Below are 227,245 nucleotides of genomic sequence, written 5' to 3'. Positions count from 1 at the left end.
GCCCGTATCGGAATCCTCCACAGAGGCACCAAACACCACGCCGAGCACCTGGCCCTCCGGGGTGATCATCGGGCCGCCGGAATTGCCCTGCCGGATGCTGCCGCGCACCGTGTAGGCATCGCGCTCCACGCGGCCCGTGGAGTAGATATCCGGCCCAGCGATGGTAAGGCGGTCGCGCACGCGCGCCGGTTCTGCAGTAAAGGGACCCGACTGCGGGAAGCCCAAGACGATGGCATCGTCCCCCGTCACAGCCGCGTGCTCCGCCCACGGCAACGGCTCGAGGTCCAAGCCCGGGCTATGCAACACCGCAATGTCCACATCCGAGTTGTAGTAGACCACATCCGCTTCCTTGAGCCCGAGCACGGTATCAAGACGCACCTTATCCGTACCCGCCACAACATGGGCGTTCGTAATGACGTAGTCCGGTTCCGTAACGAAGCCCGAGCCCATCAGGCGGCGCGAGCACGCCTCGGCATCACCCAGCACGTGGATAACGGATGGCCGCACGCGTTCCGCGAGCTCAGGATCCCCAATATGTACCGCGGGCGCATCCACCTCAACGCCCGAGCCGGAACGCTCCCAGGGCGAGACCAACGGCGGCAGCCCGGACTCGTTGAGGAGCGCAGCCAAGCCATTCGGCAACGCCGCCAGGCGCGAAGGCGCCACCGCATTGAGCGAGCTCAGCACGCGCGATTCACGCAGCGCCTGCCCCGGCTGGCCTCCCAAATTGGAGGCCAGGGGCAAGGACACCAACCAAATCACCACGATGGCCGCCGCAGCTTGGAAAACCGCGCCAATCGACGAATCCACGCGCTGCCCCGACCGCGTTCGCATGCGGTCCCGCAGCGCCATGCCAAGCGACGTCCCCACCAGCTGCCCCAGCCCCACCAGCAAAATGAGCACGCCGACGGCCAGCAAGAAGCGCACGGCCGCCTGGTCAGTCAGGCCCATCGCCAGCGGGGCCAGCACGGTTCCCAGCACCAGTCCCGCGATGATTCCCACCGCCGCGAGGACCGCTGCCAAAGCCCCCTGCCGCCAGCCCACGCGCACGGCGAGGAGCACGGCAATCACGATCAGAACGTCAACGACTAAGGACACAGAGGGGATACTTTCTTAAGGGCTGAAAGGAGCAGAACTAGCCTATCTTCTCATTATTCGAAGAGCGATCGAGTGAGTCACGCAGATCATGAACCAGATTCTTATCCCATTCCACGCTCCAGCCCGCGTGGTCCATGAGCCCGGATAGCACTCCCGCAGTAAATCCCCACACCAGGTATCCGCGTGTCCGAAACGCCGGCCCCTTCCACCGGCTAAAGCCCACCATCAGGCGGTTGGCAGGATCCACCAGCTCCCGCAGCGGGACGGTAAAGACGTCGTCGGTTTCTTCCGGACTCGCCGGCCACACGGTGCCCGGTTTATGCCAGTACGCCAAGACGGGGCTCACGGTGTTGCCGGTCGCCGGGATATCTAGCTTGCCCCACTGTTCAAGAGGGGTAACGGTGGAGCGGTCGAGGCCGGTTTCTTCTTCGGCTTCGCGCAGGGCGGCGTCGACAAGCGAAGTGTCCTCTTCATCCTTGCGCCCACCAGGAAATGCAATCTGGCCGGAGTGCGAGCGCATCGAGGGCGAACGGTGCGTGAGCAGCACCTCGCCATCCTCAAAGCTCGTGCCCTTCAGCAGCACCAACACAGCCGATTCGCGGCGGCGCCGAGCGGCCGGGAGGTGACGGATGAGGTGCTCTTGTACCTTGCCGGCATCAACCCCGAGCGCGGGGTGCAGCCACTCAGGGGCGTGCGCAGGAAACAGTCGGCTCATTTAAGAACCTCCTCGACGGCCTCCTCCAATTCTTTGGCGGAGGTAAAGGGTTTAATGAACTTCTCTTCCACCTTGCCATCGCGCACCACGAGGGTGATGGGGATGACGCCCGGCAGCCCGAGCTCGCCAGCAAAGGTCCCATCCTCGTCCTGGTAGCTGGGAATATCGACCTGCAGATCGCTCAAAAGCGCCGCACCGTTGGCGGCGTTGGCGTCCGCATGCACGCCGACGACATTCCACGTGGAGTGCGAGCGCGCAAGGTCTTCGAAGAAGGGCAGCTCCGTGCGGCACGGTTCACACCACCATGCCCACACCGTGACGATCTGGACGTCTTTGGCCGCCGCTGTACCGGCCGCGCCCAGGCAGGGAAGGTCCACACCAGCGATCGGCCCTTCGGGGCACTTGGGACGCTTGGCTACCTCTTGCTCCTGTACCTCGGGGACAGGGACTTCCGGCTCATCATCCTCAAGGAGATTCACCACGCCGACGAATGCGAGTGCTGCCAGCGCAACAATGGCAACGATGCTCGCCTTCACGTATCCAGGCCACCGAGAATATTGGCTCATTGCTCCACCTTAACCCCGCGACGGGCACCATGGCGCAAGGACGCAGGCCGCGCACTTCGGCTTCCGGGCGGTGCACACGCGCCGCCCGTGGAGGATGAGACGGTGTGAAAACACTGTTTGTTCCTCTTCGGGCACGCGCTTGGCGACGTCCCTCTCAATCGCCCGCGGCGTCTTTGCCCCAGTCAGACCGAGCCGCTGGCTTAAGCGCGTGACGTGGGTGTCCACCGTGATCCCCGGTAGCCCAAAGACATTTCCGCGCACCACCAGTGCGGTTTTGCGGCCAACTCCTGGCAGGGAGGTGAGCTCGTCGATCCCTTGGGGCACCTGCCCGTCGAAATCCGCAACAAGCTTCTCCCCGATGCCCAGCAAGTGGCCGGCCTTCGCGCGCTGAAAGCCGAGTGGGCGGAGAATGCGCTCGAGATCGGAGCGGTCCGCGGCTGCGTAATCCGGTGCGGAGGGATAGGCAGCGAAAAGCTCCGGGGTCACCTGATTGACACGGGCATCCGTGCACTGCGCGGAGAGAACCGTCGCTACGAGCAGCTCCAACGGGGAGGTGAAATCCAACTCACAGTCGGCGTCGGGATATTCCTCCGCGAGGGCTGTACGAATATGGACAATGCGCGCTGCCTCGGTATCGTCGTCATGCGGTGTGGAAAGGTCAGGGGACATAGAAGTAACTCTAGTGACAGCGGTTAGAATGGGAAGCATGATTTCACTCGTCCTCTTCGTGCCGCTGTGCCTCGCGCTCTTTGCCATTCTCATGGAGAAGCTAGAAGCGACGGCCTTCGAGGATTAACCAAGGTGTGTGATTATTTTTCACGTTGGTGGAAATAGTGACTAATTACACTGTATGATGTTGTGCAGTGCCTCGTGGCGCACTGGAGTCTAGGTGCGTCAACATAAACCAAACCAGCTTGTGTCCCAGTGTATTCCGGGCTGCGCAGGCTTTAAGGAGTAACAGTGGAAGGCGTACAGGATATCCTCTCCCGCGCTGGTATTTTCCAGGGCGTCGATCCGGTAGCAGTACAGAACCTTATTGAGCAGATGGAAACCGTCCGTTTCCCGCGCGGCACCACCATTTTTGAGGAAGGTGAGCCGGGAGACCGCCTCTACATCATTACCTCGGGCAAGATTAAGCTCGCCCGCCACGCCCCGGACGGCCGCGAGAACCTGCTGACCGTGATGGGCCCGTCCGACATGTTCGGCGAGCTCTCCATCTTCGATCCGGGCCCGCGCACCTCTTCTGCCGTGTGCGTCACCGAGGTTACCGCCGCCACGATGAACTCTGAGATGCTCAAGCAGTGGGTAGCCGATCACCCGGCGATTGCCCAGCAGCTGCTGCGCGTGCTGGCCCGCCGCCTGCGCCGCACCAACGCCAACCTGGCGGACCTCATCTTCACCGACGTTCCAGGCCGCGTGGCTAAGACCCTGCTGCAGCTGGCGAACCGCTTCGGTGTACAGGAGGGTGGCGCGCTCCGCGTGAACCACGACCTCACCCAGGAAGAGATCGCCCAGCTCGTCGGAGCTTCCCGCGAGACCGTGAACAAGGCGCTGGCCACCTTCGCTCACCGCGGGTGGATCCGCTTGGAGGGCAAGTCGGTGCTCATCGTTGACACCGAGCACTTGGCCCGCCGCGCGCGCTAGGTCTTCAAGGCCGAACCTACATATGCTGCCTCCGGGCGGCTTTGGCCCAATGCAAAATCCCCCGAGAATTTCTCGGGGGATTTTCCTATGCGGTGTTTTACTTCTGAGCCGCGAGGTACTTCAGCGCAGTGCGCGTGGATTGCTCGGCGGCGTGGCGAAGGACCGGGTCGACGTCGTCATACATCTCATCGACGAGCGTCTTGACGTCGACATCCTCACCAAGGCGCCCGCGGACCTCCTTAATCTGGTCCAGGCGGTGGTGGCGGCGGTCAATGTACTTGCGGGCAACCGCGGAGGTGTCCTCCAGGTCCGGGCCGTGCCCTGGGAAAAGCGCTACATCCTTGCCACGCTCTTCGAGAAGATCCAATGTCTTCAGGTAGGCGCCCAAATCACCATCGGTCTCAGACAGCAGCACGGTGTGGCGGCCTGCGATGGTATCGCCGGTCAGAATGCCCTCCAGCATGGAGTTCTTTGCTTCCGCCGACCACACGAAGAAGCAGGTCGAATCTGCGGTATGGCCCGGGGTATGGACCACCTCAAGCTGAGGGGTGATGCCGTCGACGGTGATCACTTCACCGTCGACAAGCGCGTCCCCTCCGTTGCAGTAATTCGGATCGAAAGAGCGGATGGGGGCGCCGGTGAGCTGGCGCAGACGCTGGGCGCCCGATGCGTGATCATCGTGGCGGTGGGTAAGAAGAATCAACGCCACCTCGCCCGCTTTCGCGGTCACAACGTTGAGGTGACCTTCATCCTCCGGGCCCGGATCGACCACAATGGCGCGGGAATCTTCTCCGGCGCGGATGATCCACGTATTGGTGCCCTCCAAGGCGGTGTAGCTGGGGTTATCACACAGCACGACACCGACGGACTGGCTCACGGGACGCAGTTGGCTATATGCAGGATGCTCCATGGTTCTAACCCTATCCGATTACTCAGCGATTTCTACGATGATTTCAATCTCAACGGGGGAATCCTTCGGCAAGACCGCTACCCCCACCGCAGAACGCGCGTGGATTCCAGCGTCCCCGAAGACCTCACCGAGGAAATCCGAGGCACCGTTGATAACTGCGGCCTGATCCGTGAAAGAGGGATCCGAAGCTACGAAACCGACTACCTTTATCACGCGGGTAATGCGGTCAAGCCCCACGAGGCCATCGATTGCAGCCAATGCGTTCAGCGCCGCCGTGCGCGCCAATTCCTGCGCCTTGTCGAGGCTTACCTCTGCGCCGACCTTGCCGGCGGCAGGCAATTCTCCGCCCACAACGGGCAGCTGGCCAGATGTCCAGACCTGGTTACCCACTTGGGTAGCCGGGATGTAGGACGCGAGAGGAACAGCGACGGAAGGCAGCTCGACGCCGAGCTCTTCAAGGCGGGCAAGCGCACCCATTAGGATTCCTCCAAAGGGCGCTTGAAATAGGCGACAACGTTCTCCGGGTTCATGCCCGGGGTGATGGTGACGAGCTCCCAGCCGTCCTCACCCCAGGAATCGAGGATTTGTTTCGTCGCGTGCGTAAGAACCGGCGCGGTGGCATATTCCCATTTAGTCATGGAATCAATGCTACTAAATACCGATGAGTTCGCCACCCTCAGCAAGGTAGTGAGCCCAGCTAGTGATGTGCGGGTTCTTGCGCAGAAGCGCGCGGCGCTGGCGCTCCGTAAGGCCGCCCCACACGCCAAACTCCACGCGGTTATCCAGAGCATCCGCGCGGCACTCATTGAGCACCGGGCAGTGGCGGCAAATCACCGCAGCTTTTCGCTGCTCAGCACCTCGCACGAACAGTGCATCGGGGTCACCGTTGCGGCACTTAGCTTGGGTAACCCACTCACCACGCTCAGAAGTTAGCGAGGCATTCTTTAGCATTGTGGACCGTCCTGCACCTTTGACACTGACTGTCACGGCTAGGTAACTCCTTCCAAGCTCACCCCCGTCGAAGCTGAAGATCGTGAATAACCCTCTACTCGACGGAATATTATGTACCATTGGTAAGTCTATTCACAGACCGGTATCCCTGTCTAACAGGTCACACTTTAGGGGGGTCTCCCGGATCTGCACCTGAACCACTAGTGTGTGGAGGGTGACTGTGATCAAATCCCTGGGAAAGCTCGTCCTGTCCACAGCACTGGTCGGCATCCTCATCGCGCTGGCCATCGCCCCCGTCGCCGGCGTCAGTGGCGTTGCCGTGGCCAGGACGAACGACACGATGCAATCGGACATCCAGGATCTCACCAACGGCGAGGCCCCTGGTGTGAGCACCATCTTGGATGCCAAGGGCAACACCCTTGCCTATATCTACGAGCAACGCCGCCATCCGGTGCAGCCGGATGAAATCTCGGATGCCATGAAGCAAGCGGCCGTGGCCATCGAGGACCGCCGTTTCTATGAGCATGAAGGCGTCGATCTGCAGGGCAATCTGCGCGCTTTGTGGACTAATTTATCCGCAGGCGGCGTCTCCCAGGGTGCATCGACGCTGGACCAGCAGTATGTAAAGAACTATCTCCTCTTGGTCAATGCAACGACCGACGAGGAACGCCAGGCCGCGACGGAACAGTCCGTAGCCCGCAAGCTACGCGAGATGCGCATGGCCACGGATATCGACGCCAAGCTGTCCAAGGATGAGATTCTGGCTAATTACCTCAACCTCGTGCCCTTTGGCAACCACGCCTATGGCGTTGAGGCTGCGGCCCGCACCTACTTTGGTACCAGTGCCGAGAACCTCACGGTACCGCAGGCAGCGATGCTCGCTGGCATGGTGCAGTCCTCGGAGTATCTCAACCCTTACACCAATGAGGAAGGCGTCATCGAACGCCGCAACATGGTGCTCCAGGCCATGGCCGACACCGGCTCCCTCTCCCAGGAGGACGCCGATTCCTTTGCCCAGGAACCCCTGGGTGTATTGGATAGCCCCGATACCCTGGCCAATGGCTGCATCGGCGCGGGCGATCGCGGTTTCTTCTGCGACTACGTGTTGGAATACCTCGACGAAAAAGGCATCGACCGCGAGCACCTGACACGCGGTGGCCTGACCATCAAGACCACGCTTGACCCCGATGTCCAGGACCAGGCGCTCAACGCGGTGCGCAGCCATACCGCCCCGGATGCGGAAGGCGTGGCGGAGGTCATGAACGTCATCCAGCCCGGCACCAGTACCCGCAAGGTGCTGGCCATGGTCTCGTCACGCACCTACGGGCTCGACCTCAACAACAACGAAACCCTCCTCCCCCAGCCGAATTCGCTAGTGGGCAACGGTGCCGGTTCGGTGTTCAAGCTCTTTACTGCCGCGGCCGCCTTGGAGGCAGGCTACGGCATTAAGGACAAGCTGGCTGTACCTAAGCGCTACGAGGCGGAAGGGCTAGGATACGGCGGCGCTGCTAACTGCCCGCCCAACAAGTACTGCGTGGAAAACGCCGGCAGCTATGCCCCCACGATGACTATGCAGGACACGCTGGCCTACTCCCCCAATACCCCTTTCATCCAGCTCACCGAGCAACTGGGCGTCGAGCGCTTGGTCGACATCGCCGTCAAGCTCGGCCTGCGTTCTTATGAGGAACCCGGCAGCTACGACGGCGAGACTTCCATCGCCAACCACATCAAGGAATCCAACCTGGGTTCCTTCACACTCGGCCCCACAGCAGTGAACGCGCTGGAGCTGTCCAATGTGGGTGCGACGGTGGCCTCGCAAGGCATGTGGTGCGAGCCGAACCCCATCGAGGAAGTCACGGACTCCCACGGCAACGAGGTCTACCTCAAGCACACGCCGTGCGAGCGCGCAGTGGGCAAGGAAGTAGCCAAGGCCCTGGAAAACAACATGACGGCCGATACCGAAAAGGGCACCGCTGCCGACTCGGCACGCGCTGCCGGCTTCAGCGGTCAGGCCGCCGCCAAGACCGGTACCACGGAGTCCAACCAGTCCTCGGCTTTCTTGGGCTTCAACTCGGCCGTCGCTGCCGCACCGTATATCTACAATGACGGGACCACCACGAGTCCACTGTGCACCGGCCCCGTGCGCCAGTGCGCTAGCGGCAACCTCTTTGGCGGCAAAGAGCCGGCGGCAACCTTCTACACGATGGCTGCGCGCGTTCCCGCGGCCCAGAAGGGCACGGTGCCGGACTATGACCGCGCCTATGACTCCGGTACGGTATCGCCGCTTATCGACGGCCTGAAGGGCAAGTCCGAAAGCCAAGCCCGGTCCGCTCTGGAGAAGGCCGGCTTCGTAGTGAAAACCACCGAGGTTCCCGCACCCAGTGTGGGCTACGGCAAGGTGGTTCGCGTCATCACCGGCCCATCCGGCGCGAAGAAGGGCTCGGAGGTCACGCTCCAGCTTTCCGACGGCTCCGCAAGCGACTCCTCTTCCGCAAACTCGGACCAAGCAGCTTGGGACTCCACCTACGGCGCACCCCCTGCCCCAAGCGGTGACGGCGCCGGCACTGGTGGCGGCCAGCCCTCGCAGTCTGAGCCGTTATTCAGCCAAGAAGATGTCGACCGCTTCACGAATGACGTGCGGAGCTTCTTCGGGCTCTAGCGCCGAGCGCTAGAGCGTGGAAAATCGAGCTAAAGCGTGAATATCGAGCTAAAGCGTAGAACGGACTAGCGCGCGAGAAGGCGGGCTCTAGTTAAGGGCGGCCTTCACCGCGGTAGACAGGCGCTTGCCGTCGGCGCGGCCAGCGGCCTTAGCGGTGGCCACCTTCATGACGTTGCCCATCTGCTTGATGGTCACCGGCTCGCCGGAATCCTTCTCAACCTCGGCGATAGATTCAGCGACGAGGGTGTTCAGGGAGTCGTCATCAAGCTGCTCTGGTTGGTAAGCCTCGAAGAATGGGACGTCAGCAAGCTCTTCCTCCGCCAGCTCCGGGCGGCCATTTTCTGCATAGACCTCTGCGGATTCGCGGCGCTTTTTAATCTCGCGGGCGATGACCTTGAGGATGTCCTCATCGGTAATCTCATGGCGAGAACCAGTCGTTTCCTCCGCCTGGATGGCAGACAGCAGAGAACGGATGGCGCTCGTACGGGCCTTGTCCTTGGCCTTCATCGAGGTCTTGAGGTCAGCACGGATAGTTTCTTTCAACTCACTCATGCCCTTCAATCTACGCCTGCCGGCCCAGGTAGTGTGGTGAGGGTGAAGATTTACCCTGTCCTTGGCGGACTCGCCGCCGCTGGTCTGGGCACTGCCGCATGGGCGCATTCAGAGCTCACCAAGTTCGAGCTCAAGGAGTACACCCTGCCGCTACTGGAGCCCGGTACGCTGCGCGAGGAGTCCGAGTTTCGTATCCTGCACGTGTCCGACCTCCACATGATTCCGGGCCAACGCGCCAAAATCGAGTGGGTCTCGGGGCTTGATGCCCTTGACCCGCACTTGGTGATCAACACTGGTGACAATCTCTCCGACGAGCGCGCCGTCCCCGAGGTACTCCGCGCCCTGGGCCCGTTGCTGAGCCGCCCGGGCATGTTCTGTTTTGGTACCAACGACTACTGGGCGCCGCGCATCCCGAATCCCTTCAACTACCTGGTCGGAAAGAAGAACGAACCTTCCTACGTGAACCTGCCCTGGAAGGGCATGCGCGCGGCCTTCCTCGAGCACGGCTGGCACGACGCCAACCAGGCCCGCGTAGAGTTCAAGGTCGGCGACGTCCGCCTCGCTGCCGCCGGCGTGGATGACCCACACCACGACTTGGATGACTACTCAGAGATTGCCGGTGCGCCGAACGAGGACGCCGACCTTTCCCTGGCACTACTGCATTCCCCGGAACCCCGCGTCCTGGAGAAATTCGCCGCCGACGGCTACCAGCTGTCCCTGTCCGGGCACACGCACGGCGGCCAGCTCTGCCTGCCTTTCAAGGTAGCGGGCTCGCGCTCCATCGTGACCAATTGTGGCATCGACCGCGTTCGCGCGGAGGGCCTGCACCGTTTCGGAGAGATGTACATGCACGTCTCCAACGGACTGGGCACCTCGAAGTTCGTTCCCTTCCGCGTGTTCTGCCGCCCGTCGGCCACTCTCCTGCACATCACCGAGAAGGCCGCCTAGGGATACCCCCTACACGCTGCCGTTTTGTCCTTTCAGGCTGGGGTGCGTTACAGTAATCCGGTACCGCTTAGAGCGAGACACCGGGATATGGCGCAGCTTGGTAGCGCGCTTCGTTCGGGACGAAGAGGTCGCAGGTTCAAATCCTGTTATCCCGACCACAAACCCGCAGGAAACTGCGGGTTCTTTTGTGTTTTCACCGAGCAGCAGGTGCCGACGGGCAGAGCCGCCTGCCCTGCCTAGAAACTTGAAGAACCACCCGAACCAGAAAAGCCCGAGCTAAACCCGCTGTTGACGCCACCGCTGCTGGAGGAGCTATCGCGGGCGGTGGTGGCATCGCTGTCCCAGGTACTCACAACGTAGAAGGGCACGTAGCCGTGGTAGCCGGAGCCGGCGAAGAAATTGGAGTCATAGATACGCGTGCGCTCCGGCCGCTCATCGGCCTCATTGCGCTTCTGCAGCTGAGACTGAACGTGTTCCGACAAGAGCGCGGAGCGGTCCAAGAGCTCCAAGTAGCGTTCCATGAACTGCGGATGATTCGGTTCCTGGGACAAAGCAACGGCGGCACCTTCCAGCTCCTTGGCGTGACGCTCCAGAGACGAGTCGATATCCGCGGCCAAGTATCCTGCCTGGGCCAGGTCTTTACCCAACTCATAGAGCTCGAAGCGGCGGACATCGACATCAGCGTCTTCGATTCGGCGCAGCTTTTCAATGTTGACTTCGGCGGTTTCCACGCGCTCACACAGTTCGCGCGCGTGAGCGATGGGTTCGGCATGCGAGCGGAACTGGTCATCCGGCGCGTCAGCCGGTATCGACATAAGGGATCCCACCTGGGCATCGATGGCCAGGAAGTCATCGCGCAGGCCCTCCCAGTCCTCACGTAGGCGCTCATCTACCAGCCCCGATTGCAGCGAGTGCGCCCGGATATCGATCTCCCTCAGACGCTGCGCCACATCGGTATAGGTCTGCGACACGTAGTCCCAATCCTCGCGCGCCTGCTGCGCCTTCTTCTGCCGGCTGCGACGAGCACCGCCGGCGATGCCCGCGCCCGCGCCACCAACGCTCAGTCCCGCCGCCCCCAGGCCAATGGCCGCCCCAATGCGCCCATTTTTCGCGCTCTCATACTGGGTATCCGCAGCACGGTCCACATCGATCGCTGCCGCCGCACCCGCAAAGAGACCAGCAGGGATGTTGTCATCCCGCACGCCCGGCTTAATGGCTTCGATGGACTGCTCCAAATGGCTGTCACCCTTGCGCAGCTTCATCCGATCGGCCACGTCCTCACCCACGAAGATGAAGGCCTGTCGCGGGTCAAGGCCTACGCCGACGAAGACCTGACCATCGGCAAACTTGTCCTTGCCAATGAGCTCCGGGTGATGATCGCGCAGGTACGCCTCCACGGAGTCGTTGACGTTTTCTTTGTTCTTGGCAAAGACCATGTAGTGCAGCCCCTGGACCACGTCGGGGGCGGCGATCCGGGAGACATCGCCGAGCATGCGCTCTTCTTCCTCCGGGGAAAGCATATCGTCTGGGTCCATGATGTCGGCCTGCACCTCACGCTGCGCGGGCTGCATGAGAAAATCGGAGCGCTCTGGCTCATCGAAGACCGCCAAGCTCGTACCCACACCGATTCCCCCAAGCAGCAACCCGCCCACCAGGGCCGTACCAATAATCGCGCCAACGGAGGTTATTTTGGGGCCGCGGCTGGCAGCAAAAGGTTTGATATCGCGGGAGTCGGTCACGGTGATCTCCAATTCCTGAGCGGTCGTTTCCGCCAACTTTACCCCCACAATTGGAAACGACGCGGTGCCCCTACAGCAGCCGCGTCGCCCCTATTCCCTATCACTCACAACGGATTGGAGAAACCGTTTGCCTACCCCCCTAAGTAGGCTTTGTGAGCGCCTCTCACTCTAGCACTCTTTTCATTCACAGCGGTAGCAAAATCTGGAAATGCACGTAACGTATCTTGACACTTATGCGATGTGCCGTCCGCAGACCTGTGAGCTAGGCCTTTTCTTTGCCTTCCCGCCCGGCGGGTGCGCCTACGAGCACGAAGGCCGCGACCGCGATCACCCCCAAAATAGCCAGGGCTGTCCACAGCTGCGGGGACTGCCCACCATTGCCCGCCACGGTAATGGCGGAGGTTGCCCATTGCATGGGGAAGAGGTGTACGAGCGCGCTCATCGCGGCGTTGAGATCGGTGCCGGTCGACGCCGCCTTCCACGCCCATCCCACGACGCCGACCTGTGCGACAGCAAGCACACTTCCCAGGAACCAGCCGCCCGCACCAAGCCAGCGCACCAGCGCGAACACCATGCTTGCCGACGCCACCCCAGCCCCCGCCGCCGCAAGCCCCGCCCAGGCCACCGCGGCCGCGGTCACGCCGGTAGCCAAAAGAGCCACGAGCAGGCCCACGACAACACCGATGAGCACCGCTCCGCCGAGCAGCACGAGGATACGGCGGTCGACGCGCGTGAGCAGAGCACCAATAACGCCCCCGCCCAGAACCGCAATAGCCGCAAGGAGCATAGCGACGATGGGGCTCAGCAGCTGAGCGGGCTCGGCACCGGCCTCAGCGGGCCCGGCGACGGTCGGCATCGCACGCTGCGCTCCCTGCACCTTGGTCTGATTCTGCTTGGCCATGCCGTCGACCTTTTCTGCTCCTTCCACAAGCTTGTCCACGCCCTTAAGAGCCTCATCGACCTTGGCATTGAGCTCACCAATGCCAGCATTGAGCTGTTGTGCGCCCTCCGTGGCTTGGTAGACACCATCGTGATAGGCATAGCCGCTCACGGACAACTGGTTGGAAAGCTCGCGCGAGCCATCCTTCAACTGCGTCAGTTGGTCCTGAATGGACTGATCAAATTGGAAGTTCTCCACTTGGCTGCGCAGATCACCCAGCTGCGAGCGGATGTTCTTTGCCTCCGCCGAGTTATTCCCTTCCAGGTCCTTGAGGGTGCCGTCGATTGCCTGCAGGATCTGTCCGCGAACCACCCCGAGACCGATGACTTGGTCGACGGCTCCGCCGACGCCGTCGGCCAGCTCAGTAGCGCCGTTGCCCAGCTGCGCGGTGCCGGACTGCAGCTGCACAAGCCCGTCATAAAGCTCTTGCGAGCCGCCAGCCAGCTTGTCTACTCCGCCGCCGAGCTCGCCGGCGCCATCCTGCAGATCGCCGGTGCCATCGGCAAGCTGCTGCGCGCCATTAGCCAGGAAGCCGGCCTGGGCATTGGCTTCGGAGAGGGCTCGGGCGACGTCGTAAAGCTCAGCCGGATCGATGGTGCCATCGCTGGGCGCACCCGCCTGTTCCTGGGACCAGGTCTCGGCTGGTTGCCATTCGGATACGGCGGCGACGGCCGCGCCGATGATGAGCGGCAGGATGAGCACGAGGGTGAGGATGAGAGCGCGGGCGCCAATTTTCCGGTTGGCATCTGCAGGGCTGGCTAGGCGTGAGGTCATGTAAAAGAAACTATCGTTCACGCTGCGCAAAAGCGGTCAGGCGCGCGGAAAAGCCCCGCCAGGAACTAGCTTTAATGAACTAGACCGGCGGGGCTTTTGAAGCCACGAGATTAACTCACTGAGGTGGTATTACTTCTTTTCAGCGAAGAGCTCGCGCACGCGCTTGCCCAGCTGCGGGGAGACAGCATCCCAGTAAGCGTAGATGCGCTCCTCGGTCTCCGGGGACACGCCTGCCATGGCATTGGTGATGTTGTCTGCCAGACGCTCCTTGGCGCCATCGTCGTAGACGTTCTCGTACAGGTCGGTGGCCTGTACGGTGTCATTGTCTTCAGCGTGATGGACGTAGGGCGCGCGAACCAGGTCGATACCTGCCGGGTCCGGGTTTACGTAGAGGTCCGGCGCGGTGGTGGTCTCCTGCTCCTTGAAGCGCAGGTTCTCATCACCGTCGAGGTAGCCGCCGCCCTTGGCGTGGCGGTTCGGGGAGTAGACCGGATCCTCCGGGGCGTTGAACAGGTACTGCATCGGGCCCTCGTGCTCGTAGGTGTTGACCTGGTTGAGCGGCTGGTTCACCGGCAGCTGCTTGTAGTTCGGTCCAATGCGGTAGCGCTGCTGGTCGGAGTATGCAAAGACGCGTGCCTGCAGCATCTTATCCGGGGACAGGCCAATGCCCGGGACGATGTTAGACGGATCCAGGGCAACCTGCTCAATCTGCGCGAAGAAGTTGCGCGGGTTGCGGTTGAGCACGAAGTATCCGACATCTACCAGCGGGTAATCCTTCTTGGACCAGGTCTTGGTCAGGTCGAAGGGGTTGAAGCGGTACTCCTCAGCCTCCGCCACCGGCATGATCTGAACCTTGACGTCCCAGACCGGGAAGTTGCCTTCCTCGATGGCGTTGTAGAGGTCCTCGCGGTGGTAGTCCGCGTTCTTACCAGCGATCTCCGTGGCTTCGGCGTCGGTGAAGTTCTCCACACCCTGGCGAGTCTTGAAGTGGTACTTCACCCAGAAGGCATCGCCGGACTCGTTGACCCACTGGAAGGTGTGGGAGCCGTAGCCGTTCTGGTGGCGGGTGGTCTTCGGGGTACCGCGGTCACCCATGAGGTAGGTCACCTGGTGGGTGGTCTCCGGGTTGCGGGTCCAGAAATCCCACTGCATGTCAGCATCGCGCAGACCGTTGGTGCCTAGGCGCTTCTGGGAGTGGATGAAGTCGGGGAACTTGATGCCATCACGAATGAAGAAGACCGGGGTGTTATTACCCACGATGTCGTAGTTGCCGTCCTCAGTGTAGAAGCGCAGCGCGAAGCCGTGGACGTCACGCCAGGTATCCGGGGAGCCTTGCTCGCCGGCGACGGTGGAGAAGCGGCCCATCATCGGGGTCACGGTGCCCTTCTGGAAGAGCTTGGCCTTGGTGTAAGCGGAGACGTCCTCAGTAACGTGCAGCTCGCCGAAGGCACCGTGGCCCTTGGCGTGCGGGGTGCGCTCCGGCACGCGCTCGCGGTTGAAGTGTGCGAGCTTCTCAATAAGGTGGATGTCATTGAGCACGACCGGGCCGTTTTCGCCTGCAGTGATGCTGGTGTTTTCCGTTGCAATGGGCTGACCGGACGGGCGGGTAGTGTTCGGGCCGCCCGGGGCGCGCTGCCCCTTGTCTAGAACCTTGTCTGCCGCGGACTCATTCGAAGCGTTAGTCATGGGGTTAATGCCTCCTAGATCGGTTGATAATTTGCTTTACATTATCAATCACGGACCTTTCATAGTCTACCCATAAAAAATGACCTGCGCAACAGTTTTTAAGGTTGCCAGAGCTCACAGACTTAAGCCCCTAGTGCCCGAGCTCCCCGCCCCCCGACTGGTAAGTTATGGGAGGTGAAACGACACTCCGAACGCGACGATGCGCGCGTCACCGACCTCGCCCTCAAGGCGGGCCGCGGCGACCGCGCAGCCCTCACGGAGTTCATCAAGTCCACCCAAGATGATGTCTGGCGCCTGCTCGCCCACCTCGGCGGCCCAGACATCGCGGACGACCTCACCCAAGAAACCTACTTGCGCGTCATCGGCGCACTCCCCCGCTTTGCCGCCCGTTCTTCAGCACGCACGTGGCTGCTTTCGCTTGCCCGCCGCGTGTGGGTGGACAACATTCGCCACGACATGGCCCGCCCGCGCAAGTCCGCCACCGAGTACGAAGACGCCGCCGCCCTTACCACGACCCCGGAGAGCTCGGGCACGTGGAGCGAGTGGATCGACGCCCGCGCGCTTATCGACGCCCTCCCAGAAGACCGCCGCGAAGCCCTCATCTTGACCCAGGTTTTGGGCTACACCTACGAGGAGGCCGCGAAAATCGCCGGGGTTCGCGTGGGTACAATTCGCTCCCGCGTCGCCCGCGCCCGCAAGGACCTCATCGACCAACGCGGCTAATCGTTATCGAGCCGTTACAAATCGGCTTTGCCGGTCATAGAACCTGCACCTACATGCACCAAACGGCAAATTCTTGCACCCCCGCCACTGCCTATCCTGGAAGAAACCGCAGTCCCAGCTGGAAAATACCTATCGAACACACCTAATATTTTTCGAAGCACACGTGATAAATCGATAGTCGAACCGGGCCCGCGAGGCTTTCCCATTTGCCCGCACCACACCTTGGGTAGTGATGGCATCCCCCGGCGCGTGTGAGATTGAGAGACCTCTTTACTTTATGTGGAAACGCGCAGCGGCCATTTCCATGGCCTTCATTGGTGTCGTCGTCGGCGCCGGCTTTGCCTCCGGCCAGGAAGCAATCCAGTACTTCGTGGCTTTCGGAAACATGGGCCTATGGGGCGTACTCCTTGCAGCCGCCCTCATGATCATTACTGGTGTAGCCATTTTGCAGCTCGGTTCCTATTTTCAGGCAGACGAGCACACGGCCGTCTACGACAAGATTAGTGGCCCCATCGTCTCCCGAGTGCTGGACTGGGGCACCCTAGCCACGTTGTTCTCTATCGGCTTCGTCATGTTCGCCGGTGGTGGCTCGACCATCAGCCAGCAGTTTGACGGCGTGCCCATTTGGGTGGGTGGGGCCGTCATGCTCGTGCTGGTCCTGCTGGTAGGCCTCCTCGATGTGGATAAGGTCAGCAACGTCATCGGCGCAATTACGCCCTTCATCATCATCTTCGTGGTTCTGGCCACGGGTTATACCATCATCGTTACCGACGTGGATTGGTCCTGGGCCAATGACTATGCCATCAACAATGTGGAGAGTCCCCTCAACAACTGGTGGCTGGCCGCGCTGAACTACACCGGCCTCAACGTCATGTGCGCGGTCTCGATGTCCATCGTCATCGGCGGCAACATCCTGGATAACCGCGCCGTCGGTGTTGGCGGCCTCATCGGTGGCTTCTTCTACCTGCTCCTGCTCGCTCTCCTCGTGGTCTCTCTCTACATGGTAGCCCCGGACGTTCACGAGCAGGACCTGCCGGTACTCTCGCTGATCAATAACGTGAACCCAATCCTGGGTTACTTCATGACGTTCATCATCTATGGCATGGTCTTCAACACCGCTATCGGCATGTTCTACGCCATGGGCAAGCGCCTCACCCGTAAGAAGCCGAAGCTCTTCTACCCTGTCTACGCAGGCGCCTGTGTCGTCGGCTTCATCCTCTCTTTCATCGGCTTCAAGCAGCTGGTCTCCAGCGTCTACCCGATTCTGGGCTGGATCGGCCTGCTCATGATTGCCGTCATGGTCATCACGTGGATTACCCAGCGTGACAAGATCACCTCCGAGTCTGACCGCCGCGTGCGCGCCCGCACCCTGGTCAAGCGCCGTCTGGACCCACGCGAGCACTTCACCAAGAAGAACGAGCGCGAGCTGCGCAAGCTGGCAGCGGCCTCCAACATGGAAACTGAAGAGTTTGTCTCCACCGTCGCCGATGAGATCCACGAGGAGCTCGAGGCTGACGATGAGATTGAATACGACCGCGAGGACCCGGATCCCTCCGTGACCTTTGTGGAACACACCAAGCCCGAGGTCCCGAAGGACTAATAGGGTTAAGGGCAAAGCGGCCAAACCAGGCCGCTACTCCCTAAATAACGCCACTCAGCAATTAGATGCTCTAGCCACTAAAACGATGAATGCCCGCGGTAGGGGCGTTCCCCCATACCTTCCCCGGTATGAGGGCCCTACCGCGGGCTTGGTGCACGCAGCACAAGTAGTTCCTAGTTGGAATCATCCTGTACGCTACGGCGTCGCGTTAACCAGAAACCAACGAGCAACAGCACGGCACCTACGCCTACCACGCCGAGGACGTTTGCACCGGTATTAACCAGCCTTGAGGGCGGGGTGTTCTCGTTTGGTGGCACCGGTTGCGTCGGCGGGACCGTGGCCGGCGGGGTGACCGTAGATGGCGGCGGAGTGATTCGTGGCGTGGTTGCCGGCGGGAACGGTGGGGTGGTCGTAGTCGTCACAGTAGTGGGAGGCGGCGGGGTTTCCCTCGGCGAGTCCTTAGAAATCACTACCGCGTCACATTGCCATTCCTTGGATTCCTGACTTGCGGAACCTACCGGAACTACGATCAGAAAGTCTTTAGAGAACCACTGGCCTTCCACTTCTTTCGTGGGGCCCTCCTCATGCACCAGGTACAGGCCTTCCTGTAAACCGGTAGCAGTGGCACGACCGCGGGCATCAGTAACGATTTCTACGGAGTCACCAGAGAGAAGCTTCTTGGCCTCCCCCACGGAAAGCTCTCGTGCCTTCTCCTGTCCCTCGCGCGTGGTGATATCTACACCTTCGATGCGGGTAACAGAGAAGCGGAAGCCGGAAACTAGGTGCTCAGGCAACGCACTGAGCGGTTTGTTTTCGTAATCTCCGCGCGGGGTTTTCACAATCGTTAGCGTCGCGGCACCGGCGCAATCGATGCTCTCTAGAGAAAGACCATCGGTGTTGCCCGTGACCGTACGTGCTTCGGCCACGCTCACACCCGAAATCAACAGACCGGTCACTGCGCAGGCCGCAAGCCCTGCACCCATCTTCGAACTCAGACCGTGCGTCCTCATTGCTGCGATTGACATTATTGCTTTACCTCGCTGGGAAAATTGGTGATTAAAGAAAGTTTATTAAGAACAATGACTACAAAGGCAGTGCAGTTTCTAAGATTCATGCACACCCCTTTCAGCTACCGTGCGACGCCGCTTACGGGCTAAGCGGAACGCCCCGAGCAACATGAGGAGAATCAAAGCCAGAGCAGCACCAATAGCTAGCTTCATCCACCATTGCCACACTAGAGCATCACCGCCCAGGGCCTGTTCGGCTTCGGCGGGATCGAAGTCCACGCGCTCAGCTGTCACGAGCAAGCGGTGTGTATTAATTCCATAGGGAGTGCACGTTACGAGTGTGACGAGATCCTTCCCCTCTTCAGGGGCCAAGCGGTCAAGCTGGTCCGGGAGGATGACCTCTGTGTCACGCACTTCGTACTTCAAAGTTTCGCCAATATTGCGAATGAAGATTGCATCACCAACCTGGACATCTTCCAAGTTGTCAAAGAAGGTGGAGTTTTCAATACCAGAATGAGCCGTCAAAACGGTGCGCCGACCTTCACCGCCGAGCGGCAGCGCCGTACCGAAGAGGTGCCCCACGCCTTTAAGAAGAGTGGTATCACTCGTGCCGTGATAGATGGGCAAGTTCACGTTGATGGAAGGAATAGCGATCTGCCCCATAGCTGGGAAATCATCAAGCACCTTGAGGTACTGCTGATACGCTTCGCTGTCTGTTGGCGCCCCGCTACTCCATGGATCCTCGAGACTCACACCCGTATGTGCCTCATCGAATGCCCGCGCCTCCGCCAAAGCAGCGGCGGCCTGCTCCGGAGACACTGCAGAGGAGTCATCCGAGAACTGGCGGGCCAGTTTTGATTGCTCCCAGTTATTCATTTGCGTGGCCACTACAGGGTAAAGCAGGATGCCCACGCCAAGCAGCGCACACAGCACCATCACGATGGCGGCCACACCCTTGCTGCGGTTCGACCGTTTCCTGGCTGTCGAGCGCGATGGGGATTGCAAATTAGAGGTTGTCATCTGAATTACTTTCTAACTGCTCTTCCCCTGAATCGGACTCATTGCCGGACTCATTCTTCTTTGTCTTGGCCGGAACCATATAGCCCGCGCGCCAGAACAGGAACGCTAGGAGCAAGAAGCCGCCGATGAGCGCCACGGCCCACCATGGGAATCCCACCTTGCTGGCACCGCGAGCAGCATCGATATCAGATTGCGGGGTCGGAGTAACCCTTTCGGCGGTAACCAGAATACGGTGTGTGTTAATTCCCAGCGGCGTACACGTTACTAGCGTAACCAAGTCACGATTCGGATCCGCTTTCAAAAAGCGGGTGTTTTCTGGGTGCACCACGCGTGTTTCACGGATTTCATAGGTTAAAACCTGTCCCGCGACCTCGATGGTAAAGCGGTCACCAATTCCTACCTTGTTAAGGTTCGTGAACATCGTGGCATCCGCTAATCCGCGGTGAGCGGTAATGACGGAGTGCGTGCCTAGCCCTCCGACAGGCAGCGACGTACCTTCAAGGTGGCCGGCACCTTTATTGAGCACCTCATCGGAAGTTCCGTGGTAGATAGGCAAGTCAACGTCAATTTCCGGGATACGAATGCGGGCCATGACATCGGTTCCGTCGATGCGTAACTGGTCCTTGTAGGACATACCGTCCTCATCCAGGTCACCGGTACCGCGCGGCACGTTGGCAAAAGCGTCCAAGGCTGCACCGGCGCTGAGCCGGTCGTTGTAGCGATGCGCTAATTCAATGAGTTGACTAGCACTAAGCGGCTTAGCGTTGTCCAGTTTTGAATCATAAAGGTCAACTAAGCGTGCCTGTTCGCGCGCGCTAAACCAAGACGCGGTGGTGGGATACAGACCAACAATCAAGCCGGCAAAGGCCGTCAGGCAGGCAAACAAGGCAAGGCCCGAAAACGTCCAGGTCTTCTTGTCATCCTGTTCATTTTCTGAAGGAGACGCAGGGCGCTCAAGAAGGGGTGCTGCCATGAAAGTATCCCATTCGTTAATACAGTGCAGAATGCAATTTTGAGATGTAGATAAAAAGACTAGGGAGGAATAGGCCCTCCCGATTGAGGGCCTATTCCTAGCACGGATTATCCGTGTTTAGGCCTCAGCGCGGCGGATGAAGACAACGCCAGCACCGACAGCCACTACGAGCAGCAAACCGCCCAGAACCATGAGCATGATAACGCCCTTGCCACCGGTCAGCGGCAGTTCAGGGGTATCACGCTTAACGTTTTCGACCTTGGAATCGTACTTTCCCTGAGCGGTCTGACCAATGGTGACCTTCACAGGGAAGAGCTGGTTACCGTCAGTCGGGGTGACGAAGCCAGACGGTGCCTTGGTCTCTACGAGGACGTAGCAACGGAACTCTTTAGACTTCGGATCGTTCTGATCATCAGAAACGAACAGGCCCTCGAAGTGAACGTTACCGTTCTCATCAGACTTGACAACAAGATCTTCGCCCTCGACGCCGTTCTTCTTTACCGCGGTAGCGTTCTCGTCGTACTCCGGGGAGCACTCGCCAGCCGGGTACGGATCCTTCGCCGGGTAGATCTTGAACTCAGCGTCCTTCAACGGCTTCTGGGTGCCCTGGTCAACCTTTTGGATTTTCAGGTCGCCCCAGAACTGCTTCACCAGCGGGGTACCACCCGGAGGGGTGGTCGTAGTCGGCGGGGTGGACGGCGGAGTGGTCGGCGGAGTGGTACCCGGGGTCTCCGGCGGGGTGGACTCACCCGGGTTCGAAACGGTGTCGGAGTACACGTATGCCATGTTGAGAATACGGCCGAAGTTATCGCCCTCACCAAGGTTGTCGAGCTGACCAACAAAAACAACCTCAAGCTCTTGGCCTGCAGCGTTCTTCAGCTTGCCCAGGCCCTGCTGGGTCAGGGATACGGTTACCATCCAGTCCTGAATAGCAACAGTGTAGTCGTCGGAGGTCAGGTCGACGCCGCTGAGCTTCACGCTAGCGACCTTCAGGCTCTTCTTGTCGAAACGGGTATCCATCGGATCCACGACCTGGAAGTACTTGAATACGCGATCCCCAGCGATCTTCGGAACGGTCGCGGTCACTGGGAAGTGAACCTCGGAACCGATGTTCAGGCCATAGGAAGCCTGACCCTTAACGGTCTTGCTCAGCTCGGTCTTACCGTTCTTCGGGAAGACGTTGACGTCATACAGCCAATCCTCGGAGCGCTTACCCAAGCGATCGTCGTTGGCCTTGGTGTCCGGGTAAGGCAGGGTGACAACGAACGGCGCTGCGCGGTCAATGATGTCAGCTGGAGCATTGGTCTCAACGACGACGTAGGCAGCGAGGTCAAGGTCCTTGAGCGTAGCTACGCCACCGCCCTCGGTGGTCACGGTCTTAACCTTCACAAGGTTTGAATCAGCCTCCGGGTCCGCCGGGATCTTGTAGGAGTTTACCTTTTCCCAGTCCTCATTCTTGGAGAGATCAATGTCCTTGATCTTGTAGATGGTGAACTCAACGCCATCAATGCCCTCGGCCGGCTTACCTTCGTAGACACCGGTGGCCGGGTCACCTACAGCGGAGGTGCCGTCCTGGTGCAGGTGCTTCTTGATGGTGAGGCTGCCCTTTTTGGTGAAGTCAATGTTGCCGAGTTCAGCAGTCTGGGAGGACTCCGCAGTCGGCTCCTCACCGAGAGCAGTCGGAGCAGCGAAGCCAGCACCGGTGACAATGAGAGCAGAGGCGCCGAGCGCGCAGGCCAGACGACGGCCGATCGTGGTGCTCTTTACACGCATATTAATTTCCTTTCGGACCCCTCTTTCCACTGTGGAAAGGGGGTAAGAGATTTGATTAGGGGAATTAAAAGCCATGGGAGGCTTTGTAGTTTGAGCGATTAGCTGTTACGACGTCGCATTACATGCGCGCCTCCCATCGCTGCCGCTAGAACCCCGAGGAGCGCACCGAGGAGTTGGTACAGGTACGCACCTCGTCCGCCGGTTAGTGGCAGCTCAATGCCTTTACCAAGTTCGTTAACAAACGATCCGGCCACTACAACCTCCTCACTGGTTCCATCATCTTTAATTTCGAAATAGTGTTCTGTGGCATCCAGCTTGTAACCAGCCGGTGCCTTGGATTCCACCAACTTGTACTTTCCGGCCTTCAGATCCTTGACAAGGAACTTGCCTGGCGTTTGATCAGCGTCAGGGCCTGCACAGTCCGCCTGCTCACAGTCGGTGACTTCAAGTTCAGTACCCTTGATGGGCTGGTCCTTGTCATCGACCTGCACCAGCGACCACTCAGAGCCAGCAAGCAAGGTGGTCTTATCTGCCTGGACCTTGGTCCAAGAGACCGCGCCCTTGATGGGCTTGTTCTCCACCGGGTCGAGCTCGATGACCTTGCCGACCGTTTCGGCGTTAACCTCAACGGTCCAGGTCTTGTCTGCAGCGATATAGCCTTCCGGAGCCTTCGTCTCCTTGAGCTCGTACTTGCCACCACCAAGCTTCTCTACCTTGAGGTAACCATCGCGGTCGTCGGCATCGTTCTTTCCGTTATCCACGATGACGATCTTGTTGTCCTCATCGAGTGAATTATCAGAATTCAGCGGTGTCAAGATCCACTCAGAACCGGCCAATACCTTAGCCTTATCCTCTGCATCGACCTTCGTCCATGTGACGTCCGACTCCACCTTGTCATTCACGCAATTTCCCAAGGAAAGGTTCGTGGAGAGATTCTCACGAGTGAGAGAGAATTCCTTACCTTGCTTGAGCTCCTCAGAGATGATGTAGCCCTGCGGAGCCTTGGTCTCGACAAGACGGTAGTCACCTGTTGGGATGGTTACCTTGAACTTTCCTTCGTCAGAGTCTTCATCCTTCAGCTGCTTATCCTTGAGCTGATCAGTGGCATTATCAACAACGGTGTAGGCATCAGTCCACCCGCCTTTATCATCCTTGCGCTGGATCTTCCACTCGGAACCACCCAAGAGCTTAGATGTGTTAGCGGAATCGACCTTATTCCACGTCACCGTGGCCTCATCCTTGGTGTTGGCAATCTTGCCAACGGGGATGCGGACAGCATTGTTTTCTACCTTGTACGGCATTGGCTGCGATTTGCCGTCTCCATCTTTAGTAACACTGTAGTGATTCGCATCTACGACAATGGTGAACTTGAGGTTTTCTTCCGCAAGGTAACCTTCCGGCGCCTTGTGCTCCTCAAGGGAGTACTCGCCTTCACCCAGATCATTAACTGAGAATTTACCAGGTGCTGGATCGAGGTCCCCATCCTTGGCACAGGGAGCCTCCACACAATCCTTGATGATCACCTCAGCAGCTTTACCCTTGGGATCGGACGGCTTGTAAGTCAGCTTCCACTCGGAGCCGGCCAAACGGTTTTTATCGTCAGCAGCGTCGACCTTTTCCCATTCAATACGGCCCTTGTAGTTATTTACTCTGCCTTGAACACCGATGGTCGCCTCAGGTTTGTCCTCCGTTACCTCGAACTCGAAAGTCGGTTGAGTATTCCTATAGCCCTCTGGGGCCTTGGTTTCTTCAATCACCCAAGTACCAAAATCGAGTCCCTTGACTTCAAAGGCGCCTGGAAGTTTGTTGGCATCTCGCCCCTTGTAGCCATCTTGACCCGTGTTGTCCTCAATGAGAACACCAGGTTGCTCTAACTCGCTACCATTCTTCTTGTAAAGCTTCCATTGGGAGCCGCCAAGCAAGAGGTTATCCTTCTCTGGGTCAACCTTGTCCCACTTCACGGAACCCTGAAGCTTCTCATTCAAGATTCGGCCCAAGTTGAAAGTATTAGTGTCCTTATTGTATCGATTCAGCTCATCAAATGAGTCGTAATGAATACCATCACGGTCGAAAGTAAATTTGATCGGCTCGGTAAGCTTCTCATACCCCTTAGGAGCTACGTCCTCACGCAGGTAGTACGTTCCGTATTCTAGGGCGGTCACACGGAATTTCCCAGTTGCGTTGTCGGAGTCAGCACCAGCAGCTTCACAGCCTTTTTCCGTTAGCTCACAGTTAGCAAAGTTATCGTAGCTAATGCCGCGGTACCTAGGGATAACTTCCTTGTTTTCATCCAGAAGGCTCCACACGGAACCACCCAGGGAAATAGTGTTTGATTCCCCAGTCTCTGAGTCAGTTTCCCTAGCCACCTTGGTCCAACGCAGATCACCACGGTAAGGCTCGTTCGTGATAGTACAGGAGATCTGCTTGGCTTCGCCCTCAGGAATCGTTACATCCCAGGCGCGCTCATCATTCGATCCTCGAGTCTCGGAGTCAGGAACTGGATTAATATTGTCGGGCGGCAACGAGTCCCCATCCTGGTCAACACACTCAAGCTTAGGTGCATGATCTTTGTCCAGCGTGTAATACTCAAACTTTGCGTTCTCGTATCCTAGATCAGCTGTAGCCACCTCACTCACACGGAAAGTCTTGCCTTGTCGAGCAACAATCGGACCAGCGATGCGTGACTGAACACCAGCCTTGTCACCGTCAGTCACGTTCCAAGTCAAACGATCCCACTTCTGCTGCGTACCATTATCTCCATAGATTTCTAGCTGGAACTGGTCGCCCTTTGCAGCGCGCCCCCGAGGAAGGTTTTTCTGCAGCTCAAGGGTAGAAAAGTTTGTACAGGAAGCCAAGTCGGTTTGACCGCCGAACAGCCCGTAGGCTTCACCGCCGTTCTCGAAACGAACCTTAGCCTTTCCTTGTATAAAGCTCTTTGTGTCGCCGCTTGTTTCACCCGTCGTAGGGTCAACCATCACATAAGTAACCTTGGGATTGTATACGTTTGCTGAGGTAATCTCTACCACAAGTTCGCCATTCGCCAAGAAGGCAATGCCATTGGTCTGGGTATTCCGACCGGCAATAGCTCCAGCAGGAAAGTTCAGCGTATTCGCGAATTGCGAGTCAATCTGCCCGCCGTTCGCCCCGTCAAGGTTTTCAGAGGTCACCGGCACAATTTTGTATTGGGAATTGCCCAAAGGGTTATAGAGAATATACAGGTTTCCCGCAGGGTCAAAGGCAATATCGCCATTCACTGCCGCTTTAGCCGTTGAGTTCCAAATTGGAATGTCACCAACATGTTTTACAGAAGTCCCATCATAAGAGTAGAGACGGAAACCTTGAGTTGCCGTGACATTAGCCCGTACTTCCGGGGAATAGTACTTATAGCGTTTACCATTGTTATAAAAAGGGTAGGCTAATTCCCCATCGGCGCCAATGTAGTACTTTCGGCCATTATTTGAATCCTTATAGTAACGACCTAGGACGCCCACCTTATCGTCGCTATATAGCTCAGTAACATTAACACTAGGAGGAAGTTCGTTAGTATATTTTACCGCCTCGAGTACTTCTCCTCTACCTTCCTTGATTGGGGCCTTTCCTTCACCGTTTTGGCCGTAGACAAAATAGCCGCCAAAATAATACGTATCATCAGGAGCTACCGCACCGGTCACCAAAGACAGGCGCTTTTCTAGCGTGTAGCTCGCCTCCAGCGTGGAGCCATTTTTGTCGGCAGTGCCGATAATCAAGCTACCGTCAAGGCCGTCATTACCCCCGTCCAGCCTCCTGTACGCATAGGCCGTTTGACCGTCACTGGTAATTCCAAGACCGTTCCACGCCACCTGTCTGCCTTGCTCATCCCATGAGACATACGGATCCCCATTTCTGTTGTAACCTATTCTGAATCTATCGTTCCTAAAATTAAAGCCCGGGTTCTTAATGGTCGGCGTTTCCCAGTTATCATTGTCAACGTTAAATTCCAGAATCTCGCCCCACTTGTGGATGGCGTAGAAGGTTCCAGCCTCACACTTTAGGTCAGAAGACTGGCCCGCACGCACAGCCATAGGCTGCATGAGTTCACCGAATTCGAGCTCATCGGCGTCAAGCTCGCTCGCCTCAGACTGGTCCACTTCGAGTTGCTCGACGGCACCTGCATCCGCATCAACAGAGTCCTGCTCAACCACCTGCGAATCATCCGCAGAGAAATCATCATCCAGGTCAAGGGAGTCTGAAACGGTTGCATCGACATCAACGTCGAGCTCCGATCCCTCCTGGGCGCCCGCCACAACTGGGCCAGCGATGAGAGATCCGGACACCAGTGGAACTAAAAGTGCGGCGCTAAGACGCCTAAGAAAGCCATATCGCTTTCTCTGTAGGTTTTTAGTCATAAGAGGCTTTCTTTCTTGCGTTCCCGTCGATAGACGGAGAAGTCACAGCAAACGAGAGTTACGGGAGCATGCTCCGCGCCTGTTTGCACTCTATAAGCTGGCTTTAAGGTTGTCCAGTTATCTGAATGTTTCCTGGATTTCGCAGATCATAGAAATGCTCCACGCCCAGCACGTGCTGTGTTGGGGCGTGGAGCTAAGTTAACGGGGGTTTCTTAAACCAGGAGCTCTGCAATCTGAATGGTGTTAAGCGCAGCGCCCTTGCGCAGGTTATCGCCGGAGACCACGAAGATGAGACCCTTGTTCTCCTCGACCGTCTGGTCTTGGCGGATGCGACCGACCAGGGAGAGGTCGATGCCTGCTGCCGCCAGCGGGGTCGGCACATCGACGACCTTGACGCCCGGCGCAGAGGACAGCACCTCGCGGGCCTGATCCGGGGTAATCGGCTTCTCGAACTCCGCGTGCACCACCATGGTGTGGCCGGTGAATACCGGAATGCGCACGCAGGTGCCAGAGACCTTCAGTTCCGGGATGCCCAAGATCTTGCGGGACTCATTGCGCAGCTTTTGCTCCTCGTCAGTCTCTTCCGTGCCATCATCGACGAGGTTGCCAGCCAGCGGCAGCGCGTTATACGCAATCGGGGCGACGTAGGGGCCCAGATCCTCCTCGGAGACCTCGAGCGCCGAGCCATCGTGGACGAGCTCCACGCTGCGGTCACCGATGGACGCTACCTGCTTAACCAGGGTTTCCACGCCTGCCAGGCCGGAACCGGAAACGGCCTGGTAGGAGGCGACGCGCATGGTGGTGAGACCGGCGGCGTCGTGAAGCGCCTTCGTGACCGGCATGATCGCCATGGTCGTGCAGTTCGGGTTCGCGATAATGCCCTTCGGGGTGTTGCCCTTTTCCTGCGGGTTCACTTCCGAGACGATGAGCGGCACATCCGGGTCCTTGCGCCACGCGGAGGAGTTATCCACCACGATGGCACCGGCCTCGGCGAAGAGAGGGGCATACTCCTTCGAGGTAGCGCCGCCGGCGGAAAACACAGCGACGTCGATCCCAGCAAGGCTTTCGACGGTCTGCTCCGCCAAATCTTCCACGACAATCTTCTCCTCGCGGAAGGTGAGCTCCTGGCCCGCCGAACGCGCGGAGGCAAAGAAGCGAACCGTATCGGCCGGGAAGTTGCGCTCCTCCAAGAGGGTGCGCATCACGCGGCCGACCTGGCCGGTGGCGCCTACAACTGCAACAGTGGTCATGACCTTAACTCCTTAATTCTTAGCGTCCGGTACCAGCATAAACGGTGGCCTCTTCCTCGCCACCCAGCTGGAACTTCTCGTGCAAAGCAATGGCTGCCTTATCGAGATCGGCCTCGCGGGTCAGCACAGAAATGCGGATCTCAGAGGTAGAGATGAGCTCCATGTTGACCCCAGCATCACGCAACGCTTCCGTGAAGTCGGCGGTGACACCCGGGTGGGACTTCATGCCTGCGCCGACGAGGGAGACCTTGCCCACCTGGTCGTCGTACAGCACGTTGGCCCAGTGGCCCTCCTCCTTGAGCTTGGCCAGGATCTCCATTGCCTTCGGGCCATCGGAGCGCGGGCAAGTGAAGGTGATGTCGGTGGTACCGGATTCCAGGGAGGACACGTTTTGCAGGACCATGTCAATGTTAATCTCAGCGTCCGCGATGGCGCGGAAGACCTTGGCTGCCTCGCCGGGGCGGTCCGGAATTCCCAAAACGGTGACCTTGGCCTCGGAACGGTCGGTGGCGATACCGGTAAGTACTGCTTCTTCCACGGGGATATCCTCCATTGATCCGGCAATCAGCGTGCCGGGGTCGGTTGAATAAGACGAGCGAACTCGAAGGGGAACGTTGAACGCGCGAGCGTACTCGACGCTGCGCAGGACCAGAATCTTGGAGCCGACGGCCGCCAGTTCCAACATCTCTTCAAAGGAAAGTTGGTCGAGTTTCTTGGCGTTATGGACGATGCGAGGGTCAGCGGTGTAGACGCCGTCGACATCGGAGTAAATCTCACACACATCGGCCTTAAGTGCTGCCGCCAGCGCCACCGCGGTGGTATCTGAACCGCCGCGGCCAAGGGTGGTGACATCACGCGATTCCTTATTGACGCCCTGGAAACCCGCGACAATGCAGATCTTGCTTTCTTCCAGTGCTTCGGTAAGGCGGCCCGGGGTGACGTCAACAATGCGGGCGTTTCCGTGGCGCTCGGTGGTGAGCACGCCGGCTTGGGAGCCGGTGAAGGATTGAGCCTGCGCACCCAAGGACTCCACCGCCATAGCAACGAGCGCATTGGAGATGCGCTCGCCAGCGGTCAGCAACATGTCCATCTCGCGCTGCGGCGGGACGGGGTTAACCTGGGCAGCGAGGTCTAGGAGCTCATCGGTGGTATCCCCCATGGCGGAGCACACGACAACCACGTCGTTGCCCTGTTTCTTCGTCGCCACAATGCGCTCCGCCACCGCGCGAATGCGCTCTGCGCTTTCGAGGGAGGATCCCCCGTATTTCTGTACGACTAGGGCCACTGATGGTCCCACCTTTCCTGTTTGTGAGGGCCAATATCTGTTCACCGCCCAATACCTATAGACCGGCAGCCAACTCCTTTAGCCTACCGCCCTTTGGTTACCATCGAAACACGTACTGGGTATTAATTCCAGGTAAGGTAGAAACGATGCTTTCAAACCTGGTCGCCGTTGCGTTTGCACTGGCCTCGGCACTAGTCGTGGCCTGGGGAACTGTCATACGCCACCGCATCGTGTTGGACGCCAGCTCCCGCAGCGTCATGCGTACCGCAATGCGCACACCCCTATGGTGGATTGGTACCGGCGCCGCCGTTGTCGCTTATGCTTTGCAGCTCATCGCGCTCCACTTCGGCACCCTGCTCATCGTGCAGCCCATCCTTGTCCTATCCCTCATGTTCACGCTGCCGCTTGCCGCCTGGTATTCCCGCCGGCCGATGCCGGCACGAGAGATCTTCTGGTGCCTGGCACTGACCATCGCGGTGAGCGTTATGGTGGTCTACGGGCGCCCCACCGCAGGCTTGACGACGCCCACCTGGTCCCAGTGGTGGCCCGCCTTCGCCCTTGGCGCCCTCACACTCACCGCGCTCTTCGTGGCAGCCTATAACCGCCCGGAAGAGTCCGCACTGGCACTCGGCAGCGCGTGCGGCATTCTGTACGGCTACGTGGCGCTCGTGGCCAAGGCGGTGGTTGATGTCCTCTCCCACCAAGGCATTGCGGCCTTGCTGGCTAGCTGGGAGCTATATGTGCTCATCGGGCTGGCGGCCGCCGGCACTGTCATCCAGCAATACTCCTTCCACGCCGGTGCCTTGGCGCACTCCCTTCCCGCCATGACCATCATGGAGCCCATCGTGGCTTTCGGCTTGGGCTACTGGGTGCTCGGTGAAAAATTTCAGGTCAGCAGCGTTGCGGGGTGGTGCGTGATGGGCGCTTCACTCATCATCATGATCGTCGCCACGATTGTCTTGTCACGCATTCCAGTCAACCCGGGAAGCACTCAGCGCGCAGAGCAAAGCCCGCGTTAGATCGCCCACTCAAAGACCACCAGCATGTACGCGGAAAACCACGCGGACCACAGAACCCACGCGCCGCACGCGGCCCACAGCACGCGCGGCCGCAGGGCACTAGCCGCGCGCACAACCCACGGCAGGATCAAGATAATGGCGGGCAGGAGGAGACGCGGGCGCGAGTGCATGATGCCGTCGGAAAGCAGCACATTCGCGCAGAGCGCAGCGCTAAACCACCAGGCCACCGGGGTAACCCTCCCCCATGCTGCCAGCAGCAGCACAGGAACGCCCACGATCACCAGGGTGGTGAGCAGGTAGCCCACGTCGTTGTTCTCAGTCAGGGTTTCCCACACGAACTGCACGGTTGCCGCACCGCCGTCAAAGGTGGAATTCCAATGCTCAGTTTGAATCCCGAAGTAGCCACCAGCATCTGCCAAATAGCGCTGCGTCCACAGTAGATATGCCGGTAGCGGGAGCGCTGCGACGACGAGGCCAAGCCACGCCTGCCAGGAGCGCCGCCCATAAATGAGCGCCCACAGAGCAAAGACGGCGAGGAAGTCGACGGAGGTCAACCGAACAAAGGATAAGGCGAAGCCGAATGCCGCTGCACGCCACCAGGCGCGATCATCTAAGGCTATAAGCCCCCACACCACCAGCGCCCCGAAGAGGGCCTCGGTATAGGGCATCGAAAATACGATAGACATCGGTGCGCTGCTCACCACGAGGGCCGCCGCACATTGCCCACGACGCTGCGCACCCACGCGCCGCGCCAAAACCATGACTCCGGCGGCCATGACTGCAGTAAGCAGGGTGTTAACAATGAGCGCGGCTATCTCCAGACTGATTCCAGTCCAGCCCAGCACCCGCAACAGCAAGGGAAAGCCCGGAAAGAAAGCCATAGTGATTTCATGGACCGGCCCATCCGTGTTGATGTCGGCGTCGAAATACCCCGCGCGCGCGATTTCCAGGTAGTACTTGGAATCCCAGGCTGTGAGCCGACCCCACATTTCCTGTTCATTAACCCCGGCAATGACGCTGAGAACAGTGATACGCACTGCGGTGCCGACAACCGCGACCAGCACGGCAACTGGTAGGAGCGCTAGCCTCCCCTGTGCACCTGCGGGGGAGGAAGGGGCTGATGAGGCACCTTCTACCTCGGTATCCGCCCCAGGCTCCGGCGTCGTCTTCGTGGAATTCTCTTCATGCACGCCAATCATCCTATCCACACCCCACCACGTCCCAATATGTGAAATCAGTTGCCACACAATGAGAAGCGTTGTATTGTGGCTCACATGACTTTGCGGCACACTCTTCTCCTTAGTAGCCGCGGCGGGATTTAGGTTTGTAGCTTTACGGCCAGCGCCCCGTCGCGGAGCGTGGTGATGCCAACACACACCACAGCTGGCCGTTCCCGTCAATTCGCCCCGTAGTTGCTCATCACAGCAACGCGGCGAAACAAACGCTTCAGGCCTCAGGCCTTCGATAAGGAAGAGAACAAACACCATGTCCCCGAACGATTCTTTCATCTCCGCTCCCCGCGAAATCACCACCCCAGCCGGCCCGCGCAATGACAACCAACCTGCCTGGAACAAACAGCGCGGTTCCTCGATGCCAGTTCACCGCTACCAGAGCTTCGCCGAAGAGGTCGAGCCGGTTAGCCTGCCTGACCGTACGTGGCCGGATAAGAAAATCACCGTGGCCCCGCAGTGGTGCGTGGTGGACCTGCGCGACGGCAACCAGGCCCTCATTGATCCGATGAGCCCCGAGCGCAAGCACCGCATGTTCGACCTGCTGGTCAAGATGGGCTACAAGGAAATCGAGGTGGGCTTCCCTTCCGCCTCTCAGACGGACTTCGACTTCGTTCGCGAAATTATCGAGGGCAACAAGATTCCCGAAGACGTCACCATTCAGGTCCTGGTACAGGCTCGCGAGCACCTGATCCGCCGCACTTTCGAGGCGTGCCAGGGAGCAAAGAACGTCATTGTGCACTTCTACAATTCCACCTCGAAGCTGCAACGCCGTGTGGTCTTCCGCAAGGACCGCCCAGCCATTAAAAAGCTGGCAACGGACGCCGCGGAGCTCATCAAGAGCATTGCCAAGGATTACCCGGACACCAACTGGCGCTGGGAATACTCGCCGGAATCCTTCACAGGAACTGAGCTGGACTTTGCTGTTGAGGTCTGCGATGCCGTTGTCGACATCATGGAGGCAACTCCAGAAAACCCCATGATCATCAACCTGCCCTCCACCGTCGAGATGATCAGCCCGAATGTCTACGCCGACCAGATCGAGTGGATGCACCGCAACTTTGCTCGGCGTGATTCCATTATCATGTCCCTGCACCCACACAATGACCGCGGCGAAGGTATCGCCGCCGCTGAGCTGGGCTACATGGCCGGTGCAGACCGCATCGAGGGCTGTCTGTTCGGCAACGGTGAGCGCACCGGCAACGTGGACATCGTCACCCTGGGACTGAACATGCTGACCCAGGGAGTGGATCCGCAGATCGACTTCTCCGATCTGCCGAAGATCCGCGAGACCGTGGAATACTGCAACCAGCTGCGCGTGCCGGAGCGCCACCCCTACGGCGGCGAACTGGTGTTTACGGCCTTCTCCGGCTCGCACCAGGACGCCATCAACAAGGGCCTGGACGCCCTGGCGCAGGAGGTACGCCCAGGCGCGAACAACACCGAGGTTTCTTGGGAAGAGCTGCAGGAAACCACCTGGGAAGTCCCCTACCTACCCATCGACCCGAAGGATGTCGGCCGCGATTACCAGGCGGTCATTCGCGTCAACTCGCAGTCCGGCAAGGGCGGCGTGGCCTACATCATGAAGACCGATCACGGCATCAACATGCCGCGCGCCATGCAGGCGGAGTTCTCCTCCGTGGTCCAAGCGGTGACCGATGCCGAGGGCGGCGAGGTCAACTCCAAGAACATGTGGGACATCTTTGCCAACGAATTCCTTGAGCGCACTTCCCCGCTGGAGCTGGTCTCCTTCCAGGTGGACAACTCCACCACGGAGGATGAGGACGCTAAGGTAACCGCGACCATCGCCTTCAACGGTGAAAAGCGCATCGTCTCAGGCATCGGCAACGGCCCTATCGCCGCATACGCTAATGCCTTGGAGGATGTCGGAATTGATTTTGAGGTCATCGACTACTCCCAGCAGTCCCGCACCTCCGGTGACGATGCGGAGGCAGCCTGCTACATTGCCGCCGAAGTCAACGGCGCCCAGGTTTGGGGTGCCGGCATCGCCGGCTCCACAACGCGCGCGTCCATCAACGCGATTACGTCTGCTGTCAACCGCGCTGACTAAATCCGCCACCAAGCAAGCAGAAGAAGCTCAGCCCTTCGGCTACCTTGTTCCCCTCCGCAAGCGACTTTGGATAGACATCCTGGAGCGGAGTATTTCTGCCAACGCCGCTAGCCTGCAACTCCGTGATGAGAATGCGCTGTTGTAGGCCAGCATGGCAGGTTATATAATGTATGGACACGACACTAACGCAATGAATTCTAACCCCCGTGTGCCTTAGAGGATTTTAGTTTGCACTATGGTATTCCCTCCTACGCTCGGTTGACCACCGCGCGCATGTGTCGCGGTTTGAGCAGTGAAGGCGAAAAATATGACGGTCACTAACTACGTTGTCCCCCACTGTGGTTTTGGTGAGCCCCGCCGCCTTACGGTTGGCACTGTCAACCCAGAGGTGTTTTTGCAGCTACTGTCTTCAGCAGAGGACAACCTTCTCCCTGTCACTCTGTGCGGGCACTCAAAATCCGGCTTCCGTGTCCGATATGAAGAGGACATCGTCGGTATCATTCCCGCCTCCCAATCCGCCGACTACGCAGAGCTGGATCCGATCATTGGCGCTGGATTAACTCCGCAAGCTACCGCAGAAATCCTTCTCCGTGAAGATGCGGAGACAGACGGAATCCCTTCGTTCGAGGTGCTGCTCCCCGAACCAGGTCTCTGCGTCCCCCAGAATGTCCCTCCAGCACAACGCTGGGGCTTACTCAGCGGGGATCACTCGCTGCACATCACTGAGTTTGCAAGCTCATCCCATTCCCTGCCGGAGCACCCCGCCCAACTCCTCGTGCGTTTGTCGAATAGCCGGCGCTTCTTCCGCCGCGCTATCGAGATTCACGTGGACGATGAGCTTGTTGCCACCATTCCGCACAATCAGGCCACACGGTTGAGCACTACTATCGCGGGTTTCAAACATGAGGGTCTCATCGCAGTTGCCCGCGCCTACTTCACACCGGATCCCGATTCCCCAACTCTCACGATCTACGCCGAAGAAGGAACGCCAGACACTTCTCTCGCCGAGGGAACCGCAAGTGTCATCGCGGCCGCGGCGGGGGCGGCTGCGGCGACGGTCGCGAACGCCGGTAAGGCACATGCAGCAATCTCGCCACTCGGAGGCACCCATGCTACTGCCGTAGCGCACACTGCAACTTCCACTGCTTCGCAAGGCGCGCAAGTTCTCTCCCTGAATTCCGCTGCGGCTAGCGCTACGGCTGGAACACAATTAGCTGCGGCCAGTACCGGTTTTAAGCTTGCCTGCGCAGCAGGTGCTGCTGTCGTAGTCGGTGGCACCGCGGGCGTTGCATTTTTGCCGGGCACACCACGCCCCAGCCATGATCATGTCACCGACTCAGCCATGACGGAGAACGGCACCTCGCTGCACGCTGCCAAGCCGGATAGAGATATAAGAACTAACAGCGAACGTTCCGCTACAGCGGAGGCAGCCAAAGGTACGCTCCCAGGCGCTCGCCGCTCCGAAAGCCAGGACGTCGAAGCTACCTCACGCACGCTCGATCACTCCGCTTTTCCAACCGCGGCAGAAACAACAGTGACAACGAAGCTGTCTGAACCAACGGAACTGCCCGAACCAACGGATCTGTCCGAACCAGCACTCCCGGGAGAGCCTGCAGCACGCACGCCGCATCTTCACGGCAATAGCCCCACCGCTGACGCGGGCACGCCGAGCCCGACGCCAGCCCCGCAGGCGACGCAACCTAGCCGGGCACCTTATAGCGCGCCTCGGACTGCGCCCGCCTCGACGCCAATTCCAGCGACGTCGGCACCCGATACCTCAGCTCAACCTACTCCACACACGCCACCGACCACCGCCCCTCCAGCGAACCAGGATCGTTCGGACGAAGGCGGCCAGGCCCCTGTGACTGTGACCGCTAGGCCGACTGCGACGCGAACCGTACAGCCACCTCAAGAACTCGTACCAGACCACGACGGCGATGTCACCGTCATCGAATTCGGTTAGCCCACGGCACAGCTCGCCTCTCCACCATTTAGATGGTTGACGCCTACGTCACGTGTGCCCTTTCCAGCTTCCTAGCAGTTGGGGACTAAACTGTGAACAATGACTACGACACCCGGCCCCTCCAAGCCTGCAACGCAACCTAGCGCAGCAGGGACGCCGGCCGCGGCGTCACCGAACACCAACGCCCCGAAGCCGGGACCACGCCCGCACCAGGCTGCCCAAAAACAGACCGGGAATGAGCAACAAACGGCCCAGCCGCACAAGGACGACAACAAGGACAAGGCCACCGCCCGCGAGGAAGCCCTCGCAGCTTTCCCCTTCGTGGCGCTGACCATCCAAACCACCGGCATCCACCCTTCCACCGGCAGACTGCTCACTGTGGATGCGCTAACCCTCAACGCCGAAGGCGAAATCGGCCAAGAGTTCCACGCCGTCATCAATCCGGGCGAGGACCCAGGCCCTAAACACCTGCACGGTCTCAGTGCTGAGGAAGTCCAGGCAGGACAGTCCTTTTCCATGCTCCTCAAACCACTGGACCGGCTCATCGATGGCCGCACGCTCATCGTCCACGACGCCCCCTACACCTGGGGTTTCATCGTCTCAGAGGCACGCCGCGCAATGACCGCCGCCGCCCGCCAAAACCGCGCGCGCAATCGCAACCGCGGCAAAGGCCGGCGCCGCCGATTCAAGGTGGGACACGTTCCCACCCCAGTGGCGATCGTGGATACCCTCGCCACGGCTCGTCGCCAAAGCGTGTGGGGCACCGATATTCGTCTGGCAACAGTTGCTCGCGATACCGGCCTTCCAGCGCCTGACCCCACGGCCAGCGTCGAACGTGCGCAGAAGCCGGAGAAGGAGACCTCCCGCGAAGCAACCCGCCTGCTTGTGGATCTTTATCGCGCGCAAGCTTCAGGCCCACTGAGCAGTGCAGCACCGGATGATCTGCGAGCGGACCGTTTTGGGCTGCAGCGTTCCCACGTCCGCGTCGACGCTGCTGAAGCGCCCCGCCAGCACCACAACCCTGGCGCGTATGTGCCCGGCAAGGAGCTCATCCGCGGCATGGAGATCGTTGTAGCCCCGGAAATCACCGAGGACCCCGATACCATCATCGCCGCCCTAGCCCGCGAGGAGCTCAACTACTCGGAAAAGCTCACCCGAGAAACGTCCCTGGTGGTCTGCAACATCACCACCAACCTCGTGGGCAAGCCCATGCACGCTCACCGCAAGGACATCCCCCTGATGTCCGACGTTGCCTTCCTTGCCGCTCTCGAGCGCATCGAGGAACCCACGGAGCCAGAGGAAGAATCCGGGTCTAAGTCAACGGGTAACTCGGGCGGACGCCACAGCAGCGGACAATCCAACCGCAATCGTTCCACGAACAAGAACCGCCGCCGCTCGCGCCGCAAGTCCTCCGGTACTCAGCACTCTGCCAAGCAGGAACACGCGCAGAAGAAGCACCAGGGCTCTTCGTCCGACGGATCTGCGAGTGACAAGCGCGCCCAGTCGGACTCCGACTCGAACAACCGGAACAGGGGCGGCAATAAAGGTCGCCGCCGTCGCCGGCGCGGTGGACGTGGCCGCCGCGGTAGTGGCAACCACCAGAAGCAGCAAAACTCGGGACACAACCGCTCACACAACACCGATAGCTAAGGTCCCCCGACTACTCTGGGGAACATGAATTTTAACTTCCGAAGCGCGTTTTCTTCCGCGCGCACTGCGGTCGCTACCACCGCTGCGGCGCTGGCCACCACCGCCTCGCGCGCCACGGGCCGCGGCGCGGGCGGCATGATTGGCGGACTCATCGCCAATGCCATCGACCCCACCATCATGCAGAACTTGGCCAATCAGCGCCCGGCTATCCTGGTCACCGGAACCAACGGCAAGTCCACGACCACGCGCATGCTGGCCGCCGCAGTGCGCGCCGAACACACCGTGGCCACCAACGATGGTGGCGACAACATGGATGCGGGAATCATCTCCGCGCTCTTGGCCGGCAAAGATGCGAGCCATCTAGTCCTTGAGGTAGACGAGCTTCACGTTCCCCACGTCGCGGATAATCTCAACCCCACCGCGCTGGTGCTGCTGAACCTTTCCCGCGATCAGCTGGACCGCGTGGGTGAGATCAACAAGATTGAGCGCGCCTTGCGCGGCGCCGTCGAGGCCCACCCGGACATGCTCGTCATCGCCAACTGCGATGACGTCCTCATGACCTCCGTGGCCTATGACGCGAAGAATGTCATTTGGGTTTCCGCGGGTGCCGGCTGGATGGGTGAATCCGTCACTTGCCCGCGCACTGGGGGCCACATCGTACGCGAGGGCGAGGACTGGCACGCGGTCAAGCCGCTTGCCGACGGCCGCGCATTCCGCCGCCCCACCCCCACCTGGGCAGTGACGGAGGACGGGCTGGTGAGCCCGGAGGGCGTCGATAAGCTGCGCCTTTCCCTCCCAGGCCGCGCGAACCGCGGCAATGCTGCCCAAGCCGTCGCCGCCGCGGTCGAAGCTTTCGGCGTGGACCGCCACAAGGCCATTGCCGCTGCGGAAGGCGTCGATGATGTGGCCGGACGCTACTCCACCATCACGCTGGGCAAGCGCACGATTCGTCTCCTCCTGGCCAAGAACCCGGCCGGCTGGCAAGAAGCGCTGTCCATGGTGGACCGAGAGGCAGATGGCTTGGTCATCGCCGCCAATGGCCACGTCGCCGACGGTATTGATATGTCCTGGCTATGGGACGTTCGCTTTGAGGACTTCGAAGGTATTCCCGTCAAGGCAGCGGGTGAGCGCGGCACCGACCTCGCAGTGCGTTTGGTCTATGCGGATATCTCGCACGAGCTCATCGCAGACCCACTCGCCGCTATTCAATCCTGCCCGGAGGGCCGCATCGAGGTCTTGGCCAACTACACCGCCTTCCGTGATCTGAAGAAGGCCCTCACCGCCGCAGCAGCAAAGGAGCACTCGAATGACTAGCCTGCAGATTGGCCTCATCCTCCCTGACATCCTGGGTACCTACGGCGATGACGGCAACGCCCTGGTCCTGCGCCAGCGCGCCCGCATGCGCGGCCACGAGGCTGAGATCGTGCCCATCAAGCTAGGTGAGCCGGTGCCGGATTCTCTCGACGTCTACACCCTTGGCGGCGGCGAGGACACCGCGCAGATTCTCGCCGCAGAGCACCTCATCGCCGATGGCGGCCTGACCCGCGCGGCGGCCGCGAAGCGCCCGATTCTGGCGATTTGTGCAGGCCTACAGGTACTCGGCGAGTCCTTCCGTGCGTCCGGCCGCGTGGTGGATGGTGTGGGGCTCATCGACGCCACCACCGCCTCCATGACCGAGCGCGCTATCGGTGAGGTAGCCACGGAACCGACCAAGGCCGGAATCACCGCTGAGCTCACCGAGCCGCTCACCGGTTTTGAGAACCACATGGGTGCAACCATCCTGGGGCCTGCCGCCCAACCGCTGGGAACGCTCACGCGCGGAACCGGCAATGCGGATACCGCCGCCATTCTGGACCTCTCCGACAGGGCCGTCCAGCGCGGTGCCGAGGGCGCGGTACAGGGCAGCGTTATCGCCACCTACATGCACGGCCCCGTCTTGGCGCGCAACCCGCAGCTGGCGGATCTGCTGCTGGCCAAGGCCATGGGAGTCGCGCTCAGCGAGCTTGAGCCCTTGAACATCCCTGCCATTAACCAGCTGCGCACCGAGCGTTTTAACGCCTCGGAGCCGCCGCGCTCGCAGCGCTAGATATCAATAGAAGTAACTAACTGAACCGATTGACCACAACCTTCGGCACACGGTACCGTAGGCAACGGACGCACTAAGGTGCTCCACTTCCGAAGCTCGTGTGAACAACACGAGTTTTCGCGTATCCAGGGGGTGTTCCTATATAGTTTGTCAACCTCGCGGGTGGATTAGCCGGGGTTATTCGGCAGGGCGAAGGCGATCCCTCGCCCACTTTTCGGCCTCTTCAGTCGCAGCGGTAGACGCGTCCAGAGCGTTCACGATGCTCCGTTGCTGGCCACCATCAAGACGATCCTACTGCTCGTTCAAGGCCGCGACGATGATCGCCTGGGCGTGCACGCTGACCCCAATCTGAGTGTTCCCGATACTGCCCAGGAGCAGCGAGCCCATATGACTACTTGTTCAAGTCGGTTAGAATCCAAGCACTACCCGGATTATCCAGAGAAAAAGTGAGAGCAACTGTCGTTGACTCCATGATTAAAGAAGACGGACTTGATGGAGAACACAGATCGAGAGCCTGTCGAGAGAACCTCACCCATTGTTCGCTGTCGCCCTTTCCTCTAAGAAAGAGGAAGTTTTCGTGATCGGAGAAGCCGTGTTCTGGAACAGGGGGATCATCAGCCATAAGTGTTTCTTTGACTGTTTGATACGGAGTGTATGGGCACACGAGCGAAAACTCAGTCCACTCTGGTCCGTAGAGTTCCTCCAGTGTGATGGACTCAGTAACGGGCATTGCATGTCCCGATCGTCCTAGGGACGCGAGATGAGAAGCCAATGGGTCATCAAAACTACAAGAGGAGAGTAATAGGGAGACAATACTAGTGAACCCTATCCGCGCCATCATGCGTCTCATTAACATAAACCCCTTCTCGTGCCTATCCTAGGAAAGTGGAGATAGCAGTCCAATGCTAGCCCAGAGGGCGCACTGGTTCAGAGCAGAAGCTTCGTCGCCACTACTTGCGAAAGCAAATCCAAGAAATCGACCTTGGGCATTGTTATACAGGTCCATGCTGGTCTCATCCGCTGGCCCCTGAGCGACAGTTTCGTGGTTAGTAGCAATGCGTTCAGCTGCATCTGCACCGATTCTCATCGTCATCAGGGCATTCCACGAGCAGTGCCGAAAAACATCGCCCTTTCCATTGTGGAGTGATGTGGCGCCAGGAAACCGGTTCTGCGCTTCCATACTCGCGGTTGTGGCTGCCTGATTGGCGATGCCGCATGATACTACATCGACCAGCGCGATGCAGGACAGCATTTCAAGGCCCTGGATATATATCCGGTAGGGGTCCAACTGGGCGGTCGCAAAAGGCGCTACCTGAGGATTGATGTCAGTGACCCTGGCACGTTCAACTGCAGCAATGATTGCGCGTTGTTCATTAGCTGACAGGGATGCGAAGTAACCGTACGGGTCGGCTCGAAGTAGAAAGCCATCTTTACCAAACAGTTCAGTGCGCAGATTGGATCTTTGCCCTACTTGGAAGGATTTCAGCCTACAAATATGACCCAGATTTCAAGGATTTCGACTGGGCAATCAAGTATTTCGGAAACCGACTAGCCCATGCGAGTAGTCCCCACAGCAAGATTCGTGCCGCAGGAACAGGTCGGGACGTTTATGCGAATCATCTTGGCAGCTACCGCAGTTGTTTTCCAAACCCGAAATCCCCATGAGTCCTACCGATATGGAAGCTCTGGCGAAAAAGTTCAACGGTTAATTCTCTATTTTCTGAAGCGCCGGTTTAAACCGTTAGGCGGCCGCTCAACGCACGCGAAAGCGTCAGCTCATCGACGAACTCAAGGTCGCCGCCCAGCGGCATGCCGGAAGCTAGGCGCGTGATTTTCAGTCCCGGGAAGTCTCGTAGCAGACGCACAAGATAAGCTGCGGTGGCCTCGCCCTCGGTGTTGGGATCGGTGGCGAGGATGACCTCGGTGATGTCCGGGGAGTCGTCGTAAAGCGGCTCCTCCGGGGTGGAGTCCGCCAGCTCTCGGTCCGGTAGCACGCCGCCGAGGCGCTGCAGTAGTTGCGAGATGTTGAGATCCTTCGGGCCCACGTTCGCCAACGGATCGAGTGCGCCGCCGAGCACGTGATAGCGGCCGTCATATTCGCCGGTGCGCTCGATAACCTGAATGTCCTTGGGCTCTTCCACCACGCAGATGGTGGAAGCATCGCGCTGCGAATTGATGCAAATGCGGCAGACTTCCTCGCGGGAAATATTGCAGCAGATGCGGCAGAAGGTCACCCCATCACGCACTGCCCCCAGCGCCTTCTGGAGGCGGTCAATCTCCTCTGGGTCTTGATGCAGTACGTGGAAGGCGATGCGTTGCGCTGACTTCGGGCCAATACCCGGCAGGCGCGAGAACTCATCGATGAGATCCTGCAGAGGTCCTTCAAACACGCAATGCTCCCCTCACTCAACAATCCCCTAAGCCCTAGCGGCTGGAGACACAACAAAAGGCCGCGCCGCCCTCCGCAAGAGGGCAACAACGGCCTTTAAGTCTAACGCGCGGCTTACTGGTTACCGCCGAAGACATCCTGGATGGACGGACCATCGTAGTTCTGCTGGGACTGCCCCATGCCCTGGGACAGCGGGCCAATCTTCTCCTGGGCCAGGCGGCCAGCAGCAGCGTGAGCCTCCTTGAAGGCGCCAACGATGAGGTCCTGAAGGGTATCGATATCCTCCGGGTCGACGACGGACTTATCAATGGACACGCTCTGCAGCTCAGCGCCGCCGGTCATGGTGACCTTCACTAGGCCATTGCCAGCGCTACCCTCAACGGTGGCGGCCAGGATTTCCTTCTGAGCCTTCTCCAGCTCAGCCTGGACACGGGCGGCCTGCGCCAGGATCTCGTTCATGTCATTTGCCTGCTGCATCGGGTCGTTCTCAGTCATGCTAAAAATCCTTTCACACGGTTATTTTCACTACGGGCCAAGTGTACAGATGCCACGCTAGAGCCGCCGCGCTCCCAACTCCTGTGCGAGGAGCTCCATCGCGACTTCCGTGGCATTGCGGTGGTCCATCTCGCCGGCGTTCTGCGCGGCCTCCATCATCTCGCGTTCCTCATCCGCGCGGGTGTATTCTGGCTGCGGGGCGGGAGCTTGTTGAGGCGCAGGCTGTTGTGGCGCGGCAGGCGCTTGGCCTGCGCTTTCCGGCGCCCCACCCATCCCTGCCGGCGGACCGTAGTCCTCCGGTGGTGCTTCGAACTCACCCTCGTCCGGGCCCGGCTCCGGCGGCAGCGGAACGCCGTTGCCAAACTTGGGAACCTTGGAAAACTCTTCATCCCGCTGGGCCGCTACTTGGCTCGCTTGCGCGATGCGTGATCGCCATTGGCTGCCACGGGCCTCCCTCTTTGGGGGCACTGCTGCCCCGCGCGGGGCAGTCTCCGGTCGCGTGCCTGCATCCTCGCGCGCACCGTGCTGAGACTGGGGCTGATCCGCCGTCATTTCAGACGACGGCCCCTGCTGCCCGATCCGACGCGGCGCGCCCCACGGGTCATCGCTAGCGTCGCCGCGTTCCTTCACCTCGGGTTCGCTGGTCTTGCCGACCTCTTCAGATTCTGTTTCTGCTGTGGAAGCTGGCGCAGTTTCGGAAGAGTGCGAATCAGTAGCGTCGTCCGGAGTCTCCGGACTCTCTGCCTCCTCGTCGGGCTCAGCGGGCTCACGTGGCGGTTGGTTGGGGTTCCACTGGGTACGTTGAACTGGCTCAGTCACCGTGAACCCGTGGGCCTTCGGGTCGGTGCCGATGACACACGTGACCTTCAGGGTGCGGTTGAGCTCCTCCTGAAGGACGGTCACGATGACCTCGTTGGTGCCTGGAGAATTGATGCGTTCCGCCAGCGCACCGGTGGTGTGCCCAAGAACCAAGGTGTCATCACGCACGCCAAGGACACGGGCTTCGGCGAGCATGATTTCAGCGACCTTGTTGCGACGGCCAATGGTGGCGCGCAGGTCCGACCAACGCCCGCGAATCTCCGCGGCTGGGTCCTGAGGCTGCTCAGCCTCAGGATGCTGTTCTCGAGCCTGTTCTTGTTGTTCCGTCTGCTCCTGTTGCTGCTGTTCGTGCTGTTCCTGTTGCTGGCGCTCCGGCTGCTCTTGGCGCTGTTTAGGCTGCTCTGGCTGCGGCTCAGGCTGCGCCTCCGGCTGTGCAGAACGCTCTGGCACTTGGGGCTGCGAGTCCTCGGGGGCTGGGGTCTGCTGCGCCTGCTGGACTGCTTCCTGAGCCTTTTCGGCCTGCTGCGGTTGCTGCAGTGGTTGCTGTTGCTGGGCCTCTTGCTTTGCTGCTTGACGGCTGCGGCGCTGCGCGATGATAGCCGCAGCGGCGGCCGCGGGATCCTGGGCGCTGGCGACCGCAGATTGCTGGCGCTGAGCAGGCGCGGTGGGCTGCCCTGCGGGTGCCGAAGGCTGCGCTCCCGCACCTTGCGGGGCAGCGGTGGGTAGCTGACCGGCCGCTGCCGCTGCGGGGGCGGCACCAACGATGAGGTGCGCACACAAAATTTCTAGAAGTAGCCGTGGGGACGTCGCTCCCCGCAGGGAGGACACGCGCTCGTTGACGGTTTCCGCCAGGTAGGCCAGCTGCGGGCCGGAGAAACGCTGCGCCTGGGCGGTAAGGACCTCCCCGCGGTCAGTCGGCGCAGAGACCAAACCTTCCTCGAGGGCGGAGGGGACGGCCTGCAGGATCATCAGATCCCGCAGACGATCCAATAGGTCAATGGCAAAGCGGCGAGGATCGTGGCCCGCCTCAATGACATCGTCGACAAGCCGGAAGAGCCCAGCCTTATCCTGGTTCGCCAGGGATTCAACCGTGTTATCCAGCAGGCCCTCGTCCGTGACACCCAGAAGCGGACGGGCCACATCGTAGGTCAAGCCATCGGGACCCGCGCCCGCCAACAGCTGGTCCAGGATGGACAAGGTATCGCGCGGCGAACCGCCGCCGGCCTGGATGACCATGGGGTACACGGTGTCATCCACGTGGACGTTCTCCGAGGCCACGGTGCGCTCCAGCAGCCCCTTCATCGCCGGCGGGGTCAGCAAGCGGAAGGGGTAGTGGTGGGTACGCGAACGGATGGTGCCGATGATCTTCTCCGGCTCCGTCGTGGCGAAGATGAAGATGACGTGCTCCGGTGGTTCCTCGACAACCTTGAGCAAGGCATTCGCACCGGAGGCAGAAATCATGTGAGCCTCATCGATGATGAAGATACGGTAGCGTGACTCCGCTGGCGCGTAGTAGGCGCGGTCACGCAACTCACGCATGTCCTCGACACCATTGTGAGAGGCGGCGTCGAGCTCCGTGACATCCAAGTTGCCCGGCCCGCCAGGGGCCAGCGAGACGCAGGAATCGCACACCCCGCACGGCGCGGAGGTGGGGCCCTGTTCGCAGTTCAGCGAGCGGGCCATGATGCGCGCAGACGACGTCTTTCCGCAGCCACGTGGGCCGGAAAAGAGGTAGGCATGGTTAATGCGCCCCGCATCAAGGGCAGCGGACAAGGGCGTGGTGACCTGCTCTTGGCCTACCACTTCCGCGAAGGTTGCTGGACGATATTTCCGGTAAAGAGCCACGGTTAGTCAGTCTAGCGCCTCGCCCCGACACGTCACTCCGAGCGCTGCCAATCCAGTAGATCGATGCCTTGCTCCGCCACCGCCTGCTGCAGCGCCGGCACGCCTTCCTCGACGGCATAGGCATACTCGGCGTCGCTCAGCATGAGCAACTGGCACACCAACGTCAGGCGGCCCTCTTCCGCCACCTGCGGGGTCTGGCCGCCCCACAGGTACGGGGCGATGAGCATGCCGTGGCGCACACTTAAGTGCGCAAAGCGCTCATCGCTTTCGGCGAAGAGCTTGGGCAAGAGCAGACCAGGTTGCGCGGGCAACAAGCCTGCGGACTCTGTGAGCAATGCCGCTGCCGCACTCACTGCAGCAGCCGCTTCAGCCTGGTTGGTGCGGGCGACGGTGAGGAGCTCACAGCGTACGTCGATACCTTGCTCGGCGTGCGCCAAGCCGGTATCGACGTCGGCGAAGCCACAACTGACCGCAAGAGATTGCTCACCCTCCAGCGAAGCTAAGCCCAAGCGCTGCCCCTCGACATTCTTAAACGCCAGGTCAGCGGGAATAATCTGGTCGAGCCAGTAGGCCGTCTCGTCAGAGTTGATTGCCTTATGCCCCCAGCTTCTCCAGTGCGGCGAGCAGCACACAGGTGGCCACGCCATCCATTGCTGCCTCAACCTCTTCCTGCGGCGGCAGGGACGGGGCCAAGCGAATGTTGTGGTCCTTGGCATCCTCACCGTACGGGAAGGCAGAGCCAGCCTGGGTCAGGAGAATGCCAGCGTCACGGGCCAGCTCCCACACGCGGGTCGCGGTACCCTCCATCACGTTGAGGGAGATGAAGTAGCCGCCCTTGGGGTGGGTCCAGTCCGCGATCTCATGATGGGTGAGGTTCTTATCCAGGATACGGAGTACCGCCTCGAACTTCGGCGCCAGCAGCGCAGCGTGGCGGCGCATGATTGCGCGCACGCCCTCCGCCGAACCGAAGAACTCGTAGTGCGCAAGCTGGTTGATCTTGTTCGGGCCGATGCCGCGGATACCGGCGTGCTCCAGGTACCACTCGAGGTTGTCTTCGGAGGAACCGAAGAAGCTCACACCGGAACCGGCGAAGGTGATCTTCGACGACGAAGACATAGCCCAGAAGCGGTCCGGATTTCCTTCCTGTTCCGCAATCTCCAGAATCGGCAGAACCTCCGGGAAGTCCTCGGTCAGCGTGTGCACGGCGTAAGCGTTATCCCACACGATGCGGAAGTCCGGTGCGCCGGTCTCCATCGCTGCAAGGCGGCGGGTCTTCTCTTCAGAGATAACAGCGCCCGACGGGTTGGAGAACATCGGCACAACCCACATGCCCTTGACCTGCGGGTCCTTAACCAGTTCCTCCACTGCTTCAATATCCGGGCCATCTTCTTCCATCGGCACCGTAACCAGCTCGAAGCCGAAGGACTCCGTGATGGCAAAGTGGCGGTCATAGCCTGGGGTAGGGCAGATCCACTTGATGGTCTCTTCCTTGGACCACGGCTTCTCAGAGCTGTTAGTACCGAAGGTGTAGGCCCACAGGATGAGGTCATACATGATGTTCAGGGAGGAAGAATCCGCCGCGATGAGGAGCTCCGGGTCCATGTTGGTGAGCTTGCCCCACAGATCACGCAGCTCTTTGATGCCCTTCTGGTTGCCGTAGTTGCGCAGGTCATTGCCTGCGGCGTCAGTGTAGTGACCGCGGCCCGGCAGGACGAGCAGATCATTGGACAGATCAAGCTGGGCCTTGGACGGCTTTCCTCGGGTCAAGTCAAGATCCAAACCCTCAGCCTTGAGGGCCTCGTAGTCCTTGCGTACCTGCGCGGCAAGCTCAGTAAGCTCGGACTTTTCAAGATTAAGAAGAGACATCCGTCTTCCTTCCGGGACGTAGTGCGGACATATGGCAACCATACTAACGCCCCGTTACATCCCCCGTGTTAAAGCACACAAAATAAAAGGGGACCCCGCGCACCCGCCAGAGCCTCCTGACCCTTGCTGCATTCCTGCCCTGGGGGAGTTCAGAGGATGGACGCCACGCGGAATCCTGCGGTCTAGCCTAGCGCGCCTTGCTTGTCGACGCCAAACCGCTCCCCCACCGCCCGGCTCCCGCCCCGCTTCCAAGCGCACTTCTTACCTCGCGCCCCTAAATCCTCAAGTTCTTCGCGCTGACCTGGCGATTTTGCTTCATTAGGGGGCTCATGTAATGTTTTCCAGCGGAGGATTCGACTAGCGGCCTATGTCACACGCCTGGAACGCGTGCGGGAGTCACATCCCTCAGGGGTTCAAATCCCCTATCCTCCGCCACTGGGAAATCCCGGGCTTCACAGCATCACGCTAAGAGGTCCGGGATTTCTCTCATTTAGCACTGCGGACCCTCCAGCCGTGCAATCCAACCCAAACGCTGTTAATCGAACTCGGGAGCCTCGTAGCCGTCTTCCTTGAGCCACTCCACGTGTGGCGGGGTGTTCATGCCCCACTCGGTGCGGGCAAGCAGGAAGGCCTCTTTCACCTCGGCCTCGCCATAGCCGCCATCGCGCAGGTACTGGCGGAAACCGTTGGGCCCCGGTTCTTTGATCCACAGCCACACGTAATCATCCAGTGTGCTATCCCCCAGGATGTCTTCCATGCCCGCCGGTAGCAGCTCACGCCCGGCGCGCACGCGCTTTTCTAGGTCTTCTTCAAAGAAGTCATAGAGGTAATCCAGGCCGTCTTCCAGATGGGCGTACTCAAAGGCTTCCATGCTGCTCCGTTCTACACCGTTCCATCCCAGACGAAGGGTTCTTGTGAAAGCTTATCGGGGATAAAGCGTTCGAGGAGGTCCGCGGCGGTATTAATCCCTTCGGCGTCATATCCCAGCGAGCGGGCGAGCAGGCGGATCACATCGCTTAGTTCTCGCCCCGGCTCCGCGAGTAACTGGCGAAGAGTTACTGCCCCATCACGCTTGGACAGGCGGACGTTGTCCGAATTCAGCACGAGCGGGACATGAACGAACTCCGGCTCCGGATAGCCCAGCTTGTGCGCCAAGTAGGCCTGACGCGGGGCGGAAGACAGCAAGTCATCGCCGCGCACGATCTGATCGACGCCTTGGAAGGCATCGTCGACGACAACCGCCAAGTTATAGGCCCAATCCATACCCTGGCTCGGATCCACCGGGGGCTGGCCGCCACGGCGCAAGATGAAGTCATCCACCTCCCCGGTGTACTCGCCGGCGAAGGCGTCGTGGATGGTGAAGGAAGAGACGTCAGCAAGCAAGCGTATGGCGGGCACGCGGTTCTGGGCGGCGAGTTCGACGCGTTTGGCCTCGCGCTCGTCCTCGCTGAGATCGCGGCACGTTCCCGGATACTGCCCGGGGATGGCATGCGGAGCGCGGGAGGCTTCCTGAATATCTTTGCGCGAGCAGTAGCACTCAAAGGTAGGAAGCTGCGCCAGCGCCGCCTCATAAGCCGCATAGCGATCCTGCTGGTAGATGACTTCCCCGTCCCAGTCCAGGCCGAGCGCAGCAAGGTCCTCCAACTGGCGCTGCGCCGACTCCCGGGAGGAGCGCTGCGTGTCAATGTCTTCCACGCGCACAAGGAAGCGGCGCCCACTGCTTCGGGCGTATAGCCAAGCCAGCAACGCCGTGCGCAGGTTACCCAGATGCAGATCTCCGGACGGGCTCGGGGCATAGCGCCCAGCGGGGCTGAGAAAATCCATGGCACCCAGTCTACGAGGAGTCCCGCGCGCGTCGGGGTCCTCTACTAGAATCTCCCCCATGGCTTCTGATGCGACGTATCCCCTGCTTGATTCTGCCGACGCCGAGAAGATGCTCGCCTTCGCGCGGGCCCAGGCGCCGGGGGTTTCTCTCCCCACCGATGAATCCGCCCACATTGATGAGCAGATCAACCGAGTACTCGCAGATGACAGGTTCTTGGGCAGCGTGGAGGACGCCGTCCCCGCCGCCCAGTACCTAGAAGCCCGCGAAACCCTTCGCGTGGCTGCCGGCACCATCGAGAACATCGACGATTCTCTCACCATTGCCTCACTGGGCGCGCTGACCGGACAGCCTGCGCTCGTGGCTACCGGCTATACCCGCGTGGCCCGCGCATGGCTGGATAACAACAACACTGAAGCGGCAGAGAAATTCGCAGCCAAGGCCGCTGCAGCTGGCGACGACACGGCGTTGAATGAAATTGCCGCAGCGCGCACCGTGGCCAGCCAAAAAGACTTCTCTGAATCCGCCCCCACCAGCGCGGAGGTGTCCTCCGGCTCCGCCAGCAACACCTCAAGCACCGACAGCAATGTATCACTGGCCGTGCTCCAAGAGCGCCTAGAATCTGCCAAGAGCGGTGAAGCGAGTGCAGTGAAAGGACACGCTGCTGAATTCGTGGCTATCAACGACGCCGTCACTGGAGGAGATTTCGACGGCGCAGGGGCCACGATGGGTGACATCCTCCGCACCATCCTCGAGTCCGCCGTGGGCGCGCTGTGGGCATCTAATTCTGCCGCCGACTGCGAGCGCGTGGCTACGCAATCTTTCACCATCCTCTCCAACGCACGGGCGGACGAGGAGTACCAGCAGCTCCCCGCAGTGATGCTAGCCCGCTTCTATAGCGATGCTGCACAGCACTCTTCTTCAGACTTAGAGCAGCGCGTGGCCTGCTTTGCCGCTGCTGCCCGCGAGTTCCAACGCTGCGGAGACCTCGATGGCGAGCTCCATGCTTTGCTCAAGACCGTGGCCCTCGATGTTCGCCACAGCGATCCAGAGGAGGCCTATGACATCTTGGCCTCGCGCTACGTGGATTCGCTCAAGCTCCAGAGCCTTCCCGTATCCGCCAAGTGGACCGTCCTGTATTCCGAAAGCCTCCGCTTGCAGGCGCAGGACATGTTTAAATCCACCCAGGTTTTGCTCGATTTCTTGGACCGGCATTCTGTCGCCGAAGCCACGACGCCGTCGGAGCAAAACGCCATGGCGGAGGTCGCCGAACTTTTAGGTGATCGCTACTCTTCCGCCGACGCAACAGACCGCGCGCGCAAGATGTACCACCTTGCGTTCAACCTCTTTGCCAAGGCCAATAATGTGCGCGCTCTCGAGGAGCTGCGCAAGAAGGCCTAAGCCCCGCGGTGCACGGGGCCTAGGCTTGTCACGCTTGGCCGCCGAACCACTGCCGGTTCGCAGGCAGCCACAGCAGCACAATGACCACCGCCGATGCGATGGACGCGGGCATGACCGAACTCGCCGGAATGAGCAGCACCACGATGGCGCTGATAACGGTCAGCGCAATCCGCGCGGACTGCTGCGCGTGCAGCACATAGGTGGTGAGGGCACACACCAAGAGAACCAGTACGGCAAGTAACACGCCGAGCTCAGTGGAGAGCTGGTCCGTGCGGCTTACCGCCGCCGGGCTGTTTTCAAAGGCGATGAGCCGGCAGATGTTGTATACCGCGTAGCTCGTGATGAAGACCTCCAGTACCGCTGCAATCTTCAACGGCCACGGTGCCCATTGCGCCTTCATATCGGCGGCACGGCGGGTCTGACGGACAGAATCGGTGACTGCACCGTAGCGATAGTCCGGTGCGGGCGCGGCAGGCGAGCCTGTCGGCGGGGTTCCTGGGGGTTGTGGGCTACCGAAAGTCATGACACATCCTGCGCAAAGACGCCGCGTTGGCTCAGCAACCAACGAATGGGATCCAGAACGCGGTAGGGCGCAATGCCGCTGCGGGCTAGCTGGCGGCCCGTCGGGGCCTCACCCAACGCGGAGACCACGAAGAAGCTACCGCCGCGCGGAGCTGCCGAATAGATCTTGTTGATGAGGTCATTAGCACCCAAGAAGCGCAACAGCGATTCGGCTTCAAGGTGGACCATCCAGCGGTCCGAATCGCGGAAGTTCCACCCGGTATCCCGGCGGAAAGCGGAGCCGCGGTTGGCCATGAGTTTCTTCCAACGCACGTCATCCACCTGCTCAAGTTTCTGCACCGTGTCGAACTTCGAGATGGTCACGGCCAGTGGCGGCGGGGTATCCGTATCGAGCAGCGCCAGCAGGTTGTCCAGAACCCGCAGGGAATCCGCACCGAGCTCACCAATATTGGGAATCAGACCGTGGATAAAGTCCTGAATTTGCTGCACACGCAGCGGGTCAAAGAGGAAAATCACCAAATCCGCGTGGGAGAAGAAAGCGAGGTTCTCGCGGTCGGCTTCGTTCTCTGGCGGGTTCTCCAAGTCTTCGCCCGCCACGTCGCGGAAGACCAAGTAATTCATGCGCTCGTGTCCCTGTTCATCAGGCCACTTACCGAGCTCAAAAATCAGTGGGTCGCGCTGGTAGGCGTCGGTAGCCACCGCACTTGGCGTGGGGTCCATGGCACGCATCTCCTCAAAGAGCGGCTTCTCATAAACCTCGGCGTAGCGCTCGCGCGTGGATTCATCCGCCGCTTGGACGGAGCGGTTGTGCTTGTGCGCCAGCTGCTTGAGCTGCTTGATCATCACCGCGGTGTAGAGCGACTTACCGGAGTTACGCGCGCCGGCCATGGCCACGCAATGTGTCACGGCGTCGGTCCATCCCTGCGGCAGCTCCCGGTTGGTGTATGGGCTTACCGTCACACCATCCTCGAGCGGTTTAAAGGTCCACGGGCAACGTGCCTGGCTCATTAGTTCCTCTCTTTCAGCATGGCAGTGACGCGGTCAGTCAATTCCGAAAGCTCCGTGTTCGCGCCGGATTCGAGCTGCTTGACGACGTCCCCGTCGATCACCGCGTACGCCACATGAGCCGGGGTTCCGTTGATTCGCGCGAGCTCCAGCTCCTGGCGTCCGATAGCGCTCGTGATGAGCACCACGGTGGGCACCTGGGTTTCCAGCATGGAAGTCACGGGAGAATCGGTGACGTAGATGACCAGCGAGGACGTGGAGGTGAGAGTCGGCAAGCGCCACGGCCGCTGACCTACACGCTCCGCTCCACTATCAATGACGTCCGCGATGAAACGGGTCAGCTCATCCACCTTATGGGTCTCGATGCTGTCCTGCCCATCAGTGGCGCGGAAGTGCCGGAAGGCATCCGAGAGCGCATCGATATATTTGGCGGTCGCCTCGACGATCTTCGGTGTGACATTGATCTGCATGGAGGCGGAACCATCGACGACCACGGTGACATTATCAAGGCCTGCGACATCCAGCTCCGCGCGACGCATCTTGGAGCGCACCTCGCGGGCGGAATCGGTGATTCCGGCGCCTTCGGTCGTGCCGAATGCTTCTAAGTGGTAGCTGCCGGATTCCGGGGTGACCTCGGCGAGGCGTTCGGCGGAGTCCTCGGCGGCGTCGATAAGCACGCGCGGGAACGTCACCGAATCACTCGAGTTGCTCACCGTCAGGCGGACCTCGCTGCGCAGGCCGAAGGTCCCATTCCGCTTCGGGCGCACGACGATGGTGGCGCGCTCGGGCAGGGAGTGCACCATGATGGAGAGGTCGTGGACGCGCACGGCATCAACGCCTTCTCCCAAAATCGCCAGCTCCATGGAGGCGCCGCCGGTTCCCATCTCGAAGGCTTCGACGCGCAGGATGCCGTCTGAGCCGATGCGGCGGGACTCTCCGTCCCGCAGTGTGTATTTAGCCATGACGCTTATTTCCTTCTCTTACCTTCCGTGGAATCCCATGTTTCGACCGTGCTCACCGAGAGCTGCTCCCCGGTGTTGCCATGCTGTGTTCGGTTCAAAATGCGATGGGCCCGGTCGTTGCTGCATGGGAGCTGAGCGCTCCGCCAGCAACTGTGTCGTGCCATCTAGCAACATGGCGACGCGCCCCGTGGCATAGCGCTCGCAATGATCCAGTGCGATGATTCCGGCGAAGTGCGTAGCGGTGAGGTATCCGATGTGCTCGAGCTCGCGGTCCTCCCAGGGCTGCAGGGCATCCTCTGCTAGGAGGTTGAAATCCCGCGGGAAGTAGAAAACCCAGGAGGCAACAATCGCGGACATCAACAGCTTGTCCAACCCCTCACCCAACGAGTTTTTATCGAGGCAGGCCAGCTGGATGGAGCGACCACGGTGGGTATCAAGGTGCTCGATCCACCAGCGCGGATCGAATTCCTTGAGCCTATGCCACTCCTCGGCGCTGAGCCCAGGAACGTTGGCGTTGCCGCCCGACGCCGTTGCCGGCGCGGTGTCTGCACCAGCTGACGGCGCGGCCTCCGCCTTCGTGGCAAAAGGGTTCTCCTGCGCCGTGTTCGGCTCAGGCGCATCGAGGGGATTTGGCGGAGTACCCGCGGGTCCATGACCCGGGAGCGCAAAAGGTGAGGAATCTGCGATAGGTGCTCCGAAATCAGCTGAGTCCTGACCCCAAGAATCGTCAAAGCTCTGCGCGTCTCGCTGTGCAGGTTCGCTACCCGTTGCAGCGTTCTCCTCTGCTATGGGTGTCGTAACAGTGCGCTGCTCGGCCTGCTCTTGCTGTGGCTCCGGAGCCGCAGACTCAGCTTCTTCCGCGGCATTTTCTGCATAGGAGCTGACGTCTGGCAGGGCCTCATCGAGGGCGAACACGACCGGATTGCCGGGGATCGCCGTCTCCGCGAGACGCTGCTTCTCGCTCGGCGGCACCACGAGCATGGTGGAGGTGCTCAGCGGGAACTCATTGATGGCGGCGGCTTTTTCAAAAGTGGAGAAGCCGAAACCATCCTCCCCCACCTCGCGGGCGGTGGCAGCAATCCACAGCGCTGCCTGGTTATCAGGGGCCACGAGGATGACCAGGCCGTTGCGGGAATTCAACACTGTGGCCATGGCAGAAACCAGCGCACGGTTGAAGCTCGGATTCGGGTTCGGGGCTACCGCCTTGAACGGTGCGGGAAGCTTCTCTGGGTAGCGGAATTCGCCATCCAAAAACTCTTCCAACAACACGTCCGAGTGCAACGGTCCGCGCGCTGAGATCTTTTCCGGAATCTGCACCTTATCCACCTCGTAGATGGAAAAAGGTGCTGGGATGTCAGGAGAAAACAGGACCGTCGCCGGTGCCGGCGGGGTTCCCGTGCGCGAAATCGAGGTGTAGGTAAAGACGTTGCCGCCGCGGCCGGTCGCATCCAGGCCCGCGGGGACGGATACCATGGTGACCCACTTTTCCGCCTCAGGGGTGAGCGCAAAGACCGCAGTACGGCGAACCAGTTCCGCGCGCTGCTGGGCAGAGGGGAAATCCGGGATCGTCGTGCCGTTGTTGAGAGAGGTCGGCACGAAGGACACGAGCTCAGCCAACTCTTCTTGGGTGATATCACCGGCCTTCTGGCCTACACCCCAGCCACCGGCGCGGCCATTGGCACGGGAAAATGATGCATAGCTAAAGGCGCCGCCCATAACTACTGGCCTCCTTGAAAGTACTGATCCTGCGAATAATCCTGCCCGTAGTTCTGCTGGTCGTAGTTCTGCTGCTCATACTGCGCCTCATAGTTCGGAGCCTGATTCTGCACGGGTGGGTACAGCCCCAGTCGGTAGGACACATCGCCTTCTACCACCACAGCTTTATCTGATGCGCTCAGCGTCGAGGAAGCATCGCTGTAGCTTTCCGAGAAACCACTGAAGGCATCATCACCACCGAAGCTGTCGAACGAGGTATCAACCTGGCTATCAAAGCCCTCGACGGCGAACAGGCGGATGAAGCCGCCGCGCTGAATGCGCTCGCCTAATGCCACCGTGAAATCTGGGTGCTGCCCGCGCATCGGGCCCAAGCCATGAGCCACGTGCGTGGTGCTCTGCAGATTGGTCTCCACAATGCCGAGCGCCTCGCCGTCTTCGGGGAAAAGCGGCAGGCGGTCAGCTCGGTAGACCACCTGGCAGGAGAACTGGCGCTTATCGCCGTTGCCCAAGCTCCAGAGGAACACCCTGGCTTGGCCTTGGGAGGAATCGACCTCAAAGTCATAAGTCACTGGGCGCAGACCTTCGTACTGGATCACGCGCTCATTGCCCTCGGTGCGCTTGCCTGCGAAGACCGCATAAGGCTTCAGCCGCACGGTATCACCGTGCTGATCGAGGTGCAGGCGGATGCCTCCCTGGAGGTCGTAGTCCTCTTCGCGGATCTGATCGTGCTCGCGGTTGGTGGAGTACTCCACCGCCGTTGCACCCTTCGGCCAATCGAAGGTAATGAGCTGGCTGTCCACGCGCTCAATGAGCCGGAACTGGTCATCCTCAATGGATTGCACGCGCTGCAGCACCTTGGATTCGCCTACCCAGGCATCAGCATCGTTGAAGTTCACTGGGGTGATGTAAACCTCGTACCAATCTGGGGGCCACGGCACCGTGGTGGTTTGGAAGGAACCCGGTTCGGACACACCGCGGGTCTCACTGATAGCACTCGACAGTGCGCTTTCGACGTAGGTCTTCGGCACTGCGGACGTGCGCAGGTCCGCCTGCGGGGCGGTGGGCGTGAGATAAATCTTTACCTCGCCGGTCTTGGGCGAGTACCAATCCACCTCGATGGTGTCCTGTCCGTATTCGCTGCGGCGCTCGCAACGGGAGAGCTCCAGCTTCTCCAGCTCGCTGGCGAGCTTCACGGAGCGCTGGACTGCGACTTCGTCTTGGCTTTGCTCAGTAGCGCCGTGGAACTCCGCCTGGCCCAGCAAGGAGATGACGACGGTCTGTCCGGTCTCTTGCACCGGAATAGTCGCCTTGCGCCCGCTGCTGTCCACGTCTTGTTCGAAGCGCGGGGACAGCTTTTCCTTCTCGCTATCGCGGCAGGCATAAACCATGGCGCTCGAGTGCCCCGGCAGCAGGTCCCAAGACACCTGAATGGCGCCCTTGATGGTGGACACCTGAACGTTCACCGGCGGGAAGACCACGCCCGTGTCTCCCATGAATACCGGCTGGCTGTTGACAAGCTCACGAAGGTCGCGGCCCTTATAAGCCCATACCGCGTAGTGGCGCAAGCCTGTCTCGCCCGGCTCGTGTTCACGGTAGGCGGTTCCCTTCGTGTAGACGAGGGTGTCACCGGCATCCGGGGACGCCACCATCTCTGCGTCATCGGCGACGACTCGGTAGAACACCACCTCATCCGGCGCGTGCTCGAGCTCCGGCCACCACAGGCGCACCGGATGGCGCTGATCGGAATCCTCCGGCTCCGGTTCTGGCTCTATGCCGTAGCCAGGCTCTTCTTGAGATTCCTGCTCCAGCGCCGCCTCTTGCGGCACCTCGACTTCAAACTCGATGCCGGGGGCTTCCCAGTTCGGGTCCTGGCGAAACTGGTACTCCGCCTTAATCCCGAAACCAGGGATGGTGATGTAGTCCTCTTCGTTAACCTGAGTCTTTTGCTCTTCCTCTGCCTGCAGTGCCTCCCACTCGGCGAAGAAATCGTGCGGCTGTGCCGCTGCTTGCGCCGGTTGGGGTTGAGCCGCGGAACCTGTCTGCGCTACACCGGCGGCTGCAGCGGCACGCTGTGCTTGCTCGCGTTGGCGGGCCTGCGCTTCAGCCTGTGCGGCGCGCTCGCGTTCTGCGCGCTCCTGTGCCGCGCGTTCTTGCGCGGCACGTTCTTGCGCTGCCCTCTCTTGTGCCGCGCGCTCCTGCGCAGCACGTTCCTGGTCCACCGCAGCATTGCGCGCCTGCGCGCTCAGCTCCGGGTGCTCGACCGCTTCGCCGTTATACGCGGCGGCAATCTGCTCGGCGAACTGCCTAAACGGCGCTGATACAGCTGCACGCACATCATCGGCGTTTACGCGCTTGAGCTGGTGCAGGGACTTAAGCTCACTCAGCGGCACATCCGCAATCGAAGGTTTCTGATTGTGTGTCATCAACGTTCCTTAAGAAGGTCTCGTCAGAAAGTTTCGTCGAGGTCTGAGAGGTCCGGCGCTTCCGGCCGGCCAAACGTCGGCTGCGTAGTCGGGCTTTCGCTATTGCTCTGCCCCGGCGACTTGAAGCCCATGTGGTCCATGTCATCCAGATCATCCAAGGAGAAGTCCGAGGAATCCTTAAAGGACGGAGCACCAGACGCCGCATCCGGGATCAGGTACTTGAAATCAGTGATCCTTCCGTACTGCACCACGGTCACAGAACGTGAGAGCTGACTGGTCAGTGCGGTCTGGCTGTCCACCTCCACGATGCGGGTGCGCGAGCCGTCGATTTCGGTATATCCTTCAGCGCCGCCCGCCTTGGTCAGCGCATTGGGGCTAAAGGCCTGAAGAGCACCCTTTTCCTGGTTCATGCCGTCGAGGAACTCGGCGGTGCTCTGAACGCGGCTGCCGCCTTCCTCGCGGAAGGTCACGCGACTGAGGTATTGCTGCAAGCTGCGGGCCATGCGTGGATCCGTAATGACCTTCTGCCATTCCTGTTGCTTGAGGTCGCGGTCCTGCATATAAGGGTGGTCAAGGCTGCGCGATAGGTTATCTAACGCAGTGCTGGAGCCGAGGCCAGCCATGCCCCACATCTCATTGAGCGCCACGGCCGAGTGGCCAGTGCGGTTGCGCTCAAAGGTGTCATTCATGTCATCGAGGAGGGACTTGAGCGAGCGGTGTGCCCACTCCGTCTGGAAAATGTGGGAGCGGATTTCATCCGTCATGCGCACGGCATCATCGCGGTTGAGCACGGCCTGAGCAATGCGAGCGTTCTCCGGAAGGCCCGACTGCGGCGTCCGCAGGTGATCGCTCGACGTCTCCTTGCGCCCAAAGGGCGCGTAGATAGCGCGGCCCAGCAATGCCGACCAGCTCAGGAACTGGTTATAGGCATTAGAGATACGCGAGATCTCGGCCGAGGCCGTCGCCAGATTCTGCGCGGCGATCTCTTGGTTGCGGTTCAACAGCTTGCGGCGCTGCACGTAGTCAAAGATCTCACGCTGAGCCTTGGTAAAGACCGCCCAAGAACACACAAGGAAAAGAAGAACAGCCAGGATGATGCCCACGACGTACCACGGCCAGTCGAACCACTGCAGGTACTCACCCAACGGCAAGTCCGGGTTGTAGCGGCCGGCCACCATGTAGGTCATCAGAGCAAGCACTACGAAGAACACAATCCACATCGTGCGCAGCTTTCGGGTCAGCGCTTTGTTCTCCGCGTTGAAGTCACGCGCTTGGAAGCTGTTGGCCAACTCTTGCAGTTCACGTGCCTTGGCGTGTGCGTCGCGGTACTTCTGCTGGGCGTGCCCCAGCTTCTCCCACAGGCCCTGGCCCACCTTCCACGCGAAGGTGGTGCTGTTCTTTGCTCGCCACGAAGCAAACTCGTGCTTCTTGCGGCTGACAGCTTCATTGCGGGTCTGCTGGCTGGTGTACTCAATATCGGCGGCGAAGCGCTCGGCACCCACCGGATCGAAAGGCGCGACGGTTGCTTGGGACTCGTGCGTATAGCCCAGAGTGCTGGTCATGAGCGGATGGAAGCCCTCGAAAGAAGCGCTGACATCCTGCACGGACTGGCCACCGTATTGCACGATGTACATGTTGCCCTGGTTATTGCGCAGCCCCTTGGTGTCGATGCTGTCGCGCCAGGATCCGTCGACAAGGCCCAGCGCATAATCGTGATAGGCCTCCCACGTGCGCGAGAGTTGCGGCTCCTGGCCCAAGGAGAACTGCTGCTCGCGGGCAACTCGCATGGTGTGCTCACTGGCTTGGCGCAGCTCGTCGACGCTCGTCGCACCGCTGCCCTTACCGGAGTGCCCGGCCAAGACGACCTCCACGCTGGAGTCCGCACCGTAGAGCATCTTCTGCAGGAAGGTAGCCGCGTTCTTGTTCATTGCACCGCGCTGGCCCTCGACCCAATCCTGCGGCTTGCCCACCACGGTGGACCAGTACAAACGCAGGTTATCCTTTAGCGCCGCCCAGCCGCTGACCTTGTGGGATTGCAGCTCCTCATAAGCAGTCGGAGCGCTCACCAACGGGGAAATCTCCTGGTTGATGAACATCTGGGCGCACTGAGCCGTCAGTTGCTCCGGATTGGCGTAGTGCACAGCGCGGGAAATGTTATTGACCTGCGGCTGCGGCAGGCGCTGGCCGGGATCGAAGACGGCCTTCCTGACCTTGTCCTCGATGTCACTGGCATCGATGGTGCGGTGGAAGGCTCGCACCAGACGGAAGCGCTGACGGTCGCCGGTCTCGATAACGCGATGCGTATCCGGGTCCAGCACTGCCGGCTCGGGCATGCCGCGCCACAAACCGAAGATGCTGGCTACGGCTGGGGCCGCGAATTGTGCGAGCTCGAAACCGTTCGCGGTGCGCTTGATGGGGCGGATGCGCGAGGAGGCCGGTGTTCCGCCCTCCTCCGGGGAAAGCACAAGATTGCTCCAGCCCTGCAGCGGAGCGATGTCCACGCTCTCGCGCGGAAGAGCTGACAACAACAGACGCACGCGCAGGTTGGAGGCCTGAATCAGGCGCTGATCGACGGCTCCGACCCACTCCGTGAGCTTGTCGACGTCCTGCGGTTGTTCCGCATCCATCGGGTCAATGGTGGCGAGGAGGACGTCCCCGCTGAAGCTGCGGAGGGCATCGTCGAGCGTCGACAAGCGCGCCGTGCCCTCCTCCGTGAAGGAGCGCACAACGGCCCCAGTAGTGGGGTGGGCATAGTCGATCCAGAGGAAGTCCTGCAGGAGGCCAACCGCGCGCAAATCGCTCAGGCGCGAGCGGATGTCATCCGCGGTGGCGCCGTGTCCGAAAATAATTACGTTCGTCATTAGAAGGTGTCATCCAGATCGTTGAGGTTGAATTCTGGCGCGATGTCCTGGCCAAAGCCGGAATCGGAGTTCCGCACCTGCGGGGCAGGCTGGGCGACGGGATTCTCCGCCACCGTCTTGGCCTGGTTCAGGTAGTTGCGGATGACCGGGACCACCTCGATGACGTCCAGTGCCAGGTCACGGTAGTACGGCGTGTGCGAGGCGACCTCGCGGGAGCGTACCTCCGCAAAAGGCTTTTCCTTACGCCCCTGCCCTGGCAGGGAGTTGGTGTGGCCCGGCACGAAGTGATCCGCACCGCGGGCGAACTTATCCAGCTCCTCTACGAAGGATTCAAAGCGGTCCTGGATGGAGGTCCCCATAACACCGCGGTTCGGGGCTTCACCGGATGCCAAGAACTGCGCGAGGCGGTGGACCACCGGGTGCGTGGACGCACCGGAGTGGGCGAAGTCTAGGCCGTCGTCGAAAAGCCCGCGCAACAGCTGGTACGGGTAGAGCGAAGAGGCAAAACCATAGTGTCCGGTTTCCTGCACCTTGGCGTAGGCGATGAAGATGGACTCCAGAACCGAAGGCATCCAGTCGGACTTCTTGATCATGCGGCGCGGCGAGATAAGCAGCGGATCTGGGAAATCAACCCAGCCATTCACGCCGCCGTCCGTGTCATCGAAGATGTGGGCCGCTGCGTTGGCTGCATCGGCGTTGGAGATGTAAACGCGTCCTGTAATGCGTCCGATGATCCAGCCGGCCACCATGGCCTGGCGCTCAGTCTTCGTCAGCGGCAGGGCTGCCGGCAGCGGGCGGGTGCGGCGTTCCGACCACCAGGAACCGTCGAAATTGTCCTGCTTCTCGATGTCTTTGGCGATGTAATTGAACATCGAAGAGAAGACGATCGGCGAGTAGTTGGGGTAGGAACCGAAGATCTCGATGTGCTGGACATGGTCCGACATGTTCAGCGAGTTGCGCAGAGCCACCGTGGAAGGCCCGTCAATCTCCGGGCGGCTGAGCACCGACTCCAGCTGGGAGGCAATGCCAGTTTCTGCAGAGCCGAGCTCCGCAAACGGGATATCGGAGAAGGAGTAGGTGTACTGCACGGACTTGCCGTGAATGCGCTGCACCATGTCATCGTTAACAGCGGCCAACGGGCGGGCATAGCTCAGGGCCAGCTGGAAAGCCTCGATAAAGCGGCGCTGGCGCTCTGCGTGCTCGACCTCGTTGATGTCCGGGGTAAGAGTGAGGTAGCGGCGCAGATCCACCGAGTTGAACTTTTGGAACTCATAGTCACGGCGGTTAATCCACTGGCGCGAACGCTCCAGAAGATCAGTTGGGCGAATCTTGGCGTGGTAGTGCGCACGCTGGGATTCGCGGGATTCACCGGTTTGCGGATGGCGCGAGAGGTACTTGGACACCCAGCCAGCACGGTTGGAGTAGGCATCGTTGGTGCGCTTCTGCGGGGCCAGGGTGTCATTCGGTGCCTGGGCCGCATCGAGCGATTCCCATTCACCGCGGATGACCGCACGCACCGCAAAGGGATAAGCCTGCTCGTAGTTGGTGACATCTGAGGTGGACTGCTGGCCCTGGATGGTACGCAGCATCTGGTCACGGTAATCCGAGATGAAGGTATTGACGTCCGTCAGCATAATCTCGTTCTCGGCACCCTTGAAACGGGTTTCCACGACCTCATCGAGCTCCGTCGGCCACGAGTTGACTTCGTCGGTGCGGACGTCAGCCAACTTGTTGGTCTCCGGGCGCTTCGACACGGCCTTCTCCAGCACCGCGTGGGCATCCCCCAACTCACGCTTGAGGTGGAAGAGGTTCTCATCGGCGTAGTCCTGCAGGACATCCTTAAGCAGGTGAGCAATGGCCATGAGGGCGTAGCTGTAGAACTGGTTGAAGTACAGGCCCATCAGAGCGTTAACCGTAGGAGTCGGGTCCGTCATCTGGCCCTTGCCGGTCAGCGGGCTGAGGATTGGATCCGCGCCTTCTGGCTTCGCCAGCACGCGGGTGTTTTGGTAGAAGCCGGAGTACTCAGACAGGCGCGGCAGGAGGCGGTCGGAGTTGGTGAGCACATCCGTGATCTTGGAGAGCATCTCGCGCACATAGGGCACACCCACCGCAGCCAGCTCCGACTCCACGGTGGCGAGGACACCATCGCTGAAGAAATTGGCGTAGCGGTAAACAATGTCATAGGCGGCATTGTTCAGAACCGATGCGATGGCCTGCTCATTGCGAGGATCTGCCATGTTGCCCTCAAACTCTTCACGCCATTCGTTGACGTTGCGGCCCTGGCCCACCGGAATAAAGTTCTGCAGGTGCTTCGCAGCGCTGTCCGCAGCCTGCTGGGCCTGACCGCCGAACACGCTGTTGAGCCAGTTCCAGACGCTGCCGCTATCGATTTGTCCGCCCTGCGCCCAAGAAGGATCAAGCGTCATAGAGCTAAAGGCATTGGGCAGACGCTCCTCCAGCTTCTTGGCAATCTGCATCTCACCGGCATCGGGGTTCTGTGGGTCGAGGTGCCCGTTGAAGAGGCGCTCGAAGGCACTGCGGGCAAGACGCTGGGACGAGTATTCGGCAAAGCGGTCGCGGCCCATCGAAACCTGGGCATAACCCAGCGAACCCCAGGGCAGGCGGCCCCACGGCGTGCCGTCTGGGCGATCCCAGCCGAAGAAGCGGCGGCCGCCGTCACCGGCCGGGGTGTTAGTCAGCGCGTAGGACACGAGGTTATCGCTGGCCTTGGTGGAGGCCATCAGCCCTGCGAGCGCGCGGCCCAGGCCGCGGTAGATGGACATAGCGGAACCATCGCCGAAGCGAGCGCTGGTGGTGCCCATCTTGGAGCCAATGGGGAAAATGCGGCCGAAGGTCTGCCCCTCCGGCGGGGTGCCCATGTCGAAGGCCTCGAAGATAGCGCGGTCATGCTCATAGGCGTTGCCCATCTGCGCGGCGACGACCTCACCGAACATAGCCAGCGAGTTCGGCCACGCGCCGGCCATGTCATCCGCCTTGTTATCGGCGAAGATTTCCGGGGTGTACATGAAGATGAGGGTGCCCTGCGGGTTCACGTTCGGAATAGTGGTGAGCACACGGCACACATCTAGGAACATCGAGGCGCCCGCGCCACCCGCCATGGACGAGACAACGAGGACAACCGGCTGGGAATCACCGGTATCAGTGTCCAGCTTGGTCTGCTTGTAGTTAAGGCGGTTGAGCTCCTGGATTGCCTCCTGCGTGAACATCTCATCCACCGCTTCCTTGAGCGACTGGCGGATCTTCTTGAGATTCGGCAGCGTCAGCATGCGACCAATCGCACGGTACTGGCCGGCACCATCAGCCAGCTTCACGTCGTTGGTGGAGGGGTTGCGGGTAGCCCACGTTGCAATCTCACCGAGCTTGCCGGCACGGCCCAGGATGCTGGACACGCCCTCATCGAAAGTGTTGTAGTTCTGGCGGGCACCAATGCCCACGTAGTGGCCGCCGTTTTGGGTAACATTCGGCAGCTTCTGCGGGCCCGCCTCCTCTTCGAGCGGCACGTCGATGTTGACGAACTGCCAGGCCTTGGGCAACTCGGTCATGTCCGGGTCGATGCTTCGCAGCTCGGCTTTGAGCTGGTCCATCATGAACGCCAGCGTCTTGGCGCCGGAGCCACCGCAACCGACGACGAGGAACTTCTTCATCTTTAACTACCTTTCGAAGGGGAGGTTCGCTTCTGTGCTGTTTATGGCTGTTGTGTGCTATTCAACCGGCTTAGCCCTGGGAGCCGAATCCCGGGGCTGGGGGCCAGCCGCCGTTATTACCAGGGTTACCAGGATTGTCTGGGCGCTGCTGGCCAGGTTGGCCAAAGCTCGGGCCGCCGCCGAAACCGGATCCACCACCAAAGTTTGGTGCTCCACCGAAGCCGGGGCGCCCCGGCTCAGCAGCGCGACCTGGCTGGCTCTGCGGTGATGGGCCCGAAGGCTGGGACGGGCCGAAACCACCGGGTTGCGGTGCCTGTTGCTGCCCACCAGGGCGGGGAGCCCCAGGTTGCTGAGCACCCTGCTGCGGGGCGAGTTGCGGCGGCGGACCGCTCGGCGGCTGGAAGCCAGGCTGGTTCTGTTGGACCGGCTGCCCCGGATGGCCGGACTGCGGCGGTGTCTGTGCCTTGTCGGGCTTCTCGGCAGGGAATTCGACCTGGTCAAAGAGCTGCAGAGCCTGGCGGCTGATGTCCTTCGACATCTCGTCATACGCGCTGGCCTGGGCCAGCGTATCGATGGTCATGACAATCTCGCCGGAATCGCGGTCCTTCTTGTTGCCAATGAAGAACCACGTGTTCTGCACCGCAAGTGGCAACACTGCCCGGTAACCGGACTTCTTACCCTTGCCGGAAATAGTGCCATCGCGCTGGACCTCCACGTGGGCCGCAGTGAAGGGGCTCAACCCCATCTTTACCTTGGCATCGTTGCTGCCCAAGCGCGCAGAACGCGCAGAGGTTTCCACCGGAACGGCACCCTGGAACTCATCCTTAGACACCGCAAACGGGCGGCCAGTATCGGTACGCACGAGGTTCGCACCATCACGGCGTACCGGGATGGTCTTCGCAAACATGCGGGGCTTTTCCGGAATGCGGCCGCTAAACCACTTCATGAAGTACAGAATGGCCAGCGGAATCAGCAGTGCTAGCAGTACCGCCAGGACAAAGGAGAGGCCGAAAGCAGACTTGCTCAATGGTGCAGTCATGGAACCCTGCAGCGTCAGCGGCAGCTCCATTTGCTGGTTATCCTCAGCAGATTGCAGGTTAATGACCGGCTCCATACGCAGCGGGCCATCCGCCATCTCTTCCACGCTGAGGGTTACCGGGATGGTCGCCTTCTCATCCTTGGCAAGCTCGAGCGCGGAATCTTCCGAGTTGTGCTGAGAGCTTACTGCAACGGAAGGAACTCCTGCGGGAAGCATTCCGCCCTCAGAATCAATGGTCTGGTCCGCTACCCACACCTTGCCGGGGCCGGTCACGGGGACGTCGACAGTAATCTCTTTCTCCGTCATGGTGATCGTCTGTGCTGAGCCCACCGTTGGCATATTGACCGGGGTAACGGTCAACGGCGTTTCTGCATTGATGGGATCCAGCTTCGAGCCCGGACGCTCACCGGTGTCCTTAGTGGTGATCTCCACGCGGGTGACGAGCTGACCAGATGCTGCATTTTCCACCTTCTCCAGCGGAATATCTACCTGCTGCCCATCAGTGATCGGCGCATTCTCCACGAGGGTGACCGGGGAGCCGTCCTCTGGTACGAACTCCGCATACAGGGTTCCCTCACCCTCTAGTGCACGCGGCTCGCCCTTGCCATCGACCAACTGTCCCTTCAGGATCTGGTCAGAGTTGATGCCGCCTTCTACCTTGGCCCCATCTTCGGTCTTGAGGTCTAGGTTGAGGCCCGGCACCATGACGACGGATGCGAGGTACTCGCCTTCCGTGCCCTCAGCCACCTTGTACCCAAAAGTCCACGCGCCTGCCCAGGCATCGCCGTCCTTTTCCATGGCGATATCAACCATGCCCGGCAGCTTGTTGTTCTCCGTTACGGAAACCTTCGCGCCGGCGACGCTGGCGGTATCCGGCTTGAGCTCCACGGTTTCGCCATCGGGACCAGTCAACGTTGGGATGAGCTCGCCTTCATCCACCGAATTCTTCGGCACCGCCGACAAGCGCACAGGGGACACGGAGTTATCGAGGACGAAATCAAACTGGTCTTTGAAGTTGCCGTCCTTGGTCACACCACCTGAGGTGGGGATGAGGTTACGGAAGGCTGCGAACAGCGCTGCTGGGTCCTCACCCGCGTCAAAGAATGCACCGTTCGGGGCACCCTGGCCGCAGTCTTCGCCCTCCGCCATGCGGGTGAGCTGGCGGACCTGATCCTGGGCTTCCGCAGCTGGCACGAGGCCCACGTTAAAGAGACGGATATTGGAGTTACGGAACGCGGTGACAGAGGAATTGACCTCACACAACTTATCCTGCGCGCCCTGAAGATCGTTGGCCTCGGCGTCGGTGTAGTACTTACCGTCGGTAAAGAACACGATGCCGCGGCAGCTACTGCCTTGGTGAGAAGCGAGTTCCTTCAACGCGCCTTTGTAGGCCGCGCCATAGTTGGTCTCTAGATCCGCAACGCGGTCCTCCTTGCGGAATTTATCCAGTTCACCCTGCAGGGCATCGCCGTTACCGGAGACGTTGGTCCATCCGCCGTACTCGGCCGGATCGCTGTAGTAGTCAGAGCCGAAGCCAGCGAGTTTCACGTTGATGTCTGCGCCATTGTCTTCACCGAGGTTGGCCAGCTGCTTTACGATGTCCGCCGTGGCATCGACGCGGAAAGCATCGGCATCCGTCGGCTGCGAGCCCTCATACCCCACCAAAGACGCTGATTGGTCAAGAACGAAAAGCAGGTCTGCAGATTTCTCGCTGGCAATACAGGAGCCGAAATCGGACAAGTTCTTTTGCGATACCTCAGAGAGCGAGGATTCGGAACCGATTCCCTCAGGGCGTTCCTCCGGCTGAGCTTCTGGGGCTTCAGGAGCTTCTGGAGGTGGCGGCGGAGCGTCCTGCGCTACCGCTCCCAGGCTGCCACCGAAGCCAGCGATTGTCATCGCCGCGGATAGGGCAAGAACTCGAGTGAACTTCTTCATTAGGCGCCAACCGCCTTTCCTACGTAGAAGGCGATTTCCACCGCAGCAACAATGACAAGAACAAAGCTTCCACCCATGATGATGCGGTAGAGCAAGGTTTGCGTGGTGTCCTCAACATAAAAGGTCTCGGCTTGGCGCTGCGTGTTCTTCAGCGTGTACAAGCCCAAGAGAATAAAGGACACGATTCCGGCCAGCAGCCATCCACCGATAGCCAGGACAAAGAACAAAGTCTGTGTCGGCGAAGCGATGAGCGGTGCGATCACCAACAGGATCAGCGCGATAACCGCAGAAACGCCAGCGGCGATGAGCAGCGGCCACGGCCCCTTCGTTGGGCTGGTCGGTGCTGTCACCTGGCGGCGATAATCCGGCGCCGGCGAGGATTCACCGAAACCATCAGACGAGCCCGGCGCGCCAAAGGAGCCGCCTGCACTCGAACCTGGGTTAGTCCCCGCGGCGCTTCCCGGGGCCGAACCGAAACCAGAGCCCTGGCCAAAATCAGCACCGGGGGAAGGCTTCTGCGCTGGGTTCTGCGCCGGATTCGGGGCACCAAAGCCACCAGGGCCCCCAGACCCACCGGGCGCGCCGAACCCGGAACCTGCACCTGGCTGATTAGCTCCTTGCGGCGGGCGCCCGCCAAACTGCGGCGACGATCCTGGGGAACCAAACGTCATATCGATGACCTTCCCTTAAACGAAGTTGGGCCACCGGCGAACCTGGTGCCTCCCCCATCTAGCGACGCAGAAGGTAGAAGATCCGCCGGACAGCTCTAAGGACTAGAAACCAAGGTAGCCGCACCCCCTGACACGACGTGTCTTTCACGGCCTTCGAAATTCGAACGCGCCCGAATCACTTCGAGCGCGCACCGTGCACACAATAGACAGGAAACGTTCAGGGAATACGAAAACGTTGCAAGCAAAAGAATGCCATACTAAAGGCGTTTTTTCTGCCCACTTCGTAGATCTTTATGGGCACAGTGCCGCAAGTGCACCCCCGAAACTGCCAGTTCCGCTGCCTTTTCTCAGGAAGCAGCCGGGTGAGGGAGCGCTCCCCATTGAAGGAGAATCAAACTCCCCATTTCTAGTTCCTCCAGTTTCGTGGAAAAATGCTGTTCCATGACAACTCAATCGGCAACCGCAACCACCACAAACGGTGGCGAGAGCATCCGATTCATCCCGGTACATTCCACTTTGTACCCGTGGCTGGTCTCGGTGTTCGTCGTTACCTTCCTCATCTCGAACATCAACGCCACCAAGGGCGTCCAGCTCGGCCCGCTCATCACCGACGGCGCCTTCTTCCTCTTCCCCATCGCCTACATCGTGGGCGATGTTCTCTCCGAGTGCTATGGCTTCAAGTCCACCCGCCGCGCCGTTTATATCGGTTTTGCTATGGCGCTTCTAGCCGCAATTTCCTTCTATATTGCAATCTGGCTGCCCGCGGCTGATTTCTACGAAGGCCAGGAAGCCTTCGCCGCCACGCTGGGCCTGGTTCCGCAGATCCTGCTAGCTTCCCTCGTCGGCTACGTCGTAGGCCAGCTGCTCAACTCCTTCACCTTGGTCAAGATGAAGGCCCGCAGCGGTGAAAAGGGCCTCATTGCCCGCCTTGTTACTTCCACTGTCGTCGGCGAATTCGGCGATACCCTGCTGTTCTGCGCCATCGCAGCGCCCGTCATCGGTATCGATTCCTTCAGTGGCTTCCTGAACTACGTCATCGTGGGCTTCCTCTGGAAGACCGCGTGCGAGGTCATCATGCTTCCGCTGACCACCCTGGTTATCTCCTGGGTCAAGCGCCGCGAGGACTACGTGCCTATCGACGAGGCCAACACCCCTAAGACAACGCCGTCTAAGTAGCAGCGCCGCATCCCAGACTTTCGCCCCCTTGGCACGCACTGTGCTGAGGGGGATTTTTCACTCTTCCCTTCACCCTCCCCATAGAATACAATGTATTCACAATGGTTAAGGAGGAGATATGGCTACTTTGACAATTCGCATGGATGATAGCGACGCTGAACTCGTTCGGAATCTAGCTACCTTTGAGGGCCGGACGATATCTGATTTTGCCCGAGCAGCGCTTTTAGAACGGGTCGAGGACTACTACGACCTTCAGGAACTGCGCGCAGCAATGGCAGAGGATTCTGGCGAGCGGTTTAGCCTTGATGAGGTCCTAGAGGATCTCTAAAGATGTCGGAGGGAATCACTTCATATCACGTCGAATTCACTTCGAAAGCCCGCAAGCAGCTGAAGAAGTTTGACCGATTCGATGCGCGAATCATCGTGACGTGGATCCAAAAGAACCTCGAGGGCTGCGAAGACCCTCGAGCTCTCGGAAAAGGATTGACTTCAAACCGTTCAGGTGAATGGCGCTATCGGGTCGGTTCTTACCGCATTCTGGCGTACATCCACGATCAGGTAGTTACGGTTGAGGTATTTGCTATCGGCCACCGGAAGGACATCTACGATGCATAAGCGTCTACGAACTTCCCTCCTCCCTATCCTCGGCCTGACCACAGCCTTCAACCTTGTGGTGTGCTCGGGTACAGAGGAAGCCACCACGTCGCCTGAAACGACGAGCCACGCGGCACCGGAAACTACGACGGTGAGCAGTGGGGCTTCGCCAAGCGCAGCGCCCAGCACCACCCCTACCCCGCCGCCGCTCAACCAAGGCCCGGCGCCAGCCCTGACCGGTACGTTTGAGATGGGTGGCCCGGCCACCATCACGGGCGCGACCTACGATTCAATGCCCTTCGTCCTGCCCCTCAACCCGGCCGGACCGCAGGAGACCATGGTGCGCTGGGTGCAAGACTGGGATGAGTCACCCGCCACGGCGGAACGGGGCACCACCTACGTCTTGGGCCATGCGTGGGGCCAGCAGAAACTGGTATTCAACCCCTTCTCCGAGGTGGTCACCGCCGACGTGGACCTGAGCAACCCCACCACTGTGGAGGGCCTCGACGGGGCGCAGGTGCAGCGCTTTGCGACGCCCATCCTCAACGGCTCCCACATCCGCATGACCTCCGAGGGCGGTGCTGGGCGCGAGTGGATTGTCGATAACGCTTTCCTGGTGGGCAAGGAACAGCTAGGAAGCGACGCGGACCTGATGAATACCGAGGTTCCCGGGCGCATCGTACTCATCGCCTGTGCGGTAGATGGCGCAACAGACTTGGAGTACAACGTCATCGTCACCGGTCACTTGGCGTAATAGCGCCCCATAAACTCATCGCGATAAGCCTCGTAATAACCGCCGTCGATGGACTCCCGGATGTTATCCACCAGGCGGATCATGAACTCTAGGTTGTGGATGGTGCATAGCGTTCCCGCCAGGAATTCCTTGGCTTTGAGCAGGTGATGGATGTAGGCACGGGAATAGTTCTCCGAGACATAACCGCCGAATTCCTCATCCACGCCAGCAAAGTCCCGTTTGAAACGTGCATTGGTGAGGTTGAGACGTCCGTCCAGGGTGTAGACGCCACCGCGGCGCGCCAGACGGGTCGGCGCCACACAGTCGAAAGTATCGGCACCAGCCTCAACGGCGGTAAAGATGTCATCCGGTTCAGAGATACCCAGCAGGTGCCGGGGCTTATCGACGGGCAGCTCATCGCACACCCAGCCCACAATCGTGCCGAGATTCTCCTTCTCCAATGCGCCACCGATGCCGAAGCCACCGAAGCCGCGCCGGCCATTCGCCTCGGCGCGATCGGAAAGCTCCACCAGCCCGCGAGCGGCCTGACGGCGCAGGTCCTCGTATTGCGCGCCCTGCACCACGCCCCACAGGGACTGGCGCGGCTTCTGCGGGCCGCGGGCAAGCGTCAAGCGGTCGTGCTCATCCAGGCAGCGCTGCGCCCAGCGCCGCGTGCGCTCCACGGATTCCTCCTGGTAGGTGCGGGTATCTACGAGCGTGGTGAGCTCATCGAAGGCGAACATGATGTCCGCGCCCAAGCCATGCTGGATCTGCATGGAGACCTCTGGGGTGAAGCGGTGGGAGGAGCCGTCGATGATGGACTTAAAATCCACTCCATCCTCATCCACCTGCGCCATACGTTCCTTCTTGGCCGCGCGGATATCGGAGTCCGTCAGGTCCGCCACGTCCATGGCCAAAACCTTCTTGAAGCCCACGCCGAGGGACATGACCTGGAATCCGCCCGAGTCGGTGTACGTCGGCCCATGCCAGTTCTCGAAGGCAGCCACGCCGCCGGCCTCGTCCACGATGCCGTGGCCCGGCTGCAGGTAAAGGTGGTAGGCATTGGACAGGATGGCCTGCGCGCCGGTCAGGCGAATCTGCTCCGGGGTCAGCGTCTTCACCGTGGCCTTGGTGGCCACCGGGATGAAGGCCGGAGTCTGGATGTCACCGTGCGGGGTATGGATAACGCCGGTGCGGCCGTGCTTTCCCGGTTGTGCTGGACCGCTTAGGTCCAGCTCCTTCTTCACGTCGAAGGAAAGGTCGGTCTCAAGCTGCGGCTTAGGGTGAGTCATAGGGAACTATTCTACGGGCTGCGCTGCTTTATCCTCTGCTTCACGGGATGCTGCCGCGTGTTTGCGCTCCCATTCTTCCTCGAGTGCAGTGCCCTCGATGTCCAGCTGCGGGATCAGCTTGTCCAGCCACTTCGGCATCCACCACGTGGTGTGCCCCATGAGGAACATGGTGGCGGGGACAAGCGACATGCGGACTAAGAAGGCGTCGAAAAGCACGCCCGCCGCCAGCGCGAAGCCGAAGATCTGGATGAAGGGCAGCGGCTGGCTGATAAAGGCCACGAAAACGGAAATCATGATGATGGCCGCGGCGGTGACCACGCGGGCACCGGCGGTAAAGCCAGCGATGGTGGCCTCATCATTGGCGTTGTACCGACTGTACTTCCCGCCGCTGCCCTGCGGGAAACGGGAGAAGTGCTCACGCATGCGGGTGACCAGGAAGACCTGGTAGTCCATGGCCAGGCCGAAGGTCACGCCGATGAGGAAGATGGGCATGAAGGAAATCAGCGGGCCGGGTGCTGGCACCAAGCCGGTGAGGCCGTCCTGCCACACCAAAACGGTCAGACCGAAGGCACCGCCGACGGAGAGCAGGAAGCCCAAGCCGGCCACCAGCGGGACCAAGATGGAGCGGAATACCGCCAGCAGCAGGAAGATGGCCAGGCCTACCACGATGGCAAGGTACGGCCCCATGGCTTCCTCGAGGCGCTCGGTGATGTCGAGCTGCACTGCGGTCAGGCCGGTCATGCCGATCTCGGCACCGGTGGCATCCTCCAGCTCCGCACCGGCGGTGCGCAGGGCGGAGGCGGTGCCAATCGTGGCCTCATCCGTTGGTGCTGTGGTGGGGCTGACCATGATTTGTGCTGCCTTCATATCCTGGCTCACGCCCACCAGCTGGGCGTGCTTGACCCCGCCCACCTGGTTGAGGCGCTGCACAGAATAGATGAAGGAGGAAAGTGCGGCCTTCTTCTGCTCATCTTCCTCGCCTTCTTGGCCCTGGATATAGGGCTGCAGTGCCGCGGATTCCGGGTTGGCATTGGCGCCATCCACGATCACCAGGAAGGGGCCGTTGATGCCAGGGCCGAAGCCCTCGGACAGGAGGTCCGCTGCCTTGCGCTGGGTGGTATCCGGGTTGGAGGTGGTATCCGCTGGCAGGGCCAGCTCCATGTGCAGAACCGGTGCGGTCAACGCTCCGAGGCCAAGCACCACCAAGGCCATGACGATGCCCGGGGCGCGCTGCACCGTGCGCACCCAACGGTTACCCATCGTTGGCTTCGCGCGGCGCGGGCGGCGCTTCGTGGGGTTGCCGGCAACGCCGGGGATGCGTCCGGCGAAGGCCTTATCACCGAGCAAGCCCAACATCGCGGGCACCAAGGTCAGCGCCACAAGCACAGCCATGAAAACCGTTCCTGCAGCGGCCAAGCCCATGGCAGTGAGGAAGCTAATGCGCGCCACGAGTAGCGCAAAGAGCGCGATGAAGACCGTCGCGCCGGCAAAGACCACCGAGGACCCCGCCGTGCCAACAGCCATGCCGGCGGCATCCGGCCCGTCCATGCGGGAGCGCTCCTGCCGGTAGCGCGACATGATGAACAGCGCATAGTCGATGCCCACGGCCAGACCGATCATGACGGCCAGCACCGGAGTGAGGTTGTTGAGCTCCATCCAGTGGGTCGCAATCATGACACCCATCGCTCCCAGGCCCACGCCCACGACCGCGGAGATAAGCGGCATGCCCGCGGAGGCCAAGGAACCGAAGGTAATAATGAGGACGATAAACGCCACGGCCAGGCCGATGACCTCAGAAATCGAGTTGACCTGGATTTCATCACCGAAGCCCGCGCCGCCGGCCTCTACTTCCAGACCCGCCGCGCGGCCGATATCCATGGCTTCATGGACCACGTCTTTATCCGCTGGGTCTACCGAATAGGGGCTTTCCGCATCGAAGTCGAAGGTGGTGTAGGCGATGGTCTCATCGGCATTGACCATGGCCAGGTTATCGGCATCCGCCCGCGCGGTCTCCTCCGGCAAGCCCATGGAGGTGAACTGCTCGATGACCTGCTGCTGCAACGCCGGCGATACCTCGAGCGGGTTGCCCCAACGCTGCTGGCTACCCTCTGGGATATCAAGGCCTTCAGCAATGTGGTGCACCACATCCTCGACAGCTTCTTTGTTCTGCGGATCGCTGAGCTTCTGCCCTTCCGGGGCCTTGAAGACGAGATTGACCGACGGCGCATTGGCCGGGTTACCGTTCTCCGGGAACAGCTCCACCGCGCGGCGGGTGGCGTCAATTGCTGGCGTGCCGCTGATGGAGTACTCCGTGGTCATCGGCTTCATCAAGCTCAAGGTCGCTCCGCCCGCGGCCGCCACGATGAAGATCCAGGCGATGATGACCTTCCATCGATTGATGTAAGACCAGCGGCCTAGGTGGTAAAGCAGCTTTGCCACGGAAATTCCCCTTCACATGCGCGATTATTGCTCGCGGAAGCTTTGGCGGTGGACACGAATGTGCACCAGTTTAACCAGTCGGGCTGTGAAGCCCTAACGGTCTCGTAAGAGTTCAACCAACCCTCCAGAGCGTGGCCTGCGTTACAATGCAGAAGTACTGAAATACCCTAGGAGACCCCCATGTCTACTTTCGTCATCGTCGCCATCGCGGCCATCCTTCTCATTGCTATCCCAGCAGGCATGATGAGCCGACGAATTCACAAACGCACGGAAGACCACGACCCCGAGGCACGCCAAGCCGCGCTGGATTTCCAAAGAGATGTTGATAGAGGGCGGACCGGCTTCTAAAACATAAAAAGTCCGGCACTCCAGAGCTAAGAACTGGAGTGCCGGATGTGGCGGTGGCGGCGGGATTTGAACCCGCGGTTGGGGGTTACCCAACAATCGCTTTCGAGGCGATCACCTTCGGCCGCTCGGACACGCCACCGCGTTCCAGATTACGTCGAGTAACCCCGAGCGACAAAATCGCTGCCCACGCCAGGCGGCGGAGACAGCGATTCAGCTATTTAAGGCAAGGGATTAGTCCTTGAGACCACCGATGACCTCGTTGGCCTTATCCTTGACGCCCTCAACGGCATCGGAAGCCTTCTGCTTAGCCTCGGAGGTGACCTGGTCGGCCTTGCCCTCGTTCTCCAGCTTCTCGTTGTCGCTTACGTTGCCAGCAGCTTCCTTAGCCTTGCCGACGAACTCGTCCTTCTTGTTCTCAAAATCACCCATGATTTTCTCCTTACTCTCTACTTCTCTCACGTGGACCACCCAGCCTACACGCGAATCGGAAGACGGCTCCGGGGCCACTAACCAATTCAAGGGTTAAGCGGCTCTTCCGGTTTCGGGGTGCGTAGCGGGGTGAGGTAGAAAACGACGGGTTCAGCGGGTCACCACAACATGTAGGGGTCCCTGGTGTGAAGATGAAAGTTCCTACACAACCATCTAAACCCACCAGGGACCCGTACTGTGAAGCCTACTGGAAACCTCGTCGCCGACACTATCTGCCGTACCGCGGAAATCGGACTTGCCATCACCGGTGCCGCTGATACCGGAGCGTTGACCATCATTGAGGCCACGCCAGTAGCCGTTATCGGCGTGTGCCCGGACTGCGGACAGCCAGGAAAGCTGCGCGACCACACCACCCGTCGACTCGTTGATCTTCCTGTCGTTGGATTCCCCACTAGGCTGCACGTAACAGTCCCCAGATTCTTATGCACAGCCGTCTCATGTAAGAGAAAGATCTTCCAAGAATCTTTAACCTGCGCGGATGACGGCGCCAAACTCACTTATCGGGTCACCCGCTGGATCTTGCAGCGCCTTGCTATTGACCGGATGAGTGTGTCAGCTACCGCCAAAGCACTCGGTGTGGGCTGGGACCTGGTCAACCAGGTCGCACTGGATGCCTGTCGCCAGCTTGTCTACGGCGACCCCTGCCACCTAGACGGGGTTCGCGTCCTCGGAGTCGATGAACATGTATGGAAACACACCAGAAAACCAGGTCAGGCATCAAACCTGGTGACCATACTTGTTGACCTCACCCCGCTGGTGGACGGGCGTGGGCCTGCTCGTTTGTTAGACATGCGACCGGGCAGATCCGCCCACGTGCTCAGCGGGTGGCTTAAAGAGCGCGACCCCAGCTTCCGGGAGCAGATACAGGTGGTGACCATGGATGGGTTCACCGGTTATGCCACCGCAGTTGAAGAGCAACTACCACAGGCGAATAAAGTCATGGACCCTTTCCATGTGGTGCATCTGGCAGCCGACAAGCTCACCAGTTGCCGACAAAGACTCCAACGTGAGACAACCGGGCGCCGCGGACGCAAAGATGACCCGCTGTACAAGCACCGGCGCACCCTGTTGACCAGGACGAACTATCTCACCGAGCGGCAAAAGCAACGCTTAGAAATGCTGTGGGCCACCGATGACGACTACGTGGCCCTAGAAGTAACGTGGCTGCTCTACCAAGACGTGATCGCAGCGTACGCGCATCCGAAGAAATCGGAAGGCAGAAAGCTCATGGAACGCATCATCCACACCCTGCGTAAAGGACTACCAAAAGGCTTAGAAGAGCTCGCCCAACTGGGACGCACCCTGTGGCGTCGACGCAAAGATGTGCTCGCCTACTTTGATATCGGCGCATCCAACGGTCCCGTTGAGGCAATCAACGGCAGACTCGAACACCTACGCGGCATCGCCCTGGGATTCAAAAACCTCAACCACTACATCTTGCGATGCCTCATCCACTCCGGACAACTACAGGACAAAATCAACGCACTCTAAAACCGGAAGGGCCGGTTAAGCGCCGCTGCCTCGAAGACCCCCGAAGAAGCCCGTGAGCAGCTCCGCGCATTCCTCCTCCAGCACACCGCCGCGCACCTCGGGAACGTGGAGAGCGCCGGGGGCGCGGAGGACGTCGACAAGCGAACCGCACGCCCCCGTCTTCGGCTCAAAAGCACCAAAGACCACTGAGGACACCCGGGACGCCTGAATCGCGCCAGCGCACATCGCGCAAGGCTCCAAGGTGACAACCAGCTCGCAGCCTTCCAGCCGCCAACCATCGCCATGCACACGCACCGCCTGGCGGATGGCTTCCACCTCTGCGTGCGCTGTTGGGTCATTCAGCTGCTCGCGGCGGTTAACACCGGTGGCGAATTCGTTGCCGGAGGCGTCGTAAAGCACGGCACCCACAGGGATATCCCCCGCCGGCGTTGCGCGAGCAACCTCCAGGGCGCGGCGTATGCGGGCCTCCGCGCGCACCAGCCCCTCCGCAGGTTTAAGAATCATCCGAGTCGAGGCCGTCGATGAAATCCTCCAGCTCATCGCCAAAGCCCAGCTCGCCGGCGATGCGCAGGAGCATGTCGGAAGGCCAGTCCTCATCGTTATCGATGATGTAGCCCAGCTGGTCCTCATCGAGTCCGAGGTCAGCGAAGATATCAAAGTCGCCGTCGCCGTAGGGGTCGGCGTCCTCCCACTCGTCCTCGTCCAAATCCGGGATATCGATATCACGCAGGTCGAGGAAATCCGCGGCGAAGTCGTCTTCGGCGGCATAGGTGGCGTCGGAAAGCAGCATGCGTACATCCCCCGGAACCGGGCGCACGACGACGAAATAGTCATCCTCCACGCACAGCAGCGCGAATGCCGCGCCCTCCGAACGGAGGTTGCGCACCGCCTTGATGGAGGTGTTGACGTCGGTGTAGTCATCCTTGAAAGGGCGAATCACCCAGCCGCCTTCGGCACTGGCGACGGTGATGGCAAAGGACAGATCGTCGTGGCTCATACCTCGTCAGATTAGTCGGGTTGTGCCACAATTGTCACCGTGAGTTCTCAAGATGTTCAACGCCCCGTCTGCATTATCGGCCTCGGTCTCATTGGAGGTTCCCTCCTGCGTGACCTAGCTGCTGCACGCCATTCCGTGTACGGCTACAACCACTCCACCTCTGGTGCCCGAACGGCCATTAAGCAGGGCTACGACGTCACCGATGATCTGCCGGCCATCCTGCACCGGGCCGAGGAAGACAACGCGCTTATCGTCGTCGCGGTGCCCATGGATGCGGTTGCTTCGGTCCTCGACGCCATCCAGGCACACGCCCCGAGCTGCGGTTTGACGGACGTGGTCTCGGTCAAGACCGAGGTGCGCCAGCTCATCGTGGAGCGCAACATGCAGGCGCGCTACGTGGGCGGCCACCCCATGGCCGGCACATCTAAGTCCGGCTGGGAGAACTCCCACACCGGGTTGTTCAACGGCGCTGCCTGGGTTATCACCTATGACTATGCCGCCGAGTGCGAGGCGCGCGGCGAGCGCATCCCCGCCGCATGGGAGAACATTTTTGCTGACGTGGTCCGCATGACCCAGATGGTCCACGCGGAGGCGGTTCCGGTGCGCGTGGCTAACCACGATGCCGCGGTTGCCCGCATTTCGCACCTGCCTCACGTGCTGGCGGAGACCCTCGCGGTGGTCGGCGATAATGGCGGCATCCTGGCACAGTCCCTGGCGGCTGGCTCCTTCAAGGACGGAACCCGCGTGGCAGGCACTCGCCCGGACCTGGTTCGACAGATGTGCGAGACCAATGCACCCGCACTGGTCCAAGCCCTCGACGAGGCCCTCGAGTTGCTGCAGGATGCCCGCGAATCGCTGGCCTCGGAGCAGCCTTCTATCGCCGCGCTTGCCGACGCTGGCTTCCGCGCCCGCACCCGCATCGAAGCCCGCTCCGGTGCTCGGAAGGAATCGGTCTCCCCGGTGAAGATCTCTTCTCGCCCGGTCTTGCGCTTGCACCCGGGTGCGCCGAACTGGGTGGCGCAGCTGCGCCAGACCGAGTCTTTGGGCGGGCGCATCGAGATTTTCTAGCCGGCTAGTGGGCTTCCAGGCCTGACCTTCTGCCCCAGCAGGCGGTTTCCCAACGGGTTCCCCTCACCTGGTTCCAGTCAAAAGGTTTCTTTGCCCCCAAACGAACCTTCTAACTGGTTAAAGATGGTTTACTTGCCCCCAATGGAACCTTTTGACTAATGACTTCTGAGTGGAACCTTTTGCGTGCTGCTGGGCATGGGGCAGTTTCCAAAAGGCATCTTGCAGATGGCATCTGTCAGAAGGCGTTTTCTCGCCTGAAAACGCCTTCTGGGGCGTGCAGATGGCGTTTTCAGCCCCAAAGATGCCTTCTAGTGGATGCCTTTTGTGAGATGCCATTTGGCGACGGTTTGTGGGGTGCCATCTGGCGGCCGACCGTTGAGGAGCGTGCGCGGCGGCGTCGGGCGGCGTAGAGCGGTGGCATGGGCCGGCGTGGCCGCTTAGTCGCGGAAGGTGTCGTCGCGGCGCTTGCGAGCTTGGGACTCATCGCGCGTGATGCCGAGGAGCGGGTAGCCCATGAGGCCCGCTGCCAGGCCCACCGGCAACAACCACAGCATGCCGGAGGCCAGCCACAGCACCAGGCCGAAGATGGCTCCGGCGATCAGGCAGGGAATGAGTTTCTCCTTCATGGAGAAACAGCCTAGTTGGTGCGCTTCTCAGCGCCAGACTTGCGGTTAAGCACACGCGAGAAGATGGCGATCGCGATAAGTCCTACTACCGCCGCAATGCCCGCTGGCCACGCGACAAAGGCACTGACCTGCATTGTGGTCGGCGGCGCCGGGGAGTTGTCGGCGTTAAGAACGCCGTCGGTATCGCGGCCACTGGTAACGTCCTCGATCCAGTCGCGGACCTCAACCACCGACGTGATAGCAGCAGTCGGGGAAGGCAGGTCCGGATCTGCATTCGACGTGCCCGCGGTGGCCACGCCCACCAGGTGGCCATTGACGAAGAATGGTCCGCCGGAGTCGCCGCCCTGCATGCCTTCACCATTGAGGGACTTCACGTCCATGATGGCAGCGGCAATCATCGGCCCCACTCCCCCAAGCTCACCAGCTGGGATGCTTTCCGCACCGCCTGGGCCCGAGGTGATGTCTGGCATCTCGCCGCCCTTCATCACCTGGGGAGCGTCGGGCGAGCCAGGGGCGGGAGCGACCATTCCGCCAGGGCCGTTCGGGGCGGAAACGGCCATGCCGCCAGGAGCCATAGCACCGGAATCACCCGGCGCAGTCGCTTCTCCTCCTGGCGCTACCGGCGTCATTTTCTCGCCCGACTCGTCAGGGCTCGCCGGCGGGGTGCCGCCAGACAGTAGTTCGCCGACTTCCATCTCGGCCATCGGCAGCTGACCCTTGCGGGCCATTCGGGAGCTGCTACTCCAGCCATAGAAGTGGCCTTTGTCGCCGGCGGTGGGAACCGCATCCGCGAGCTTGGCGGGCTTGATGCCCTCGACAGGTTCGGTCAGGTGCATAAGGCCGGCGTCGATAGTCGGTGAAACCGCCCAGGAGTCCACGTCATACACGCGGGTGTCTTTGCCCTGGCCAAAGCGCGCTTGCGAGCCCTCGTTATTGACGGATTCGAGACAGTGGCGGGCGGTCAGCACCCACTGCTCGGCCACCAGCGTGCCGGTGCAATCGCCGAAGTTTCCGATCTTGCCCATGCGCAGCGCAGCCACGGCGGCGCTTTCCTCCGATTGCGGAGCAGGCTGCGCAAACTCCAAGGCCATGGCCGGCGCAGCGCCTAGCCCCACGATTAGAGAGCTGGCCACAACAGCAGTTATTTTTCGTGCCTTCATTACGCGGCTACCTCCTTGATTACCCAGGCCACGGCCCTTTCAGCCGGGCCTTTTCCGAAGAACTTCTTCCACAGCGCGCTCAACAAAAGGAATGCGAGCACAAAGCCCACTGCTGCCATGGTGTTGTGCAGCGAAACATGCGCCTGCCAATAGCGTGCGGTGAGAATGTGCAGGATATAGATGGTCAAGGACATCGAGCCCAATGCCGCAAAGGGGAAGGTCAAGCGCGGCAGCTGACGGCCAATGATCAGGCACAGGTGCAGCACCACCGCGGTGACCGCCACGGAGAGAAGGATTTCACCAAGCACACCCGTATGCCCGGTAAAACGTAGCCAGCCAGGGATATCCGGGTTGAAGCGCTGCCACAGACCGATGCCAGTAACGACGACGGCCACCGTGGTCGTGATGGCTTGGGTGCGGGTGGGGCGGGTGAGGTAGACGTCGTAAAGCAGCATGCCCGCCACCATGTACGCCAGGAACGCCACGAGGGGGTAGACCTGCGGGAGGGTGTACGGCGCGTATAGCACCGTGGCCCCCGCGGTAGCCAGCGCGAAAAGCAGGACCTTCCAGCCGGTGGCCAGCGGCGGCACCCAGGCGGTGAGAGCCATGGCCGCGCCCATGACCACGAGCACCACCTGAATCTCACCGCCCACGGGCAGTAGAACCACGCCGATGAGCATGACGAGCAGGCCGCGGGTAACCAGCTTGAGGAAGACCCGCAGCGAGTAGTCACGGGCAAGAATCATCATCGTGGTACCTGCAATGATGGCGAACCCCGCCGCCGGCAGCCCGGAGAGCACCACTTTGGTGCTCCACACCAGGTTGGCCATGTGCAGAATAATCATCCCGATGATGGCCAAGGAACGTGCAATATCAAGGCCCACTATTCGGGCGCGCGCTGACACCTATTCATCTCCTTGCAGTCGAAAACGTCGAAAGACCGACCAGTGGCTCTGGCCGGTCTTCCTATTTGTGTGCGTTTTCAGCTCTGCATTTCACTCAGCGCTGCGTGATATGCGTCTCAACGGCTAAGGGCGATAGTCCTTTCATCACGCCGTGTTAAGCCACGCTCATCTACGATGTGACAGCCACCGTACCAGTGCTAGAAATGCCCCCTATTTATCTTGCAATGGAACGTTAACGGGTTCCGGCGAAGGGGGAACCACCATTTTCCCAATTCGGCGACAAATCATTGCCATCAGTGATTCAAGGGGGCCTTTCCCTACCGTGAAATACCATGCCGAAGAAAGAAGCATCATGGATACAATTTGGGCGAAAAACCATATGACGGCATGTTCATGAATGGACTCCAGGAAAGGAACGAACAACAGCAAGTGGGAGACATACAAAGTCATCGACATTGAGCCAGCGGTAATAAGAGGGAAAAGTAATCCCGATAGCGTTCGCGAAATCACAAGCAGGACCCCAATTACGAACAAGGCGACGCCTGCAGAAAGCATGATCGAGGGAGTTGTTTCTGTATGCGGACCACTAATCGCCAGCCACCATGCGGTGTCAGTGGGAAGGTGCCCATCGGGGCCGAATTTAAATATCTCTAGAATATCGTGTGCACCGTAACCATCGGTTTGCCCATATAGTTTCGCAAAACCGCCGCCGTAATCAAGTGCAAAAGTAGTGAATATGGCGCTAGAAGCAGCAATAAGTCCACCGCATACAGTGAGACGGATCTGAGTCGTTAGCCATTTTAAGTTCATACGGCACACGGCCATGCCTAAGCACAAGTACGCCATCCAGGTAATCGCAGGATATGTCCCGCCTATTAGCAAGGTGATAACAACGTCGAGCGGAGTTTCAAATACGTCGTAGAAACTCGGATTAAGCGTGGTTAGATAAACCACCCTCGAATTAGTAGCGAAAATTACTAATGGACCAATAAAAGCAAACAGTAGGGAAAGCGACAAAAGGTGCCATATCCGCAGTCGAGTTAAAGGTACTGCGAGAAGAAACATCAAGCCATAGTAGGGCAGAATATTATAGACATCTACGTCAAACTGGTCCAGTGCTAGGCCAATTCCCAGAATAAGCAGAGCGCGGGTTATTAATGAAACACAGCTGCGACGCCACTTTATGCCTACATGCGGGTTATTGGCACCTGTCATTAAAGCTACGGATATTCCTGCCAACACTGCGAAAAGTGCAGCAGAATTGCCAGCGCACATCTTCCAAATTGCGGTTGGTTCTCCTGTGTATTCATTAGAGGAGGGAAGAATATGTACGGCAATCATTCCGATAATCGCGACACCACGAGCAGCGTCAAGCCCGACGATTCGATTCGGGCTAAAACGTGGGCCGAAAGCGCGGTCAGTACTCCATGTAGGGGGACCCGGATCGCTTAATTCGGAAATGCTGGCTGGCAGCTTCTCTTTCTCTCCATCCCAGATGGGACGGACATCCGTGGGGCCAGGCGTGGGGCGATTCTGTGTGGTTTCTGGGGGCGTGTTTTGTCCGGTCACAATGAACCTTTCTCTGCACGAAATGGAATTAGTCTGTTGAGGGGAACTACTTAAAGTTTCAGTTTGGCTTCGAGATCAATTGCTCGACCGGTTCATCCAAGGCAGAAATGGGGTTGCCTTGCCAGATCGTGTCCCGCGGAACTTCATCTTGGCGCAGCACCAAAGAACCTGGATGTACAGTGACACGCTCACCAAGTGCGGAGCCGGGAAGCATGAAACTATTAGCACCTAGCGTTGCGCCGCATTTGATGTGCACTTTTTCAAGTGCCATCACACGGTCATGAAACAGATGGGTCTGCAGGACGGTGCCTCGATTTACGGTGGCCCTATCTTCGATGGTGATGAGATCAAATTCGGGCAACCACCACGTTTCACACCACACATGCTTGCCAATACGCGTCCCCATGAGGCGCGCCCACCAATTGAACAAAGGCGAACCGAGCGACATACGGACAAGTGAAGGAACTGCAAGCATTTCAGTAAAGTTGTCAACAAGTTCACCGCGCCATACGAACGTGGAGAATAAGGTGTGATTTCCAGCTCGGAATTTTCCTACAAGAGCCCACTTTACAAGGATTGGCAGCAAGCTTGCAATAACGCCGGCAGCCAGAACAATCGGCGTGGATAGCAGCACAACAGCACGCATTCCGGCAGCATCCATACCCCAATGCATATACACAATGGTCCCGACCCACACGATAAACAGATCTAAGTAAGCGGCGATAATCGCTGGGACGAATCGAAACAGCTCCACGAAAGCACGGGCAAACTTAAGATAATGCGGGGGATTAAAAGTTTGTTCCTTATCCGCGCTCACCTGTGAACGTGGAATCTGTCGAACGGATCGACCTAGCCAAGAGGAGCCACGCGCTGGACGTTCTGGGGTGGAGGATAAAACAGCAATGAGCGAATCTGTCGGGAGATCGTGGTCAGCACCGACAATTCCAGAGTTTCCGACAAAGGAACCATCACCGATTACTGTCGTCCCAACATGCACCCAGCCTCCTCGGTAGCGCGCAGATGTACATAGGGAGTGATCGGCAAGGAAGCAATGATTCCCTATAGACGTTAGATGCGGGATGGTTTCTACCGTGGAAATTTCGGTGTTTTCACCCACACGGGCCCCAAGCATCCGCATGAATGCTGGAGTAATCCACCCTGCATAGAGAAAGTAGGTAGAGGTCAAAGTCTTTTGCAACAAACTGTGCGTGAGCCAAAGAGCCCAGCCAGTAGAAGATTGCTGGAGGAAATACCCCGGCTTAATGAACACAGAGCAAAGACGTACCGAAAAAATCACAAGCGTGACCCATGACAATACTGTCAACAAGGTAAATACTGGCACCCATAGTGCCAACAGTGGAAATACCTCTTCGTAACGCTCGTGTTTCACAACCTGCGGCAGAATCACCAGCAAGCCCGGAAGAATAGCCAGTACTGGGAGCAGCGACATCCATCCTAGGCTCAAGAAGTACAGGATCCGCATCCCAAAGGTACTTACCTTTGCCACTGTGCCTTCAACAGCCGCCCTTTCCGGATGAATCCCCGGCCAGGTTAATCCAGCCTCACCGTGGTGGGATAGCGGCGACCCACCATATAGCTGTCCACTCGGGACATCAATGCTTACCGCAGATCCAGGCAAGACTTCTGCATAATCTCCAACGTGAACGCCCGGGTGAACGAAAGTGCGCAATCCTAGGCGCGCACCGTTGCCAACAGCGATTTTACCAATATGAACTTCATCGCCATCAATCCAATAACCGTTTATATCTACTTCCTGTTCAAGGGCGGCGTAGTCACCGATCTCGGCAAGACCCGTTACAGGCGGAAAAGTAGCCAACTGTGCACCCCGTCCCACGGTGCACCCAAATAGGCGGAACAGCAAGGGTGCTAAAGGAGTACCCAAAATTGGTTCTAGCTTAAGAAATGTGAGGAACCGCTCTGCTGCCCATACGCGCAAATGAGTCCAGCCTCCTCGGCTATAAACTCCGGGTTTTATCCCAGCGGTGGCTAGCCTAGCGACGATGGTAATTTGCGCTATTTTTCCAGGAACCGAAAAGAGCAAGAACCACCCGACGGCGAGCGGCCAAAAAGAAATTCCCGGCACCCAAGCAGCATTAAAGAAGAACTTCAACGCCCAAACAACTAGCAAGGATCCCACAATATAGCGTGCCGCGTTTAGCACGTAGATTAGACAAACGACCGCCGTTTGGAAAAGTCCCGACCACCATGGCATCTTGCCTGGCATACGCCGTTCACCGGAGGATTGCTTGAGTCCTGAAACGTATTCCGCCATGCCAGAAAGGGTGGGGTTTTCGTACAACGCACCAATATCTAAGGTGGGATAGTCACTGCGCAGTTCTACTGCGAGCTTCGCAATAGCCACAGAGGAACCACCCAGATCGAAGAAATTCGATCCCTCGTCCATTGGAATCTTGCCTAGCTGATCCGACCACTTTTCAGCTAGCCACTGCAGATTGGCAGGCAACTCAGAGCCAAAGTCGTCGGAATCCGGTAAAGGCCATGGAAGGGCCTTACGATCCACTTTGCCGGAGGTTTTGGTTGGCAGGGAATCGACAAAGCATAATGTCGGGGCAATGCCACCCGGCAGCACAGTCGCAAGATGACGTCTAGTGTCAGCCATCGAAATCTCCCCATCAGGGACAATGTAGCCAACAATGACATCAGAACCGGCTGGAGTCTTTTGCTTAGCTGCTGCAGCGGCTAGAACACCGGGAGCGCCAGCAAGCGCACGATCAATTTCTCCCAGCTCCATACGACGGCCGCCGAACTTGATTTGATCGTCATTGCGGCCGGCAAAAATGAGTCCTTCTGTCTCTGCTACAACAAGGTCTCCAGTGCGATAGGCACGTTGCCACTCTAGCGCCTGAATCGGTGCGTAAGTTTTTGCATCCTTTTCTTTATCCAGATAACGCCCGAGGCCTACACCGGTGACCACAAGTTCTCCAGTTTCTCCCCAACGGACTGGTTCTTCTGTCTCTGGGTCAATCACGGCTAATTGCCAACCTGGAGTGGGGCGCCCAATACGAACAGGCGTGTCACTGTCCATCGGAACCATCCGGTGCCCGGAGCAAATAACAGTAGCTTCGGTGGGGCCGTAGGTATTCCAGAGCTCCCTACCTGGAGTTGCTAGTCGATTAATCAGCTCTTGCGGCAGAGCCTCACCGCCAAAGATGAGAAGACGAACTTTCTCAAGTGATTTGGTAGACCAGAAGGAAGCCAGTGTTGGCACCGTAGATATAGCTGTGATGTCATGATCGGTGATCCACTTTCCCAAAGCATCAGCAGAACGCACGATATCGCGTGGTGCGGCTACCAATGCAGCTCCATACCGCCATGCCAACCACATTTCTTCACAGGAAGCATCGAACGCCACGGAAAGACCAGCCATAACCCGATCTCCGGGGCCGAGCGGTTCATCGGTGAGGTACATACGCGACTCTGCGTCTACTAATGCCGCAGCAGAACGGTGTGTGATTGCTACGCCCTTGGGCTTTCCAGTGGAACCAGACGTAAAAATAATCCAGGCATCATCGCCCAACGTCGGCGCCTTTTGTTCCACTCCTTCTTGAGATTCTTTCTGCAATTCCAGCGAGAGCTCAGCCCCGTAGACAGCAGTAACGTCCGCTTCTTCCCACACAGTATCGGCACGCGAGTCAGGATCGTCCCAATCCACGGGCACGTAGGCGGCGCCCGCACACAGAGTGGACAGAATAGCAATGTATAGATCTAGCGTCCCTGACGGCACCCTGATGCCCACGCGATCGCCAGGCCCAACACCAATACTGTTGAGACGCTGCACCTGCGCCTCTACCCGTTGGGCAAGCTCGCGGTACGTAAGCTGCTCAGATGCCTCGAGCGCAATTTCATTGGGATAAGCATCAACCGTAGCTTCAAAAATATCTACCAATGTCCGAGGCTCTGGCACGTCCTCAGTCCCAAAAATGGCGTACTCAGAGTGATCCACAGGCGACATGCACGGGGAGCTTTCGTAAGTCAAAATTCTGCCTTTCTTAACAGGCATCAGCTTTCCTAGGAAAAGTTACGCCAAACCACCTTAAACTATTATTTGCATTTCATCTACATATATATTTTCTCATTTTTGAACGAGCGTGAAGGAATTACCTCCCCGGTGCCCGCTCGAGAAACCCTTGAGCAGACTCCCCCTGCTAAAGGAAAGAGCCGTCCATCCCCCTCAGGCAAAATGGCCGCCTGATACGCAGACAGCAGATGACTGTTGCAGTGCCCATGCGCGATTACTGCCGAAGCTAGAGCCGCTCTCCCCTCCTCGAAATCTAGAGGCTTCTCTTCTTATAGCTACAAGGTTAAGCGCCCTAGGCTTAACTGGGCCCAGGCGGGTAGCCTGGCAGCATCCGCTTGGCAATTCGCGCGCAGCGCCCCATGAGTTCCGCGCCATTAGCGTGCAATATCTCCCCCGAAACATGCACGTGGGCGGGATACATATGTCGGTTGTGAATATCGCCCTGTGCAGGGGATTCGCAAGAAGCAAAAAAGTCAGACCCTCGCAAAGTGGGTCTGACCTGCAATTTTGTGCGCCCGGAGGGATTCGAACCCCCAACCTTCTGATCCGTAGTCAGATGCTCTATCCGTTGAGCTACGGGCGCAGTCCGTTGGTTTGCAGTGCTTGACGCCGGAGCGTGTGCGCTCTGCTGTGCAACGAGGAATAACTATACCCACACTCCAGAGAACTAACAAATCCCGATGTCAATGCATGTTTTCGCCCCAGGGAATGGGCATAGCAATTCACCCCGTGTTCACCTTAATGACGAGCTAAACAAGGGCGGCGACTTCGGCGTCGGAAAGCACGGCGTCGCTGAAAGCCTGCAGGGTGGACTCGTGATCGAAGTCGATTCCAATGAGCACCAACTCCGTGCCGGGAGTAACCCCGTTGGCCGCCCACAATGACGCCGGCATAATTTGCAGGTTGGGCCCTGCTTGCTGCCAGGCATGAGCCACGCGCAGGTCGGTGTCAATCCAGCAATAACCTTTCGAACGCACCAGGCCGGTGCTGCCCCTCAACGCAGCCAGCAAGCGCTCACGATTAAAAGGCCGATCAGAGCGGAAGACCACGGAGGAAATGCCGTATTCCTCAGTTTCCGGAGTGTGCGGGTTAGCCAGCTCTTCGACATAACCGTGGTAGGCCGCGGCGGTTGCAGTGTCATAAAGATGGGCGTCAAGGACCAGCGCAGGGTCGATAACCCCGTTGGTTACGGGCACGACGCGAGCGCGGGGGTTCATGGCGCGCACGGTGGCGATGACGCGTTCGGTTTCGGCGGCCTCCACCAGGTCGGTCTTCGTCACGAGAATGAGATCGGCGAATTCGACCTGGTCCACAAGCAGGTCGGCGATGGTGCGGTCGTCATCAGGCGTGGCCTCGATATTCTCAGAGACCAAGCTGCGGCCACGGCGTAATTGAGAAAGGAACGTGGAGGCATCCACGAGGGAGACCATGGTGTCGATGGGGGCAACGTCGGCAAGCGTGGCGCCGTCTTCAAACTTCCACTCAAAGGTGGCGGCGACGGGCATGGGCTCGGAAATACCGGTGGATTCGATGACGATCTGATCGAAACGGCCGGAACGGGCCAGCTTGCCGACGGACTCGATGAGGTCCTCGCGCAAGGTACAGCAAATGCAGCCGTTGGAGAGCTCAACGAAGCGGTCTTCGCCGCTTTCAAGATGGACCTCGCCAGCGACGAGGGCGGCATCGATATTGACCTCGGAAAAGTCATTAACGATGACCGCCAGCTTGCGCCCCTCGCGGTTGGCCAACAGGTGGTTGAGAAGGGTGGTCTTTCCGCTGCCTAAAAATCCGGACAGCACGGTAACGGGTGTAGCCATCCCGTAATGATAACGTTTTTCATCAAGGGACGGCTACGTCAGCTAGACCGCGAGGCCGAAAATAGGCACCGCCAGCAGGTAAACGGTCAGGGTAATGAGGAAGATGCCGATGATATTGAGACCCAGACCGCCCTTAATCATTTCACCAATCTTGACGTAGCCAGAGCCGTACGCAATGGCGTTCGGCGGGGTAGCCACCGGCAACATGAATGCACACGTTGCCGCGAGCGCCACCGGGATGGTGAGGAGGAGGACGTTGACGTCACCGTCAGCGGTCAGACCAACGCCCACCGCGACACCGCCCATGATCGGAATGAAGGTCGCGGCAGTTGCGGTGTTAGAAGTGATTTCCGTAAGGAAGAGCACCAGCGCAGCCACGGCAGCCACGATGAGCACGACCGGCAGGACGCTAAGCCCCTTAGCCATCTCACCAATCCATAGGGACAGGCCAGACTGATTGAACATTGCCGAAAGCGATAGGCCACCACCAAACAAGAGGAGCACGTCCCACGGCATCTCGTTCGCCGTCTCCCAGTCCAGGAGGCGGATACGGCGCTCGTTGTCCGCCGGCAAGATGAAAAGCAGAATACCGGCTGCAATACCTACGATGGCGTCATCGTAGTTGTCGAATTCCTTAAGCACGAGCGGCAGGGTCACCCAGGAAGCGGCGGCGAGCAGGAAGATAATACCCGTCATGATTTGGGGGCGGGTCCACGGGCCGAGGGCCTCAATTTCCTCATCAATAAGCTCGCGCCCACCCGGAATCTCCTTCATCTCCGGCTGAAAGATGGTGATGAGCAGGAACCACGCGATGAGCAGGAAAATGGCGGCCAGCGGCACACCTACAGCCATCCAGCGACCAAAGCCCAGGGTCACACCCCAGGTATCCGCCATATACGCATTGAGGAAGGCATTCGGCGGGGTGCCGATGAGCGTGCCCAGCGAGCCAATGGACGCCGAGTACGCGATACCAAGCATGAGAGCAGTGGCGAACTTCTTCTGCTTATCCCAACCACCAACGGTCTCCGCAGTCAGCGCCAGCACTGACGTACCAATCGGCAGCATAACCACGGCGGTTGCAGTGTTAGAGACCCACATGGACAAGAATCCAGTAGCCACCATAAAGCCCAAAATGAGACGCTTGGGCGAGGTACCAATCAGCTTCACCACGTAAAGTGCAAGGCGGCGGTGAAGGTTCCAGCGCTGAAGCGCAAGGGCAATAAGGAAGCCCCCCATGAACAGGAAGATAGTGGCGGAGGCATACGGTGCACCGACTTCCTTGATGGCACCCACACCAGCTAGCGGGAAGATAACCAACGGCAACAGTGCCGTAGCGGCCAACGGAATGGCCTCCGTCATCCACCACACGCCCATCAGAATGGTCACGGCGGCTACAGCACGCAATGCACCCTGGGTGTATTCGGCGTCATCCTTGGCGCCGGGGGATTCCAATACCGTGTCGACAGCGTTGCTGGGGAAGATGAACCACACGAGTATGGCCAATGCGAGACCGACAATGAGGCCAATGGCCATGCGGCGCCAGTCTTTGCGGTCGACACCGCGATCGTCCTCGCCCTCCGTGTGCGCGGTTGAGACGTGAGTTTGCGGGGTAGTCATCTGCCCCCTCCTTTTCCTGGTTAACCAGCCCCCATTCAGCCGAGAGAGTTATCGGGATCACCGAATGGGCCTACACGTTCAGGCTATCGAGACCACAGACAACCAACAAACACTTTCGTCTCATTACCCCCACTAAAGAACCAAATTCACCCCTGTTTGCAAAACTTTTTGCAGATTAGCTGCAAAGAATTCTCACCAATGTGTGGGCAACCCCTTTAAGATTCGCGTTGAGCACCGCTACCAGATAGCGGCGAAGGCCACCGCGCCAAGAAGCATCGTCCCCAGCGTAACGGCAACCAGCGCTGGGGCCCCGGGCAGGATAGGTGATGAAGTCCGGGCAAGGATCTCGTCAGCATGGCGGAGCTTAACGGTGGCCAACCACAACACAACGGCCACCACTACCCCGACAATCAGGGCGGCCCATGGCGCAATGGAACGCACGACAAGCAAACCCGCAACAAGGCCCGCGAGCCCCGTGCGCTGCCAGGCCAGGCGGGTGCGCTCGGGTTGGAGGCCGGGATCAAAAAGCTCGCTCACGCTAGCAGCTCGCCCACCAGAATCATCAGGCCAATAAGGATCACCACGCCGACAATCAGCGCCAACGCCGGGCTAGCCGGGAGCGGACGCCCATGGCGCATCGCGCGCTCAGAGGCACCCCAGTGAAACCACGCCACCGCCGGCAGGACGATGGCCACGATCAGCATGATGACGGAGACGACGCGAGTCAGCGTGGTGTTCAGCGGCAACTCGAAGGTCTCCAGAGCCACGCCACCCGCGATAAAGGCCAACGACGTGCGGATCCACGCAAGGAACGTGCGCTCATTGGCCATGCTGAAGCGCGGGTCGGGTTCCTCCCCTGTTCCATACACCGAGCCCGGGAAACGTGCCTTCGTCATAGGCGCTACTGTAGCGCCCCGCTCCTCACTGCACAGTGCGAGGCGCCCAGAGCGCGCCGACTAGGACTGCGAGAAGGCCTCCAGATCCGCAGGGCTACCGGCAACGACGATGAGGTCGCGGTGGGTGAGCTCGGTGCCGTCGACAAGCGGACGCCATTGGCCCGGGCCCTCACAGCGAGAAATGAGCTGAACGTTGTGTGCTTCCCACACCTGGTGCAGGTTGAGCGGGCGCTTGCTAATCGACGCCGGCGGGGTCATCGCCGTCACACCATAGTCGGTGGCGATCTCCGCAAAGTCCTCGAAGCGTCCGCCCAACAGGTGCGCCACGCGGCGGCCCGTATCGCGCTCCGGTCGGATCACGTGATGCACCCCAAGCTGGGAAAGAATTCGGGCGTGCGCATCCGAATCTGCTTTGGCCCAGATATCGCCCACGCCCAGCTCCACCAAGTTCGAGGCGGTGAGGATGGAATCCTCCAAGTCGGAGCCGATGGCCACGACCACGCGTTCCACTTCATCAACGCCCAGCTGGCGGAGGGCCTCGGCGTCGGTCGTATCCGCGGTCACCGCCTCGGTGAGATACGCGGCGTGCTCACGCACGTGTTTCTCCTCGGCATCGATTCCGAGGACCTCCACGCCATGCTCCATCAGCTCGCGGGCCAGGGAAGAACCGAACCGCCCCATACCAATGACGACGACCGGCGGGATATTGATGGAAGACTTTTCACGTCGCAGGGCGCTGAACATGTTAGCCAATGAACGGCCTTTCTTCGGGGTAGCGGTAGCGCAGGCTAATAGTCCGGGCGGCCAGTGCCGCCACGAAGGTGGTAGGGCCTACGCGGCCAACGTACATGATGAGACACAGCATAAGCTGCGAGGGTGCGGACAAACTTGCGGTGATCCCCGTGGACAACCCCACCGTGGCGAAGGCGGACATGACCTCAAAAGTGACCTGGTCCGCGGTGAACTCGGGATCCCAGACGCGCAGCGTCGCCACGCCTACGGCAACGACGATCATTCCGGCGGCCGTTAGCGCGAGGGCCTGGCGGAAGGTGGACAGCGGCAAGCGGCGGTGCCCGATAGACGTGTCCTCGCGGCCCAAGAATTCCGAGATCATCGCCGCGCCCAGCACGCAGGCTGTGGTGACCTTGATGCCACCCGCCGTACCGGCGGAGCCGCCGCCGATGAACATCAAGATGTCCGTAACCATCAGCGTCAACGGGTGCGCTTCCCCATAGTCGATGGCGTTAAAACCTGCCGTTCGGGGCGAAGCGCTCATGAAGAAGGCGTTGATGAGCTTCTGGCCCAACGGCATCCCGTTCAGCACACTGGAACCCTCAGAGAGGAAGAAAACAACGGTGCCACTAAGCAACAAAAACGCTGTGGCGCCCAGCGTCATCCGGGCGGTCATGGACATGCGGTGAATGCGCGGCGTTCCACCGCGCCACCGCGTTAGCCGTGCGCGGGCCCGTCGCACGAACTCCGCCAGCATGGGATAACCCAAGCCACCGATGATCAGGGCGAAGGCGAGAGGAATCAGAATCCAGCCATCAGCAGCGAAGGAGATAACGCTGTCTGAATAGGTACTAAACCCTGCGTTATTGAAGGCCGAAATGGCGTGAAACACTCCTTCCCACGCTGCACGCCCAGGTGCTACACCGTGCTCAGTGGCTAGGCGCACACCGATGAACACAGCGACGATGGCCTCGCAAATCAGGGTCATAACCACGGTAAGCAAGAGCGCGCGGCGAATGCCGCCGGAGGCCACGGCGCGGCCCTCCGCAGCCATGGTCCGGCGGGCTTTGAAGCTGATACGGCCGGTCAACAGCATGCCCGACAGCGACGCCAAACTCATGATGCCCAGCCCTCCCAGCTGGATGAGCGCGATGATGACCGCTTGGCCGAAGGACGTCCAATAGGTCCCGGTGTCCTCCACGACGAGACCCGTCAAAGAGACCGCCGAGGTTGCCGTAAAGAGTGCCGGCAAGAACGGAGTCCACTGCGGAACGTTGGCGGAAATCGGCAGCATAAGAAGCACCGTTCCCACAAGAATAAGCAGGATAAAGCCTGCGGCGGTGAGCCGAGCTGGGCCCAGGAAATGACCGCGTTTCACAGCGGTTCAGCCTACCGCTGGGTGCCGTTTCACGGGACCCCACAAACTTGTGAATATCTCCACAGTTTTATGTAAATAGCATCGGCGGAGCGCTACATCAGCTTGGTCTTGTCCAAGGTCTCCACCCAGCCGTTGGTGAACTTCTCCAACGGCTTGTGGAAGACTACGCCCAGAATGAGCATCGGTACGGCAAAGAGCAGCAAGCACAGCAACGCCAGCCAGTAATCACCGTGGTAGGTTCCGGCGATGGCCGCGCGGAAGGCGCGAATGGTGTAGGTCGCCGGCAGCCACGGGCTAATGTTTTGGAACCACTCCGGGAGCACCTGCAATGGGTAGGCACCGCCGGACGAGGACACCTGAATCACCAACATGAGCACCGCCAAGGCTTTGCCTGCGTTGGCGAAGGAGACCACGAAGGTATAACAAATCAGCATGAAGATGAGCGAGCTAACCCAGCCCGCCAACAGCATAAGGATCGGGTGCGCGGGCTCGATGCCCACGAAGAAAATGAGGCCCAAGATGAGCATCGTCGACTGCATGAGACCAACCGCGACGAACATTCCAAAGCGGCCGAAGAAGCGCTGCATCGGCGAGTACGTGTCCTTGTCCACCACGTCGGTGCGCACGCTCACCGCAGTCAGCAGCGCGCCGACCCACAGCGCCAGCGCCGTGTACATGGGTGTCATGCCAGCGCCGAAACTCTTGACCGGGTAGACCGCTTGCCTGTCGACGTCCACCGGAGCCGCAATTGCGTGCGCCAGAGCGTCCGGATCGGAACCGATGAGGTCCGCCAACTTCTTCAAGTCACCGGATGCCGCAGCGGAGTCGATATCCTTCCGCAGGTCGCCGAACTTGTTGGCCTTATCCTGCAGGCCAGAGGCGAGCTTCTGTACCGCATCCCGAGCATCCGTCAGGGAAGAGGAATCAATGGTGACGGGAGTCTTCGCGGTATCCAGATCCGCGCTTACCTGGCCCAGGGAATCCTGCAGCGCGCGCAGGGATTCACGCAGACCAGAGGTGGAGATTCCCTCCACCGCCTTCTTCGCATTGTCGATGCTGGAAAGATCCGGCTTCGTGGGTTCGGGAGCGTTCGCGGCTGCCGTGAGGCGCGCGTGGAGAGTGCGCTGCGCGTCGATGGCCTCTTCGATACGGCTAAGCGCCTTCTCCTTATCCCCGGCAGGAAGCGGCAGGGCCTCAATGTGGCCGTGCAGGTTCTGGTACTGGGCAATGGTGCCTTCTACCTGGCCGGCCAAGGTGTTGAGCGCAGCGACGCGGTCGGCGCGGGAGGCGGAGGCGTCGTCGTAAAGCGCATCAATGCGTTGGCGCACCACGTCATAACTAGCGCTGGTGGCATCGAGCGATTGCTGCAGCGCGTCCGTGGAAACGTTGAGCGAGGAGGACTGGACCTCCGGCAGCTCAAGGTCCGCTGAGTCCGCAATGCGTTGGGCGCTTTCCATGAGCGGAACTGCGGTATCCACGAGTCCAGCCAGGGAGCGCGCGGTACGGGCGGCCATATCGAGCTGGGTCTGCACGCCATCCGCGCGCGCCTGCATCCGATCCAATACAGCCTTGGTATCGCCCTTATTTAAGAAGTCGGAGAGTGAAGTGACCAGATCGAAGGAGACGTCACCGACCGTCGTGGTGAAGGCTTCAGCCACCTGAGCCGACACGCCCTCTGCGCCCTGACCGGTAATCTTCGGCGCCAGCGCATTCTTCTTCTCATTCATATAGAAGGACAAATCCGCGGGCTGGGAACCATCCGTGTAGAAGTTCATCATGTCGGTACTGAAATCTTCCGGGAGCACGATGGCGGCGTAATACTCACCGGACTTGGTACCTTCAATCGCCTCATCGGAGGTGGTCACAACCCAATCCAGCTGCTCGTTCGCGCGCAGCTCATTGAGCACTTGGTCGCCGACGTTGATGGGCACCGGCAACAGATCGCTCTCATAGCCGGTGTCCTTACTGGCCACCGCCACCTTGAGCTGGCTAGTGTTATCGAAGGGATTCCAGCTGGCCAGCACGTTGAACCAGGTAAACAGCATCGGGATGACGACGAGACCCACAAGCATCACCGCACTCATCACGTTGCGGCATGCCGTGCGGATGTCGTTGAGGAAAAGATCGAGTGTTCCACGCATTAGTTATCCCCCTCCGTGGACTCCGCGCCGGCGCGAGCCGGATGCTTGATGTCATCTTCATCCAACGTCACGAGCTCCGCGGACTGCTTCAGGCTGATGCGCAGGTATTCCAGGGTGACCGCGGCGACAATAATGAGGAAGCACCACGCCGTCCAAATACCCAGTAGCAGCGGCTTCTGGTCGGGCAAGAGGCCCGAGACGACGATGAGGATGACCACGCCGATAACGCCCGCGATGGCCACCATCTTGAGCCAGTAGCCCCAGTTATGAGCGCGGCGGTCCAAATCCTTCTTCAGGCCGCTGCGGCTATCCAGCGCCTGGATGACGTCCGCGATGCGGTAGCCGGAGCCGACAACCTGCACGTTTTCATAGTCGAAGAGCTCAGTGTCCCGCAGCTCGCGGTTGAAGATGACGTTGAAGTGCGCCAACGCCTTACGCAGCAGCAGGCCGAAGACAAAGAAGAGAATGAACATGAAGGCAAGCACGCTCATGTTCTTGAAGTAGTGGTTGCCGTAGAACCCACCGATGGTTTCGCGCATGGCATCGATGCCGTACGTGAATGGAAGCAGCGGGTAGATGCTGTGGAAGAAGCTGGGCAGCAGCTCAATCGGGTACAGACCCGACGCACCTGGAATCTGGATGATGGCAAAAACCACGCAGAGGCCGCGGCCGAGGTGACCCAGAGACGTCGACAACCCATAGATAATGCTCAAGTAGGCCAATCCCACGAGCACGCCTGTCAGGACGAAGGCCGGTGCATTCACGGTCTGCACGCCGATGAGCAGATCACCCACTGTCACCGTGACGGCCTGGATGATGACCATCAGGGCCATGAGGAGGAAGCGGCCCAAGTAGGCCTGGCCCACCGTGACGCGGTGGAATCCTTCCTTATCTACCTCGACGCGGAAGATCACCATGAGGACGAAGGCACCGATCCACAGCGAGAGGTTGGTGAACAGCGCCGCCATGGCGGAGCCATAGGTATCCACCGGGTACACGGTTTCGGTCTTCAGCTCGATGGGCTCGGCAAAGAACTTGCCGATTTCTTCCGCGTCCAGCCCAGTGACATCTTGAACAACTTTGGAGTTCATCGCAGCCCGCAGCGAACCCACATCGCCCTGCATAGCTCGCAGGCTGTCCTGAAGGGCTAGGAGGTTGGTATCGAAATCGGACAAGGTGTCCTTTGTGGCGCGCAGCTGCTGGGCCACGCCGTCCAGGAGACCATTGGCCTCCTGCATGGTTCCCTTCTGCGCTTCCAGGGTGGAGCTCAAAGCACTCGCCATGGAGCTCAGATTGCTCATGGCACGGTTGATTTCCGGCACAGCGGTGGTCACGGTATCGCGCAGCGTCTGCGACGTGGCCTTGGTATCTGCCGCCGCCTGGTTGATGGCCTCCGCGCTAGCCTGCACGTTGTCCGCTGCGGCCTGGGTATCCTTGCTCAGCGCATTGAGGTTCCCCACCAATTGGCGGTTGGATTCATTGCCCTCATCGAGGCGCTGGATGGCGTCATCAATTTCCTTGGCCACCTGCGGTGAGAGCGTTGCGGAATCGCGCAACGCCTTGAGCTGCGCAATCGACTCCGCGCTCGCATCAATAGCGGTGTTGGCCCGCTGCGTGGCGTAATCGAAGCGGTCACCGGCCTGGTTCAGGCCCGCAGTGACATCCGCAATGGATTCCTGCGCCTGGGCGGTGCCGTCTGCCACCGCACTTGCGCCACTGACGAAGGCACCTGTGGTCTGGTCGGTGAAGTCACCGATGCCTCCTTGAGCCTGCTCGACTAGGGAGGAGACCTCGGCGAGGGCTGTTTGGGCGTCGCCTAGCGCGGCACTCACATCAGCCACCGTGGACTTGGCGCCCAACGTGGAATCAGCAGCGGCATCAAGCTTTCCCTGGATGCGCGCGAGGTTCTCACGGTTGCCGTCGATCTCCTGCGCGGTCTCCCCGAACGCGGAGCTGGTGTTGTTCATCGCGCGCGTGACTTTTCGCTCGAAGTCGGTACCGGTGTCCTTGACGTTCTCCGCCGCGACGGTGGCCACCTGCTCCTTGAAGGCCGCCGTGATCTGCTTGTCCAGACCATTGGCACCGGTATCCGTAATCTTCACGGCGATGGCGTTGTTCTTCTCGTTGACGCGGTAGACCAGCTGCGGCTGCGTGAACTTCCCGTCGAGCATGCTCACAAGGTTCTCACTGAAGTCCTCCGGAATCGTCACCGAGGCATACACGTCTCCCTCTAAAAGGGCTTTCTCGGCTTCGTCGCGCTCAAGGAATTGCCAGCCTATCTGGTCATTCTTTTTCAGTTTCTCAATGACCTCGCTGCCGACATCAATGTCCCCAGTGAGCTCATTGTTAGCACCCTTGTCCTCGTTGACCACGGCCACCTTGATGTTGTTGGTATGGCCATAAGGGTCACGAAAAGCCGCGATGTTCACCCATGAATACAACGCGGGGGTGATGATGAGTCCGATGAGGATGATCCACGCCCTGGGGACGCGGCCAAGCCTGGCTACATCTCTGATAAAAATCTTCCAACTTTGGCGCACTGAAGGCAGTGTACCCGTTGAAGCTTCGAGTCTCTAACCTGCCGAAACCCATAACGTAATTTCCATGATTAACAATTAAAGGTTGATATGGTTTGCCGAAACAAAACCCTCTCCCACATACCCCCCACTTGTATTGACAAACAAAATTCTCGGCACCCGAAAACCTCAATCCACCCCAGCGCTACAATCGGCGGCCATGATTGAAGTTGCAGCCGTCGTTATTCGCAACCCGCAAGGCCACGTGCTTACCGTGCGCAAGAAGTCCTCCACCAAGTACCAGCTGCCCGGCGGCAAGCCTGAGGCGGGCGAAGCGCTTGTCGACGCCGCCCGGCGCGAAGTCGCCGAAGAAGTAGGCCTCACCCTCGACGCCGAGAGCCTCAACGAACTCGGCACCTTCGACGCTCCCGCCGCCAACGAACCAGGCGAGGTCGTCGTCGGCACCATCTTCACCTGCACCCGCACCGTCACCGCCGACGAACCCCATGCGGCCGCCGAAATCGGCGACACCGCCTGGGTCGACCCAGCAGCGCCCGACCGCGAGCTTGCGCACCTGTTGCGTAACCGCGTCTTCCCCGCGCTGGCTGGGTAGGTCCGTTTTCGTAAATAAGGCCTCAAAATCTCGAAAATCAGGGCCTTAGATGCGAAAATGTACCCCAACCGGGGACAATTGGAGAGACTTGGCTCCAGATGACATCATGTGTCACGTTTTCTACAGCGACCAGCGACCGCCAGTGCCCCCTCGGCTAACATAGACTGCATGAATGCTAAGGCTGAACTCCCCTCTTTCGATTGCGGAGGGCCGGCTCTTATCGATCTCAACGACAAAGAAGCCGTGTGGGAAGCACTCGATGCCCACTAGAAGTCAGAAATGCCTATCTAAAACAACAAAACGCAGAACCCGAGTCACCAGTGAAACGATGACTCGGGTTCTGTAGTTTGCGGAGACGAGAGGATTTGAACCTCCGGACCTACGCAAGTAAGTCAACTCCTTAGCAGGGAGCCCCATTCGGCCGCTCTGGCACGTCTCCAGCGATTCGCAATGAATCGTCCATCACTCTACCTGAGCGCTTCCCCTAGGGACAAAATCGGGCTTCCCTATTCTTTCCCTAAAGGGCCGCATGCAGCTTGAGGGCCACGTAGAGAGCCGCGCAGCGCCAGCCATCATCCAGCACGCCGGGCCCGAGAATCTCACGCACGCGGTCGAGGCGATAGTGCAGCGTGGCGCGGTGAATGTAGAGTGCGGCGGCGGTCGCGGAGACGTTGCGGGAATGCTCAAAGTAGGTCAGCAGGGTGTGCCAGTAGGAATTGCGGGGGTCGTCGAGAAGCACGGCGGCATCCGGGCTCATCTCCACCACCGTTGCTTGGGTCAGCTCCCACCCGCGCAGCAGCCGCCACGCACCGGCCTCCTCCCAGCGCAGCGAATCCTGGCCGCAGAGTTTGGCCACGTCCGCCATGAGCCGCGCCTGCGGGGCCGTCGGCGCCGAGCCACGCGCCACCACCTCAGCGCCGGCGACAAGCGCGGCGCTTTGCAGCTCCTCCATGAGAGCCTCGGTGTCCTTGTCATCGCGGCGGCACTCAATGAGCACGAGGGAATCATGAGAGTCCGCGACCAAAAAGGGCCGGCGCACCAACGGGCGGGCAAGTTCCACGGCCACCGCACGCTGATCGCCTTCCACCAGCACGCGATGCACGGTCAGCTCGCCATTGGAGGGCAGGAGATCGCGCTCCCGGGCACCCGCCAGCGCGGCCGGATCACCGGTGAGCACCTCGCGGGCCAGCTCCCCGAGCTGTTGGGCGCGGGCGGCGAGGGGAGCATCGCGTTCGTCGATAAGCCTGGCCAGCGGAGCTGTTAGCGAACCGAGGCGGACCAAGGGGGCGTCGCCCAGCGCGGGCTCATCGATGATCCACAGGTAGCCCACTAGCCTGTCCTCGTGACGCAAGGGAATGACTACACGGGGCAGCATGTCATAGCGCGGGTTGGCGGGCAGGCGTACCGGCAGCACAGCCTCCTGGATGCCGAAACTCAGCATCCACGGGATGGGCTCCGGGGGCGGGGTGCGATTAAGAATAGAGGCCGCCCGGTTCTTATCGATGGCACCGATTTGCGCACTAGCCGCAATCACCGCGATGGCGGGGGTGGTCACCTCAACGGAGCGCTGCAGGATCTGGGCGCATTCGTCGACGATATCCTGGATGCTCGTCAGCTGCGGGGGCGGTACTTTTGACATATGTCAAAGATACTTCCGAATACTGTCTAGTGACAAACAAAACTGTGGTGCGCCATAATCTCCTACAGTTCAATGACTCACGTCACAGATATACGTTCATGAAGGGCGTCTACATGACCACAACCAACAATTCCGTCAAAGCACAGGACGTTGTCGCCAGCGACAACACCAGTGCAGACGACGGCCTGCAGCGCGGCATGAAGTCGCGCCACCTGCAGATGATCGCTTTTGGCTCGTGCATCGGCACGGGCCTCTTCTTGGGCTCCGGCGCCTCCATCCAGGAGGCCGGTCCCGGCGTTATCGCGGCCTACGCCATCGGTGGCTTCATCATCTTTCTCATCATGCGCATGCTTGGTGAGATGGCCGTGGAGCACCCCGTCGCTGGCTCCTTTAGCGCTTATGCCCGCGAGTACATCGGCCCCATCGCCGGCTTTGTCACCGGCTGGAACTGGTGGTTTACCACCATCGTCGTCGGCATGCTGGAGCTCACCGCCGCCGGAACCATCATGGACTTCTGGTTCCCCGGAATCCCGCACTGGCTTACCGCTCTCGTCGCACTCGTCATCGTCACCGCCATCAACCTGGTGCACGTCGGAGCCTTCGCCGAGGCGGAGTTTTGGCTCTCCCTCATCAAGGTCGCCGCGCTCATCCTCATGATCATCGTCGGCGCGGCCATCGTCTTTGGTCTCACCCCTGAGCCTGCCCTGGGCTTAAGCAATATCACCGGGCACGGTGGCTTCTTCCCTAACGGCGCTACCGGCATGCTCTTCTCCCTCGTCGCGGTGATTTTCTCCTTCGGCGGCATCATCTCCATCGGCACCGCCGCGGGCGAGGCACAGGATCCCGCTAAAAGCCTGCCCAAGGCCATCAACAACGTCATCTGGCGTATCCTCATCTTCTACGTCGGTGGCATCAGCATCATCGTGCTGCTCGCCCCATGGAACGAGCTGGATACCTCTACCTCGCCATTCGTGCGCGCGCTGAGCACCCTGGGCATTACGGCCGCCGCCACGGGCCTCAACCTCATCGTGCTGGTCGCGGCCGTCTCCGTGTTCAACACCATGACATTCTCCGGCGCGCGCATGTTGCGGGATCTCTCCCGCGGCGGCCAGGCCCCGCCCTTCTTCGATTCCGTCAGCGCTAAGGGCGTGCCGGTTCGTGCCTTGCTCTTCAACTCCCTGCTCATGGGCTCGGCGGTGCTGCTTAATTTCCTCTTCGAGGGCAAAATCCTGATTGTTCTCCTCGCCATCATCGTGGGCGCGGAGCTCATCTCCTGGTCCGCCATTGCCGTAGCGCACCTGAACTTCCGTAAACGCTGCCCGAACGCCGCCTTCCGCGCGCCCCTCTACCCCATCGCTAACTACCTGTGCTTGGGCTTTTTCGCCCTCATCATCGCTTTGATGTTCATGTTGCCCGACTACCGCACCGGCGCCATTGTCCTACCCTGTTGGATTGTGACCTTGGCCCTCATCTGGCTGGGCAAGAAGCGCCACGACGCCCGAAACAAATAGAAAGGACCCTCATCATGCAGACCACCATTGGTGATTTCATCCTGGACCGCCTCAAGGCCATCGGCATTACTGAAATCATCGGCGTGCCCGGTGACTTCAACCTGAGCTTCCTCGAGCAGATTGAGGCCTCCGAGGGAATCCGCTTCGTCGGCGCCTGCAACGAGCTCAACGCTGCCTATGCCGCTGATGGCTATGCCCGCCAGAAAGGTGTGGGCTGCCTGCTCACCACCTACGGCGTGGGCGAGCTTTCCGCCCTCAACGGCATCGCGGGTGCACGTGCCGAGCACGTCCCGCTGGTGTCGCTGGCGGGCGCGCCGCCGCAGTATGCGACCGAATTCCGCTGGAACCTGCACCACTCGCTTGCCGACGGCGACTTTGCCAACATGCTGGATTCCTTTGCACCCTTCACCGAGGTGGCCACGCGTGTGTCCCCCATGAACGTAGTCGAGGAATTCGACCGCGCCCTGCACACCTGCCTGCGCGAGAAGCGCCCGGTGCACATCCAGATTCCTTCCGATATCACTCACCTGACCATCGAGGTCCCCGACGAACCTTTCTCCACCGAGCTGGCACCCTCCGATCCAGAGCGCCTGAACGCCGCTGCGGACTACGTGCTGGAGCACCTCGCTAAGGCCAAGGACCCGATCATCCTCATCGACCAGGACACCAACCGCCACGGTTTCACGGAGAAATTCCGCGCCATCATCGACAAGGCCCAGCTGCCCTACTCCCAGCTCTCCTCCGGCAAGGCCATCCTGTCTGAGCGCCACCCGCTGTTCATCGGCACCTATAACGGCGCGGCCTCTGCCCCGGGCGTGCAGGAGCGCATCGAAAAATCCGACTTCCTGGTCACCACCAACCCCCGCTTCATCGAGGTCAACTCCGGTTCCTTCACCCACAACCTGGCCGATGCCCGCGTCTACAACTTCGGCGACCAGCACCTCAACGCCGACGGCGAATACTTCGTGGGCATCAATACGCTGGAGCTTCTCGACGTCCTCCTCGACCGCATCCCGGAAGCCGGGGCATCGACAAGCGCGGCTTTCGAACCCGAGCCCTTCGAGCCGAACCCGGATGCCCCGCTGACCCAGGAACGCATCTGGCCGCAGATGCTCGGCTTCATCCAAGAAGATGACGTGGTCATCGCCGAAGCCGGCACCTCCAATATCGGTTTGGGCCAGCAGCGCATGCCCGAGGGCGTGCAGTACATCAACTCCACCATCTGGGGTTCCATCGGCTTTACCCTGCCGTGCGTGCTCGGCTCGCAGCTGGCCAACCCGGAGCGCCGCCACGTCCTCTTCATCGGTGATGGCTCCTTCCAGCTCACCGCCCAGGAGCTGTCCACCATCCTGCGCCAGGACCTCAAGCCCATCATCGTGCTGGTCAATAACGATGGCTACACCATCGAGCGCTACATCTTGGGCATGGAGCGCGAGTACAACGAGATCCAGATGTGGGATTACACGTCTCTGCCGAAGGTCTTCATGAAGGACACCACGATGGAATCCTACGTGGCCTCAACCGAAGGCGAGCTGGCGAAGGCCCTAGACGACATCGCTGCCCACCCAGAGCGCGGCGCCTTCCTCGAGGTTCGCCTCGACGCTTTCGACGCGCCGAAGGGCCTTCAGGCCTTCGGCCCGCAGACCGCTGATTTCGACTTCGGCCCTCGCGGCCCCCGCAACGCCTAAGGTAGAGAACATGATTCGACCAGACCTTTCCTCCCTGCCCGCCTACGTCCCCGGCAAGAATGCCGAGCACGCCTTGAAGCTCTCCTCCAACGAGGCAACTCAGGAGCCGCTGCCCGGCGCGCTGAAGGCCATGGAGGCTGCTGCCGCGCACGTCAACCGCTACCCGGATATGGGCGCGGTGGAAATCCGCAAGGCACTCGCCGAAAACCTCGGTGTTAGCCCTGAGCAGGTCACCACCGGCGCGGGTTCCTCCGCCATCTGCCAGCAGCTGGTGCAGATCACCTCAGTGCCCGGTGATGAGATTGTCTTCCCGTGGCGCTCCTTCGAGGCTTATCCCATCTTCGCGCAGGTCGTGGGCGCTACCCCGGTCAAGGTTCCGCTCACCGCGGATCACCGCGTGGACTTGGAGGCCATGGCGGCTGCCATCACGGATAAGACCCGCCTGATCTTCGTGTGCAACCCGAATAACCCCACGGGCTCCATCATCACCAAGGAGGAGTTCGACACCTTCCTGGCCAAGGTCCCGAAGGACGTCATCGTGGCGCTCGATGAGGCTTACATCGAGTACAACCGCAACGACGCCGTCCCGCTGGCCACCGACTATGTCCACACCCACGACAACGTCATTGGCCTGCGCACCTTCTCCAAGGCCTATGGCCTGGCCGGCATCCGTTTAGGCTATGCCTTCGGCAACGCCGAGATCATCGAGGCGCTGAGCAAGGTGGCCATCCCGTTCTCCGTGAACTCGGTGGCACAAGCTGGCGCTGTGGCCTCGCTGTCCGCCCAGAAGGAGCTGCGTGAGCGCACCGACGAGACCGTGGAGCAGCGCGACCGCCTGGTGGAGCACTTCGCCGACTTTGGTGTGCCGGAATCCCAGGCCAACCACATCTGGTTCGCCGCCGACTCCATTGCGAAGCTGGGCTCCCCGCAAGACGTTGCTGCACAGCTTGCCGAGAATGACGTTCTCGTCCGCGCCTTCCCTGAGGGCGTGCGCGTCACCGTGACCACAGCTGAGGAAACCGACGTGCTGCTTAAGGCGTGGGACGCTGCCTTCGCTGCAGAGGAGTAGTTTCCGCGTTAGAGTGCAGTTGTGAAGACATTTATCAATTTTGCACTCAACGTCATTGCCGTCGCGGTGGCCTTCTGGGCCGTGGTGGCGATTGTCCCCGGAATCGACATCGTCCCCGCTAGCACCCAGAATTTCCTGCTCATCGCGGCGGTCTTCATCATCGTCAATGAGGTCGTCACCCCGGTGCTCCGCTTCCTCGGCGCCCCGCTGACCTGCCTCACCCTGGGCCTCTTCGCGCTCGTCATTAACGGCGCGGTCCTGCTCCTCGTCAGCGCGCTAATGGATTCACTCGTCATCGACGGCTGGGGTGCTGCCATCATCGGCGCGATTGTTCTCGCGATCGTTTCCGGCGTGGTGAACTTCTTCACCAGCCCGCTGCGAAGCAGAAACTAACCCCCAGCAAAGGGCGGGAGGACGTCGACGCGGGAGGCGTCGGCAAGCACGGCGTCCTCGGTAGCGCTCGCACCATCCACCAGGAAGGTGCAGCGCTCCAGCACCTCCGCGAAGCTCATGCCGGCCTCGGTGCTGCCGGTATGACGAGCACGCAACACATCCAGCAGCTCCCCCAAGGTCGCCGCCTGCGCTGTATCCTGCGCGCGCCCCGCGGCGGCGCGGGCTGCGGCAAAGTAATGTATGTCAACCATGGTTGCCACTATGCCAGCCTCCGTGACAGGAAGGAACCTGATGCGCACCTATGAGGAACACCTCGCCGCCGTTCGCGCGGCCCTTCCGCAGCCCCGGGTGGTGTCCACTCCCCTGAGCAGCGCCTTCGGCCGACGTGCCGCCGCGACGTACCGTGCGGAGCAGGACCTTCCGCCTTTTGATAATTCGCAGATGGATGGCTATGCGCTTTCCACATGTGACGGCGGCACCTTCACCGTCGGCCGCACTATCGCGGCGGGGGATCCCCCGGGCTCGCTCGAGCAAGGCACCGCCCTGCCCATCATGACCGGCGCGAAGGTCCCCGAGGGCACCGTTACCATCGTCCCCGTCGAGCACTGCGAGCCCCCACGCTTCCCGGAGGAAGGCGCCACGGTCACGGTGCCGGCAGCCCCTGAGCAGTTCATCCGCCGCGCGGGCTCCGACGTCAAGGCAGGCACAACGCTCATCAACGAGCACGCGCTTCTCGACGCCCCCTCCATCGCCACCCTCGCCTCCCAAGGCCTGACCGAGGTCCTCACCGTCGCGCCCGCCCGCATCCTCATCTGCACCGGCGGCGCGGAAATCGGCGGCGACGGCGAGGCCACCATCCCCGATTCCAATGCACCGATGCTCGCGGCCTTGGCCGCGCAGTATGGCATCGACGTGGCTGGCTTCGTGCACACGAACGACGATCCCGATACTCTTCGCTCCGACCTCGCCGAAGCAGTCATTACCCACCGCCCCGATGTCATCGTTACTTCCGGCGGCATCTCCCACGGAAAATTCGAGGTCATCCGTCAAATCTTTGAAGAGGATGGCTGGTTCGGTCATGTGGCGCAGCAGCCCGGCGGCCCACAGGGCCTGTCCCGCCTTGGCGAGGTCCCCGTGGTCTGCTTCCCCGGCAACCCCATCTCCACGCTGGTGAGCTTCCGCCTCTACCTGGCACCCGTCCTTGGCCGCACGCCGGCTCCTTTCCACGCACACCTGGTGGAACCCGCGGATGGCCTTAACAACCGCGAGCAGTTCCGCCGCGGAACTATCAGTATTTCCGATGGCACAGCAACAGCCGCCTTCCTCGGCGGCACCAGCTCACATCTGATGTCCCAAGCCATCGGCGCTACTGCCCTCATCCGTATCCCGGCTAACACGCAGCTTTCAGCCGGCGACCTCGTGGAGGTGTTCCCGCTCTCATGACCCGACGCGCACTCGTCATCGTTGCCTCAACCCGCGCCGCCGCCGGTGAATACGAGGACCGCTCCGGCTCTATCTTGGTGAACTTCCTCCGTGAGCAGGGCTTCGATACCCCGGAGCCCCTCGTTGTCGCGGACGCCGATATCGACGCCGCCCTGGCCACCGCCTTCGCCGATGCCCCCTCCGTCATCCTCACCTCCGGCGGCACTGGCATCACACCGGATGACCGCACCGTCAAAGCACTCACCCCACACCTTGAGCGCGACTTACCCGGCCTGGCCCACGCCTTCTACGCGCACTCGGCCGCCATTCCCACCGCGGCGCTCTCGCGTACGGTTGCTGGCGTTGCTAACACAACCTTCGCCATGGCCCTGCCCGGCTCTACGGGTGCTGCCAAGGACGGCTGCGCAGTACTCGAGCCGGTACTTAACCACATCATCAACCAGCTGGAAGGCATCAATGAGCACTAACTACGGCCTTCTCGGCGCGCACATCAGCGCTGAGCCCATCACGGCCCCCGACATCGCCACTGCGGAAACGGGTGCTGTCGTTTTATTCGACGGCATCGTGCGCAACCACGACTCCGGCCGCGGCGTCAAGCTCCTTACCTACACCGCGCACCCCTCAGCCCAGCAGGAAATCGAGCGCGTCGCCGGCGAGGTCGCCGCCGACTTCCCGGCCGTCCGCCTCTGGTGCGCGCACCGCACTGGAGCACTAGAAATCGGCGAATCCGCCTTCATCGTCGCCGCCGCCTCCGCACACCGCAAGGACGCCTTCGAAGCGGCCTCTACCTGCGCCGACCGCGTCAAAGCGGAAGTCCCCATCTGGAAGGAACAACTCCACACCGATGACACCACCACCTGGGTAGGCCTGGAATGAACAGTCAGCGAGCGAAAATTTAAGTCCTTGTCGGTCAAAGCTTTGTTGAAACCGGAAAGCTTCCATCGCGTAAAGAAATTATGGCTGAAACAGGTATGTCCGGGTCTACTGTCAAGACGGCAATTGCGAGAACTGCCGTCTTGACAGACGAGGGGACAACCCTACGACGTTAGGTAGGTTGGACTATGGGTAAACATTCATTGTCCACGTCCGGTTGTTTGAGAACCATTTTCCGAGTTTTGCGCCCTTCCTATTAATGCGGTTATGCCTGCGCTCAATAGGGCTATCAAGGCGACTATCCAGCCAATGCCAGAGTACTCAACCTTGAAGGTCGTGAATATCGCCCCAGCAGCAGCGATAAATAGAAAAGAGGCAGTTAGTTGTCTCATTTCTATCATCTATTCCCATGAATTAAAAGCGCATCCCTCAATCACTCCAACTGTTGCCCCTGTAGCTGCAGATATGCATAGAAGGCAAGCCGTGCCTAGTGTAACAAGGCATCCCGCACTGCAAGCAATGCTCAGAGCTGCAACCGCCCATGAAGCGATTCCTTGGCTGCTCAAGCAATCGTTGAGAGCTCCCCAATTCATTCCGTAGGGGGTTACCATTCTCTCGCTGGGGGATGATGGATTGGTTGTCTGAGCGCCAACCTCCACAAACTCTTCCTTTTGTAAATCTCCGTTAACGAAGACGCTCACGGTTCCGGTGGTCTCCGTTGCTTGGGCAAGATTGATTTGAACGGTGTTCTCGAGAGTTCCCGTGGGAGAGAAACCTGCTACGGCTATGCTTCCATCCGTTAGTCCTTTAATCGGGGCGGAAGCATAGTAATATCCCTCAGGCGTTTGCTTGACGGAAATCGATTTATAATCAATAAACTGACCATTTTTCAGAACTGCATCCTCATTAAATGCTTTCTTCATTGAAGATTCGAACGAGGCTGCTTCAGCACCTAGGATCTGTCTATTTTCCTGCTCGGCTTGGGCGTTGTGGGCCAGTGAGTCAATTGCTGCACTGTTTGTAAACTCTGGTTCCGTTTCAGGGGATTGTGTTGATGGTGAGGCTTGGACTGCCATTGCTGGTGGCTGGGCCGTCGCCGTAGATACGGCAATAAAAGCTGCGGCTAGGCCTTTTGCTACTTTATGCATCCTGCGCTCCTTAGAGAATCTAGTTGGTGGTTGAGTCCCACATTGCCGACTGGTGGGATATGCCCATTTTCTACTTTTATGCACTATTTAACTCATGAAACCTGAGAAGAGGATACGAAAGTACCCTATTGGTGAAAAGGGGAACATTTGTGGACGAAGAATGGTTATCCTGAAGGATTATTTTTGGATGATGAGGAACCTTGTTCTCAGGGAAACGTACGGAGTCGGCGGCAGGCGGAACATGGGCATGTTTAAAATCACGCGGCGAGTTGTTGAAAAGAACCGTAGCGATTAACTGTTGCGTGTGGCATGAGTGCAAGGTTTTGGCGTTGCCGCGGAAGTCGCGCACGCGACTTCTTTGCCCCGCGTGATTGTCGCGTCCTGGCGTTCGCAGTCGCGTCTAGCGATTGCCTAACACGACCATAGCCGCCGAAACCTCGGCGGCTATTCTATGCTGAACTCACCGGACGAGTGCTTAGGCACTCTGGGTCATGGAACTCTGGGTCATGGGTCATGGTACATTTGCAGTAAACGTGCTTCCGCACTCCGTGCGGGGCGTGCCAGGGGAGCGACAACCACGTCAACCACCACAACGGCTACCGCCACCGACCACTGGATACACGGATTGGCACCGTCGATGTGGCTGTCCCGAAACTCGCCACAGTTCCTTCTTCCCTGACTGGCTGTTAGAACGAGGGTGTGATTAGTCCGTTGATGGCCAGCGCAGCCGACTTTGCTAACGCGAAAAGACTCGTTAGTTTCAGTGGTGCCCTAAACGATAAAAGCAACATGGCTGAGGCGAAGAAACCAAACAGGCTAGGTGCACCACTCTCACCACGCTCGTCCTATGTCAGAGTTGACGAAAACCAGCGGCTTTCCCAAACTCGCAGATAGGATGATGTTGTGGAGGTAGAAATCGCAACGATCGAGTGGGCCTCATAAGAAATAATTTGGAACGAAGACAAAGCTTAGGAAAACTCGGAGCACTTCAGAATGAGTCCACGCTACGCACGACAGGAAACCCTGTGGGGAACTGACACTCAAAAGCTCCTGGCTAACGCCACCATCGCCGTCATCGGCGCCGGCGGCCTCGGCTCACCTGCCCTTCTCTATCTCGCAGGCGCGGGAGTGGGGCGCATCCTGTTGTTCGACGACGACACCGTCTCCCTCTCCAACCTGCACCGCCAAGTCATCCACAGCACAGCAACCGTAGGCCAGCCCAAAACCGCATCCGCCGCCGAAGCCTTAAACGCCCTCAACCCGGAGTGCACCGTCGAGCAATTCTCGCGCCTAACACCCGATACCGCCTTGGAGCAACTGTGCGGCGCTGATCTCATCATCGACGGAACCGATAACTTCTACTCCCGCCACCTCGCCTCCTGGGCTGCCCACAAACTGGGCATTCCGCACGTGTGGGCCTCGCTCTTGGGATACGACGCGCAGCTCACCGTCTTCCACTCCGGCCACGGCCCGGTCTACGAAGACCTCTTCCCCACTGATCCGCAGGTGCCCTCCTGTTCGCAGGCCGGCGTGCTGGGACCGGTCGTCGGCGTGGCCGGCTCCGCCCTGGCTGTCGAAGCGCTCAAGCTCCTCACGGGCATCGGCACCCCGCTCATCGGCACGCTGGGCTACTACGATTCCCTCGCCGGGACCTGGGAATACATCCCCGTGCGCGCGAACGGCGCCACCCCGGCGCGCCCCGACAACCCCACGGACATCCGCGAGATCCCAGAGAACGCCACGCTTATCGACGTCCGCACCTCCCCCGAGCGCGCCGCCTCCCTCATCCCCGGCTCGCAGCACCTCCCGCTCGATGAGATCCTCGCCGGCCACAACCCGACCCTAGACCCCGCCGACCTTGCCGTCCTCTACTGCGCCAGCGGCCTGCGCTCCGCCCAGGCCGTCGAGGCCCTGCGCGCCCGCGGCTTCAGAAACGTCTACTCGCTGCGCGGCGGCATCGACGCCTGGCAAGAGCACATCTCCGAACTCTCGGCCGAAGCCGACGCCGAGGCGAGCTAGAGACCATTTCTCTTGAAGAACTAGAGGCTGAATGTGGCGTGGAAGATTAGCTTCACGCCACGCGGTGCGAAAGCCTTCCGAAAGCTAGCCAGGCCAACACAGAAGAGAGTCAGCAGGTTTCTTCGCGAAGTCTACGATTAATCAGCCAGCGGGTCAGTTCCGCCGAGCTTCATCTCGAAACGCTCGTAGTCCTCTAGGTTCGCAAAGTGCCGCGAGTAAAGATCGCAATCGCGGTCTACATAACCATAGAGGGCTGGCGCGACATCCACGATGTGCCGTACCTTCACATCCTCACCATCGGCCTGCTCGTTCGCCATCGCTTCAACGCGTTCTCGAGCCTTCTCGTCCGACTCCGCATACACAATATAAAAGTCCTCGCGGAAGAAGCTTTGGGCAGATGAACTGGACTTCTTAGCAAGCTCCATCACGACAATTCCAACATAAGGTTCCATTGCCGGCTACTGTCCTTTCCGGTTCTTGGTCAGCTTGGACTCGACTCTACCTGCTCACCCAGACCACGTAGCGTGGAAAGAATCAGCCGGTCGCCCTTTAAGCTCATTACCAATGAAGACCCATTCCGCACCCACGGCTTCAGCAACGTCTACTCGCTGCGCGGCGGCATCGATGCCTGGCAGGAGCACAACGACACATAGCCCGCACTCTTGCTCAGTCTCCTCTGCCCACATGGCATCTTGTAAAAGGCATCTATCAGAAGGCGTTTTCAGAGCCAAAAACGCCTTTTACCCCCGCGCAAATGGCGTTTTAATCCCAAAGATGCCTTTTGACAGATGCCATTTGCCAGACGCCTTTCGCAGAGGTCCTCGGCCGGTCGCCTTGTAAACTCACTGGCATGAGAAGCCGCCAGTATTACGTCGCTACCGCTGTGGTGTGTGCTCTCACGCTGGTGTACATGCTGCTGCGCTGGGATTCGGTGCCTGATCCCATCCCGGTCCACTTCGATGGCTCGGGCAACCCGGACCGCTTCGAGCCCAAATCTTTCCTCAACGCAACGGTCCTGGTGTGGATCGGCGTTGTGTTCGCCATTGCGCTGCCGCTGTGCGTGCCGCCGATCTCGCTGGCTCGAAAAACAATGGATGTTCCGGCAGAGTCAGCTCTTCCGTTCTCCGAGGCCACCGCACAACGCGCGGAGCTGCTCACGCAGAAGACCGCCACGTTCATTGCCCAAACAGTCCTCACCATGACGGTCTGCGTGTGCCTCACTGCGGTCTGCACCGTCATTCCGGATATCCCGTTCTCTGGCTTTCTCCTCGTGGCCGCGTGGATAGCCTTCACAGTGTTCATCATGATTCAGGGTGTCCGGTTAACGCTGACATCTGCGAAGGCCGTGAAAGCCATTCCCACCGACCATGATGAACAGGTTCGCAACGAAGCACTTCGTTTTGCCGGTGGCATGGGCGTCTACAACGAGCCCACAGACCCCATGTGCATGGCAGTCTTCCCCACGAATCCTTCGAAGCTGCAGATCAACACCGCACACGAACCTGGCCGCCGCTACCTATGGCGCATGGGCATCGCACTTAGCGCATCCATAGCATTCTGCGTGCTCATCGACGTACTCTAGATGCATGGAGCACCTGTTTGAGCGCGCACAGTCGATTCTTTCTGATGCCACCCACGTCGAGGTTTTCACCGGCGCGGGCATGAGCGCGGACAGCGGCATCGCCACGTACCGCGATGCGCAGACGGGCATCTGGGAGAACGTGGATCCGGTGGCGATGGCGTCGATAAGCGCATGGCGTACCGAGCCTAAGCCCATGTTCGCCTGGTACCTGTGGCGCGCACAGCTAGCGCAGCGGGCCGAGCCCAACGCCGGGCACCGCGCAATTGCCGCCGCACGCGGCATGACGGTGACCACGCAAAACATCGATAACCTGCACGAGCGTGCAGGAAGCCAAGACGTGGTTCACCTGCACGGATCCTTGTTCGCCTTCCGCTGCACCGATTGCGACACTCCGTATGACGAGGACATTGCACTGCCGAACGAACCGGTCGAGAGCATCACTCCACCCGAATGCCCCGTGTGTGGTGGGCTCGTGCGCCCGGGCGTGGTGTGGTTCGGCGAGGCCCTGCCCGACGATGAATGGGCCGAGGCCGAGCGCCGCATGTCCACCGCGGACGCGCTGCTCATCGTAGGTACCTCCGGCGTGGTCTACCCCGCCGCCGGACTGCCACAAATTGCCCACGCGCGCGGCATCCCCATCGTGGAAGTCACCCCGCAGCCCACGGACCTCTCACCGCTTGCCAGCGTGGTGGTCACCGCCACCGCAGCGGAGGCGCTGCCGCGCATCCTGGCGGGGCGGATCGGATAAACAGCAACCCTCTATCCCGCGGCCCTTGCCCACCAAAATGTACAAGATGTACATTTGCTGTATGAAAACGATGTCAGTGGCATCCAGTCAATTTCGCCAATCCCAAAGCCAAATTCTTGAAGAGGCACAGCACACACCCGTCGCCATCACTAGTCGTGGAACCCGTGTTCGCGCTTTTGTCGTCTCTCCTTCATTTTTCGCCCGCGCAGTCGAAGCACTAGAAGATCGTGAGGATGTGCAGGCCGCAGAGATTGCCCGAGGAGAAGCCGTAGAGATTTCACACGAAGACCTCAAAAAAGAACTCGGACTCACCTAATCGCCTTCTATGGCTGACTCCACTTATCACATCACCTATAAGGCATCCGCAGCCAAGGAGCTACGCAAGCTCGACAGGCCGACACAGAGGCGACTACTTGCTGCAATCGAAGACTTGGCCGTTACCCCTCGCCCGGATGGAGTAAAGAAGTTAAAAGCCTCGGACGACCTGTATAGAATTCGAGTCGGACACTATCGCGTGGTTTATGAAATCATAGACGGAAAACTCGTGGTGCTCGCCCTGCGCGTTGCTCACCGACGAGATGTTTACCGGAAATAGGCAAAATTCCTCTCAGATAAACAAAACCGGCCAGTCATTCCGCCCCCGAGAGGAGATGAATCCATGCTCTACCTTGTTCCAGGAGCTTTAGCGGGAATCACCTTTTACGCCATTCTCACAGCAGTGAGCTGGGCCATCGGGAAAGCCTGGCCACAACGGCGTCTAGGCGCACATAGCCGGTTAGCCATCCACTGCGTAGCTGCAGTTGCATTTTCGATTTTTCTCGCCGTCGCTGGCGGCGGAGGAAACTGGGCCACCCACCTGCAAATTAGCGGATTCCTACTGGCAGGATGCGTTCTGAGCTTCGTTACAGCCGCGCAGGACAAGAAGCAGAGCCTGAACAAATGACCCCCAAAACAATTGGCGGAGGCGGCGGGATTTGAACCCGCGGTGAGTTTCCCCACGCTGGTTTTCAAGACCAGTGCATTCGGCCGCTCTGCCACGCCTCCTCGTCACGCGTCAGCATGCACCGCGCGCAACACGTTCAGAGTACTAGACTCCGCCACGGGAGAAGAATTCGCCTCATCACGTTGTGCAAAGCGCCCAACACAACCTACTGAAAACCATTGCCGCACGCACCTTGCTCTGGTTTACTCGGGCCCATGCAGACAGTCGATACCCTCATCATCGGCGGTGGCGCGGCCGGCCTTCAGGCAGCACTGGTCATGGTCCGCGCGCGCCGCAGTGTCCTCGTTGTTGATTCCACCACTCCCCGCAACCGCTTCGCCCACGAAATCCACGGTGTCATTGCCCTCGAGGGCACACCACCCCTTGAGTTCCAGGAGCGCGGCAAAGAGCAGCTGCGCAGCTACGGCGTAACAATCGCGAACACCACCGTAGATTCCGTCACCGATAATGACCGCACGCTCACCGCCACGTTGAGCAACGGAGAGACCGTCGCGGCCCGCTCCATCATCGTCGCCAGCGGCGTGGACGATGTGCATCCTGACATCCCGGGCCTCGAAGAAAACTGGGGAGATACAGTCCTCCACTGCCCTTATTGCCACGGGTTCGAGGTAGCAGACGAGGCGCTCGGCATTCTCTGCATCGGCGAGTTCTCCCTGCACCATGCGGCACTCCTGCGCCAGTGGTCCAAGGACATCACCTTCTTCACCAACGGCATGGAGCTCACCGAGGAGCAGCGCGCGGACCTGACTCGGCGCGGCATTGCGCTTGTCGACGGCCCCGTCACCTCCTTCCAAGATGGAAAGGTCCTGGTTGGAGACAGCGAACATGCCGTCGACGCCCTGTTCTACATGCCTGTTCCTCACCCGCACGATGAGTTCCTCGCTGACCTCAACCTCGAACGCCACAGCCCGCCGGCTGCGATGGGCGGAAGCCTCATCAAGGTGGGCCCCGCCGGTGCCACCAGCCACCCGCGCATCTGGGCCGTGGGCAACGTGGTTAACCCGCCGGCACAGGTGGCAGTAGCGATGGGCGAGGCCAACGCCGCAGCCATCGCGGTCAACGCGTTTCTCGTCGAGGATGATTGGATTTAAGTACGGTGGTGTGGCATGAAAGCCATCATTCAGACCAATCTGGAAGACCCACACTCACTGGAGTTGGGGGAAGCCGATAAGCCACAACTCCAAGCCGGCGAAGTCCTCGTTAAAGTCAAAGCCGCCGGTGTGAACCGCGCCGACCTGCTCCAGGCCCGCGGGCACTACCCGCCGCCGCCGGGCGCTTCGGAGATTATTGGTCTCGAAGTCGCAGGCGAAGTCGTCGATGCAGGCGACACCGACGTCGAGGTTGGCTCCAAGGTCGGCGCACTGCTGGCCGGCGGCGGCTATGCCGAATACGTCGCCGTACCCAAGGGCCAGCTGCTGCCCATCCCCAGCGGCTATTCCTTTGCCGAGGCCGCCTCCGTCATCGAAGTGGCCTGCACCGTGTGGTCGAACATCGCGATGGAGGCGAAACTAGACAAGGGCCAGACCATCCTCATCCACGGCGGTGCGGGAGGTATCGGCACCTTCGCCATCCAGGTGGCGAAACAACTGGGCGCCACCGTCGCCGTGACGGCAGGAACCGCAGAAAAGCTCGCCACGTGCAAGGAGCTCGGCGCGGATATCCTCATCAACTACAACGAGCAAGACTTCGCCGAGGAACTAAAGAACCAGTGCGATGTCATCCTCGACATCATGGGCGCGAAGTACTTGAAGAAGAACCTCATCGCGCTGGCTAAGGGCGGCCACATGGTCACTATCGGCATGCAGGGCGGAACAAAAACCGAGCTCAATATGGGCATCCTCCTCAACAAGCGCCTGACGCTGCAGGGCACCACGCTGCGCTCCCGCTCGCTGGAGGGCAAGGCCGCCATCGTTGCGGACACCGTTAAAAACGTCTGGCCGTGGCTGGAGGACGGCAGCGTCAAGCACCACCTGCATCGCACGTTTGCGCTTGCTCGCGCCTCCGAAGCCCACCAAGCCCTCGACTCCGGCGAAGTCACGGGCAAGCTCGTCCTCGAGGTCTAAGCCAGGGACGCGACCACGCGGGTGAGGTGCTCAACGTCGTGGTACGTGCTAAACGGACTCAGCGAAACCGTGACAGCACCGCCGACCTCTTCCACGCCCATCTCCGTGAGCAGCGGCGTGTGCGGGGCGGTGGTCGTAACCAAGCCATTGTCGAAGAGCCGGCGGTGAATCACATCCGCAGGCACATCGCGCACGGCGAAGGTCAGGCGCGGGAGGCGGTCATCGGAGGCGTCGGCTGCCGCCTCACCCGTCACCCCAAGGATGTGAACGGCCGGAAGCGTGCCCAACAAGCTATAGAGATCCCCCGTGAGATCCTCCATGTAGCTCGCGAGGGCTTCCATCGAACGCGTCAGGCGCACGCGGCGCGAACCGCGCTCCCCTCCTGCGAGTTCCGCCAGATGATCCACCAAGGGACCAACGCCACCCGCCAAGCCCGCGGAGACCGGGCCAACGACAAGCTCATCGAGGCGGCGGAACATCGCGGTATCGCGGAAGACCAGCGCCGCCATCTGCGGGCCACCCAGAGCGCCCACATCCACGCCGAGGATATCCGCCCCAATCGCATCAAAGTCGAGGAGACGGTAGGGGGCGATCGAGGAGACGTCGACAAGCACCCAGGCGCGCGAACGCTCATGGACCGAATCAATAATCTCCGAGGCCGACGTGACCGTGCCCAGCAGCTCGTGGGCGGCAGAAAAAGCGACAAAACGCGTCGAGCCATCAACCAGATCAGCGTATTGGAATGCCGGCAGCTCACCCGTACCCAAGTCCGGCTGCGCCCACCGAATATCGGTACCAAGGTGCGCAAACGCGCTCGTAAACTCCGGCGAATCAAAGCGGGAGAGCACCACCGAGGATTGGCGGCGCAGCAGCGGGCGCAGTGCAACGCCCAAAGCCTGGTACAGCACCGGCAGCGACGGGCCCAGGATGACCCGCTCCGCCGTGGCACCCGTGAGATCCGCCACCGCCCGGCGCGCGGAGGCATACATGTCCGCCGCGTGGAGCTCCCCTGGTTCGTGATGCGCCGAGTGCGCGCCCACGGCATCCTCCAGCGGTTTCACCGTGGCGGACATGCGGAAAGAGCGGGCAACACCAGAGGCCACGCGTTCCGCAATCTGCGGCGCGGCGTGTGCGTTCAGGTAGGTCCAACCATCGGACAGACCAGTGTAAAAACCTCGCACGCTGGCGACGTCATACTGTTCCGTCATGCTTCAACCCTTCCTCCCGATGCGGATGAACGCTCCCTACTCTATACGCCCCATGTAAATCTTTCCTAACCCTCGATTTTCCCAGCTCGTTCGTGTTTTCCCAGGTTAAGGGCGTGTGTGTAGGTGTTTGGCGGAGGTGCGCGCTAGGGTGAAGGACGTGCAAGACAAGAAAAACCTGCGTGACGACGTAGCCCGCATGACCTCCACGCCTGCACCCGGTGAGGAGCCGGCCTCGCGTTCCATGACCATGTCGGCGGCCTTCGCCGATCTGTTGCAAGGCGCTCGCCAGCGCGAGCTGTGGTTCAAGCTGGGCATCCAAGACATCAAGCAGCGCTACCGCCGCTCGGTGCTGGGTCCGTTCTGGATCACCATCGCGACCGGCGTGATGGCTGCGGCGCTTGGCCTGCTGTACTCCATGCTCTTCCAGATCCCGGTTGCAGAATTCTTGCCCCACGTGACTGTGGGCCTGATTATGTGGAACTTCATCTCCGGCGCCATCAAGGAAGGATCGACGGTCTTCATCGACAACGAGGGACTCATTAAACAGCTGCCCGCACCACTATCGGTGCACGTCTACCGACTTGTCTGGCGGCAAACCCTCTTCTTGGGCCACAACCTCATCATCTGGCTGCTGCTCATTCTTATCTTCCCGCGCCACTTGGGCTGGGAGTTCTTCCTGTTCATCCCGGCGCTAGGACTCTTCCTGGTTAACGGCGTGTGGGTAGCCATGTTCTTCGGCATCATCGCCACCCGCTTCCGTGACGTCGCCCCGCTGCTGGAGGCTCTGACCCAGCTGCTTTTCTACGTCACGCCGATCGTGTGGATGACCAACACCCTGAAGGAACAGGGAGGTGCCGTGGCCAGCCGCGCGCGCATCGCTGAGATCAACCCGCTCTACCACTACATGGAGATCATCCGCGCCCCTATGATCGGCGAGCCCGTCGCCGGTTATCACTGGCTCATCGTCATCGGCTGTACCGTCGCCGGCCTGCTCATCGCCGGCCTGGCCATGCGCCAGTGGCGCTTCCGCGTCTCCTACTGGGTCTAGAAAGGATCGTCCATGGTTTCCATTGATACGTATAACGCTTGCGTGGACTTTCCCATCTTTGATGCCAAGTCCCGCTCCCTCAAGAAGGCGATGCTCTCCACGGCCGGTGGCTCCATTGGCAAGAATGACCAGAACGTGGTCATGGTGGAAGCGCTCAAAGACATCAACCTCCACCTGCGCGAGGGCGATCGCGTCGGCCTCGTCGGCCACAACGGCGCGGGCAAAACCACTCTGTTGCGCCTGCTCTCCGGCATCTACGAGCCCACCCGCGGCGCCGCCGACGTGCGCGGGCGCGTGGCCCCCGTCTTCGACCTCGGCGTGGGCATGGACCCAGAGGTCTCCGGCTATGACAACATCATCATCCGCGGCCTCTTCCTGGGCCAGACCATCAAGCAGATGAAGGCCAAGATGGATGAGATCGCGGAATTCTCTGAGCTGGGTGATTACCTCTCCATGCCGCTGCGCACCTACTCCACCGGTATGCGCGTGCGCCTAGCACTGGGCGTGGTGACCTCCATTGAGCCGGAGATCCTGCTTCTCGACGAAGGCATCGGCGCCGTCGACGCCGCCTTCATGGCCAAGGCCCGCGTCCGTCTTCAGGACCTAGTGAAGCGCTCCGGCATCCTGGTCTTTGCCTCCCACTCCAACGACTTCCTGGCGCAGCTGTGCGATACCGCCCTGTGGATCGACCACGGCCAGATTCGCTCGGTGGGCGAGGTCTCCGAGGTCGTCGGCGAGTACGAAGGCCCTGAGGTAGGCCAGTACGTGCGGGATTTGCGCAAGCGCTTCGACAACGAGGAAAACGCCTAGCCACGGCCTTTGTTGTCACTGCCATACTGCGCATCAATCATCCACGTTCCGCGCTGTCGGAAGGCCGGGATGCTACCCCGCGCCGCCTTATTGGCGGCCGCGGACCCAGAAACGCCATTAGCCTTTGCCCATTCCGATAGACGAATCACCTTCGGCGCGGTCATGAGCGTTATACGCTTGTGTAGGGACTCGATGAGTTGCCGAGCGATAAGCGTGCTCAGCGCAGAGAAGTCCCCACTAACTGGGTAGCCACGGAACACAGGATAATAGTGGCGCTCTTTTCCCTTGTTCGGAATGATGATGGGCGGCGCCCCTAACTCCAAGAGCTGTTGATTGATAATGACGCGCCCGATGCGCCCATTGCCGTCTGAAAAAGGATGAATGGTTTCAAATTCCGCATGAAACCGCGCGATTCGGTCAACAAAGAAGCTGGTGTCCTCGTAGTATTCGGCAATGGCTGTGTCCACCAGCCTGTCCACGTATTCCGGGTTGGCCCCCATATGAGCGCCCACGCGAACCCACTCCCCCCTTCGACGAAAGCGCCCCGCCCAGTCGTCATTGATGCCGCGAAGCAACATGCCATGCAGTCGCAGAATGAGGTGTGCATCGAGCTTACCGACGCCCCGAATAAGTTCCTCAGTCACGTCCGCCAGGTTTTTGGCCTCAAAGACTTCCCGTAAATCGTGGGCTCTGGCGGTGAACCCCGCCAAGATGTTCTCGGTGTCCTCCAAAGTCAGCGTGGAATTCTCAATGGCGTTCGAGTTATACACCGACTCCGCCACCTCTGCGCGTGCAATCTCCGCAATGGCCTCGGAGTTGTCCTCCCGCAACGCTGCATATTGATCAAGAAGAGCGTCAATTCTTGAGGCGGTCCGCACGTTAAGCATGCCAATATTCTACAAGTTTCCGTGAAAATGAGTAGAAACTCTCCCATTTTCACGAATTATTCGTCATACTGCGAAGTTTGCTCCCAGAAGCTCGCGCAGTTCCTCACTCATCCCGGCCACAATCACTTCCGGCCCCGGCTGGTAGTCCTCTTTGCGCAGCACGGCCTTGTTGCCTTCGATGGTGTAGCCCAGCTTGCGCGATACAGCCTGGGACGCCTCGTTCCCCGGCTCCCATTCTGAACGCAACCGGCTCGCACCCAGGTAATCAAAACAAAAAACCGCAGCGGCGTGGCGGACCTGCGTACCAATGCCGCGGCCCTGAAGGCGGTGGTAGATCCACGATCCGGTTACGACCTCATGGTTATCGGGAAAATTCTTTGCCCGCAGATCCACCGAACCAATGACTTCACCATCAAGATGCACTCCCAAGTCGAGCGACCACTCCTCCGGGGACATCTGCGCGCGGTGCGCCCACCGGAAACCTGGATCAGGCTTCTGCTTCAACCACGGAAACGTGTAATCCGGTAGCGGCTCGCCAAAAATCTCGGCGGCAGTGACACCATGAATCGCAGCGATGTCGCTATCACGCAGCACGCGTAAGGTCAGCTCACCTACGTGAACGGAAACCCTAAAAGGAGCCCACATTTCTTCGATACTTTTTACAGCCATGGCAGCATCGTATAGTTCATTACAGGTGGCACAATAGAACCCATGACTGCCACCCTGTCCCAGGCCGGAAAAACGGCCGCTGTGATCGTCACCCACCAGCGCGTGGAACTGCTACGCGCCTCCCTTGAGCAGGTGGTGAACCAGACGCACCCGGTGCAATGGGTCATCGTGGTGGATAACGGCGCGGAAGCAGCAGTGGAGGATCTCCTCCACGAACTAGCCGGCGAGCGCGGCATCTACGTGCCTTCCGAAACCAATCTGGGCGGCGCCGGCGGCTTCGCGTTGGGATTCCTGACGGCTCTGGCCCTGGGCGCGGATGCGGTGTGGTGTGCGGATGATGACGGACGCCCCGCCGACCACCAGGTGCTCGAGGAGCTCTACCGAGTTGCGGAAAACAACGCACTCCACGAAGTCTCCCCCGCCGTGTGCAATATCAATGAACCCGCCAAGCTGGCCTTCCCACTGCGCCAGGGCCTGGTGTGGCGCCGCTACATGAACGAGCTGGAGGGTGACTTCCTCCCCGGCATCGCCTCCCTCTTCAACGGCGCACTCATCTCCGCAGAAGCCATGGAAATCATCGGCGTGCCTGACTACCGCCTGTTCATTCGCGGCGATGAGGTAGAGTACCACCGCCGCCTGGTCAACTCGGGCCTAAACTTCGGCACCGCGCTGACCACGAGCTACCTGCACCCGGATGGCTCCGATGAGTTCAAGCCCATCCTCGGCGGCAAAATGCATACCCAATACCCGGAGGGCGAGTTCAAGCGCTTCTTCACCTACCGCAACCGCGGCTACCTGTTGTGGCAGCGCGGCATGCGCAAGCTGCTACCGCAAGAATTCGCGCGGTTTGGCTGGTTCTTCATCGTGCAGCAACATGACGTGAAGGGCTTTATGGAGTGGCTGCGCCTGCACAACCGCGGCCGCAAGGAAGATTTCCGCCGGCCCTAAACCTCAAAGGACTTGCGCGTGCTGCGGAAAATCACCCACCGCTGCACAAAGAAGTTGATAAGCGTTGCTGTGCCCTGGGCAATCACGAAAGCCACTGCCAGTGCCCAAGATGAAGGCCAGTCCAGTGTGTGATCAAAGAATGGGAAGGTCCAGCGATACAGCAGAATGTTGATCGCATAGGTCATTGCGTAGGTGGCAAACACGGCAGCAAAGCGGCGCTTCGATGCCCGCGCGTTGAAGGTCCACCGCCGATTCAATAGATAAGCCACCAAGGTGCCGGCGGCAAAGCCAACGGTCCGCGAGGCCACATCGCCGAATACCCCTAAGCCAATTTGAAAGAGCCAGGTCAGGGAGACGTCGATAAGCGCGGCAATGGCTCCCGTGATTGCGAACTTCGCGCCCTGCGCCTGCAGGGAATTCGACCGTGAGAGGCGTTCGGCGCGACCAGCCATGGTTACTTTCCTTTGAAGATGAAGGCGCGCTGAATGGCGAAGTTGGTCACCGTGGCAACGCCTTGTGCGATGACGAAGGCGATGGTGTCCTTGACCGCGCCGTCAAAGCCCAAGCTGATCAGCGGGGCGTTGAGCGCCCAGTACAGGAAATTCTGTACTGCAAAGGTGGACAGGTACAGCAAGCCCACGGCACCGGCGGTGCGGCCGGAAACCTGAGCACCAAAAGTCCACCGGGCATTGGCCACATAGGCGGCGATAGTGCCGAAGACCCAGCCAATCGCCTTCGCCAAAGAACGGTGCAGGCCTAGGTACGTCAGAAAAAGGGTAAGGCCGTAATCAATCGCCGCGGTGAAAACACCGACGGACACGAAGCGCACGAGCTGGGTCTTCATGCTAGAGGTAGGTTCAGTCACGGCGAGATACTTTACCCGCGGACAAGGGCGCGGTAAATGTCCAGGCGGTCCACGGGCGCGACGGCGTTGTCACCATAGGCGCCGAGGGATGACAAAACCTTAAGCGACGCCGAGCACAGCTTCCGAATCGCTGAACCACGTAGTTCCTCGCCATCATCGTCGACCCAGCCCAGAGCGGCCATGGCGGTCTCTACGACGGAATCAGTCAACTCGCGCCCGCCCATGCAGGACAGCGCCAAAGCCATGGACCAAAAAGCATCCTTGCCCTCATTCGTCACCTCGCGCGGCAAGGTGCGCAGCTGGCGGAATGCCTGAGCATCAATGCTTACCTCACGCTTCAGATCCAGCGCTAGGAGGAGCGGAACGAAGTCGTAGAGACGGGTTCTCTCAATCAGCGCGCGAACGGGACTAATGACAAGATCCAACACCTCATCGATGGTTTCCTGGCCCGTGAGCTCCGCATTCACGGCGGTGAGATCAAAGGGGGTCTGGAAAGAACCGGAACCGCCCACGCACAGGGCCTCCGGCGTCCCGCTATCGCGCGGGTAGGTCTCCACCACAACGATTTCGAAGTCCCACAGCCCCCAGGCGTAATCAACCTGCTCGCCTTCGCGGCTCAAGAATTCGCGCACGGTGTGGCTCGGATCGATGCGCTGGCCGCGGGCATCTGTGTGCTCGAAGAAGTGCCACGGTGAATCCTCTTGTGGCAGCCCGAAGCAGATTTCAAGAATGTGGTGGAGCTCTTCCAACGTGAGCGCGTCAGAGAAACCGATCTGGCGGTGCACCTCGGCCTCAGCGCGGACGTTAGACACCTGGCACAGGAGGGTTTCACCACGATTGGCGCGGACCTGCGCCAAATCTGTGACCTGTGAGCTCATGTGCCCCACCATACGCATTTTTAGTTACGTGCGGTGAGCTCGCGTGCTTCGAGCTCGCTGAGGATGAAGACGATGGCAGCACTGATTCCGCCCCATACCGTCCACGGTTTTGCCACGCCGCGGCGGCGAATAAATCGGACCACGCTCTGCTCAGTCTTGATGGTGATCCATCCGCCCAGCACCAGAATGGCGAAGGCAACCGGGATGGCCCACACGGGAACGTCGGGAGTCTCCGGTTCCGGGAGGCCCTCGTGGCTCTCTGCATTAGTAACGGCCACGAGCGCGCCGAACCCGAGGAAGGACAGCACATAGGCGAAAACAAGCGCAGTCTTATTCTTGATCCAGTCAGGGAACGCGGTCATGATGCCCACGGCCGCGGCCTGGGTGATGCGTCCAGCGAGGGTGTCATCCAGCGCATAATTGTCTTGCTTAGGAGAGGTCATACCGCCCCACTTTAGGCGGGCGGTAGGCTACCGTGCATGTACTCCTCTAAAAAAGAGCATCTCACCCCGGCACAGCGAGCAGCGCAAGATGAGCGCGCCGAGGAAGACAAGCGTCACGGCCACTTTCTGGCCACCGAACACACCTCGCTGCCGCTCAATGGTTTTATGACGCGGCTCATCGCGGAGGAACTGCCCATCCTCGACTCAGCTTCGCGCGGGCGCGTCTATGAGATCCTGCGCGGGTACGAAGGCCCGGAGATTACCTCCCAGGAAGAGCTGCCGGAAGAGATCCGCGAGATTATGGATCTGTACTAATTCCGAACTAAAACCACACAACCAGACAGTACAAATGTTCCGTTTACTTGGCTTTTGTACCTAATCTCACGTTTTCACTCACGCCACTGGCACTGCCACCTAGGTAGGGTGGAAAACCGACCCATCACATCGAATCAAAGAGTAAGAGATGGAACTGCATACTACTGAGAAGTCCCTCCACGGTTGGGGCCGCACGGCGGCGACAACCGCCCACGTTTTGTCCACCCCAGACGTCGATGTCATCAAGACGGCCGTCGCCCAGGTGGCTGAGGACAACGCTGATAAGCCTTCCCACCTGCGCCGCGGCGTCATCGCCCGCGGTATGGGCCGCTCCTATGGCGACCCGGCGCAGAACGCCGGTGGCCTCGTCATCGACATGCAACCGCTCAACAAGATCCACTCCATCGATCCGGAGTCGGGCATTGTCGACGTCGACGGTGGCGTCACCCTGGACCAGCTCATGAAGGCCGCCCTGCCCTACGGCCTGTGGGTTCCGGTTCTGCCAGGTACCCGCCAGGTCACCATCGGTGGCGCTATCGGCCCCGACATCCACGGCAAGAACCACCACTCCGCCGGTTCTTTCGGCGACCACGTCACCTCCATGGAGCTGCTCGTCGCCGACGGCCGCGTACTACATCTGAGCCCAGAGGGCTCAGATGAGGATCCAGAAGGAGATCTTTTCTGGGCCACCGTCGGCGGCATGGGCCTGACCGGCATCATCCTGCGCGCGCAGATCAAGATGACCAAGACGGAAACCGCCTACTTCATCGCGGATACCGACCGCACCGATAACCTCGATGAGACCGTGACCTTCCACTCCGATGGCTCGGAGCACAACTACACGTATTCCTCCGCGTGGTTCGACGTCATCTCCCCGGAGCCAAAGCTGGGCCGCTCCACTATTTCCCGCGGCTCCCTGGCCACCCTGGAGCAGCTCGAGGAGCTCGCCCCGAAGCTGGCGAAGGACCCGCTGAAGTTCAATGCCCCGCAGCTGATGACGGTTCCGGATATCTTCCCGAACTTCACCATGAACAAGCTCTCCCTCATGGCTATCGGCGAGGCCTACTACCTCATGGGCGCCCCGGCGCGTAACCAGGTCAAGAACCTCACGCAGTTCTACCAACCGCTGGATCTCATCGGCGAGTGGAACCGCGGCTACGGCTCCAACGGCTTCCTGCAGTACCAGTTCGTGGTGCCGACTGACGCCGTCGAGCCCTTCAAGGACATCATCCGCGACATGCAGAAGTCCGGACACTACTCCGCGCTCAACGTGTTCAAGCTCTTCGGCCCGGGCAACAAGGCCCCGCTGTCCTACCCGATGCCGGGCTGGAATGTCTGCGTGGACTTCCCCATCAAGCCGGGCTTGGGCGCCTTCCTCGACGACCTGGATAAGCGCGTCATGGAATTCGGCGGCCGCCTCTACCTGGCCAAGGAGTCCCGCACCTCGGCGGAGAACTTCCACAAGATGTACCCGGGCCTCGAGGGCTGGCTCAAGACCCGCAACGACATCGACCCGACCGGCGTCTTCGCCTCCGATATGTCCCGCCGCCTCGAGCTGCACTAGAAAGGAATCACCTCATGCTGAATGCAGTAGGCCAAGCACAACACATCCTCCTTCTCGGCGGCACCTCCGAGATCGGCCTGGGCATCGTCGAGGAATTCCTCGAGCGCGGCCCGGCCAAGGTCACTCTGGCGGCACGCGCCGACTCCCCGCGCATCGCGGATGCCCGCGCGACCATCGAGTCCCGCGGTGGCGACGTTGAGGTCATCGACTTCGACGCGACTGACTTCGAGGGCCACGGGGACGTCGTCAAGCGCGCCTTTGAGCGCGGCGACGTCGACGTTGCCATCATCGCCTTCGGCACCCTCGGTGACCAGGAAGAGCTGTGGCAAGACCAGGCCAAGGCGGTCGCCTCCGCCCAGACCAACTACACCGCACCGGTCTCCCTCGGTGTCTTGCTCGGCCAGAAGTTCAAGGAGCAGGGACACGGCACCATCGTGGCGATCTCCTCTGTCGCCGGCATGCGCGTGCGCCGCTCCAACTTTGTCTACGGCGCCTCCAAGGCCGGCGTGGACGGCTTCTTCATCAACCTCGGTGAGGCCCTGCGCGGCTCCGGCGCCAACGTGCTCGTGGTCCGCCCGGGCCAGGTCCGCACCAAGATGTCGGCGGAAGCCGGCGAGGCTCCGCTGACCGTCAACGTCTCCGACGTGGCCAAGGCCACCGTCAAGGCGGTCCTGGATGGCAAGCAGTCCATCTTCGTGCACCCGCTGTTTGAGTACGTATCCTTGGGATTCAAGTTCATCCCGCAGGCAATCTTCCGGAAGCTGCCTTTCTAAAGTTCCGCTAAGTCCACGGCGTGTGGGAGACTACTTACATGACTGAGTCTCCCACCATGTCGTCTCCCACCATTGAATATGACGTCGACCGCCTATCGCGTCGCGCCAGCCTCGTGGGTATCGCCGCCGCCGCTTTAGGTGGCGGCCTTGTTACGTTGATTGGTTTCTTCGCCTTTAAGACGGTCTCCCTCCCGGCGTTCAGTACGTCGATGGTGACCCGCGCGTTGAGCACGGCGGGAACTGCGCTCACCGTTCTGCTGGTGGGCGCTCTGTGCGCGTGGTGGATTATTAGGCCGCGCCCCCGTTGGCGGACGTGGCTCACCACTGCTGTCTGCTACATTTCGCCCGCGCTGCTCACTCTGACCAGTATCGGCCTGCCTCTGTCGGCCTCCCGCCTGTGGCTCGACGGTGTCCAAGTCGACCAGGTATTCCGCACCCAATTCCTCACCCGCGCCACAGAGGCCAGCTCTTATGCGGACATGAACTACGAGGGCCTGCCTACCTTCTACCCGCTGGGCTGGTTCTGGATGGGTGGGCGGCTCGCCAACCTTCTCAACATGCCGGGCTGGGAGGTCTACCAACCCTGGAGCCTCATCTCCCTGGCCATGGCCGGGTGCATCCTGGTTCCGCTGTGGCAACGGCTTACCGGATCCCTGCCCGTTGCCACCGCCATTGCCTTGACCACCACGGCGGTGACCCTGACCATCGGTGCTGAGGAGCCCTATTCCGCCGTCATCGCCATGGGTGTCCCAGCGGTGGCCGTCCTCTGCTCGCACGCTTTCTATAGGGCTTCCTGGTTCTCCACCGCCGCAATCGCTATCTACTTGGGAGTCTCAGCCTGCTTCTACACGCTCTACACGGGCGTCGTGGCGCTGACCATCGTCAGCCTCATTGCACTCGTCACCGGTGTCGCCGAGCGCACATGGGCTCCCTTCGTGCGCCTTGTTGCCATCGCGGTCGGTTCCCTGGCCATCGCCGCGCTCGCCTGGGGTCCCTACCTCTACGGGGTCCTGCACGCCACTGCCCCGCTGGAATCCACCGCGCAGCACTACCTGCCAGAAGAGGGCACCCAAATCCCGGCGCCTTTCCTTTCTTTGTCCGTCATCGGCGTCCTCAGCCTGATCGGCTTGATCTACCTCGTCATGCGCATCGACGAGCCCGAGATCCGAGCCATGAGCACCGCGCTCGTCGGCACCTACCTGTGGACTTTGGCCTCCATGGTCATGACCCTTGCCGGCAGCACGCTGCTGGGCTTCCGCCTCGAGCTTATCGTCGCGGTGCTTTTCGCCACGGCCGGCATTCTCGCGCTGGCCGACGTCCGCCTCATGGGCCTTCCCACGCTTTATCCGGCAGGATTCTCTGAAGCCACCAGCAAGCGCGTAACCCTGGCCTTTGCCATCCTCATGGGGCTTGGCGGCGTTTACTATGCCCAGCAGATCCCGGCGACAAACGTGACCGCCTTGGATCACGCCTATACCGATACCGACGGCTACGGGGAGCGCGCGGACCGCTACACCAGCGATTCTTCCGCTAACTACGGCAAGATCCGCGAATTCATCGATGCCCAGGGCTACGAAGCCAACGACACGGTTGTCCTGACCGATGAGAAGCTCTTCATGGCCTACAACCCCTACTACGGGTTCAACGCCTTCACCAGTAACTACGCTAACCCGCTGGGAGAGTTCATCACCCGTAACCTGCAGATTGAAGAGTGGGCTTCCGAGTCCTGGGAACAAACTCCGAAGGAATTCTCGCATTCCCTCGAGTCCTCACCGTGGCGCGGCCCAGACGTGCTCATCTTCCGCGGTAACATCAAGGAACCCGGGGATGGCTACAAGACGCATTTGGCAGAAGACATTTACCCCAATCAGCCCAACGTGCGCTACCGCGCGGTGTTCTTCAACCCGGAGGTCTTTGAAGAGGGTTGGAACACGCAACAAATCGGCCCCTTCATCGTGGCGGCGCGATCTTAAGAAGCCAAGGCGGTGACGTAGACTAATCGCCGTGTCAGATCGGAAAACCTCTTCATTACGTGCACCGCAGTCCCTGCGACTCACCGCCATCATCGCTGGATTCATTGGTTTCCTGTGCTTCGTGGCGACGCCGCTGCTGCCGGTGAACCAAACCCAATCCTCCTTCGATTGGCCCCAGCAGGGCTCCCTGCAGTCCATCAACGCCCCGCTCATCTCGGTGGCGCCGGAAGAAATTGATGCAGAGATCCCCCTGGGAGCCGTCGACAAGCTGCGCGATGGCCAGGACCTGCTCTACGGCACCGTGCCCCCGGAGTCCAAGAAGGCCTCCAACCGCGGCATGTTTGTTCGCGCCGGCGAGGATGGCCTTTCGGTAACCAGCCTCGATGAGGTCATTTTCTCGCTCACAGCCGAGCAGGTAGCGAAGCTGCCTGAGGACTCCACGCTCCGCATCCAATCCACCGGTGACGGCACCACCGTCTCCTTGGGCAAGCACAAGAAGACCTCCGAGGAGGATCTCCGCCCTCAGGTCACCGGCATCTACACCGAGATCGACGACACCCCGGAAAACCTCACAGCGCTTGGTGACGACCTCCGCATCCATGTGGAGATCAACTCCCGCTTTACCTCCTCCCCGACACCGCTCAAGCTCATCGCCATGTGGCTGGGCCTGGCCATGGTAGTCATCAGCCTGGTCTGCTTGTGGCGAATCGACCGCCTCGATGGCAAACGCCTCGGATTCATGCCCGAAACCTGGAAGCAGGTCCGCCCGCTCGATGGCGTCGTGGCAGCTGTTCTCGGCTGGTGGTACATCTTCGGTGCTAATACCTCTGATGACGGCTTCATCCTCACCATGGGGCGCGTTTCCGATCACGCGACCTATATGGCGAACTACTACCGCTGGTACGGCGTCCCCGAGGCCCCGTTCGGCGCGCCCTATTACGACATCGTGGCATGGCTGGCGCAGTTCTCTAGCGCCTCCATCATCGTGCGCCTGCCTGCGCTTATCTCAGCGCTCATCATCTGGTTTATCTTGTCGCGCGAGATGCTTCCGCGCTTCGGCGCTCGCGTCAACGAGCGCCGCCTGGCGCACTGGACCGCCGCGTTCATGTTCCTGGCTTTCTGGCTGCCCTATAACAACGGCATCCGCCCCGAGCCCATCGTGGCCCTCGGCGTCATGCTGACGTGGGCCTCTTTTGAGCGCGCCATCTCCACCCAGCGCCTCCTCCCGGCGGCGGTGGGCACCATCATCGCCACCATCACCCTGGCCGCAGGCCCCACCGGCCTCACCGCGGTGGGCATCTTCCTGGTCTGCTTGCCCCCGTTGTTCCGCATCATGGGCAAGCGCGCTCCCCAGATCGGCTGGACAGCGCTCATCGCCCCGTTCCTTGCTTGCGGCACTGCCGTCATGGTCGCCGCCTTCGGGGACCAAACACTAGCGTCAGTCCTCGAATCCACTCGCGTGCGTTCCGCGGTCGGCCCGTCCCTGCCGTGGTACTCCGAGTTCGTGCGCTACTCCACGCTCTTCGAGCCCTCCGTGGACGGCTCCCTGACGCGCCGTTTCGCCATGTTCACCATGCTCTTCTGCTTGGCGCTCATTATCTATGCCTTCATCAAGAACCACCGCGTCGTCGGTGCGGAGGCAGATCCCACCAAGCGCCTGCTAGCCATCATGGCGCTCTCGGCCTTCTTCCTCATGTTCACGCCGACGAAGTGGACGCACCACTTCGGCATCTACGCCGGCGTCGCCGGTGTCATCGCCGCGCTCGGCTCCGTGGTCCTTTCCCAGATCGCCATGCGCTCACCGCGCGCCCGGACCTTCTCCATCGCCGCGGTGATCTTCCTCCTGGCCATCTCCCTGGGCGGCTGGAACGCTTGGTGGTACGTGTCCTCCTTCGGGATCCCGTGGTGGGACCGCACCGTACAGTTCAAGGCCATCGAGGCCAACACCGTGGTGCTGGCCATCGGCATGGTGGTTCTGGCGATTGGTCTCTACCAGTCCCTGGTTCACAGCTATCGCAAGAACAAGGCCGAAGCCGACGGCACCCTCGAGAAATTCGAGGCCGCCAACGCCGCCAAGGTCTCCCGCTGGGCGGGTGTTATGTCCGCGCCGATTGCGGCGGCCTGCATTATCATCGTGGCCTTCTCGTGTGCCTCCTTTGCCAAGGGCTACGTGGCCCAGGCGGATTCCTACTCCGTGGGCAAGGGCAATCTGGCTTCCTTGCGCGGCGATGTCTGCTCGCTGGCGGATGCCACCATGGTGGAAACCAATACCAACGATTCCTTCCTCACTCCGGTCGCCGGCGACCTCAAGGATTCACTCGTTGACAAGAAGGAGGACAACTTCGGTTTCGGCCCCAACATGATCAAGGAAGATATTGAGCCGGAGAACCTCAACTCGGCGTCAGTAGGCGCCATTGCCAACACCACCGGTGAGGACTCGGCGACGTCCAATGAACAGAAGGATCTCACCGAATCCGAGGAAAAGGCAACCGAGGTCACCGACTCCTCCGCCGGCGGCGTGCGCGGAACCCTGGGTGTCAACGGCTCCGAGATGCACCTGCCGTTCAACTTGGATTACCGGAAGGTCCCGGTCATGGGCTCCTACGATGAATCGCAGCGCTCGACCGCCACCATCACCACCCAGTGGTACAACTTGCCGGAACCTGGCGAAAACACCCCCGTCCTCTCGGTCGCTGCCGCCGGCAAGATTTACCACCACGACGTCAACGGAGTGGAGCAGGAGGGCACCGAGCTCACCTTGGAGTACGGAACACTCAAGGATGGCAAGGTCACCAACAAGGGTGAGGCCGAGCTTTCCGACGTCGGCGCGACCCCCAAATGGCGCAACCTCCGCATTGCTCTAGACGAGCTCCCAGAGGAGGCCAACGTTGTGCGCCTCGTCGCGGTCGATGATTCCACCGATGAAGACGATTGGATGGCGTTTACCCCGCCGCGCGTCCCGGAGCTTGCCACCATCAACTCCCAGTTCGATTCCTCTACCCCGGCACTCCTCGACTGGTCCGTCGCCCTGCAGTTCCCCTGCCAGCGCACCTTCGACCACTACGCCGGCGTGACCGAGATCCCGCAGTTCCGCATTCTTCCTGACGCCGCCGCACAAACCTCCCTCACGGACTTCCAGTCCTTCTCCGGTGGTGGTGCGCTGGCAACCGCGGAGGCAGTGAACTACTCCTATGAGATCCCGAGCTACCTCAACAACGATTGGGCGCGCGACTGGGGCTCCATTGAAAAGTATGAGCTGCGCACCAACTCCCGCGGCGAGGCCCCGCTCGAGGCAGATATCGACCAAGAAATTATCCAGCGCTCCGGCCTGTGGAAGAACTCCGAGATGAAGATTCGACCAGAGGGATCATAGAAACTCGGCCGAATCTTTAATGCGCTGCCGCGCCACGGCCGGGGTCGAAATACGGTGCATGGACACGTAGTCCGCGGTCTGTGCACCGGGGATCTCCACGCGCTCAGCGATCTCATCCTGCGTTGCGGTTTGGACCAAGATGTCAGAATATAGCCCTGGCAGCTTCTCAACATCGAGGACGTAGTCACCGCGGATCTCCTCCGGAAGCTTGGCCAGCGCACCGAAGTCGGGGAAGGTGAGGAGGAGGGCGTCGGCAGGCACCAGCGCTGCGAGCGCGCCGCCGGAGGAATAGCCCCACACCGTCACGCGCTCGGCACCATGCTCGCGGGCATAATCGACGGCCGCCTGAACCGACTGAACCATCTCCGCCACGGTGTGCTCCGGTGCCAACGGATAATCGACATCAATGATGGTGGTTCCGGACAGCTGTGCCGCAGCAGCCACTTCGGGCCGCCACTGCATCTCTAACGCCTTGCCATCACCGCGCCACCATCCACCGGAGTGCAGCGATACCGCCCAGCGGCCATTCTGCTCTGAAGGAACAAAAATCGCTCCCACCTCAGAGTCCTGGGCGCTCACGCCTTCCGTAAAGGCGGTGCCGGGCAGCGAGTGATCCACTGCGGAGCCCAGCACCATCATGGAGGCTTGCACGATGCGGTCCGGAAGCAGCGCACAGTAGCGGTCCGCCTCCGGCGAACCTCCACCGGCCCACGGCGGGCGGAAATCCGGCAGCGGGTAGTGCACCTCCATGTAAGAGGAGAGCTGCTCGAGCTGTTGTTCTGGACTTAGCTGGCGATCCTGGCCGCCGATATTCCACTCACTCATGGCCCCCAAGGGTACTACCAGATGGTGACGCGCTCCTCTGGGACAAGACCACCCTCGACATCAAAGGCCTCGTAGAATTCGTCGATGTTCTCCGCGATGATGTTGCAACGGAACTCCGCCGGCGAGTGCGGATCAATGGCCAAGTACTGCGTGGCCATCTCCGGACGAATAGCAGTACGCCACACGCGCGCCCACGCCAGGAAGAAGCGCTGCAGACCGGTGTACTCGTGCTTTGCCAATTCCGGCTCAGCGCCCGCGGCCTCGAACGGCGCTACCTGGCCGTTGATATCCAGGTCCTTGTCTGCGCAGTAGTTCTTGTAGGCCACCACGGCAATACCCAGTCCACCCAGGTCACCGATGTTCTCACCCAGGGTGAAGCTACCGTTGACACCCGCGGAATCGGTGCCCTCCAACACCTTCGGCACCTGGCCCTGGAACTGGTCCACCAGTTTCGCGGTCAGCTTCTCGAAGGCCGCACGGTCCTCCTCCGTCCACCAGGAGTTGAGGTTGCCCTGGCCGTCATACTGCGAGCCCTGGTCATCAAATCCGTGGCCGATCTCGTGACCAATCACCGCACCGATAGCGCCGAAGTTCTCCGCCGCGTCCGCCTCAGGGTTGTAGAAGGGCGGGCGCAGAATCGCTGCCGGGAAGGTGATGTCATTGACCACTGGATTATAAAAAGCATTGACCGTCTGCGGGGTTGCGAACCATTCATCGCGGTCCGCCGGCTTGCCAATCTTGGCCAATTCATAATCGTGATTCCACGCGTTACCCGCGCGCACATTGGCCACCAAGTCCGCACCCTTCGGAGAAAACTCCAGTTCAGAATAGTCACGCCAGGTATCTGGATAGCCAATCTTGGCCTTGAACTGCGAGAGCTTCTCCAGCGCACGCTCACGAGTAGCCGGGGTCATCCACTCCAGCTGCGAAATCCTCTCGCGGTATGCGGCGGTAAGGTACTCCACCAGCTCATCCATCTCGGACTTCGAAGACGGCGGGAAGTGCTTGTCCACGAAGACCTTGCCAATCTCCTGGCCCACCATATTCTCCGCCAGGCCCACGGCGCGCTTCCAGCGGTCACGCTGCTCAGTAGCGCCAGAGAGCTTGGTTCCGTAGAATTCGAAATTCTTCTTACCGATCTCCTCAGTGAGATACGGCGCGCGCGACAGCAGAATGTGCCACGTGGCCCACAGCTGCCAATCCGCCATGCGGCCGGCGGTAAACAGGCCCTCCAGGTGCTCAAAATAGGACGGCATCATAGCCACCGCGCGGTGCTCCGGCAGTCCCCCACCGTTCAGGATGGCGCGGGTGATGCTGGGCAGCTTGGCGACGTCCCCCGGGTTATACGTCTTCACCGCATCACGGGAGGCCACCACATCCCAGTGGCCGGCCGCGATTTCCTTCTCCAAGTTTACGATGCGCGTAGCGGCCGCCTCCGCGCCCAGTCCGAAGAGGCGGGCGGGATCCAAAAAGCTCAGCATCGCCGCAACGTGCTTCTCATAGTCAGCGAGCGTCTGCGCATGAGCTTCCTCGCGGTAATAAGCCTCATCCGGCAGACCTAAACCAGACTGAATAATGTAGGCCACCGCCTCCTCGGCGCCGGAGTCCTTTTCTACCCAGAAGGTAACCGGGGCACCGACGCCCTCGCGCTCCAGCACACCCAAGTTATGAGCCAGCTCCTCCGGGTCTGCTGCCACCAGCTTGTCCAAGTCTTCTGCTAAAGGCGTGGTACCTGCGGCGTTAACCCCAGCAACGTCCATGTGGGAGGAATACAAAGTCCCCGGACGGCCTGCGTCTTCCTTAACGATGTCATGAACGAGTTCCTCGGCTTCGTCGCGAAGCGCGTGAAAAGTGCCGTCGACACCGCGATCATCGGGGATAACGTGGGACTCAATCCACGGGCCATTAACAAACTGATACAGATCCTTCATGCACTTCACTCTATGTCAGAAGCACGCGTTAGTGTGGTGTGCATGACTTCTTATCGTTTCCCGCCAGCGAAGATGACGGGACCGTTTTTCGCTGTGCTGGGAGTGACCCTCCTCGTGCTAGGCACGCCCGCCGTCCTCAGCTTGGCGTTGCCGGAACACGAGCCGGAAACAGAGCCGGTCGTCCTCGATGATCCGGAATGGCATCAGCCCATCGACGGCGTCGAGTGCAGCGTGAGTTATGAATCCATGGCCAACCAGGCGTGGTACTGCGGCGACACCTTGGTCGAGGCCTATCTCAACGCTGATGTCGACGATGATGAGCTAGCTCTGCGCCGCGCTGTGCGAGCCACAACCTTCGGGTCGATGCCGAAGGAAGAAGTAGAAAACCAAAACGGCATCCTCGTACTTCGAACGTCTACGTACATCCCCGTCGTTGCCTTCAGCGTGGCCAAGGACGATCTCAACTACGAGCTCGTCTTCTCGGACGGAAACCCAGAGGAACTCGCCGACCAGTTTATGGAGGCCTTCAAGTGAGCAAGATCTTCCGCGTAGCACTGTGGGTCTTCATTGGTGTCTGTCTACCCGCAGCTCTTATCAATCTGTTGGGCTCTTTTCTCGTTGCCCCGCTCCCGAGCCTGATAAACCTGCTCATCGGACTAGCCTTCCTAGCACTAGGCCTATACCTGTGGCACCTCAGTCCGATGTGGGCAGCACCGGCCAAGGGCTGGGTCACAGCCAGCGTGTTGTGGGGAGCCGGCACCGCGGTGTCTTTGGCTCTCCTCTCCGCGCTTCCGTTCACCTCCCTCACCAAAGGAGTGGGCTGGGAGGAATCCATGATGTCCTGGTCCGGCGCTTATCCGGAGGAGTTCGCCAAGGCGCTGGGCGTGGTCTTTGTGTTGCTCAGCTTCCGCCAGCTCAACCGACCTTGGCATGGGTTTATCGTCGGTGCGCTTGTGGGCTGGGCTTTCGATGTTTTTGAGAACGTCCTCTACGCCTCCCTCGGTGCTGTGATGCACCCGACCTCTGATTGGATTGGCATGCTGCAGATGTGGGGACTCCGCCTTGTGGCAGGCCCAGGCCTGCACATGTCACTGACGGCCATCGCGGGTTTCGGCATCGGCTGGGCCATTTACGCTGCCCATAAAACCTGGTGGTGGCGTCTCGGCGTAGGCGTAGGAGCGCTCTTTGCTTCCTTCTGTCTCCACTTTGCATGGAACTACATGTGGGATGAGACGTGGCAGTTGGTCACGCAGTATATTGTCGTCGCACTCATCCTCTACCCCACCGTCATCACTCTAGGGATTCGGGCCCATCGTCTGGCTAAGACGGATGATACCTACTCACACTCACCCGGCGCTGCTAGCCTGCAGTGATTTAGTCGAGGTGCCCCCTGCACGCACCCAAGGGTATTTACACAATGGCTACGCTTAGCACGCCTGCGAAGAGCTCGGCACCGCCCGCTTTAGTTCCGCACACGCTCTATCGCGCGCGTCCTGTAGAGGTGTCGGCAAGCTTGGCAACCTCCACCGCTCCCAACACATCCCCCGTGAGATCCGCAGGGGATCCATAGGTATTAGCCGCCACGCTATACCCAGGGCCGAAAGAGGCACTAGCGTGAACTTGGTGGTCATCCGACTAGCCGGATTTGCTCCCTAGGATCCCCGGGAGGCGTGCGGTGCCAAAGTCCTGGCGGTAGCCGTCGGATGCCACAGACGCAGCCGTCGCCATTCCTTTCATGATCGGCACAGCGACCGGATCCCCAGAAATCACCCCGATGAAGCGCGTGAGATCCTCCGTCGACGTCGTGGTATTTCCCCCGTAGCCATTGTGGTGAGTCTCCCCTAGTCGATACTCCCCGATGATGGAGGGAATGGCCTGTGGGTACTTCCGCTCCAAGTCGCTGGCGGTGCCGTCCTCAGAAAAACGAATCATGTTCTCCACCCGAGCCTTATCCTCGGGTGCGCCATATTTCAGCACCCACATACCGAGGTACAGCTTCACCAGGGAAAGCGCGGGGCGAGACTCATGGCTATTCCCAGTGGAAACTGAGTTTCCATCGGCATAGCGCAAGGTCATCTGGGTGCGCGGTGGAACCTTTTCCAGGATCGAAAGTCAGCGCCTGGGCAGAAGGCGCAGTGACGGCCGCCAGTGCAAGGCCGACAATAATGGAACGAGACCTAAACACTTGTATAGATTAACTCAAGTCACAGCTTTAACAGCTCTGATTGGAGGTTCGGCGCTTTAAGTTCCCACTGGAGGGATCGAATGTTCGTTTTATCCGGCGCTCATACCACGGAGAGTGTGGAGCATCAGTTTTCCCATTTGACCCTTTAATCACAACTTCTTTCCCCGGCATGGACTTCCCCCGAGGTATCGAATAAGCTCTATATCGAAAGGGGTTTCGAACGGTGGGGGGGTCATCCCTTCGCAGTAACTCGACCAACAGTAGGGGGTTGAAGTGGCTTCCACTTCAGACGTTGTTGTTTCCTATTTTTCTCATTCCAATCCGAACGACCCAGTATGTATGAAAGGTAAAGACATACGCCAAGCAGACTACGAGTTCTGGTCTAACGTCCTTCCCGCCCTGGACGAAGACTCAGACACAGCGTGTATGCGCCTAGGGTTAAAGACCGGCAAAACGGCCGGAGCGGTTGCTCGCATAGTCATGGGGATTTACCGCCTTAGAGAACTTCCCCAGCTCAAAGCACTACAAGATGCTTATTATTTGCTGGACCTACCTGCCTTGATTGCCATTGACCAGGTCATGGCTAAGCTGGGCCAGCCTTCCCCAGAGGTAGTGGCTGCCATTGATACTTCGTTGGCCCGTTGGTTTACTCCCACAAAGCCCAATCAGGCGTTTCCCACCACATCGCAGATTCGCCGCCGCATGCGAGACCTTGTCAAGGTTCATGATGACTCAATCGCGGTGGAAGATACACGCCCAAAGAATCGATATTCCATACTCACCCGCGCCCAGCGCGCCACCATAGAACTAGAGGTCGATAGCAGTGTCGGGGTCATCATTCATGAGGCCATTAAGGCAGCAGCTGAAAAGCATGAGGTGTCTATGGCCGATGCCCTCATCCTTCTTGTCACCGGAAAGGTGGAGCCAGAAGCTGCCCGGGTAGTGCTCCACACTTATCAAGCCAGTGATGTCGAGGATGCACCTGTATATGTAGAAGGTCATGGCTGGCAGGTAGGCAACATCCCCGCACAAGCCGTAACGAAAAGGGATTTGAGCACCAAGCCGGAGGCCTCCAATAGCTACGGACCAAACACGATGGTGCGCAAGTATGTTGAGGGCCGCGATGGCACCTGTCGTGCAGCTGGCTGCGGAATGCCTGCGTGGCTATGCCAGTTGGATCACCGTATTAACTACGCCGATGGCGGGCCAACGCACCCGGACAACATGATCGCGTTATGCCAGCATCACCACAACATGAAGACCGACGGACGGGCCTTTTATATTTTGGACCCGGATACCGGGGATGTGGTCTGGCTTTTTGAGGATGGGACGTGGGCAATCACCGAACCTTCCGGACCACTAGCCCCTAAGAACAAGCGCTGGGCGCGAAGTGTGGCACAAGATATTGAGGGCTTCCGCGCCCGGAAACACCGTGAGGCCCAAGAGCTTAAAACTGAGCTAGACAAAGAACAACAAGAAGCCGCACACCACGCACATACAGAAAAGGCAGAGAACAAGGAATCTGAAGGCGGAGAGGAGATCCCCTTCTAAGAAAGGTCCGTCGTCTAAAACGACGAAGGGGATCGTCGTCTACCCCATATCGACCAGGAGAACTCCACCGATGATCAGTGCAACCCCTAAGCCCTTAAGCCAGGTAAATGGCTCGCGGAAAAGCAGGAAGGAGAACAGGGCAGTAAGCGCCACGCCGCAAGCGGTCCACATTCCATAGGCCACGCCCAGCGGCATTCCCTGCCGGAGTGCCAACGACAAGAAAATATAGGAGGCCACATAGGCCACGACGACCCACGCCACCCAAGCCTTCTGACCATGTACGGCCAGCATACGCAGGCCCAAAGTGCCGGCAACTTCGATGAGGATGGCAAGGGATAGCCAGATCATGTCTCCACTTCCACGAGCGTTGTCTTCGGCGCCCGGCCGCCCATTTCTACGCAAACTACGCCGGCGATGATGCAGCCGATACCCATCAGCATGAGCGGCGTGAGCTGCTCGCCGAAGAGGTATGCGGAGAGCCCCGCGGTAAGCACCACTCCGGTTGCGCCCCAGATGCCATAGGCCGCGCCCACGTGCATGCCGCAGCGCAACACTTGGTGCAGGGCGGAAAAAGCGACGACGTAACCCGCCACCACCACGACATAGACCGCGGGGTACTCCAGCGCCACTTTGAGGCTTAGTGTCGCCAACACCTCACTGAAGATGGCGATGCTCAAAAAGAGCCAAGCGCGCACTTTCACCCTCCCAGATCCGCCGCATCCAGCCCGCACTCAGAGAGCACCACGCGGTCACCGCGGTGCGGGATTCCTTCTTCATCCCAATGGGCCTGGGCGGCAGAGGTGTGGGCGCGGCCGGTACTGTTGACCACCCGCCACCAGGGCAGATCCACGCTTTTCGACATTACCCAGCCCACATACCGCGGGCCGACCCCTGCCACTTTTGCAATCTCTCCGTAGGTGGAGACATTGCCAAGAGGTATGCGGAGAACTACCTCCGTGACTCTAGAGCTCGATGGGTTCTTCGGGGGCATCCTCGACCTCACACAAGGTAAGTGCCGCGCCCGTGGAATCCTCAATCAAGCACAGGCGGCCGAATGGCGAATCGTGGGGCTCGCGGATAACCTGCCCACCATTGTCCGTAACAGCCTTCGCTGCCTGGTCAATATCCCGCACACCCAAGTAGGTTTGCCAAAAGCTCGGCAAACCTTCCGCGTGCCAGAATCCAGCGAAGGCAGCGCCTTCTTCCTCCGCAACCGCGTAATGCTCATCGCCGCGAATCTCCCAATCGAAGAGCTCGCCATAAAAGTCCAGCGCGGAGTGGAAATCATCCGAGACCGTCAGCTCGTGCCACACCGGTGTGCCAGGCTCACCACCGGCGACGAAGCGGTCGAGCTCCGGCTGCATCAAACCAAACATGGCACCGGACTTATCGAGTACGAGCGCCAGCGGGGCACCTAAAGCGAGGATTTTTCCGCCGAGTTGTTCAACCCGGGCGCAGTCGGCTTCCAAGTCGCGGGAGAGGAAGTAGGTAGCCCAGGTGTCCTGACCCGGAACAATTTCTGCGATGGGAAGGCCCTGCAGCCGAGCAATGCCATCTTCGAATTCCCAGCCCAGCACGGCCGAGTAAAACTTCTCGGAGGCTTTCACATCAGAGCTGGCCAGGGTAATCCAGTAGGGCATTCCTACTTCTGCTTCAAATGCAGGCATTAAAGGTTCCTCCACTTCTCCGGGTCGAAGTCATCATCGGCGGTGGCTTCATCAAAATAATCGTCGTCGTCTTCGACGACGCGGGCGCAGGTGTCGGAGACGCAGATGACGTCGCCAAGCGCCAGCGTTGCTCCGCGCTGCTTAGTCACCTCCCCATTGACGGTGACCTGCCCCTGCTCGATGAGTTCTTTGGCCTCACCCCCGGTGGCGACCAAGGAGGCCAGTTTGAGGAACTGGCCGAGCTTAATGGATTCTCCCTTAATTGAGACTTCTAGCATGTTGACCAGCATACCCAGCTCAAAGCGCAAGAATTCCCTCTGCCAGAATGATGATGCCAAGCAGGGCAAACACGACTCCGCTGAAGATATCTACCCCGGCGGAATTCTTTGCCATCCACTTCGCCACCGCACGGGTGCACAACGCAACGCCGACGAAAATGATGAGGCTTTCAATAATCAGCACAGAACCAACCGTGGCATTCGCGCTCAAGCCCATGCCCGGATCGATGAAGTTGGCGAAGATAGCGCCGAAGAAGATGAGCACCTTGGGATTAGAAAGATCGCTGACTAGGCCCATGCGGTACGCCGTGCCGAGTCTGATGATGCCGTCCGGGGTAAACCCGCGCGGTTGCGGATTGATGGTTGCTGGAGCACGACGCTCTTTGATGCCGCTGCTTATTGCAGAAAATGCCATCCACAGCAGATAGCTACCGCCGGCAACCTGCAGCGCCACAAGGATTTCAGGATGGGCCGAAATCAGTGCGGTAAGCCCCGCCAGCGAAGCAACGGTCCAGATCATTAAGCCAGTCGTGCTGCCGATTGCCGCCCACACCGCTGCTCGCGTGGAACGCGCACCCAATCGAATAATCTGAACCACATCTGGCCCCGGCGAAGCCATCGCCGCGAACCACACACCCATCAAGGCCACTATGGCGCTGAAAGCCACCTAACACCCCCATACTCACATGCGTTTTCACTAACGCATGCCACTATAAGAGGCGTCTCACCTGCAGCGAAACAGGTAAATTAGCTTTGCATACGCGGCTTAATAGTCATGGTGTCAATGTTGACGTGCTCCGGCAGGGACGCCACCCAACGCACTGCCTCAGCGATGTCTTCTGCGGTGAGGTTGAGTTCGCCGTCATAAACTTGTGCGGCACGTTTGGCGTCGCCCCGAAAACGATTAAGGGAAAACTCTTCCGTGGCTACACGGCCCGGGTCGAGTTCGGTGACGCGAACGCCGTGCTCCTCGATACGTAGTGCACGGGAAATCACGCGCACACCATGCTTAGCAGCGTTGTAGCCGGAGCCACCTTCGTAGACGTTCCACCCGGCCACGGAGCCCATGTTGATAATGAGCCCGCCTCGCAGCTTCGGCATGAGAGCCTGGATCATGCGAACGGTGCCAAGGACGTTGACCTCGTACATCCACTGCCAATCCTCGATGGTGGTCTCCACGAGGGGCTCCAAGCCCTTTGCGCCACCGGCGTTGTTGACCAAGAGGTCCACGCGGTCGAGGTGGGAGACGAACTCAGCCACGGACTCGTCCGAGGTCACGTCGAGGGCATATGCCTCGCCGCCGATGTCGTTCGCGAGGGCCTCAAGGCGCTCCACGCGCCGCGCGCCGACGACGACATGCCAGCCGTCAGCCGCCAACGCTCTTGCCGACGCCTCCCCAATCCCCGAGGACGCTCCTGTAACGACTGCTACTTTTTCCATGCGCCCTAGGATAGGGCTTCTTCCAGCTCGGCGCAGATATTTTCGACGATCCCGACCTTGAAATCAGCCGGGGTGAAGGTGCCATCCTTCATGTCGGTATTCAGCGAGATATCCAGCTGGGTGCGCAGCTGCTTCATAGAGAAGTTCGCCATGATGAGGCGCCACGCCTCTACCGCGCGGATGCCGCCGCTAAAGCTATAGCCCACATAGGCAATCGGCTTGGCCACCCACTCAGCGCCCAAGGAATCGACGGCGTTCTTGAACGCACCCGGCACGGAGTGGTTGTACTCCGGGGTAACGAAGATATAGCCGTCGCAGGCATCAATGGCATCGGACCAAGCTTGGACATTCGGGTCCTCGTAATTTTTGTTTGCCGCCATAGGGATGACGGAAGAAGTGAGAATTGGAACGTCGAAGGCCTTGAGGTCAATGAGCTCGTAGTCAACGTCGCGACCTTGGGCCAGGTCAGTGACCCATTGGGCGATGGCCAGCCCGGCGCGGTCGTCGCGGGTAGAGCCAAGAATGATGCCGATTTTTGCCATAAATGTGCCTTTCACATTTTGTTAACGTGTCAACGTTTGAGCGTACGCCGATATGCTCACGCGATCGACATTTCCGCTCAACATGTTTATTCTTTTGCCATGTCACAGGAGAACTTGGCGGATCACGGATCCATTGAGCGCATGACCAGCGGGCAGTGGTTCATGCCCAGTGTCAACGAGGAGGTCAACGCCGAGCACCAGCGCGGATTCCGGTTGGTCAAAGAACTCAACGAGCTGCACAACACCGATCGCGACCGCGCGCACGACATCCTGCGCGCGCTGCTCTCCCCCGAGTCCGAAGTACCCGGCCTCCACACGCCGCTTAACCTGGAATACGGCCGCAACGTCACGGTTGGCAAAGGGGTGTTCATCAACTTTGGTGCGACAATCCTGGCGCAAGCGCCTGTAACCCTCGGAGACCGCGTCATGATGGGGCCGAACTGTTCGCTCATCACGGTGGGCCACCCCGTCAACGATCATGAGATGCGGGCGGAGGGCTGGGAAATAGCTAAACCTATCACCATCGGTGATAACACCTGGTTTGGCGCCAACGTCACGGTCCTGCCTGGCGTCACCGTGGGCAAGAACTGCGTCGTAGGCGCAGGCTCACTGGTGACCCGCGACGTACCGGATAACTCGCTGGTCCTGGGCTCACCGGGGCGCGTGGTGCGCAAGCTGGAGGACAACGAAGATAGGTGGGAGCGCCAAGATCTCGATGTTTGATCTCAAGGCAATCGGCAAGGGACTTCCCGTCCTAGAGACCATTGATTCGCTTCCTTCAGACGGCCACGTCGTGGTCCAGGCCCCGCCCGGCACCGGTAAGACCACGCTTATTCCACCGGCATTAGCGAACCAGGTAGAGGGCAAGGTTCTCGTCACCGCACCACGCCGCGTGGCGGTGCGTGCGGCGGCAAACCGCCTTCAGGAGTTGTCAGGCCAGCGCATCGGCTATGCGGTGCGCGGTGATTCCCGCAAAGGCGCGGACGTCGAGTTTGTTACCCCAGGTGTTTTGTTACGCCGACTGTTGCGGGATCCGGAACTTGAAGGGATTTCCGCCGTGGCCATCGACGAGGTCCACGAACGCCAGCTCGATACTGACCTCGTACTCGGTATGTGCTTAGAGTTGGCGCAGCTCCGCGATGACTTTCGGGTTATTGCCATGTCCGCGACTGTCGACGCCACCCGCTTCTCCCAGCTTATGGGGAATGCGCCGATCCATTCCACTGAGGCTGTCACGTACCCACTCGATATTTCCTATGAACCGATTCCGGGGCGCGCTGCGGGAGATCGAGACTTTTGGAAAGGCGTGGCGAGGGTTGCCGCGCGGCAGCACGAGTCCACGCTGGTCTTTGTTCCCGGCGTGCGCGAGGTCAACCTGGTGTGTGATGCACTGAGTGGCCATAACGTTTTTCCGCTCCATGGCCGCCAGACCACGCAAGAGCAGGATGCTGCGCTTTATACGCGCGAGCCGCGCATCGTGGTGGCGACGTCCATCGCGGAATCTTCGCTGACCGTGCCAGGCGTGCGCACCGTCATCGATGCCGGGCTATCCCGCGTGCCCAAGCGGGATGCGCAGCGCGGGATGAGTGGGTTGGTGACAGTGTCGACGTCGAAAAGCAGCGCCGATCAACGCGCCGGACGTGCCGGACGTGAGGCGCCGGGTACCGTCGTCCGCTGCTATTCGCAGGAGGATTACCAGCACTTTTCCCCGCACGTGATTCCAGAAATTCTTTCTGCGGACCTCACGCAGGCGGCACTGTTCATGGATAGTTGGGGCGCGGGACCGGATTTCCCCTTGCTGGATCCCCCACCGGGGCCCGCGCTTGCCGACGCCCACCGCACCCTAGATCTGCTCAACGCTGGCGAAGAGCTGGCGTTACTGCCAACGCACCCACGATGGGGAGCTGCCCTGCTCAAACATGGCTCCGGTGCCGCTGACACAATTGCCCGCCTGGATGATTCGGATCCGAAGCGGCTTGCCCGCTTGGTGCCCAACAAGGGTCCGGTGGACCCAGGCGTGGTGGTCGCTAGCGCCTTCCCGGAGTTCGTGGCTAAGCGCGTGGGCGACAAGGAGTTTTTGCTCGCCAGCGGTACGCGCGCGCGGTATTTCGAGGATGGTCACGACTGGTTGGCGGTGGCTGAGGTGTCGTTGGCGCGATCTGGAAACGCCATCATTCGTGAAGCAGTGCCCATTGCGGAAAAGGACGCACTCGACATCATCGGCGTGACCGAAGAGACGCGAGCATTTCTCGACGGTCCCAAGGTCCGTGGCATGCGCGTGCGTGCGGCAGGCTCCATCGTGTTGTCGGAAACCCCAGTGAAGGTCTCCGGTGATGAGGCGGTGGAGGCACTACGCAACTCCGGACAGGGTTTAAATCTGTTTCACTTCAGTGACAAGGCTCAAAACCTGCGGGAACGTATGCGTCATCTGCATAGGGCATACGGGAATCCGTGGCCGGACGTGGACGGCGATGATCTGAGCTGGCTGGAGCCGGAGCTGCATGAGCTGGCTGCCGGGAAGCGGCCAGACATGTACCCGGCGCTGCAGCGCTTGCTCCCCTGGCCCGAAGCTAGCCGCTTGGATGAGCTCGCGCCGGAACGGTTAGCGGTTCCGTCCGGACGTGCTGCGAGGATCGATTGGTCCGGCGAGCGTCCCGTGGTCTCCATCAAGCTGCAGGAATGTTTCGGGTTGACGGAGTCCCCCGAATACTGCGGCCACCGCGTGCAATTCCATCTGTTGTCTCCCGCGGGCCGGCCACTTGCCGTCACCGATGATCTGGCGAGCTTCTGGTCCGGGTCCTATGCCGGCGTGCGCGCCGACATGCGCGGGCGCTACCCCAAACACCCGTGGCCGGAAGACCCGTGGAACGCTGTGGCCACGGCGAAGACGAATTAACCCCACTGCTGCCAGGACAGGTACACGCTCATCACCACGACGAGTGCGAGAAGCGCATAGCGGATGAGCTTTGCACCACCGCCAAGCACAGTCCGTGCGCCCAGCTGCGCGCCAATGATATTTGCTGCCGCGAGAACTAAAGCGAGACCCCACACCACGTGCCCGCCCACGATGAAGACCACGAGCGCACCGACGTTGGTACACGTGTTGACCACCTTCGCCATCGCTGCGGAGGCGAGGAAATTCTGCGAGAAGATAGCGGTAAAGGCCATGATGAGGAACATGCCGGTGCCGGGGCCAAAGATGCCATCGTAGAAGGCGATGGCAGCGACAGCGGCTAACCCTGCCCACGTGCGCCAGCCGCCGCGGATTCCGTCGCCGCTGCCGAAGTCCGGGCGAAAGGCCACAAAGATGCCGACTGCCACCATAAGCACGATGATGACCGGCCGCATGACGTCCTTGTCCATGAGTGCGGCTGCTGTGGCCCCGAGTCCAGAGCACACCAGCGCGATGAGTCCCATGCGCATGAGCTCGCCCTTCGGCGGGCGAACCTTCTTGACGAGTGTGATGGCCGCCGACGCTGTGCCGGATACCGCCGCCACCTTGTTCGTGGCCAGGGCTGTGGCGGGCGCAAACTGGGGTGCGACCGCCAGGATGAGCGGAATGAGCACGAGCCCGCCGCCACCAATGACGGCATCGATCCATCCGGCCGCGGTAGCGCCGATGGTGAGAATCGCCCAACCGCTTAATCCGAAATCCATGTCCATCATTAAACTCGATTCCATGTCTGTTCGTACGCGATGGGTCATCGTGGCCCCGGGGTCTGCAGCACTGGGGGCATTGTTTAGCTACCTTCACGTACCCGCAGCCTGGATCCTCGGCGCCATCGTGGTCTCGGGAGCCATGGCCTTGACGACGGGCAAAGAACTCGCCGTTAACGAGCACTTTTATTCTGTCGCCCGCGGGTTCATCGGAATGATGGCGGGCATACCACTGACCTTAGTTCCTGCCTCCACGCTCCTTGGCTTTGTGCCAGCCGCGGTGACGATGTCACTCATCACCGTGCTTATCGGTGTCGCCGGCGGCGTGCTGCTGCACCGCTCACAGCCAAAAGATATTTCCTGGGAAACCGGAATCTTATCCATGCTGCCGGGCGGGGCCTCGCTCATGCCCGCGCTAGCCAGCGAACTCGGTGCGGACTACCGCTACGTGGCGCTGACGCAATACCTGCGCCTTCTGGCGGTGTCGATATCGCTGCCTTTGGTGGTCTCCTTGTTAGACGCCCCCGCGGGCAAAGGCGTCGACATGAGCGTTGACGGCGAGGTCACGTGGTGGATCGTGGGGTTGACGGTCGCCATCGCCGTGGTTGGTGAGAAGCTTGGCAAGCTGGTGCGTTTGCCAGCTGCTGCTGTTTTGGGGCCGCTCATCTTGACCGTGCTGGTCGCCCAGGTTATTCCAGCCGGCCACACTTTGGAGCCGCTCTACGTCTTCAAAATCATGGCGTTTATGTCCATCGGCTGGGTCTGCGGTGGTGGGCTGTCGGTACCGGCACTGCGGGCCTTCGCCAAGCAGCTGCCGGCGACGATCCTCTTCATCATTGTCGTCATCGGCGTGTGCGCGCTCACTGCTGTGCCTTTGACCGCATGGCTGGACATCACCTACTTCGAGGCTTACCTCGCCACTTCGCCCGGCGCGCTGGAGACCGTCCTCGCGCTCTCCGCGGAAGGAGGGGCGGGTCCCGCCGTGGTGGCCGTGCAGATTATCCGGCTCATCATCGTGCTCGTCATCGCGGGATATTTGCCCCAGATTTTGGGGCTATTCCGCCGCTAGTGGATAAATCACAGAGTCACTAGTGGATAAATCCAAGAGTCTAACAACTAGTCCAGAATTGTCTCGCGCAGAATCGACATCGGCACAGAACCTAGGGCCAATGCCTGGGAGTGGAAATCACGTACGTCCATGCCCTGCTCCACGGCAGCGTCGCGGGTCTGCTGCCACAGGCGCTGGCCCAGAGCATAAGACGGCGCCTGGCCCGGCCAGCCCAGGTAACGAGTGACCTCGAAGGAGAGGTTAGCGTCATCCATCGCGGTGTTCTCACGCATGAAGGTCTTGACGTGGGACTTGTCCCAGATGCCGGACGCAGTGCACTCCGGCAACGCCTTGCCCAGGTGGAGTCCGATATCCACCACGACGCGGGCGGCGCGGAAGCGTTGGGCGTCGAGAAGCCCCATGCGGAAGCCCGGATCATCCATGTATCCCAGCTCCGCCATGAGTACTTCAGCGTATAGAGCCCAGCCCTCACCGTGGCCAGAGTTCCACGTCACCGCACGGCGCCATAGGTTGAGGTCCGGCTGGGTCAGCGCGGCGCCAATCTGCAGATGGTGGCCCGGCGCGCCCTCGTGGTGGACGGTTGTCAGCTCCTGCCAGGTGTGGAAAAGCTCCTGGCCAGCCGGTACGGACCACCACATGCGGCCGGGGCGGGAGAAATCATCGGAGGGCGAGGTGTAGAAGATGCCGCCGGTGCCGGCCGGGTCGATACAGCACTCGATTTCTTTAACGGCCTCCGGGATGTCGAAGGCGTTGCCGTCGAGGTCCTTGATCGCGCGGTCCGCGGTGGACTGCATCCACTCCACTAGCGCGTCGGTGCCGTGCAGCTGGTAGCGCTCCTCTTCGTTGAGTTTGCGCATGGCCGCGCGCACGGTGACGTCGGAGCCGTAGAGCTCGTGGGCGATCTTTTCTTGTTCCGCCTTGATGGAGCGCACCTGGTCCATGCCCCACTCATAGGCCTCATCGAGGTCCACGGCATCGCCAACGAAAAGCTTGGAGAAGCGCTCGTAGCGCTCGCGGCCCACCGCATCCTGCGATGGTGCCTGCGGCTGCAGCTCGTTAGAGAGCCAATCGGCGAACTCGCCGAAGGCTTCCTTGGCCGCGTCCACCTCTGGGCCTTCAACGCCAAGGTCCTCGAGCATGGAGCCGGCGTCGGCAAGCCGCTCGCATTGCACGAAGACATCGGAGATCTGGCGCTGCGGCGCGACCATGCCACGCGAAGCCGCCTCGGTGAGGGACTCCTTGTAGCCGTTGAGCGAGGTTGCCACCTTCGACAGGCGCGAACGCAATGCATCAAGTTGCTCCGGGGTGTCCTTCGGCATGAGCATGAGGGTGTCGCGGATGGTCTGCACCGGGGAGGCAATGTTGTTAAGGCAGCGGATGTCCTCACCGGCATGGTGCAGGTCAAGATCCAGGCAGAGACGGTCGCGCAAGACGGCGGCGGTGACGTAGTCCACCTCGTCAAAATCGTCGTCATCGTCGGATTCGTCGGTGGTGTCATCGAGGGCATCGAGATCCGCCATCATCTCACGAGTGCGATCCGCCACGGAGGAGTAGTACTCCGGGGAGAAATCTTCCAACTCACCGTCGAAGCCGGGAATTCCCCACGCGGTGGCATCGGTGGGCGTGAGCTGCGCGAGGTCGTGGACGAAATTATCGCACGACGCGTCCAGCAGCGAAGGCTGGCGCTCTGCGTTCTGGTCAAAACTCATAAGGGCGAAGTCTAACGAAGATCCAGGGGTTTGGGCCAACCCAGCGCCGCCTTATTTACCAGCTTGTTAGCTAATTGTTGCTCCACTTACTTCCCGGGCTTGTCCAGGATGTAAATTCGTTGAGCACTTCAGCAGGAGAGGGGTTCACCACGAGAGCATCGAGGAAGCGCTTCTGAACGAATCCCTCCTGCACCATTGCAGAGTACATTCTTATAAACGGCTGCCAGAATCCCTTCACGTCTACGAGACCCACCGGGCTATCCAGGTTCCCCAACTGTTGCAAGGTGAGCACCTCGGTGAGCTCCTCTAGCGTTCCCACGCCACCCGGCAGGCACACGAAGGCATCCGCGAGTTCCTCCATACGCGTTTTGCGCTGCGCCATGGTGTCCACGACTTCGAGTTTGGTTACCCGCTGGTGTGACATCTCGTAATCAACGAGCTGCCGCGGGATAACCCCAATAACCGTGCCGCCGGCGGCAAGGCAGGAATCTGCGACGATGCCCATCAGGCCTACGTCACCGCCGCCATAAACCAGGGTGAGGTTGCGCCGCGCGAGCTCCTCCCCCAAAAGGTGTGCGGCTTGGCCATAGGCTTCAGAGTTTCCAGCGGCGGAGCCGCAGTACACAGCAACAGAATCCATGAACACTACTCTAACGCAGGCACACTTCTAGACTATGATGTCTACTGAATCCCAATTTCTATTAGACAATGCGGTCTGCTGAATTTATACTTGCGCCATGATTAAATCTGGTCCCGTGTTCACTCGCCCCCGCACCCCAGCGGCGAAGTGCCTCCACATCATTCGACTCAACCCCGTTGTTACCCGCAGTGAACTTGTCGAAGCCACGGGACTCTCCCAGCCGACGATTACCCGCGCCACTGCCGCGCTGCTGGGTGCTGGACTGATTCGTGAGCGCACGGATTTGACGCAGTCCCGCGGCCGCGGGCGCCCCACCGTGCCCCTGGAAGTGGCGGATAATGATTGGATGCTGGTTGGTATTGCGGTTGGCACCGCCTTTACCCGCATCGCCTTCTTCGACACCAAGGGACGCACCCTGCGCGAGGAAGACGTGGCTACCCCGGTGTCGCGCTTGAGTGCAAGCGATGTCATCGAGCACATCATTGCTGGTGTCAACCGCCTGATGACCGGCCTGGATCGACGTTTGGTTTCAGTCGGCGTGACCACCTCCGGCAGCGTGAACGAAGCTGGGCGCATTACCGCCCACAACCTGGGCTGGGACGAGATGGATATCGCCAGCCGTCTGGAGTACCAGTTCGGCGTTCCGGTTGTTGTGTCCTCCGTCATCCCTGCCATCCTGGGATCCGAGACGCAGTCTGCGGAGCTGGGCGCGGAGAAGCCCGTCATGGTGCTCTACGCGGATGACTCCGTTGGCGCCGCGCTGACCTTGGGCGATGAAATTGTGCAGCTCGAACTCGACGAAGCTGACGTCCTGGCCACGCAGGCGATGCTGAATGAGACCGGCGGAGACTCATTCCCAGACGTGGTCGCGAATGCTGATGAAGAAACGCGGGCGCTTCTCGACGGCCGCGCGCGCTCCCTCGGGGCCACCGCTGCTGAACTTTTAACGCAGCATAAGCCCAATACCCTCGTGGTCGCCGGCGGCGCCTTCTCCGATGATCCGGCGGCCCCGAAGCTCTTTGCTTCCGCCGTGCGCCAGGCCACCGATCACCCAGTGGAGCTGCGCATGATTCCTTCGCACACCGAGATTGTTCGCGCCTGCACCCGCGCTGTAGCGCTTGATCCGCTGCTGCGCGTTCCGCTGGAGCTCGGCCGCGAGGCGAAAGCTGCCTAAAAGTAAACCGAGTCGATTCCCGTAAAAAGGTGGGCCTTGAGCCCGAGACGCTGGGCGGCGGTGACGAAGTCCGGCCGATCATCGAAGAAGTGCGTGTCCTTGGCCTGCGCGCCGAGGGCATCCACGGCCACGAGGTAGGCCTCCGGATCCGGCTTGGCTACCCCAATATCGCAGCTCAGCGTCACGGCAGCGCATTCCTTCAGCCAAGGCTGCGTCTGGCGGATCCGAGTTCCCAGAACCGTCGGAACATTCGCCAAAATGCCGACGCTATGCCCTTGAGCAATAAACCCTAGGACCGCGCGCACCATCTCTTCATCGGCGACCAACAGGCGCTCGGTGTCCAGTTCGGTCGCGTGGCTGACGTCAAAGGAGCTCAGTTCCGTCAGCGCGCGAATGCGGCCCCAATACTGCGCATCGCTCAGGTGCCCAGCATTATAGGCAGGGCGAAACTCCTCATAGATGGACCAAAAGTGCTCTACATTTTCGGGACGGAGGTAATCCTCCAACTCAGAGTTCCCGGCGGGCCGCATGAGCACGCCATAAAGGTCGAAGAGCAAACTTGCCATGCGCCCAGTGTAGCCAGACCGCACTAGCTCCAGTCAGCGTGCCCGCCACGAAGAGCGGGAGCGACAGCGTGCCCTGCGCCCACAACGTCGAGGTGGCCCCCACGAGGAACAAGCCGCCGACGCTAAACAGGGAGCGGCTCAACGCCGTCGATGCAGCAGCGGCGCAGAGCAACAGTGCTAGACCCGCGAACGGGCCGAGCATCACGGCGAGAGCGAAGAAGAAGGTTCCCAGCGCCATGTTCGTTGCGGCCAGCCACGTGCCGCCGACCAATGCGATCACAAGGCCGGCCAGGGCACCGCAAATCAGCATCAGGCGCGTTGTAGTCATAAAAGAAATTCTCCCACCAACCGCAGGGGGCTGTGGGAGAATTCCTAGAAACTATATGGCTTCGTTACCGTTGCGCCAGCGAACCATCGATGCGCAGCAGACCCGAGCCGTCATTGCCCACCAGCTTGAGCTGGTCAATGATTTCGGACACGGTGGACTCCTCCTCAACCTGCTCCTCGAGGAACCAGTTGATGAGGGCGCGGGAATCGAGATCCCCGGCGGCATCCGCGGTGCGGGCGATCTCCCGGATCTGCTCCGAGACCTTCTGCTCATGCGCGAGGGAGGCCTCAAAAGCATCGAGCGGGGTGGCGGCCTTGACGGAGCCGACCTGGATATCCTCCAACTCGACGCGGTAGCCGCGGTCCAGCAAGTGCTCGGCGAACTTCTGTGCGTGCTCGCGCTCTTCCTCTGCCTGCTTGAAGAACCAATCGCGCATGCCTGGGAAGGACAGGTTGTCCATCTCGTAGGCCAGCTGAGTGTAAATCAGGGCTGCGCCGTGCTCATTATTGACCTGGGCGTTGAGGAGCGTTTGCAGTTTCTCATCCATAAGAGTTATTCCTTTCGTGTGTTGTTCCCACAATACAGAAAAAAATCGGGCGCGCTAGCAAGGTGATCTTAAGCAAACTCGCACGTCATAACACTTTTTCTGGTAGGTTTACCTAACCCAAATCTGAGATCCGCTGGTAACGCGCGAGGCTAACACCATCAAGGCCCCGGAATTCCACCGCTATTCCACGGCTTGCGTACTTGCTTTCCACAGCCTGGAGTACCGCCACGGTTGAGGCATCCCAAATATCGGCCTCTGAGAAATCCACGATGACCTTCTCCACCGGCAGGGTGTAATCAAAGGCGTAGACCAGATCGTTCGAGGAGGCGAAGAAGAGCTGGCCGCGCACAGTGTAGACGTTGCCTTCTAGCTCCACCGACACGAGGTGGGCGACGCGGCGTGCAAAGGCCACCGAGGCGGTAAGGACACCGAGGATCACACCGACCGCTAGGTTATTCGTGACCAAAGTGCCAACCACCGTCACCAGCATGACGAGGGTTTCGCTCAGAGGCATGCGGTGAATCGTGCGCACCGAGCGCCAATCCACGGTGTGGAAAGACACCATGAACATGACCGCCACGAGAGCAGCCATGGGGATTTTCCCTACGGTGTCCCCCAACACGAGGATGAGGATGAGGAGGAAGACGCCGGCGAGGAACGTCGACAAGCGCGTGCGTGCCTGGGATTCCTTGACGTTGATCATGGTCTGGCCGATCATCGCGCACACGCCCATGCCGCCGATGGCCGCGGCGAGCATGTTGCCGATGCCCTGTCCTACGGATTCGCGTGTCTTATCGGAGTGGGTATCCGTGAGGTCATCGACAAGCTTGGCGGTGAGCAGAGATTCCATGAGGCCGACCAGTGCCACGCCCAGTGCATAGGGAAGGCAGAGGAGGAAGGTCTCGCGGGTAAACGGCACGTCTGGAATGACGAAACCGGGCAGGGAGGTCGGAAGCTCACCTTGATCCGCGACGTCGGGAACCTGCCACCCAAAAATTACAGTCAGCACGGTAACCACCACGATCGCCATGAGCGGGGCGGGGATCACCGTGGTGATTCGGGGCCATACCACCATGATCAGCAGGCCCAATGCGACGAGGACATACACCAGCCACGGCACGTTCCACAGGTGGCTCAGCTGCGCGGTGAACATGAGGATGCCCAGGGCGTTGACGAAACCCAGCATGACGCTGCGGGGGATGAAACGCATGAGCTTGGCGACGCCCAGCACGGCCATCACTACTTGCAAGATGCCCGCCATCCAGATGGTCAGCAGCACGTACTGCAGGCCATGCTCGTGGGCAAGTGGTGCGATGACCACGGCGACCGAACCCGCCGCGGCGGAAATCATGGCCGGGCGCCCGCCGGTGATGGCGATGGACATCGCCATCATGACGGAGGCAAAAAGACCCACCTTAGGGTCGAGTCCGGCGAGGATAGAGAAACTTAAAACTTCCGGGATGAGGGCCAGCGCAACAGCAAGCCCGCCAAACACCTCCTTGCGGAAGCGGGCGGGCGAGCTGAAGGCCGCGCGGAAAGAACCGGCGGAGGCTTCTGGCATTAATGTCCTTCCTGGAAAGAGCCATCGCGGGTGATGACCGGCAGGACCGACCACGCGAAGTTAATCCACTGGTCCGTCTTCTTCCACGAAAAGTCCGGCTCAAAGATGGTGGTCGGCTTGGTGTAGATCACCGCAGACTTGACCTCGGAAGCGGTCTGTTCCAAAAGGTTGACCACGAGGTCGAGGGTCTTGCCGGAATCCGCCACGTCATCAACGACGAGGACCTTCTTGTCCTTGAGCGAGTCCGTATCCAGCTGCGGGTTAAGGAGAATCGGCTCTGGGAGGGTCTCACCAATATCGGTGTAGAACTCCACGTTGATAGCGCCCATCTCCTTGACGCCGATGGCGTAGCCAATGGCGCCGGCCGGGATCAATCCACCGCGGGCCACGCCCACAATGAGGTCAGGGAACCAGCCCGAATCCACGATTTCCTGGGACAGGAAGCGACTGGCCTCACCGAAGACCTCCCAGGTCAGGTTCTCGCGTTCCGGGTTCCACCACTCCGGGGTGCTCATCGTCTAGGTCTCCTTCGCCAGATTTTGCATTTCTTTCAGTTTAATCATCTACCTCAGCGGAACGGAACCTCTGCCACTGTTCGCCGCAGTTTGCGGGTGCGCAGCCGCTCCGGATTCTCCGCTAGGGCCTCCACCGCGCGGACCGCGCACATGACGTGGGCCTCCTTGGAATTCGAATAAAAGGCCTGCGCTTGGGCAGGAAGTTTAGGCACGGCGTGCAATGGAAGATCGGACACGGATAGCAGTGTGCCGTACGGGATGCGGTAGCGGTAGCCGTTGGCGGCGAGGGTGCAGGATTCCATATCTACTGCCACTGCGGTGGAGTGGCGCAGCCATTCCCACAAGTCCCGGGAGGTGCGCCACTCCCAGTTGCGATCATCGGTGGAGAGCACCGTGCCGGTGCGCATGAGCGAATTGTCTTTCCCATACACCTCGTCGACGGCAGCCTCCAGCATGCGCTGGATCTCCGGAATGGCGGGAATCGGGTTGCTGGTGGTGACGGTGCCGTCGAGGATGTGGTCTTCACGCTGATAAGCATTGCCCAGGATGAGATCACCGATGCGCATGCGGCCATCAAGTCCAGCGCAGTGGCCGATCATGATCCAGGCCTCCGGGCGCAGGACTGCCAAGCAGTCCGTGATGGTCTTGGCGTTGGAGGGGCCGACGCCGATGTTGATCATCGTGATGCCATCGCCGCCGGCGGTGATGAGATCAAAGCGCGGCATCTGGTAGCGCGAGGTGAGGGTGAGCTCGTCGACGTCGAGAAGCACCGCGTCGTTGGGGTGGATGGTCTCCCCCGTGGGCAGCACGAGCGCGGTGTAGCGGGAGTCTTCCCGCGCCAGCTCGCGTAGGCCGAACTTGACGAACTCGGTGGTGTGCATGGCGTAGTTGGTGAACAGGATGTACTTCTGCACGGTGTCCACCTCAATGCCGGTGTAGTGCTCGATGCGCGCGCAGGCGATGTCGAAGCGCTGCGGGCCGAAGTGAAAGAGCGGCTTTTCTTTCCCGTGGAAGGCTTTCCATGCGCCATCGACGATTCCGTCGTGGACGGCGTCGAGTGTAGGCCGGGGGATATTGCCCCGGTCCTGGGGAATGTGTGTAGTGCCCCGGATATATTCCGGTGGGATGCGCTCATCTGATTGGCCCACATAAAGATCACACGGGTAGTTGTTGCTAAGCCGCGTGAGCTGCTCTATGAGGTAATCACGAATCAGCCATGGTTTGGAAATCACTGCCGAGTAGCGGCCCTCTTGGTCCACGTAGCCGAAAGGTTCAGAGCGGTCGATGGGCGTCCACTGGCGAATATGCACGGTGATCTTCGGGTAAACCACGTGGCGGTAGGCGTCGTGGTCCCCTGAGGCCAATGCTTCACGTGCAAGCGCACAGGACTTGTCATAAAGCTCGCAGAGGCGAGCAACCGCTTCATTGACGGAATGGACATGCTGCAGGTCAGTCATGCTCGCGAGTGTATCCATGAAAGAAGCCCGCCGCGTGGAAGCGGCGGGCCCTATCCCCATGACTAATCCGGTAACGCGTGCGGTGTGGAGCTCACCGCCGGCCCGTATTAGGCAAGCCTTAGCTTAGTACGAAAGTTGGATAGGGGTCAAGAGTAAACTGAAATTCCATGATCCCACTCCCCCTCGGCGCCCGCAGACATCCACGCGGCGTCTACGAAGACGACTGGTCCGCGCGTCCCACCGCCGAACGGCCTTGGCCGGTTGTTTTAATCCACGGAACCTGCGACAGCAAGGGGATATGGCAGGTTCTCGCAGGAATGCTCCGCGCCGCTGGCTGGGCCACCTTCGCCCCTGACTACGGGACCCGCGCCACCGGCCCCCTGCAGGAATCCGCCCGGCAGCTCGACGCCTACATCAACGCCGTCCGCACCGTTACCGGCGCTGAAAAAGTAATCCTCGTCGGGCATTCACAAGGTGGATTATTGGCTCGGTACTGGATGCGCATGCACGGCGGTGCGGAGTTTGTACGGCACGTCGTCTGTATCAGTGCGCCCAATCACGGCACGACCCAGGGTGGAATCGCCAGCCCCCTCTTTCGCAGCGAAAGGCAGGAGGAAGTGGCGCGCTCGCTTATCGACGCCTGGTTTGGCCCCGCCGGAATGCAGCAAGTGACCGGCAGCAAGATTGTGGAGGATACGAACCGCGGCAGTGAGGTCGAGCCCGGGGTGAGCTATACGTGCATCGCCACGCGCTCCGATGCCATCGTGGTTCCGCCCAACACCTGTTTCCTCAATGGCCAGCAGGTAAGAAATATCTATATTCAGGACATCGAGCGCCTTGCCATTATTCGCCACGAGGATATGCCCATGGATAAACGGGTCTGCCAGGTAATCCTCGAAGAACTGGAGCAACTCTAGAGTTCTAGCTCGTCCAGGATCGCATCGAAAGCCGGGCCCACTTGTGTGCGCCACAGGGTATCCACCCGATCATCCGCGCGGCCTGGTCCGCCGTTGATGGTGGCTACGCGCTTGCCCTGTTTCTTGGCCTCCAGAACGAAGCGAAAGCCGCTCATCACCGCCAGCGAGGAGCCGGCTACCAGCAGGGAGTCAGATGCGTTGACCATCGCGTAGGCGGCATCTTTCTTGTGGGTGGGAACGGGCTCACCAAAATAGACCACGTCTGGCTTGAGGCGCTGTGAGCCGCACCGCACGCAGCCGGGCATGACAAATTCTTCGACCGCTTCTTGGCTGAGGGCAACATCGCCATCTGGATTGACGTCCTCTTTGTCTACTGCCCAGCGTTGGAGGTATGTCGGGTTGGCTGTGGCGGCGCGGGCGTCGTAGTCCGCGCGTGTTTCTTCGTATCCGCAGCTCAAGCACACCACGTGCTGCATGTCTCCGTGCAGGGCGATGAGGGTGTGCTGCCCGGCTTCCTCGTGCAGGCCGTCGACGTTTTGGGTGACAACACCTTTAAGTAGTCCGGCGCGCTCGAGTTCGACCAAAGCGTAGTGCGTGCGGTTGGGGTGTGCGGCCTGCATGACCCGCCAGCCGACGAAAGCACGCGCCCAGTAGCGGTGCGAGGCCTGCGGGTCGTGCAGGAACTCCTGGTAGGTCATGGGGCGGTGGCGGCTGAGGGAGCCGTTCGGGCCGCGGTAATCCGGCACGCCCGATTCCGTGGATACGCCTGCCCCGGTGAGGACCATGACGTTGCCGTGGCGCAGTTGATCGGTGACGGCGTCTAGTGCTTGTTGTTGGGGAGTCGGCTCAGCGATCTCGGAGACAACACGGGAAATCGAGCGCAACGCAGACTGATGGGCGTGGGCAACGGCGGGATCCATGGTGCCCCAGCTTAGGGCAGAGCCTCCTCATAGAGGTGATCCGAGTCGAGCTCGCCGTGGCGCGAACAGTGCGCGTTCCAGCCGTCCGGGCGCACCTGAACCACCATGCGGCGCCCGCACAGCTGGCAATAGCGCGGGACGTCGAGGCCAGCCGCGGCCGCCGGGTGCAAGGTGAATTCCTCGCTCAGTGGCTTGCCGGTATTGGGATGGAACAGCGGCTCCTCGCCGGCAAGGACGGCGGCGGCCAGCTCCGTCGAATTTTTCATCAGAGCGCCTTGATGGGCAGGTCGATGCGGCCGAGCATGTCGACGTCCTTTTCAATCTGCTTGCCCAGCGTGGTCAGGTAGTTGCCGGCGATGATGGCGTTGATGCCGCCGAGGAGGCCCTTTTCCGTGCCGTCGTCACCGAGCGAGAGCTCGCGGCCACCCGCAAAGCGCAGGGTTACAGACGGCATGGCCAAGCGGAAGGCGGCAACGGCGCGCAGCGCCTCGCCGAGCGGGACCAGTGGGTAGTTCGCGAACGGAGTGCCCGGGCGCGGGTCGAGGAAGTTCATCGGAACCTCGCAAGGCTCAATCTGCGCCAGCTGGTAGGCAAACTCGGCGCGATCCTCAAGGGATTCGCCCATACCGATGATACCGCCGGAACAAATCTCCATGCCGACAGCACGGACGTTCTCGAGGGTTTCTTTGCGCTCCTCCCAGGTGTGGGTCGTGACCACGTTGGGGAAGAAGGACTTGGACGTCTCCAGGTTGTGGTTATAGCGCTGGGCGCCCATATCCTTAAGGCGCTGCGCCTGCTCGCGGGTGAGGGTACCTAGGGATAGGGAGATTTCGATATCGACTTCATCCAGGATGGCCGGGATGGCCTCGGCAACCTGGGACAGCAGGTTCTCATCTGGGGCCTTAACGGCCGCCACGATGCAGAACTCCGTAGCGCCGGTTTTGGCGGTCTTCTTGGCGGCCTCCACCAGCTCCGGGATGTTCAGGCGGGCGGCGCGTACTGGGGACTCGAACAGGCCTGACTGCGAGCAGAAGTGGCAATCCTCCGGGCAGCCGCCGGTCTTGATGGAGATGATGCCTTCCACGGAGACGTCCGGGCCGCACCACTTGAGACGGGTTTGATGCGCGATGTCCGCAATCTCTTCCAGCTGCTCATCCGGGATCTGAAGAACCTGCAGGAGCTCTTCTTCGTTGAGGCCGATGCCCTGCTCCAGGGCCTTCTCACGTGCGATATCTACGATGCTCATGCGGGAAACCTTACTTGAACACCGTTCAAGTTGTGGTAAATCGACGCATTTTATTGTGCACGGCTACCCTTTATGCCATGGATTCCACGCTCTACGACGACACCCTCGCATTACTCCAGGAGCTTATTCGCAATGCCTGCGTGAATGACCTCACGCCAGACTCCGGCAACGAGGTCCACAACGCCGATACCTTGGAGCGGTTTTTCGCAGGCACCCCAGTGGAGATTCAACGCTTTGAATCGCACCCAGGCCGCGTGACCATCGTGGTGACCGTTCCGGGTGACCCGGACAAAGAGCCGCTGACGCTCATGGGCCACACGGATGTCGTGCCCGTCGACGAGCCCAAGTGGACCAAGCCACCCTTCGACGCCGTCATCGAAGATGGCAAGCTCTACGGCCGCGGCGCAGTGGACATGCTCTTCATTACGGCGACGATGGCGGCGGTGACTCGCGATGTGGCCAAGCGCGGCAACCCAGGCGGCACCTTGGCGTTCGTGGGCATGGCGGACGAGGAGGCCCGCGGCGGTTTGGGCTCCATCTGGATGGACAAACACCACCCCGAGGCCTACTCGGTGCGCAACTGCCTCTCGGAGACCGGCGGCAGCCACCTGCCCGGCGCGCTCGGCTTCAACGTCGGCGAGAAGGGCGCGGGCCAGCGCCGCCTGCACGTGCACGGCGATGCCGGCCATGGCTCAACGCCCTTCGGCAAGGACTTTGCCATTGTCAAGATCGGTGAGGTCGCTCGCCGCATCGCCGCCGCTAAGCCGCCCGTGGCCACGGATAAGGTGTGGCAGGGATTCGTCAAGACCTTCCGCTTTGACCCCGCAACGGAGGCAGCGCTTCTCGACGGCTCCGCTACCGCCGCCGACTATGAGAAGTTCGGTAGATTGTCCGCCTACGCCCACGCCTTCTCGCACACGACGATTGCCCAAACTGTCCTGCGTGCAGGTGGTGCCATCAACGTGCTACCCTCCCACGCCTACCTGGAGATGGACGTCCGCCCCTTCCCTGGCCAGACCCAGGAGGAGCTTGATGAGTTCCTACGCGAAGCCCTCGGCGATATGGCCGAGGAGGTAGAGATCGAGCACCTTATTACTGAGGACGCCACACAGTCCTCCACCGATACTGAACTGTGGCGTTGCATTAAAGAGACCGTCCACGAGTTCTTCCCGGATAAGGAAGTACTGCCAGTGCTGGCAACAGGTGGCTCCGACCTGCGCGTGGCGCGCCGCCGCGGTGGCAATGCCTACGGTTTTGCACTGCATGCGGAAGGCCGGGACATGGCCAGCGCAAACTCGCAGCTGCACAGCCACGATGAGCACCTTTACCTGGAAGACTTGGATTTGACTGTGAAGGCGTATTTTTCGCTGGTAAATCGTTTCCTGGCGCGTTAGTACTTGCACAAACGTGTAAAAGCTGTGGCACAATGTGGCGCATGAGAAATAAGCTTGTCCTCTGCTCCGTTGCTGCCGCCATCGGTCTGTCCGCTCCTACCGCCTCCGCCGACATGGTGGATGACTATCTGGCCAAGGTCCCGGCCGGCCAGATTTCCTGTGAGCAGGCCACCAAGTACTACACCAACCCGTCCGACTACAACAGCAAGAAGTCCCAGGCACTTGCTGCTGCTAACTTCCACCCGCGCGGTGCCGAGATCCGCGATGCCGTCGCCCGCGCCGACGAGGTTATCGCTCGCTGCGGCCTGAACGGTGGCGGTGGTGCACCTACCAACAATGGTGGTGCCCCGACCAACAACACCGCTCCTGCCAACAACGGTGGTGGCCACAACGGCGGTCACAGTGCTCCAGCCAATAACGGCAATAACGCCCCAGCGAACAACGCTTTTCCGACCTTCCCGGTGACCATCGGCAACTTCACCTTCAACGTCCCAGACATTCTGGCGTACCTGAAGACCCTCGTCGAGGGCACCCCGCTGGCCCCGCTTTTGCCGTAGTTGCCTAGCTGAAATACGTCCCCGCGTGCAGCGCACAGCCTGGATTGAAAGCGTGCCCGCACGCGGGGCATTTATATGCCGAATATTCGGCGTAGGTCATTGTTCGGCCGCAGGCCCCACACATGACACACAGCTCGTCCTTCGGCATAGGCCCGAAGTCATGTTCCGTTAATTCCGCATGACACAGCGAGCACGCGAACCAGCCGCCGCAGGCGTGGCACTTGTTCGCAATGACGTCGACAAGCGTGTGCCAGTGGTGGCACCGGCCTTCCGCGTCGATGGCCCCTTGGATTTGTGTCACTAGCGCGTTAGCCCCCAAATGATCTGCTCGTGCACGCGCGGGTCGTGAGGTAACTGCCCATGGTCGACGGGGGCGGACTCCACGTTGGCCACGTCCGCACCCGGCACAGCGCTGAGCTCGGAGGTCCGATTCGGTGTCACGGTATTATCCGCCGACGAGTAGATGGACGTGTAGGTCACTCCGGGCGCGGTGTCCGGAAGCTGATTGAGGTCCTCCATAAAGTCCGAGCCCTGCAACTGCTGGATGCCCGCGCTGGTGCCCAGGAAATCAACCACATCGGGCGCAATTTTCGCCGCCCTGTTGAGGGGCGTTGCTCTGTCACCCCACGTTGTCCCGTGGAAGTTCGCACCGATTGTAACCACTCGGTTCACTTCCTCTGCTGAGCCGTAGAGCTGCGTGAAGGTCTTGGTGTGCAGGCCGCCTTGGGAGAAACCGACGAGGTTTACTTTGTGTGCTCCGGTGACCTCACGGATGTGCTCGATGTGCCCGGCTATTTCGCGCCCAGAAGCATCCAGATCCGCAATGCCTTTCATGTAGTCATAGGCGTTCTGATAGGTGACATCCTCGGCGCCGTAGTCGAAGGCCCACACACATGCCCTGCTCGGTGAGTTTTGGGATGAGGTCATTCCAATCGGCCGCGTTGGCTGAGGTGCCGTGGAGAAGGACGACCGGCTCGGTGACGGAACCCGTGGGCTTGCAGTCAGGATCGTTGATGCCGAGATCCTGCGCGGCGGAGGTCTCCATGGTCTGGGCATGCGCTGGAACTGGAGCGGCGGTGCCGAGGAGAATGGCGAGGAACGCGCGCTGCAGAAAGCCGTTTTTCATGAGAGACTAGCTTATCCTCCAAGGCTGGCCACCTGCTGTGTGATTCCTGTGCGGAATTGAGGTAGTGCCCATTAGTATGAGGAAGAGTAGCCAAAGGATCTGAAATGAAACGAATTCTCCCCCTTGCCGCTGCGCTCTTCGTACTCAGCGGCTGCACTTCTCTCGACGTCGAATCCACTCTTGAGAGTGAGACGCCACCAAGCACAAGCACCAGCGTTACTGAAACAGCAGAAGAGACCCCACACCCCACTCTTCCTGCTGCTGAGGAAAGCGCCGAAGATATCGGCGTGGATCAACCGCAAGAAGAAGTCATCGGCTTCACCGAGGCTCCCGGCGCGGCGCAGCCTTCTCCGATGGAGAAAACCATCGAATCCTGCGGTGACGTCTCACTGCACGAGACCGGAACGACATTCTTCAGCGATGGAACTTCTGGCTGGACACAACAGTGCGCCGACGAAATGATGGCCGCGAATCCCCCAGTGCAAGAGGCCGCCGCTATTTACGAAGCACCCGCCGTGCAGGAGAACTACGTTCACCCCGGCGCGTATTGCAATGGCGGTAGCGGCGTATCAAAGAAAGGTGTCCCGATGACGTGCGCACCCGCTTCTGATGGCAGGATGCGCTGGCAAAGCGCTTAAGCCGGCGGTACACCCCTTCTCACGAACCTGTCACTGTCGTTCACGGTAAATAAGGGCGAAAAATTTCAAATTTCTGGCCACTATTCACCGTGAACGTAGGGTTTATCCGGAAAACGACAACAGCCCCGCAAGAAGATACGGGGCTGTTACAGCGTGTGATGTTCACGATGGCAGCTCAGGACTGTTTTTTAAGAAGCGGCTCCCGACCTGCATGTATATAATCTCCCGAGAATTAATTCCACTATTTGGGCTCTTCAATCGACCGCGAAATAGGCCCTAAAATCACCGCCTGTCCACTCGCCTCTTGGGCCTAGCACATACTGCGGACATGAGAAAAGCTCGTCCAGCATAGCCAGACGAGCTTTAGAACATTTGTCTTAAAAATTGTCCAGAGCTTTTATTTAACGAGATTCCACCACTAGGAAGTCAGTCTCTCTCGTTTGAATCCTCAAAACGCCAAGGCGCGGTTTCGGAGGAAAAGGTTGTAAGCATCATCTCACACCAAAGACGAGCGGCATTCACGGCCAGCTCCGCATGCCGCTGCTCTAAACCCGACCTTAAACTCCCAGGTCCGTGCCCAGTCCCATAGCTATTGCGAAGTTCGGCAAGGCCCAAGGCAACATTACCGGCGCCATTGAGTATCTGCCTTACAGCCTGCAGTTTGTCCGGTCCGAGCTGTTGATTTCCGTCCGACAATCCAATGGAGTGCTGGGCTTTTCTCAGTAGAGGGCCCATTTTGAGTTTCGGATCGTATTCAACTTTTCTCTCCTTGAGAATTAGCTTTGCGGTGGTTTCAACCAGTTCCTTCGCTTGCCCAATAACCAATTCTGGATCCGAATCGCGTAAGGCCCCAGACAGACGATCTAAGTGGACAAAAATAGCGCCCGGCTCGGTTAAACCTTGCAAGTCTTCTGGCGAAATCTCAAGACTCTGCGGTAATTGAATCAGCCGCTTGTCCGAAACTTCAAGACCCGCAGCCTCAATTTTTCGCGTGAGCTTGTCAAACTCTCTGTCACGGAGAGCCAGGTATTCTTCTGACCATCCATTCCAAACTTCCAACAGAGTTTCTTGAAAAACCCTGAGAGCACGTGCGGCCTCTCCGTGAGACGTCCAGTCGACTTGACGAATATACGCCTCATACAAAGACACCCGCTCCCCGCCGATTGGCTCTACCGAAGAAGGCTCAGAAAATCCCTCCGACTCCCACATGCTTCGAATTTCACGAAGCACAATGCTGCTGGTCATATCACGCACAAAGACACGAATACCTACAGGTACAAGCTCTTTCGGTTCCATTCCACTTCTACCATTCATCAGGTCCAATTATCGCTATCGTACCCCGCAGTCTTTGACCTAAAACACAACTTCTGACTCCATCAACTTCGATTTACGGGCCACTGACGCCCTATATCCTCAGCCCGCAAACACCCCAGACAGTATCAGCTATACGTAGGACTCCCAGGTACACAATTAAGTCCGGGGCGGGACCTTGGCCAGGTCTCGGCCGGTGTCCTCACGAACCATCCGGAGTCGTCGTGTCATCGAGTCTTGGCTTGCGGTTTTCCGCTCGAATTGCTCTTGGATCGCAAGGTTCGTCGAGGCCACCCATAGGGCGAGCGTGATGTAGAGCATCGGCTCACGCCGAACACCACGCTTGAAAGATTCCATGCCAGTAACGTGCGGCGATTTCATAATCGAAAAACGTTGCTCGGTAATAGCGCGAGCTGCTTCATAATAAGTCGCATGCTCCCAGGAGCCAGGAACGAGACCCCACTGGGCACGTTTCCACTGTTCAGGGGTAAGTGTGTGGGTAATGCTGGATTTTGAGCAGCATTTATAGCGATCTGCACTCCAGCTGGGTGAAATTTCTGGTGCCTCCTCGGGTGATTGAGTCATGGACGCCGGTTTGAGTGGGCATCGCACTCGCCCCTGCACGGCGGGGCAGACCAAATCGATTTTCACGGGCCGTTCAGCCTCATGTTCATCCTTACGAGGGCGGCCACGGCCTTGACGCGCCCGATAAGGACGAGAATTAGTCCCCATGATCAGTGGGAATAAAGCTTCGAGCTGAGCATCATGGCGCTCAAAACCATCGTCCTCTCCAAGCAGCTCCATTGTGCGTCGGACAATCTTCCCGTCGCCTGCGATCCCACGCGCAGCAGGACAGTAAAACTCACCCGCGATTTGCAGTGGTCCACTGGCAGGTTCGTCCCCAGAAGCGCTGTCAGATGCGAAAACAGTACGCCAGGACTTGGGATAGCGAACAACAGGAGCATAGCCTGCGGCGAGAAGCTCGTCGTTAAAGTGCTGTTTGACGTTGTAGCCCATGTCGACGGTCAGCAATGGCAAGCGACCACGCTTAATGCGCTGGTCAAACCCATTTTCTTGATGAAACCGAATAGCACGCGTCAAACCCTGGACCGAGCCCGAACTCGGTTTATCAATCGAAATCCCCGTAATGACCGGGGCTACCGAATACACGGCTTTCGGGGGACCGACGCGGCACACAGCAGTAATGCCGACAGCCACACCGCCTTTGGTGCTGCGACGGGTGCCCAACTCGGAATGCAGGGAGTGATCTTCGCGATCTCGAATGTAGTAGGCACCCGAGTACGCCGCTCCGCGACGTTTCGTATCGCGGCTGCCTAACCCCATCGACTGACCCGCCAAATCAATAATCGTCTCGTCGGCGATGATATCGCCGCGATATCCTTTGGGGGCTTGCTCGTGGATTGAGCCTGCCACCAGAGCGTTGACAACCTGATGAAGTCTCTCGGACGCAATCTCAGAGGCTTGCTCTTGCTCCGGAGAACGCGCGGCCATCATTCGACGATGATCACCATTTTTCACACGGCGCGCAGGAGCCTCCGGCAGTGAATCAAGTGGCTCAAGCCGCCGCGTTAGCCACATGGCAAAAGCTCTGTAGGTGCCCTCGCCGCAAGAAAGGTCTAGATCAAGCCGGTCCTGTTGGGCGGGGTCTAGGGTCCATAGGGTGCGCCAGATCTCCGCCATCGTAGGAACACGCCGAATCCCAATCAGGGCCAAACCCACGGTGAGCACCCCCAGCATTGAGTATTTCGGGCCGGTGGATCTCCGTCCGCCCACGCCACGGTCCTGGGAAAAATAAAATTCGATCATCCGATGCGCTCCAGATTTTTCTATCACAGCCGCGCAGCTGTCCACATAGTCCGGAGAGATCATCACCCTTTGCTCCTGCACTGCAACGGTCATCAGAGGTCCTCCCCTTCGCAGTGCAGCAAGGCTTTTGCCTCGTCTTCCGGTGAAAACTTCGGGAGATCCGCTTCCAGATCATGCAGCACCCGCAGGTCCGCGATGCCTGCCATTTTCATCAGCATCGCCGCCGGGACCCCCGGGTCAGAGGCCAGTTTTACCACCCAACGATTCCTCAGCGCCGCCGCATTAAATCCAGGAAAGCCCTGCTCAACGAGCTCCTCCGAGACATGACAGATTGCATTCCTAGGCATGGAATTCCCCACAATAGGGAATACAAAGCCGCTGCCGACCTCGCGTGCCCGAGTCAAAAGACGATGCCCTCGAACGGGACACACGACCGGCACCACACGAGAGACAACACCCCGCTTTCGCACCGCAATCTGAACAGCAGTGCATTCGGGCAGCTCAAGAAGGGAGATGTCGCTTCCTCGCAGGTGACGGATCTCCTGAGACGACAGCCCCGCGCCCGTAGTCAGATCTAAGATCGTCAGCAGTTGCGCGCGCAGCACCGGTCGCAGGCTCGGAGCAATCGCATACAGCTCATTCTCCAGGGATGTTTTCGCGGCCGGAACGGCCTTGCGGCGCGGCCCTCGCTGACGATGCGGCTCAGGAAATTCATGAGGATACAACGTCCGGCCTGCAGCATAGAGGATTGTCCGGTAAGTGCGCTGTGACCTGCGAGAAAAGACGTCATCCCGGAAAAGCCATTTATCCACTGCAGGGCGTGTCAGCGCTCGTTCTTCGTCAACCGAGCCGAAAACAATCGCCTCATCGTAGAGATATCGCGCTACAACACGCGCAGCCTTGACATCAGCAACCTCATCTATAGCTCGGGTGTGCGCTTGGACAAGCGCTGCACGGTCAATAGCCTCACTCCGCAGCGGTCCCGCTGGACGCTGGATTCCGATCTCCCTCAGTCTCAGATAGCGATCCGTATCAGGAAGCGTGCGCCGAGTAAGTCGGCGCACCCTCGACGGGGATGCCTGACCTATCACCGACACAGTTGGAATACTGCTACGCATTGATTCCTCAACGACCGCTGGTGCTGCTGCAAGTGCAGTAAATCTACCCACGCGCGCTCACCGCCCTCATGCTTGAGGCATTGGATCGAGTGGCACTGTTGCTAAATATTTTGAGGCATGACAAGATAGACGCATCTCCATTCATGTAACTTGCAGTGAATTGATTGGATTCTTTCGCTCAACGTTTTGCAGAACGTCGGCGACCACAGGGCGCGATCTTGCAGGATCGGGCCCTGATTTTGCTTCGGATTTGTCCGATAATTGCTATTAGGTCGGCTTGCCCCCTTTTGCCTCATACGACTCTTCTGTCCCACAGTCGAGCACCTCGAGATCCCGCAGCCAGCGCCTCATAATTCGTGACATTGAGCAGCCAATTTCCGCAGACTCAGAGGCCAAACGTTGGACTATCGGGGCAGGGAGCATGAGCTCGACACGGACTGACTCATCCGCGGAGACTACACGTGTTTTTCTCCGGCCGAAATGTGGGGGCGGAATTTCCATGAAGCGAACTCCTTTACACCATCCGAAATGATCTAACAATCATCACCGGTTTCCCGGCAGCAGCGAATACTTCGCTGCACACGTTACGGTGGTTGGGCCCATATTGGGAGTGGTTAGTCCCGGGCTCGCTTCGTGTAAAAGTCAGTAATGTCCCAAGGCTCCAAGCTGACTTATCCCTGAAACCACTACTGAGATTACCGGATGGAGCCGGCATCTGCATAGAAAATGGAATAAAAAAATTACAACAAGGTGTTTCCCCAGGTAACAGGGAGGGATTCCCTCGGATTTGTAGCGCAACATGTTCGGAATGATTCGAAAAACTCTGACTGAGATACCAATCCAAATGGGCCACCAGTCAGACGCCAAGATTCAATTCACCTTCAGCACCCCGGCTTGATTGAACAGCAGCTAATCTGTTGTATCCCTCAATGGCCCCAACAAAACAATGATTGTTTTCAGGATCTTTGATCATCAAGTTCCGGACCAGCCCCCTAAACCCGCCATCCCACAATGCTTACCAGCGTTTGGCAACCCCAATGTCGCGACCGGTAACTTGTATCCTTCAAGGTTAGGACGCATTCAACAACGTTCGCGAAGAGAAAGTCGCAAAGCGACCCCCACGGACTTGATCAGCAAGAATCGCTTTAGGGAAAATGTGTCTGCCAGGCAGGACGTCAAACCAAAAGAAGTCACCATCCGTGTATGCACGGATGTGAAGTGTCCCAGGTTTTGTTCCGTTTGAGTAGATGGGAAAATCTGGAATATGCCAAGAAAATTTGATCAGGATGCAAAGGACCGTGTGGTCCGTCTTGTAGAGGACCGCATCTTGGCGGAAAATATGTCGATGCAAGCCGCGTGCCAGGCAGTAGCTCCAAAGTTGGGGGTTTCATGGCACACGGCTCGTCAGTGGACCCAGCAGGCCCGTCGTGAGGGAAACATCCCAGAACCTGTGCCTGAAGACTTGGCCGCGGAAAACGCGAGGCTACGCCGTGAAAATCAAGAGTTACGTGACACTAATGAGCTGCTGAAGGCGGCCTCAGCCTTTTTCGCGTCAGAACTCGACCCAAAACGTCGGAAATGATCCGGTTCATCGATGAATACCGGAATCGTTTCTCTGTCGAGTTCATCTGTAAGACGTTGAAGAATAACCGAGCCGCTGGGTTCATCACCTCACGTGGTTATCGCCAGTTTAAGGCCCGTGGGTTAAGTGCTCGTCGCCTTCGCGATGCTGTCTGGTTGAACGCATTAGTTCTATTCATCGGGATAATTACGGTGTCTACGGTGTGCGGAAGATGTGGCATGCTCTCCGCCGTGACGGAATTGATATCGGTCGTGAACAAACTGCTCGGTTGATGCGCCTGGCTGGTGTTTCTGGCAAAGGCAAAGGCGGGTCACCAATCACAACCCGCAAGCCTAACGTGCCTGATCTGCGCCCGGACTTGGTCGAGCGTGAATTCAAAGCCCAGGGCCTAAAACAAGCTGTGGGTGGCTGACATTACGTATGTGCGCACGAAGAAAGGCTTTGTGTATGCCGCGTTTGTCACCGACGTTTACTCCCGACGAATGCATTATCAGACTCCATGCGCACCGAAGCGTTGCCGCTGCAAGCTCTCAATCAGGCGATCGTGTGTGCTGAGGAAACAACAGGTCTCATTCACCATTCGGACCACGGCTCGCAATACGTCAGCGTTGTCTACAACGAGCCTCTTGCCCAGCACGGGATTGACGCTTCTACTGGGACAGTTGGCGACTCCTATGACAATGCTCTGGCTGAAAACGTTAACGGCTCCTACAAAACGAGCTGATCCATACTCGCAGGTGGAATGACGTTGTCGAGGTAGAAATCGCGACGTTCGAGTGGGTGTCATGGTGGAACGAGACGAGGCTTCACCAAAGCTTGGGGTACCGAACCCCAGTCGAAGTGGAAACCGAATTTTGGAAACAGAACCCGCCGCAAGTAAAAATAGAAATCAAGGCAAATGCCTAGGAACAAAACTCGGGGCACTTCACTGTGTCTAAGGAAATTGATGCCCATTAAGGAAGGCAGAATTTTGACTTACGAAAGCTCCCCGTGCATGTCGCCTGTGGATCACTCTGAGTACGCCATTTTTGGGACTGAGGACGTGCCAGAGCCTCGGACATTGGTAGATATTTTTGAAGCTACGGTTGATGCTTATCCCAATGAAATTGCGCTCGAGGCATCTGAGCAGCTTACGTACCGCGAGCTTGCCCAACGGGTAGAGGCGCAGGTGCAGCGTCTCAACAGTATTGGTGTTGGGCCTGGCGATCGCGTGGGCATCAGGGTGCCGTCAGGGACGCTAGATCTATACATTGCTATTCTGTCCACTCTGTGTGCGGGCGCCGCCTACGTGCCCGTGGATTGGGACGATCCTGACTCGCGTGCCGATACTGTGTGGGAAGAAGCGGACGTTACTGCTGTCTACGGGGCTGAGCTCTCGCTGGAATTGCAGAAAGAATCTCAAGAAGGAGTGGAACAAAAGGCGCCGACGTTGGGCGATGATGCCTGGATTATTTTTACGTCTGGTTCCACTGGAAAGCCCAAGGGCGTAGCAATCACACACCGTTCTGCTGCGGCATTAGTAGACGCAGAGTCGCGTATGTACCTCACCGATGAACCGCTCGGCCCCGGAGATCGGGTTATGGCTGGTCTTTCCGTGGCGTTCGATGCTTCCTGTGAAGAAATGTGGTTGGCATGGCGGTATGGAGCTGCATTGGTAGCCGCACCACGCGATATCGTGCGTTCTGCTGATGCTTTGGGAAAGTGGATCACCGATCATGACATCACAGCTATATCTACGGTGCCAACACTGGCTTCCTTCTGGTCTACCAAATCACTTGAGAAAGTTCGTCTTCTCATCTTTGGCGGTGAGGCTCTGCCGCAAGAGCTGATTAATCGACTAGCAACTCCAGGTAGGGAGCTCTGGAATACCTACGGCCCCACCGAAGCTACTGTTATTTGCTCCGGGCACCGGATGGTTCCGATGGACAGTGACACGCCTGTTCGTATTGGGCGCCCCACTCCAGGTTGGCAATTAGCCGTGATTGACCCAGAGACAGAAGAACCAGTCCGTTGGGGAGAAACTGGAGAACTTGTGGTCACCGGTGTAGGCCTCGGGCGTTATCTGGATAAAGAAAAGGATGCAAAAACTTACGCACCGATTCAGGCGCTAGAGTGGCAACGTGCCTATCGCACTGGAGACCTTGTTGTAGCAGAGACAGAAGGACTCATTTTTGCCGGCCGCAATGACGATCAAATCAAGTTCGGCGGCCGTCGTATGGAGCTGGGAGAAATTGATCGTGCGCTTGCTGGCGCTCCCGGTGTTCTAGCCGCTGCAGCAGCTAAGCAAAAGACTCCAGCCGGTTCTGATGTCATTGTTGGCTACATTGTCCCTGATGGGGAGATTTCGATGGCTGACACTAGACGTCATCTTGCGACTGTGCTGCCGGGTGGCATTGCCCCGACATTATGCTTTGTCGATTCCCTGCCAACCAAAACCTCCGGCAAAGTGGATCGTAAGGCCCTTCCATGGCCTTTACCGGATTCCGACGACTTTGGCTCTGAGTTGCCTGCCAATCTGCAGTGGCTAGCTGAAAAGTGGTCGGATCAGCTAGGCAAGATTCCAATGGACGAGGGATCGAATTTCTTCGATCTGGGTGGTTCCTCTGTGGCTATTGCGAAGCTCGCAGTAGAACTGCGCAGTGACTATCCCACCTTAGATATTGGTGCGTTGTACGAAAACCCCACCCTTTCTGGCATGGCGGAATACGTTTCAGGACTCAAGCAATCCTCCGGTGAACGGCGTATGCCAGGCAAGATGCCATGGTGGTCGGGACTTTTCCAAACGGCGGTCGTTTGTCTAATCTACGTGCTAAACGCGGCACGCTATATTGTGGGATCCTTGCTAGTTGTTTGGGCGTTGAAGTTCTTCTTTAATGCTGCTTGGGTGCCGGGAATTTCTTTTTGGCCGCTCGCCGTCGGGTGGTTCTTGCTCTTTTCGGTTCCTGGAAAAATAGCGCAAATTACCATCGTCGCTAGGCTAGCCACCGCTGGGATAAAACCCGGAGTTTATAGCCGAGGAGGCTGGACTCATTTGCGCGTATGGGCAGCAGAGCGGTTCCTCACATTTCTTAAGCTAGAACCAATTTTGGGTACTCCTTTAGCACCCTTGCTGTTCCGCCTATTTGGGTGCACCGTGGGACGGGGTGCACAGTTGGCTACTTTTCCGCCTGTAACGGGTCTTGCCGAGATCGGTGACTACGCCGCCCTTGAACAGGAAGTAGATATAAACGGTTATTGGATTGATGGCGATGAAGTTCATATTGGTAAAATCGCTGTTGGCAACGGTGCGCGCCTAGGATTGCGCACTTTCGTTCACCCGGGCGTTCACGTTGGAGATTATGCAGAAGTCTTGCCTGGATCTGCGGTAAGCATTGATGTCCCGAGTGGACAGCTATATGGTGGGTCGCCGCTATCCCACCACGGTGAGGCTGGATTAACCTGGCCGGGGATTCATCCGGAAAGGGCGGCTGTTGAAGGCACAGTGGCAAAGGTAAGTACCTTTGGGATGCGGATCCTGTACTTCTTGAGCCTAGGATGGATGTCGCTGCTCCCAGTACTGGCTATTCTTCCGGGCTTGCTGGTGATTCTGCCGCAGGTTGTGAAACACGAGCGTTACGAAGAGGTATTTCCACTGTTGGCACTATGGGTGCCAGTATTTACCTTGTTGACAGTATTGTCATGGGTCACGCTTGTGATTTTTTCGGTACGTCTTTGCTCTGTGTTCATTAAGCCGGGGTATTTCCTCCAGCAATCTTCTACTGGCTGGGCTCTTTGGCTCACGCACAGTTTGTTGCAAAAGACTTTGACCTCTACCTACTTTCTCTATGCAGGGTGGATTACTCCAGCATTCATGCGGATGCTTGGGGCCCGTGTGGGTGAAAACACCGAAATTTCCACGGTAGAAACCATCCCGCATCTAACGTCTATAGGGAATCATTGCTTCCTTGCCGATCACTCCCTATGTACATCTGCGCGCTACCGAGGAGGCTGGGTGCATGTTGGGACGACAGTAATCGGTGATGGTTCCTTTGTCGGAAACTCTGGAATTGTCGGTGCTGACCACGATCTCCCGACAGATTCGCTCATTGCTGTTTTATCCTCCACCCCAGAACGTCCAGCGCGTGGCTCCTCTTGGCTAGGTCGATCCGTTCGACAGATTCCACGTTCACAGGTGAGCGCGGATAAGGAACAAACTTTTAATCCCCCGCATTATCTTAAGTTTGCCCGTGCTTTCGTGGAGCTGTTTCGATTCGTCCCAGCGATTATCGCCGCTTACTTAGATCTGTTTATCGTGTGGGTCGGGACCATTGTGTATATGCATTGGGGTATGGATGCTGCCGGAATGCGTGCTGTTGTGCTGCTATCCACGCCGATTGTTCTGGCTGCCGGCGTTATTGCAAGCTTGCTGCCAATCCTTGTAAAGTGGGCTCTTGTAGGAAAATTCCGAGCTGGAAATCACACCTTATTCTCCACGTTCGTATGGCGCGGTGAACTTGTTGACAACTTTACTGAAATGCTTGCAGTTCCTTCACTTGTCCGTATGTCGCTCGGTTCGCCTTTGTTCAATTGGTGGGCGCGCCTCATGGGGACGCGTATTGGCAAGCATGTGTGGTGTGAAACGTGGTGGTTGCCCGAATTTGATCTCATCACCATCGAAGATAGGGCCACCGTAAATCGAGGCACCGTCCTGCAGACCCATCTGTTTCATGACCGTGTGATGGCACTTGAAAAAGTGCACATCAAATGCGGCGCAACGCTAGGTGCTAATAGTTTCATGCTTCCCGGCTCCGCACTTGGTGAGCGTGTCACTGTACATCCAGGTTCTTTGGTGCTGCGCCAAGATGAAGTTCCGCGGGACACGATCTGGCAAGGCAACCCCATTTCTGCCTTGGATGAACCGGTCGAGCAATTGATCTCGAAGCCAAACTGAAACTTTAAGTAGTTCCCCTCAACAGACTAATTCCATTTCGTGCAGAGAAAGGTTCATTGTGACCGGACAAAACACGCCCCCAGAAACCACACAGAATCGCCCCACGCCTGGCCCCACGGATGTCCGTCCCATCTGGGATGGAGAGAAAGAGAAGCTGCCAGCCAGCATTTCCGAATTAAGCGATCCGGGTCCCCCTACATGGAGTACTGACCGCGCTTTCGGCCCACGTTTTAGCCCGAATCGAATCGTCGGGCTTGACGCTGCTCGTGGTGTCGCGATTATCGGAATGATTGCCGTACATATTCTTCCCTCCTCTAATGAATACACAGGAGAACCAACCGCAATTTGGAAGATGTGCGCTGGCAATTCTGCTGCACTTTTCGCAGTGTTGGCAGGAATATCCGTAGCTTTAATGACAGGTGCCAATAACCCGCATGTAGGCATAAAGTGGCGTCGCAGCTGTGTTTCATTAATAACCCGCGCTCTGCTTATTCTGGGAATTGGCCTAGCACTGGACCAGTTTGACGTAGATGTCTATAATATTCTGCCCTACTATGGCTTGATGTTTCTTCTCGCAGTACCTTTAACTCGACTGCGGATATGGCACCTTTTGTCGCTTTCCCTACTGTTTGCTTTTATTGGTCCATTAGTAATTTTCGCTACTAATTCGAGGGTGGTTTATCTAACCACGCTTAATCCGAGTTTCTACGACGTATTTGAAACTCCGCTCGACGTTGTTATCACCTTGCTAATAGGCGGGACATATCCTGCGATTACCTGGATGGCGTACTTGTGCTTAGGCATGGCCGTGTGCCGTATGAACTTAAAATGGCTAACGACTCAGATCCGTCTCACTGTATGCGGTGGACTTATTGCTGCTTCTAGCGCCATATTCACTACTTTTGCACTTGATTACGGCGGCGGTTTTGCGAAACTATATGGGCAAACCGATGGTTACGGTGCACACGATATTCTAGAGATATTTAAATTCGGCCCCGATGGGCACCTTCCCACTGACACCGCATGGTGGCTGGCGATTAGTGGTCCGCATACAGAAACAACTCCCTCGATCATGCTTTCTGCAGGCGTCGCCTTGTTCGTAATTGGGGTCCTGCTTGTGATTTCGCGAACGCTATCGGGATTACTTTTCCCTCTTATTACCGCTGGCTCAATGTCGATGACTTTGTATGTCTCCCACTTGCTGTTGTTCGTTCCTTTCCTGGAGTCCATTCATGAACATGCCGTCATATGGTTTTTCGCCCAAATTGTATCCATGATGCTTCTTTCTTCGGCATGGTATTTCACGGTAGGGAAAGGCCCCCTTGAATCACTGATGGCAATGATTTGTCGCCGAATTGGGAAAATGGTGGTTCCCCCTTCGCCGGAACCCGTTAACGTTCCATTGCAAGATAAATAGGGGGCATTTCTAGCACTGGTACGGTGGCTGGGGCGTAGTAGATAAGCGTCGCTCAGCACGGGGACCTGACCCCTGTTTGGTAGACACCTGATATCCAGCCCTGTTGGGTTGGGAAGAAAGGTAATCTACCACCATGCCTAGGTACTCCGAACAGTTCAAACGTGATGCTGTGGCCCTCTACGAAAACAATGAGGACCTTTCACTCCACGCGGCTTCAGCAGAGGGACCTGACCCCTGTTTGGTAGACACCTGATATCCAGCCCTGTTGGGTTGGGAAGAAAGGTAATCTACCACCATGCCTAGGTACTCCGAACAGTTCAAACGTGATGCTGTGGCCCTCTACGAAAACAATGAGGACCTCTCACTTCACGCGGCTTCAGCAGAGCTAGGAATCAATCGTTCCTCACTTTATTCCTGGCTTAAGCAGTACGGCACCGGCAAGCGTGTCCGCACAAAAAGCATGCGCGACAAGGCACAGGCGACGACTGATTCTGAACGAATCCGTCAGCTAGAAAAAGAAGTCTCTAAGCTTCGTGAAGAACGCGATATCCTGCGTAAGGCCGCGAAATATTTTGCCGAAGAGACACGCTGGTAATCCGCTTCCAGTTTGTCTATGACCATCGAACCGAGTACTCGGTCAAGCGGATGTGCCACGTGTTAAAGCTCAATCGCTCCTCGTTCTACAAATGGGTCAACACCCGCGAAAAACGCAGGTTAAAGATGTGTTCCGATGCTTTTATTGGGGCGAGAATCAAGAGCATCTTCGATGATGAGCACGGGCTTTATGGTGCTAAACGCATCGCTGCAAGCCTTAAAGCCGATACGGACTTTCCTCCGATCAATCACAAGAAGGTCGCACGCATTATGAAATCCATGGGGCTAAAAGGCTTTACTAAACAACGTCGATGTGTCACTACCAGGCGCAAGCCTGGTCATCGAGTCATGCCAGATTTAGTAGGCCGCAAATTCACCGCTGATAAGCCGAACCAGGTGTATGTAGGCGATATCACCTACCTGCCGTGTAAGGGAGGCAAGAACATGTACCTTGCCACAGTCATCGACGTCTACTCGCGCAAACTCGTCGGCCATGCACTCGCCGATCACATGCGGGTATCGCTGGTTATCGAAGCTTTGTCCCATGCCAGGAAAGTCCGCGGAAGCCTTCAAGGGGCAATTTTCCATTCCGATCACGACAGTGTGTACACCTCACAGGCTTTTCAAGACCACTGCACCCAACTTGGTGTTCGCCAATCCATGGGAGCAGTGGGAACGAGTGCCGATAATGCCCTGGCAGAATCCTTTAACGCCACCATAAAGCGTGAAGTGCTGCGTGATCGGAAAGTCTTTGACAATCCCACTACCTGCCGCCAAGAAGTCTTTCGATGGTGCATGCGCTACAACACGCGCTGAAGCGTCCTGGGTTTAGTTCCGCTTCTTTTACGGCCCTGTGTTGATGGGCTGGGTGAGATAGTACTCGGTTTCTACTTCCTGTGGGGTGGCATAGTCCAAAGCTTCATGAAGCCGCTTGATGTTCCACCAATGCACCCACCGCAAGGTGGCCAATTCGACTTCTCCGACCGACGTCCACGGGCCTTGGGCATGAATCAGTTCAGCCTTGTAGAGACCATTGACTGTTTCGGCTAGAGCATTGTCATAGGAATCTCCGACTGTGCCGACACTCGGCCGGATTCCGGATTCCGCTAGCGCGGTGGAATACTTCAGTGACACGTACTGGCTGCCCCGATCACTATGGTGAATCAGCTGGTTTCCATGGATTCGCCCTGCAGTCGTTAACGCATGCTCCAAAGCCTTAATGGGCAGCGCATCGGTACGCATCGTCGAGCGTGTAGCAACACCAACAATTTTTCGGCTGAAGACATCCACGACAAACGCGGTATAGGCGAATCCTGACAGGGTGCGAACGTAGGTAATGTCAGCAACCCACAACCTGCCTGGCGCTTGGGCACGAAAGTTTCGCTGCACCAGGTCCGAGCGATGATCCGGTGTCTTCGGGCTGATCGTGGTCACGGGGGTTCGTCCGCGTCTGCGGCCGGAAACACCTGCTAGCTTCATCAGGCGTGCGGTCTTATCGCGGCCGATATGAAAGCCTTCACGGTTCATCGCGTGCCACATTTTGCGGATACCGTAAACCGAGAAATTCTCCGCATGCACACGCTGTATCTCTGGGATGAGAAGGCTATCGCTTAAGGCCCTTGCACTGGGAACACGAGTGGTCGCCTTGCGGTAGCCACGAGAGGTGATGAATCCACGATCTGCCTGTTTTAGAACTCTGCAGATGGCCCCAGGCCCCAAACTGATCTTTGTACGCGTCGATGTAGGAGATCATTTACTCGTGGGTCGGTCGAGTTCCGCTGCGAAAAAAGCCGAAGCAGTCTTAAGAATCCCGTTTGCTCGTTTCAGCTCATGGTTTTCGCGGCGCAGACGCTTGAGCTCTTCTTCCATTGTCTCGCCGCCTGAAACCTCAGAGTCATCGCGTACTGAAGCGCTGTCACGGTACCAAGCCCGCAACGTGTGGTGAGATACTCCAAGGAGCTCACCGACCTCCGTGTAGGCGCGTTGCAGTGAGCAAGACTCCAGGCGGACCATTTCGATGATCTGATGGACCGCCTTCTCCTTAAACTCGACGGAATACTTTCTAGGCATAGTTCAATCCTCCCTTAGCTGAGGTAGGAACTAAACCCCAGGACGCTTCACACCGGTATCAAACATGCGTTTAACCAGGTCAGGAAGCGTGGATTTACGCTTGGCTTGGATCGTTGTCACTGGAACGAAAGCACGCGGTGAGATCCCTTCAATGCCCATCATGCGCATCCGCTTCGCCACAGTTTTGCGATTCAAGGTGATCTGGTAGCGCTCGGTAAGTTCTGCGGTGATCCGCGGAGCACCATAAACCTCATCGGAGTCTTTCCAAATCTGATGAATCTTGCGGTCGACGCCATCGTAAAATGCTGCCCGATCATCTTTTCCGGATAGTTGTTTCTGCTGTACATGGGCCCATTTGTAGTATCCAGACCGAGATACTTTTAATAGTCGTGCCATGCGTTTGATGCTGTAGTTCGCCTTGCTCTGGCTGCATTAGTTCGAACTTTTCTGCTCGCGTTGCCTCAAAGCGAAGAAGGCTGTCGCTTTTGACAAAAACTCGTTATCCATCTTGGCTTCCGCCAACTCACGGCGCAGGCGAGCATTCTCAGCTCGGAGATCAGCCTCACTCATCCCATCTGAAGCTCCTCGGCGTTCGCGCTCATTCTTTACCCACCGGCCTAAAAGACCTGGTGCGACGCCAATCTCCTTAGCCGCATGAGCAATTGGGCGCTCTGACTCGATTACCAAGTTTGCGGCTTCATGCCGGTACTCCGGCGTATACTTCTTGCGCTGTTGACTCACAATGAACATCCTCTCCTACGGACACAAGATCCGCACAAATAGGGTGTCCACTACTTGAGTGGTAACCTCACTGGGCTACTTTTCAAAGAGCGCCAGTGGGCTACATTTCGAAGAGCACTAACAACGCGTTGCCTGTGTAACAAACATGTAGCTTTTATATAAACAATACATGTAGAAAAAGTTTAGTTTTGTGTAGGCTTTAAGAAACCTCATTTCTCGATCAGGAGGCATTGCATGGAGCAGAACAAGCGAGTTGCCGGGAGCGCACTGGCCGCGTTGAGCGCACTGACGCTGGGCGTTGGCATGATGGCAACACCCCCGGTGGCGCAGGCGCAAAGCTCGTCGAGCTCCATTGTCGACGAGGCCGGCAGTTCGGTGAACCTGGGCTCAGAGATGGGGGAAGTCCCTGAGCGGGATGCGCCGGTCTACCGCAGCGGCTTGCCTGACGTGGAACCGCAGGGCGAGCCGGGCACTGTGCTGGCTGAGGTGCCGCTAGATGTCAATGTCGGACTTTCGAGTGCGTCGGAGCAGTACCGCATCGCCTACACCACCGTTGACCAGCACGGAAATCCTGCTGTGAGCACCGGAGCAGTGTACCTGCCGGAGGGCGAGAAGCCGGAGGGCGGCTGGCCGGTGCTGGCATGGGCGCACGGCACTGTGGGTCAGAGCGATGAATGCGCACCGTCAATCAACCCCCTGTGGCCGGTCGAGGAAGAGTACCTCAACACCTTCTTGGACGAGGGCTACGCAATCGTCGCCACGGATTACGTGGGGTTGGATTCGCCCGGGTTCCACAGCTACCTCAACGGCAAGGTCGCGGCGGAAAACGTGGTGGACTCTGTTGCGGCTGCGCACCAGATGGACGCGACAACGGACACTGAGCCCGTGTTGGCGGACGAGTGGGCAGTGATCGGGCAGTCCCAGGGCGGCGGTGTGGCTCTCCACGTCGCGCACAGGGCAACAGAGCTGAGCGAAGACCTCGAGTTCGACTACCGCGGCGGGGTGGCCACGGGCGCGCCGGCGTACGTTGAGAATCTGTTGCTCACCTTTGGCCCCTCCTTCCCGCCCATGCCGCTTCCGGAGATCATGGGAACGTACATGCTCTACGTCCTGGCTTCTGTGTACGAGGCGAACCCGGACATCGACTTCGACTCAGCGCTTACCGACGAAGGCCGCCGCATGATCGCCGCGTCCGAGCAGAGCTGCCTCTTCGAGGTCGGTGAGGCGATGGAAGGTGTGAACCTGGCGCGGGCGTTCAAGAAGCCGCTGCGTGAGGTGCCTGGGGCGGATGCCGCAATCCGTGAATTCCTGGCCACCCCGGTTTCCGGCTACGACAAGCCGGTCTTCTTGGGACACGGTTTGTTCGATTCGGACGTGCCCACTCCGATCGGGGTGATCCTCAACTCCAGCATGTGGCTGCGCCAGTTTATCGGCTCCCCGCGCAATAACCGAGTGGTGGTCAGGTGGTACCCGGCCGACCACGTTGACACGATGAACGAGTCCACCGCCGACTCCGTACCGTTTTTGGACGGGATCATGAACTAAGCCTCAGTTGGAGGCTGAACTCCTTGCCCGGGCTATACCTGTAGCTCGGGGTGGATGTCCCTACCCAGAAGGGCATCATCGTCCCAGAACCCCTCGCGGCCACCGCAGTGACAAGGCCGGTTGAACAGCCGCCAGGCCTGCATCTCGGTCGCGGTTTCGCTCCGCCGGGCAGTCATTTTGGGTAAAAAAGATACCTAGATTCAACGCGGATTCAACGCTGCGCCCGCGGGAGACATGCAGGAGGCAGATATGGGACGCACTAAAGCCACGACGGGACCAGTTAGGGCTGCACAGACTACGGCGGGGAAAGCATGGGCTAAGGCCTGCGCAGCTGCGGTAGGCGCCGCGACCCTAATGGCGGGGCTATCCGGCACGGCAGCGTCACTGCCTGCAGCGCGTGCGCAGACGGCGTTCGGCTCAATGGCGGATGTCACGCCAGTGGGGGCGGTGAAGCAGGGGGTGCCGATGCGCGACGTCGCAAAGCGCAATGAACCGATCTTCCGCAGTGGTCTCCCCGCTGTGTCGCCGCAGGGAGGTCCCGGTACGGTGTTGGCGGAGGTACCGCTTGATCCGCGGGCGGGGTTGGGTAGCGCGTCGAAGCGATTCCGCGTCGCCTACACAACCACTGACCGGCACGGACGCCCCGCAACCAGCACGGGGGCGGTATATCTCCCGAATGGCCAGACGCCGGAGGGCGGATGGCCGGTGCTCGCATGGGCGCACGGCGCGGTGGGCATGGGGGATGAGTGTGCGCCGTCGATAGATGCGCGCATGCCGCGCGACGCGGAGTACCTCAACCGCTGGCTAGACATGGGGTACGCCATCGTGGCGACGGATTACGTCGGGTTGGACTCGCCCGGCCTGCACAGCTACCTCAACGGCAAGTTGGCAGCGGAAAACGTGGTCGACTCGGTGGCGGCTGCGCACAAGATGGCGGGCACGCAGGGGCAGCTGGCGAAAAAGTGGGCGGTGATCGGGCAGTCACAAGGAGGGGGGGAGTGGCGCTCCACGTCGCGCACCGGGCGACACCACTGAGCCAAAACCTGGGACTGGACTACCGTGGCGCCATTGCGACGGGCGCGCCAGCGTACGTGGAGGAGATCATCATCGCCGCGGGTCCGATGTTCCCGCCGGTTCCGCTGCCGCCCGCCCTGGGCACCTACGGCCTGTACATCCTGGCGGCAGTGCAAGAAGCGAACCCACACATCGACTTCAATCCCGCGCTTTCCGACGAAGGCCGCCGCATGATAGCCGAATCCAAAGAGAGCTGCTTTTACGAGGTGCGCGACGCCGTCGACGGGACCAACTTGGCCAGGGCGTTCACGAAGCCGATTCGCGACGTCCCCGGTGCAGAGCAAGCGATCCGTGACTTCATGGCCACCCCGGTCGCCGGCTACGATAAACCGGTGTTCCTCGGCCACGGCCTCCAGGACATGGACGTGCCCACTCCGATCGGGTTGGTCCTCAACTCCGACATGTGGGTGCGCCAGTTCGTGGGTAATCCGCGCAACAATCGCGTGGAAGTCCACTGGTACCCGACTGACCACAGCGGTACAGTGAACATGTCAACACAGCACTCGGTGCCGCTTCATGTCAAGTGGTTGTGAACGATTTGTGGTTGGTTTTTTATGGTGTGGGGTTGGGGTGTGGGTGTTGTGCTGGTGCGGATGATGGTGACTGGACTCGGTAGGTCTTTCGGTGGTGTGAAGCGTCCTGGGTTTAGTTCCGCTTCTTTTACGGCCCTGTGTTGATGGGCTGGGTGAGATAGTACTCGGTTTCTACTTCCTGTGGGGTGGCATAGTCCAAAGCTTCAGGACCTGACCCCTGTTAGGTAGACACCTGATATCCAGCCCTGTTGGGTTGGGAAGAAAGGTAATCTACCACCATGCCTAGGTACTCCGAACAGTTCAAACGTGATGCTGTGGCCCTCTACGAAAACAATGAGGACCTCTCACTTCACGCGGCTTCAGCAGAGCTAGGAATCAATCGTTCCTCACTTTATTCCTGGCTTAAGCAGTACGGCACCGGCAAGCGTGTCCGCACAAAAAGCATGCGCGACAAGGCACAGGCGACGACTGATTCTGAACGAATCCGTCAGCTAGAAAAAGAAGTCTCTAAGCTTCGTGAAGAACGCGATATCCTGCGTAAGGCCGCGAAATATTTTGCCGAAGAGACACGCTGGTAATCCGCTTCCAGTTTGTCTATGACCATCGAACCGAGTACTCGGTCAAGCGGATGTGCCACGTGTTAAAGCTCAATCGCTCCTCGTTCTACAAATGGGTCAACACCCGCGAAAAACGCAGGTTAAAGATGTGTTCGGATGCTCTTATTGGTGCACGAATCAAGAGCATCTTCGATGATGAGCACGGGCTTTATGGTGCTAAACGCATCGCTGCAAGCCTTAAAGCCGATACGGACTTTCCTCCGATCAATCACAAGAAGGTCGCACGCATTATGAAATCCATGGGGCTAAAAGGCTTTACTAAACAACGTCGATGTGTCACTACCAGGCGCAAGCCTGGTCATCGAGTCATGCCAGATTTAGTAGGCCGCAAATTCACCGCTGATAAGCCGAACCAGGTGTATGTAGGCGATATCACCTACCTGCCGTGTAAGGGAGGCAAGAACATGTACCTTGCCACAGTCATCGACGTCTACTCGCGCAAACTTGTCGGTCATGCGCTCGCCGATCACATGCGGGTATCGCTGGTTATCGAAGCTTTGTCCCATGCCAGCAAGGTTCGCGGAAGCCTTAAAGGGGTAATTTTCCATTCTGATCATGGCAGTGTGTACACCTCACAGGCTTTTCAAGACCACTGCACCCAACTTGGTGTTCGCCAATCCATGGGAGCAGTGGGAACGAGTGCCGATAATGCCCTGGCAGAATCGTTTAACGCCACTTTAAAGCGTGAAGTTCTGCGAGATAGGAAAGTTTTTGACAATCCCATCATCTGCCGCCAAGAAGTCTTCCGATGGTGCATGCGCTACAACACGCGCAGACGGCACTCCTGGTGCAACCTTCTAGCCCCCGATGACTTCGAAGCACTCACATCAGCTACACTGACCCAAGCAGCATAGCTAACCCCCGACGTGTCTACTTTCCGGGGGTCAGGCCCTCATGAAGCCGCTTGATGTTCCACCAATGCACCCACCGCAAGGTGGCCAATTCGACTTCTCCGACCGACGTCCACGGGCCTTGGGCATGAATCAGTTCAGCCTTGTAGAGACCATTGACTGTTTCGGCTAGAGCATTGTCATAGGAATCTCCGACTGTGCCGACACTCGGCCGGATTCCGGATTCCGCTAGCGCGGTGGAATACTTCAGTGACACGTACTGGCTGCCCCGATCACTATGGTGAATCAGCTGGTTTCCATGGATTCGCCCTGCAGTCGTTAACGCATGCTCCAAAGCCTTAATGGGCAGCGCATCGGTACGCATCGTCGAGCGTGTAGCAACACCAACAATTTTTCGGCTGAAGACATCCACGACAAACGCGGTATAGGCGAATCCTGACAGGGTGCGAACGTAGGTAATGTCAGCAACCCACAACCTGCCTGGCGCTTGGGCACGAAAGTTTCGCTGCACCAGGTCCGAGCGATGATCCGGTGTCTTCGGGCTGATCGTGGTCACGGGGGTTCGTCCGCGTCTGCGGCCGGAAACACCTGCTAGCTTCATCAGGCGTGCGGTCTTATCGCGGCCGATATGAAAGCCTTCACGGTTCATCGCGTGCCACATTTTGCGGATACCGTAAACCGAGAAATTCTCCGCATGCACACGCTGTATCTCTGGGATGAGAAGGCTATCGCTTAAGGCCCTTGCACTGGGAACACGAGTGGTCGCCTTGCGGTAGCCACGAGAGGTGATGAATCCACGATCTGCCTGTTTTAGAACTCTGCAGATGGCCCCAGGCCCCAAACTGATCTTTGTACGCGTCGATGTAGGAGATCATTTACTCGTGGGTCGGTCGAGTTCCGCTGCGAAAAAAGCCGAAGCAGTCTTAAGAATCCCGTTTGCTCGTTTCAGCTCATGGTTTTCGCGGCGCAGACGCTTGAGCTCTTCTTCCATTGTCTCGCCGCCTGAAACCTCAGAGTCATCGCGTACTGAAGCGCTGTCACGGTACCAAGCCCGCAACGTGTGGTGAGATACTCCAAGGAGCTCACCGACCTCCGTGTAGGCGCGTTGCAGTGAGCAAGACTCCAGGCGGACCATTTCGATGATCTGATGGACCGCCTTCTCCTTAAACTCGACGGAATACTTTCTAGGCATAGTTCAATCCTCCCTTAGCTGAGGTAGGAACTAAACCCCAGGACGCTTCACTAACAAGTGCTGGTTTTGTTGTGTGCATCTCAGAATCCAACCTCGGCATCAATTTCTTGCATGGATGGAGGTATGAGCGTTTTGCTATGGCCGAACTATTTTGCGTACCTCAGCCTCTAAGTCGTGCTCACCTGAATTCTCATGAGCGACATGTAAAGCTGCGCTCACACCCTTGACAGATCGCGCAGATTCGTCATGGAAAAGACCCTCATTGTGAAGTGGGAGAAGTTTTAGACCGGTTTAGACACCCGCACTACGCTGTGGCTTCACCAGTGGTAGAAAGCTCTCGCCCGCCTTAAGGGCACTCTGAGCATCCGAAGCCTGTACTCCACCACCCTGCGAGTGAAGCGAAAGCCATCATTACTTACCTTTCTCCAATCACAAAACTCTCGAGGTGGGGTTGCCCGCAAATCGTGGACACGTAGTGGAGCTACCTAGTGGTTAGGCAGCTATTTCTTTTCTGCTGTTGATTGCGCCGGTGTGGTTCTCGAAGTCGACGGGGCTGACCATTCCGAGTGCAGAGTGCCGGCGCCGACGGTTGTAGACGACTTCAATCCAGTAGGCAACGGCCTTGCGTGCAGCATCACGGGTAGGCCATCGCTTACGGTCGTAGAATTCAGTCTTTAGCGTCGACCAGAACGACTCAGCCATCGCGTTATCGAAGCACACACCAGTACGCCCCACAGACTGAGCAATGCCCAGTCTGCTGCAGACCTCCCAGAGCTTCTCACTGGTAAATTGCGTTCCGCGGTCAGCGTGAAACACCAGCCCATCAGGAACATCACCGCGCAGTGTATGCGCCATCCGCAGGGCCCGTTCGACCAGGTGTGTGTCTTGCACGCTATCCATAGCCCAGCCCAGCACTCTGCGGGAATGACCATCGCGGACCGCGCACAAGTACAACCAGCCCTCACCGGTGCGAAGGTAGGTAATATCTGACATCCACACTCGGTTGAGCTCACCAGTATCAAACATGCGCTTGACCAGGTCAGGAAGACTCGACTTACGCTTGGCTTGGATTGTAGTCACCGGGACAAAGGCACGCGGTGAAATCCCTTCAATGCCCATCATGCGCATCCGCTTCGCCACAGTCTTACGGTTAAGCGAAATGTGGTAGCGCTCGGCAAGCTCTGCGGTGATCCGCGGAGCACCATAAACCTCATCGGAGTCTTTCCAAATCTGATGAATCTTACGGTCAACATCATCGTAAAATGCTGCCCGATCATCCTTTCCGGATAGTCGTTTCTGCTGCACATGGGCCCATTTGTAGTATCCAGACCGAGATACTTTTAATAGTCGTGCCATGCGCTTGATGCTGTAGTTCGCCTTCTCCTGCTGCATTAGTTCGAACTTTTCTGCTCGCGTTGCCTCAAAGCGAAGAAGGCTGTCGCTTTTGACAAAAACTCGTTATCCATCTTGGCTTCCGCCAACTCACGGCGCAGACGAGCATTCTCAGCACGAAGATCAGCCTCACTCATCCCATCCGAGGCTCCTCGGCGTTCACGCTCGAGTTTGACCCACCGGCCTAAAAGCCCGGCGGAAACACCGATTTCCTTAGCCACATGGGCAATTGGGCGCTCTGACTCGATTACCAGGTTCGCGGCCTCACGCCGGTACTCCGGCGTGTACTTCTTGCGCTGTTGACTCACAATGAACATCCTCTCTTACGGACACAAGATCCGTACAAATAGGGTGTCCACTAAACGAGGGTAACCTCAGAGGGTTCTTAGTTTGTTAGCGCACCTCTTGCCGTTTCAGCAGAGATGTCACGACGGCATCCCGGTGCCCATCTTCGGTCTCTACGATTCAGGATTTGTGGTCCCACTATGTCGTTTTGCAAGTTCACTAGCTAGATCAGCAGTGATTTTTACTGCTTCTGGGGGATCGGTGATCCAGATGTGGTCCCCAAACTGAAGCAATTGCCTTACCCCCTGAATATCCGCATATCCCACCACGATACGGACAAAGTTTTCGTCCACGGGTTCATGATGGATAAGCCGTGATCCCAAAATACGAGATGCCATATCAAGCCGAGTCGCTCGAAGAAGTGCGGTGATTCGAACCGGCATGTCTTCCTCCAATTGCTCAACGAGCTGCGTCCACACCCTTGCCAAACTTTGCCCTGAACGAAGCTGAGCAGCTTGACCTAAAACTCGAAAGGTTTTTAAACGCGAGACTGCCAACATCCTCGGCTCCCCATCGATATCGACGACTAAGTACCAATTTCTACCCTTGTGTACAAGCCCATAAGGATCAGCCACAGCACGTTGCTGTTTCTTGTCCCCACTTCGGCGATACAAGACCTCAATTCGAGCTTCTTTCCGTACAGCTTCTAGCAACTCTTCTAAGTCGCTTTGGGTTTCATTGCTAAACCAGCCACTGGAATCAAGTAGAACCTTCTCTTCCAAACTATGAGTATCGGACGCTTTAGAGAATGACACTGCGTTCATTTTCTTCTGCAGCAGGGCGATGTCCTGGCCAAACCCCAAGTGGGCGAGTGAATCTGCCCCAACACCAAGAATCCTCATCAGCTGAATCTCAGTCGGATCCAATCGAGAAGCGTTCAACCGAGAACGCCTATCGAGCACAATCCCACCATGCATACCTTGCTCCGTATAAACAGGTATTCCTGCGGTCGAGAGTGCATCAACGTCACGCAGTATCGTGCGCTGGGAAACCTCAAAATGCGAAGCCAGCTCGGCAGACGTAGCACGGCCTCGCGTTTGCAATAACAAGAGCATAGACAACAAGCGCGCCGATCTCATGCCGCAATTATCGCTGGAACCAGAATATTTTTTGGATTATGACACTCTTTGTCAGGTTTGTTTGCTCCAATGCACTGTGTCCACGTAAACAACACCACTCACCGAGAGGAGAATGGCAATGCCAACCCCCAATCTTTTCCTAACTTATGTCTCCGATACAGAGATCTCGACTGCCTTCTACAGCGACTTATTCGACATGCAGCCATCGTTCATCAGCCCTCGATATGTAGCATTCGAAATTTCAAAGGATGTCCTGTTTGCTGTGTGGACCGGCCATAACACCCACATGGAGAAACAGACACCGCGAACGAGCGAAATAGGTTTGATGCTGGATGGACCGGCAAGCCGCATCGATGAGACATACCGTCTATGGAAATCAAAAGGAATCCAAATTGTGCAGCCACCCTACGATGATGTCTTCGGCCGCACCTTCGTTGTTGCCGACCCTGATGGAAACCTTATCCGCGTCAGCCCAGTCGATTAACTCCTAAATCAGGGCTCAACGACTAGGAAATCCTCCAACACCCCGGGAAAAAGCACCTCAGTTGGAGGATTCCAAGTGCCCCTAAGTCGGCGCTAAAACCAAGGATGACTTAGGCACACCGGCTTTCCCGTACAACAACCTCCTAAAACTGGCTGGCCTATGGGCCCAGCTGAGATACATCGAACATAACGCCGCAGAGCCCAAAACGAACTACGAGATCGAGATCATGCAATAAAACTATTGGCCTCTCGACGTTGCCAACCAAAGCAAACATCAAGCCTCGGACTGACTGCCTACACATCAAGCCGAAGACTCAAAACACGGGTGCCAAATTAGGACTACGAGCAAAATGCTCTGTTGACACCATCGAAAACAAAATTCGAAAGACGCGTAGACCAGCGCGAGCGGGATTTAGGATGTAAATCCCCACACTTACAATCCTCGACCGGTGAACTTCAGAAAAAGAAAGAAACCGGAGGTCACGAACCCTTTCGAGTTTGTTACCTCCGGTGTCGCAGTTTGTTCAACTGCTCAGCGTGCCCGGGGCGGGACTTGAACCCGCACGTCCTATAAGGACACTGGCACCTGAAGCCAGCGCGTCTGCCAATTCCGCCACCCGGGCAGGGTATTGATGTCTTGGCGACTAGCTAACCTTAGCACGCAGTCCAGCAGATTCTACAAATCCGCTGGCAAACCCGAACTTTCCAGGGAACTTTGCCGCGCGCGTCTACGTTATGTGAAGGAAAGCATTCTATACTGATCGCTGCTATATCTCTCCCTGAAAACATCCCGAAAGGAGGACGGCTCTTCCTATGGCATTGCTAGACAAGCTCGCCAAGCTGGATTCTTCCCTGCAACGCGGACTGGACAACGGCATGGCCTTCGTCTTCGGCGGCAAAGTCGTCCCCGCTGAGATAGAGGAACTTCTCAAGCAGGAGGCGCAGGACAATTTGTCCCGCGGTGATGACGGCAAGCTGTACAGCCCCAACGTCATGACCGTCGGCGTATCCTCCAAGGACATCGAGAACCTCTCCCAGGACCGGGGTATTCCCAAGGATCTAGCTGATCAGCTCACCCGCTTCATCCGTAACAGTGGCTGGTCCCTCGCCGGGCCGGTCATCGTCCGCATCGCGGAGGAATCGGGGCTGCGGACTGGGCAGTTGCGCGTGTCCTCTTTTTTGGATCACGAGCCCACCGAAGAAACCGGATTCGATGCGATTTTCCACCACGACCATGGTCAGGAGGACTCTATGACCCAGCCGCACAACGCCGATGAGGCCGCAACCACCGCCTTCATGGCCCCCACCCCGAACGAGCCTGCACCGCAGGGCCCCGCGGTGACACTCATGCTGCAGGACGGCTCCTCCCGCGTCTACCACGTGCAGGAGGGCTCCAACATCCTGGGCCGCAGCAACGACGCGGACCTGCGCCTGCCGGATACCGGAGTCTCCCGCCAGCACGCGGAAATCACCTGGAACGGCCAGGACGCCGTGCTGGTGGACTTGCAATCCACGAATGGCACCACCGTGAACGACACCCCGATTGAGAACTGGCTGCTTGCCGACGGCGACGTGATCACCCTCGGCCACTCCCACATCGAGGTTCGCATCACCGGCCTCGAGGGCCAAGGCTATTAAGCCACCCCGGCAACGTTCACAGATTTTTAGCGTAAGGACTTTTCATGGATTCGATCGTGCTGCTCTCGCTGCGCATCGGCCTGCTGGTGTTGTTGTGGCTGTTTATCTTGGTCGCGCTCAACGCCATGCGCCGCGACGCCAATAAGGCTGCCGGCGTCTATCAGGCATCGTCCCCGGTGAAGGGATCCCAGAGGCGTCGCGAAGCGCCGCGTGAGATCACCATCGTGGACGGGCCGCTGCGTGGTTCCCACATGGAACTGGGCACGCTCGAGGACTGTACGATGGGCCGCGCGCAGGACTGTGACTTTGTCACTGGTGATGATTTCTCCTCTGGCCACCACGCCCGCCTGTTCCGCAGGGGCAGCGAGTGGTTCGTGGAGGACCTCGAATCCCGCAACGGCACCTTTGTTGGTGGCGTTCGCATTGACCAGCCAGAACGAGTCGGAGTCGGCTCCGATATCAAACTTGGCCGAACGACCGTGAGGTTGATGGCATGACTTTAAGCCTGACTTTTACTGCAGTGACGGACCGCGGATTGGTCCGCGAAAACAACGAGGATTCCGCCCACGCGGGCCCGCACCTGCTGGTGCTTGCCGACGGCATGGGTGGCCACGCCGCCGGCGAAGTCGCTTCCACCACGATGGTGGAGCACATGGCCTCCCTCGAGCGAGATCCGGGAGATAATGACATGCTGGCGCTGCTCGGCGCGGCGGCGGAAGACGCCAATGCGGCGATCCGCAAGCACGTGGACGAGCACCCAGAGACCGAGGGCATGGGCACCACGTTGACCGCCCTGCTCTTTAACGGCTCCGAGTTCGGCGTGTGCCACGTGGGTGATTCCCGCGGCTACCGGCTGCGTGAGGGCAAGCTGACTCAGATCACCAAGGATGACACCTATGTGCAGTCCCTGGTGGACGAGGGCAAGCTCGATCCGGAGGATGTGTCCTCCCACCCGCAGAAGTCGTTGATCCTCAAGGCCTACACGGGCCGCCCGGTGGAGCCGACGCTCTTTATGCTCGATGCTAAACCGGGCGACCGCCTCCTGCTGTGCTCGGATGGCCTTTCGGATCCGGTGACGGCCTCTACCATCGAGCAAGCGCTAAAGCAGGGAACGGTCGAAGAGGCCGCCACAACCCTGCGGGATCTGGCGCTGCGCTCCGGCGGCCCGGACAACGTCACCATCGTGTTGGCTGAGGTCGTGGAGGGAGAGGGTGATGAGAACGCCCCCATGACCGTGGGCGCGATCCAGGGCGTCGTCCCGGAGCCTACGCACCCGGATTCCTCCGCGAGCCGCGCCGCGAAGCTTATCTCGCCCCCAAAAGCGCAAGCCGCTGAGGAGAAACCCCAGGAGGAACCACAGCGGCGGCCACAGCGAAGCCGGATTGGGTGGAAGGTCATTGCATGCCTGGCCATCATCATCGTGCTGGTCATCAGCGGCGGCCTCTGGATGAAAAGTTACCTGGGCAACAACTATTACGTGACCGCCGATGAAGAAGGCGTCCTCACCATCCAAGAAGGCGCGGACTATGAGATCTTCGGCCGCCCGCTGCACCACACGTATCAGAATGCATGCCTGAGCAAGGACAACGCGCTCAAGCTGGGGCACGGCGCCTGCGACGGTGTTTTCGCACCGTTTACGCTGAAGGATTTGCCCGAATCCGAACGTGCGGCCGTGGGCAACCTGCCCTCCGGTTCTTATGACGAGGTGCAGACGCAGCTTTCGCAGCTCTCGGACAAGGCGCTCAAGCCCTGTCCCACCTCGCCGAAGGACGGAAAAGATAAAGACGCGTCTAAAGGAAACTGCCGGGAGGTGAAGTAGATGAGTAAATTCTTCTCCCGTGGCACCGAATTCGGCCTGCTCGTGCTGGCCACCGTGGTTTTCGCCATCACCTTGGTCAGCCTTGAGCTCTCCCAGGGCAACGTGCTGACCCTCGATGTGCTCTACCTGATCGGCGGCTTTATCGGCGTCTTTGCCGTCGCCCACTTGGTGCTCTGCTTCCTAGCGCCCTACGCAGATCAGCTCATGCTGCCTATCGTCGCGGTGCTCAACGGCACCGGGCTCATCTTGTTGCAGCGCCTCGACCTGGCGAATGGCGGCGGGCTGGCAGTGCGGCAGGTGATGTGGACCATCGTGGGCCTCATCCTCTTCGCGCTGGTGCTGGTCCTCCTGCGTGATCACCGCTCGCTCACCCGATACTCCTATATCCTGGGCGCACTCGGCCTCATCCTCCTCGCGTTGCCCCTCGTGTGGCCGCAACCGCCAGGCGTGGACGCCCGCATTTGGCTATGGCTCGGGCCCTTTTCCATCCAGCCGGGTGAGTTTTCCAAGATCTTGTTGATCTTGTTCTTCGCCATGCTGCTGACCCAGAAGCGTTCGCTGTTCACGGTGGCTGGCTACAAGTTCCTTGGCATTTCGTTGCCGCGCCTGCGGGATCTCGCTCCCATCCTGGTGATCTGGGGTATTGCCATTGTCATCATGGGCATTTCCAATGACTTCGGCCCGGCCCTGCTGCTGTTTAGCACCGTGCTCGGCATGCTCTTCATGGCCACCAACCGCGTGAGCTGGCTGCTCATTGGCATCATCCTCGTGGGCGTCGGTGGCTTCGGCATCTACCAGGTATCGGAGAAGATCCAACAGCGCTTCTCCAACTTCCTTGATCCGCTGGCTAATTATGATTCCACCGGCTACCAGCTCTCCCAAGCGCTCTTCGGCATGTCCTCCGGCGGCATCACCGGCACCGGCTTAGGCCAGGGCCACCCAGACATGGTTCCGGTAGCGCACTCGGACTTCATCCTGGCTGGCATTGGCGAGGAATTCGGCCTCATTGGCCTTACCGCGGTACTGGTGCTGTTTGCCATGCTCGTCTCCCGCGGCTTCCGCACCGCGCTGACCTGCCGTGATACCTATGGCAAGCTGGTTTCCTCGGGCCTCTCGCTCACCTTGGCTGTGCAGGTTTTCGTCGTCACCGGCGGTATCTCCGCGCTGCTGCCCATGACGGGCTTGACCACGCCGTTCATGTCTGCGGGTGGTTCCTCTCTCATGGCTAACTACATGCTGCTGGCTATCCTGCTGCGTATCTCGAACGCGGCCCGCCGCCCGGCGCGTGAGCTGCGCTCAAACGCACCCACTGACACGTCCATGTTTCCTGCCGTCCAGGAGGCAAGCCGATGAACCGATCGATCCGCCTCGTGGCCCTCTTTTCTCTGATTCTTACCGCCATACTCCTCGTGAACCTCACGGTAGTGCAGGCGTTTTCCACCGATAAATACGCCCATAACCCCAAGAATGTCCGCGGTTTTTTGGAGATGCGCACGACTCCGCGCGGCCAGATCTTCGCCGGCAACACGGTCCTGGCGCAGTCCACGGCCGACGCCGAGGGCAACTACTCCCGCTCCTACCCTGCTGACTCCCCGGCGTTTGCCAACATCACCGGCTACCTCTCGGAACGCTTCGGAGCCTCGCAGCTGGAGGCCTCCCAGAATGACATCCTCAATGGCAAGGATGATTCGCTGCTGGCGCGCAACTGGCTCGATGTGCTCTCCGGCAAGCCCCAGATGGGCGCGAACGTCGAGGTCACCATCGACCCCGCCCTGCAGCAGGCCGCCTACGATCAGCTCGCTGGACCGGGCTATAACGGCGCGGCCGTCGCCATCCAGCCCTCGACGGGCAAGATCCTGGCCATGGCCTCCACCCCGAGCTTTAACGTGTCCGACCTCCTCGGCGATAACGCCAACGAGAGGTGGGAACAGCTACAGAACCAGGAGGGCACGCCGCTGGTTAACCACGCCGCGCAGGACACCCTGCCCCCGGGCTCAATTTTTAAGATCATCACCACCGCCGCTGGCCTCAACAACGGTTTCGAGCCGAACTCTACGCTGACCGGCGCGGCGTCCATCACGCTGCCCGATACCGTCACGGAGCTGACCAACTACGGCAACCAGTCCTGTGGCGGCGCGGAAAGTGTCACCCTGCAAACGGCCTTCGCGTTGTCCTGCAACACGGCCTTTGTGCAGATGTCGGAGAGCATCGGCGCTGATGAGCTGCGCAAGTACGCTGAAGGCTTCGGCGTGGGTGAGAAGTACTCCCTCGGCGTAGGAACGTCCGCCGGCGCGCTCGGCGAGCTGAGCGACGGCGCCCAAGTCGCCCAATCCGCCATCGGTCAACGCGACGTGACGATGTCAGCGCTCCAGGCAGCAATCATGGCCGGCACCATCGCCAACAAGGGCAAGCGTATGGAGCCTTACCTGGTTAACCGCATCACCGATGCCCAAATGAAGGAACTACGCGCTACCAAACCACGTCAGGCCGCGGAGGCAGTCAGCGAGGACACCGCCAATACCATCAAGGACCTCATGTTCGCCTCCGAGCGAAATACCTTTGGATTTGACGGCAACGGTTTTGCGTCCAAGACCGGTACAGCCGAGCACGGCGACGGCCTCGCCCCGCACGCGTGGTACGTGGCTTTCGATCCAGACAAGGACATCGCTGTCGGCGTCGTAGTCAAGGACGGCGGGCATCTTGGTGAAGGCGCTACCGGCGGCCAAGTTTCCGCCCCCATCGGCCGCGCCATCTTGCGCGCATACGGAGGTGAGCAGTAGTGAGTAGTGCAGATAATAAGGAACACCTCCAAGCGCTGATTGGTGAGGACTATCAGCTGCAGTGGATAGTCGGCCACGGCGGCATGTCCACGGTGTGGTTAGCGGATGACGTTCGCAATGACCGCGAGGTAGCCCTCAAAGTCCTGCGCCCTGAGTTCTCCGATAACAATGAGTTCCTCTCGCGTTTCCGCAACGAGGCCAAGGCCGCGGAATCTATTAATTCCGACAACGTTGTGGCTACCTACGACTATCGCGAGCTCGAGGACAACGGCCGCACCTTCTGCTACATGGCCCTGGAGTACATTCGCGGCGAATCCCTGGCGGACTTGCTGGCACGCGAGGGCGCACTCCCGGAGACTTTGGCGCTCGACGTCATGGAGCAGGCCTCCCACGGCCTCTCCGTGATCCACCACATGGGGCTTGTGCACCGCGACATCAAACCCGGCAACCTCATGATCACCCAGAATGGGCAGGTCAAGATCACCGACTTCGGCATCGCCAAAGCCGCCGCAGCTGTGCCTCTTACCCGCACCGGCATGGTCGTCGGTACCGCCCAATACGTCTCCCCCGAGCAGGCCCAAGGCTATGAGGTTGGCCCGTCGTCTGACGTCTATTCGCTCGGTGTCGTGGGCTATGAAATGTTGGCCGGCAAGCGCCCCTTCAGCGGCGACTCTTCCGTATCGGTGGCGCTGGCGCACATTAGTCAAGCGCCGGAGCCCTTGTCGACGTCGATTAGCGCGCCCACCCGTGAACTGATCGGCATGGCCCTGCGCAAGGACCCGAACACCCGCTTCGCCGATGGCAACGAATTCACCAACGCGATCTCCGCCGTGCGCCAAGGCCAGCGTCCACCGCAGCCGAAATCCGCGGCGCTCGCGCCCGTCGCTGCCGAACCTTCGCCCTCCGCGTCCACGGAAATGCTGGCCAACATGGCTCACCCCACCACGGTGCGTCCGGCCGTTTCTGCACCCCAGACGGAGGAGCGCCCCGCCAAGCAGGGAGGTTTCGGCACAGGTTTGCTCATCGCGGTGGCTATCGCGGCCCTTGTGGCGATCGGGTTCATGGCTTATAGGCTGTGGGGGAACACGACACCGACCCCACAGCCCACACCAACTGAGGTCATTGTGACCGAAACGGTGGAGCCGGAAACAACGGAAGAAGAGGAAACGGAAGCCCCTGAGACCGTTGAGATCACCACCGTGGAGGAGGAACCTACTCAAGTCACCGTCACCACGACGCACTCGGTCATCCCCTCCCCACCCACAACTGCGCATCGCACAACGCAACAGGAGCCACCCGCGCTCCCTACGGAGGAGACGCAACCGCAGGTCGATGACAGCCCACTGCCCGAACCCGAACTAGACTCACAGAACAACCCCACCGAAGAATCCGCACTACAGGGAGGCCAGTAAACCGCCATGGTCAGTGATCGGTACCACCTCCGCCAGTCCATCGGCTCCGGCGGCATGTCCGAGGTCTACGAGGCCGAAGACTCTGTCTTGGGGCGCACTGTTGCCATCAAGATGCTGCGCCCTGACATGGCGCGCGACGTTAACTTCCGTGAGCGTTTCCGCCGCGAGGCCCAAAACTCCGGCAAGCTCAACCACCCGAACATCGTCGCCGTCTTCGACACCGGTGAAAAGGACGTCGACGGCCTGATGGTGCCGTATATCGTCATGGAATACGTGCAGGGTCGTACCTTGCGCGACATTGTCCGTGAGGATGGCCCTATGTCGGTGGCGGAGGCCGCGCGCGTGCTCAAGCCGGTAGCGGAGGCCCTTCAGTCCTCCCACGAGGCCGGGATCATCCACCGCGATATCAAGCCGGCCAACATCATGCTGACCAACACAGGCCAAGTGAAGGTCATGGACTTCGGCATCGCGCGCGCGTTGGATGATTCCACGTCCGCAATGACGCAGACTTCTGCTGTCATCGGTACCGCGCAGTACCTTTCCCCAGAACAGGCCCGTGGCAAGCCTGCCGACGCCCGCTCCGACGTCTACGCCCTCGGCTGCGTCATGTATGAAACGGTCACTGGGCGCACACCATTTGAAGGTGAAACGCCCTTCGCGGTGGCCTACCAGCACGTGCAGGAAGATCCGACGCCACCTTCGGAGCTGATTAATGACGACCTCACGGAGCGTGAGCGCCTTGGCGTCGACGCCGTCGTGCTCACGGCAATGGCCAAGCACCCTGCGGACCGCTACCAATCCGCCTGGGAGATGGGCGATGATCTTGATCGTTTGGCGCAAGGCCAGCTGCCGGAAGCGGCGCGCTCCCACATCAACGACGAAGATCACCCCACCACGATGGTGGCACCCGTGGCCGCACAACACCGTGCGCCGGTGGCCTCCACCCGCCCCTCTGAAGACGATGAGTCCGGATCCGGATTGAAGTGGCTAGCAGCACTGCTCGCCGCCTCCCTCGTCGCCATCATTGGCTACTTTGCCTGGGATTTCTGGGATAGTTCCCGCCAAGAGGCCCGTGAGCGCGAACAGGAACAGCATGAAGCAGCCCAACGCGCGAACATGGTAACGATCCCGAAGGTGGCCAACCGTCCGCGCAATGAAGTGGTGGAAGAGCTGGAAAAGCTCGGCCTTCTGGTGAGCATCAACGAAGAGCCCAGCCCCGACGTAGCGCGAGGCAAGGTCATCCGCATCAACCCGGCGGAGGGCTCGGAGCTGCAGAAAAACTCCTCGGTCACGCTGACGGTCTCCTCCGGCAAGGAGGTCACTGAGGTCCCTGATCTCACCGGCATGAAGCTGGATGAAGCTACCACTGCGCTGGAGGAAGCCGGCTTGGAGCTGAATACCGACGTGGAGCAGGTAAATGATGAGGCACCCGCGGGCGAGATCATTTCCCAGAACCCAGCGGGCGGCGCGCAGCTATCCAAGGGTTCGAAGGTACGCATCACGGTGTCCAAGGGCCAGAAGGAAGTCAGCGTTCCGGACGTCAGCGGCATGGACCGTGATCGCGCAGTAGACATGCTGTCCTCCATGGACTTTGACGTCACCGTGAATTCGGTGGATTCTGAGTTGCCGGAGAACCAGGTGCTCCGGGTCGTCGAGGAGGGCCAGAAGCTACCCAAGGGCAGCCAGGTCACCCTCGAGGTCTCCAACGCGATGCTCATCCAGGCACCGGATATTACACATTCCACGCAGCAGGAAGCTGAATCCGCGCTGCGCGCCAAGGGCTGGTCCGGTTCCCTCGACGTGGGCGAACGCATCCCAACGTCGAACCCGATCGACAGTGACAAGATTGGATGGGCGTCGGCAAGCCGCGGCGATGTCATCCGCAAGGATGAAACCATCCACATCCGGTTCTGGGAGTTTGACCCGGCAGCACTGCTGCCGCAGTAGCTCTCAACGCCGCAGCTGCTAAGGTATCTCACAGATTAACCACCCCTATTCTTCGTGAAGGTGTAACAATGCCAAAGTCCAAGATCACGACGGAGGGCTCCGCACTCCCGCAGTCCTCCAGCTCTGCGACCAACCGCACCCCGGTCAAGATCAACTCTGAGGGAACCCCGAAGTGGTACATCGCCATCATGCTGGGCCTCATGCTCCTCGGCCTGCTCTGGCTGGTGGTCAACTACCTAGCGGGTGAGTCCATTCCGTTCATGCAGGAGCTGGGACCGTGGAATTACGGCATCGGCTTCGGCCTGGCCATCATCGGCCTGTTGATGACGATGGGCTGGCGTTAGTTTTCATCGCTACCGATGAGCTCCTCGAGGTTCTATAGCATCGCTGGCGTTGGCTGCATCATTTTGGTGATGCTCACCGTCACGGTGGATAAAAACTTCCTCACTCCCGGCGCACTCGTACTTGCCGGCCTCGGCGTTTCCCTGACGCCACTGGCCATCCGCCGCCCACTTGCGGCGGCCTGCGGGTACGGTGCGCTTTTTGCGCTCGCAATGTGGTGCCCCGACTGGCGGTCTTTCCTCCTCTTGGCGTGGAGCCCCGTCATCGTGGGCATCGTGGCGTTTCGTACACGCTGGCTGTGGGCGCTTCCCCCAGCGGTGGTGTACACATACCTCGTCACGACGGATCCTTCGATTAAATATCTGCCTGATTTCGACCCGTTAAACCTGTCAACACCGCTCATCTTGTATGCGGTGGCCATCGTCATTGGGGCCGCGCTGCGAAAAACCCGGGACCAGCGTCTTGCCGCCGAGCAGCGCGCCGCCAAGCAGCGCGAGGCGCTGATGACCGCCCTTCATGATTCGGTGGCTGCGACCTTGACCTCCGTGGTCATGCGCTCCGAAACCTTGGCGTTGACCCAAACGGATCCTTCCGCGGCTGACTCCGCGGAGGCGATTGCTAACGACGCCCGCCGAGCCATGGGCGAAGTCCGCGACCTGCTACGCGTGATGAAGAATGAGAGCGTGACTCAAGGAGTTAAGTCCTTGGAAGACGACCTCGACACCATGGTTAGCTTCCTGAACAGCCACGGCTTCCACTGCGAAGCACAGATCAATGTAGGCAAGAACGGTAAGCTTGCGCTACCGGAAAAGCTCTCCCTCGTGTTCTCTGAGCTCGCCATCAACATCCTCAAGTACGCTCGCCCTGAATCCCGTGTGAGCATCGAGGCCACCGGCAGCTCCAAGTCCATCGACCTCGTGATCACTTCCGAGATTGCGGCGCAACAATCACGCCAATACATGACGACGAATCTGGGTTTGGGGGAAATCGCCCGCCGCGTTCGCCGAATGCACGGCAGCTTCGGCAGCGGCAAAGAAGGTGATCACTGGGTCACACGCCTTTCTCTTCCCACTGCCCACCTAAGAAAAATATAGTAAACTTGCCCGGTAAATCGCCGATTCTTAAATTCCACAAGGTTAGTAGACATGCGTTCTTCCCTCGCCGTTGCCGCCGCAGCTCTCGCACTGTTTTCCGCACCACTCGCCAGCGCTGCTGAGGCTCCTGTTGACACTTCCGCTGAGACCACCGCAACTGAGAGCACTGAGTCCACCGGATTCACCTTCTACAAGTCTTTCGCGGGCGAATTCACCGACCACTTCCGTTGCTCCAACAACCCCCAGCTCTGGTGGTGCGGTGGCTAAACTGTTGCCATGAGCATTCGGGTTTTCCTCGTTGATGATGATGAGCTCGTTCGCTCGACGCTCCGCGTCTATTTCCAGACCACCGAGGACATCACAGTGGTCGGTGAGGCAACCAATGGCGCGGATTGCCTGGCCCAGATCGAGGAAGCCAAGCCGGACCTCGTCCTCGCCGATATTCACATGCCGCACATGGACGGCATCACGCTGCTCAAGCACCTTAATTCCGCGCCGAATCCCCCAACCTTCTTGGCAGTGACCGCCTTCGACTCGGATGACACGATGCTGAAGATCCTGCGGGCGGGCGGCGCGGGCTATATCTTGAAGAACCAACGCCCGCGCTCCATCATCGAGGCGGTCCGCGCCGCCGTGGAGGGCGGCACCGTCGTGGCGCCCGCCGCCATGCACCGTTTGGTGGACTACATTGGGGAACCCGCCACCCCACGCGATCCCGTCGCCGCCGCCATTGAAAGCCACGAGCTTCACGACGCCGAAATTGCCGTCCTCAAACTCCTTCTCGCCGGCAACTCCAATTCTGAGATCGCTGCCGCCACCGGCTATTCCGAGTCCGCCGTGAAGAAACACGTCTCACGCCTCATCACCATCTTCGGCGCCAGCACGCGCCTGAACCTGGTGACCAAGATTCTGGGCGGCGCTGGCTCCTAGTCCGAACTTGTTATGTCCATAGGGTTTTTGGACATGGAGTCCGGTGTCTTTTTGGACACGGAGTCCATGGAGGTCTTGGACACTTCTAGCGGTTTATGGTTGCGGCCTGCGTTTCGGCCGGGGTTTGGATAGTTTCGGGTTCATCCGCGGTGGTTGGCGGTGTTTCATTCCTTCAACGAGGTTGATGTTGATCTGACCACCTGGTGGTCTGTGGCTCAACGTGATCGGCAGTGGCACGCTGAAGAGGAATTCACCGTCATGGGCCGTGTAGAACTCCGCAACGTTTTCGGCTGTGACCGTGGAGTAGAGTCTGCGGTTTTTAAACCTCAGACCAATGTAGAGCCCGAAACCGCACACGCGTACAACGCCGTCTTTGCTTACGCAGAGCTGGTCTGGGATATCCCAATGGTTTGTTGAATTTGTCGTCGGCGCCGTTAGTGTGGGGGTATCGGTGGGAGGTATGCCTTGCAAAGCTGCCATGTCATCGATGCAGGCCTCGTGTGAAGTTGCCGCTTCCGCGGGGCCGTTTAGCATTTCGGATACAGCTTGTGGATTGTGCGCTTGGTTATAGGCGACTACGCGGGCCCAGACCTGCTCAGGATCGAGTGGATGTGTAGGTGATGGTGCCTTGGGGAAGGTATCGAAGGCCTGGCGTGGTGTGATGTGCATTTTGCCGACGAGCAGTGATTGGTGCCGTCGTCGTTCGTTGTAGACCTGGCGATATTCAGCCAGATATGTGTTGACCTCAGCAAGGCTGACTGGGTGGCGTGCATCGAGGAACTGGGTCAACGTGCGGTGAGAGCGTTCGTCTTTTCCCTGGGTTGTCGGGGCGAAACCAGCAATAGCAAGTACACCTTGGCTAGCGAGCCAAGTTTCAGTAGCAGAGAGAAAACCACGGTGATAGGTGGCGAACGCATCGCCATTGTCGGAAAGGATTTCTTGAGGTTTGCCGTAGGCGGCGAACGCTGCGGCCAGTACGGCGCGCGCATCAGTACCGTTTTCTGGCAGAGCGAACGCTGTGGTTCCGACATCGAATCTGCTGGCATCATCGATAATCTGGTAAATCGTGACATGTGTGTGGGCATGGTCAAAGAGGCGGTAGACCAGTCCATCGATTTGCCAGAGTTCACCGACGAGATCACGGGCGAAGCGCTTATAGGAACTGCGTGGCCGTTTGCGGGCATTGGCATCAACAAATCCCAGCTCATGAAGCCACGAGGCGATTGTAGAACGCGACGGCGTGGAATCTGGGCCCGAAGTGTCAAACAAGAAGTAGTAGATCGACCAAGGCCCATAATCCAAGCCTTGCTCCATCAACTCCTGCCTGGCGTGGACGACTGCGATTTTATCGGCCTCGTCAAATTTCTTAATCGGATTCTTCGGGGCAGTCGAATCAGGCACAATACCTGCGCGACCCTTCTGCGCTATCCGGCTTTTGATGTTGTGGTACGTCTGCCGCGAGATTCCTAATTCTTTGCAAAACTGTGTGACCGTCTTGCCGTCACGAACGGGATCGAAATCTGCGACCTTTCTACGCTTATGCAATGGAATAGCCATCCGGCTATTCCACCGCCGCAAACGTCCAAAAAGCCACTAGACATCCCGTCCAAAAACATCCTGGACTCCGTGTCCAAAAAGCCACTAGACATCACACTCCTAGTCCGAACTTCACTCTAGCAACAGAACCCCTTTTCGTAATACGATTACGGTTATGAAGACTATCAATGGACAGCCGATCAGCGAAGAGCAAATTGATGCATGGGTAATGGAAGCCGAAAATGGTTACGACGTGGAGACTCTTCGTACTCGGGGGCGGAAACCCCGCGACAATCAGGCCGCAAAGATTATCTCGATTCGCCTTTCGCCCAATGAAATTGCAGACCTGGATAAGTATGCTACAGCGCATGGATGGTCTAGGTCACAGGCAATCCGTGAAGCGCTAAGAAAAGCCATTTAAATGGAGGTTCGCCGGAACGCCACAAAACACGGCATCAAGCCGGAGGATTCCGTAACCGCAGCAACATCAACTTGTGTCTTTAAAGCTCCACTCGACGACGAGAACCCACAGCGAGAGCTTCGCCTCGGATTCGACGGCTCAATGAGATTACTTGAGCTCGTTGTTCTTATTTGGGACGACGGGACCGAGACCATCATTCATTCCATGAAGGCCCGCAAGCAATACCGCGCTCTGCTCGATTAACGGGCTTCTCCCCCAAATAGCGGAGGCAAAATATTGCCTGCTTAGGCGATGTTTCTCATGCTCCTGATCAATATCGTCAGAGGTATGAACACCGTATTCACTGCTCGAGACATCACCGTCTCCTTCGCCGGACATGAGGTTGTCCACGGCGCGAACCTCACGGCATCTCCCGGACGGATCACCGCTTTGCTTTGTCCGAACGGCGCCGGCAAATCCACTACGCTCCGGGCTGCCCTCGGCTTGGTGAAAGCCACCGGAACGAAGCACATCAATGGCACCATCGGGCTGCTCCTCGACGATGGCGGCCTCGTTACTAGTCTCACCGGGCGTCAGCATCTCCACGCAATGGCGAGGCTATATGGCGTCGATAAGCATCGGGTACAAGCGGTTTTAGAGCTGGTCGATATGTCACACCGCTGCGACCGGCAGCTCAAAACCTACTCGTTAGGCATGAAGCGTCGTATAGCGCTAGCGGGAGCTCTGTTTCGATAAGCCACCTTTGGGAATTCCACGTAGACAACCGCTATTCGAAAGTACGCGATTCCCAACACCACCCCGCAACCGGAGCGCTGTTAACACCTTGGGTACAAAGTTATCCACAGGGTGGGGATAACTCTGTGGACAACGAATTTCACAGACTTTCTCCACACCCTGTGGATAAGTGTTTTCACCCTTCCCACAGCCCGCACAAAAACTTCGAACACAACCGATTAAGCTGCTGATCTGCGGTTATCTTGGCGCACACGTTCGGTAAATTACAAAAATGTAGTTATCCACAATGTGGATAACTTGTGTGAAATTCTTTCGCACAAAGGTTTTGGTGGATAACACGCCCGAGTTATCCCCAAAGCCCAGCTCGCAGCGCCGCTGCAACAGCAGCTATCACCCCGATAATCCAAATCCCCAGCCAACGCAGCCACGTGCGTTTGCGAAAGAGGAATGGTGCCAACAGCAGTCCTGTGAGCAAGCCACCCAAGTGCCCCCACACGGAGACATTCTCCGCCACGAAGCTGTAGACGACGTTGGCCACCACGAGGACGATGGGCGCGCGCAGGTCAAGACCGCGACTGCGGTACACACCAATGAGTAGACCCATGAGCGCAAAGAGGGCACCGGAGGCGCCCACCGTAGGTGTGCCGTAATCCATCCACAGCACTGCGGCAGAAGAGCCCACGATGGAGATGAGATAGGCCGCCACATACAGCGCGCTGCCCAGGGCGCGTTCTACTTCCCTGCCCACAAAGAACAGCATCACCATGTTGACCAAGAGGTGCCCGGCGTCGAGATGCATAAAGCCCGCGGTAATGACAGTTGTGGGGTGCGCGGACACGTCAGGGCCCCACAGCGTCCAGTCTTGAGCCAGCATGCTGCGATAGTAGGGCGCGGAGAGGGACGAGCCTTGGATGGCCGTGGCACACCAAGCACCGATGCACAGCACCATGAGCACCAGGGTGGCCGGTGCCGAACGGAGATAATTCTTCACGCAGACTCCTAAAACAACGAGCCCGCCACCACATCACGTGGCAGCGGGCTCGGATGAAAAGCTAAGAACGCTTAGGCGATCTCGATGGACTCGATGACAACGTCCTCAGCCGGACGGTCCATGCGGTCGGTGGAGACCTTAGCAATCTTGGACACAACTTCCTGGGAAGCCGGGTCGGTGACCTCACCGAAGATGGTGTGGTGGTTGTTCAGGTGCGGGGTCGGCGCCACGGTGATGAAGAACTGGGAACCGTTGGTGCCTGGGCCGGCGTTCGCCATGGCCAGCAGGAACGGGCGATCAAACTGGAGCTCCGGGTGGAACTCATCCTGGAACTGGTAGCCGGGGCCGCCACGGCCGGTGCCGGTCGGGTCACCGCCCTGGATCATGAACTGGTCGATGACGCGGTGGAAAATAGCGCCATCGTAGAACGGGCCGGACTGCTCGCCCTTGGCGTTCTGGGTGGTGTAGTCCTTCTCGCCCTTAGCCAGGCCGATGAAGTTCTCAACGGTTACCGGTGCGTGGTTACCGAACAGGTCGATAACAATGTCACCGTAATTGGTGTGCATCGTTGCAGTTGCGGTCTTCTGAGTCATGCCAGCCATTGTATGGAAATTTCCACCAATGCGTTGTTCCGGCGCGACGCTGTCAGCGATCTGCGTAGGGTTACAAGCATGATTCGCGCCATTCTCTTCGATCTCGATGACACCCTCATGGACCACACCGCCGCGATGCATGCGGCCGTGGAAGAGTGGCTGCCGGGCGGGCACCACAAGCGCTTCGCGGAGATTGAAAGGAAATGGTTCGCCGCCTACGAGCGCGGCGAGGTCACCCACCAGGGCCAGCGCGTGGAGCGCTGCCGCGAGTTCCTGGGCCGCCCAGAGATGACGGAGCAGGAGGCACTGGCGGAATATGCCAAGTACCTGGCCGCGTACGAGAAGCATTGGTGCTCGGTGGATGGTGCACAGGACGTACTACAGCACGTCCTCAATTTAGGTCTCATCGTCGGTGTGCTGACGAACGGGGCCCGTGAAATGCAGGAGGCAAAACTACGGGCAGGCGGGCTCGATCTGCCAGGCGTTGAGCTCTTTCCCACCGTGGAAATGGGTCATCCGAAGCCGCACCCGGAGGCCTACCTTGAAGCTTGTCGGCACTTAAGGGTGGATCCGGGCGCCACTCTCATGGTGGGCGATTCGGTGGCTAATGACGTCGAAGGCGCCCGTGCCGCGGGTCTCAAGGCACTGCACTTCGATAGGGCCGGAAACGGAGACATCGCCGCGCTCAGTGAGCTGACGGCGATGGACTTCGTTTAAATCCAAAGATTTAAACTTAGAGGCTGTCGCGGACCTCGTCACGGGCGAGGACCATGTTGCGCAGAGAGGCCTCGGTTTCCTCATAGCCGCGGGTCTTGAGGCCGCAGTCCGGGTTGACCCAGAGGCGCTCGACCGGCACGTTCTTCAGCGCTGCGCGGATGAGCTCGGCCATTTCCGCCACGGACGGGATGCGCGGGGAATGGATATCGTAAATGCCCGGGCCGATCTCGGAGTGGAACTTCTCATCGATGTCCTCGAGCAGCTCCATGCGGGAGCGGGCCGCCTCGATGGAGGTGACGTCGGCGTCCAAGCCGGCGACGGCGTCGATGATCTGGCCAAACTCCGAGTAACACAGGTGCGTGTGGATCTGGGTTTCAGGCTTCGCCTGCAACGAAACCACCCGGAAGGAACGCACCGCCCAGTCGAGGTAGGCCTTGCGGTCCTGCTCGCGCAGCGGCAGCAGCTCGCGCAGGGCGGGCTCGTCGATCTGGATGATGTCGATGCCGGCCTCCTCGAGGTCGCGGACTTCGTCGGCCAGCGCCACGCCGAGCTGGTCGGCGGAGACGGACTGGTGAACGTCATCGCGCACGAAGGACCAGGCCAGGATGGTCACCGGGCCGGTGAGCATGCCCTTGACGTGCTTTTCGGACAGGGACTGCGCGAACTTCGCCCACTCGGTGGTCATGGCCTTCGGGCGGGAGATGTCACCGACGACGATTGGCGGACGGGTGCACCGGGAGCCATAAGACTGGACCCAGCCGTTCTCGGTGACGACGAAGCCGTCGAGAAGCTCAGCGAAGTACTGCACCATATCGTTGCGCTCCGGCTCGCCGTGGACCAGGACGTCCAGGCCCAAGCGCTCCTGCAACTCGATGACGGACTTCACCTCGTTGCGCAGTGCCTCAGTGTAGTCGGCATCGGAGAGCTCGCCCTTGCGGTGTGCGGCGCGGGCGGCGCGAATCTCAGCAGTCTGCGGGAAGGAGCCGATGGTGGTGGTTGGCAGCTGTGGCAGGCCGAGGGCTTCCTGGGCCTTGTTGCGCTCGGCGAACTCCGGCTGGCGCTGAACCTGGCCCTCCGGCAACTGCGCAGTGCGATCCTGTACTGCCTGGTCATGGGTGCGGGAGGACTCGGCGCGGGTGCGCACGGCGCGGTCGGCCTGAGCATAAGCCTCTGGGGCATCGAGCGGGCCGGCGGCGAGTGCTACGACCTCACGGATCTTCTCATCAGCAAAAGCGAACCAGGTGGCGACGTCCACCGGCAGGGAAGTCTCCGCCTCCACGGTGTGCGGCACGTGCTGCAGGGACACGGAGGTGGTCACGGAAACGCCTTCGCCCAGGGTCTCCAGCTTCTCGCGCAAGTCGCGGAGGTTCGCGGCCCAGACATTGCGGCCGTCGACCAGGCCGGCGGCGAGGTGGGTGGCCTCGGCGAGCTTGGCCACGCGCTCGAGGTAGGAGTTGTCTAGGGCCAGGGTGCCCACGGAAAGATCGACCTGGACCGCTTCCGGCTTAAGCTCAGCGATGACATCGAGGCCAGCGTTGAGGGAACCATAGGGCGTGGTCAGGTACACCTGCGGGCGCTTCTCCGCGCCCAAGATGCGGCCGTAGGCGGTCTTGAGTGCGGCAGCCAAAGTGGCGTCGTCAGCGGCGGCGAGGTCGGCGACCAGGGCCGGCTCGGCGAGCTGGATCCACTCGACGCCGGCGTCGTGAAGCTCAGCCAAAACGGTGAGGTAGGACTCGACTGTCTGATCGAGGTGGTCCAGGGGCTGCTTGGTGGCGCCCTCAGCCTGCTTAGACAGGGCCAGCAGGGTCACCGGGCCGACGAGGACTGGGCGGACGGTATGACCGGCGGCACGAGCCTCCTCCACAATCTTCAGCACGCGTTGCGGGCGCGCGCTAAAGGTCTGGTCATCGGTGATCTCAGGAACAATGTAGTGGTAGTTGGTGTCGAACCACTTGGTCATCTCCAGCGGCGCTGTGTCCTTGTTACCGCGGGCCAGGGTGAACTCATCATCGAGACTCTCGCCCTCGGCGGCGCCCACGGTCAGTGCGGTCTCGAGGACGTGGTCGTAGTAGGCGACGTCAGCCGGAATGGCGTAATCCTCAGTGAGGCCCAGCTCCTTGAGGCGGGCATAGGTGTCAAGGCGCAGGGAGTGCGCGGCGGATTCGAAGGTCTCGGCGTCGATCTTGCCGGACCAGTAGGACTCCAACGCACGCTTGAGCTCGCGGTGAGCGCCGACGCGCGGGTAGCCCTCAATCATGGCCTTAGGGAAGGATGCGGTCATGGGGTGACTCCAATTCGGTTGAGCAGGTCAGTCGTGATGTCTGGGTTGTTGTGCGTGTAGATGTGCAGCCCGTCGGCGCCGGCGTTCATCACCGTCTTCGCCAGCTTGGCTGTAATCTGCATGCCAATTTCTTTCTCTTCCTCGGGGGAGGTCGCTGCCGCGAGTTGGTCAAGGACCTTGGTCGGACCGTCCAACCCGGACAGCTGGCACATTCGCTCCACCCGAGCACGGCTCGTCATCGGCATGATCCCGGGGATGAGCGGAATGCGCACACCCGCCAGCCGAGCGCGCTGGGCAAAGCGGACGTAATCCTCCGCGTCGAAGAAAAGCTGGGTGATGGCGAAGTCTGCGCCGAGACGCTGCTTGGCCAAAAGAACGTCGATGTCCTCGTCCGGCGTGGCGGACTCGGCGTGGCCGTTGGGGTAGCAAGCCACGCCCACCGCCAAGCGGCCGGCTGCCAAGCGCGCCACGCGGTCGGATTCCCAGCTGCGGATGAGCCGGACCAGGGAATCGGCGTGCGGCAGGTGCCCTTCGGGCATGCCGCCCTCCGGAAGGTCGCCGCGGAGGGCAAGGAGGCCGCGCACGCCGGCGTCGACAAGCGTGTCGATCCAGCCAACGAGCTCTTCCTCTGTGCCGGCGGTGCAGGCCAGGTGGGCCAGGGGACGCATCGCTGTATCGCGTGAGATCTTCTCAATGAAGGCTGCGGTTCCTTCCAGCCACCCAGAGCGCTGGGAGCTGGTGACGGCGATGTAGTCGGGGTTATACGCGGCGAGCGTGGCGAGCAAGCGGTCAATCTTTGCAGCGTCCGCATCATGACGCGGCGGGATCACCTCGAAGGAGAGAGCGGTGCGCTCTCGACGTTTAGGCGTATCTTCGCTGATTTGGTCTAGTGGTGCGGATGCGGAAAGTCGCGGGGACATGCTCACCTCCTCTGCAGGTTATCGTTGTTTATCTTCGGTGTTGATGTCCCAAAACGTACCAAGCTGTCCATTTCTCACGAAAGGCTTTTTGCTTTGGTAATACCTTTAGAACCCAGTCAGCTGCACTGTTAGCCCATAGCGCTAGTGAATAAAAACCCGGTCCATCCATACAAAGCTGTCTATTTTCTTTGGACAGCTCGCCACCTGGCGCATCTGGTGGCGGGACCTGCGCGCCACCACTACGCTGAAAGGGAGTACCCAGCGCTAACGCGGGCGCGCATATACAGTGCCCCGCCGAAAAGTCACTTCAGTATTGACATAAAGGAGCACCTAAACCCATGAACCCCGCCGCCCTGTCCACCGCCATCAGCGCCACCTCCGCCCTGGTGGAGCGCCTCAAGGAACGCCGCGACGAGAAGGCCCGTGAGGCCTACTCCGTCCTGGAGACCGCCGCCGCCCGCATGGAAGAGCGAGATGGCGAGTGGTTCCCGGAGGCCCGCCGCGAAGCGGGCGCCGTAACCAAGGCCGCGCATGCCCGCCTCGAGCGCACCCTCGAACAGCTCAAGGAGCGCAGCGAGGAAACCACCGAGAAGCTCTCTGAGGCTGCATCAGAGGCCCAGGATAAGGCCTCCAAGCAGTGGAAGAAGACCCGCAAGCAGGCGGAAAAGAAGGCGTCCAAGGCCCGCAAGCAGGCCAAGAAGAAGGCGTCCAAGGCTGAGAAGAAGGCGCAGAAGCAAAGCGCTAAGTTGCAGAAGAAGGCCCGCCGCCTCGGTGGCAAGGACAAGAAGAAGGGCTCAAAGATCTGGCTGATCTCCGCGCTCATTGCCGCCATTGCTGCCATCGGCGGTGGCATCTACTACTTCTTCACCCAGAAGAAGGAGAAGGAATCCGCCGTTCCGCCGCGCGTTGAGGACTTCTCCTCCCCGTCCGCGCCGCAGGGCTCCACCTTGGTCTACACCTCCACCACCGAGGACGATGCCACGCATGGCTCCGACTTGGCTGAGGAGGGCGTCGTCGAGCGCGACGAAGAGCTGCTGGGCTCGCTGGATGAGCAGCTGGCCAAGCACCGCGAGGAAGAAACCGCTATTCAGGACGCCGTCGAGACGGAGATCGAGGTCAGCAACGCCGACAAGGAGGATGCTGACACCTCCCGCATCACTGATGACCATGAGTCCGAAGGCAAGCACCGCCTCCAGACCGAGGACGAGAACTAACCCCCCCATCCTTGGGGGTGCGCGTTTCGTTGTTTTGATCTCACTTCTTTGCCCCCGCGCGCCCGACCTGCTTGAATTGAAGGCTAATCGGCATCGATCCTCATAGATCGGTGCCCGCGCGCTGTTTTGCGCGGGAAGCCCTATCAACAGCAGCCAAGGAGATCAGGCATGAGCTTTGAGTCGCTCGTAGTCAAGCTCAAGAGCGGGGAGACCTTTTATTTTCCCGCAGGTGCCGTGAGCGGCGATCCGTCCACCCGCGTAGATAACCTACGTTTTGCCATCGAAAACGGCACGCAGTTTAGCTCCATCGATGACTATGGCGTCGACCGTGAATTCAACGGCTATGACGTGGAGAACTATCACCTGGCTTAAGCCCCCCAGTGATTCATTAAGCGTAATCTGAATCACTCCCTCATGCGTTGTGCGCTATAGGATGAGTTCTTATGACTCACTACCCCCGCATGAGGACGTGGTCGTGGTACCTCCCCGATGAACCCCCTTCCGGGGAGGTCTCCCTCACTGAGACCACCGACTTCTCCCGGCCCGGCACCGCCACGTGGCGGCTGCTTGGTGCCCAGCGCACCGGCGTTATCGGCATCTTCGTTGCCACCCTCATCAACGCCCCGCTGGGGGCGTTAGTCTCCGTCATCATCGGCCAGACCACGCAGTATGCCTTTTCCGATCCCTCCTGGCGCACCGTAGCCCTGCCGCTTGCGGCCACGGCGATCCTCCTCTTCATCGCCTATATCTGCGAGGCCACGGCAGATGCGTTTACTGATCTGAGTCAGGCCCGCACCACGCATACGCTGCGACTGAACCTGCTGGATAAGCTGCTGGCCGCTTCTACCACAGGCATAAGCCCCGGCCGGCTACTCAACACGATGGATGAGGATTCGCACTACATTGGCCAGCTCAAGCAGATCCTCAACTTCCCACTGGTCATGGTGGGCTACCTCTTAGGCGCAGTGGTCAGCCTCGCCCCGATTTCCTGGCAGGTCTCAGCTGTACTGCTGGTTGGCGCGCTCGCCACCGCGCTAGCCTCCTGGGCTACCACGAAGCCGCTGACTAAGATTGCCGCGCGCCGCCGCCAGCTGGAGAACACCGCGTTGTCACTCGCCACGGACTTTGCGCAAGGTTCACGCGTGATTAAGGGCCTCGGCGCCAAGGAGATTTCCCGCCAACGCTTTTCCGACGCCGCCCAGGACTCCTTGGGTGCCATGCTCCGCGAGGCCAAGCTTTCCGCCCTCATGGCCTGGCTGCGCCAGATGGTTCCCGCGTCCTTTGCCGTGGGCATTCTTGCCTGGACCTCCTGGGAAACCTTCGAGGGACGCATCGCCCCCGGAGGGATGATGGCGATTACCATGCTCGTCCCGCCCGCGCTCACAGCATTAGGTGTCTCTCTGGGCCTGCTCACTGAAAACTGGGCGCGGGCTCGGGCCTCGGTGGAGCGCGTTGGCGAACTGCTCGGTCAGCTTTCTTCCAACACCACCGAGGCCGCCGGCGCGCCCATCGACCTCTCCCCCGGCTTACACGTGTGGATGCCCATCACCAACGAGGGGCGCAACACTGTGGATTCCTGGGTGCACTACCTCCATGAGCAGGGTGCCTTGTGCCCACCGCACCGCATCTCCGTGTTGGAGGGCACCCTGCAGGACAACGTCGATCCGCTCCGCACTGTCAACACCACACAGCTTCACGACGCCCTCCACGCCTCCGCCTGCGAGGATATTGTTATCCGCCTCGGTGGGCTTGGGCCCAACGGCGAGCTGCCCACCGCGCCCATTGGTGAGGCCGGCCTCAACCTCTCCGGCGGCCAGCGCCAGCGCGTCGCGCTGGCCCGCGCTCTCGCTGTGGACCCGGAAGTTCTCGTGCTGGACAACCCCACGACGGGGCTGGATTCGTTGACCCTGGCGGACGTCGCCAAGCGCGTGCGTGAGCTGCGCGCTGGCAAGATCACCGTGATCATTACATCCGCCTCCACGTGGGCAGCCAACGCCGATGAGGTGGTGGAACTATGAGCCCTGCTCACAAGACCACCAATGACAACCGCGCAGATGCCCTAGCTCCCGCCTCACCGAGGGAGTGCCTCCGTTTTCTGAAGACCCTACCCAGTGCCCCCAGCAGGCTGGGTATCGCCCTCTTCTTTGCGCTTTTTAGCATCACAGTCATCATGATGAACCTGGTCTCCCAGGTGCTCGGGCGCGTCGTCGATATCATCCAGGGCGTGGAGGTCCCCGTCCTGGGTACGGGCCGCGCAGCCATGGTGGGCGCGCTGGTTATTATCGCCGTGGGCTACCTCGTGGAGGTCACTGGCCGCACCGTGGGCCGCTACCTGGTTACCTCCACTACCCGCCGGCTCTCGGTGGATCTGCGCACCTCAGCGCTGGATTCCACCCTCGGTGCTCCCGTGCCGGCCGTCATGGAATTGGGCACCGGCAACATCATTACGCGCCTGTCCAAAGACATCGACACCGTGGTCATGACGATCTCCATGATGGGTGATCGCCTCGTACTCACACTCTTCATGCTGCCGCTGACCGCGCTCATGATGGTCTTCATCCACCCCGCCTATGCGCTGCTTTTTGTTGGCGTCGGCTGCCTGCTCTATCCCTTCATCCGCGGCACCATGCGCGATATCCCCGCCGTAGCCAACGAGGTGTCCTCGGTGGAGGCCTACCGCAACAACGTCCTGCTGGACACCATCCGTGCATTGGAGACCCTCCGCCAGTTCTCCCTGAAGGACTGGGCCCATGCACGCATGGAGCGCTATTCCTGGGACACGGTGCAGGCCTGGGGTGATAAGGTTCCGCTGATCAACCGCATCCTGGGCCAAGGCGCCCTGGCCTTTGCGGTGTTGCTCTTGGGATCGGTCCTCATGTCCGTGCCCATGGTGATGTGGGAATGGTTGACCCCCGGTGAGGCCACCGCCGCGGTGCTGCTGGTGATGCGGCTGGAGATCCACGTCTTCAACATCCTCTTCTTCGCCGGCGAGATCCAGCATTCCGTGACGTCTCTCGGCCGCGCGGTGGCGCTGGCGACCCTGGCGAACAACGCTGGCGCTCCAGACCTCAAGGACACGCCCCGGCTCACCTCCGCGCCGGCCATCACCATTGATCACCTTTCCTATTCCTATCCCGGTGGGGCGCCCGTGCTTGACGACGTCTCCCTCACCCTCACCGCCGGCACCACCACTGCCCTGGTGGGTACGTCCGGTGCGGGTAAGTCCACGCTCGCCGCCCTCGTGGCGGGCCTGCAGTACCCTTCGGCGGGGAGCATCAGCCTCGATGGCATCGATACCGCCACCGTGCCGAACACGTGGATTACCGAGCACGTCGCGCTCATTACCCAAGAGGTCCATCTCTTCTCCGGCACCTTGCGCGAGGATCTGTTGCTGGCCAAACCTGACGCCAGCGATGAGGAGCTATGGCAGGCGCTTAACACCGTGGGCTTGGATGAGCATTCGCGGTGGCTGCCTCAGGGCCTGGATACGAAGATTGGCGCCGGGAACGAGGAGATCGGTGCGGAGGCCGAGCAGCAGCTTTCTCTGGCTCGCATGATTCTGCGCCAGCCGCCGGTGCTCATCATGGATGAGGCGACTTCCGAGGCCGGTTCCGAGCACGCAGAAGTGCTCGAAGACGCCGCTAGAGCAGTCACGAAGAGCCGCACTGCGCTCGTCGTTGCCCACCGCCTGGACCAAGCCCGCGAGGCCGACCGCATCATCGTCATGGAACAGGGTCAGATCGTCGAGGATGGCACCCACACCGAGCTCATCGATCTGGGCGGGCGCTATGCCTCGGCCTATGCCCAGTGGGAGCATGGGAAGTAGGTAGTTCGGCGCCGCGTCCTACCATGGAAACTATGCATCTTCTTTCCCTCACTGAAGCTGACCGTACCTACCTGGCCCGTATTAACTTTCTCGCCGATACCTTTGGCGATGAGCACAAGGAGCTTCCTGCGGGCTTCGAGGAAGGCTTTGACTACTACCTCGGCAGTTGGGAGCCTTCCCGCGGAGGTTTCATCGCCTGGGAGGGCCACGTCCCTGCCGGTGGCGTGTGGCTGAACTGGGGAACGGCGCAACGCCATGGTTTTGGCCACGTTATTGAAGGCATCCCGGAGCTCGCCCTAGCCGTGGAACCTCGCTTCCGCAGCCAGGGAGTAGGCACCCTGCTTATCGACGCCGCCACCGAACTCGCCCGCGAGATGGGCGCCCCGGGTATCTCACTGTCGGTGGCTAAAGATAATGACCGCGCCCACCGTCTCTACCTGCACCTTGGCTTCGAGCCGGTGGGCGAAAGCGATGGCCACATCATCCTGGTCAAGCGCTTCAAGGCCGCCGAATAAGTCAACCCCCGGCAAAGCTAAAGGGCGCTCACCATGTGAGCGCCCTGTGGAGCATAGGGGAATCGAACCCCTGACCTTTGCATTGCGAACGCAACGCTCTACCAACTGAGCTAATGCCCCAATACCTGTAGAGCGTACTCCTCCCAGTAGAAGCAGCGAAATCACCCCCTGGACGGGTCTAGCAAAACCTCAGGAGTTAACTTCTTTCACTCTAGTTGCGTGTCACTAGGGATAATCCACCTTCACCGGGCAGACAATAAGGGGTCTGAAAAAGTCTGTGGAAGGTTGTCATGCGCCGAAAAAGTGTTCTTGTTCGCTCCCTCATCACCCTTGCGGCAGCCACGGCCCTGCCTGGCACCGCTACTGCGGCAGCGGAGTTTCCCGCACTCCCCCAACTCCCCGACGTCCAGAAGGACATTCAACGACTAGAACAGGACGCCTACGATGCTCTTCCCAAGGAGCTTCAGAGCAGCCCAGTCTTTGCAGGCTCCTCGCGTCCGGCTGGGAAGCCCGCGCCGACCGGCAAACAGCAGTCGCAGTCGGTTGCTGATGCCACCTGTTCCAATTGCGTGGCCATCACCTATGACGATGGCCCCGGCGAATTGACCGCTCAGCTCCTCGACACCCTGAAGGCCAAGGACGCTCACGCCAGCTTCATGGTCTTGGCTCCCAATGCCACGGCACACCCGGAACTGCTGCGCCGCATGAAGGCTGAGGGCCACACCGTGGGAAACCACACCGCATCCCACCGCGAGCTCAACAAGCTCTCCCCCAGCGACGTGGACGGCGAAATCAAGGCCGGGGCTGCCGCCATCAAGGCAGCAACGGGTGAGAACCCTCGCTGGATGCGTCCCCCGTACGGTGCCACCAACGGCACTGTAGAGGCCGCTGCAAAGGCTAACGGCCAGGCACAGGCCCTGTGGTCCGTCGACACCGTGGATTGGAAGGACCGCAACTCCGAGCACGTCTGCGAGGCCGCAGTCAACGGGGCGCAGCCCGGCTCCATCGTCCTCATGCACGACATCCACGCCACAACCATAGGCGCCGCAGACTGCGTCATCGACGGACTGCGCGCAAAGGGCCTCGAGCCTGTAAGCCTCGACCGCCTCATCCCCAATCCCCAGGAGGGAAGGCAGTACCTCACCCGCTAGTGCCCACTGCAGCCGCTCTGGGACCAAAGCAAAAACACCTTTTGCACATTTTCGCATCCATTCACCTGCGGTTTTCCCGCCGGAGGTCTCCACATGGTGTCTTTGAGGTTACGGGTCACAATGTGTGTCTGGGATCGGGGATTTTTAGGCCCTCACCTCTGAGTTAACGTCAAAAATACGTTTCAGGAGCATTTATCTAGCCTTGGGGACTCTAGCGAAGCAGCTATATTTCCTTGCCGCGATATTCGCTTTCAAGGCGACCTATAACAGGCACTAAATTAAAGGCTAAACGCTTCACTGTTAACTGTTCGCCAGCTTTACTGAGATCCTCAACTTCGTGAATTAACGAAGACAGCCAGAAAAAAGTAACTGGAAATTGTTCGCGGTCCAGTTCCGAAAGGATAGAAGCTAGACCCTTAATGAAATCTTCGTCGCCTAGATCATTATCCATTTTTATTCCTAACCGCTCTGTGGTCCATAATACTGCGAATTGGGCCCTTAACCCTGGCTTAAGGGACATTTCGTGTGGATAGATCGATGTGGATTCCCGGAACAGCCTGGGATAATGCCTTGATCTTGATTTCGAATCGGTTCCAACGGCCCGATCCGTGAAATCAACACCGGATAACACTGGGTCTGTGGTAGGTAAGCCGCAACTGGTGCGGTTAGGCCAATTCCTATGGCAACGTCCGCACCGAAGCCCCTGTACATCCACTGTAGCTAGACAGGCATCAAAACTTCGGGCGCGATGAGGAAAGCCGCATACGCGGCCTGGACGAAAGAAGAACTCAAACGGCAGGGCCACCCAGACGGGCGACCTGCCACATACGACACCCACATCGACAACGAATGGAACCCCAGCTTAGGCATAAGAAAAGGCCGGGCCGGACGCTCTTAAATCCACACGAAATGTCCCTTAAGCGGCTCTTCCGGTTTCGGGGTGCGTAGCGGGGTGAGGTAGAAAACGACGGGTTCAGCGGGTCACCACAACATGTAGGGGTCCCTGGTGTGAAGATGAAAGTTCCTACACAACCATCTAAACCCACCAGGGACCCGTACTGTGAAGCCTACTGGAAACCTCGTCGCCGACACTATCTGCCGTACCGCGGAAATCGGACTTGCCATCACCGGTGCCGCTGATACCGGAGCGTTGACCATCATTGAGGCCACGCCAGTAGCCGTTATCGGCGTGTGCCCGGACTGCGGACAGCCAGGAAAGCTGCGCGACCACACCACCCGTCGACTCGTTGATCTTCCTGTCGTTGGATTCCCCACTAGGCTGCACGTAACAGTCCCCAGATTCTTATGCACAGCCGTCTCATGTAAGAGAAAGATCTTCCAAGAATCTTTAACCTGCGCGGATGACGGCGCCAAACTCACTTATCGGGTCACCCGCTGGATCTTGCAGCGCCTTGCTATTGACCGGATGAGTGTGTCAGCTACCGCCAAAGCACTCGGTGTGGGCTGGGACCTGGTCAACCAGGTCGCACTGGATGCCTGTCGCCAGCTTGTCTACGGCGACCCCTGCCACCTAGACGGGGTTCGCGTCCTCGGAGTCGATGAACATGTATGGAAACACACCAGAAAACCAGGTCAGGCATCAAACCTGGTGACCATACTTGTTGACCTCACCCCGCTGGTGGACGGGCGTGGGCCTGCTCGTTTGTTAGACATGCGACCGGGCAGATCCGCCCACGTGCTCAGCGGGTGGCTTAAAGAGCGCGACCCCAGCTTCCGGGAGCAGATACAGGTGGTGACCATGGATGGGTTCACCGGTTATGCCACCGCAGTTGAAGAGCAACTACCACAGGCGAATAAAGTCATGGACCCTTTCCATGTGGTGCATCTGGCAGCCGACAAGCTCACCAGTTGCCGACAAAGACTCCAACGTGAGACAACCGGGCGCCGCGGACGCAAAGATGACCCGCTGTACAAGCACCGGCGCACCCTGTTGACCAGGACGAACTATCTCACCGAGCGGCAAAAGCAACGCTTAGAAATGCTGTGGGCCACCGATGACGACTACGTGGCCCTAGAAGTAACGTGGCTGCTCTACCAAGACGTGATCGCAGCGTACGCGCATCCGAAGAAATCGGAAGGCAGAAAGCTCATGGAACGCATCATCCACACCCTGCGTAAAGGACTACCAAAAGGCTTAGAAGAGCTCGCCCAACTGGGACGCACCCTGTGGCGTCGACGCAAAGATGTGCTCGCCTACTTTGATATCGGCGCATCCAACGGTCCCGTTGAGGCAATCAACGGCAGACTCGAACACCTACGCGGCATCGCCCTGGGATTCAAAAACCTCAACCACTACATCTTGCGATGCCTCATCCACTCCGGACAACTACAGGACAAAATCAACGCACTCTAAAACCGGAAGGGCCCCTTAAGCCTTAACCTGTGAGGGTTAAGGGTCAGAAAGTATGTCTGAAATCGGGGATTTCTAGGGTCTGACCTGTAGGTTCTCGCAGAATATACGCTTTGGGAGCATATATCTGGCTTTGGGACGCTAAATCCACGGTGTGGCTGCCTGCCTGTGGTAGTCGGCGGTGGTGTGGTGACCCAATGCCAAAGAATCGACCACGCTGCCACTGCGGCGGCGATACCAAACACAATGGAACGACCAGCAAAAGCACGACCCGATGGCGATGTAAAGCCTGCGGAGCCTCGGTCAACAAACGCCGGCCAGATGTCGCCAAAGTACAAACCCTGACCCACAACGAGAACCAAGCCGACCACGATACAGGACGACCAGCCCTCTACGACAACGCTATCGACACCAACTACACCTATTCAATCGGCATCCAAAAAGGCCAAATCTAGCCCCAGTGACACGCCGAGCCAGAAACACATTTGACCCTTAACCCACCTGTGACCAGTTTGGCCGAACGCGAAAGGCGCCCAGCGTTTCCGCCGGGCGCCTTCCACTTATGCTGTGGAGCATAGGAGAATCGAACTCCTGACCTTCTGCTTGCAAAGCAGATGCTCTACCAATTGAGCTAATGCCCCATTGTTCCGTGGTGGGCCTAGCTGGAATCGAACCAGCGACCTCATCGTTATCAGCGATGCGCTCTAACCGACTGAGCTATAGGCCCTTGACCGGAACGAGTAGTAACTCTACATAGGACCGGCGATCTATTACAAATCGCCTGGTCATATGTAGTTTTTCGCGGTGATAATCGCTAGTTAATCGGTTCGTCTTGCAGTCGAATCTTGAATCCACCAAAGACGTCCACGATGGCGTTGTAGATGACAGCCATCAGGGGCGCCAAGATGGTCATCAGCACAGCAATAATGGCACCAAACAGTGCGGCCGCAGAGACGACCAACCCGAAGGAAACCTCAAAGCCGCCGCCGACACCGCCGACGAGGCTATTGAAGGAATCCCAGATGCCTGCCTGGTCAAGGCCGACGTACAACAAGCACACGGCGATGAGCCAGGCCACGAGGCCGACGAGGGACATGGCCAAGCCAACGCGGAACGCCGACATGGGCGAAATCCGGGCGAGGTGAAGCTCTCGTCCAATCATGGGTTACTCCTCGTCCTTATCGGCATCCTTGCTGTCAGCTTCGTCCTGCTGGGAGTCTTCGCCAGACTTGAGGTGCTCAGGCTTGACGTCTTCCACGGACTTCTCACCCTTGGCTACTGCCTGGGCGTCTTCCTCACCATCGTCCTCAACGTTGCGGTCGATGGCCAGCAGCTCGACGTCATCAGCCAGGTTAACCAGGCGAACGCCCATAGTGGCGCGGGAGCTCGGACGGATCTGGTTGACCTCGGTGCGGACAACGCCACCGGCAGAGGTAATGGCGAAGATCTCGTCGTCTTCGTCGACGGAGATGGCCGCAATGAGCTTGCCGCGCTTCGGGGTGTACTTGAAGGTCATCACGCCGAGGCCACCGCGGCCCTGCGGGGTGTACTCCTCAATCGCGGTGCGCTTGCCGTAACCGCCGGAGGTGGCAACCAGGAGGAACTGGCCGTCGTTGACAACAGACATGGACAGCAGCTGGTCATCGCCGCGGAAACGCATGCCCTTCACGCCGGCGGTAGCGCGGCCCATCGGGCGGAGCTGGTCGTCGTCGGCAGTAAAGCGGATGGCCTGACCCTGCTCAGAGGTAAGCAGGATGTCATCGCCCTCGTTGACCAGCTGAGCGCCGATCAGCGCATCGCCCTCGTTGAGGTTGATGGCGATGAGACCGGCGGAACGCGCGGACTCGTAGTCGGTGAGGCGGGACTTCTTCACGCGGCCTTGCTGGGTAGCAAGGACCAGGTACGGAGCGTCCTCGTAGGACTGAATCTGGATGACCTGGGCGATCTTCTCCTCCGGCTGGAACTCCAGCAGGTTGGCCACGTGCTGACCGCGGGCGGTGCGTCCAGCTTCCGGGAGCTCGTAGGCCTTGAGGCGGTAGACGCGGCCGAAGTTGGTGAAGAACAGGATCCAGTCGTGCGTGGAGCAGACGAAGAAGTTCTTCACAATATCGTCCTGCTTGAGCTCCGCGCCGCGCACGCCCTTGCCGCCACGCTTCTGTGCCTTGTAGGCATCCACCTTGGTGCGCTTGGCGTAGCCGGTAGCGGTGATGGTGACCACGACGTTCTCGCGGGCGATGAGGTCCTCATCGGAAACGTCTCCGGAGGCAGCGACAATCTGGGTGCGACGCTCATCGCCGTATTTCTCGACGATTTCCTCCAGCTCATCGTGGACGATCTGACGCTGACGCTCGTCGCGAGCGAGGATGTCCTTGAGGTCTGCGATGATCTCTTCGATCTCCGCCAACTCATCAATAATCTTCTGACGCTCCAGAGCGGCCAGGCGACGCAGACGCATGGCCAGGATGGCATCGGCCTGGATCTCGTCGACGCCGAGAAGCTGCATCAGGCCCTCGCGTGCCTCATCCACCGTCGGGGAACGGCGGATGAGCGCGATGACCTCATCGAGCATGTCAAGCGCCTTGACCAGACCGCGCAAGATGTGGGCGCGCTTCTCGGCCTCATCGAGGCGGAACTGGGTCCGGCGGACGATGACCTCAATCTGGTGAGCCACGTAGTAGCTCAGCATTTGGTCCAGGCGCAGGGTGCGCGGCACGCCATCCACGATGGAAAGCATGTTAGCGCCGAAGGAGGTCTGCAGCTGGGAGTGCTTGTACAGGTTATTAAGGACAACGCGGGCTACGGCGTCACGCTTGAGGGTGACCACGATGCGCATGCCCACACGGTCGGAGGATTCATCCTCAATCTTGGCGATTCCGGCGATCTTGCCGTTGACCACAGACTCCGCAATATTGGAGATCATGTTGTCCGGGTTGACCTGGTAAGGCAGCTCAGTGATAACGATGGTCTGGCGGTTGCCCACCTCCTCAATGGAGGTCACGCCGCGCATGCGGATGGAGCCGCGGCCGGTGGTGTAGGCATCCTTGATGCCCTGATCACCGACAATGAGGCCCGCAGTCGGGAAATCTGGGCCCTTGACGCGTTCCATGCAGGCGGCCAAGGCTTCTTCCTCAGAAGCATTCGGGTTATCCAGCAACCAGTAAATGGCTTCCGCCAACTCGTTGAGGTTGTGCGGCGGGATATTGGTGGCCATACCGACGGCGATACCGCCGGAGCCGTTCATCAACAGGTTCGGAACGCGGGAGGGCAGGATAGTCGGCTCCTGCGTCTTGCCGTCATAGTTCGGGGCGAAGTCGACGGTATTTTCGCGGATATCGCGCACCATCTCCATGGCCAGGGGCGTCATACGGCACTCGGTATAACGCATAGCTGCCGGGCCGTCATTACCGCGGGAGCCGAAGTTACCCTGGCCGTCGACCAGCGGGTAGCGCATGTTCCACGGCTGGGCCAAGCGCACGAGGGTGTCATAAATAGCGGAGTCACCGTGCGGGTGGAACTGACCCATCGTGTCCGAGACCGGGCGGGCGGACTTTACATAGCCGCGGTCCGGGCGGTAGCCGGAGTCATACATGGCGTAGAGGATGCGGCGGTGAACCGGCTTGAGACCGTCACGCACCTCCGGCAGGGCACGACCGACAATGACGGACATGGCGTAGTCGATGTAGCTCGACTCCATTTCCTCATTGATGTCAATTGGTTGGATGCGATCGAAAAGATCACCGTTATTGTCACTCATAACGCCCAATCCTACCGTTTAGGGCCGTATAAGGCCGTTTGTGGCACGGCTGTGGTATCACAGTGATACCATTCGCGCTATGGCTATGACACTGCGCCTGACCCCGGAACAAGACCACGCGCTGACCCTGCTGGCCTCCGCGCAAGGAACCTCCAAGCACGAGACGGTGGTCCGCGCCATCGTTGCGGCAGCAGCACGAACCCTCTCGGATGCTGCCGTGCAGGACACCGCGCGCCGGCTGCTGCCCGGGCGTTCAGAATTAGAAGCGGAGATCCGCCAAGCCCGGGGAGAGCGTCAATGAGCGCAGAACAGCTGCTCCTCGCCGCACGGGAGTTCTGCCAAACCTATCGGGTGCGGGTTATAAACTTTGCCGCCTTGGCCGCCGCGGCGGCAGCGAGCACGGCCACCGTCGAGGGAATTGCCGTTCATGGCAGCCGCTCTGCGGCGGCAGAATCACTAGAAACAGTCTTGCGCGCGGTCCCCGCTCTGAGTGGAAAGAACGAAGAATTCGCGCGATTTTGCACGGAGGTCTATCTTTCTGTTGCAGAAGTTATGTAAGTTAAACATGATAAAGAAGTCTCTATTCCCTTGTAGAAAGGAATCCCCTATGCCTTCGAAGTCTTTGAAGAAGCTCCTTGCCGCTGGTGTCGTTGCCACTACCCTCGCCACTGCCGCGACGCCGGCTGCGGGTGCTAAGACTGCTGACAATGACTGGCAAAACAACAAGAACCCCAAATTCCAGCAGGGCGAAGCCGGCTCCTCCCTCACCGGTTCCACGCCGATCGACATGACGCTCATCATCGGCGGTAGCATCGCCGCAGCAGCAGCACTGCTCAAGTTGGTAGTGGATAATGTCCCGGCACTGCGCGCCCAGGTGGACGAGTTTGCCGCCCAAATCGGGATGGCCGGCTCCTCCGGTTCTTCCGAGAACAACCGCCTCTACGAAGGTGGCCTCGACTTTGACCTCGAGCGCCTGGCCCGCACCAATGGTTTCCCGGAGATTGCTGACCAGATCGCCGCGCTCAAGGCAGGCTCCAGCGCACCAGCACAGTAAGCTCGCTTGTATGACAAACCTCACCCAGCTTCTCCAATCCCCTACCCGCAACGCCGTGGTGGCGGACTTGGCCACGGCCGCCGATGACACCGTCTCTTCGCTTTCCGGCATTTCCGGAATGGCCTTCAAGGGCGCTCTAGCCGCCGCAAAGAAGGCAGATTCTAAGGTCTTATCCAAGGGAATCAACCAGATGCTCCCGGAGCTGCTCAACAGCCTGGATTCCTACTGGAAGGAATTCGAAGGCTCTGAGCAGTCTGACTTCGGCACCTACCTGGACGGACGCAGCGCTGAGGTTACAGAGGTCATCTTGACTACTGCGGACAAAGCCGCTGAGGACGTAAAGGCTCCTGGCATCGCTCGCACCTACAAGTCCCTGCGCGGCAAAGCCTCCTCCATCTTGGAGCCCAATGTTGCGACCATCGGCCGCGTTCTGCAACGCCACATGGGCACTGTCTAAGAGCCCGCGCTTGACGACGAAAAAAGACCAGCACCTCATATGAGGTGCTGGTCTTTGCGGGTTTTACCTAGCGCTTAGACGTCAAGGAAGCGGACGTCCTTCGCGCGGCGGGTAATGAAGGAGCGGCGAGCAGACACGTCATCACCCATGAGGATAGAGAAGAGCTCGTCGGCGCGCTGTGCATCCTCCAAGTCCACGCGACGGAGCACGCGGGTGGTCGGATCCAGGGTGGTCTCCCACAGCTCGGCGGCGTTCATCTCACCCAGACCCTTGTAGCGCTGGATACCGTCATCCTTGTTGATCTTGCGTCCCTGCTCCAGGCCCTCGGCAAGCAGCTTGTCACGCTCGGCATCGGAGAAGGCGTAGCCCGGCTGGCCCTTCGCCCACTTCAACTTGTACAGCGGCGGATTAGCCAGGAAGACGTGGCCATCCTCCACCAGCTGCGGCATGAAACGGAAGAGCAGAGTCAACAGAAGCGTGGCGATGTGCTGGCCGTCCACGTCGGCATCGGCCATGAGCACAATCTTGTCGTAGCGCAGCTTGGAAATATCAAACTCTTCGTGGATGCCGGTACCCAGGGCGGTAATGATGGCCTGGACCTCAGCGTTCTTCAGAACCTTGTCCATGCGGGCTTTTTCCACGTTGAGGATCTTGCCGCGCAGCGGCAGGATGGCCTGGAACATGGAATCGCGGCCGCCCTTAGCGGAACCGCCTGCGGAGTCACCCTCCACGATATAAAGCTCAGTGCGCTTCGAGTCCTTGGAGCGGCAATCCGCTAGCTTGCCCGGCAGGCCGCCGAGGTCACCGGCAGACTTACGGCGCACGAGCTCACGAGCCTTGCGTGCGGCCACACGGGCGTGCGCGGAGGACACGGCCTTATTGATGATGACCTTTGCCTCAGCCGGGTTGGCGTCGAACCAATCATTGAGGTGCTCATTGACGGAACGCTGGACAAAGCCACGAATTTCCGAGTTACCAAGCTTGGTCTTGGTCTGACCCTCGAACTGTGGGTCCGCCACCTTGACGGAAATAACGGCAGCAAGGCCTTCACGGCAGTCATCGCCGGAAAGGTTGCCATCCTTTTCCTTGAGGAGCTTGTGCTCCTTAGCGTAGCGGTTCATCAGGGAGGTCAGCGCAGCGCGGAAGCCTTCCTCGTGCGTACCACCCTCATGGGTGTTGATGGTGTTGGCAAAGGTGTGGACGGATTCCTTGTAGCCCTGGTTCCACTGCAGTGCGATTTCGACCTCGTGGTCCTCACCCTTGACGTCGAAGGCAACGATGGTGGGGTGAATGGCGGTCTTGGTCTTGTTGAGGTGCTCAACATAGTCCTGCAGGCCGTTCGGATAGTGATAAATAACTTCCTTGTTCTTCTTGGAAGTCTTCTCCTCGCTATCCTCGCCGTCCTTGTCGGACTTTTCCTTCTCATCGAGGGAGCTCAGGCTCACGGCGGAGTCGCCGGCTTCGGCGATCTCCTCTAGCTCGGCCTGTTCTTTGGAGATAGCGCGCTCGTCACGCAGCACAATGGTCAGGCCCTTGTTCAGGAAGGCCATCTCCTGCAGGCGGCGAGCGATCGTTTCGTACTTGAACTCGACGGTTTCGAAAATTTCCGGGTCCGGCCAGAAGCGAATGGTGGTTCCGGTGCCGCGAGCATTATCGCCTTCGACAAGCTCATCGGGGATGGCATTGTTGAAGTTCTGGTACCAGTGCTTGCCATCGCGCTTGATGTCCGCCTCCACACGGGTGGACAAAGCGTTGACCACAGAGATACCCACGCCGTGCAGACCACCGGACACGGCATAAGATTCAGAGTCGAACTTACCGCCGGCATGCAGCTGGGTCATGACCACCTGGACGGTGGGAACGCCAGAGGCGTGCATCTCCACCGGGATACCACGGCCGTTATCGATGACCTCGATGCCGCCATCCTCACGGAGGGTGACGATGACCTTGTCGGCATAACCTGCCATCGCCTCATCGACGGAGTTGTCAACGATCTCCCAAATCAGGTGGTGCAGGCCACGGGCACCGGTGGAGCCGATGTACATACCGGGGCGCTTACGGACGGCCTCGAGGCCCTCCAGAATTGTGATTGACCCCGCATCATATGCGTGTTGTTCAGCCACGGATTCGTGTTCTCCTTTTGGCTAGAGCTAAATCTAAGACTCTAGCCATTCTACACTGTGTCCCCCCACGCAAGGGCACTGCACGCCCGTGAGAGCCCCAAATTTGCGTGAATTTCGCGGTCGCCGAAAATCAGCCGTAGGTATCTTGCGAACCCTGCGGCTTGACCCATTGGCGGCCCTCGTAATTCCGGTGCTGCTTAGGACCCTGAATGTGCAGCTTAACCACCACGTCTGGGCCCAGGCGATCCGCAATCTTTTGCAAGATGGGACGCTGCAGGTAGCGCAACTCGGTAGCCCAGCTGGAGGAATCACACGCCACGTAGACAACCTGCTCTTTGATGTTGAGCGGTTGCGTATGCGCAGCAATGCGCTCGCCGACGAGGTTTTCCCAATTGCCCATGACCCAGCCATGGGCCAATTCGTGTTCCCAGCCGCGCTTGCCAATCTCTCGTTGGATCTGCGCGCCGAGGCTAGGGATCTCGAGGCTCCGTCGCCTGCGACGGCCATCGGGACCGCTCGGCCGACCACGCTGATAGGGCTTTGGCTGCTTCTCTGAAGATGTCTGGGCTAAGTTCATTTTGGGCGCCGGCTTATTGAGCTTCGGCGGATTTTTGGAATTGTTCCGCGTGCGCTCAAAAAGCGCCTTAACCGGATCAAAGTCTGGTTCAGTCATCCTCGTCACCGCCCGCCGTATACGGAGCGATCTCGGAGATTCGGCCCTCGTCGGTATCGCGGACCGTGACCGTAAAACGTTCGATGGGCTGCAAGTTGCCGGGCAGATCCTCATCCACAGCTGCGGTGATGAGCACCTGTTCCGCACCTGCCGCGAGGTGAACGAGCTTTTCGCGGCGTTTGGCGTCCAGCTCAGCGAAGACATCATCGAGGATGAGGATCGGATCAGTGCCGTCCTGGCGCAACAAGTTGAACTCCGCCAACCGCAGGGAGATGGCATAGGACCAGGTCTCGCCGTGGCTGGCAAAGCCCTTGGCAGGGCTCGCTCCTAGATTAAGCAGCAGGTCATCGCGGTGCGGGCCAACAAGCGAGATACCGCGTTCGATCTCGCGCTGGCGCTTGCTAGCGAGTTCGGTGAGCATCATGGCCTCGATGACCTCAGGATCAGAAATATCCACCGTGGACTTGTACTCAATATTCGCCGGCCGCGATTCCGGGGCAAGCCCGGCATAGGCGGCGGGGATGAGCTCGCGGAGTTCGTCGACAAGCGCAAGGCGTGCCTGAATCACCTGCGCACCGAGGGAAGACAGCTGTGTATCCCACACGTCGAGAGTCGCCAGCGCCGAGGCACCATCACTGTCGCTGTAGCCGCGGCGCAAGCTTGGCGACGCCGACTTCAACAACGCATTCCGCTGCTTGAGCACCTTGTCATAATCGGCCTTCACACCAGCCAAACGCGGCGTGCGCGAGGCAATGATGTCATCCAGATACTGGCGGCGCGCTGCCGGTTCGCCGCGTACGAGCGATAAATCCTCGGGGGAAAACAACACGGTTTTCACCACGCCTAGTAGCTCACGCGGGGATTTCAGGCGCGTACGGTTGATCTGCGCCTGGTTGGCCGCGTGGGGTTTGATCAGTAGGTGCGCAGTGAGCTCTCTGCCCTGGTTCACCGCCGTGGCAGAGATACGAGCATTGTGTGCGCCCTGGCGCACGAGGGGGGCATCGTGGGCCACACGGTGTGAGGATAGATGCGCGGTATACCCGATGGCCTCGACGATATTGGTCTTGCCGAAACCGTTGCGGCCGACAAACAAGGTAATTCCCGGTTTCAGCCTGAGGGTGAGCTCGGGCCAGGAGCGGAAGTCCCTGACATCGAGATCGCGAATATACATATGGCCTAGCCTGGCAAGCGCACTGGCATCAAGAGGTAGGTGAAATCAGTCTCCGGGGTCGGGAAAGAGCCGTCTTCGTTGGCTACCGGCAGCTCTTCCGGTTCCGGAATCATGATTGCCGGGCGCGAAGGTTCGGTGAAGCCAAAGACCACGCGGTCCGTGTGAACCACAGCCAAACCATCCTTGAGGTAGGACGGGTTGAAGGCAATAACAAAATCCTCACGGCCGTTGAAGGCGCACGGCAAGGTCTCGCTTGCACGACCAGAGTCCGCACCGGCCGCCAAGGTCACCTCACCTTCGCTGAACTCCATGCGGATCTGAGCGTTGCGATCCGTCAACAGCGAGACGCGTCGAATCGCTTCCTGGAGCGGAGCAACCTCAATGCTGGCCATGGCGCTGTGGGTCTTGGGCAGCAGCGGTGCCACGTTGGGGAAATCCGCGTCCAACATGCGGGTCGTGGTCTCGCGGTTATCCGCATGCAGGCCAAAAAGGCCTTCCGCAGCGATGTTGTCACCAGTGCCCACGGCAATTTCTACCGGGATGTTGAGGTGCGTGTCCAAGGAGCGGCCAGTCTCCTGCAGCGTCTTGGCCGGGACAAGAAGCTTGGCCTGGACATCAGGAGATACCGGCTCCCACTCGAAGGTGCGCATGGCCAGGCGGAAACGGTCCGTCGCCGTCATTTCCACGTGGGAACCATTGATGTCGATGTGCACACCAGTGAGCATCGGCAGGGTGTCATCCTTGCCGGCAGCCGCAACGACCTGGCTGATGGCCTCCACGAAGAGCTGCGGGTTAATGGTGCCGGTGACCTCCGGCAAAACAGGGAGCTGAGGGTAATCATCCAGCGGAATGAGCGGCAGCTCGAAACGGGAGGAACCACAGGTCAACAGAACTTTGTTGTCTTCCTGGGTCATCTCGATTTCCTTGTTGGGCAAGGAAGCAACGATGTCAGAAAGCAACTTACCGGCCACGGCGATGCGTCCCGGCTCATCCACCATGCCGGCGATACGCACACGGGTGGAAACTTCGTAGTCGAAGCCGGTGAATTCCAAACCATTGTCATCCGCGGTGATCAGCATGGCGCGCAGTACCGGCTGGGTGACCTTCGAGGGAAGGCTGCGCGCGACCCACGCTACGGCGTTGGCGAGGTCATCTTTGGCAACGCGAAATGACACGGACTGCTCCATGGTGGTGAGACGCTCCTCTAGTTGCGGATGGAAGATTCTTGCAAGCTCACTCCAACTTACAGGATCGGCGCCGAAGCACAGGATTTTGTCATTTACCGTCTGTGCTTCTCGATGAGGGCGTGCGGTCAGGCCGGGCGCCAACGAATCACACACATCCTTTTTCTTCTTAGTTAGGGAGAAAACAAAATAGGAGTAGTAATAAGCGCTGTGGGATCTGTGGACAACCTAGCAAAAGCCAAGCTCTGAGCCGCGAATCGATCTGTGAGTCAGGGTGTGGGATCACTGTGATCAAATGACAAGAAATGTGAGTAACTGGGTCGGGGTCAAAGTTATCCACAATCCATCCCCAGATCTATCCCTGCTGATCACAGGGTTAACCACAAGGGCGATGTGCCCTCTGATCTGCTGTGGAAGAAGAAAATGTGACAAGGATCTACAAATTACAACAATGGAATTACACAGCTGTGAATAACGGTGTGGATAACTTTTTGGCGGATCGCAAAGACGCCCCTGCCCACACCCGCGGGGGAGGTTACTGCGGGGAAGGTGGGAGGGGCGTCGCCAAGCGTTGCGTGGTGCTAACGCTGGTTGTGATTCTTCACGCGCTGGGTCAGCGCCTGGATCTCGTCGTAGGTATTCCGGTTCTCAGTCATCTCCTTACGGATTTTGCGGTCCGCATAGATGACGGTGGTGTGGTCCTTGCCGCCGAACTGGTCACCAATCTTTGGCAGGGAGAGCTCAGTGAGTTCGCGACACAGATACATCGCTAGCTGACGGGCGTGAGCCACGGCGCGTTTCTTACCAGAACCGCGCAAGGTATCCACGTCGATGTTGAAGTAATCCGCGGTCACCTCGATGATGGCTGCCGCGGTGATTTGGCGATCTGCAGAATCCGGGGCCAGATCGTGCAGAGCAATCTCCGCCATCTCCAAACTGATCGGCTCGTTGACCAGAGAGGAATAGGCAGAAACGCGGATGAGCGCACCTTCGAGCTCGCGGATCGAAGATTCAAAGCGAGAGGCGATGAGCTCGAGAACCGAGCGATCGACGTCTGTGCCGTCCGCGGAGGCCTTCTTCATGAGGATAGCGATGCGCGTCTCTAGGTCTGGCGGCTGAATATCCGTAATCAATCCGCCCTCGAAGCGCGTGCGGAGGCGATCTTCCAGTGTGGTCAGCTGCTTCGGTGGACGGTCGGAGGACAAAATGATCTGTTTGTTGGCCTGGTGCAGCGCATTGAAGGTGTGGAAGAACTCCTCCTGGGTGGACTCTTTGCCTTCTAGGAACTGGATGTCATCGACCATGAGGATGTCCAGGTTGCGGTAGCGGCGCTTGAAGGATTCCTGGCGGTCATCACGCAGGGAGTTGATGTAGTCGTTGGTGAATTCCTCCGAGGACACGTATTTCACGCGCAGTCCCGGGTGCAGGACCTGGGCGTAGTTGCCGGCTGCGTGCAGCAGGTGCGTTTTGCCGAGGCCGGAACCGCCCCAAATAAAGAGTGGGTTATAGGCGCGCGCGGGGTTTTCCGCGACGGCCACGGCGGCGCCGTTAGCAAAGCGGTTGGAGGAACCGATGACGAAGTTCTCAAAGGTGTGCTTCGGATTGAGAGACTTTTCTCGGTTCGGGTTGTGCGCTGGCTCCTCCCGCGGGATCCGTGCCCCGGCTGCTTCGGGGTAGCCACTGGGTGCGGTGCTTTGTTGCTCGCTGTAGTGTTGCGCCAATTCATCGAGGCTGGCTGGGGAATGCGCAGTCTCCCATGAGCGCGGCTGATGGTGGCTTGGTGTTTCTGGCTGGGAGGTTGGAGCGGGCGGTGTGGGCTGCTGGAAAGCCTGCGCCTGGTGCCCCATGCCGTGCTCGGGAGCCTCGGTTTGGATAGGGCGTTGAGGTGCGGGTGCTGGAGGCTCTTCCTGTGGTGCCGGCTGCGGGGGTGCCGCAATGGTCACGGCCAAAGAACAGGGGCGACCCATGTGCTGCGATAGAGCGCGGGTGATGTATTCCCCTAGTTCAGTTTCGATGACAGTTTTGGCGTTCTCGTGTGGCGCGGCGATCAACGCATAGCCATCACCGATCATGATGGGCTCGACGAGTTGGAGGTTGAGGCGCTGGCTATGGGAGAAGTTGGGGACATCCGAGCTTGGTTGCTCGGACTGAGCCAGCAAATCACTGACCACAGCTTTCCAGCTGGCCCGGAGGGCTGCTTGCGGATCGGACAC

The 227,245-nt window shown here is 59.5% G+C and carries 204 protein-coding genes, 10 tRNA genes, 1 other RNA gene and 7 pseudogenes (1 of these 222 cut by a window edge); 98 read left to right on the top strand and 124 right to left on the bottom strand.

Annotation, left to right across the window (positions count from 1 at the left end):
• The 4 genes in view from CAURIM_RS01080 to nth are tightly spaced (at most 37 nt apart) and all read right to left on the bottom strand, a layout consistent with a single transcriptional unit that may run on beyond the window.
• On the bottom strand, positions 1 to 1,098 hold the 5' portion of the coding sequence (locus CAURIM_RS01080; RefSeq protein ID WP_070645395.1) for a MarP family serine protease. 90 nt of this gene lie to the left of the window's left edge; only the first 1,098 of its 1,188 coding nucleotides appear in the window; its start codon is at positions 1,096 to 1,098; its stop codon lies off the left edge, out of view.
• A gap of 37 nt (positions 1,099 to 1,135) precedes the next feature.
• Positions 1,136 to 1,813 (bottom strand): NUDIX hydrolase, encoded by a 678-nt coding sequence (locus tag CAURIM_RS01075; RefSeq protein ID WP_070645397.1) that lies wholly within the window; start codon positions 1,811 to 1,813, stop codon positions 1,136 to 1,138.
• Positions 1,810 to 2,379, bottom strand: a complete 570-nt coding sequence (locus tag CAURIM_RS01070) for a TlpA family protein disulfide reductase (protein ID WP_070444213.1) — start codon at positions 2,377 to 2,379, stop codon at positions 1,810 to 1,812. The genes CAURIM_RS01075 and CAURIM_RS01070 overlap by 4 nt, the downstream gene beginning before the upstream one ends.
• A gap of 9 nt (positions 2,380 to 2,388) precedes the next feature.
• Positions 2,389 to 3,048 (bottom strand): endonuclease III, encoded by a 660-nt coding sequence (nth, locus tag CAURIM_RS01065; RefSeq protein ID WP_236659341.1) that lies wholly within the window; start codon positions 3,046 to 3,048, stop codon positions 2,389 to 2,391.
• Between the two features lie 291 nt (positions 3,049 to 3,339).
• Between nth and glxR the strand changes: the two genes are divergently transcribed.
• Positions 3,340 to 4,023 carry a CRP-like cAMP-activated global transcriptional regulator GlxR gene (gene glxR, locus CAURIM_RS01060; RefSeq protein WP_010189962.1) on the top strand — a complete coding sequence of 228 codons (684 nt, stop codon included), beginning with the start codon at positions 3,340 to 3,342 and terminating at the stop codon, positions 4,021 to 4,023.
• A gap of 97 nt (positions 4,024 to 4,120) precedes the next feature.
• On the opposite strand, the gene CAURIM_RS01055 is transcribed toward glxR, so the two are convergent.
• Genes CAURIM_RS01055 through CAURIM_RS01040 form a run of 4 tightly spaced genes read right to left on the bottom strand, consistent with a single transcriptional unit; the run spans position 4,121 to position 5,884 of the window.
• The gene (locus CAURIM_RS01055; RefSeq protein WP_070645401.1) at positions 4,121 to 4,933 is read right to left on the bottom strand and encodes an MBL fold metallo-hydrolase; all 813 of its coding nucleotides are present in this window, start codon (positions 4,931 to 4,933) and stop codon (positions 4,121 to 4,123) included.
• 18 nt (positions 4,934 to 4,951) lie between these two features.
• Positions 4,952 to 5,410 carry a RidA family protein gene (locus CAURIM_RS01050; RefSeq protein WP_010189964.1) on the bottom strand — a complete coding sequence of 153 codons (459 nt, stop codon included), beginning with the start codon at positions 5,408 to 5,410 and terminating at the stop codon, positions 4,952 to 4,954.
• Positions 5,410 to 5,571: a Sp36 family protein gene (gene sp36 / locus CAURIM_RS01045; protein ID WP_010189965.1), complete on the bottom strand. Its 162-nt coding sequence runs from the start codon at positions 5,569 to 5,571 to the stop codon at positions 5,410 to 5,412. Before sp36 ends, CAURIM_RS01050 begins: the two co-directional genes overlap by 1 nt.
• 13 nt (positions 5,572 to 5,584) lie before the next feature.
• Positions 5,585 to 5,884, bottom strand: a complete 300-nt coding sequence (locus CAURIM_RS01040; protein WP_070444216.1) for a WhiB family transcriptional regulator — start codon at positions 5,882 to 5,884, stop codon at positions 5,585 to 5,587.
• Between the two features lie 214 nt (positions 5,885 to 6,098).
• On the opposite strand from CAURIM_RS01040, the gene CAURIM_RS01035 reads away from it, so the two are divergent.
• Entirely contained in the window at positions 6,099 to 8,543 is a 2,445-nt protein-coding gene (locus CAURIM_RS01035) for a transglycosylase domain-containing protein (protein WP_236659342.1), read from the top strand.
• Between the two features lie 87 nt (positions 8,544 to 8,630).
• On the opposite strand, the gene CAURIM_RS01030 is transcribed toward CAURIM_RS01035, so the two are convergent.
• Entirely contained in the window at positions 8,631 to 9,095 is a 465-nt protein-coding gene (locus CAURIM_RS01030) for a GatB/YqeY domain-containing protein (protein ID WP_010189970.1), read from the bottom strand.
• Positions 9,096 to 9,137: 42 nt separating this feature from the next.
• Between CAURIM_RS01030 and CAURIM_RS01025 the strand changes: the two genes are divergently transcribed.
• Positions 9,138 to 10,043 carry a metallophosphoesterase gene (locus tag CAURIM_RS01025; protein WP_201828790.1) on the top strand — a complete coding sequence of 302 codons (906 nt, stop codon included), beginning with the start codon at positions 9,138 to 9,140 and terminating at the stop codon, positions 10,041 to 10,043.
• Positions 10,044 to 10,124: 81 nt separating this feature from the next.
• Positions 10,125 to 10,201: transfer RNA gene (locus CAURIM_RS01020), tRNA-Pro, on the top strand.
• Positions 10,202 to 10,279: 78 nt separating this feature from the next.
• Here CAURIM_RS01020 and CAURIM_RS01015 read toward each other — a convergent pair.
• From CAURIM_RS01015 to CAURIM_RS01005, 3 genes are all read right to left on the bottom strand, one after another.
• The gene (locus CAURIM_RS01015) at positions 10,280 to 11,818 is read right to left on the bottom strand and encodes a hypothetical protein (RefSeq protein WP_236659343.1); all 1,539 of its coding nucleotides are present in this window, start codon (positions 11,816 to 11,818) and stop codon (positions 10,280 to 10,282) included.
• Between the two features lie 226 nt (positions 11,819 to 12,044).
• Positions 12,045 to 13,496 (bottom strand): membrane protein, encoded by a 1,452-nt coding sequence (locus tag CAURIM_RS01010; RefSeq protein ID WP_010189975.1) that lies wholly within the window; start codon positions 13,494 to 13,496, stop codon positions 12,045 to 12,047.
• Between the two features lie 129 nt (positions 13,497 to 13,625).
• The gene (locus tag CAURIM_RS01005) at positions 13,626 to 15,182 is read right to left on the bottom strand and encodes a catalase (protein WP_010189976.1); all 1,557 of its coding nucleotides are present in this window, start codon (positions 15,180 to 15,182) and stop codon (positions 13,626 to 13,628) included.
• Positions 15,183 to 15,356: 174 nt separating this feature from the next.
• Between CAURIM_RS01005 and CAURIM_RS01000 the strand changes: the two genes are divergently transcribed.
• A complete protein-coding gene (locus CAURIM_RS01000; protein WP_010189977.1) occupies positions 15,357 to 15,905 on the top strand; it encodes an RNA polymerase sigma factor in 549 nt (182 codons plus the stop codon).
• Positions 15,906 to 16,182: 277 nt separating this feature from the next.
• Complete coding sequence (locus tag CAURIM_RS00995) at positions 16,183 to 17,505, top strand: YkvI family membrane protein (protein ID WP_010189978.1); 1,323 nt, start codon at positions 16,183 to 16,185, stop codon at positions 17,503 to 17,505.
• A 173-nt stretch (positions 17,506 to 17,678) separates the two neighbouring features.
• Here CAURIM_RS00995 and CAURIM_RS00990 read toward each other — a convergent pair whose 3' ends face one another.
• The 7 genes from CAURIM_RS00990 to CAURIM_RS00960 form a co-directional block, all read right to left on the bottom strand.
• Positions 17,679 to 18,530, bottom strand: a complete 852-nt coding sequence (locus CAURIM_RS00990; protein WP_012714769.1) for a hypothetical protein — start codon at positions 18,528 to 18,530, stop codon at positions 17,679 to 17,681.
• 78 nt (positions 18,531 to 18,608) lie between these two features.
• Positions 18,609 to 19,532 (bottom strand): class C sortase, encoded by a 924-nt coding sequence (locus CAURIM_RS00985; RefSeq protein ID WP_012714768.1) that lies wholly within the window; start codon positions 19,530 to 19,532, stop codon positions 18,609 to 18,611.
• Positions 19,519 to 20,505, bottom strand: coding sequence for a class C sortase (locus CAURIM_RS00980; RefSeq protein WP_010189981.1), 987 nt, complete (start codon positions 20,503 to 20,505; stop codon positions 19,519 to 19,521). The genes CAURIM_RS00985 and CAURIM_RS00980 overlap by 14 nt, the downstream gene beginning before the upstream one ends.
• A 117-nt stretch (positions 20,506 to 20,622) precedes the next feature.
• On the bottom strand, positions 20,623 to 22,278 hold the full coding sequence (locus CAURIM_RS00975; protein ID WP_010189982.1) for a SpaH/EbpB family LPXTG-anchored major pilin: 1,656 nt from the start codon (positions 22,276 to 22,278) through the stop codon (positions 20,623 to 20,625).
• A gap of 98 nt (positions 22,279 to 22,376) precedes the next feature.
• On the bottom strand, positions 22,377 to 26,663 hold the full coding sequence (locus tag CAURIM_RS00970; RefSeq protein ID WP_012714767.1) for an MSCRAMM family protein: 4,287 nt from the start codon (positions 26,661 to 26,663) through the stop codon (positions 22,377 to 22,379).
• Between the two features lie 212 nt (positions 26,664 to 26,875).
• On the bottom strand, positions 26,876 to 27,913 hold the full coding sequence (locus CAURIM_RS00965; protein WP_010189987.1) for an aspartate-semialdehyde dehydrogenase: 1,038 nt from the start codon (positions 27,911 to 27,913) through the stop codon (positions 26,876 to 26,878).
• Between the two features lie 19 nt (positions 27,914 to 27,932).
• Positions 27,933 to 29,198, bottom strand: coding sequence for an aspartate kinase (locus CAURIM_RS00960; protein WP_010189988.1), 1,266 nt, complete (start codon positions 29,196 to 29,198; stop codon positions 27,933 to 27,935).
• Positions 29,199 to 29,344: 146 nt separating this feature from the next.
• Here CAURIM_RS00960 and CAURIM_RS00955 point away from each other — a divergent pair, with 146 nt between their 5' ends.
• Complete coding sequence (locus CAURIM_RS00955) at positions 29,345 to 30,217, top strand: DMT family transporter (protein WP_010189989.1); 873 nt, start codon at positions 29,345 to 29,347, stop codon at positions 30,215 to 30,217.
• Here the strand turns inward: CAURIM_RS00955 and CAURIM_RS00950 are convergent.
• Positions 30,214 to 31,416 carry a mannosyltransferase family protein gene (locus CAURIM_RS00950; protein ID WP_010189991.1) on the bottom strand — a complete coding sequence of 401 codons (1,203 nt, stop codon included), beginning with the start codon at positions 31,414 to 31,416 and terminating at the stop codon, positions 30,214 to 30,216. The genes CAURIM_RS00955 and CAURIM_RS00950 overlap by 4 nt on opposite strands.
• Positions 31,417 to 31,702: 286 nt before the next feature.
• On the opposite strand from CAURIM_RS00950, the gene leuA reads away from it, so the two are divergent.
• From leuA to CAURIM_RS00925, 5 genes are all read left to right on the top strand, one after another.
• The gene (gene leuA, locus CAURIM_RS00945) at positions 31,703 to 33,517 is read left to right on the top strand and encodes a 2-isopropylmalate synthase (protein WP_010189993.1); all 1,815 of its coding nucleotides are present in this window, start codon (positions 31,703 to 31,705) and stop codon (positions 33,515 to 33,517) included.
• Positions 33,518 to 33,824: 307 nt separating this feature from the next.
• The gene (locus CAURIM_RS00940) at positions 33,825 to 35,480 is read left to right on the top strand and encodes a hypothetical protein (protein WP_010189994.1); all 1,656 of its coding nucleotides are present in this window, start codon (positions 33,825 to 33,827) and stop codon (positions 35,478 to 35,480) included.
• 99 nt (positions 35,481 to 35,579) lie between these two features.
• A complete protein-coding gene (locus CAURIM_RS00935; RefSeq protein ID WP_010189995.1) occupies positions 35,580 to 37,130 on the top strand; it encodes a hypothetical protein in 1,551 nt (516 codons plus the stop codon).
• Positions 37,131 to 37,154: 24 nt separating this feature from the next.
• Positions 37,155 to 38,444, top strand: coding sequence for a Mur ligase family protein (locus tag CAURIM_RS00930; protein ID WP_010189996.1), 1,290 nt, complete (start codon positions 37,155 to 37,157; stop codon positions 38,442 to 38,444).
• Entirely contained in the window at positions 38,437 to 39,216 is a 780-nt protein-coding gene (locus CAURIM_RS00925) for a type 1 glutamine amidotransferase (protein WP_010189997.1), read from the top strand. The genes CAURIM_RS00930 and CAURIM_RS00925 overlap by 8 nt, the downstream gene beginning before the upstream one ends.
• A gap of 877 nt (positions 39,217 to 40,093) precedes the next feature.
• On the opposite strand, the gene CAURIM_RS12970 is transcribed toward CAURIM_RS00925, so the two are convergent.
• From CAURIM_RS12970 to ffs, 7 genes are all read right to left on the bottom strand, one after another.
• Positions 40,094 to 40,468: a DUF6973 domain-containing protein gene (locus CAURIM_RS12970; protein ID WP_371325732.1), complete on the bottom strand. Its 375-nt coding sequence runs from the start codon at positions 40,466 to 40,468 to the stop codon at positions 40,094 to 40,096.
• Positions 40,469 to 40,949: 481 nt separating this feature from the next.
• Positions 40,950 to 41,606: a recombination mediator RecR gene (recR, locus tag CAURIM_RS00920; protein WP_010190001.1), complete on the bottom strand. Its 657-nt coding sequence runs from the start codon at positions 41,604 to 41,606 to the stop codon at positions 40,950 to 40,952.
• Between the two features lie 113 nt (positions 41,607 to 41,719).
• Positions 41,720 to 42,100: a YbaB/EbfC family nucleoid-associated protein gene (locus CAURIM_RS00915; protein ID WP_010190004.1), complete on the bottom strand. Its 381-nt coding sequence runs from the start codon at positions 42,098 to 42,100 to the stop codon at positions 41,720 to 41,722.
• A gap of 57 nt (positions 42,101 to 42,157) precedes the next feature.
• Complete coding sequence (locus tag CAURIM_RS00910; protein ID WP_201828791.1) at positions 42,158 to 44,764, bottom strand: DNA polymerase III subunit gamma and tau; 2,607 nt, start codon at positions 44,762 to 44,764, stop codon at positions 42,158 to 42,160.
• Positions 44,765 to 44,796: 32 nt separating this feature from the next.
• Positions 44,797 to 45,411, bottom strand: coding sequence for a suppressor of fused domain protein (locus CAURIM_RS00905; protein WP_236659344.1), 615 nt, complete (start codon positions 45,409 to 45,411; stop codon positions 44,797 to 44,799).
• The gene (locus tag CAURIM_RS00900) at positions 45,359 to 46,630 is read right to left on the bottom strand and encodes an aspartate aminotransferase type Ic (RefSeq protein ID WP_201828792.1); all 1,272 of its coding nucleotides are present in this window, start codon (positions 46,628 to 46,630) and stop codon (positions 45,359 to 45,361) included. Before CAURIM_RS00900 ends, CAURIM_RS00905 begins: the two co-directional genes overlap by 53 nt.
• An 81-nt stretch (positions 46,631 to 46,711) precedes the next feature.
• Positions 46,712 to 46,810, bottom strand: an RNA gene (gene ffs / locus CAURIM_RS00895) — signal recognition particle sRNA small type.
• 166 nt (positions 46,811 to 46,976) lie between these two features.
• On the opposite strand from ffs, the gene CAURIM_RS00890 reads away from it, so the two are divergent.
• Positions 46,977 to 47,065, top strand: a tRNA-Ser gene (locus CAURIM_RS00890).
• 100 nt (positions 47,066 to 47,165) lie between these two features.
• Here CAURIM_RS00890 and CAURIM_RS00885 read toward each other — a convergent pair.
• Positions 47,166 to 47,501, bottom strand: coding sequence for a hypothetical protein (locus CAURIM_RS00885; protein ID WP_201828793.1), 336 nt, complete (start codon positions 47,499 to 47,501; stop codon positions 47,166 to 47,168).
• 11 nt (positions 47,502 to 47,512) lie between these two features.
• Positions 47,513 to 48,454: a tRNA glutamyl-Q(34) synthetase GluQRS gene (gluQRS, locus tag CAURIM_RS00880; protein WP_201828794.1), complete on the bottom strand. Its 942-nt coding sequence runs from the start codon at positions 48,452 to 48,454 to the stop codon at positions 47,513 to 47,515.
• Between the two features lie 58 nt (positions 48,455 to 48,512).
• Between gluQRS and CAURIM_RS00875 the strand changes: the two genes are divergently transcribed.
• Positions 48,513 to 49,853 carry a hypothetical protein gene (locus CAURIM_RS00875; RefSeq protein ID WP_070731490.1) on the top strand — a complete coding sequence of 447 codons (1,341 nt, stop codon included), beginning with the start codon at positions 48,513 to 48,515 and terminating at the stop codon, positions 49,851 to 49,853.
• A gap of 28 nt (positions 49,854 to 49,881) precedes the next feature.
• Here the strand turns inward: CAURIM_RS00875 and CAURIM_RS00870 are convergent, their stop codons facing one another.
• The 9 genes from CAURIM_RS00870 to CAURIM_RS00830 form a co-directional block, all read right to left on the bottom strand.
• Positions 49,882 to 50,376 (bottom strand): hypothetical protein, encoded by a 495-nt coding sequence (locus CAURIM_RS00870; protein WP_010188427.1) that lies wholly within the window; start codon positions 50,374 to 50,376, stop codon positions 49,882 to 49,884.
• Positions 50,373 to 51,383: a TRAFAC clade GTPase domain-containing protein gene (locus CAURIM_RS00865; RefSeq protein ID WP_010188426.1), complete on the bottom strand. Its 1,011-nt coding sequence runs from the start codon at positions 51,381 to 51,383 to the stop codon at positions 50,373 to 50,375. Before CAURIM_RS00865 ends, CAURIM_RS00870 begins: the two co-directional genes overlap by 4 nt.
• Entirely contained in the window at positions 51,383 to 52,342 is a 960-nt protein-coding gene (locus CAURIM_RS00860) for a hypothetical protein (protein WP_010188425.1), read from the bottom strand. The genes CAURIM_RS00865 and CAURIM_RS00860 overlap by 1 nt, the downstream gene beginning before the upstream one ends.
• Before the next feature lie 18 nt (positions 52,343 to 52,360).
• Positions 52,361 to 54,058: a GAP1-N2 domain-containing protein gene (locus CAURIM_RS00855; protein WP_201828795.1), complete on the bottom strand. Its 1,698-nt coding sequence runs from the start codon at positions 54,056 to 54,058 to the stop codon at positions 52,361 to 52,363.
• A 2-nt stretch (positions 54,059 to 54,060) separates the two neighbouring features.
• Entirely contained in the window at positions 54,061 to 56,481 is a 2,421-nt protein-coding gene (locus tag CAURIM_RS00850; protein WP_070717034.1) for a SaeA-related protein, read from the bottom strand.
• 23 nt (positions 56,482 to 56,504) lie between these two features.
• The gene (locus CAURIM_RS00845) at positions 56,505 to 59,342 is read right to left on the bottom strand and encodes an AAA family ATPase (protein WP_201828796.1); all 2,838 of its coding nucleotides are present in this window, start codon (positions 59,340 to 59,342) and stop codon (positions 56,505 to 56,507) included.
• Positions 59,342 to 63,007 carry a tubulin-like doman-containing protein gene (locus CAURIM_RS00840; RefSeq protein WP_201828797.1) on the bottom strand — a complete coding sequence of 1,222 codons (3,666 nt, stop codon included), beginning with the start codon at positions 63,005 to 63,007 and terminating at the stop codon, positions 59,342 to 59,344. The genes CAURIM_RS00845 and CAURIM_RS00840 overlap by 1 nt, the downstream gene beginning before the upstream one ends.
• A 70-nt stretch (positions 63,008 to 63,077) precedes the next feature.
• Positions 63,078 to 65,981: a VWA domain-containing protein gene (locus tag CAURIM_RS00835; protein WP_201828798.1), complete on the bottom strand. Its 2,904-nt coding sequence runs from the start codon at positions 65,979 to 65,981 to the stop codon at positions 63,078 to 63,080.
• Complete coding sequence (locus tag CAURIM_RS00830; RefSeq protein WP_236659345.1) at positions 65,981 to 66,652, bottom strand: PMP-22/EMP/MP20 family protein; 672 nt, start codon at positions 66,650 to 66,652, stop codon at positions 65,981 to 65,983. The genes CAURIM_RS00835 and CAURIM_RS00830 overlap by 1 nt, the downstream gene beginning before the upstream one ends.
• Positions 66,653 to 67,093: 441 nt before the next feature.
• On the opposite strand from CAURIM_RS00830, the gene CAURIM_RS00825 reads away from it, so the two are divergent.
• From CAURIM_RS00825 to CAURIM_RS00810, 4 genes are all read left to right on the top strand, one after another.
• On the top strand, positions 67,094 to 67,828 hold the full coding sequence (locus CAURIM_RS00825) for a queuosine precursor transporter (RefSeq protein WP_201828799.1): 735 nt from the start codon (positions 67,094 to 67,096) through the stop codon (positions 67,826 to 67,828).
• Between the two features lie 118 nt (positions 67,829 to 67,946).
• Positions 67,947 to 68,156: a type II toxin-antitoxin system RelB family antitoxin gene (gene relB, locus CAURIM_RS00820; RefSeq protein WP_201828800.1), complete on the top strand. Its 210-nt coding sequence runs from the start codon at positions 67,947 to 67,949 to the stop codon at positions 68,154 to 68,156.
• A 2-nt stretch (positions 68,157 to 68,158) separates the two neighbouring features.
• Positions 68,159 to 68,443 carry a type II toxin-antitoxin system RelE family toxin gene (locus CAURIM_RS00815; protein WP_201828801.1) on the top strand — a complete coding sequence of 95 codons (285 nt, stop codon included), beginning with the start codon at positions 68,159 to 68,161 and terminating at the stop codon, positions 68,441 to 68,443.
• Complete coding sequence (locus CAURIM_RS00810; protein ID WP_201828802.1) at positions 68,436 to 69,176, top strand: sortase family protein; 741 nt, start codon at positions 68,436 to 68,438, stop codon at positions 69,174 to 69,176. Before CAURIM_RS00815 ends, CAURIM_RS00810 begins: the two co-directional genes overlap by 8 nt.
• Here the strand turns inward: CAURIM_RS00810 and tgt are convergent.
• Positions 69,164 to 70,447 (bottom strand): tRNA guanosine(34) transglycosylase Tgt, encoded by a 1,284-nt coding sequence (gene tgt / locus CAURIM_RS00805; RefSeq protein ID WP_201828803.1) that lies wholly within the window; start codon positions 70,445 to 70,447, stop codon positions 69,164 to 69,166. The genes CAURIM_RS00810 and tgt overlap by 13 nt on opposite strands.
• A gap of 6 nt (positions 70,448 to 70,453) precedes the next feature.
• The gene (locus CAURIM_RS00800; protein WP_201828804.1) at positions 70,454 to 72,886 is read right to left on the bottom strand and encodes an MMPL family transporter; all 2,433 of its coding nucleotides are present in this window, start codon (positions 72,884 to 72,886) and stop codon (positions 70,454 to 70,456) included.
• A gap of 180 nt (positions 72,887 to 73,066) precedes the next feature.
• On the opposite strand from CAURIM_RS00800, the gene CAURIM_RS00795 reads away from it, so the two are divergent.
• A complete protein-coding gene (locus tag CAURIM_RS00795) occupies positions 73,067 to 73,234 on the top strand; it encodes a hypothetical protein (RefSeq protein ID WP_201828805.1) in 168 nt (55 codons plus the stop codon).
• A gap of 48 nt (positions 73,235 to 73,282) precedes the next feature.
• Here the strand turns inward: CAURIM_RS00795 and CAURIM_RS00790 are convergent.
• A tRNA-Ser gene (locus CAURIM_RS00790) sits at positions 73,283 to 73,373 on the bottom strand.
• A gap of 92 nt (positions 73,374 to 73,465) precedes the next feature.
• The gene (locus tag CAURIM_RS00785) at positions 73,466 to 73,663 is read right to left on the bottom strand and encodes a CsbD family protein (protein ID WP_201828806.1); all 198 of its coding nucleotides are present in this window, start codon (positions 73,661 to 73,663) and stop codon (positions 73,466 to 73,468) included.
• A gap of 237 nt (positions 73,664 to 73,900) precedes the next feature.
• Between CAURIM_RS00785 and CAURIM_RS00780 the strand changes: the two genes are divergently transcribed.
• Entirely contained in the window at positions 73,901 to 75,214 is a 1,314-nt protein-coding gene (locus CAURIM_RS00780) for an ISL3 family transposase (RefSeq protein WP_201828605.1), read from the top strand.
• Between the two features lie 15 nt (positions 75,215 to 75,229).
• On the opposite strand, the gene CAURIM_RS00775 is transcribed toward CAURIM_RS00780, so the two are convergent.
• Both CAURIM_RS00775 and CAURIM_RS00770 read right to left on the bottom strand, forming a co-directional pair.
• Positions 75,230 to 75,718: a nucleoside deaminase gene (locus CAURIM_RS00775; RefSeq protein ID WP_236659346.1), complete on the bottom strand. Its 489-nt coding sequence runs from the start codon at positions 75,716 to 75,718 to the stop codon at positions 75,230 to 75,232.
• Complete coding sequence (locus tag CAURIM_RS00770) at positions 75,708 to 76,211, bottom strand: tRNA adenosine deaminase-associated protein (protein WP_201828807.1); 504 nt, start codon at positions 76,209 to 76,211, stop codon at positions 75,708 to 75,710. Before CAURIM_RS00770 ends, CAURIM_RS00775 begins: the two co-directional genes overlap by 11 nt.
• A 39-nt stretch (positions 76,212 to 76,250) precedes the next feature.
• Here CAURIM_RS00770 and CAURIM_RS00765 point away from each other — a divergent pair, with 39 nt between their 5' ends.
• Positions 76,251 to 77,279, top strand: coding sequence for a prephenate dehydrogenase (locus tag CAURIM_RS00765; protein WP_201828808.1), 1,029 nt, complete (start codon positions 76,251 to 76,253; stop codon positions 77,277 to 77,279).
• Positions 77,280 to 77,716: 437 nt separating this feature from the next.
• Here the strand turns inward: CAURIM_RS00765 and CAURIM_RS00760 are convergent, their stop codons facing one another.
• The 14 genes from CAURIM_RS00760 to CAURIM_RS00695 all read right to left on the bottom strand — a co-directional run bounded on the left by CAURIM_RS00760 (position 77,717) and on the right by CAURIM_RS00695 (position 96,720).
• Complete coding sequence (locus tag CAURIM_RS00760) at positions 77,717 to 77,905, bottom strand: hypothetical protein (protein ID WP_201828809.1); 189 nt, start codon at positions 77,903 to 77,905, stop codon at positions 77,717 to 77,719.
• Between the two features lie 11 nt (positions 77,906 to 77,916).
• Positions 77,917 to 79,065, bottom strand: coding sequence for a trypsin-like serine protease (locus tag CAURIM_RS00755; RefSeq protein WP_201828810.1), 1,149 nt, complete (start codon positions 79,063 to 79,065; stop codon positions 77,917 to 77,919).
• Positions 79,065 to 79,970, bottom strand: a complete 906-nt coding sequence (locus tag CAURIM_RS00750; protein WP_201828811.1) for a DUF418 domain-containing protein — start codon at positions 79,968 to 79,970, stop codon at positions 79,065 to 79,067. Before CAURIM_RS00750 ends, CAURIM_RS00755 begins: the two co-directional genes overlap by 1 nt.
• A 210-nt stretch (positions 79,971 to 80,180) precedes the next feature.
• Positions 80,181 to 81,539: a heparan-alpha-glucosaminide N-acetyltransferase domain-containing protein gene (locus CAURIM_RS00745; RefSeq protein ID WP_201828812.1), complete on the bottom strand. Its 1,359-nt coding sequence runs from the start codon at positions 81,537 to 81,539 to the stop codon at positions 80,181 to 80,183.
• Between the two features lie 58 nt (positions 81,540 to 81,597).
• On the bottom strand, positions 81,598 to 85,581 hold the full coding sequence (locus CAURIM_RS00740; protein WP_201828813.1) for a Pls/PosA family non-ribosomal peptide synthetase: 3,984 nt from the start codon (positions 85,579 to 85,581) through the stop codon (positions 81,598 to 81,600).
• A gap of 528 nt (positions 85,582 to 86,109) precedes the next feature.
• Positions 86,110 to 86,182 (bottom strand) — tRNA-Arg (locus tag CAURIM_RS00735).
• A gap of 166 nt (positions 86,183 to 86,348) precedes the next feature.
• Positions 86,349 to 87,416 (bottom strand): GTP-binding protein, encoded by a 1,068-nt coding sequence (locus CAURIM_RS00730; RefSeq protein WP_201828814.1) that lies wholly within the window; start codon positions 87,414 to 87,416, stop codon positions 86,349 to 86,351.
• Between the two features lie 42 nt (positions 87,417 to 87,458).
• Positions 87,459 to 89,033, bottom strand: a complete 1,575-nt coding sequence (locus tag CAURIM_RS00725; protein ID WP_010188388.1) for an SLC13 family permease — start codon at positions 89,031 to 89,033, stop codon at positions 87,459 to 87,461.
• Positions 89,034 to 89,270: 237 nt separating this feature from the next.
• Positions 89,271 to 89,570, bottom strand: coding sequence for a DUF202 domain-containing protein (locus tag CAURIM_RS00720; RefSeq protein ID WP_201828815.1), 300 nt, complete (start codon positions 89,568 to 89,570; stop codon positions 89,271 to 89,273).
• Positions 89,567 to 89,929 (bottom strand): YidH family protein, encoded by a 363-nt coding sequence (locus tag CAURIM_RS00715; RefSeq protein ID WP_070562059.1) that lies wholly within the window; start codon positions 89,927 to 89,929, stop codon positions 89,567 to 89,569. Before CAURIM_RS00715 ends, CAURIM_RS00720 begins: the two co-directional genes overlap by 4 nt.
• A gap of 60 nt (positions 89,930 to 89,989) precedes the next feature.
• Entirely contained in the window at positions 89,990 to 90,673 is a 684-nt protein-coding gene (locus CAURIM_RS00710) for a potassium channel family protein (RefSeq protein WP_201829469.1), read from the bottom strand.
• 1 nt (position 90,674) lies between these two features.
• Complete coding sequence (locus CAURIM_RS00705) at positions 90,675 to 92,039, bottom strand: TrkH family potassium uptake protein (RefSeq protein WP_201828816.1); 1,365 nt, start codon at positions 92,037 to 92,039, stop codon at positions 90,675 to 90,677.
• 92 nt (positions 92,040 to 92,131) lie between these two features.
• Entirely contained in the window at positions 92,132 to 94,180 is a 2,049-nt protein-coding gene (locus CAURIM_RS00700) for a YhgE/Pip domain-containing protein (RefSeq protein ID WP_201828817.1), read from the bottom strand.
• Positions 94,180 to 96,720, bottom strand: coding sequence for a YhgE/Pip domain-containing protein (locus tag CAURIM_RS00695; protein ID WP_201828818.1), 2,541 nt, complete (start codon positions 96,718 to 96,720; stop codon positions 94,180 to 94,182). The genes CAURIM_RS00700 and CAURIM_RS00695 overlap by 1 nt, the downstream gene beginning before the upstream one ends.
• 196 nt (positions 96,721 to 96,916) lie before the next feature.
• Here CAURIM_RS00695 and CAURIM_RS00690 point away from each other — a divergent pair, with 196 nt between their 5' ends.
• The gene (locus tag CAURIM_RS00690) at positions 96,917 to 97,309 is read left to right on the top strand and encodes an NUDIX hydrolase (RefSeq protein WP_201828819.1); all 393 of its coding nucleotides are present in this window, start codon (positions 96,917 to 96,919) and stop codon (positions 97,307 to 97,309) included.
• A gap of 350 nt (positions 97,310 to 97,659) precedes the next feature.
• On the opposite strand, the gene CAURIM_RS00685 is transcribed toward CAURIM_RS00690, so the two are convergent.
• Positions 97,660 to 97,748, bottom strand: a tRNA-Ser gene (locus tag CAURIM_RS00685).
• A gap of 78 nt (positions 97,749 to 97,826) precedes the next feature.
• Positions 97,827 to 98,948, bottom strand: a complete 1,122-nt coding sequence (locus tag CAURIM_RS00680; RefSeq protein ID WP_201828820.1) for a PucR family transcriptional regulator — start codon at positions 98,946 to 98,948, stop codon at positions 97,827 to 97,829.
• A 113-nt stretch (positions 98,949 to 99,061) separates the two neighbouring features.
• On the opposite strand from CAURIM_RS00680, the gene CAURIM_RS00675 reads away from it, so the two are divergent.
• Genes CAURIM_RS00675 through CAURIM_RS00660 form a run of 4 tightly spaced genes read left to right on the top strand, consistent with a single transcriptional unit; the run spans position 99,062 to position 103,609 of the window.
• Positions 99,062 to 100,459, top strand: coding sequence for an amino acid permease (locus CAURIM_RS00675; RefSeq protein WP_236659348.1), 1,398 nt, complete (start codon positions 99,062 to 99,064; stop codon positions 100,457 to 100,459).
• A gap of 14 nt (positions 100,460 to 100,473) precedes the next feature.
• Positions 100,474 to 102,147, top strand: a complete 1,674-nt coding sequence (locus CAURIM_RS00670; RefSeq protein WP_201828822.1) for an alpha-keto acid decarboxylase family protein — start codon at positions 100,474 to 100,476, stop codon at positions 102,145 to 102,147.
• Between the two features lie 10 nt (positions 102,148 to 102,157).
• Entirely contained in the window at positions 102,158 to 103,216 is a 1,059-nt protein-coding gene (gene hisC / locus CAURIM_RS00665; protein ID WP_201828823.1) for a histidinol-phosphate transaminase, read from the top strand.
• A gap of 21 nt (positions 103,217 to 103,237) precedes the next feature.
• On the top strand, positions 103,238 to 103,609 hold the full coding sequence (locus CAURIM_RS00660; protein ID WP_039673133.1) for a phage holin family protein: 372 nt from the start codon (positions 103,238 to 103,240) through the stop codon (positions 103,607 to 103,609).
• On the opposite strand, the gene CAURIM_RS00655 is transcribed toward CAURIM_RS00660, so the two are convergent.
• A complete protein-coding gene (locus tag CAURIM_RS00655) occupies positions 103,606 to 103,860 on the bottom strand; it encodes a MoaD/ThiS family protein (RefSeq protein ID WP_010188351.1) in 255 nt (84 codons plus the stop codon). The two genes, CAURIM_RS00660 and CAURIM_RS00655, sit on opposite strands and share 4 nt — an antisense overlap.
• A gap of 40 nt (positions 103,861 to 103,900) precedes the next feature.
• On the opposite strand from CAURIM_RS00655, the gene CAURIM_RS00650 reads away from it, so the two are divergent.
• The 3 genes from CAURIM_RS00650 to CAURIM_RS00640 are packed head-to-tail and all read left to right on the top strand — an operon-like array spanning position 103,901 to position 105,928.
• On the top strand, positions 103,901 to 105,052 hold the full coding sequence (locus CAURIM_RS00650; protein ID WP_201828824.1) for a molybdopterin molybdotransferase MoeA: 1,152 nt from the start codon (positions 103,901 to 103,903) through the stop codon (positions 105,050 to 105,052).
• Positions 105,049 to 105,519 (top strand): MogA/MoaB family molybdenum cofactor biosynthesis protein, encoded by a 471-nt coding sequence (locus tag CAURIM_RS00645; protein ID WP_201828825.1) that lies wholly within the window; start codon positions 105,049 to 105,051, stop codon positions 105,517 to 105,519. Before CAURIM_RS00650 ends, CAURIM_RS00645 begins: the two co-directional genes overlap by 4 nt.
• Positions 105,509 to 105,928 carry a molybdenum cofactor biosynthesis protein MoaE gene (locus CAURIM_RS00640; protein ID WP_201828826.1) on the top strand — a complete coding sequence of 140 codons (420 nt, stop codon included), beginning with the start codon at positions 105,509 to 105,511 and terminating at the stop codon, positions 105,926 to 105,928. The genes CAURIM_RS00645 and CAURIM_RS00640 overlap by 11 nt, the downstream gene beginning before the upstream one ends.
• A gap of 398 nt (positions 105,929 to 106,326) precedes the next feature.
• On the opposite strand, the gene CAURIM_RS00635 is transcribed toward CAURIM_RS00640, so the two are convergent.
• Complete coding sequence (locus CAURIM_RS00635) at positions 106,327 to 107,073, bottom strand: hypothetical protein (protein ID WP_201828827.1); 747 nt, start codon at positions 107,071 to 107,073, stop codon at positions 106,327 to 106,329.
• 591 nt (positions 107,074 to 107,664) lie between these two features.
• Between CAURIM_RS00635 and CAURIM_RS00630 the strand changes: the two are divergent.
• Positions 107,665 to 107,768 (top strand): annotated as a pseudogene (locus CAURIM_RS00630) (transposase); the annotation flags it as partial.
• 298 nt (positions 107,769 to 108,066) lie between these two features.
• Positions 108,067 to 109,092, top strand: a complete 1,026-nt coding sequence (locus CAURIM_RS00625; RefSeq protein WP_201828828.1) for a ThiF family adenylyltransferase — start codon at positions 108,067 to 108,069, stop codon at positions 109,090 to 109,092.
• A gap of 137 nt (positions 109,093 to 109,229) precedes the next feature.
• Here CAURIM_RS00625 and CAURIM_RS00620 read toward each other — a convergent pair whose 3' ends face one another.
• Entirely contained in the window at positions 109,230 to 109,544 is a 315-nt protein-coding gene (locus CAURIM_RS00620; RefSeq protein ID WP_042528787.1) for a DUF4288 domain-containing protein, read from the bottom strand.
• A 54-nt stretch (positions 109,545 to 109,598) separates the two neighbouring features.
• Positions 109,599 to 109,778 (bottom strand): hypothetical protein, encoded by a 180-nt coding sequence (locus CAURIM_RS00615; protein ID WP_201828829.1) that lies wholly within the window; start codon positions 109,776 to 109,778, stop codon positions 109,599 to 109,601.
• A gap of 164 nt (positions 109,779 to 109,942) precedes the next feature.
• On the opposite strand from CAURIM_RS00615, the gene CAURIM_RS00610 reads away from it, so the two are divergent.
• The 4 genes from CAURIM_RS00610 (at position 109,943) to CAURIM_RS00595 (ending at position 112,017) form a co-directional block, all read left to right on the top strand.
• Positions 109,943 to 110,674, top strand: a complete 732-nt coding sequence (locus CAURIM_RS00610; RefSeq protein ID WP_201828830.1) for a DUF1648 domain-containing protein — start codon at positions 109,943 to 109,945, stop codon at positions 110,672 to 110,674.
• Positions 110,675 to 110,678: 4 nt separating this feature from the next.
• Positions 110,679 to 111,422: an NAD-dependent deacylase gene (locus CAURIM_RS00605; protein WP_201828831.1), complete on the top strand. Its 744-nt coding sequence runs from the start codon at positions 110,679 to 110,681 to the stop codon at positions 111,420 to 111,422.
• 61 nt (positions 111,423 to 111,483) lie between these two features.
• Complete coding sequence (locus CAURIM_RS00600) at positions 111,484 to 111,738, top strand: type II toxin-antitoxin system Phd/YefM family antitoxin (protein WP_408909952.1); 255 nt, start codon at positions 111,484 to 111,486, stop codon at positions 111,736 to 111,738.
• A 9-nt stretch (positions 111,739 to 111,747) separates the two neighbouring features.
• Complete coding sequence (locus tag CAURIM_RS00595) at positions 111,748 to 112,017, top strand: type II toxin-antitoxin system RelE family toxin (protein WP_201828832.1); 270 nt, start codon at positions 111,748 to 111,750, stop codon at positions 112,015 to 112,017.
• 361 nt (positions 112,018 to 112,378) lie between these two features.
• On the opposite strand, the gene CAURIM_RS00590 is transcribed toward CAURIM_RS00595, so the two are convergent.
• Positions 112,379 to 112,466, bottom strand: a tRNA-Ser gene (locus CAURIM_RS00590).
• A gap of 153 nt (positions 112,467 to 112,619) precedes the next feature.
• On the opposite strand from CAURIM_RS00590, the gene CAURIM_RS00585 reads away from it, so the two are divergent.
• The gene (locus CAURIM_RS00585) at positions 112,620 to 113,516 is read left to right on the top strand and encodes an NAD(P)/FAD-dependent oxidoreductase (protein ID WP_201828833.1); all 897 of its coding nucleotides are present in this window, start codon (positions 112,620 to 112,622) and stop codon (positions 113,514 to 113,516) included.
• Positions 113,517 to 113,531: 15 nt separating this feature from the next.
• The gene (locus CAURIM_RS00580) at positions 113,532 to 114,488 is read left to right on the top strand and encodes an NAD(P)H-quinone oxidoreductase (RefSeq protein WP_201828834.1); all 957 of its coding nucleotides are present in this window, start codon (positions 113,532 to 113,534) and stop codon (positions 114,486 to 114,488) included.
• Here the strand turns inward: CAURIM_RS00580 and CAURIM_RS00575 are convergent.
• Complete coding sequence (locus tag CAURIM_RS00575) at positions 114,485 to 115,696, bottom strand: aminotransferase class V-fold PLP-dependent enzyme (RefSeq protein ID WP_201828835.1); 1,212 nt, start codon at positions 115,694 to 115,696, stop codon at positions 114,485 to 114,487. The genes CAURIM_RS00580 and CAURIM_RS00575 overlap by 4 nt on opposite strands.
• A gap of 196 nt (positions 115,697 to 115,892) precedes the next feature.
• Between CAURIM_RS00575 and wzm the strand changes: the two genes are divergently transcribed.
• Together wzm and wzt are read left to right on the top strand one after the other, a co-directional pair.
• On the top strand, positions 115,893 to 116,744 hold the full coding sequence (wzm, locus tag CAURIM_RS00570; RefSeq protein ID WP_408909955.1) for a galactan export ABC transporter permease subunit Wzm/RfbD: 852 nt from the start codon (positions 115,893 to 115,895) through the stop codon (positions 116,742 to 116,744).
• Positions 116,745 to 116,756: 12 nt separating this feature from the next.
• Positions 116,757 to 117,554: a galactan export ABC transporter ATP-binding subunit Wzt/RfbE gene (gene wzt / locus CAURIM_RS00565; protein WP_070561654.1), complete on the top strand. Its 798-nt coding sequence runs from the start codon at positions 116,757 to 116,759 to the stop codon at positions 117,552 to 117,554.
• Here wzt and CAURIM_RS00560 read toward each other — a convergent pair.
• Both CAURIM_RS00560 and CAURIM_RS00555 read right to left on the bottom strand, forming a co-directional pair.
• Positions 117,551 to 118,441, bottom strand: coding sequence for a Fic family protein (locus CAURIM_RS00560; RefSeq protein WP_201828837.1), 891 nt, complete (start codon positions 118,439 to 118,441; stop codon positions 117,551 to 117,553). The two genes, wzt and CAURIM_RS00560, sit on opposite strands and share 4 nt — an antisense overlap.
• Before the next feature lie 63 nt (positions 118,442 to 118,504).
• On the bottom strand, positions 118,505 to 119,110 hold the full coding sequence (locus tag CAURIM_RS00555) for a GNAT family N-acetyltransferase (RefSeq protein ID WP_201828838.1): 606 nt from the start codon (positions 119,108 to 119,110) through the stop codon (positions 118,505 to 118,507).
• Positions 119,111 to 119,152: 42 nt separating this feature from the next.
• Here CAURIM_RS00555 and glfT1 point away from each other — a divergent pair, with 42 nt between their 5' ends.
• A complete protein-coding gene (gene glfT1 / locus CAURIM_RS00550) occupies positions 119,153 to 120,058 on the top strand; it encodes a galactofuranosyltransferase GlfT1 (RefSeq protein WP_201828839.1) in 906 nt (301 codons plus the stop codon).
• Here glfT1 and CAURIM_RS00545 read toward each other — a convergent pair.
• From CAURIM_RS00545 to CAURIM_RS00530, 4 genes are read right to left on the bottom strand one after another with little or no spacing between them, the layout of a single operon-like run.
• Positions 120,055 to 120,510, bottom strand: coding sequence for a GtrA family protein (locus CAURIM_RS00545; RefSeq protein ID WP_201828840.1), 456 nt, complete (start codon positions 120,508 to 120,510; stop codon positions 120,055 to 120,057). The two genes, glfT1 and CAURIM_RS00545, sit on opposite strands and share 4 nt — an antisense overlap.
• A 2-nt stretch (positions 120,511 to 120,512) precedes the next feature.
• Entirely contained in the window at positions 120,513 to 120,902 is a 390-nt protein-coding gene (locus CAURIM_RS00540) for a GtrA family protein (RefSeq protein ID WP_201829473.1), read from the bottom strand.
• A gap of 32 nt (positions 120,903 to 120,934) precedes the next feature.
• Positions 120,935 to 121,801 (bottom strand): plasmid pRiA4b ORF-3 family protein, encoded by an 867-nt coding sequence (locus tag CAURIM_RS00535; protein ID WP_201828841.1) that lies wholly within the window; start codon positions 121,799 to 121,801, stop codon positions 120,935 to 120,937.
• Between the two features lie 20 nt (positions 121,802 to 121,821).
• Positions 121,822 to 122,244, bottom strand: coding sequence for a hypothetical protein (locus CAURIM_RS00530; RefSeq protein ID WP_201828842.1), 423 nt, complete (start codon positions 122,242 to 122,244; stop codon positions 121,822 to 121,824).
• Positions 122,245 to 122,280: 36 nt separating this feature from the next.
• Here CAURIM_RS00530 and CAURIM_RS00525 point away from each other — a divergent pair, with 36 nt between their 5' ends.
• The 5 genes from CAURIM_RS00525 to CAURIM_RS00505 all read left to right on the top strand — a co-directional run bounded on the left by CAURIM_RS00525 (position 122,281) and on the right by CAURIM_RS00505 (position 130,242).
• Positions 122,281 to 122,559, top strand: a complete 279-nt coding sequence (locus CAURIM_RS00525; RefSeq protein ID WP_201828843.1) for a hypothetical protein — start codon at positions 122,281 to 122,283, stop codon at positions 122,557 to 122,559.
• 148 nt (positions 122,560 to 122,707) lie between these two features.
• Positions 122,708 to 124,123 carry a decaprenylphosphoryl-beta-D-ribose oxidase gene (gene dprE1 / locus CAURIM_RS00520; protein ID WP_201828844.1) on the top strand — a complete coding sequence of 472 codons (1,416 nt, stop codon included), beginning with the start codon at positions 122,708 to 122,710 and terminating at the stop codon, positions 124,121 to 124,123.
• Between the two features lie 14 nt (positions 124,124 to 124,137).
• Entirely contained in the window at positions 124,138 to 124,896 is a 759-nt protein-coding gene (gene dprE2 / locus CAURIM_RS00515; protein ID WP_070520274.1) for a decaprenylphospho-beta-D-erythro-pentofuranosid-2-ulose 2-reductase, read from the top strand.
• Positions 124,897 to 124,934: 38 nt separating this feature from the next.
• Positions 124,935 to 126,869: a galactan 5-O-arabinofuranosyltransferase gene (locus tag CAURIM_RS00510; RefSeq protein ID WP_201828845.1), complete on the top strand. Its 1,935-nt coding sequence runs from the start codon at positions 124,935 to 124,937 to the stop codon at positions 126,867 to 126,869.
• A 31-nt stretch (positions 126,870 to 126,900) separates the two neighbouring features.
• Positions 126,901 to 130,242, top strand: coding sequence for an arabinosyltransferase domain-containing protein (locus tag CAURIM_RS00505; RefSeq protein WP_201828846.1), 3,342 nt, complete (start codon positions 126,901 to 126,903; stop codon positions 130,240 to 130,242).
• Here CAURIM_RS00505 and CAURIM_RS00500 read toward each other — a convergent pair.
• Positions 130,237 to 131,067 carry an alpha/beta hydrolase gene (locus CAURIM_RS00500; RefSeq protein ID WP_201828847.1) on the bottom strand — a complete coding sequence of 277 codons (831 nt, stop codon included), beginning with the start codon at positions 131,065 to 131,067 and terminating at the stop codon, positions 130,237 to 130,239. The genes CAURIM_RS00505 and CAURIM_RS00500 overlap by 6 nt on opposite strands.
• Positions 131,068 to 131,081: 14 nt before the next feature.
• Complete coding sequence (locus CAURIM_RS00495; protein ID WP_201828848.1) at positions 131,082 to 132,998, bottom strand: M13 family metallopeptidase; 1,917 nt, start codon at positions 132,996 to 132,998, stop codon at positions 131,082 to 131,084.
• 42 nt (positions 132,999 to 133,040) lie between these two features.
• On the opposite strand from CAURIM_RS00495, the gene CAURIM_RS00490 reads away from it, so the two are divergent.
• Both CAURIM_RS00490 and CAURIM_RS00485 read left to right on the top strand, forming a co-directional pair.
• The gene (locus CAURIM_RS00490) at positions 133,041 to 133,532 is read left to right on the top strand and encodes a hypothetical protein (protein WP_201828849.1); all 492 of its coding nucleotides are present in this window, start codon (positions 133,041 to 133,043) and stop codon (positions 133,530 to 133,532) included.
• Positions 133,529 to 134,371 (top strand): PrsW family intramembrane metalloprotease, encoded by an 843-nt coding sequence (locus tag CAURIM_RS00485; protein ID WP_201828850.1) that lies wholly within the window; start codon positions 133,529 to 133,531, stop codon positions 134,369 to 134,371. Before CAURIM_RS00490 ends, CAURIM_RS00485 begins: the two co-directional genes overlap by 4 nt.
• A gap of 262 nt (positions 134,372 to 134,633) precedes the next feature.
• Here the strand turns inward: CAURIM_RS00485 and CAURIM_RS00480 are convergent, their stop codons facing one another.
• On the bottom strand, positions 134,634 to 134,999 hold the full coding sequence (locus tag CAURIM_RS00480) for a hypothetical protein (RefSeq protein ID WP_201828851.1): 366 nt from the start codon (positions 134,997 to 134,999) through the stop codon (positions 134,634 to 134,636).
• Between the two features lie 457 nt (positions 135,000 to 135,456).
• Between CAURIM_RS00480 and CAURIM_RS00475 the strand changes: the two genes are divergently transcribed.
• On the top strand, positions 135,457 to 136,734 hold the full coding sequence (locus CAURIM_RS00475) for an HNH endonuclease signature motif containing protein (RefSeq protein ID WP_236659349.1): 1,278 nt from the start codon (positions 135,457 to 135,459) through the stop codon (positions 136,732 to 136,734).
• A gap of 39 nt (positions 136,735 to 136,773) precedes the next feature.
• On the opposite strand, the gene CAURIM_RS00470 is transcribed toward CAURIM_RS00475, so the two are convergent.
• The 8 genes from CAURIM_RS00470 to CAURIM_RS00435 all read right to left on the bottom strand — a co-directional run bounded on the left by CAURIM_RS00470 (position 136,774) and on the right by CAURIM_RS00435 (position 140,661).
• A complete protein-coding gene (locus tag CAURIM_RS00470) occupies positions 136,774 to 137,082 on the bottom strand; it encodes a DMT family transporter (RefSeq protein WP_201828852.1) in 309 nt (102 codons plus the stop codon).
• On the bottom strand, positions 137,079 to 137,429 hold the full coding sequence (locus CAURIM_RS00465; protein ID WP_201828853.1) for a DMT family transporter: 351 nt from the start codon (positions 137,427 to 137,429) through the stop codon (positions 137,079 to 137,081). The genes CAURIM_RS00470 and CAURIM_RS00465 overlap by 4 nt, the downstream gene beginning before the upstream one ends.
• Before the next feature lie 2 nt (positions 137,430 to 137,431).
• Positions 137,432 to 137,725, bottom strand: a complete 294-nt coding sequence (locus CAURIM_RS00460) for an MGMT family protein (protein WP_201828854.1) — start codon at positions 137,723 to 137,725, stop codon at positions 137,432 to 137,434.
• Positions 137,697 to 138,401: a VOC family protein gene (locus tag CAURIM_RS00455; protein ID WP_201828855.1), complete on the bottom strand. Its 705-nt coding sequence runs from the start codon at positions 138,399 to 138,401 to the stop codon at positions 137,697 to 137,699. Before CAURIM_RS00455 ends, CAURIM_RS00460 begins: the two co-directional genes overlap by 29 nt.
• On the bottom strand, positions 138,401 to 138,679 hold the full coding sequence (locus CAURIM_RS00450) for an RNA-binding S4 domain-containing protein (protein ID WP_046648682.1): 279 nt from the start codon (positions 138,677 to 138,679) through the stop codon (positions 138,401 to 138,403). The genes CAURIM_RS00455 and CAURIM_RS00450 overlap by 1 nt, the downstream gene beginning before the upstream one ends.
• A 19-nt stretch (positions 138,680 to 138,698) precedes the next feature.
• Positions 138,699 to 139,346, bottom strand: coding sequence for a LysE family translocator (locus CAURIM_RS00445; protein WP_201828856.1), 648 nt, complete (start codon positions 139,344 to 139,346; stop codon positions 138,699 to 138,701).
• Between the two features lie 80 nt (positions 139,347 to 139,426).
• Positions 139,427 to 140,119, bottom strand: coding sequence for an SDR family oxidoreductase (locus tag CAURIM_RS00440; protein ID WP_201828857.1), 693 nt, complete (start codon positions 140,117 to 140,119; stop codon positions 139,427 to 139,429).
• A gap of 5 nt (positions 140,120 to 140,124) precedes the next feature.
• Positions 140,125 to 140,661 (bottom strand): NADPH-dependent FMN reductase, encoded by a 537-nt coding sequence (locus CAURIM_RS00435; protein ID WP_201828858.1) that lies wholly within the window; start codon positions 140,659 to 140,661, stop codon positions 140,125 to 140,127.
• 99 nt (positions 140,662 to 140,760) lie between these two features.
• Between CAURIM_RS00435 and CAURIM_RS00430 the strand changes: the two genes are divergently transcribed.
• Both CAURIM_RS00430 and CAURIM_RS00425 read left to right on the top strand, forming a co-directional pair.
• Positions 140,761 to 141,384, top strand: a complete 624-nt coding sequence (locus CAURIM_RS00430) for a sugar O-acetyltransferase (RefSeq protein ID WP_070645008.1) — start codon at positions 140,761 to 140,763, stop codon at positions 141,382 to 141,384.
• The gene (locus tag CAURIM_RS00425; protein ID WP_201828859.1) at positions 141,377 to 143,557 is read left to right on the top strand and encodes an ATP-dependent RNA helicase; all 2,181 of its coding nucleotides are present in this window, start codon (positions 141,377 to 141,379) and stop codon (positions 143,555 to 143,557) included. Before CAURIM_RS00430 ends, CAURIM_RS00425 begins: the two co-directional genes overlap by 8 nt.
• Here CAURIM_RS00425 and CAURIM_RS00420 read toward each other — a convergent pair.
• Entirely contained in the window at positions 143,554 to 144,324 is a 771-nt protein-coding gene (locus CAURIM_RS00420; RefSeq protein ID WP_408909956.1) for a TSUP family transporter, read from the bottom strand. The two genes, CAURIM_RS00425 and CAURIM_RS00420, sit on opposite strands and share 4 nt — an antisense overlap.
• A 16-nt stretch (positions 144,325 to 144,340) precedes the next feature.
• Between CAURIM_RS00420 and CAURIM_RS00415 the strand changes: the two genes are divergently transcribed.
• Positions 144,341 to 145,387 (top strand): AbrB family transcriptional regulator, encoded by a 1,047-nt coding sequence (locus tag CAURIM_RS00415; RefSeq protein WP_236659350.1) that lies wholly within the window; start codon positions 144,341 to 144,343, stop codon positions 145,385 to 145,387.
• A 47-nt stretch (positions 145,388 to 145,434) separates the two neighbouring features.
• Here the strand turns inward: CAURIM_RS00415 and CAURIM_RS00410 are convergent, their stop codons facing one another.
• Together CAURIM_RS00410 and CAURIM_RS00405 are read right to left on the bottom strand one after the other, a co-directional pair.
• Complete coding sequence (locus CAURIM_RS00410; RefSeq protein WP_201828862.1) at positions 145,435 to 147,096, bottom strand: DUF885 domain-containing protein; 1,662 nt, start codon at positions 147,094 to 147,096, stop codon at positions 145,435 to 145,437.
• A 70-nt stretch (positions 147,097 to 147,166) separates the two neighbouring features.
• Positions 147,167 to 147,736 (bottom strand): LOG family protein, encoded by a 570-nt coding sequence (locus CAURIM_RS00405; protein ID WP_070710523.1) that lies wholly within the window; start codon positions 147,734 to 147,736, stop codon positions 147,167 to 147,169.
• Positions 147,737 to 147,833: 97 nt separating this feature from the next.
• Between CAURIM_RS00405 and CAURIM_RS00400 the strand changes: the two genes are divergently transcribed.
• Positions 147,834 to 148,910 carry an ROK family protein gene (locus CAURIM_RS00400; RefSeq protein ID WP_201828863.1) on the top strand — a complete coding sequence of 359 codons (1,077 nt, stop codon included), beginning with the start codon at positions 147,834 to 147,836 and terminating at the stop codon, positions 148,908 to 148,910.
• Here CAURIM_RS00400 and CAURIM_RS00395 read toward each other — a convergent pair.
• The 6 genes from CAURIM_RS00395 to amn all read right to left on the bottom strand — a co-directional run bounded on the left by CAURIM_RS00395 (position 148,907) and on the right by amn (position 153,884).
• Positions 148,907 to 149,476 carry an HAD-IA family hydrolase gene (locus tag CAURIM_RS00395; RefSeq protein WP_070444412.1) on the bottom strand — a complete coding sequence of 190 codons (570 nt, stop codon included), beginning with the start codon at positions 149,474 to 149,476 and terminating at the stop codon, positions 148,907 to 148,909. The genes CAURIM_RS00400 and CAURIM_RS00395 overlap by 4 nt on opposite strands.
• Positions 149,418 to 149,804 (bottom strand): hypothetical protein, encoded by a 387-nt coding sequence (locus CAURIM_RS00390; protein ID WP_070444414.1) that lies wholly within the window; start codon positions 149,802 to 149,804, stop codon positions 149,418 to 149,420. The genes CAURIM_RS00395 and CAURIM_RS00390 overlap by 59 nt, the downstream gene beginning before the upstream one ends.
• 64 nt (positions 149,805 to 149,868) lie before the next feature.
• Positions 149,869 to 150,351, bottom strand: coding sequence for a ferritin (locus CAURIM_RS00385; protein WP_070645020.1), 483 nt, complete (start codon positions 150,349 to 150,351; stop codon positions 149,869 to 149,871).
• Positions 150,352 to 150,463: 112 nt separating this feature from the next.
• Positions 150,464 to 151,912 carry a SulP family inorganic anion transporter gene (locus CAURIM_RS00380; RefSeq protein WP_201828864.1) on the bottom strand — a complete coding sequence of 483 codons (1,449 nt, stop codon included), beginning with the start codon at positions 151,910 to 151,912 and terminating at the stop codon, positions 150,464 to 150,466.
• Positions 151,912 to 152,427 carry a phosphoribosyltransferase gene (locus tag CAURIM_RS00375; protein WP_010188260.1) on the bottom strand — a complete coding sequence of 172 codons (516 nt, stop codon included), beginning with the start codon at positions 152,425 to 152,427 and terminating at the stop codon, positions 151,912 to 151,914. The genes CAURIM_RS00380 and CAURIM_RS00375 overlap by 1 nt, the downstream gene beginning before the upstream one ends.
• 53 nt (positions 152,428 to 152,480) lie before the next feature.
• Complete coding sequence (gene amn / locus CAURIM_RS00370; RefSeq protein ID WP_201828865.1) at positions 152,481 to 153,884, bottom strand: AMP nucleosidase; 1,404 nt, start codon at positions 153,882 to 153,884, stop codon at positions 152,481 to 152,483.
• A 167-nt stretch (positions 153,885 to 154,051) separates the two neighbouring features.
• Here amn and CAURIM_RS00365 point away from each other — a divergent pair, with 167 nt between their 5' ends.
• Positions 154,052 to 154,801 carry an esterase/lipase family protein gene (locus CAURIM_RS00365; protein ID WP_201828866.1) on the top strand — a complete coding sequence of 250 codons (750 nt, stop codon included), beginning with the start codon at positions 154,052 to 154,054 and terminating at the stop codon, positions 154,799 to 154,801.
• Here CAURIM_RS00365 and CAURIM_RS00360 read toward each other — a convergent pair.
• Genes CAURIM_RS00360 through bioB form a run of 3 tightly spaced genes read right to left on the bottom strand, consistent with a single transcriptional unit; the run spans position 154,798 to position 156,967 of the window.
• Positions 154,798 to 155,721 carry a Sir2 family NAD-dependent protein deacetylase gene (locus CAURIM_RS00360; RefSeq protein ID WP_201828867.1) on the bottom strand — a complete coding sequence of 308 codons (924 nt, stop codon included), beginning with the start codon at positions 155,719 to 155,721 and terminating at the stop codon, positions 154,798 to 154,800. The genes CAURIM_RS00365 and CAURIM_RS00360 overlap by 4 nt on opposite strands.
• 11 nt (positions 155,722 to 155,732) lie before the next feature.
• Positions 155,733 to 155,987, bottom strand: coding sequence for a biotin synthase auxiliary protein BsaP (gene bsaP, locus CAURIM_RS00355; protein ID WP_201828868.1), 255 nt, complete (start codon positions 155,985 to 155,987; stop codon positions 155,733 to 155,735).
• Positions 155,987 to 156,967, bottom strand: a complete 981-nt coding sequence (gene bioB, locus CAURIM_RS00350; RefSeq protein WP_046648630.1) for a biotin synthase BioB — start codon at positions 156,965 to 156,967, stop codon at positions 155,987 to 155,989. Before bioB ends, bsaP begins: the two co-directional genes overlap by 1 nt.
• Before the next feature lie 77 nt (positions 156,968 to 157,044).
• Between bioB and CAURIM_RS00345 the strand changes: the two genes are divergently transcribed.
• Positions 157,045 to 158,361 (top strand): M20/M25/M40 family metallo-hydrolase, encoded by a 1,317-nt coding sequence (locus tag CAURIM_RS00345; RefSeq protein WP_201828869.1) that lies wholly within the window; start codon positions 157,045 to 157,047, stop codon positions 158,359 to 158,361.
• A 41-nt stretch (positions 158,362 to 158,402) separates the two neighbouring features.
• The gene (locus CAURIM_RS00340) at positions 158,403 to 158,918 is read left to right on the top strand and encodes a hypothetical protein (protein WP_236659351.1); all 516 of its coding nucleotides are present in this window, start codon (positions 158,403 to 158,405) and stop codon (positions 158,916 to 158,918) included.
• 4 nt (positions 158,919 to 158,922) lie between these two features.
• Here the strand turns inward: CAURIM_RS00340 and CAURIM_RS00335 are convergent, their stop codons facing one another.
• A complete protein-coding gene (locus CAURIM_RS00335; RefSeq protein WP_408909957.1) occupies positions 158,923 to 159,150 on the bottom strand; it encodes a hypothetical protein in 228 nt (75 codons plus the stop codon).
• On the opposite strand from CAURIM_RS00335, the gene CAURIM_RS12965 reads away from it, so the two are divergent.
• Complete coding sequence (locus tag CAURIM_RS12965) at positions 159,097 to 159,222, top strand: hypothetical protein (RefSeq protein WP_408909962.1); 126 nt, start codon at positions 159,097 to 159,099, stop codon at positions 159,220 to 159,222. The genes CAURIM_RS00335 and CAURIM_RS12965 overlap by 54 nt on opposite strands.
• Here CAURIM_RS12965 and CAURIM_RS00330 read toward each other — a convergent pair.
• Positions 159,219 to 159,809, bottom strand: a complete 591-nt coding sequence (locus CAURIM_RS00330) for an esterase/lipase family protein (protein WP_236659352.1) — start codon at positions 159,807 to 159,809, stop codon at positions 159,219 to 159,221. The genes CAURIM_RS12965 and CAURIM_RS00330 overlap by 4 nt on opposite strands.
• On the bottom strand, positions 159,757 to 160,044 hold the full coding sequence (locus CAURIM_RS00325) for a lipase family protein (protein WP_236659353.1): 288 nt from the start codon (positions 160,042 to 160,044) through the stop codon (positions 159,757 to 159,759). Before CAURIM_RS00325 ends, CAURIM_RS00330 begins: the two co-directional genes overlap by 53 nt.
• A gap of 104 nt (positions 160,045 to 160,148) precedes the next feature.
• On the opposite strand from CAURIM_RS00325, the gene CAURIM_RS00320 reads away from it, so the two are divergent.
• Complete coding sequence (locus tag CAURIM_RS00320) at positions 160,149 to 160,682, top strand: hypothetical protein (RefSeq protein ID WP_201828872.1); 534 nt, start codon at positions 160,149 to 160,151, stop codon at positions 160,680 to 160,682.
• A gap of 426 nt (positions 160,683 to 161,108) precedes the next feature.
• Here the strand turns inward: CAURIM_RS00320 and CAURIM_RS00315 are convergent, their stop codons facing one another.
• The 3 genes from CAURIM_RS00315 to CAURIM_RS00305 form a co-directional block, all read right to left on the bottom strand.
• Complete coding sequence (locus CAURIM_RS00315) at positions 161,109 to 161,996, bottom strand: abortive infection family protein (RefSeq protein WP_236659409.1); 888 nt, start codon at positions 161,994 to 161,996, stop codon at positions 161,109 to 161,111.
• A 156-nt stretch (positions 161,997 to 162,152) separates the two neighbouring features.
• The gene (locus CAURIM_RS00310; protein WP_236659354.1) at positions 162,153 to 163,913 is read right to left on the bottom strand and encodes a hypothetical protein; all 1,761 of its coding nucleotides are present in this window, start codon (positions 163,911 to 163,913) and stop codon (positions 162,153 to 162,155) included.
• Positions 163,913 to 164,632, bottom strand: a complete 720-nt coding sequence (locus tag CAURIM_RS00305; RefSeq protein WP_236659355.1) for a hypothetical protein — start codon at positions 164,630 to 164,632, stop codon at positions 163,913 to 163,915. The genes CAURIM_RS00310 and CAURIM_RS00305 overlap by 1 nt, the downstream gene beginning before the upstream one ends.
• 1,509 nt (positions 164,633 to 166,141) lie before the next feature.
• Here CAURIM_RS00305 and CAURIM_RS12885 point away from each other — a divergent pair.
• The 7 genes and pseudogenes from CAURIM_RS12885 to CAURIM_RS00285 all read left to right on the top strand — a co-directional run bounded on the left by CAURIM_RS12885 (position 166,142) and on the right by CAURIM_RS00285 (position 174,277).
• Positions 166,142 to 166,520 (top strand): annotated as a pseudogene (locus CAURIM_RS12885) (transposase).
• 211 nt (positions 166,521 to 166,731) lie between these two features.
• Positions 166,732 to 166,932 carry a hypothetical protein gene (locus tag CAURIM_RS12880; protein WP_322090701.1) on the top strand — a complete coding sequence of 67 codons (201 nt, stop codon included), beginning with the start codon at positions 166,732 to 166,734 and terminating at the stop codon, positions 166,930 to 166,932.
• Between the two features lie 87 nt (positions 166,933 to 167,019).
• Positions 167,020 to 167,244 (top strand): hypothetical protein, encoded by a 225-nt coding sequence (locus CAURIM_RS12875; RefSeq protein ID WP_322090702.1) that lies wholly within the window; start codon positions 167,020 to 167,022, stop codon positions 167,242 to 167,244.
• A complete protein-coding gene (locus CAURIM_RS12870; protein WP_353959323.1) occupies positions 167,241 to 167,426 on the top strand; it encodes an integrase core domain-containing protein in 186 nt (61 codons plus the stop codon). Before CAURIM_RS12875 ends, CAURIM_RS12870 begins: the two co-directional genes overlap by 4 nt.
• Positions 167,427 to 167,466: 40 nt before the next feature.
• Positions 167,467 to 171,450: a Pls/PosA family non-ribosomal peptide synthetase gene (locus tag CAURIM_RS00295; protein WP_201828875.1), complete on the top strand. Its 3,984-nt coding sequence runs from the start codon at positions 167,467 to 167,469 to the stop codon at positions 171,448 to 171,450.
• Between the two features lie 58 nt (positions 171,451 to 171,508).
• Complete coding sequence (locus tag CAURIM_RS00290; protein WP_201828812.1) at positions 171,509 to 172,867, top strand: heparan-alpha-glucosaminide N-acetyltransferase domain-containing protein; 1,359 nt, start codon at positions 171,509 to 171,511, stop codon at positions 172,865 to 172,867.
• A gap of 295 nt (positions 172,868 to 173,162) precedes the next feature.
• Positions 173,163 to 174,277, top strand: a protein-coding gene (locus CAURIM_RS00285) for an IS3 family transposase (RefSeq protein WP_201828876.1) whose coding sequence is annotated in 2 segments (ribosomal slippage) — positions 173,163 to 173,442 and positions 173,442 to 174,277 — 1,116 coding nt in all. Because the reading frame shifts where the segments join, the coding sequence is not laid out codon by codon here.
• Between the two features lie 27 nt (positions 174,278 to 174,304).
• On the opposite strand, the pseudogene CAURIM_RS00280 reads toward CAURIM_RS00285, so the two are convergent.
• The 3 genes and pseudogenes from CAURIM_RS00280 to CAURIM_RS00270 all read right to left on the bottom strand — a co-directional run bounded on the left by CAURIM_RS00280 (position 174,305) and on the right by CAURIM_RS00270 (position 176,272).
• Positions 174,305 to 175,531, bottom strand: a pseudogene (locus tag CAURIM_RS00280) (IS3 family transposase).
• A gap of 30 nt (positions 175,532 to 175,561) precedes the next feature.
• Positions 175,562 to 175,927: an IS3 family transposase gene (locus CAURIM_RS00275; protein ID WP_201828877.1), complete on the bottom strand. Its 366-nt coding sequence runs from the start codon at positions 175,925 to 175,927 to the stop codon at positions 175,562 to 175,564.
• Between the two features lie 36 nt (positions 175,928 to 175,963).
• Positions 175,964 to 176,272, bottom strand: coding sequence for a transposase (locus tag CAURIM_RS00270; RefSeq protein WP_236659356.1), 309 nt, complete (start codon positions 176,270 to 176,272; stop codon positions 175,964 to 175,966).
• 234 nt (positions 176,273 to 176,506) lie between these two features.
• Between CAURIM_RS00270 and CAURIM_RS00265 the strand changes: the two genes are divergently transcribed.
• The 4 genes from CAURIM_RS00265 (at position 176,507) to CAURIM_RS00250 (ending at position 180,895) form a co-directional block, all read left to right on the top strand.
• Positions 176,507 to 177,817, top strand: a complete 1,311-nt coding sequence (locus CAURIM_RS00265) for an alpha/beta hydrolase (RefSeq protein WP_201828879.1) — start codon at positions 176,507 to 176,509, stop codon at positions 177,815 to 177,817.
• Positions 177,818 to 178,066: 249 nt separating this feature from the next.
• Positions 178,067 to 178,852 carry a lipase family protein gene (locus tag CAURIM_RS00260; protein WP_236659357.1) on the top strand — a complete coding sequence of 262 codons (786 nt, stop codon included), beginning with the start codon at positions 178,067 to 178,069 and terminating at the stop codon, positions 178,850 to 178,852.
• The gene (locus CAURIM_RS00255; RefSeq protein ID WP_236659358.1) at positions 178,816 to 179,424 is read left to right on the top strand and encodes a hypothetical protein; all 609 of its coding nucleotides are present in this window, start codon (positions 178,816 to 178,818) and stop codon (positions 179,422 to 179,424) included. The genes CAURIM_RS00260 and CAURIM_RS00255 overlap by 37 nt, the downstream gene beginning before the upstream one ends.
• A 278-nt stretch (positions 179,425 to 179,702) precedes the next feature.
• Positions 179,703 to 180,895 (top strand): IS3 family transposase gene (locus CAURIM_RS00250; protein WP_408909948.1). Its coding sequence is split into 2 segments (ribosomal slippage): positions 179,703 to 179,985 and positions 179,985 to 180,895, totalling 1,194 coding nucleotides; the frame shifts between segments, so codons are not numbered across the junction.
• Positions 180,896 to 180,926: 31 nt separating this feature from the next.
• Here the strand turns inward: CAURIM_RS00250 and CAURIM_RS00245 are convergent.
• The 3 genes and pseudogenes from CAURIM_RS00245 to CAURIM_RS00235 form a co-directional block, all read right to left on the bottom strand.
• A pseudogene (locus tag CAURIM_RS00245) lies at positions 180,927 to 182,084 on the bottom strand (IS3 family transposase); the annotation flags it as partial.
• A gap of 492 nt (positions 182,085 to 182,576) precedes the next feature.
• Positions 182,577 to 183,793, bottom strand: a protein-coding gene (locus tag CAURIM_RS00240) for an IS3 family transposase (protein WP_201827686.1) whose coding sequence is annotated in 2 segments (ribosomal slippage) — positions 182,577 to 183,532 and positions 183,532 to 183,793 — 1,218 coding nt in all. Because the reading frame shifts where the segments join, the coding sequence is not laid out codon by codon here.
• Positions 183,794 to 183,934: 141 nt separating this feature from the next.
• The gene (locus CAURIM_RS00235; protein ID WP_201828880.1) at positions 183,935 to 184,900 is read right to left on the bottom strand and encodes a helix-turn-helix transcriptional regulator; all 966 of its coding nucleotides are present in this window, start codon (positions 184,898 to 184,900) and stop codon (positions 183,935 to 183,937) included.
• 118 nt (positions 184,901 to 185,018) lie between these two features.
• On the opposite strand from CAURIM_RS00235, the gene CAURIM_RS00230 reads away from it, so the two are divergent.
• Positions 185,019 to 185,384, top strand: coding sequence for a VOC family protein (locus tag CAURIM_RS00230; RefSeq protein ID WP_046648644.1), 366 nt, complete (start codon positions 185,019 to 185,021; stop codon positions 185,382 to 185,384).
• A 537-nt stretch (positions 185,385 to 185,921) separates the two neighbouring features.
• On the opposite strand, the gene CAURIM_RS00225 is transcribed toward CAURIM_RS00230, so the two are convergent.
• Positions 185,922 to 186,006 (bottom strand) — tRNA-Leu (locus tag CAURIM_RS00225).
• 190 nt (positions 186,007 to 186,196) lie between these two features.
• Between CAURIM_RS00225 and CAURIM_RS00220 the strand changes: the two genes are divergently transcribed.
• The 11 genes from CAURIM_RS00220 (at position 186,197) to CAURIM_RS00170 (ending at position 197,345) form a co-directional block, all read left to right on the top strand.
• Positions 186,197 to 187,021, top strand: coding sequence for an FHA domain-containing protein (locus CAURIM_RS00220; RefSeq protein ID WP_201828881.1), 825 nt, complete (start codon positions 186,197 to 186,199; stop codon positions 187,019 to 187,021).
• A 44-nt stretch (positions 187,022 to 187,065) separates the two neighbouring features.
• Positions 187,066 to 187,518 (top strand): FHA domain-containing protein FhaB/FipA, encoded by a 453-nt coding sequence (locus CAURIM_RS00215; protein WP_070645077.1) that lies wholly within the window; start codon positions 187,066 to 187,068, stop codon positions 187,516 to 187,518.
• A complete protein-coding gene (locus tag CAURIM_RS00210; RefSeq protein ID WP_201828882.1) occupies positions 187,515 to 188,840 on the top strand; it encodes a PP2C family protein-serine/threonine phosphatase in 1,326 nt (441 codons plus the stop codon). Before CAURIM_RS00215 ends, CAURIM_RS00210 begins: the two co-directional genes overlap by 4 nt.
• Positions 188,841 to 190,193 (top strand): FtsW/RodA/SpoVE family cell cycle protein, encoded by a 1,353-nt coding sequence (locus CAURIM_RS00205; RefSeq protein WP_201828883.1) that lies wholly within the window; start codon positions 188,841 to 188,843, stop codon positions 190,191 to 190,193.
• Positions 190,190 to 191,620 (top strand): penicillin-binding transpeptidase domain-containing protein, encoded by a 1,431-nt coding sequence (locus tag CAURIM_RS00200; protein ID WP_201828884.1) that lies wholly within the window; start codon positions 190,190 to 190,192, stop codon positions 191,618 to 191,620. Before CAURIM_RS00205 ends, CAURIM_RS00200 begins: the two co-directional genes overlap by 4 nt.
• Positions 191,620 to 193,032, top strand: coding sequence for a serine/threonine-protein kinase (locus tag CAURIM_RS00195; RefSeq protein WP_201828885.1), 1,413 nt, complete (start codon positions 191,620 to 191,622; stop codon positions 193,030 to 193,032). The genes CAURIM_RS00200 and CAURIM_RS00195 overlap by 1 nt, the downstream gene beginning before the upstream one ends.
• Positions 193,033 to 193,038: 6 nt before the next feature.
• Entirely contained in the window at positions 193,039 to 194,979 is a 1,941-nt protein-coding gene (gene pknB, locus CAURIM_RS00190; RefSeq protein WP_201828886.1) for a Stk1 family PASTA domain-containing Ser/Thr kinase, read from the top strand.
• Between the two features lie 68 nt (positions 194,980 to 195,047).
• A complete protein-coding gene (gene crgA, locus CAURIM_RS00185) occupies positions 195,048 to 195,323 on the top strand; it encodes a cell division protein CrgA (protein WP_010188168.1) in 276 nt (91 codons plus the stop codon).
• A gap of 15 nt (positions 195,324 to 195,338) precedes the next feature.
• A complete protein-coding gene (locus tag CAURIM_RS00180) occupies positions 195,339 to 196,415 on the top strand; it encodes a sensor histidine kinase (RefSeq protein WP_201828887.1) in 1,077 nt (358 codons plus the stop codon).
• Positions 196,416 to 196,466: 51 nt separating this feature from the next.
• Entirely contained in the window at positions 196,467 to 196,682 is a 216-nt protein-coding gene (locus CAURIM_RS00175) for a hypothetical protein (protein WP_201828888.1), read from the top strand.
• Positions 196,683 to 196,691: 9 nt separating this feature from the next.
• Positions 196,692 to 197,345, top strand: coding sequence for a response regulator (locus CAURIM_RS00170; protein WP_201828889.1), 654 nt, complete (start codon positions 196,692 to 196,694; stop codon positions 197,343 to 197,345).
• A 93-nt stretch (positions 197,346 to 197,438) separates the two neighbouring features.
• Here the strand turns inward: CAURIM_RS00170 and CAURIM_RS00165 are convergent, their stop codons facing one another.
• Positions 197,439 to 198,902: an integrase core domain-containing protein gene (locus CAURIM_RS00165; protein WP_201827648.1), complete on the bottom strand. Its 1,464-nt coding sequence runs from the start codon at positions 198,900 to 198,902 to the stop codon at positions 197,439 to 197,441.
• A gap of 154 nt (positions 198,903 to 199,056) precedes the next feature.
• Here CAURIM_RS00165 and CAURIM_RS00160 point away from each other — a divergent pair, with 154 nt between their 5' ends.
• The 3 genes from CAURIM_RS00160 to CAURIM_RS00150 all read left to right on the top strand — a co-directional run bounded on the left by CAURIM_RS00160 (position 199,057) and on the right by CAURIM_RS00150 (position 200,037).
• Positions 199,057 to 199,302, top strand: a complete 246-nt coding sequence (locus CAURIM_RS00160; RefSeq protein ID WP_201828890.1) for a ribbon-helix-helix domain-containing protein — start codon at positions 199,057 to 199,059, stop codon at positions 199,300 to 199,302.
• Positions 199,303 to 199,545, top strand: a complete 243-nt coding sequence (locus CAURIM_RS00155) for a toxin (RefSeq protein ID WP_201828891.1) — start codon at positions 199,303 to 199,305, stop codon at positions 199,543 to 199,545. It begins immediately after the preceding gene.
• 84 nt (positions 199,546 to 199,629) lie between these two features.
• A complete protein-coding gene (locus CAURIM_RS00150; RefSeq protein WP_201828892.1) occupies positions 199,630 to 200,037 on the top strand; it encodes an ATP-binding cassette domain-containing protein in 408 nt (135 codons plus the stop codon).
• 346 nt (positions 200,038 to 200,383) lie between these two features.
• Here CAURIM_RS00150 and CAURIM_RS00145 read toward each other — a convergent pair whose 3' ends face one another.
• Together CAURIM_RS00145 and CAURIM_RS00140 are read right to left on the bottom strand one after the other, a co-directional pair.
• Positions 200,384 to 201,028, bottom strand: coding sequence for a rhomboid family intramembrane serine protease (locus CAURIM_RS00145; protein ID WP_201828893.1), 645 nt, complete (start codon positions 201,026 to 201,028; stop codon positions 200,384 to 200,386).
• A gap of 71 nt (positions 201,029 to 201,099) precedes the next feature.
• Entirely contained in the window at positions 201,100 to 201,630 is a 531-nt protein-coding gene (locus tag CAURIM_RS00140; protein WP_046648667.1) for a peptidylprolyl isomerase, read from the bottom strand.
• 69 nt (positions 201,631 to 201,699) lie between these two features.
• On the opposite strand from CAURIM_RS00140, the gene CAURIM_RS00135 reads away from it, so the two are divergent.
• Complete coding sequence (locus CAURIM_RS00135; protein WP_201828894.1) at positions 201,700 to 202,338, top strand: HAD family hydrolase; 639 nt, start codon at positions 201,700 to 201,702, stop codon at positions 202,336 to 202,338.
• A 16-nt stretch (positions 202,339 to 202,354) separates the two neighbouring features.
• Here the strand turns inward: CAURIM_RS00135 and metE are convergent, their stop codons facing one another.
• Together metE and CAURIM_RS00125 are read right to left on the bottom strand one after the other, a co-directional pair.
• On the bottom strand, positions 202,355 to 204,619 hold the full coding sequence (gene metE / locus CAURIM_RS00130; protein WP_201828895.1) for a 5-methyltetrahydropteroyltriglutamate--homocysteine S-methyltransferase: 2,265 nt from the start codon (positions 204,617 to 204,619) through the stop codon (positions 202,355 to 202,357).
• On the bottom strand, positions 204,616 to 205,539 hold the full coding sequence (locus CAURIM_RS00125; RefSeq protein WP_201828896.1) for a methylenetetrahydrofolate reductase: 924 nt from the start codon (positions 205,537 to 205,539) through the stop codon (positions 204,616 to 204,618). The genes metE and CAURIM_RS00125 overlap by 4 nt, the downstream gene beginning before the upstream one ends.
• Before the next feature lie 338 nt (positions 205,540 to 205,877).
• On the opposite strand from CAURIM_RS00125, the gene CAURIM_RS00120 reads away from it, so the two are divergent.
• The 5 genes from CAURIM_RS00120 (at position 205,878) to CAURIM_RS00100 (ending at position 211,094) form a co-directional block, all read left to right on the top strand.
• Positions 205,878 to 206,753 carry a hypothetical protein gene (locus tag CAURIM_RS00120; RefSeq protein WP_070444486.1) on the top strand — a complete coding sequence of 292 codons (876 nt, stop codon included), beginning with the start codon at positions 205,878 to 205,880 and terminating at the stop codon, positions 206,751 to 206,753.
• A gap of 168 nt (positions 206,754 to 206,921) precedes the next feature.
• On the top strand, positions 206,922 to 207,125 hold the full coding sequence (locus CAURIM_RS00115) for a hypothetical protein (RefSeq protein ID WP_070444488.1): 204 nt from the start codon (positions 206,922 to 206,924) through the stop codon (positions 207,123 to 207,125).
• Positions 207,126 to 207,196: 71 nt separating this feature from the next.
• Complete coding sequence (locus CAURIM_RS00110) at positions 207,197 to 208,771, top strand: ABC transporter transmembrane domain-containing protein (RefSeq protein WP_201828897.1); 1,575 nt, start codon at positions 207,197 to 207,199, stop codon at positions 208,769 to 208,771.
• Positions 208,768 to 210,579 (top strand): ABC transporter ATP-binding protein, encoded by a 1,812-nt coding sequence (locus CAURIM_RS00105; RefSeq protein WP_201828898.1) that lies wholly within the window; start codon positions 208,768 to 208,770, stop codon positions 210,577 to 210,579. The genes CAURIM_RS00110 and CAURIM_RS00105 overlap by 4 nt, the downstream gene beginning before the upstream one ends.
• Before the next feature lie 23 nt (positions 210,580 to 210,602).
• Positions 210,603 to 211,094 carry a GNAT family N-acetyltransferase gene (locus tag CAURIM_RS00100; RefSeq protein ID WP_070444494.1) on the top strand — a complete coding sequence of 164 codons (492 nt, stop codon included), beginning with the start codon at positions 210,603 to 210,605 and terminating at the stop codon, positions 211,092 to 211,094.
• Between the two features lie 47 nt (positions 211,095 to 211,141).
• Here the strand turns inward: CAURIM_RS00100 and CAURIM_RS00095 are convergent.
• Positions 211,142 to 211,214: transfer RNA gene (locus CAURIM_RS00095), tRNA-Ala, on the bottom strand.
• Positions 211,215 to 211,384: 170 nt separating this feature from the next.
• Here CAURIM_RS00095 and CAURIM_RS00090 point away from each other — a divergent pair.
• Positions 211,385 to 212,245, top strand: a complete 861-nt coding sequence (locus CAURIM_RS00090) for a polysaccharide deacetylase family protein (RefSeq protein ID WP_201828899.1) — start codon at positions 211,385 to 211,387, stop codon at positions 212,243 to 212,245.
• 223 nt (positions 212,246 to 212,468) lie between these two features.
• Here the strand turns inward: CAURIM_RS00090 and CAURIM_RS00085 are convergent, their stop codons facing one another.
• The gene (locus CAURIM_RS00085) at positions 212,469 to 212,696 is read right to left on the bottom strand and encodes a hypothetical protein (RefSeq protein WP_010188127.1); all 228 of its coding nucleotides are present in this window, start codon (positions 212,694 to 212,696) and stop codon (positions 212,469 to 212,471) included.
• Between the two features lie 242 nt (positions 212,697 to 212,938).
• On the opposite strand from CAURIM_RS00085, the pseudogene CAURIM_RS00080 reads away from it, so the two are divergent.
• From CAURIM_RS00080 to CAURIM_RS00070, 4 genes and pseudogenes are all read left to right on the top strand, one after another.
• A pseudogene (locus CAURIM_RS00080) lies at positions 212,939 to 213,143 on the top strand (IS256-like element ISCau1 family transposase); the annotation flags it as partial.
• 162 nt (positions 213,144 to 213,305) lie between these two features.
• Positions 213,306 to 214,619, top strand: coding sequence for an ISL3 family transposase (locus CAURIM_RS00075; RefSeq protein ID WP_201828605.1), 1,314 nt, complete (start codon positions 213,306 to 213,308; stop codon positions 214,617 to 214,619).
• 194 nt (positions 214,620 to 214,813) lie between these two features.
• Positions 214,814 to 214,951: pseudogene (locus CAURIM_RS12960) on the top strand (transposase-like zinc-binding domain-containing protein); the annotation flags it as partial.
• Positions 214,940 to 215,071 (top strand): annotated as a pseudogene (locus CAURIM_RS00070) (IS1249 family transposase); the annotation flags it as partial. The pseudogenes CAURIM_RS12960 and CAURIM_RS00070, both read left to right, overlap by 12 nt.
• A 113-nt stretch (positions 215,072 to 215,184) precedes the next feature.
• On the opposite strand, the gene CAURIM_RS00065 reads toward CAURIM_RS00070, so the two are convergent.
• From CAURIM_RS00065 to gyrA, 4 genes are all read right to left on the bottom strand, one after another.
• Positions 215,185 to 215,257: transfer RNA gene (locus tag CAURIM_RS00065), tRNA-Ala, on the bottom strand.
• Between the two features lie 9 nt (positions 215,258 to 215,266).
• A tRNA-Ile gene (locus CAURIM_RS00060) sits at positions 215,267 to 215,343 on the bottom strand.
• Positions 215,344 to 215,430: 87 nt separating this feature from the next.
• Positions 215,431 to 215,778, bottom strand: coding sequence for a DUF3566 domain-containing protein (locus tag CAURIM_RS00055; protein ID WP_070731425.1), 348 nt, complete (start codon positions 215,776 to 215,778; stop codon positions 215,431 to 215,433).
• A 3-nt stretch (positions 215,779 to 215,781) separates the two neighbouring features.
• Positions 215,782 to 218,370, bottom strand: coding sequence for a DNA gyrase subunit A (gene gyrA, locus CAURIM_RS00050; RefSeq protein WP_070444504.1), 2,589 nt, complete (start codon positions 218,368 to 218,370; stop codon positions 215,782 to 215,784).
• 79 nt (positions 218,371 to 218,449) lie between these two features.
• Between gyrA and CAURIM_RS00045 the strand changes: the two genes are divergently transcribed.
• The 4 genes from CAURIM_RS00045 to CAURIM_RS00030 are packed head-to-tail and all read left to right on the top strand — an operon-like array spanning position 218,450 to position 219,881.
• Positions 218,450 to 218,671 (top strand): CopG family transcriptional regulator, encoded by a 222-nt coding sequence (locus CAURIM_RS00045; RefSeq protein WP_201828900.1) that lies wholly within the window; start codon positions 218,450 to 218,452, stop codon positions 218,669 to 218,671.
• A complete protein-coding gene (locus CAURIM_RS00040; protein WP_201828901.1) occupies positions 218,668 to 218,928 on the top strand; it encodes a cell filamentation protein Fic in 261 nt (86 codons plus the stop codon). Before CAURIM_RS00045 ends, CAURIM_RS00040 begins: the two co-directional genes overlap by 4 nt.
• A gap of 49 nt (positions 218,929 to 218,977) precedes the next feature.
• Positions 218,978 to 219,424 carry a hypothetical protein gene (locus tag CAURIM_RS00035; protein WP_201828902.1) on the top strand — a complete coding sequence of 149 codons (447 nt, stop codon included), beginning with the start codon at positions 218,978 to 218,980 and terminating at the stop codon, positions 219,422 to 219,424.
• A gap of 10 nt (positions 219,425 to 219,434) precedes the next feature.
• A complete protein-coding gene (locus tag CAURIM_RS00030) occupies positions 219,435 to 219,881 on the top strand; it encodes a DUF6918 family protein (protein ID WP_201828903.1) in 447 nt (148 codons plus the stop codon).
• Between the two features lie 74 nt (positions 219,882 to 219,955).
• On the opposite strand, the gene gyrB is transcribed toward CAURIM_RS00030, so the two are convergent.
• The 5 genes from gyrB to dnaA all read right to left on the bottom strand — a co-directional run bounded on the left by gyrB (position 219,956) and on the right by dnaA (position 227,245).
• The gene (gene gyrB, locus CAURIM_RS00025) at positions 219,956 to 222,004 is read right to left on the bottom strand and encodes a DNA topoisomerase (ATP-hydrolyzing) subunit B (RefSeq protein WP_201828904.1); all 2,049 of its coding nucleotides are present in this window, start codon (positions 222,002 to 222,004) and stop codon (positions 219,956 to 219,958) included.
• Between the two features lie 130 nt (positions 222,005 to 222,134).
• On the bottom strand, positions 222,135 to 222,677 hold the full coding sequence (locus tag CAURIM_RS00020) for a DciA family protein (RefSeq protein WP_201828905.1): 543 nt from the start codon (positions 222,675 to 222,677) through the stop codon (positions 222,135 to 222,137).
• A complete protein-coding gene (gene recF / locus CAURIM_RS00015) occupies positions 222,670 to 223,848 on the bottom strand; it encodes a DNA replication/repair protein RecF (RefSeq protein ID WP_070716771.1) in 1,179 nt (392 codons plus the stop codon). The genes CAURIM_RS00020 and recF overlap by 8 nt, the downstream gene beginning before the upstream one ends.
• A gap of 5 nt (positions 223,849 to 223,853) precedes the next feature.
• Complete coding sequence (gene dnaN / locus CAURIM_RS00010) at positions 223,854 to 225,035, bottom strand: DNA polymerase III subunit beta (RefSeq protein ID WP_070444520.1); 1,182 nt, start codon at positions 225,033 to 225,035, stop codon at positions 223,854 to 223,856.
• Positions 225,036 to 225,613: 578 nt separating this feature from the next.
• Entirely contained in the window at positions 225,614 to 227,245 is a 1,632-nt protein-coding gene (gene dnaA, locus CAURIM_RS00005; RefSeq protein WP_070444522.1) for a chromosomal replication initiator protein DnaA, read from the bottom strand.

This window comes from Corynebacterium aurimucosum, from assembly GCF_030408555.1.
Taxonomy (GTDB): Bacteria; Actinomycetota; Actinomycetes; order Mycobacteriales; family Mycobacteriaceae; genus Corynebacterium; species Corynebacterium aurimucosum.
Note: the sequence above shows the minus strand (reverse complement) of the source record. Positions and strands in the feature narration are given on the sequence as shown.

What these genes read in the sequence shown, in the direction of transcription:
- CAURIM_RS00365 (WP_201828866.1), top strand. Translation starts at nt 154,052, where the DNA reads ATGATCCCACTCCCCCTCGGCGCCCGCAGACATCCACGCGGCGTCTAC.
- CAURIM_RS00540 (WP_201829473.1), bottom strand. Translation starts at nt 120,902, where the DNA reads ATGAAGACCCAGCTCGTGCGCTTCGTGTCCGTCGGTGTTTTCACCGCG.
- CAURIM_RS00965 (WP_010189987.1), bottom strand. Translation starts at nt 27,913, where the DNA reads ATGACCACTGTTGCAGTTGTAGGCGCCACCGGCCAGGTCGGCCGCGTG.
- nth (WP_236659341.1), bottom strand. Translation starts at nt 3,048, where the DNA reads ATGTCCCCTGACCTTTCCACACCGCATGACGACGATACCGAGGCAGCG.
- leuA (WP_010189993.1), top strand. Translation starts at nt 31,703, where the DNA reads ATGTCCCCGAACGATTCTTTCATCTCCGCTCCCCGCGAAATCACCACC.
- crgA (WP_010188168.1), top strand. Translation starts at nt 195,048, where the DNA reads ATGCCAAAGTCCAAGATCACGACGGAGGGCTCCGCACTCCCGCAGTCC.
- wzt (WP_070561654.1), top strand. Translation starts at nt 116,757, where the DNA reads ATGGTTTCCATTGATACGTATAACGCTTGCGTGGACTTTCCCATCTTT.
- CAURIM_RS00165 (WP_201827648.1), bottom strand. Translation starts at nt 198,902, where the DNA reads ATGGCTATTCCATTGCATAAGCGTAGAAAGGTCGCAGATTTCGATCCC.
- CAURIM_RS00030 (WP_201828903.1), top strand. Translation starts at nt 219,435, where the DNA reads ATGACAAACCTCACCCAGCTTCTCCAATCCCCTACCCGCAACGCCGTG.
- CAURIM_RS00415 (WP_236659350.1), top strand. Translation starts at nt 144,341, where the DNA reads ATGTCTGTTCGTACGCGATGGGTCATCGTGGCCCCGGGGTCTGCAGCA.
- CAURIM_RS00740 (WP_201828813.1), bottom strand. Translation starts at nt 85,581, where the DNA reads ATGCCTGTTAAGAAAGGCAGAATTTTGACTTACGAAAGCTCCCCGTGC.
- CAURIM_RS00435 (WP_201828858.1), bottom strand. Translation starts at nt 140,661, where the DNA reads ATGGCAAAAATCGGCATCATTCTTGGCTCTACCCGCGACGACCGCGCC.
- CAURIM_RS00420 (WP_408909956.1), bottom strand. Translation starts at nt 144,324, where the DNA reads ATGGACATGGATTTCGGATTAAGCGGTTGGGCGATTCTCACCATCGGC.
- metE (WP_201828895.1), bottom strand. Translation starts at nt 204,619, where the DNA reads ATGACCGCATCCTTCCCTAAGGCCATGATTGAGGGCTACCCGCGCGTC.
- CAURIM_RS01030 (WP_010189970.1), bottom strand. Translation starts at nt 9,095, where the DNA reads ATGAGTGAGTTGAAAGAAACTATCCGTGCTGACCTCAAGACCTCGATG.
- CAURIM_RS01010 (WP_010189975.1), bottom strand. Translation starts at nt 13,496, where the DNA reads ATGACCTCACGCCTAGCCAGCCCTGCAGATGCCAACCGGAAAATTGGC.
- amn (WP_201828865.1), bottom strand. Translation starts at nt 153,884, where the DNA reads ATGACTGACCTGCAGCATGTCCATTCCGTCAATGAAGCGGTTGCTCGC.
- pknB (WP_201828886.1), top strand. Translation starts at nt 193,039, where the DNA reads ATGGTCAGTGATCGGTACCACCTCCGCCAGTCCATCGGCTCCGGCGGC.
- CAURIM_RS00430 (WP_070645008.1), top strand. Translation starts at nt 140,761, where the DNA reads ATGTCACAGGAGAACTTGGCGGATCACGGATCCATTGAGCGCATGACC.
- CAURIM_RS00810 (WP_201828802.1), top strand. Translation starts at nt 68,436, where the DNA reads ATGCATAAGCGTCTACGAACTTCCCTCCTCCCTATCCTCGGCCTGACC.
- tgt (WP_201828803.1), bottom strand. Translation starts at nt 70,447, where the DNA reads ATGACTCACCCTAAGCCGCAGCTTGAGACCGACCTTTCCTTCGACGTG.
- CAURIM_RS00605 (WP_201828831.1), top strand. Translation starts at nt 110,679, where the DNA reads ATGGAGCACCTGTTTGAGCGCGCACAGTCGATTCTTTCTGATGCCACC.
- CAURIM_RS00675 (WP_236659348.1), top strand. Translation starts at nt 99,062, where the DNA reads ATGACCACAACCAACAATTCCGTCAAAGCACAGGACGTTGTCGCCAGC.
- CAURIM_RS00210 (WP_201828882.1), top strand. Translation starts at nt 187,515, where the DNA reads ATGACTTTAAGCCTGACTTTTACTGCAGTGACGGACCGCGGATTGGTC.
- CAURIM_RS00135 (WP_201828894.1), top strand. Translation starts at nt 201,700, where the DNA reads ATGATTCGCGCCATTCTCTTCGATCTCGATGACACCCTCATGGACCAC.
- CAURIM_RS00535 (WP_201828841.1), bottom strand. Translation starts at nt 121,801, where the DNA reads ATGAGCTCACAGGTCACAGATTTGGCGCAGGTCCGCGCCAATCGTGGT.
- dnaN (WP_070444520.1), bottom strand. Translation starts at nt 225,035, where the DNA reads ATGGAGCAGTCCGTGTCATTTCGCGTTGCCAAAGATGACCTCGCCAAC.
- CAURIM_RS00090 (WP_201828899.1), top strand. Translation starts at nt 211,385, where the DNA reads ATGCGCCGAAAAAGTGTTCTTGTTCGCTCCCTCATCACCCTTGCGGCA.
- CAURIM_RS01050 (WP_010189964.1), bottom strand. Translation starts at nt 5,410, where the DNA reads ATGGGTGCGCTTGCCCGCCTTGAAGAGCTCGGCGTCGAGCTGCCTTCC.
- CAURIM_RS00055 (WP_070731425.1), bottom strand. Translation starts at nt 215,778, where the DNA reads ATGATTGGACGAGAGCTTCACCTCGCCCGGATTTCGCCCATGTCGGCG.
- CAURIM_RS01070 (WP_070444213.1), bottom strand. Translation starts at nt 2,379, where the DNA reads ATGAGCCAATATTCTCGGTGGCCTGGATACGTGAAGGCGAGCATCGTT.
- sp36 (WP_010189965.1), bottom strand. Translation starts at nt 5,571, where the DNA reads ATGACTAAATGGGAATATGCCACCGCGCCGGTTCTTACGCACGCGACG.
- CAURIM_RS00400 (WP_201828863.1), top strand. Translation starts at nt 147,834, where the DNA reads ATGATTAAATCTGGTCCCGTGTTCACTCGCCCCCGCACCCCAGCGGCG.
- CAURIM_RS00160 (WP_201828890.1), top strand. Translation starts at nt 199,057, where the DNA reads ATGAAGACTATCAATGGACAGCCGATCAGCGAAGAGCAAATTGATGCA.
- CAURIM_RS00785 (WP_201828806.1), bottom strand. Translation starts at nt 73,663, where the DNA reads ATGGGTGATTTTGAGAACAAGAAGGACGAGTTCGTCGGCAAGGCTAAG.
- CAURIM_RS01005 (WP_010189976.1), bottom strand. Translation starts at nt 15,182, where the DNA reads ATGACTAACGCTTCGAATGAGTCCGCGGCAGACAAGGTTCTAGACAAG.
- CAURIM_RS00925 (WP_010189997.1), top strand. Translation starts at nt 38,437, where the DNA reads ATGACTAGCCTGCAGATTGGCCTCATCCTCCCTGACATCCTGGGTACC.
- CAURIM_RS00635 (WP_201828827.1), bottom strand. Translation starts at nt 107,073, where the DNA reads ATGCATAAAGTAGCAAAAGGCCTAGCCGCAGCTTTTATTGCCGTATCT.
- CAURIM_RS00625 (WP_201828828.1), top strand. Translation starts at nt 108,067, where the DNA reads ATGAGTCCACGCTACGCACGACAGGAAACCCTGTGGGGAACTGACACT.
- CAURIM_RS00530 (WP_201828842.1), bottom strand. Translation starts at nt 122,244, where the DNA reads ATGACCTCTCCTAAGCAAGACAATTATGCGCTGGATGACACCCTCGCT.
- CAURIM_RS00690 (WP_201828819.1), top strand. Translation starts at nt 96,917, where the DNA reads ATGATTGAAGTTGCAGCCGTCGTTATTCGCAACCCGCAAGGCCACGTG.
- CAURIM_RS00105 (WP_201828898.1), top strand. Translation starts at nt 208,768, where the DNA reads ATGAGCCCTGCTCACAAGACCACCAATGACAACCGCGCAGATGCCCTA.
- dprE2 (WP_070520274.1), top strand. Translation starts at nt 124,138, where the DNA reads ATGCTGAATGCAGTAGGCCAAGCACAACACATCCTCCTTCTCGGCGGC.
- CAURIM_RS00845 (WP_201828796.1), bottom strand. Translation starts at nt 59,342, where the DNA reads ATGACGAACGTAATTATTTTCGGACACGGCGCCACCGCGGATGACATC.
- bsaP (WP_201828868.1), bottom strand. Translation starts at nt 155,987, where the DNA reads ATGAAAAATTCGACGGAGCTGGCCGCCGCCGTCCTTGCCGGCGAGGAG.
- CAURIM_RS00970 (WP_012714767.1), bottom strand. Translation starts at nt 26,663, where the DNA reads ATGACTAAAAACCTACAGAGAAAGCGATATGGCTTTCTTAGGCGTCTT.
- CAURIM_RS00385 (WP_070645020.1), bottom strand. Translation starts at nt 150,351, where the DNA reads ATGGATGAGAAACTGCAAACGCTCCTCAACGCCCAGGTCAATAATGAG.
- CAURIM_RS00235 (WP_201828880.1), bottom strand. Translation starts at nt 184,900, where the DNA reads ATGAGATCGGCGCGCTTGTTGTCTATGCTCTTGTTATTGCAAACGCGA.
- CAURIM_RS12970 (WP_371325732.1), bottom strand. Translation starts at nt 40,468, where the DNA reads ATGCTGTCCTGCATCGCGCTGGTCGATGTAGTATCATGCGGCATCGCC.
- CAURIM_RS00955 (WP_010189989.1), top strand. Translation starts at nt 29,345, where the DNA reads ATGCTTTCAAACCTGGTCGCCGTTGCGTTTGCACTGGCCTCGGCACTA.
- CAURIM_RS00680 (WP_201828820.1), bottom strand. Translation starts at nt 98,948, where the DNA reads ATGTCAAAAGTACCGCCCCCGCAGCTGACGAGCATCCAGGATATCGTC.
- CAURIM_RS00950 (WP_010189991.1), bottom strand. Translation starts at nt 31,416, where the DNA reads ATGATTGGCGTGCATGAAGAGAATTCCACGAAGACGACGCCGGAGCCT.
- CAURIM_RS12875 (WP_322090702.1), top strand. Translation starts at nt 167,020, where the DNA reads ATGCGCACCGAAGCGTTGCCGCTGCAAGCTCTCAATCAGGCGATCGTG.
- CAURIM_RS00840 (WP_201828797.1), bottom strand. Translation starts at nt 63,007, where the DNA reads ATGAAGAAGTTCCTCGTCGTCGGTTGCGGTGGCTCCGGCGCCAAGACG.
- CAURIM_RS00595 (WP_201828832.1), top strand. Translation starts at nt 111,748, where the DNA reads ATGGCTGACTCCACTTATCACATCACCTATAAGGCATCCGCAGCCAAG.
- CAURIM_RS00020 (WP_201828905.1), bottom strand. Translation starts at nt 222,677, where the DNA reads ATGACTGAACCAGACTTTGATCCGGTTAAGGCGCTTTTTGAGCGCACG.
- CAURIM_RS00670 (WP_201828822.1), top strand. Translation starts at nt 100,474, where the DNA reads ATGCAGACCACCATTGGTGATTTCATCCTGGACCGCCTCAAGGCCATC.
- CAURIM_RS00655 (WP_010188351.1), bottom strand. Translation starts at nt 103,860, where the DNA reads ATGGTTGACATACATTACTTTGCCGCAGCCCGCGCCGCCGCGGGGCGC.
- CAURIM_RS12880 (WP_322090701.1), top strand. Translation starts at nt 166,732, where the DNA reads ATGTGGCATGCTCTCCGCCGTGACGGAATTGATATCGGTCGTGAACAA.
- CAURIM_RS00470 (WP_201828852.1), bottom strand. Translation starts at nt 137,082, where the DNA reads ATGATCTGGCTATCCCTTGCCATCCTCATCGAAGTTGCCGGCACTTTG.
- CAURIM_RS00140 (WP_046648667.1), bottom strand. Translation starts at nt 201,630, where the DNA reads ATGGCTGGCATGACTCAGAAGACCGCAACTGCAACGATGCACACCAAT.
- CAURIM_RS00310 (WP_236659354.1), bottom strand. Translation starts at nt 163,913, where the DNA reads ATGACCGTTGCAGTGCAGGAGCAAAGGGTGATGATCTCTCCGGACTAT.
- CAURIM_RS00110 (WP_201828897.1), top strand. Translation starts at nt 207,197, where the DNA reads ATGACTCACTACCCCCGCATGAGGACGTGGTCGTGGTACCTCCCCGAT.
- CAURIM_RS00620 (WP_042528787.1), bottom strand. Translation starts at nt 109,544, where the DNA reads ATGGAACCTTATGTTGGAATTGTCGTGATGGAGCTTGCTAAGAAGTCC.
- CAURIM_RS00085 (WP_010188127.1), bottom strand. Translation starts at nt 212,696, where the DNA reads ATGGATAATGATCTAGGCGACGAAGATTTCATTAAGGGTCTAGCTTCT.
- CAURIM_RS00905 (WP_236659344.1), bottom strand. Translation starts at nt 45,411, where the DNA reads ATGGCGTGGCCACCTGTGTGCTGCTCGCCGCACTGGAGAAGCTGGGGG.
- CAURIM_RS00885 (WP_201828793.1), bottom strand. Translation starts at nt 47,501, where the DNA reads ATGGAAGCCTTTGAGTACGCCCATCTGGAAGACGGCCTGGATTACCTC.
- CAURIM_RS01040 (WP_070444216.1), bottom strand. Translation starts at nt 5,884, where the DNA reads ATGCTAAAGAATGCCTCGCTAACTTCTGAGCGTGGTGAGTGGGTTACC.
- CAURIM_RS00230 (WP_046648644.1), top strand. Translation starts at nt 185,019, where the DNA reads ATGCCAACCCCCAATCTTTTCCTAACTTATGTCTCCGATACAGAGATC.
- CAURIM_RS00990 (WP_012714769.1), bottom strand. Translation starts at nt 18,530, where the DNA reads ATGTCAATCGCAGCAATGAGGACGCACGGTCTGAGTTCGAAGATGGGT.
- CAURIM_RS00440 (WP_201828857.1), bottom strand. Translation starts at nt 140,119, where the DNA reads ATGGAAAAAGTAGCAGTCGTTACAGGAGCGTCCTCGGGGATTGGGGAG.
- gluQRS (WP_201828794.1), bottom strand. Translation starts at nt 48,454, where the DNA reads ATGGATTTTCTCAGCCCCGCTGGGCGCTATGCCCCGAGCCCGTCCGGA.
- CAURIM_RS00495 (WP_201828848.1), bottom strand. Translation starts at nt 132,998, where the DNA reads ATGAAGGATCTGTATCAGTTTGTTAATGGCCCGTGGATTGAGTCCCAC.
- CAURIM_RS00985 (WP_012714768.1), bottom strand. Translation starts at nt 19,532, where the DNA reads ATGACAACCTCTAATTTGCAATCCCCATCGCGCTCGACAGCCAGGAAA.
- CAURIM_RS00930 (WP_010189996.1), top strand. Translation starts at nt 37,155, where the DNA reads ATGAATTTTAACTTCCGAAGCGCGTTTTCTTCCGCGCGCACTGCGGTC.
- CAURIM_RS00760 (WP_201828809.1), bottom strand. Translation starts at nt 77,905, where the DNA reads ATGAAGGAGAAACTCATTCCCTGCCTGATCGCCGGAGCCATCTTCGGC.
- CAURIM_RS00405 (WP_070710523.1), bottom strand. Translation starts at nt 147,736, where the DNA reads ATGGATTCTGTTGCTGTGTACTGCGGCTCCGCCGCTGGAAACTCTGAA.
- CAURIM_RS00175 (WP_201828888.1), top strand. Translation starts at nt 196,467, where the DNA reads ATGCGTTCTTCCCTCGCCGTTGCCGCCGCAGCTCTCGCACTGTTTTCC.
- CAURIM_RS00115 (WP_070444488.1), top strand. Translation starts at nt 206,922, where the DNA reads ATGAGCTTTGAGTCGCTCGTAGTCAAGCTCAAGAGCGGGGAGACCTTT.
- CAURIM_RS00835 (WP_201828798.1), bottom strand. Translation starts at nt 65,981, where the DNA reads ATGAAGAAGTTCACTCGAGTTCTTGCCCTATCCGCGGCGATGACAATC.
- CAURIM_RS00045 (WP_201828900.1), top strand. Translation starts at nt 218,450, where the DNA reads ATGGCTATGACACTGCGCCTGACCCCGGAACAAGACCACGCGCTGACC.
- CAURIM_RS00825 (WP_201828799.1), top strand. Translation starts at nt 67,094, where the DNA reads ATGACAACTCAATCGGCAACCGCAACCACCACAAACGGTGGCGAGAGC.
- CAURIM_RS00120 (WP_070444486.1), top strand. Translation starts at nt 205,878, where the DNA reads ATGAACCCCGCCGCCCTGTCCACCGCCATCAGCGCCACCTCCGCCCTG.
- CAURIM_RS00500 (WP_201828847.1), bottom strand. Translation starts at nt 131,067, where the DNA reads ATGAGTGAGTGGAATATCGGCGGCCAGGATCGCCAGCTAAGTCCAGAA.
- CAURIM_RS00490 (WP_201828849.1), top strand. Translation starts at nt 133,041, where the DNA reads ATGACTTCTTATCGTTTCCCGCCAGCGAAGATGACGGGACCGTTTTTC.
- CAURIM_RS00815 (WP_201828801.1), top strand. Translation starts at nt 68,159, where the DNA reads ATGTCGGAGGGAATCACTTCATATCACGTCGAATTCACTTCGAAAGCC.
- bioB (WP_046648630.1), bottom strand. Translation starts at nt 156,967, where the DNA reads ATGAGCATCGTAGATATCGCACGTGAGAAGGCCCTGGAGCAGGGCATC.
- CAURIM_RS00315 (WP_236659409.1), bottom strand. Translation starts at nt 161,996, where the DNA reads ATGAATGGTAGAAGTGGAATGGAACCGAAAGAGCTTGTACCTGTAGGT.
- CAURIM_RS00325 (WP_236659353.1), bottom strand. Translation starts at nt 160,044, where the DNA reads ATGAAAAACGGCTTTCTGCAGCGCGCGTTCCTCGCCATTCTCCTCGGC.
- CAURIM_RS00865 (WP_010188426.1), bottom strand. Translation starts at nt 51,383, where the DNA reads ATGAGCCAGGCACGTTGCCCGTGGACCTTTAAACCGCTCGAGGATGGT.
- CAURIM_RS00870 (WP_010188427.1), bottom strand. Translation starts at nt 50,376, where the DNA reads ATGACTTTCGGTAGCCCACAACCCCCAGGAACCCCGCCGACAGGCTCG.
- CAURIM_RS00260 (WP_236659357.1), top strand. Translation starts at nt 178,067, where the DNA reads ATGGGACGCACTAAAGCCACGACGGGACCAGTTAGGGCTGCACAGACT.
- CAURIM_RS00645 (WP_201828825.1), top strand. Translation starts at nt 105,049, where the DNA reads ATGACCCGACGCGCACTCGTCATCGTTGCCTCAACCCGCGCCGCCGCC.
- CAURIM_RS01075 (WP_070645397.1), bottom strand. Translation starts at nt 1,813, where the DNA reads ATGAGCCGACTGTTTCCTGCGCACGCCCCTGAGTGGCTGCACCCCGCG.
- CAURIM_RS00200 (WP_201828884.1), top strand. Translation starts at nt 190,190, where the DNA reads ATGAACCGATCGATCCGCCTCGTGGCCCTCTTTTCTCTGATTCTTACC.
- CAURIM_RS00770 (WP_201828807.1), bottom strand. Translation starts at nt 76,211, where the DNA reads ATGAGCCACGACGATCTGTCCTTTGCCATCACCGTCGCCAGTGCCGAA.
- CAURIM_RS00875 (WP_070731490.1), top strand. Translation starts at nt 48,513, where the DNA reads ATGGCTTCTGATGCGACGTATCCCCTGCTTGATTCTGCCGACGCCGAG.
- CAURIM_RS00915 (WP_010190004.1), bottom strand. Translation starts at nt 42,100, where the DNA reads ATGACTGAGAACGACCCGATGCAGCAGGCAAATGACATGAACGAGATC.
- dprE1 (WP_201828844.1), top strand. Translation starts at nt 122,708, where the DNA reads ATGGAACTGCATACTACTGAGAAGTCCCTCCACGGTTGGGGCCGCACG.
- CAURIM_RS00855 (WP_201828795.1), bottom strand. Translation starts at nt 54,058, where the DNA reads ATGGGCGGCGCCTTTAGCTATGCATCATTTTCCCGTGCCAATGGCCGC.
- CAURIM_RS00940 (WP_010189994.1), top strand. Translation starts at nt 33,825, where the DNA reads ATGACGGTCACTAACTACGTTGTCCCCCACTGTGGTTTTGGTGAGCCC.
- CAURIM_RS00205 (WP_201828883.1), top strand. Translation starts at nt 188,841, where the DNA reads ATGAGTAAATTCTTCTCCCGTGGCACCGAATTCGGCCTGCTCGTGCTG.
- CAURIM_RS00180 (WP_201828887.1), top strand. Translation starts at nt 195,339, where the DNA reads ATGAGCTCCTCGAGGTTCTATAGCATCGCTGGCGTTGGCTGCATCATT.
- wzm (WP_408909955.1), top strand. Translation starts at nt 115,893, where the DNA reads ATGACCTCCACGCCTGCACCCGGTGAGGAGCCGGCCTCGCGTTCCATG.
- CAURIM_RS00265 (WP_201828879.1), top strand. Translation starts at nt 176,507, where the DNA reads ATGGAGCAGAACAAGCGAGTTGCCGGGAGCGCACTGGCCGCGTTGAGC.
- CAURIM_RS00380 (WP_201828864.1), bottom strand. Translation starts at nt 151,912, where the DNA reads ATGCCAGAAGCCTCCGCCGGTTCTTTCCGCGCGGCCTTCAGCTCGCCC.
- CAURIM_RS00100 (WP_070444494.1), top strand. Translation starts at nt 210,603, where the DNA reads ATGGAAACTATGCATCTTCTTTCCCTCACTGAAGCTGACCGTACCTAC.
- CAURIM_RS00730 (WP_201828814.1), bottom strand. Translation starts at nt 87,416, where the DNA reads ATGGCTACACCCGTTACCGTGCTGTCCGGATTTTTAGGCAGCGGAAAG.
- CAURIM_RS00455 (WP_201828855.1), bottom strand. Translation starts at nt 138,401, where the DNA reads ATGCCTGCATTTGAAGCAGAAGTAGGAATGCCCTACTGGATTACCCTG.
- CAURIM_RS00900 (WP_201828792.1), bottom strand. Translation starts at nt 46,630, where the DNA reads ATGTCTCTTCTTAATCTTGAAAAGTCCGAGCTTACTGAGCTTGCCGCG.
- CAURIM_RS00795 (WP_201828805.1), top strand. Translation starts at nt 73,067, where the DNA reads ATGTCTACTTTCGTCATCGTCGCCATCGCGGCCATCCTTCTCATTGCT.
- CAURIM_RS00345 (WP_201828869.1), top strand. Translation starts at nt 157,045, where the DNA reads ATGGATTCCACGCTCTACGACGACACCCTCGCATTACTCCAGGAGCTT.
- CAURIM_RS00395 (WP_070444412.1), bottom strand. Translation starts at nt 149,476, where the DNA reads ATGGCAAGTTTGCTCTTCGACCTTTATGGCGTGCTCATGCGGCCCGCC.
- glfT1 (WP_201828839.1), top strand. Translation starts at nt 119,153, where the DNA reads ATGACTGCCACCCTGTCCCAGGCCGGAAAAACGGCCGCTGTGATCGTC.
- CAURIM_RS00215 (WP_070645077.1), top strand. Translation starts at nt 187,066, where the DNA reads ATGGATTCGATCGTGCTGCTCTCGCTGCGCATCGGCCTGCTGGTGTTG.
- CAURIM_RS00375 (WP_010188260.1), bottom strand. Translation starts at nt 152,427, where the DNA reads ATGAGCACCCCGGAGTGGTGGAACCCGGAACGCGAGAACCTGACCTGG.
- CAURIM_RS00155 (WP_201828891.1), top strand. Translation starts at nt 199,303, where the DNA reads ATGGAGGTTCGCCGGAACGCCACAAAACACGGCATCAAGCCGGAGGAT.
- CAURIM_RS00150 (WP_201828892.1), top strand. Translation starts at nt 199,630, where the DNA reads ATGAACACCGTATTCACTGCTCGAGACATCACCGTCTCCTTCGCCGGA.
- CAURIM_RS00525 (WP_201828843.1), top strand. Translation starts at nt 122,281, where the DNA reads ATGTACTCCTCTAAAAAAGAGCATCTCACCCCGGCACAGCGAGCAGCG.
- CAURIM_RS00980 (WP_010189981.1), bottom strand. Translation starts at nt 20,505, where the DNA reads ATGGCAGCACCCCTTCTTGAGCGCCCTGCGTCTCCTTCAGAAAATGAA.
- CAURIM_RS00125 (WP_201828896.1), bottom strand. Translation starts at nt 205,539, where the DNA reads ATGTCCCCGCGACTTTCCGCATCCGCACCACTAGACCAAATCAGCGAA.
- CAURIM_RS00360 (WP_201828867.1), bottom strand. Translation starts at nt 155,721, where the DNA reads ATGGATCCCGCCGTTGCCCACGCCCATCAGTCTGCGTTGCGCTCGATT.
- CAURIM_RS00555 (WP_201828838.1), bottom strand. Translation starts at nt 119,110, where the DNA reads ATGGCTGTAAAAAGTATCGAAGAAATGTGGGCTCCTTTTAGGGTTTCC.
- CAURIM_RS00390 (WP_070444414.1), bottom strand. Translation starts at nt 149,804, where the DNA reads ATGACTACAACGCGCCTGATGCTGATTTGCGGTGCCCTGGCCGGCCTT.
- CAURIM_RS00715 (WP_070562059.1), bottom strand. Translation starts at nt 89,929, where the DNA reads ATGACGAAGGCACGTTTCCCGGGCTCGGTGTATGGAACAGGGGAGGAA.
- CAURIM_RS00755 (WP_201828810.1), bottom strand. Translation starts at nt 79,065, where the DNA reads ATGAAGGCACGAAAAATAACTGCTGTTGTGGCCAGCTCTCTAATCGTG.
- CAURIM_RS00975 (WP_010189982.1), bottom strand. Translation starts at nt 22,278, where the DNA reads ATGCGTGTAAAGAGCACCACGATCGGCCGTCGTCTGGCCTGCGCGCTC.
- CAURIM_RS00040 (WP_201828901.1), top strand. Translation starts at nt 218,668, where the DNA reads ATGAGCGCAGAACAGCTGCTCCTCGCCGCACGGGAGTTCTGCCAAACC.
- CAURIM_RS00035 (WP_201828902.1), top strand. Translation starts at nt 218,978, where the DNA reads ATGCCTTCGAAGTCTTTGAAGAAGCTCCTTGCCGCTGGTGTCGTTGCC.
- CAURIM_RS00460 (WP_201828854.1), bottom strand. Translation starts at nt 137,725, where the DNA reads ATGCCCCCGAAGAACCCATCGAGCTCTAGAGTCACGGAGGTAGTTCTC.
- CAURIM_RS00850 (WP_070717034.1), bottom strand. Translation starts at nt 56,481, where the DNA reads ATGACACACAATCAGAAACCTTCGATTGCGGATGTGCCGCTGAGTGAG.
- CAURIM_RS00425 (WP_201828859.1), top strand. Translation starts at nt 141,377, where the DNA reads ATGTTTGATCTCAAGGCAATCGGCAAGGGACTTCCCGTCCTAGAGACC.
- CAURIM_RS00775 (WP_236659346.1), bottom strand. Translation starts at nt 75,718, where the DNA reads ATGATTCTTAAACCTGCGGAGGGGCTGGTGCGCGCGGAGGCCCGCATA.
- CAURIM_RS00585 (WP_201828833.1), top strand. Translation starts at nt 112,620, where the DNA reads ATGCAGACAGTCGATACCCTCATCATCGGCGGTGGCGCGGCCGGCCTT.
- relB (WP_201828800.1), top strand. Translation starts at nt 67,947, where the DNA reads ATGGCTACTTTGACAATTCGCATGGATGATAGCGACGCTGAACTCGTT.
- recF (WP_070716771.1), bottom strand. Translation starts at nt 223,848, where the DNA reads ATGTATATTCGCGATCTCGATGTCAGGGACTTCCGCTCCTGGCCCGAG.
- CAURIM_RS00830 (WP_236659345.1), bottom strand. Translation starts at nt 66,652, where the DNA reads ATGACGTTTGGTTCCCCAGGATCGTCGCCGCAGTTTGGCGGGCGCCCG.
- CAURIM_RS00860 (WP_010188425.1), bottom strand. Translation starts at nt 52,342, where the DNA reads ATGGCTAAATACACACTGCGGGACGGAGAGTCCCGCCGCATCGGCTCA.
- CAURIM_RS00610 (WP_201828830.1), top strand. Translation starts at nt 109,943, where the DNA reads ATGAGAAGCCGCCAGTATTACGTCGCTACCGCTGTGGTGTGTGCTCTC.
- CAURIM_RS00995 (WP_010189978.1), top strand. Translation starts at nt 16,183, where the DNA reads ATGTGGAAACGCGCAGCGGCCATTTCCATGGCCTTCATTGGTGTCGTC.
- CAURIM_RS00725 (WP_010188388.1), bottom strand. Translation starts at nt 89,033, where the DNA reads ATGACTACCCCGCAAACTCACGTCTCAACCGCGCACACGGAGGGCGAG.
- CAURIM_RS00615 (WP_201828829.1), bottom strand. Translation starts at nt 109,778, where the DNA reads ATGTGGGCAGAGGAGACTGAGCAAGAGTGCGGGCTATGTGTCGTTGTG.
- CAURIM_RS00510 (WP_201828845.1), top strand. Translation starts at nt 124,935, where the DNA reads ATGACTGAGTCTCCCACCATGTCGTCTCCCACCATTGAATATGACGTC.
- CAURIM_RS00320 (WP_201828872.1), top strand. Translation starts at nt 160,149, where the DNA reads ATGAAACGAATTCTCCCCCTTGCCGCTGCGCTCTTCGTACTCAGCGGC.
- CAURIM_RS00220 (WP_201828881.1), top strand. Translation starts at nt 186,197, where the DNA reads ATGGCATTGCTAGACAAGCTCGCCAAGCTGGATTCTTCCCTGCAACGC.
- gyrA (WP_070444504.1), bottom strand. Translation starts at nt 218,370, where the DNA reads ATGAGTGACAATAACGGTGATCTTTTCGATCGCATCCAACCAATTGAC.
- CAURIM_RS00580 (WP_201828834.1), top strand. Translation starts at nt 113,532, where the DNA reads ATGAAAGCCATCATTCAGACCAATCTGGAAGACCCACACTCACTGGAG.
- CAURIM_RS12965 (WP_408909962.1), top strand. Translation starts at nt 159,097, where the DNA reads ATGACACAGCGAGCACGCGAACCAGCCGCCGCAGGCGTGGCACTTGTT.
- CAURIM_RS00935 (WP_010189995.1), top strand. Translation starts at nt 35,580, where the DNA reads ATGACTACGACACCCGGCCCCTCCAAGCCTGCAACGCAACCTAGCGCA.
- CAURIM_RS00560 (WP_201828837.1), bottom strand. Translation starts at nt 118,441, where the DNA reads ATGCTTAACGTGCGGACCGCCTCAAGAATTGACGCTCTTCTTGATCAA.
- CAURIM_RS00710 (WP_201829469.1), bottom strand. Translation starts at nt 90,673, where the DNA reads ATGTTCAGCGCCCTGCGACGTGAAAAGTCTTCCATCAATATCCCGCCG.
- CAURIM_RS00295 (WP_201828875.1), top strand. Translation starts at nt 167,467, where the DNA reads ATGCCCATTAAGGAAGGCAGAATTTTGACTTACGAAAGCTCCCCGTGC.
- hisC (WP_201828823.1), top strand. Translation starts at nt 102,158, where the DNA reads ATGATTCGACCAGACCTTTCCTCCCTGCCCGCCTACGTCCCCGGCAAG.
- CAURIM_RS00650 (WP_201828824.1), top strand. Translation starts at nt 103,901, where the DNA reads ATGCGCACCTATGAGGAACACCTCGCCGCCGTTCGCGCGGCCCTTCCG.
- CAURIM_RS00640 (WP_201828826.1), top strand. Translation starts at nt 105,509, where the DNA reads ATGAGCACTAACTACGGCCTTCTCGGCGCGCACATCAGCGCTGAGCCC.
- CAURIM_RS01055 (WP_070645401.1), bottom strand. Translation starts at nt 4,933, where the DNA reads ATGGAGCATCCTGCATATAGCCAACTGCGTCCCGTGAGCCAGTCCGTC.
- CAURIM_RS00600 (WP_408909952.1), top strand. Translation starts at nt 111,484, where the DNA reads ATGAAAACGATGTCAGTGGCATCCAGTCAATTTCGCCAATCCCAAAGC.
- CAURIM_RS00575 (WP_201828835.1), bottom strand. Translation starts at nt 115,696, where the DNA reads ATGACGGAACAGTATGACGTCGCCAGCGTGCGAGGTTTTTACACTGGT.
- CAURIM_RS00450 (WP_046648682.1), bottom strand. Translation starts at nt 138,679, where the DNA reads ATGCTAGAAGTCTCAATTAAGGGAGAATCCATTAAGCTCGGCCAGTTC.
- CAURIM_RS00545 (WP_201828840.1), bottom strand. Translation starts at nt 120,510, where the DNA reads ATGGCTGGTCGCGCCGAACGCCTCTCACGGTCGAATTCCCTGCAGGCG.
- CAURIM_RS00410 (WP_201828862.1), bottom strand. Translation starts at nt 147,096, where the DNA reads ATGAGTTTTGACCAGAACGCAGAGCGCCAGCCTTCGCTGCTGGACGCG.
- CAURIM_RS00340 (WP_236659351.1), top strand. Translation starts at nt 158,403, where the DNA reads ATGAGAAATAAGCTTGTCCTCTGCTCCGTTGCTGCCGCCATCGGTCTG.
- CAURIM_RS00700 (WP_201828817.1), bottom strand. Translation starts at nt 94,180, where the DNA reads ATGCGTGGAACACTCGATCTTTTCCTCAACGACATCCGCACGGCATGC.
- CAURIM_RS00275 (WP_201828877.1), bottom strand. Translation starts at nt 175,927, where the DNA reads ATGGCACGACTATTAAAAGTATCTCGGTCTGGATACTACAAATGGGCC.
- CAURIM_RS00170 (WP_201828889.1), top strand. Translation starts at nt 196,692, where the DNA reads ATGAGCATTCGGGTTTTCCTCGTTGATGATGATGAGCTCGTTCGCTCG.